189 protein-coding genes, 1 tRNA gene, 2 other RNA genes and 5 pseudogenes (1 of these 197 running past the window's edge) are annotated in these 223,254 nt (G+C 58.2%); 115 read left to right on the top strand and 82 right to left on the bottom strand.

Translation table 11 applies throughout. The annotated features are described in order from the left end of the window. The first annotated feature begins 337 nt into the window (after positions 1 to 337). Positions 338 to 1,036, top strand: a complete 699-nt coding sequence (locus QE435_RS23455; protein ID WP_349042827.1) for an MBL fold metallo-hydrolase — start codon at positions 338 to 340, stop codon at positions 1,034 to 1,036. A 92-nt stretch (positions 1,037 to 1,128) separates the two neighbouring features. On the opposite strand, the gene QE435_RS23450 is transcribed toward QE435_RS23455, so the two are convergent. Continuing rightward, a complete protein-coding gene (locus QE435_RS23450) occupies positions 1,129 to 1,344 on the bottom strand; it encodes a cold-shock protein (protein WP_003494703.1) in 216 nt (71 codons plus the stop codon). 86 nt (positions 1,345 to 1,430) lie between these two features. Here QE435_RS23450 and QE435_RS23445 point away from each other — a divergent pair, with 86 nt between their 5' ends. Beyond that, on the top strand, positions 1,431 to 1,745 hold the full coding sequence (locus QE435_RS23445; RefSeq protein WP_306933666.1) for a hypothetical protein: 315 nt from the start codon (positions 1,431 to 1,433) through the stop codon (positions 1,743 to 1,745). A 29-nt stretch (positions 1,746 to 1,774) separates the two neighbouring features. On the opposite strand, the gene QE435_RS23440 is transcribed toward QE435_RS23445, so the two are convergent. Both QE435_RS23440 and QE435_RS23435 read right to left on the bottom strand, forming a co-directional pair. After that, on the bottom strand, positions 1,775 to 2,677 hold the full coding sequence (locus QE435_RS23440; RefSeq protein WP_349042826.1) for a DMT family transporter: 903 nt from the start codon (positions 2,675 to 2,677) through the stop codon (positions 1,775 to 1,777). Positions 2,678 to 2,919: 242 nt separating this feature from the next. Next, positions 2,920 to 3,231, bottom strand: coding sequence for a hypothetical protein (locus tag QE435_RS23435; RefSeq protein ID WP_349042825.1), 312 nt, complete (start codon positions 3,229 to 3,231; stop codon positions 2,920 to 2,922). Between the two features lie 398 nt (positions 3,232 to 3,629). Between QE435_RS23435 and QE435_RS23430 the strand changes: the two genes are divergently transcribed. Then, on the top strand, positions 3,630 to 4,832 hold the full coding sequence (locus QE435_RS23430; protein ID WP_306933660.1) for a pyridoxal phosphate-dependent aminotransferase: 1,203 nt from the start codon (positions 3,630 to 3,632) through the stop codon (positions 4,830 to 4,832). Between the two features lie 48 nt (positions 4,833 to 4,880). On the opposite strand, the gene QE435_RS23425 is transcribed toward QE435_RS23430, so the two are convergent. Together QE435_RS23425 and QE435_RS23420 are read right to left on the bottom strand one after the other, a co-directional pair. Next, positions 4,881 to 5,408, bottom strand: a complete 528-nt coding sequence (locus QE435_RS23425) for a GNAT family N-acetyltransferase (RefSeq protein ID WP_349042824.1) — start codon at positions 5,406 to 5,408, stop codon at positions 4,881 to 4,883. A gap of 9 nt (positions 5,409 to 5,417) precedes the next feature. Beyond that, entirely contained in the window at positions 5,418 to 6,530 is a 1,113-nt protein-coding gene (locus QE435_RS23420) for a calcium:proton antiporter (RefSeq protein ID WP_349042823.1), read from the bottom strand. Positions 6,531 to 6,804: 274 nt separating this feature from the next. Between QE435_RS23420 and QE435_RS23415 the strand changes: the two genes are divergently transcribed. Then, positions 6,805 to 7,059: a DUF2188 domain-containing protein gene (locus tag QE435_RS23415; protein ID WP_349042822.1), complete on the top strand. Its 255-nt coding sequence runs from the start codon at positions 6,805 to 6,807 to the stop codon at positions 7,057 to 7,059. 246 nt (positions 7,060 to 7,305) lie between these two features. Beyond that, positions 7,306 to 8,103 (top strand): glycosyltransferase, encoded by a 798-nt coding sequence (locus tag QE435_RS23410; RefSeq protein ID WP_349042821.1) that lies wholly within the window; start codon positions 7,306 to 7,308, stop codon positions 8,101 to 8,103. Between the two features lie 88 nt (positions 8,104 to 8,191). On the opposite strand, the gene QE435_RS23405 is transcribed toward QE435_RS23410, so the two are convergent. After that, positions 8,192 to 9,136: a LysR family transcriptional regulator gene (locus tag QE435_RS23405; protein ID WP_349042820.1), complete on the bottom strand. Its 945-nt coding sequence runs from the start codon at positions 9,134 to 9,136 to the stop codon at positions 8,192 to 8,194. Positions 9,137 to 9,240: 104 nt separating this feature from the next. On the opposite strand from QE435_RS23405, the pseudogene QE435_RS23400 reads away from it, so the two are divergent. Next, positions 9,241 to 10,218 (top strand): annotated as a pseudogene (locus QE435_RS23400) (NAD(P)H-binding protein). Positions 10,219 to 10,938: 720 nt separating this feature from the next. Then, positions 10,939 to 11,729: pseudogene (locus tag QE435_RS23395) on the top strand (IS5 family transposase). A gap of 88 nt (positions 11,730 to 11,817) precedes the next feature. Here the strand turns inward: QE435_RS23395 and QE435_RS23390 are convergent. From QE435_RS23390 to trxB, 4 genes are all read right to left on the bottom strand, one after another. After that, positions 11,818 to 12,930, bottom strand: coding sequence for an alkene reductase (locus tag QE435_RS23390; RefSeq protein WP_349042819.1), 1,113 nt, complete (start codon positions 12,928 to 12,930; stop codon positions 11,818 to 11,820). 49 nt (positions 12,931 to 12,979) lie between these two features. Beyond that, on the bottom strand, positions 12,980 to 13,270 hold the full coding sequence (locus QE435_RS23385) for a metalloregulator ArsR/SmtB family transcription factor (protein WP_309771426.1): 291 nt from the start codon (positions 13,268 to 13,270) through the stop codon (positions 12,980 to 12,982). A gap of 567 nt (positions 13,271 to 13,837) precedes the next feature. Beyond that, positions 13,838 to 14,734 carry a LysR family transcriptional regulator VtlR gene (locus tag QE435_RS23380; protein ID WP_296014747.1) on the bottom strand — a complete coding sequence of 299 codons (897 nt, stop codon included), beginning with the start codon at positions 14,732 to 14,734 and terminating at the stop codon, positions 13,838 to 13,840. A gap of 24 nt (positions 14,735 to 14,758) precedes the next feature. Further along, positions 14,759 to 15,733, bottom strand: a complete 975-nt coding sequence (gene trxB, locus QE435_RS23375; RefSeq protein ID WP_349042818.1) for a thioredoxin-disulfide reductase — start codon at positions 15,731 to 15,733, stop codon at positions 14,759 to 14,761. A 236-nt stretch (positions 15,734 to 15,969) separates the two neighbouring features. Between trxB and QE435_RS23370 the strand changes: the two genes are divergently transcribed. Continuing rightward, the gene (locus tag QE435_RS23370; RefSeq protein ID WP_309771424.1) at positions 15,970 to 16,437 is read left to right on the top strand and encodes an Lrp/AsnC family transcriptional regulator; all 468 of its coding nucleotides are present in this window, start codon (positions 15,970 to 15,972) and stop codon (positions 16,435 to 16,437) included. A gap of 19 nt (positions 16,438 to 16,456) precedes the next feature. On the opposite strand, the gene QE435_RS23365 is transcribed toward QE435_RS23370, so the two are convergent. Further along, positions 16,457 to 17,197: a hypothetical protein gene (locus QE435_RS23365; protein WP_349042817.1), complete on the bottom strand. Its 741-nt coding sequence runs from the start codon at positions 17,195 to 17,197 to the stop codon at positions 16,457 to 16,459. Between the two features lie 208 nt (positions 17,198 to 17,405). On the opposite strand from QE435_RS23365, the gene QE435_RS23360 reads away from it, so the two are divergent. Both QE435_RS23360 and QE435_RS23355 read left to right on the top strand, forming a co-directional pair. Beyond that, positions 17,406 to 18,167, top strand: coding sequence for a glycosyltransferase family 25 protein (locus QE435_RS23360; protein WP_349042816.1), 762 nt, complete (start codon positions 17,406 to 17,408; stop codon positions 18,165 to 18,167). A gap of 46 nt (positions 18,168 to 18,213) precedes the next feature. After that, a complete protein-coding gene (locus tag QE435_RS23355; protein WP_349042815.1) occupies positions 18,214 to 19,077 on the top strand; it encodes an alpha-1,2-fucosyltransferase in 864 nt (287 codons plus the stop codon). Positions 19,078 to 19,128: 51 nt separating this feature from the next. On the opposite strand, the gene QE435_RS23350 is transcribed toward QE435_RS23355, so the two are convergent. From QE435_RS23350 to gmd, 6 genes are all read right to left on the bottom strand, one after another. After that, positions 19,129 to 19,794, bottom strand: coding sequence for a glycosyltransferase family 10 (locus QE435_RS23350; protein WP_349042814.1), 666 nt, complete (start codon positions 19,792 to 19,794; stop codon positions 19,129 to 19,131). Then, positions 19,769 to 20,200, bottom strand: a complete 432-nt coding sequence (locus QE435_RS23345; protein WP_349042813.1) for a hypothetical protein — start codon at positions 20,198 to 20,200, stop codon at positions 19,769 to 19,771. Before QE435_RS23345 ends, QE435_RS23350 begins: the two co-directional genes overlap by 26 nt. Positions 20,201 to 20,218: 18 nt before the next feature. Next, positions 20,219 to 21,160 (bottom strand): hypothetical protein, encoded by a 942-nt coding sequence (locus QE435_RS23340; RefSeq protein ID WP_349042812.1) that lies wholly within the window; start codon positions 21,158 to 21,160, stop codon positions 20,219 to 20,221. An 86-nt stretch (positions 21,161 to 21,246) separates the two neighbouring features. Then, positions 21,247 to 22,425: a DegT/DnrJ/EryC1/StrS family aminotransferase gene (locus QE435_RS23335; protein ID WP_349042811.1), complete on the bottom strand. Its 1,179-nt coding sequence runs from the start codon at positions 22,423 to 22,425 to the stop codon at positions 21,247 to 21,249. Beyond that, positions 22,406 to 23,347 carry a GDP-L-fucose synthase gene (locus QE435_RS23330; RefSeq protein ID WP_349042810.1) on the bottom strand — a complete coding sequence of 314 codons (942 nt, stop codon included), beginning with the start codon at positions 23,345 to 23,347 and terminating at the stop codon, positions 22,406 to 22,408. The genes QE435_RS23335 and QE435_RS23330 overlap by 20 nt, the downstream gene beginning before the upstream one ends. Positions 23,348 to 23,378: 31 nt before the next feature. Then, entirely contained in the window at positions 23,379 to 24,434 is a 1,056-nt protein-coding gene (gene gmd / locus QE435_RS23325) for a GDP-mannose 4,6-dehydratase (RefSeq protein WP_349042809.1), read from the bottom strand. A 237-nt stretch (positions 24,435 to 24,671) separates the two neighbouring features. Between gmd and QE435_RS23320 the strand changes: the two genes are divergently transcribed. The 4 genes from QE435_RS23320 (at position 24,672) to QE435_RS23305 (ending at position 28,567) form a co-directional block, all read left to right on the top strand. Further along, a complete protein-coding gene (locus tag QE435_RS23320; RefSeq protein WP_349042808.1) occupies positions 24,672 to 25,484 on the top strand; it encodes a glycosyltransferase family 25 protein in 813 nt (270 codons plus the stop codon). Between the two features lie 150 nt (positions 25,485 to 25,634). Next, on the top strand, positions 25,635 to 26,669 hold the full coding sequence (locus tag QE435_RS23315) for a glycosyltransferase (protein WP_349042807.1): 1,035 nt from the start codon (positions 25,635 to 25,637) through the stop codon (positions 26,667 to 26,669). 22 nt (positions 26,670 to 26,691) lie between these two features. Then, positions 26,692 to 27,471: a glycosyltransferase family 25 protein gene (locus tag QE435_RS23310; protein ID WP_349042806.1), complete on the top strand. Its 780-nt coding sequence runs from the start codon at positions 26,692 to 26,694 to the stop codon at positions 27,469 to 27,471. 52 nt (positions 27,472 to 27,523) lie between these two features. Next, positions 27,524 to 28,567, top strand: coding sequence for a glycosyltransferase (locus tag QE435_RS23305; protein ID WP_349042805.1), 1,044 nt, complete (start codon positions 27,524 to 27,526; stop codon positions 28,565 to 28,567). A 74-nt stretch (positions 28,568 to 28,641) separates the two neighbouring features. Here the strand turns inward: QE435_RS23305 and QE435_RS23300 are convergent, their stop codons facing one another. Both QE435_RS23300 and greA read right to left on the bottom strand, forming a co-directional pair. Next, positions 28,642 to 29,691 carry a glycosyltransferase family 4 protein gene (locus tag QE435_RS23300; RefSeq protein WP_349042804.1) on the bottom strand — a complete coding sequence of 350 codons (1,050 nt, stop codon included), beginning with the start codon at positions 29,689 to 29,691 and terminating at the stop codon, positions 28,642 to 28,644. Positions 29,692 to 29,800: 109 nt separating this feature from the next. Then, positions 29,801 to 30,277, bottom strand: a complete 477-nt coding sequence (greA, locus tag QE435_RS23295) for a transcription elongation factor GreA (protein ID WP_062426441.1) — start codon at positions 30,275 to 30,277, stop codon at positions 29,801 to 29,803. A gap of 221 nt (positions 30,278 to 30,498) precedes the next feature. Between greA and QE435_RS23290 the strand changes: the two genes are divergently transcribed. The 3 genes and pseudogenes from QE435_RS23290 to QE435_RS23280 all read left to right on the top strand — a co-directional run bounded on the left by QE435_RS23290 (position 30,499) and on the right by QE435_RS23280 (position 34,168). Beyond that, a complete protein-coding gene (locus QE435_RS23290; RefSeq protein WP_349042803.1) occupies positions 30,499 to 31,731 on the top strand; it encodes a putative DNA modification/repair radical SAM protein in 1,233 nt (410 codons plus the stop codon). Continuing rightward, positions 31,731 to 33,183: pseudogene (locus tag QE435_RS23285) on the top strand (UdgX family uracil-DNA binding protein). The gene QE435_RS23290 and the pseudogene QE435_RS23285 overlap by 1 nt, the downstream one beginning before the upstream one ends. A 199-nt stretch (positions 33,184 to 33,382) precedes the next feature. Next, positions 33,383 to 34,168, top strand: a complete 786-nt coding sequence (locus QE435_RS23280) for a YfdX family protein (RefSeq protein ID WP_349042802.1) — start codon at positions 33,383 to 33,385, stop codon at positions 34,166 to 34,168. A 91-nt stretch (positions 34,169 to 34,259) separates the two neighbouring features. Here QE435_RS23280 and carB read toward each other — a convergent pair whose 3' ends face one another. Further along, positions 34,260 to 37,745, bottom strand: coding sequence for a carbamoyl-phosphate synthase large subunit (carB, locus tag QE435_RS23275; protein ID WP_349042801.1), 3,486 nt, complete (start codon positions 37,743 to 37,745; stop codon positions 34,260 to 34,262). 259 nt (positions 37,746 to 38,004) lie between these two features. Here carB and QE435_RS23270 point away from each other — a divergent pair, with 259 nt between their 5' ends. Continuing rightward, positions 38,005 to 38,673: a glutathione S-transferase gene (locus tag QE435_RS23270; RefSeq protein WP_349042800.1), complete on the top strand. Its 669-nt coding sequence runs from the start codon at positions 38,005 to 38,007 to the stop codon at positions 38,671 to 38,673. A 74-nt stretch (positions 38,674 to 38,747) separates the two neighbouring features. Beyond that, entirely contained in the window at positions 38,748 to 39,650 is a 903-nt protein-coding gene (locus QE435_RS23265) for a neutral zinc metallopeptidase (protein WP_309771406.1), read from the top strand. A gap of 71 nt (positions 39,651 to 39,721) precedes the next feature. Here the strand turns inward: QE435_RS23265 and QE435_RS23260 are convergent, their stop codons facing one another. Beyond that, positions 39,722 to 42,136, bottom strand: a complete 2,415-nt coding sequence (locus QE435_RS23260) for a DUF2309 domain-containing protein (protein WP_349042799.1) — start codon at positions 42,134 to 42,136, stop codon at positions 39,722 to 39,724. Positions 42,137 to 42,141: 5 nt separating this feature from the next. After that, positions 42,142 to 43,725, bottom strand: coding sequence for a proton-conducting transporter membrane subunit (locus QE435_RS23255; protein WP_349042798.1), 1,584 nt, complete (start codon positions 43,723 to 43,725; stop codon positions 42,142 to 42,144). 124 nt (positions 43,726 to 43,849) lie between these two features. Between QE435_RS23255 and QE435_RS23250 the strand changes: the two genes are divergently transcribed. Continuing rightward, a complete protein-coding gene (locus QE435_RS23250) occupies positions 43,850 to 44,725 on the top strand; it encodes a LysR family transcriptional regulator (RefSeq protein WP_349042797.1) in 876 nt (291 codons plus the stop codon). Here the strand turns inward: QE435_RS23250 and QE435_RS23245 are convergent. Next, positions 44,722 to 45,201: a DUF2938 domain-containing protein gene (locus QE435_RS23245; protein ID WP_349042796.1), complete on the bottom strand. Its 480-nt coding sequence runs from the start codon at positions 45,199 to 45,201 to the stop codon at positions 44,722 to 44,724. The two genes, QE435_RS23250 and QE435_RS23245, sit on opposite strands and share 4 nt — an antisense overlap. Before the next feature lie 152 nt (positions 45,202 to 45,353). Beyond that, the gene (locus QE435_RS23240) at positions 45,354 to 47,441 is read right to left on the bottom strand and encodes a methyl-accepting chemotaxis protein (protein ID WP_349042795.1); all 2,088 of its coding nucleotides are present in this window, start codon (positions 47,439 to 47,441) and stop codon (positions 45,354 to 45,356) included. A gap of 318 nt (positions 47,442 to 47,759) precedes the next feature. On the opposite strand from QE435_RS23240, the gene QE435_RS23235 reads away from it, so the two are divergent. After that, complete coding sequence (locus QE435_RS23235; protein WP_309771400.1) at positions 47,760 to 49,163, top strand: MATE family efflux transporter; 1,404 nt, start codon at positions 47,760 to 47,762, stop codon at positions 49,161 to 49,163. A 59-nt stretch (positions 49,164 to 49,222) separates the two neighbouring features. Here QE435_RS23235 and carA read toward each other — a convergent pair whose 3' ends face one another. Beyond that, entirely contained in the window at positions 49,223 to 50,428 is a 1,206-nt protein-coding gene (gene carA / locus QE435_RS23230; protein ID WP_306933598.1) for a glutamine-hydrolyzing carbamoyl-phosphate synthase small subunit, read from the bottom strand. Between the two features lie 326 nt (positions 50,429 to 50,754). Between carA and QE435_RS23225 the strand changes: the two genes are divergently transcribed. The 4 genes from QE435_RS23225 to QE435_RS23210 all read left to right on the top strand — a co-directional run bounded on the left by QE435_RS23225 (position 50,755) and on the right by QE435_RS23210 (position 57,233). Continuing rightward, a complete protein-coding gene (locus tag QE435_RS23225; RefSeq protein WP_349042794.1) occupies positions 50,755 to 51,207 on the top strand; it encodes a GatB/YqeY domain-containing protein in 453 nt (150 codons plus the stop codon). A gap of 411 nt (positions 51,208 to 51,618) precedes the next feature. Continuing rightward, positions 51,619 to 53,604, top strand: coding sequence for a DNA primase (gene dnaG / locus QE435_RS23220; protein ID WP_349042793.1), 1,986 nt, complete (start codon positions 51,619 to 51,621; stop codon positions 53,602 to 53,604). 494 nt (positions 53,605 to 54,098) lie between these two features. After that, positions 54,099 to 56,153: an RNA polymerase sigma factor RpoD gene (gene rpoD, locus QE435_RS23215; RefSeq protein ID WP_306933592.1), complete on the top strand. Its 2,055-nt coding sequence runs from the start codon at positions 54,099 to 54,101 to the stop codon at positions 56,151 to 56,153. A gap of 36 nt (positions 56,154 to 56,189) precedes the next feature. Then, the gene (locus tag QE435_RS23210; RefSeq protein ID WP_349042792.1) at positions 56,190 to 57,233 is read left to right on the top strand and encodes a DUF930 domain-containing protein; all 1,044 of its coding nucleotides are present in this window, start codon (positions 56,190 to 56,192) and stop codon (positions 57,231 to 57,233) included. Positions 57,234 to 57,335: 102 nt separating this feature from the next. Here the strand turns inward: QE435_RS23210 and QE435_RS23205 are convergent, their stop codons facing one another. Further along, positions 57,336 to 59,888 carry an HWE histidine kinase domain-containing protein gene (locus QE435_RS23205; RefSeq protein ID WP_349042791.1) on the bottom strand — a complete coding sequence of 851 codons (2,553 nt, stop codon included), beginning with the start codon at positions 59,886 to 59,888 and terminating at the stop codon, positions 57,336 to 57,338. Positions 59,889 to 60,186: 298 nt separating this feature from the next. Here QE435_RS23205 and QE435_RS23200 point away from each other — a divergent pair, with 298 nt between their 5' ends. Next, positions 60,187 to 60,609, top strand: coding sequence for a secondary thiamine-phosphate synthase enzyme YjbQ (locus QE435_RS23200; protein WP_349042790.1), 423 nt, complete (start codon positions 60,187 to 60,189; stop codon positions 60,607 to 60,609). Positions 60,610 to 60,736: 127 nt separating this feature from the next. Further along, a complete protein-coding gene (locus QE435_RS23195) occupies positions 60,737 to 61,081 on the top strand; it encodes a hypothetical protein (RefSeq protein WP_062426460.1) in 345 nt (114 codons plus the stop codon). 117 nt (positions 61,082 to 61,198) lie between these two features. On the opposite strand, the gene QE435_RS23190 is transcribed toward QE435_RS23195, so the two are convergent. Next, the gene (locus QE435_RS23190; protein WP_349042789.1) at positions 61,199 to 61,933 is read right to left on the bottom strand and encodes an SIMPL domain-containing protein; all 735 of its coding nucleotides are present in this window, start codon (positions 61,931 to 61,933) and stop codon (positions 61,199 to 61,201) included. Between the two features lie 181 nt (positions 61,934 to 62,114). Here QE435_RS23190 and QE435_RS23185 point away from each other — a divergent pair. The 3 genes from QE435_RS23185 (at position 62,115) to QE435_RS23175 (ending at position 64,335) form a co-directional block, all read left to right on the top strand. Beyond that, positions 62,115 to 62,190, top strand: a tRNA-Ile gene (locus tag QE435_RS23185). Between the two features lie 128 nt (positions 62,191 to 62,318). After that, positions 62,319 to 63,605: an RDD family protein gene (locus tag QE435_RS23180; protein ID WP_349042788.1), complete on the top strand. Its 1,287-nt coding sequence runs from the start codon at positions 62,319 to 62,321 to the stop codon at positions 63,603 to 63,605. A gap of 277 nt (positions 63,606 to 63,882) precedes the next feature. After that, positions 63,883 to 64,335, top strand: a complete 453-nt coding sequence (locus QE435_RS23175; protein ID WP_349042787.1) for a hypothetical protein — start codon at positions 63,883 to 63,885, stop codon at positions 64,333 to 64,335. A gap of 63 nt (positions 64,336 to 64,398) precedes the next feature. Here the strand turns inward: QE435_RS23175 and QE435_RS23170 are convergent, their stop codons facing one another. Continuing rightward, the gene (locus QE435_RS23170; protein WP_349042786.1) at positions 64,399 to 65,646 is read right to left on the bottom strand and encodes an AGE family epimerase/isomerase; all 1,248 of its coding nucleotides are present in this window, start codon (positions 65,644 to 65,646) and stop codon (positions 64,399 to 64,401) included. 188 nt (positions 65,647 to 65,834) lie between these two features. Between QE435_RS23170 and metH the strand changes: the two genes are divergently transcribed. Beyond that, positions 65,835 to 69,608, top strand: a complete 3,774-nt coding sequence (metH, locus tag QE435_RS23165; RefSeq protein WP_349042785.1) for a methionine synthase — start codon at positions 65,835 to 65,837, stop codon at positions 69,606 to 69,608. 301 nt (positions 69,609 to 69,909) lie between these two features. Here metH and QE435_RS23160 read toward each other — a convergent pair whose 3' ends face one another. Both QE435_RS23160 and QE435_RS23155 read right to left on the bottom strand, forming a co-directional pair. After that, positions 69,910 to 71,037 carry an S-(hydroxymethyl)glutathione dehydrogenase/class III alcohol dehydrogenase gene (locus QE435_RS23160; RefSeq protein WP_306933571.1) on the bottom strand — a complete coding sequence of 376 codons (1,128 nt, stop codon included), beginning with the start codon at positions 71,035 to 71,037 and terminating at the stop codon, positions 69,910 to 69,912. An 87-nt stretch (positions 71,038 to 71,124) separates the two neighbouring features. Further along, complete coding sequence (locus QE435_RS23155; RefSeq protein WP_349042784.1) at positions 71,125 to 72,063, bottom strand: DMT family transporter; 939 nt, start codon at positions 72,061 to 72,063, stop codon at positions 71,125 to 71,127. Positions 72,064 to 72,368: 305 nt separating this feature from the next. Between QE435_RS23155 and glmU the strand changes: the two genes are divergently transcribed. The 4 genes from glmU to QE435_RS23135 all read left to right on the top strand — a co-directional run bounded on the left by glmU (position 72,369) and on the right by QE435_RS23135 (position 77,089). Then, positions 72,369 to 73,730, top strand: a complete 1,362-nt coding sequence (glmU, locus tag QE435_RS23150; RefSeq protein ID WP_349042783.1) for a bifunctional UDP-N-acetylglucosamine diphosphorylase/glucosamine-1-phosphate N-acetyltransferase GlmU — start codon at positions 72,369 to 72,371, stop codon at positions 73,728 to 73,730. Positions 73,731 to 73,892: 162 nt separating this feature from the next. Continuing rightward, positions 73,893 to 75,719, top strand: coding sequence for a glutamine--fructose-6-phosphate transaminase (isomerizing) (gene glmS / locus QE435_RS23145; RefSeq protein ID WP_349042782.1), 1,827 nt, complete (start codon positions 73,893 to 73,895; stop codon positions 75,717 to 75,719). Between the two features lie 317 nt (positions 75,720 to 76,036). Next, entirely contained in the window at positions 76,037 to 76,705 is a 669-nt protein-coding gene (locus QE435_RS23140) for a DUF502 domain-containing protein (RefSeq protein ID WP_349042781.1), read from the top strand. Positions 76,706 to 76,777: 72 nt separating this feature from the next. Next, positions 76,778 to 77,089: a hypothetical protein gene (locus QE435_RS23135; RefSeq protein ID WP_349042780.1), complete on the top strand. Its 312-nt coding sequence runs from the start codon at positions 76,778 to 76,780 to the stop codon at positions 77,087 to 77,089. Positions 77,090 to 77,136: 47 nt separating this feature from the next. Here the strand turns inward: QE435_RS23135 and QE435_RS23130 are convergent, their stop codons facing one another. From QE435_RS23130 to QE435_RS23095, 8 genes are all read right to left on the bottom strand, one after another. After that, the gene (locus tag QE435_RS23130) at positions 77,137 to 78,471 is read right to left on the bottom strand and encodes an MFS transporter (protein WP_349042779.1); all 1,335 of its coding nucleotides are present in this window, start codon (positions 78,469 to 78,471) and stop codon (positions 77,137 to 77,139) included. 196 nt (positions 78,472 to 78,667) lie between these two features. Continuing rightward, complete coding sequence (locus QE435_RS23125; RefSeq protein WP_349042778.1) at positions 78,668 to 79,528, bottom strand: hypothetical protein; 861 nt, start codon at positions 79,526 to 79,528, stop codon at positions 78,668 to 78,670. A 5-nt stretch (positions 79,529 to 79,533) separates the two neighbouring features. Next, positions 79,534 to 80,577, bottom strand: coding sequence for a zinc-dependent alcohol dehydrogenase family protein (locus QE435_RS23120; RefSeq protein ID WP_349042777.1), 1,044 nt, complete (start codon positions 80,575 to 80,577; stop codon positions 79,534 to 79,536). A 57-nt stretch (positions 80,578 to 80,634) separates the two neighbouring features. Continuing rightward, entirely contained in the window at positions 80,635 to 81,693 is a 1,059-nt protein-coding gene (locus tag QE435_RS23115; protein WP_306933554.1) for an ABC transporter ATP-binding protein, read from the bottom strand. Between the two features lie 9 nt (positions 81,694 to 81,702). Next, positions 81,703 to 82,485, bottom strand: a complete 783-nt coding sequence (locus QE435_RS23110; protein ID WP_296019149.1) for an ABC transporter permease — start codon at positions 82,483 to 82,485, stop codon at positions 81,703 to 81,705. Further along, a complete protein-coding gene (locus tag QE435_RS23105) occupies positions 82,482 to 83,372 on the bottom strand; it encodes an ABC transporter permease subunit (protein ID WP_349042776.1) in 891 nt (296 codons plus the stop codon). The genes QE435_RS23110 and QE435_RS23105 overlap by 4 nt, the downstream gene beginning before the upstream one ends. 94 nt (positions 83,373 to 83,466) lie before the next feature. Beyond that, positions 83,467 to 84,573, bottom strand: coding sequence for an ABC transporter substrate-binding protein (locus QE435_RS23100; RefSeq protein WP_306933549.1), 1,107 nt, complete (start codon positions 84,571 to 84,573; stop codon positions 83,467 to 83,469). A 227-nt stretch (positions 84,574 to 84,800) separates the two neighbouring features. Continuing rightward, the gene (locus QE435_RS23095; protein WP_306933547.1) at positions 84,801 to 85,682 is read right to left on the bottom strand and encodes a MurR/RpiR family transcriptional regulator; all 882 of its coding nucleotides are present in this window, start codon (positions 85,680 to 85,682) and stop codon (positions 84,801 to 84,803) included. Positions 85,683 to 85,859: 177 nt separating this feature from the next. Here QE435_RS23095 and QE435_RS23090 point away from each other — a divergent pair, with 177 nt between their 5' ends. The 7 genes and pseudogenes from QE435_RS23090 to QE435_RS23060 all read left to right on the top strand — a co-directional run bounded on the left by QE435_RS23090 (position 85,860) and on the right by QE435_RS23060 (position 93,815). Beyond that, positions 85,860 to 86,633: an N-formylglutamate amidohydrolase gene (locus QE435_RS23090; RefSeq protein WP_349042775.1), complete on the top strand. Its 774-nt coding sequence runs from the start codon at positions 85,860 to 85,862 to the stop codon at positions 86,631 to 86,633. Between the two features lie 194 nt (positions 86,634 to 86,827). Beyond that, positions 86,828 to 88,343, top strand: a pseudogene (locus QE435_RS23085) (amino acid permease). A 73-nt stretch (positions 88,344 to 88,416) separates the two neighbouring features. Beyond that, a complete protein-coding gene (locus QE435_RS23080) occupies positions 88,417 to 89,784 on the top strand; it encodes a glutamine synthetase family protein (protein ID WP_349042774.1) in 1,368 nt (455 codons plus the stop codon). Positions 89,785 to 89,801: 17 nt separating this feature from the next. Then, positions 89,802 to 91,190, top strand: coding sequence for an aldehyde dehydrogenase family protein (locus tag QE435_RS23075; RefSeq protein ID WP_349042773.1), 1,389 nt, complete (start codon positions 89,802 to 89,804; stop codon positions 91,188 to 91,190). After that, positions 91,187 to 92,332 (top strand): iron-containing alcohol dehydrogenase, encoded by a 1,146-nt coding sequence (locus QE435_RS23070; RefSeq protein WP_349042772.1) that lies wholly within the window; start codon positions 91,187 to 91,189, stop codon positions 92,330 to 92,332. The genes QE435_RS23075 and QE435_RS23070 overlap by 4 nt, the downstream gene beginning before the upstream one ends. Positions 92,333 to 92,461: 129 nt before the next feature. Then, positions 92,462 to 92,938, top strand: coding sequence for a VOC family protein (locus QE435_RS23065; protein WP_349042771.1), 477 nt, complete (start codon positions 92,462 to 92,464; stop codon positions 92,936 to 92,938). A 166-nt stretch (positions 92,939 to 93,104) separates the two neighbouring features. Next, entirely contained in the window at positions 93,105 to 93,815 is a 711-nt protein-coding gene (locus tag QE435_RS23060; RefSeq protein WP_349042770.1) for a ParA family protein, read from the top strand. Positions 93,816 to 93,902: 87 nt separating this feature from the next. Here the strand turns inward: QE435_RS23060 and QE435_RS23055 are convergent, their stop codons facing one another. Then, positions 93,903 to 94,298: an XRE family transcriptional regulator gene (locus QE435_RS23055; RefSeq protein WP_309771320.1), complete on the bottom strand. Its 396-nt coding sequence runs from the start codon at positions 94,296 to 94,298 to the stop codon at positions 93,903 to 93,905. Beyond that, on the bottom strand, positions 94,298 to 94,594 hold the full coding sequence (locus tag QE435_RS23050) for a type II toxin-antitoxin system HigB family toxin (RefSeq protein ID WP_349042769.1): 297 nt from the start codon (positions 94,592 to 94,594) through the stop codon (positions 94,298 to 94,300). Before QE435_RS23050 ends, QE435_RS23055 begins: the two co-directional genes overlap by 1 nt. A 167-nt stretch (positions 94,595 to 94,761) precedes the next feature. On the opposite strand from QE435_RS23050, the gene QE435_RS23045 reads away from it, so the two are divergent. Next, positions 94,762 to 95,382: a TetR/AcrR family transcriptional regulator gene (locus QE435_RS23045; protein ID WP_309771318.1), complete on the top strand. Its 621-nt coding sequence runs from the start codon at positions 94,762 to 94,764 to the stop codon at positions 95,380 to 95,382. 48 nt (positions 95,383 to 95,430) lie between these two features. Next, positions 95,431 to 96,660 (top strand): MFS transporter, encoded by a 1,230-nt coding sequence (locus tag QE435_RS23040; RefSeq protein WP_349042768.1) that lies wholly within the window; start codon positions 95,431 to 95,433, stop codon positions 96,658 to 96,660. 113 nt (positions 96,661 to 96,773) lie between these two features. Here the strand turns inward: QE435_RS23040 and QE435_RS23035 are convergent, their stop codons facing one another. Next, positions 96,774 to 98,228 carry a L,D-transpeptidase gene (locus QE435_RS23035; protein WP_349042767.1) on the bottom strand — a complete coding sequence of 485 codons (1,455 nt, stop codon included), beginning with the start codon at positions 98,226 to 98,228 and terminating at the stop codon, positions 96,774 to 96,776. A gap of 212 nt (positions 98,229 to 98,440) precedes the next feature. Between QE435_RS23035 and QE435_RS23030 the strand changes: the two genes are divergently transcribed. The 3 genes from QE435_RS23030 (at position 98,441) to QE435_RS23020 (ending at position 100,125) form a co-directional block, all read left to right on the top strand. Continuing rightward, the gene (locus QE435_RS23030; RefSeq protein WP_349042766.1) at positions 98,441 to 99,277 is read left to right on the top strand and encodes an aldose 1-epimerase family protein; all 837 of its coding nucleotides are present in this window, start codon (positions 98,441 to 98,443) and stop codon (positions 99,275 to 99,277) included. 124 nt (positions 99,278 to 99,401) lie between these two features. Beyond that, entirely contained in the window at positions 99,402 to 99,740 is a 339-nt protein-coding gene (locus QE435_RS23025; RefSeq protein WP_296015249.1) for a TIGR01244 family sulfur transferase, read from the top strand. Between the two features lie 43 nt (positions 99,741 to 99,783). After that, entirely contained in the window at positions 99,784 to 100,125 is a 342-nt protein-coding gene (locus QE435_RS23020) for a RidA family protein (protein WP_062440491.1), read from the top strand. Positions 100,126 to 100,221: 96 nt separating this feature from the next. On the opposite strand, the gene QE435_RS23015 is transcribed toward QE435_RS23020, so the two are convergent. The 4 genes from QE435_RS23015 to QE435_RS23000 all read right to left on the bottom strand — a co-directional run bounded on the left by QE435_RS23015 (position 100,222) and on the right by QE435_RS23000 (position 105,395). Next, positions 100,222 to 100,995: a pyridoxamine 5'-phosphate oxidase family protein gene (locus tag QE435_RS23015; protein WP_349042765.1), complete on the bottom strand. Its 774-nt coding sequence runs from the start codon at positions 100,993 to 100,995 to the stop codon at positions 100,222 to 100,224. A 495-nt stretch (positions 100,996 to 101,490) separates the two neighbouring features. After that, a complete protein-coding gene (locus QE435_RS23010; RefSeq protein ID WP_349042764.1) occupies positions 101,491 to 103,155 on the bottom strand; it encodes a thiamine pyrophosphate-binding protein in 1,665 nt (554 codons plus the stop codon). Then, a complete protein-coding gene (locus QE435_RS23005) occupies positions 103,152 to 104,357 on the bottom strand; it encodes a CaiB/BaiF CoA-transferase family protein (RefSeq protein WP_349042763.1) in 1,206 nt (401 codons plus the stop codon). Before QE435_RS23005 ends, QE435_RS23010 begins: the two co-directional genes overlap by 4 nt. A 72-nt stretch (positions 104,358 to 104,429) precedes the next feature. Beyond that, positions 104,430 to 105,395, bottom strand: a complete 966-nt coding sequence (locus QE435_RS23000) for an alpha/beta hydrolase (RefSeq protein WP_309771311.1) — start codon at positions 105,393 to 105,395, stop codon at positions 104,430 to 104,432. A gap of 116 nt (positions 105,396 to 105,511) precedes the next feature. Here QE435_RS23000 and ettA point away from each other — a divergent pair, with 116 nt between their 5' ends. Both ettA and QE435_RS22990 read left to right on the top strand, forming a co-directional pair. Next, positions 105,512 to 107,161, top strand: a complete 1,650-nt coding sequence (ettA, locus tag QE435_RS22995) for an energy-dependent translational throttle protein EttA (protein ID WP_309771310.1) — start codon at positions 105,512 to 105,514, stop codon at positions 107,159 to 107,161. 213 nt (positions 107,162 to 107,374) lie between these two features. Next, a complete protein-coding gene (locus QE435_RS22990; RefSeq protein WP_349042762.1) occupies positions 107,375 to 109,717 on the top strand; it encodes a methyl-accepting chemotaxis protein in 2,343 nt (780 codons plus the stop codon). Positions 109,718 to 109,792: 75 nt separating this feature from the next. Here the strand turns inward: QE435_RS22990 and QE435_RS22985 are convergent, their stop codons facing one another. Next, positions 109,793 to 110,263: a VOC family protein gene (locus QE435_RS22985; protein ID WP_306933505.1), complete on the bottom strand. Its 471-nt coding sequence runs from the start codon at positions 110,261 to 110,263 to the stop codon at positions 109,793 to 109,795. A 300-nt stretch (positions 110,264 to 110,563) separates the two neighbouring features. Here QE435_RS22985 and QE435_RS22980 point away from each other — a divergent pair, with 300 nt between their 5' ends. Beyond that, the gene (locus QE435_RS22980; protein ID WP_306933503.1) at positions 110,564 to 111,577 is read left to right on the top strand and encodes a metalloregulator ArsR/SmtB family transcription factor; all 1,014 of its coding nucleotides are present in this window, start codon (positions 110,564 to 110,566) and stop codon (positions 111,575 to 111,577) included. 1 nt (position 111,578) lies between these two features. Next, positions 111,579 to 112,475: a methylenetetrahydrofolate reductase [NAD(P)H] gene (metF, locus tag QE435_RS22975; protein WP_349042761.1), complete on the top strand. Its 897-nt coding sequence runs from the start codon at positions 111,579 to 111,581 to the stop codon at positions 112,473 to 112,475. A 422-nt stretch (positions 112,476 to 112,897) separates the two neighbouring features. Here the strand turns inward: metF and QE435_RS22970 are convergent, their stop codons facing one another. The 7 genes from QE435_RS22970 to QE435_RS22940 form a co-directional block, all read right to left on the bottom strand. Then, entirely contained in the window at positions 112,898 to 114,124 is a 1,227-nt protein-coding gene (locus QE435_RS22970; protein ID WP_306933500.1) for a lytic murein transglycosylase, read from the bottom strand. A 237-nt stretch (positions 114,125 to 114,361) separates the two neighbouring features. Then, positions 114,362 to 115,153, bottom strand: a complete 792-nt coding sequence (locus QE435_RS22965) for a GH25 family lysozyme (protein ID WP_349042760.1) — start codon at positions 115,151 to 115,153, stop codon at positions 114,362 to 114,364. A 155-nt stretch (positions 115,154 to 115,308) separates the two neighbouring features. Beyond that, positions 115,309 to 115,986, bottom strand: coding sequence for a class I SAM-dependent methyltransferase (locus QE435_RS22960; RefSeq protein WP_349042759.1), 678 nt, complete (start codon positions 115,984 to 115,986; stop codon positions 115,309 to 115,311). Then, entirely contained in the window at positions 115,983 to 117,233 is a 1,251-nt protein-coding gene (locus tag QE435_RS22955; RefSeq protein ID WP_349042758.1) for a DUF3419 family protein, read from the bottom strand. The genes QE435_RS22960 and QE435_RS22955 overlap by 4 nt, the downstream gene beginning before the upstream one ends. Positions 117,234 to 117,439: 206 nt before the next feature. Further along, the gene (locus tag QE435_RS22950; RefSeq protein WP_349042757.1) at positions 117,440 to 118,546 is read right to left on the bottom strand and encodes a lytic transglycosylase domain-containing protein; all 1,107 of its coding nucleotides are present in this window, start codon (positions 118,544 to 118,546) and stop codon (positions 117,440 to 117,442) included. Positions 118,547 to 118,667: 121 nt separating this feature from the next. Then, entirely contained in the window at positions 118,668 to 119,303 is a 636-nt protein-coding gene (locus tag QE435_RS22945; RefSeq protein ID WP_349042756.1) for a LysE family transporter, read from the bottom strand. A 239-nt stretch (positions 119,304 to 119,542) separates the two neighbouring features. Beyond that, entirely contained in the window at positions 119,543 to 120,754 is a 1,212-nt protein-coding gene (locus QE435_RS22940; protein ID WP_349042755.1) for a pyrophosphate--fructose-6-phosphate 1-phosphotransferase, read from the bottom strand. A gap of 307 nt (positions 120,755 to 121,061) precedes the next feature. Between QE435_RS22940 and QE435_RS22935 the strand changes: the two genes are divergently transcribed. The 18 genes from QE435_RS22935 to murB all read left to right on the top strand — a co-directional run bounded on the left by QE435_RS22935 (position 121,062) and on the right by murB (position 140,924). Next, positions 121,062 to 121,802, top strand: coding sequence for a DnaJ family molecular chaperone (locus tag QE435_RS22935; RefSeq protein ID WP_306934852.1), 741 nt, complete (start codon positions 121,062 to 121,064; stop codon positions 121,800 to 121,802). After that, the gene (locus tag QE435_RS22930; RefSeq protein WP_349042754.1) at positions 121,799 to 122,566 is read left to right on the top strand and encodes an N-acetylmuramoyl-L-alanine amidase; all 768 of its coding nucleotides are present in this window, start codon (positions 121,799 to 121,801) and stop codon (positions 122,564 to 122,566) included. The genes QE435_RS22935 and QE435_RS22930 overlap by 4 nt, the downstream gene beginning before the upstream one ends. A gap of 247 nt (positions 122,567 to 122,813) precedes the next feature. Then, positions 122,814 to 123,350: a transglycosylase SLT domain-containing protein gene (locus tag QE435_RS22925; RefSeq protein WP_349042753.1), complete on the top strand. Its 537-nt coding sequence runs from the start codon at positions 122,814 to 122,816 to the stop codon at positions 123,348 to 123,350. Between the two features lie 180 nt (positions 123,351 to 123,530). Then, positions 123,531 to 124,718, top strand: coding sequence for an FAD-dependent oxidoreductase (locus QE435_RS22920; protein WP_349042942.1), 1,188 nt, complete (start codon positions 123,531 to 123,533; stop codon positions 124,716 to 124,718). Positions 124,719 to 124,814: 96 nt separating this feature from the next. After that, positions 124,815 to 126,008: an FAD-dependent oxidoreductase gene (locus tag QE435_RS22915; RefSeq protein WP_349042752.1), complete on the top strand. Its 1,194-nt coding sequence runs from the start codon at positions 124,815 to 124,817 to the stop codon at positions 126,006 to 126,008. Positions 126,009 to 126,092: 84 nt separating this feature from the next. Then, an RNA gene (rnpB, locus tag QE435_RS22910) (RNase P RNA component class A) lies at positions 126,093 to 126,496 on the top strand. A gap of 387 nt (positions 126,497 to 126,883) precedes the next feature. Then, complete coding sequence (mraZ, locus tag QE435_RS22905; RefSeq protein WP_306933478.1) at positions 126,884 to 127,324, top strand: division/cell wall cluster transcriptional repressor MraZ; 441 nt, start codon at positions 126,884 to 126,886, stop codon at positions 127,322 to 127,324. Positions 127,325 to 127,338: 14 nt separating this feature from the next. After that, positions 127,339 to 128,364 carry a 16S rRNA (cytosine(1402)-N(4))-methyltransferase RsmH gene (rsmH, locus tag QE435_RS22900; protein ID WP_349042751.1) on the top strand — a complete coding sequence of 342 codons (1,026 nt, stop codon included), beginning with the start codon at positions 127,339 to 127,341 and terminating at the stop codon, positions 128,362 to 128,364. A 1-nt stretch (position 128,365) separates the two neighbouring features. Next, a complete protein-coding gene (locus QE435_RS22895) occupies positions 128,366 to 128,929 on the top strand; it encodes a hypothetical protein (RefSeq protein ID WP_306933474.1) in 564 nt (187 codons plus the stop codon). Continuing rightward, positions 128,929 to 130,668: a penicillin-binding protein 2 gene (locus tag QE435_RS22890; RefSeq protein ID WP_306933473.1), complete on the top strand. Its 1,740-nt coding sequence runs from the start codon at positions 128,929 to 128,931 to the stop codon at positions 130,666 to 130,668. Before QE435_RS22895 ends, QE435_RS22890 begins: the two co-directional genes overlap by 1 nt. Before the next feature lie 58 nt (positions 130,669 to 130,726). Then, a complete protein-coding gene (locus tag QE435_RS22885; RefSeq protein WP_349042750.1) occupies positions 130,727 to 132,187 on the top strand; it encodes a UDP-N-acetylmuramoyl-L-alanyl-D-glutamate--2,6-diaminopimelate ligase in 1,461 nt (486 codons plus the stop codon). Then, a complete protein-coding gene (locus QE435_RS22880; RefSeq protein WP_349042749.1) occupies positions 132,184 to 133,617 on the top strand; it encodes a UDP-N-acetylmuramoylalanyl-D-glutamyl-2,6-diaminopimelate--D-alanyl-D-alanine ligase in 1,434 nt (477 codons plus the stop codon). The genes QE435_RS22885 and QE435_RS22880 overlap by 4 nt, the downstream gene beginning before the upstream one ends. 117 nt (positions 133,618 to 133,734) lie before the next feature. Next, positions 133,735 to 134,835: a phospho-N-acetylmuramoyl-pentapeptide-transferase gene (gene mraY, locus QE435_RS22875; protein WP_306933466.1), complete on the top strand. Its 1,101-nt coding sequence runs from the start codon at positions 133,735 to 133,737 to the stop codon at positions 134,833 to 134,835. A 3-nt stretch (positions 134,836 to 134,838) separates the two neighbouring features. Next, on the top strand, positions 134,839 to 136,248 hold the full coding sequence (gene murD, locus QE435_RS22870) for a UDP-N-acetylmuramoyl-L-alanine--D-glutamate ligase (RefSeq protein ID WP_349042748.1): 1,410 nt from the start codon (positions 134,839 to 134,841) through the stop codon (positions 136,246 to 136,248). Positions 136,249 to 136,252: 4 nt separating this feature from the next. After that, positions 136,253 to 137,407 carry a putative lipid II flippase FtsW gene (ftsW, locus tag QE435_RS22865; protein ID WP_306933463.1) on the top strand — a complete coding sequence of 385 codons (1,155 nt, stop codon included), beginning with the start codon at positions 136,253 to 136,255 and terminating at the stop codon, positions 137,405 to 137,407. Positions 137,408 to 137,413: 6 nt separating this feature from the next. Beyond that, the gene (gene murG, locus QE435_RS22860; protein WP_309771295.1) at positions 137,414 to 138,550 is read left to right on the top strand and encodes an undecaprenyldiphospho-muramoylpentapeptide beta-N-acetylglucosaminyltransferase; all 1,137 of its coding nucleotides are present in this window, start codon (positions 137,414 to 137,416) and stop codon (positions 138,548 to 138,550) included. Continuing rightward, entirely contained in the window at positions 138,547 to 139,962 is a 1,416-nt protein-coding gene (murC, locus tag QE435_RS22855; RefSeq protein WP_349042747.1) for a UDP-N-acetylmuramate--L-alanine ligase, read from the top strand. Before murG ends, murC begins: the two co-directional genes overlap by 4 nt. Beyond that, positions 139,959 to 140,924 carry a UDP-N-acetylmuramate dehydrogenase gene (gene murB / locus QE435_RS22850; RefSeq protein ID WP_306933457.1) on the top strand — a complete coding sequence of 322 codons (966 nt, stop codon included), beginning with the start codon at positions 139,959 to 139,961 and terminating at the stop codon, positions 140,922 to 140,924. Before murC ends, murB begins: the two co-directional genes overlap by 4 nt. Before the next feature lie 461 nt (positions 140,925 to 141,385). Here the strand turns inward: murB and QE435_RS22845 are convergent, their stop codons facing one another. Then, the gene (locus tag QE435_RS22845; protein WP_306933455.1) at positions 141,386 to 142,690 is read right to left on the bottom strand and encodes an MFS transporter; all 1,305 of its coding nucleotides are present in this window, start codon (positions 142,688 to 142,690) and stop codon (positions 141,386 to 141,388) included. Between the two features lie 537 nt (positions 142,691 to 143,227). Between QE435_RS22845 and QE435_RS22840 the strand changes: the two genes are divergently transcribed. From QE435_RS22840 to recN, 7 genes are all read left to right on the top strand, one after another. Further along, complete coding sequence (locus QE435_RS22840) at positions 143,228 to 144,154, top strand: D-alanine--D-alanine ligase (RefSeq protein WP_349042941.1); 927 nt, start codon at positions 143,228 to 143,230, stop codon at positions 144,152 to 144,154. Between the two features lie 32 nt (positions 144,155 to 144,186). Beyond that, entirely contained in the window at positions 144,187 to 145,071 is an 885-nt protein-coding gene (locus QE435_RS22835) for a cell division protein FtsQ/DivIB (protein ID WP_349042940.1), read from the top strand. Continuing rightward, entirely contained in the window at positions 145,068 to 146,402 is a 1,335-nt protein-coding gene (gene ftsA, locus QE435_RS22830; protein WP_306933453.1) for a cell division protein FtsA, read from the top strand. The genes QE435_RS22835 and ftsA overlap by 4 nt, the downstream gene beginning before the upstream one ends. 91 nt (positions 146,403 to 146,493) lie before the next feature. Continuing rightward, entirely contained in the window at positions 146,494 to 148,254 is a 1,761-nt protein-coding gene (ftsZ, locus tag QE435_RS22825; protein WP_349042746.1) for a cell division protein FtsZ, read from the top strand. A gap of 297 nt (positions 148,255 to 148,551) precedes the next feature. Further along, complete coding sequence (gene lpxC, locus QE435_RS22820; RefSeq protein ID WP_309771292.1) at positions 148,552 to 149,511, top strand: UDP-3-O-acyl-N-acetylglucosamine deacetylase; 960 nt, start codon at positions 148,552 to 148,554, stop codon at positions 149,509 to 149,511. Between the two features lie 309 nt (positions 149,512 to 149,820). After that, complete coding sequence (locus QE435_RS22815; protein ID WP_349042745.1) at positions 149,821 to 150,687, top strand: outer membrane protein assembly factor BamD; 867 nt, start codon at positions 149,821 to 149,823, stop codon at positions 150,685 to 150,687. Between the two features lie 16 nt (positions 150,688 to 150,703). Next, the gene (gene recN / locus QE435_RS22810) at positions 150,704 to 152,377 is read left to right on the top strand and encodes a DNA repair protein RecN (protein WP_349042744.1); all 1,674 of its coding nucleotides are present in this window, start codon (positions 150,704 to 150,706) and stop codon (positions 152,375 to 152,377) included. A gap of 129 nt (positions 152,378 to 152,506) precedes the next feature. On the opposite strand, the gene QE435_RS22805 is transcribed toward recN, so the two are convergent. From QE435_RS22805 to QE435_RS22795, 3 genes are all read right to left on the bottom strand, one after another. Further along, a complete protein-coding gene (locus QE435_RS22805) occupies positions 152,507 to 153,274 on the bottom strand; it encodes an EAL domain-containing protein (protein WP_349042743.1) in 768 nt (255 codons plus the stop codon). Positions 153,275 to 153,417: 143 nt separating this feature from the next. Further along, positions 153,418 to 153,789: a VOC family protein gene (locus QE435_RS22800; RefSeq protein ID WP_349042742.1), complete on the bottom strand. Its 372-nt coding sequence runs from the start codon at positions 153,787 to 153,789 to the stop codon at positions 153,418 to 153,420. A 15-nt stretch (positions 153,790 to 153,804) separates the two neighbouring features. Continuing rightward, a complete protein-coding gene (locus QE435_RS22795) occupies positions 153,805 to 154,419 on the bottom strand; it encodes a LysE family translocator (RefSeq protein ID WP_349042741.1) in 615 nt (204 codons plus the stop codon). Between the two features lie 129 nt (positions 154,420 to 154,548). Between QE435_RS22795 and ligA the strand changes: the two genes are divergently transcribed. Together ligA and QE435_RS22785 are read left to right on the top strand one after the other, a co-directional pair. Next, the gene (gene ligA / locus QE435_RS22790; protein WP_349042740.1) at positions 154,549 to 156,723 is read left to right on the top strand and encodes an NAD-dependent DNA ligase LigA; all 2,175 of its coding nucleotides are present in this window, start codon (positions 154,549 to 154,551) and stop codon (positions 156,721 to 156,723) included. A gap of 50 nt (positions 156,724 to 156,773) precedes the next feature. Beyond that, positions 156,774 to 157,676, top strand: coding sequence for an aminoglycoside phosphotransferase family protein (locus tag QE435_RS22785; protein ID WP_349042739.1), 903 nt, complete (start codon positions 156,774 to 156,776; stop codon positions 157,674 to 157,676). Here the strand turns inward: QE435_RS22785 and QE435_RS22780 are convergent. Next, positions 157,673 to 158,203, bottom strand: a complete 531-nt coding sequence (locus tag QE435_RS22780; RefSeq protein ID WP_306933433.1) for a GNAT family N-acetyltransferase — start codon at positions 158,201 to 158,203, stop codon at positions 157,673 to 157,675. The genes QE435_RS22785 and QE435_RS22780 overlap by 4 nt on opposite strands. A gap of 206 nt (positions 158,204 to 158,409) precedes the next feature. Next, the gene (locus tag QE435_RS22775; RefSeq protein WP_349042738.1) at positions 158,410 to 159,327 is read right to left on the bottom strand and encodes a DMT family transporter; all 918 of its coding nucleotides are present in this window, start codon (positions 159,325 to 159,327) and stop codon (positions 158,410 to 158,412) included. Between the two features lie 179 nt (positions 159,328 to 159,506). On the opposite strand from QE435_RS22775, the gene gcvA reads away from it, so the two are divergent. From gcvA to QE435_RS22760, 3 genes are all read left to right on the top strand, one after another. Continuing rightward, entirely contained in the window at positions 159,507 to 160,409 is a 903-nt protein-coding gene (gene gcvA / locus QE435_RS22770; protein ID WP_349042737.1) for a transcriptional regulator GcvA, read from the top strand. A 49-nt stretch (positions 160,410 to 160,458) separates the two neighbouring features. Next, a complete protein-coding gene (locus QE435_RS22765; RefSeq protein ID WP_309771281.1) occupies positions 160,459 to 161,049 on the top strand; it encodes a 3'-5' exonuclease in 591 nt (196 codons plus the stop codon). A 63-nt stretch (positions 161,050 to 161,112) separates the two neighbouring features. Continuing rightward, positions 161,113 to 161,601: a CreA family protein gene (locus QE435_RS22760; RefSeq protein ID WP_349042736.1), complete on the top strand. Its 489-nt coding sequence runs from the start codon at positions 161,113 to 161,115 to the stop codon at positions 161,599 to 161,601. 83 nt (positions 161,602 to 161,684) lie between these two features. On the opposite strand, the gene QE435_RS22755 is transcribed toward QE435_RS22760, so the two are convergent. Continuing rightward, complete coding sequence (locus QE435_RS22755; protein WP_306933422.1) at positions 161,685 to 162,152, bottom strand: chemotaxis protein CheW; 468 nt, start codon at positions 162,150 to 162,152, stop codon at positions 161,685 to 161,687. Between the two features lie 219 nt (positions 162,153 to 162,371). Here QE435_RS22755 and QE435_RS22750 point away from each other — a divergent pair, with 219 nt between their 5' ends. From QE435_RS22750 to QE435_RS22740, 3 genes are all read left to right on the top strand, one after another. Continuing rightward, on the top strand, positions 162,372 to 162,530 hold the full coding sequence (locus tag QE435_RS22750; RefSeq protein WP_309771279.1) for a hypothetical protein: 159 nt from the start codon (positions 162,372 to 162,374) through the stop codon (positions 162,528 to 162,530). A gap of 148 nt (positions 162,531 to 162,678) precedes the next feature. After that, positions 162,679 to 163,278, top strand: a complete 600-nt coding sequence (locus QE435_RS22745) for an SCO family protein (protein ID WP_306933417.1) — start codon at positions 162,679 to 162,681, stop codon at positions 163,276 to 163,278. 188 nt (positions 163,279 to 163,466) lie between these two features. After that, positions 163,467 to 164,351: a 50S ribosomal protein L11 methyltransferase gene (locus QE435_RS22740; RefSeq protein ID WP_306933415.1), complete on the top strand. Its 885-nt coding sequence runs from the start codon at positions 163,467 to 163,469 to the stop codon at positions 164,349 to 164,351. Positions 164,352 to 164,488: 137 nt separating this feature from the next. Here QE435_RS22740 and QE435_RS22735 read toward each other — a convergent pair whose 3' ends face one another. Continuing rightward, positions 164,489 to 164,662 carry a hypothetical protein gene (locus tag QE435_RS22735; RefSeq protein WP_309771277.1) on the bottom strand — a complete coding sequence of 58 codons (174 nt, stop codon included), beginning with the start codon at positions 164,660 to 164,662 and terminating at the stop codon, positions 164,489 to 164,491. A 320-nt stretch (positions 164,663 to 164,982) separates the two neighbouring features. On the opposite strand from QE435_RS22735, the gene QE435_RS22730 reads away from it, so the two are divergent. After that, complete coding sequence (locus QE435_RS22730) at positions 164,983 to 166,812, top strand: aminopeptidase P family protein (RefSeq protein ID WP_349042735.1); 1,830 nt, start codon at positions 164,983 to 164,985, stop codon at positions 166,810 to 166,812. A gap of 26 nt (positions 166,813 to 166,838) precedes the next feature. Here QE435_RS22730 and QE435_RS22725 read toward each other — a convergent pair whose 3' ends face one another. Then, positions 166,839 to 167,153, bottom strand: a complete 315-nt coding sequence (locus QE435_RS22725; RefSeq protein WP_349042734.1) for an AzlD family protein — start codon at positions 167,151 to 167,153, stop codon at positions 166,839 to 166,841. After that, complete coding sequence (locus QE435_RS22720) at positions 167,150 to 167,866, bottom strand: AzlC family ABC transporter permease (protein ID WP_349042733.1); 717 nt, start codon at positions 167,864 to 167,866, stop codon at positions 167,150 to 167,152. The genes QE435_RS22725 and QE435_RS22720 overlap by 4 nt, the downstream gene beginning before the upstream one ends. 156 nt (positions 167,867 to 168,022) lie before the next feature. On the opposite strand from QE435_RS22720, the gene QE435_RS22715 reads away from it, so the two are divergent. Beyond that, positions 168,023 to 168,271 carry a DUF2164 domain-containing protein gene (locus tag QE435_RS22715; protein WP_349042732.1) on the top strand — a complete coding sequence of 83 codons (249 nt, stop codon included), beginning with the start codon at positions 168,023 to 168,025 and terminating at the stop codon, positions 168,269 to 168,271. A gap of 5 nt (positions 168,272 to 168,276) precedes the next feature. Here QE435_RS22715 and pncA read toward each other — a convergent pair whose 3' ends face one another. Beyond that, the gene (gene pncA / locus QE435_RS22710) at positions 168,277 to 168,903 is read right to left on the bottom strand and encodes a bifunctional nicotinamidase/pyrazinamidase (RefSeq protein WP_349042731.1); all 627 of its coding nucleotides are present in this window, start codon (positions 168,901 to 168,903) and stop codon (positions 168,277 to 168,279) included. Between the two features lie 423 nt (positions 168,904 to 169,326). Here pncA and QE435_RS22705 point away from each other — a divergent pair, with 423 nt between their 5' ends. Continuing rightward, positions 169,327 to 170,598: a tlde1 domain-containing protein gene (locus QE435_RS22705; protein ID WP_349042730.1), complete on the top strand. Its 1,272-nt coding sequence runs from the start codon at positions 169,327 to 169,329 to the stop codon at positions 170,596 to 170,598. Positions 170,599 to 170,603: 5 nt separating this feature from the next. Here the strand turns inward: QE435_RS22705 and QE435_RS22700 are convergent, their stop codons facing one another. The 4 genes from QE435_RS22700 to QE435_RS22685 all read right to left on the bottom strand — a co-directional run bounded on the left by QE435_RS22700 (position 170,604) and on the right by QE435_RS22685 (position 175,426). Beyond that, positions 170,604 to 171,038: a DMT family transporter gene (locus QE435_RS22700; RefSeq protein ID WP_349042729.1), complete on the bottom strand. Its 435-nt coding sequence runs from the start codon at positions 171,036 to 171,038 to the stop codon at positions 170,604 to 170,606. Continuing rightward, the gene (locus tag QE435_RS22695; protein ID WP_306933400.1) at positions 171,035 to 171,508 is read right to left on the bottom strand and encodes a DMT family transporter; all 474 of its coding nucleotides are present in this window, start codon (positions 171,506 to 171,508) and stop codon (positions 171,035 to 171,037) included. The genes QE435_RS22700 and QE435_RS22695 overlap by 4 nt, the downstream gene beginning before the upstream one ends. 325 nt (positions 171,509 to 171,833) lie before the next feature. Then, complete coding sequence (locus tag QE435_RS22690; protein WP_349042728.1) at positions 171,834 to 172,745, bottom strand: glycosyltransferase family 25 protein; 912 nt, start codon at positions 172,743 to 172,745, stop codon at positions 171,834 to 171,836. A gap of 206 nt (positions 172,746 to 172,951) precedes the next feature. Continuing rightward, the gene (locus QE435_RS22685) at positions 172,952 to 175,426 is read right to left on the bottom strand and encodes a UvrD-helicase domain-containing protein (protein WP_349042727.1); all 2,475 of its coding nucleotides are present in this window, start codon (positions 175,424 to 175,426) and stop codon (positions 172,952 to 172,954) included. Between the two features lie 427 nt (positions 175,427 to 175,853). On the opposite strand from QE435_RS22685, the gene QE435_RS22680 reads away from it, so the two are divergent. From QE435_RS22680 to QE435_RS22665, 4 genes are all read left to right on the top strand, one after another. Next, positions 175,854 to 177,005: an efflux RND transporter periplasmic adaptor subunit gene (locus QE435_RS22680; protein ID WP_349042726.1), complete on the top strand. Its 1,152-nt coding sequence runs from the start codon at positions 175,854 to 175,856 to the stop codon at positions 177,003 to 177,005. After that, positions 177,002 to 180,166, top strand: a complete 3,165-nt coding sequence (locus QE435_RS22675; RefSeq protein ID WP_349042725.1) for an efflux RND transporter permease subunit — start codon at positions 177,002 to 177,004, stop codon at positions 180,164 to 180,166. The genes QE435_RS22680 and QE435_RS22675 overlap by 4 nt, the downstream gene beginning before the upstream one ends. 122 nt (positions 180,167 to 180,288) lie before the next feature. After that, positions 180,289 to 181,698 (top strand): FAD-linked oxidase C-terminal domain-containing protein, encoded by a 1,410-nt coding sequence (locus QE435_RS22670; protein ID WP_306933391.1) that lies wholly within the window; start codon positions 180,289 to 180,291, stop codon positions 181,696 to 181,698. Positions 181,699 to 181,792: 94 nt separating this feature from the next. Beyond that, complete coding sequence (locus QE435_RS22665) at positions 181,793 to 185,482, top strand: AsmA-like C-terminal region-containing protein (protein WP_349042724.1); 3,690 nt, start codon at positions 181,793 to 181,795, stop codon at positions 185,480 to 185,482. A gap of 294 nt (positions 185,483 to 185,776) precedes the next feature. On the opposite strand, the gene QE435_RS22660 is transcribed toward QE435_RS22665, so the two are convergent. The 4 genes from QE435_RS22660 to ssrA form a co-directional block, all read right to left on the bottom strand. Continuing rightward, a complete protein-coding gene (locus QE435_RS22660; RefSeq protein WP_306934847.1) occupies positions 185,777 to 185,989 on the bottom strand; it encodes a ribbon-helix-helix domain-containing protein in 213 nt (70 codons plus the stop codon). A gap of 855 nt (positions 185,990 to 186,844) precedes the next feature. After that, positions 186,845 to 187,042, bottom strand: coding sequence for a DUF4169 family protein (locus QE435_RS22655; protein ID WP_349042723.1), 198 nt, complete (start codon positions 187,040 to 187,042; stop codon positions 186,845 to 186,847). Between the two features lie 159 nt (positions 187,043 to 187,201). Continuing rightward, entirely contained in the window at positions 187,202 to 187,708 is a 507-nt protein-coding gene (locus tag QE435_RS22650; protein ID WP_349042722.1) for an SspB family protein, read from the bottom strand. 190 nt (positions 187,709 to 187,898) lie between these two features. Continuing rightward, positions 187,899 to 188,271, bottom strand: a transfer-messenger RNA (tmRNA) gene (gene ssrA / locus QE435_RS22645). Positions 188,272 to 188,405: 134 nt separating this feature from the next. On the opposite strand from ssrA, the gene QE435_RS22640 reads away from it, so the two are divergent. From QE435_RS22640 to QE435_RS22595, 10 genes are all read left to right on the top strand, one after another. After that, positions 188,406 to 188,714, top strand: coding sequence for a DUF2853 family protein (locus QE435_RS22640; protein WP_349042721.1), 309 nt, complete (start codon positions 188,406 to 188,408; stop codon positions 188,712 to 188,714). A 94-nt stretch (positions 188,715 to 188,808) separates the two neighbouring features. Continuing rightward, entirely contained in the window at positions 188,809 to 189,603 is a 795-nt protein-coding gene (locus QE435_RS22635; protein ID WP_349042939.1) for a thymidylate synthase, read from the top strand. Beyond that, positions 189,600 to 190,127: a dihydrofolate reductase gene (locus QE435_RS22630; protein WP_349042720.1), complete on the top strand. Its 528-nt coding sequence runs from the start codon at positions 189,600 to 189,602 to the stop codon at positions 190,125 to 190,127. The genes QE435_RS22635 and QE435_RS22630 overlap by 4 nt, the downstream gene beginning before the upstream one ends. Positions 190,128 to 190,273: 146 nt before the next feature. Beyond that, positions 190,274 to 191,410 carry an FtsH protease activity modulator HflK gene (hflK, locus tag QE435_RS22625; RefSeq protein WP_309771259.1) on the top strand — a complete coding sequence of 379 codons (1,137 nt, stop codon included), beginning with the start codon at positions 190,274 to 190,276 and terminating at the stop codon, positions 191,408 to 191,410. A gap of 1 nt (position 191,411) precedes the next feature. Then, positions 191,412 to 192,350 (top strand): protease modulator HflC, encoded by a 939-nt coding sequence (locus tag QE435_RS22620; protein WP_349042719.1) that lies wholly within the window; start codon positions 191,412 to 191,414, stop codon positions 192,348 to 192,350. A gap of 570 nt (positions 192,351 to 192,920) precedes the next feature. Beyond that, complete coding sequence (locus tag QE435_RS22615) at positions 192,921 to 194,468, top strand: Do family serine endopeptidase (protein ID WP_349042718.1); 1,548 nt, start codon at positions 192,921 to 192,923, stop codon at positions 194,466 to 194,468. A gap of 371 nt (positions 194,469 to 194,839) precedes the next feature. Beyond that, positions 194,840 to 196,192 carry an LLM class flavin-dependent oxidoreductase gene (locus QE435_RS22610; RefSeq protein WP_349042717.1) on the top strand — a complete coding sequence of 451 codons (1,353 nt, stop codon included), beginning with the start codon at positions 194,840 to 194,842 and terminating at the stop codon, positions 196,190 to 196,192. A 9-nt stretch (positions 196,193 to 196,201) separates the two neighbouring features. Continuing rightward, positions 196,202 to 197,050, top strand: a complete 849-nt coding sequence (locus QE435_RS22605) for an ABC transporter permease (protein WP_349042716.1) — start codon at positions 196,202 to 196,204, stop codon at positions 197,048 to 197,050. A 42-nt stretch (positions 197,051 to 197,092) separates the two neighbouring features. Next, a complete protein-coding gene (locus QE435_RS22600) occupies positions 197,093 to 198,073 on the top strand; it encodes an ABC transporter substrate-binding protein (RefSeq protein ID WP_349042715.1) in 981 nt (326 codons plus the stop codon). Positions 198,074 to 198,082: 9 nt separating this feature from the next. Next, a complete protein-coding gene (locus tag QE435_RS22595) occupies positions 198,083 to 198,850 on the top strand; it encodes an ABC transporter ATP-binding protein (protein WP_349042714.1) in 768 nt (255 codons plus the stop codon). 18 nt (positions 198,851 to 198,868) lie between these two features. On the opposite strand, the gene QE435_RS22590 is transcribed toward QE435_RS22595, so the two are convergent. Next, a complete protein-coding gene (locus QE435_RS22590) occupies positions 198,869 to 199,429 on the bottom strand; it encodes a GNAT family N-acetyltransferase (RefSeq protein ID WP_349042713.1) in 561 nt (186 codons plus the stop codon). Beyond that, the gene (gene serB, locus QE435_RS22585; RefSeq protein WP_349042712.1) at positions 199,426 to 200,316 is read right to left on the bottom strand and encodes a phosphoserine phosphatase SerB; all 891 of its coding nucleotides are present in this window, start codon (positions 200,314 to 200,316) and stop codon (positions 199,426 to 199,428) included. The genes QE435_RS22590 and serB overlap by 4 nt, the downstream gene beginning before the upstream one ends. On the opposite strand from serB, the gene miaA reads away from it, so the two are divergent. After that, complete coding sequence (miaA, locus tag QE435_RS22580) at positions 200,315 to 201,211, top strand: tRNA (adenosine(37)-N6)-dimethylallyltransferase MiaA (protein WP_349042711.1); 897 nt, start codon at positions 200,315 to 200,317, stop codon at positions 201,209 to 201,211. The genes serB and miaA overlap by 2 nt on opposite strands. A 6-nt stretch (positions 201,212 to 201,217) precedes the next feature. Here miaA and QE435_RS22575 read toward each other — a convergent pair whose 3' ends face one another. Then, on the bottom strand, positions 201,218 to 203,179 hold the full coding sequence (locus QE435_RS22575) for a DUF87 domain-containing protein (RefSeq protein WP_349042710.1): 1,962 nt from the start codon (positions 203,177 to 203,179) through the stop codon (positions 201,218 to 201,220). Between the two features lie 417 nt (positions 203,180 to 203,596). Between QE435_RS22575 and QE435_RS22570 the strand changes: the two genes are divergently transcribed. From QE435_RS22570 to QE435_RS22560, 3 genes are all read left to right on the top strand, one after another. Further along, positions 203,597 to 205,354: an acetolactate synthase 3 large subunit gene (locus tag QE435_RS22570; protein WP_349042938.1), complete on the top strand. Its 1,758-nt coding sequence runs from the start codon at positions 203,597 to 203,599 to the stop codon at positions 205,352 to 205,354. A gap of 21 nt (positions 205,355 to 205,375) precedes the next feature. Then, positions 205,376 to 205,948 (top strand): acetolactate synthase small subunit, encoded by a 573-nt coding sequence (gene ilvN / locus QE435_RS22565; RefSeq protein ID WP_306933360.1) that lies wholly within the window; start codon positions 205,376 to 205,378, stop codon positions 205,946 to 205,948. Positions 205,949 to 206,234: 286 nt separating this feature from the next. Continuing rightward, positions 206,235 to 208,157 (top strand): methyl-accepting chemotaxis protein, encoded by a 1,923-nt coding sequence (locus QE435_RS22560; RefSeq protein WP_349042709.1) that lies wholly within the window; start codon positions 206,235 to 206,237, stop codon positions 208,155 to 208,157. A gap of 126 nt (positions 208,158 to 208,283) precedes the next feature. On the opposite strand, the gene QE435_RS22555 is transcribed toward QE435_RS22560, so the two are convergent. Next, positions 208,284 to 209,129: an aldo/keto reductase gene (locus QE435_RS22555; protein WP_349042708.1), complete on the bottom strand. Its 846-nt coding sequence runs from the start codon at positions 209,127 to 209,129 to the stop codon at positions 208,284 to 208,286. A gap of 141 nt (positions 209,130 to 209,270) precedes the next feature. Between QE435_RS22555 and QE435_RS22550 the strand changes: the two genes are divergently transcribed. Beyond that, on the top strand, positions 209,271 to 209,864 hold the full coding sequence (locus QE435_RS22550; protein ID WP_349042707.1) for a LysE family translocator: 594 nt from the start codon (positions 209,271 to 209,273) through the stop codon (positions 209,862 to 209,864). Between the two features lie 29 nt (positions 209,865 to 209,893). Here QE435_RS22550 and QE435_RS22545 read toward each other — a convergent pair whose 3' ends face one another. Continuing rightward, positions 209,894 to 210,376, bottom strand: coding sequence for a DUF2269 domain-containing protein (locus QE435_RS22545; RefSeq protein ID WP_349042706.1), 483 nt, complete (start codon positions 210,374 to 210,376; stop codon positions 209,894 to 209,896). Between the two features lie 8 nt (positions 210,377 to 210,384). After that, positions 210,385 to 211,666: pseudogene (locus QE435_RS22540) on the bottom strand (SDR family oxidoreductase). Between the two features lie 139 nt (positions 211,667 to 211,805). On the opposite strand from QE435_RS22540, the gene QE435_RS22535 reads away from it, so the two are divergent. Further along, on the top strand, positions 211,806 to 212,933 hold the full coding sequence (locus QE435_RS22535) for an ATP-dependent RecD-like DNA helicase (protein WP_309771243.1): 1,128 nt from the start codon (positions 211,806 to 211,808) through the stop codon (positions 212,931 to 212,933). An 18-nt stretch (positions 212,934 to 212,951) separates the two neighbouring features. On the opposite strand, the gene QE435_RS22530 is transcribed toward QE435_RS22535, so the two are convergent. Continuing rightward, positions 212,952 to 213,623, bottom strand: coding sequence for a MerR family transcriptional regulator (locus QE435_RS22530; protein WP_349042705.1), 672 nt, complete (start codon positions 213,621 to 213,623; stop codon positions 212,952 to 212,954). Positions 213,624 to 213,954: 331 nt separating this feature from the next. Between QE435_RS22530 and QE435_RS22525 the strand changes: the two genes are divergently transcribed. Continuing rightward, positions 213,955 to 214,710 carry a pyridoxine 5'-phosphate synthase gene (locus QE435_RS22525; RefSeq protein WP_349042704.1) on the top strand — a complete coding sequence of 252 codons (756 nt, stop codon included), beginning with the start codon at positions 213,955 to 213,957 and terminating at the stop codon, positions 214,708 to 214,710. Between the two features lie 82 nt (positions 214,711 to 214,792). Then, on the top strand, positions 214,793 to 216,079 hold the full coding sequence (locus QE435_RS22520; protein ID WP_306933343.1) for an NAD(P)/FAD-dependent oxidoreductase: 1,287 nt from the start codon (positions 214,793 to 214,795) through the stop codon (positions 216,077 to 216,079). Between the two features lie 61 nt (positions 216,080 to 216,140). Here the strand turns inward: QE435_RS22520 and QE435_RS22515 are convergent, their stop codons facing one another. After that, positions 216,141 to 217,187, bottom strand: a complete 1,047-nt coding sequence (locus tag QE435_RS22515; RefSeq protein ID WP_306933341.1) for an NAD(P)-dependent alcohol dehydrogenase — start codon at positions 217,185 to 217,187, stop codon at positions 216,141 to 216,143. A gap of 178 nt (positions 217,188 to 217,365) precedes the next feature. On the opposite strand from QE435_RS22515, the gene QE435_RS22510 reads away from it, so the two are divergent. After that, on the top strand, positions 217,366 to 218,280 hold the full coding sequence (locus tag QE435_RS22510) for an AraC family transcriptional regulator (RefSeq protein ID WP_349042703.1): 915 nt from the start codon (positions 217,366 to 217,368) through the stop codon (positions 218,278 to 218,280). Between the two features lie 77 nt (positions 218,281 to 218,357). Here QE435_RS22510 and QE435_RS22505 read toward each other — a convergent pair whose 3' ends face one another. Further along, positions 218,358 to 219,245, bottom strand: a complete 888-nt coding sequence (locus QE435_RS22505) for an SDR family oxidoreductase (RefSeq protein WP_349042702.1) — start codon at positions 219,243 to 219,245, stop codon at positions 218,358 to 218,360. Between the two features lie 110 nt (positions 219,246 to 219,355). On the opposite strand from QE435_RS22505, the gene QE435_RS22500 reads away from it, so the two are divergent. The 4 genes from QE435_RS22500 (at position 219,356) to QE435_RS22485 (ending at position 222,292) form a co-directional block, all read left to right on the top strand. Next, positions 219,356 to 219,784: a helix-turn-helix domain-containing protein gene (locus QE435_RS22500; protein WP_349042701.1), complete on the top strand. Its 429-nt coding sequence runs from the start codon at positions 219,356 to 219,358 to the stop codon at positions 219,782 to 219,784. A 154-nt stretch (positions 219,785 to 219,938) separates the two neighbouring features. Continuing rightward, positions 219,939 to 220,592: a TetR/AcrR family transcriptional regulator gene (locus QE435_RS22495; protein ID WP_306934843.1), complete on the top strand. Its 654-nt coding sequence runs from the start codon at positions 219,939 to 219,941 to the stop codon at positions 220,590 to 220,592. Positions 220,593 to 220,636: 44 nt separating this feature from the next. Further along, positions 220,637 to 221,656 carry a ketol-acid reductoisomerase gene (gene ilvC / locus QE435_RS22490; RefSeq protein ID WP_306933334.1) on the top strand — a complete coding sequence of 340 codons (1,020 nt, stop codon included), beginning with the start codon at positions 220,637 to 220,639 and terminating at the stop codon, positions 221,654 to 221,656. Between the two features lie 132 nt (positions 221,657 to 221,788). Beyond that, complete coding sequence (locus tag QE435_RS22485; RefSeq protein ID WP_349042700.1) at positions 221,789 to 222,292, top strand: DUF4440 domain-containing protein; 504 nt, start codon at positions 221,789 to 221,791, stop codon at positions 222,290 to 222,292. 46 nt (positions 222,293 to 222,338) lie between these two features. On the opposite strand, the gene QE435_RS22480 is transcribed toward QE435_RS22485, so the two are convergent. After that, a complete protein-coding gene (locus QE435_RS22480; RefSeq protein ID WP_306933330.1) occupies positions 222,339 to 222,791 on the bottom strand; it encodes an RbsD/FucU family protein in 453 nt (150 codons plus the stop codon). 241 nt (positions 222,792 to 223,032) lie between these two features. Here QE435_RS22480 and QE435_RS22475 point away from each other — a divergent pair, with 241 nt between their 5' ends. Then, positions 223,033 to 223,254, top strand: the 5' end (the start) of a protein-coding gene (locus tag QE435_RS22475; protein ID WP_349042699.1) for a PLP-dependent aminotransferase family protein. Its footprint extends 1,023 nt past the window's final position; the window shows 222 of its 1,245 coding nt (coding positions 1–222); its start codon is at positions 223,033 to 223,035; its stop codon lies off the right edge, out of view.

The raw sequence follows: 223,254 nt of genomic DNA, 5'->3' as shown, positions 1-223,254 counted from the left end.
TACCGAAATGTCAGATGCCGTGGTCGCAACCATGGCCGCATTGGCATATCCGGCGACCAAAGCGAAAGCGCCGCCAGCAATCATCAGTTTCAGCTTCTTATTCATATGTCTCACTCCTTTGAAGACTGGGGCAAGAACGCAGCTTTTGCTTTTCCGTTCCCGGAATCGTGAACACTATGTTTGAAAAGATGCTAGGTAAACTTCGGCAAGATACTGATTTTTCGTGTTCTTTAATATTATCGACAATGCTTTCGAAGCTTTGCTTTTTTCGCATTTCATTGTGCTGTCGCGCATGCGAGTCTATAGGGAGGACAGGTTTTGAAAGCAGGAGGTCATCATGGGAAAGTTGCAGGCAGGGATCATTCCGGTCACGCCATTCGAACAGAACTGCACCATTCTTTTCGATGAAGACACGAAGGAAGGCGTGGTTGTCGATCCGGGTGGGGATGTCGATGTCATCGTTCAGACCGTTACCGAGAATGGCATCACGCTGAAGGAGATCTGGCTGACCCACGGCCATCTGGATCACGCGGGTGGGGCGAAGGAATTGAAGGAGCGTTTGTCCCTCGCGATCATTGGCCCGCATGAGGACGATCGTCCGCTGCTCGAGCGCATTGAAACCCAGGCGCAGAAATACGGCATCACCGGTATGCACAACGTGCTGCCGGATCGCTGGCTCACAGATGGGGATGTGGTGTCCTTCGGCGATCACAGTTTCGAGGTCTATCATTGCCCAGGTCATGCGCCGGGTCATGTCATTTATTACAATCGCGCGCAGGGTTTTGCGCATGTCGGCGACGTGCTGTTCAACGGTTCCGTCGGTCGCACGGATCTGCCTGGCGGAAACCACGAGCAGTTGCTCGCTTCCATCCGTGATAAGGTGCTGCCGCTTGGGGACGATGTGGGCTTCATCTGCGGACACGGCCCTGGCGGGCGGTTCGGTGAAGAGCGGCGCTCTAACCCTTATCTGCAAAATCTCGGCCCAATTGGTGCAGCACCGAATGCTGTCAGCGGGACCGAGAAGAGCGCCAACTGAAGAGATTAGGGCGGCTTCGTTTCCCGCAATCAAAGCCATAAAAAAACCCGGCATTCCTGCCGGGCTTCAACTAGAAGAGAAGTCGTTATGGCTCAGCCAGCAATCTGAAGATTGACTGCCTTGGGGCCCTTGCCGCGACGATCCGGTTCCGTGTCGAAGCTCACTTTCTGGTTTTCCGAAAGACCGGACAGGCCGGAAGCCTGTACGGCAGAGATGTGAACAAAGATATCAGCGCCACCATTGTCTGGCTTGATGAAGCCGAAGCCTTTGTCGGTATTGAAGAATTTAACGGTGCCAGTCTCGGCCATGCATCAGGTCCTTTTCGCTCTGCCTGTGTTCAGCTCCAGGCAGCATTACAGTTTTGCCCGCTAGGGCGTACGGCAGGCAGTTCTTGATGTTTGAGAGATTGAACCTTCGCTGTGGAAGACTTGACGTTCTGATCAACGTTTTGTTGTTCCCACCGCTCGAAGTATTGTCTCCGATGCATCTATTCCTAGGTCTTCCCACGCTCGCAAATTGCCCGAACGGCGATAGAGTGATGTGTTTATTTAAAATTGGCAAGCAAAAGTTTTTAGGCGCCAACCGCGATCAATCGGTGGCGTTTAGCGCGTATAACGCGTGGAGCGGAATTTTTTCCCGTACGGGCATCGCTGATAAAACAAAACCATCGTTGGCGATGGGTATTTTCGGCAATTTTCGCGCAGAGTGATGAAGACTTCATCAATAGACGGCGCGGATTTAGCCTGCTTCGCTAAGTTTTTGGTGGCGTCTTTTCGTAAGCTCCGGCACCAATTCGACCAGCAGAATGGCGGAAAAAATGATGGCGCAGCCAATGTAACCGGCCGCCGGAATGATCTCTCCAAGAAAGAGTGACGCAAAAAGTGCGCCAAACAGGGCTTCAGAAGAGAGAAAGATGGCTGCCTGGGGCGCCGTGGTGTAGCGCTGGCCGATGACCTGAAGAACGAAAGCGAGACCGGACGAGACGATGCCCACATACAGGATCTCGCGGATCGAGGCTGCAATCGCCTGGGCATTGATCGGCTCGAAGGCCGCGCCGATGACCATGCTGAGAATGGCGCAGACGGAAAATTGCACGCATGAAAGGGCAAGCGGCCGCCTGCTTGCCATGACGGCACGGCCCGCAAGCGTGATCTGTACCGCCCAGAAGAAGGCACAGGTGATGCTGAGGAAATCGCCAGTCGTCAGGCTGCTGAAGGCGCCGCCAGACAGCAGGAAGATGCCGATCAGCATCATCGTGGCGCCCGGCCACACAACCCAATGCGGGTAACGCCGATAGATAAGCACAGCGATGATCGGTACGAAGATGACGTAAAGAGCCGTCAAAAAACTGGAATTGGTAACGGAGGTGGTGAGCAATCCCACCTGCTGGGTGGTGGCGCCCATAAAGAGGGTCACGCCGACAAGACCGAAGGTGCGGTACTCCGCCTTGCTCGGCTTCGAACCCATTCGGCGGGTTTCCATGAGCGCGAATGGCAGGACCGCAAGGGCTGCAATGGCAAAGCGCAAGCCTACGAACCAGAACGGACCGATGGATGCCATGGCCGTGGACTGCGCGACAAAACCACCACCCCAGATCGCGGCAGCAAGAAGCAGTACGAGGTTTGCCTGAATGCGCGTCATTCTTCACCACTAAGGAAGCAACATACGTGTTGCTTCATTGTCTTGTCGAAAAGGCGATCGGTTCCGCTTGGAAGCCGACGCCCCGAGGCTGCCGGGGAGACGAAGCGGCGTTGCGTGAAGCAGCAGATCTTGACCCTGAAGATGGCGGAGGTAACCCTCGTCTGGGAGCAAGCGCCCCAGACAGCCATTTCACCGGTGCTCTATCAGCAAGGGGATGGTTCGGCAAGGCACGGGCAGGGCAGTCATTCACGGTTGCGGCGCAGACGGTTTTCGCGAATGCTGCTGAGCGTCAGGAGTACGCCTCCGACGCCCAACGTGCCGAAGCCGAGTGCCACAAGACCGGTGACGAAGATGCGATCCGATGCTTTCGAAATCGGCGCGCTGGCAATGGCTGAGGTTGTCATGGGGTCGACCGCGTCTGAAGCGTGAGAGGAGGTCGCAAGGCCCGCTGCCATGGTGAGAATAACCATGATGGCCGCAAGCGCCATCCACAGAGAAAACAGCATTCTCTGTACCTTCAGCCGATCCGCCGAATTCCGGTGATTGATAAGCATCGTGATAGTCCTCGTCTCTTTTGCCCGCGTGCTAAAAAGAGGCTTGGAAGTGGACCCCTTGGAGACCGAAATTCGTCAGTCCGGAGCATTTATTGTGGCGATAAAAAGGCACGAATTAACGAGAGGTTAAGGCCGGCAAATCTGCCGATTTTTTCGGCGTACGCTCCGTTGTGGCGTGATCGGCGGTCTCGCCCGGACATGATGTCTTCCAAGCATGCAAGCCGTTTCATGTTGGCGGGGTTGATCGTCCGTTCTGCGAGAAAGTAAATGCGACCCATCTCATCTTTTCATGGGTTTTGACCTTGAAAGACTTTCGGTCTTTCGACATACCACTTGCCGCAGAGGGCGACATTCCGCCGCAACTTCTGTCGATGTCAACTTCAATAGGACCGATAAAAATGGCCTTCCTTGCCGACATTCTCTCCCGCGTAAAGCCATCCGCCACCATCGCCGTTTCGCAGAAAGCTCGCGAACTTCAGGCACAGGGTCGCGATGTGATTGGCCTTGGCGCCGGCGAGCCGGATTTCGATACGCCCGACAATATCAAGGAAGCAGCCATTGCCGCTATTAAAGCGGGCAAGACGAAATACACGCCTGTCTCCGGTATTCCGGAACTGCGCAAGGCGATTGCCGAGAAGTTCAAGCGCGAAAACGGTCTGGACTACAAGCCGGAGCAGACGATTGTCGGTACCGGTGGAAAGCAGATTCTTTTCAACGCCTTCATGGCAACCCTGAACCCGGGTGATGAAGTCGTTATTCCAGCACCTTACTGGGTGAGCTACCCGGAAATGGTGGCGATCTGCGGCGGCACGCCGGTTTTCGTCAACACCACGCTGGAAGACAATTTCAAACTGAAGCCGGAAGCGCTTGAAAAGGCGATCACGCCGAAGACCAAGTGGTTCATCTTCAACTCGCCATCCAACCCGTCGGGCGCGGCTTACAGCCACGACGAGTTGAAGGCGCTGACCGACGTTCTCGTCAAGCATCCGCATGTCTGGATCCTGACCGACGACATGTATGAGCACCTGACCTATGGCGACTTCAAGTTCGTGACGCCGGTGGAAGTGGAGCCTTCGCTCTATGACCGCACGCTGACGATGAACGGCGTTTCCAAGGCCTATGCGATGACCGGCTGGCGTATTGGCTATGCCGCTGGTCCGCTCACGCTCATCAAGGCGATGGACATGATCCAGGGCCAGCAGACCTCGGGTGCCACGTCGATTGCCCAGTGGGCAGCTGTCGAGGCGCTGAACGGCACGCAGGATTTCATTCCGGCCAACAAGAAAATCTTCGAAGGCCGCCGTGACCTGGTGGTTTCCATGCTGAACCAGGCCAAGGGCATCACTTGCCCGGTTCCGGAAGGCGCGTTCTACGTCTACCCGTCCTGCGCCGGTCTGATCGGCAAGACGGCGCCGTCCGGCAAGGTGATCGAGACCGACGAAGATTTCGTCACCGAGCTTCTGGAAACAGAAGGTGTTGCAGTCGTTCACGGCTCCGCTTTCGGTCTCGGTCCAAACTTCCGCATTTCCTACGCGACGTCGGAAAAGCTGCTGGAAGAGGCCTGCAACCGCATTCAGCGTTTCTGCGCCAATTGCCGCTAAAGCTTGGTGGCATCGACCAAAAGAAGCCCGGCAGTGATGCCGGGTTTTTTATTGTGTGATGAGTTGGTCGAGATCGTCCCAGGCGTAGACGATGTTGTCGGACCGCCAGATTGGCCCCGGATCGCGAAACTCACCGATCTTGCATGCATGGAGCGCTTCATAAAATCTGCAAGCGGGCTCGTTGCCCTTGACGACGCTGAGGCCTGCGGAGCGGTAGCCCATGGCTTTGGCATGGGTTGCCAGGCCTCCAAGAAGTCGTTTGCCGATCCCTTGCCTTTGGACGCTGGCTAGGACGTAGAGGTTCTTGATCTCTGCACGGGAGCCAAAAATCGGATCTGACGGTTGGCCGACCGCGCCGATTCCGACGATCTCTTGCCCGATCTCCGCCACCAGAACCAGTTGGTGCGGCTCAGTCTCGGACAATTTCTTTGTCCAGTAGCGAAGGCGATGTTCCTCATCCAGGGCTGCAAAAACGGACGGGGAGGCCAGTTCCCGCATCGTCTCACGCCAGACGTGAACATGAACATGTGCGATGGCCTCGGCATCGCACAGCTTCGCCGGTCTGAGTTCAACCAATGCACACCCTCACAGCCCAAGAAACAGCAACATGATGAAGGTGGCGAACAGAATCAAGTGCGTCATGCCTTCGATGGCATTGGTCTCGCCGTCATTGAGGTTGATGGCTGCGACAATGAGCGTGATGAAGACCATCACCGTCTGTACCGGCGTCATCGCCATGATGAAGGGTTGGCCGGAATAGAGCGCGATTGCTTCCATGACCGGAACCGTGAGGATGACGGTCGAGAGCGAGGCGCCCATGGCAATATTGACGACGGGCTGCATGCGGTTGCGCAAGGCGGCACGCATGGCCGTGAGGATTTCCGGTGCTGCCGAAATGGTGGCAACGACGACAGCCATCAGGCCTTCCGGTGCGCCGCTTCCTTCCAGCCCATGGGTGAGGAAGGCGGCCATGAATTCCGCCAGAACGCCGATCAGCACAACGCCGACGAGAATGGCGCCGATCGAATAGGCAGCCGAACCGTCCTCCTCCTCATGGCCGTGCGCATCACCTTCCGGAGCAGCCTTTTTGCGGTCTGCGCGCGGATAGCTGTAGCTGAAGAAATAGCTGTGCGGACCGACCTGCATTTTCAGGAAGAGGCCGTAGAGCGCGATCATCGCAACGATGGTGAAGGCAGAGTAGAGATGCCATTTTGCTTCCGGCACGAATTCCGGCACGATCATGGAAATGCCCATGGCGGTGAGGATCATCACGCCATAGGTGCGCCCGGAATCGTCATTGTATGGTTGCTCGCCGTGGCGTAGACCTCCGAGTAGGGCTGCCAGACCAAGGATGCCGTTGATGTCGATCATCACCGCCGAGTAGATCGTATCGCGCACCAGGGTAGGGGAGCTCGACTCGCTCATGATGATGGCGAGGATCAGCACTTCGACCGCGACAGCAGATAGCGTCAGGATCATCGTGCCGTAGGGGTCTCCCACCTTGGCAGCGAGGATCTCAGCGTGGTGGGCAACCCGCATGGAGACCGCAACGATCACGGCAATCAGCGCCGCCGCGACAACGAAGGATAGCGCCTTGCTCGCTTCCAGCACGCTATGTTCTGCCAGATAGGCGACAACCGCGACTGGAACGGCCAGCAACAGCATGCGCTCCTGCTTCAAAGTGGTGGCGACGGACATCTTCCCTCCAGGTCTCAGAGCCGCTCCGTTGAATACAGGCTCCGTTGCTGCAACTTCCGGCTTCCCATATTTTCACGCCTAACTATGACCGGGCGAAAATGCGTTGGGCCGATGATCTTTTCAGTGACAGGTCGAGAGGCGGGTTTGCACTCTTGGCCATTTGGTAGGATAGTGAGCGCGAGGACATGATAACGAAACCGCGATCTCAGTCCTGAAATGCCTGTTTGCGGTATTGGTTGTCAATCTTCTCCAAGCATAACAGGAGGACATGCGCATGACCAAGGTGTGTTATGAAATCGTCGAGCACGACGGCGGCTGGGCGTACCGAATGAACGGCGCCTATTCCGAAGCCTTCCCCACCCACTCAGATGCCGTGCAGGCCGCGAAGATCGCTGCGGCTGAACAGCAGGTCGGTGGCGAGGATGAGGAAATCAGCTATCAGGACGAACGCGGACGCTGGCACGAAGAGTTTAGCCAGGGTGGCGACAGGCCGGAGGCTGAGGTGGTGGATCGTTATTCGGGCGGGTAATCGTAGTTCACCCAAATATACTTTGGCTGTAAATCTCCATTATCTGTTGTGAGTTCATACTTGCTCACCATTTCCTCGCAAGCATTATGCACCCGTTCATGCGCGAGTTTTCATATTATTATTAACTTATTTAAAAAATACTAATAAACAAATTAATAATGTACTGTAATTAAAAATAATACTATAGAAAGATGCGCCTGACCGCGCTATAGTGAGGAGACTTACGATTTTGTGGGATTCTGCGCGTTGTCTACCGATATTGAGAGTGTTGTATTTCCAGCAGTTACCGTGGTGTTAACTTCATGCAATCGCTTTGACTTGCTTGAAAGGACACTTGCGTCTTTTTCAAAACACAATAGCTACCCTATACACCGATTTATACTGATAGAAGATTCCGGTAATGATGCCGTAAGAGACGTTACAACTAAATTCCCCGAACTTAATATTGAAGTTGTTATCAACTCGCCGAGTTTGGGCCAATTTTGCTCTATTGATAAAGCTTACTCAATGGTGGATACCGAATTTATTTTTCATTGCGAGGACGATTGGTTGTTTACACGTCCGAATGTCGTTGGCGACTCGGTTCTGTTGATGGAAGCTGATTCTTCTGTCACTTTGGTATGGCCACGAAATGATCTCGGTGCGCCGAGGTGGATGAAAAAGGAAAAACAGCAAGTAGTACGGGGCGTGTCCATGCGACCGATCGATCCGAAAGCGCACCACGTATGGGGTAACTTTACTTTCAACCCCGGCCTCAGGAGGCTTTCCCATTACAAGAAGATGCCTGGTGGATACACCGTAATGGGAGAGGCTCGAACGAGCATCTACCTGAAGAGACAAGGGTACCGTGCTCTTATCTTGGCCGATGGTGGTGTTCATCATATTGGTGGCGACGGCAGGTCCACTAGTTTTGAGGGTGCGACCAATATGCTCGCTAAGCTATCGAGATTTTCTACTAGGCTTAAGAGGGTGCCCATCTCACTCACACGTCGCTTGTCGCATTTGAAGTGGAAATTTTCTCTGCTCTTCCCTGGTGTGGCCTGACCATACGGCCATTCAGTCTAAACGTCGTTACTATCAGAAATGGCAGCCGAGGCCGGTATTTGTCGCTGTTAGTACGATTGCGAATAGCTCAGCGCTTCGATGATGGTGCTTCCGGGTCGGTCGCTTTCAGGTGTGCTTTGAGCCCATCCACCAAAGCAGTGAAGACCGCACGGCAGCGTGGCGAGGTTCGAAGATTCTCGTGCATGGCAACCCAAGTGTGAAGTGCCACTTCGAATTCCAGCAGGATGTGTTCTAGCGTCTCATCGCGTTTTGCCAGTCCGATCTGGCACATGCCGATCCCTGTACCGGCGCGTACCAGCGCAAGTTGCGCCAGATTGCTATCGGCGCGCGTGGCGAAAGGAATTTGATCGGCGTCGGGAATTGCCGGATTTTCTTTCTTCATATTCTGGAGGATTGCTCTGATAAAGGGCGTCTTGCGATCGAAGCCGATGAGGCGATGCCCCTCCAGATCTTCTTTCTTCATTGGCGTTCCCATTTTCTGCAGGTAACCGCTCGTCGCGTGAAAGCCGATGCGAAAATTGCCCACATAGCGCATGACGATCGCATCCTGCACAGGCTCGGTCATGCGAATGGCGATATCCGCTTCCCGCCGCAGCAGATCCTCGATGGTATCGGAGAGCGAAAGCTCGATTTCGAGCTTGGGATAGGTATCCTGTAGCGCCGCGATGATGGGTGGTAGGACCTCCACACCGATGACATCCGAGGCGCTGATCCTGACTGCGCCTTCAATCTTGCCGACTTCACCGGAGGCGGCACGTACGAGCGCCGCTGCGGTGGCGGACAGATTTTCCGCATAGGGCTTAAGGGCAATCGCTGCATCGGTTGGAACAAGGCCGTGAGGCGAGCGGATGAAGAGCTGGTAGCCGATTGCTTCTTCGAGGGCTCCAATATGGCGGCCGACGGTTGGCTGCGTGATGCCAAGCTCTCTTGCCGCGGCAGACAGCGAACCGTCGCGCAGCACGCTGAGGAAGGTGCGGTAGTAATCCCAACTGATTTCGCGATCAATGATCATAATTTTTGTATGGCCGGTAAACGTGTTTAGCTAATTCTGTATAGCAATCTTTTCGTCCATGCTCCAGTCCAGATAAAAATTGCTCAAAAGGATTGGAGTTGATCATGGCCGAGGTAAAACAGCGCGAGCAGCAAACAGCATTGGTTCTTGGCGCCCGCGGTGGCATTGGCGGGCACATTACCGAAGCTCTGCTTGGACGAGGCTGGAAGGTGCGGGCGCTTGTCAGGGATAAGGCGCCAACCTCTCACCACCCGATGATTGGATGGTGCGTCGGTGACGTGATGATAGCGGAAGATGTAGTGCGGGCCGCGCAAGGCGTCTCGCTCATCGTTCATGCGGTCAACCCACCCGGTTATCGAAACTGGGAGACGCTTGTTCTGCCCATGCTCGATAGTGCCATCAATGCGGCGGAGACAGTTGGTGCGCGCATTTTGCTGCCCGGCACCGTTTATAATTTCGGCCCCGATGCGTTTCCCTTGTTGAGGGAGGACAGCCCGCAGAGGCCGACGACGCGCAAGGGAAAGATCCGTGTGGAGATGGAAGAGCGGCTGTGCGCGGCATCAAGGCGAGGCGTGCCGGTGCTGATTGTTCGCGCCGGAGATTTCTTTGGACCGAAGGCGCGCAACAACTGGTTTAGCCAGGGTCTCATTCAGCCCGGAAAGCCTGTGCGCGCCATCTCCAATCCGGGAAGACCCGGGATCGGCCACCAATGGGCCTATCTTCCGGATGTGGCGGAGACGATGATGCGTCTGCTCGCGCGTGCCGATGAGCTACCACCCTTCGCTGTCTTTCACATGGAAGGCTTCTGGGATGCGAATGGGCGCCACTTGCCTGCCGCTATCGAGCGCATCGTCGGGCACCACGTTAAGATGAAGCGCGTTCCATGGTGGTTGTTTCGCCTCTGCGCACCCCTCGTACCGCTGTTCAAGTAAATCCTGGAGATGCGCTATCTCTGGCAAAAGGAAGTGCGGATGAGCAACGAGAAGCTTGTGACGTTTCTCGGCGACGAGCCGCGCACGCCGGTCGATGCGGCCGTCTTTGCCACGCTCAAGGATTTGAATTGCCTTGGGCCGCACCCTTGATTTCCTTCGGCTTCCGACATATCTCGGCGAAGGTCGCAGCACGTCCGTAAAGTTCACTGAGATAGCTTTCCTTCACGCCTTCGCCTAGGGGGATTCCACACATTCTGCTCTCTCCTAATTGCTTAAAATAAAATCTACGCCAACGAATTTCGAAAATAACTCGGACATAGTCGGCGGCGAACCAGCCATCAACTCAAAATCAACAGCTTCAATGTGAAGAAAATTATGAGAATTAATATTACAGTTGTATGATTTTACTTTTTTATCGTGTCGCATTATTCGCGTTTTTTCTTCAAAAATTACGCCTTCTTGAAGATTCAGATATTTATTTGGTATCGTAGAATTGAACTCGAAGCTAACGACACCAAAAAAGACGACGAAAACTGATTCGACCTTATCATCAGCTTCATATTTACACTCCAGACATGCGTTTGTGCCGTCGAATACGGAGTGAAATCTAAGTATTTCAGCATGTGATTCTAGAATTTCGTGCCGCTGCATACGCGTCCCCATGTTTGATGTTGAAGCTAGCCGATTATATAGGCTCTGCCGACTGAAACAGCGCCAGCGCATTTCAGGAGTCAGTCGGTACATCTTAGATTAAAACCTGTGGTCACATGAATGAAACTGTGGCTCGGATTAGAGGCTGCTTCAGAAAGAAGTGGGTGATTTCAACAGGTTATGCTTCCTTCGGATTTGCGAGATTCGATGGAGTTCATAATGGCCTGGACCAAAATCACCCGTCGGCAATATGCCCGGCGAACGGCACGCTACGCAAGCGATATGACGGATCGGGAATGGGAGTTGGTTCAACCGTTCCTACCAATGCCGCGCCGCTTGGGGCGTCCTCGTACGACCGACTTGCGAGAGGTGGTGAATGCGCCGCTTTACATCGCCAAGACCGGTTGCCAATGGCGAATGCTGCCGAAGGATTTTCCGCCGTGCTCGACTGTCCAGCGCAATTTCTAAGAGTGGCGGGCATTGGGGCTGTGGTCCCGCATCAACCATCATCTGGTGATGGAAGCCCGCGAACTGGAGGGTAGAGAGGCTTCTCCGACAGTTGGCGTCATCGACAGCCAGAGCGTCAAAACCACGGAAAGCGGCGGTATCCGGGGCTATGACGCGGGCAAGAGAATCAAAGGCCGCAAGCGTCCTATCATCGTCGATACGCTTGGTCTGATGGTTGGCCTCATGGTGCACAGCGCTGATGTCCAGGATCGCGATGGTGCTCCCGATCTCCTGAAATAAATTCGCTACAGGTGGCCATGGTTGCTGCGCATCTTCGGCGATGGTGGTTACGCGGGCGACAGGTTGAAGCGGCGGCCGACAAGGCGAAAGGCTTCGAAGTCCTGCCGCGCCGCTGGGTCGTCGAACGAACCTTCGCCTGGCTCGGCAGATGCCGCAGACTGGCAAAGGACGTCGAAAAGTCCATCGCCTCATCAGAGGCCTGGATCATGATCGCCAACATGCGCCTCATCACAAGGCGGCTTGCAAGGTATCGATATCGTTGAACGCTTTTCGAGTCCGACTCTTAGGGATGGACCTAGCCCAGGGCGAGCGCCGCGCACCTATCTGATGTGCGCTGCGTCCAATTCCCAATTAAGCTAGTGCCGGATAGTCGGTATAGCCTTCAGCCCCGCCGCCGTAGAAGGTCTGCTGGTTCGGTTCGTTCAGCGGCGCGTTGTCCTGCAGGCGCTGGACGAGATCCGGATTTGCGATGAAGGCCTTGCCGAAGGCGATGGCGTCGGCCTTGCCGCTCTCTACCGCTTCGATGGCGGATGCACGGTCATAGCCATTATTGGCAATCCAGAGTCCCTTGCCGCCGGCTTGCGTGTAGGCAGCTTTCAGGGTGGCGTAGTCGAAAGGCTTGTCGCCCTGCTTGAAATCACGCGGGCCGCCCGTTGCGCCTTCGATGACGTGGATGAAGGCAAGGCCACGGCTCCCAAGCTCTTTCACCACGTAGTTGAAAAGCGGCTGGGGGTCGGTCTCGACAATGTCATTGGCCGGTGTGACGGGAGACAGGCGGATACCGGTACGACCGGCACCGATTTCTCTCGCAACGATGTCCACCACTTCCAGCAGGAAGCGTGCGCGGTTCTCGATCGAGCCACCATAATTATCGGTGCGGTGATTGGTACCGGATTTCAGGAACTGGTCGATCAGATAACCATTGGCGGCGTGGATTTCGACGCCATCGAAGCCTGCCTCGATGGCGGCACGTGCGCCCTTGCGGAAGTCTTCCAGAATGACGGGAATTTCAGCGGTGCCAAGTTCACGGGGTTCGGACGTTTCGGCAAATGCACCGGTGCCGTCATCATTGATGATATAGGTCTTCGACTTCGCCTTAATGGCAGACGGCGCAACGGGCTGGCCGCCATGCGGCTGCAGCGATGTATGCGAGATGCGTCCGACATGCCAGATCTGCGCGACGATCTTGCCACCGGCCTTGTGAACGCCATCGGTGACCTTCTGCCACCCTTCAATGGCTTCCTGCTTGTAAAGACCGGGCACATCCGCATAGCCCTGACCTTGCTGCGAGACAGGCGTGCCTTCGGTTACGATCAGGCCCGCGGTTGCGCGCTGCTCGTAATAGGTGGCGTTGAGATTGTTCGGGATCGCACCCGGAGACCGATTGCGGGTAAGCGGCGCCATAACGATGCGGTTTGCGAGGGCTATATCGCCAGCCTGTGCGGGTTCGAACAGTTTGGTCATGGTGCTTTCTCTTCCTGTTGATAGGGAGCGCAGCGTTTGCGCCAATGCGTCAAAGGGTTTCGTTCAGATAGGCTAGAAATTTGGCGATGTTTTCTTCGTCGCGTTCATAGAAATTCCACTGGCCGACCTTGCGCGAGCGCACGAGACCGGCGGCTTGCAGGGCTGCAAGATGCGAAGAGACGGTGGACTGCGAGAGACCGCTGATCTCGAATTGATGTGCGCATACGCCCATGCTGAAAGGGTGCGCCTGGTTGAAGTGGTTCTCCGGCGCTTTTAGCCAGTTGAGAAACTTCAACCGCACCGGATGGGCGATCGCTTTCAATGCGTCTTCGGGGTTCATCTCGTTCCTGCATATCTAAACATCATGATATTTATATCGAGAATTTTCGATATCAAGAAAGCGAGGAAAATTTATCTCAAAAAAAAGGCCGCTGGATTTCTCCGCGGCCGACAGTTTTGAAGGTAAAAACCTCCAGAGGGGAACAGCACCAAACAACTGGAAAGCGTCGGGTGCTGAATATGATATGGGGCTGAAAGACGCCGGAAACAAGGGCAATTTCCCTCAATAACGCATCCAGTTCAGAAAATTATTGCGGGTAAAAAAAGAGGGCCGCCGGATTGCTCCAGGGCCCTTGTAATTGTGAAGGTCAAAAAACCTCCAGAGGGGAACAGCTGATGCGGCGGAACTGGGAGGAAAAGCCGCCGTGTGCATCAGCTGTGTGCGATATGATGTTTTTATGGGCAGGCTTCAACTCTTTTTTGTGCAGGACAGGCATGCGCCCTGTGCATCACTCGCGCGCGCTGTCACATTTCCTTCGCAAGGCTGGCATTGAATTCAAGTGATGTTCGGCACGGCGATGCCGCCTATCTCTTTGTATTGGTTCGTTTTTGAGCGTTTATCGAAGTATCAGAAATTCCAGTTTCGAGCCTTGGCCACGATGAAATCGCGGAAGGCTTTCAGCTTGGCGGCGTTCTTCATCTCATCCGGATAGCAAAAATAGGTATCGAATGATGGGATGTCGGCCGGAAGCGACAGCTGGATAAGGCCTGGATCTCGTCCCACGATATAGTCGGGAAGGCAGGCAATGCCGATTCCGAGAAGGCAGGCGCGTTTGATCGAAGTCTGGCTGTTGATCTGCAGGTGGGCAAGCCGCGTGTTGTCAGATGAGCGCCCTGCATTTTCCAGCCAGTTGACGTCCAGCAGATAATTAGGCGCGGGCTCGCCAAAGGAGATGATCTTGTGGTTGTCGAGATCCTCGATCGACTGCGGCTCTCCATACCGGTTGATATAGGAGGGGGCGGCATAGACGTGCATATGCACGGTGAAGAGCTTGCGCTGAATGAGGTCGGACTGCTGCGGCTGGCGCAGGCGAATGGCGCAATCCGCGTGGCGCATGTTCACGTCGAGCTCCTCATTGTCGAGGATGAGCTGGATCGACATTTCCGGATAGAGCTGGAGAAACTCCTGCACCTTATCCGTCAGCCAGCCCTGGCCAAGGCCGACCGTGGTGGTGACGCGCAGTTTGCCGCTTGGCTTTTCGGTCGTCTCCGTCAGCTGCATCTTGACGGTTTCGAGCTTCAGCAGCACGTCATGCGCGGTTCTATAGAGCAACTCGCCCTGTTCGGTGAGGATCAGGCCGCGCGCGTGGCGGTGGAACAGCTTGACCCCGACATCCTGCTCCAGCGCGCTGACCTGGCGGCTGATGGCGGACTGGGACAGATGCAGCTTATCCGCCGCATGGGTGAAGGATCCAGCTTCGGCAGCCGCATGAAATATGCGCAGTTTGTCCCAGTCCAATGGCATAGGCATGCGGTTTGGTGCCCTTCTTTATTCGGCTGCAACAGCCAGCGGCGCTTGTGCCGCGAGATAACGTTCGGCTTCAAGAGCCGCCATGCAGCCCATTCCGGCCGCGGTGATAGCCTGACGATAGGTATCGTCGGTGACGTCGCCAGCGGCGAAAATGCCTTCGACATCCGTTGCCGTCGAATCCGGTGCGGTCCACATGTAGCCGTTCGGCTTTAGCTTCAGCTTGTCCTTGAAGAGTTCGACCGCTGGCGCGTGGCCAATCGCCACGAAGACGCCGTGGATCGGCATTTCGGTGATCTCACCGCTTTTGGTGTTGCGCAGGCGTGCGCCCGTGACCGATGGCGGCATGGGTGGCTTGGCGGGCGTGCCGATGATTTCGGCAACTTCCGTGTTCCAAAGGATATTCACATTCTCCTTGGCGAAGAGACGCTCCTGCAAAATCTTCTCCGAGCGGAAGCTGTCACGCCGATGCACGACGGTGACCGACTTGGCGATGTTGGCAAGGTAGAGCGCTTCTTCCACGGCGGAATTACCTCCGCCAACCACGATCACGTCTCTGTTGCGATAGAAGAAACCATCGCAGGTGGCGCAGGCGGAAACGCCAAAGCCCTGGAAATGCTGTTCGCTTTCGATGCCAAGCCACTTCGCCTTGGCGCCGGTGGCAATGATCAGCGTGTCGGCCGTCCAGACAGCGCCGGAATCGGTCTTCACCGTGAAGGGGCGGACAGTCGTCTCGACCTCGGTCACCAGATCGTTGACGATTTCCGCACCGACGTGCTGCGCCTGCTTCAGCATCTGATCCATCAGGAACGGGCCCTGGATCGGGTCGGCATAGCCCGGATAGTTTTCCACATCCGTGGTGATCATCAACTGGCCGCCCTGTTCCATGCCCGCGATCAACACCGGCTCCAGCATGGCGCGAGCAGCATAAATGGCGGCCGTGTAACCGGCTGGGCCGGAGCCGATGATCAAAACCTTTGCGTGACGGGCGGACATGGGACGTTCCTTTCAACAGGGTGCAGGCAGCCAGACTCAGTGTGGCGCGCGGATGGATACCCTTCTTGCGCAGCATTTAAGGGTGTCCAGTGCCGATATTCAAGGGCAGCCGTGCATTACCAACAGGGCAGTTGCAAGCGAACACGTAATTTTGTGTCGCGAGCACGACGGATTATTGCGAATCCCGCCGCGTGGAGTAGAAGGAAGCACCTAACCGCTGACGAAGGAATGCATGCGTGGCCAGCGTCGAACTCGATGCCATCGATCTCAAAATCTTGCGTGAACTGCAGCGCGACGGCCGTATGACCAATGTCGAGCTCGCCGACCGCGTCGGCATTTCCGCCCCGCCCTGCCTGCGCCGCGTGCGCAAGCTGGAAGAGGCCGGCATCATCGAAGGCTACCACGCCATGCTGAACGCCCCCAAGCTCGGCTTCGATCTCGTGGCCTTCTGCATGGTGGGCCTGAAGCGCCAATCCGAAGCCAACCTCAAAGCCTTCGCCGCCGCCACCGACCGCTGGCCGCTGGTGCGCCAGGCTTGGATGGTTTCCGGCGACAGTGATTTCCTGCTTCACTGCGTGGCCGCAAACCTCACCCAATTTCAGGATTTCGTCATCGAAGTGCTGACGGCGGACGAGCATGTGGAGACTGTGCGCACGATGTTGACCATCCGGCAGGTCAAGAGGTTGGGACTGGTTGAGGTTTGAGAGGGCAAATCCCTTAAGGTCAGCTCTCGGTTGTTTCCCAGACCGATGTGCTGTTGAGGAGCGTCTTCTTTATCTTGCGTTCGTCACGCCAGTCGCGTCCGGTATCGGTAATGACATAGGGCTTACCCTCGCCATAAATGAAGTTCTTATACGGTCTAACGAACTTCACAAGTGGACGATTAACGAGGCTATGAAACTGCTTTTCGGGATCATAGCGGTCATCCATCAGCGCCGCAGCCTTCCGTGCAAAATCTCCTTTTAAAAAAGAGGGTGATGTGGTGAAGCACGGAAACGGAAAACCCAACTTGAACTTAATCCCAAACACTTTCCAGCGCGGCCACTGACGATGATAATGGCCATGCTTATAATTCCAGTTTTTATAGAAGTGGTTTAGCGAAACTTGTCCGACATTCTTATCGCTAAAGATTTCAAGTATCTCCGCTGAGGAAATTTCCTGGTTTACGACCCAATCGTCCTCAAAATGAAACACAAACGGAGATCGTGTTGAAAGCCAGTTCTGCTTTACCGCAGTACAGAAGTTAGGGCTCTCGGGTGCTCTGATATGAGCGTCAGGAAAAAATGAGCGGATCACGTCCTGAGTTCGCTTCTCGTCGTCGGTGTCGCCGAAGATCGGGTCGATATTTGCGTAGAAGTTCGCGACCTCAAAATTTTGGAACACGGACGCGTTGAAGCTTTGTAGCGTGGTTTTAAGTAGGTCAGGTCGGCGGCCGGCAACGAGGCAAATATCTATTGTTGACATAGCGAAATGTGTTCCTCAATTGGAGCTGCTGGCTTTGATACCGTTTTAAGTCGACTTTTGCTGTCCACGCAACCCAATAGTCGGCCTCGTGGATAGGCTTTGTCGGCGTTGGTACAGGCAAGGGGATTAATTCACGGGTTCTAGGAATATCAATTTTGTTGCTGCGGTCTTTATGGTAGTGGGCGGAATCTTCGTTTCGGATCCCCGCATGGAAAAGCTTGATATTGTCGTTGTGAATTTGGCTCGTTCCTACCAGCGTCGTGCCGCGATGAGGGCACTGCTGGATCCATTGGGATTGCCCTACCGTTTTTTCGACGCTGTCGATGGACGGGCTGAGCCCCACCCGCTCTTCAGCCGTTTTGACCCCGTCGAGTCTGAAATGCGTCATGGACATATTCTCACACCTGGCGAGTTGGGATGTTACGCAAGTCATTACCTGCTTTGGGAGCAATGCGTTTCTGAAGATAAATCACTCCTCATTTTCGAAGATGACGTGACTTTGAATGAAAACTTCCTGAGAGCCTATGATGCCGCATCCGACAGGATCGGCAAGTACGGCGTCATTCGCTTTTCTCGTCATAAAAGACGCCGCTGGGTCAAAGTAGAAAACCTGTCATCAGGGCTGGATATTATAAGACTCAAGATTGGCCCTCATGGGACATCGTGCTACGCGATAGCTCCAATCGCTGCAAAAAAACTGATTGAAACAGCCAAGGTCTGGTTCGAACCAGTTGACTGTCATCTCGATCGGTTTTGGCGTCATGGAGTATATTGCTACACAATCGCGCCACCTCCCGTGATACATGCCGCTGAAACAGTGGAACAGTCCGAGATCTGGGCTGGAACTGCCCGAGACGCGCCGTCGAAAAGATTTCGATACCGTCGCGAGATTTATCGAGTTTACGACAAGATACTCCGCTTCATGTGCAATATTCGCTACTTTGGCCGCTGGCGAAGAATGCCGAAATAGTTCTTCACCAAAGCTTGGTTATGTCATCAGAAAGATTGAGAAAAGCGTGATCATTACCCGTATCGTTGGCGGTCTTGGCAACCAGATGTTTCAATATGCTGTTGGGCGAGCACTTTCTATCGAATCTCGTCAGCCCCTTAAGCTGGATTTGACCGAAATGGAGCGGTACAAGGTACACGCTTGTCAGCTAGATCAACTCAACATCATCTACGATGTCGCGGATCGCAGAGAGATTCCTCATTCGCCGCGAAAGAGTGTGTTCGGAAAATTGGTCAACTCACTAAAAAACAAAGGCCGAATTCCCCAATTGTTTGAAAAAACGCAGTCGTTTGATCCAAACATTATGAATTGGCGGAGACCCGCTCACCTTTCCGGTTACTGGCAGAGTGAAAAGTATTTTGCGCGGCATGGGGATATCATTCGCCAAGATTTTTCCTTGAAGCAACCCTGTAGTCACCTAAGGCAGGGCTTTCTTTCTAAGATCCGCAGTGTTGAAACGCCGATATCTGTTCATGTTAGGAGAGGGGATTATGTCACCAACCATAGGGCGAACACCATCCACGGCACTTGTGAGCCGAGTTGGTATCAGAAAGCCATGGCGATGATGGCTACCAAGGCTGCTAGTCCAACATTTTTCATTTTTTCTGACGACCCAAAATGGGCCAAAGCGAACCTTCCGCAATATGAGGGAGCTGTCTTTGTGGAGCCTCAGGCAGACGGCAAGGACGCAGAAGACATGCATCTTATGGCTGCGTGCCATTCCCATATTATCGCCAACAGCACCTTCAGTTGGTGGGGTGCATGGCTAAATCCGCGTGATGATAAACGTGTAATTGCGCCAGCACAATGGTTTCGTTCAGCGGAGCAGGATAGCACTGACATTGTACCGTCAACGTGGGAAAGATTATAAACAAATTTCTCGCGCTCGACAAACCTACTCAACATTCCATATGCGCGCGTATCACGGTATTTTCAGTCCAGTCTTCAGTAGCGAAAACATCCCATTTGCCGTGTATTTTTGGTATTCATCGCTTATTAGAAATTGCCTCGCAGCCTCTATGAGTGTTTTCCACTGCGTTTCATCGACGCTTCTCAAAAATTCCAACAGCTCTACGTCCGAAGAGAATTTTCGGCGATCAATGAACGTATTAAGTGGAATCATGTCCTCTATGTCTGGGGCGCCGAGATAGATCGGCATGCAGCCAGCGTGGAAGGCATCAAATATTTTCTCCGTCAGATAGCCGCGGAGATTTTTTGCATTCTCGTAGCAAAGATTGAAACGGTAGTTCGACATCGTCGCGAGCTTGTTATCCACTTTGCCGCGCCAAGATTTATACTCGTTGGTCCATCTCGCGCCGTAGTGATCAAAATCCTCTGGGCAATGCTGCTCTAATAACTTGATGGTCTTGATTCTGGCGGTATATAGCTCGTCGGGATGGCTAGATGTTTTATTGGCGGAGAAATTACAAATGAGCTTTCTATCATGAAACTGAAGACTTGGCTGCACCGGCAAAGTGTCGGATTGAGGAAAAATAAGCTCCTTATATCGGCCACTTAACTCTAAGAGATCCTTGCTCCATGTGAATATAACTTTGAATGTGCTATGATTTTTTTTTGTCGTATGCAAATTCTTCTACGATCGGCGGCTCATAAAGAGCAACCGCAATCCTATCTGCCATGCCCGCTTTTACGCAGCGTTGATAGAACGTTCCTTTGCCAAGAGCTTGCTGAACAACTTGTTTTATCCGCTTGATAAGGCTCATGGGTTTGAAGTCTCTGGGCATGTTTTGAAAGATAACCCACGCAGCATCCTTCAATGCGCCGTCATAATTCTCAGGGGTATATAGCTCGTAGCCGTGTTCTCTGAACCGTGCTTGAACTACGTGCCATACATCTTGCTCATCGCCTTCAGTGCCAGGCTGACAAAATATATTCGCCATGTTTTCCTGTTGTGGAGCATAAATAATTGGCCGCAACGTCGTGTCCTTGCTTTTATGCCACGGCAAGCAGACGAGGTCGTCTCGCTTAGTCATGGCACCATTCTTGAAAAACTAACGTCTCACGGCACCATGCCAGTTGAGTGGCGAGCAGGCAGCTCGGTAGATCTTATCCGCTGTCGATGTGAACACTGCTCGGGCATATAACTTTATCCTAGAATTCCGAGATTTTGCTCTCGTGAGGCGAGCAGCATAAAATTTCAGTTCCGCCAGCTCGTTTCGACTGAAGAGGCCATGCGTCCGACTTTGCCACAGGGTCTCAATGTCACTCGGCGTCGCGTTCCACTTAAACTGATCGAAACGATAGAATTTGTATCGTGGATCGTCCAGCGGCAGCAAATCGATGTCCGGACGTTGGGCAGGATTAAGCATGCCTGCTACCGGCAGATGGATGGTGGTTGCGTGAGATAGCCACGCGGCCAGCCATGCAAATGAACTGATGGATACGGCAATTTCGCTTGACCGTCTCAAGGTCTCGAAGTCCTCAACCGCTGTCTGAGGTTTAGAGTAGATGGCGTTTGGGTAGCGCTCGCGGAGTTTCTCTGCATAGTAGCTGTCCCCCAACTGCCCAACGAAAACGGGCGATGCGTCGGTGTTTTTCAAAACAGCGTCGATGTAGGAGAACGGAATAGGATAGTAATCTTGGTGCGCCGGCGTGAGAATGTCTCCACCACGAATGTGGAATACGACGTGTTCGGAACCATATCCTGTAACGCTTTCGCAACTCGAACCGATGATAGGTCGATAAAACTCTGGCGGGGCATAGTTTGAAATTCTGAAGGAGTGCCCCTTTAGAACTACATTAGAGGCGAGCCCTTTGCGAATGATATCGACGACGTCGTCGTGATAGATGTAGTTGCCGGTTAGGCTAAGCTCGATTGCCTTGTCAAGGTCGTTATCGGGCGGTGCAATCACTCCCCACTCAGGGATGTGACAGCCGGTGACCCGTACGTCACCGGCGACACGCTCGATGTTTTTAGCGAGCATGAACTGCAACAATTGATTCGCAGTCCCACCTCTTGGCTGGATTCTCAGGCGACACGCCATATCGTTGGTCCAATCGTCGAAGACAGTGTAAGAACTTAGTTTTCTTGCAGTGAAGACCCAAGCGCGTGTTCCAGCGTTGCGAATTCACTATTCAGTGGATAATGGTGGTTGCCAATGAAGAAGCCTGCGTCGTCGATGCGCTCGGCATTCGTGAGGTCGCCCGCGATCGAATAGTCGAACCATTTCAGCACTTCGTTTTTGGCGAAGTTGCCGGCGACGATGGGTCGGGTGTCAACGTTTGCTGCCGTCAGAGCCGAGATCAGGTGCTCTCGGCTGATATTGGCTTCTGGTTCTACAACCATGCTGAAGCCGAACCAGCTGCTTTCGCCGATTTCCTTCTGGGTTCTGAGATAAGGAAACTGCTTAATGATATCGAGGAAACGTTCGGCGTTATTTCGTCTTTCGCGAACGATCATCGGTAGCTTGCGCAGTTGGGCAAGGCCAAGTGCGCCGCTCATCTCAAGAGGGCGCAGATTGTAGCCAGGAAGAACGAAGCGGAAGGCTTCGGTGAACGGATCGTCACTCCTATCGGTAGTAATCCGATTCCGCTTCGGCAGGTTGCGTGTCCAGCCATGGGCGCGAAGCGCCAGCAGAATATGATAGATTTCCTCATCGTCGGTAACAACCATTCCGCCTTCCATAGTGGAAATATGGTGGCTGAAGAAGGAGCTGTAGGTTCCCATGAGGCCGAAGGTGCCCGTCTGCTTTCCTTCGAATGTTGCGCCCATGGACTCGCAGTTGTCTTCCAATAGAACGATGTCGCGATCACCGATTATGGTCTTGAGCTTATTGAAGTCGTTGGGATTGCCGAGAAGGTTGACGGCCAAGATCGCCCGCGTGTTCGGCGTGATCGCCTGTTCGAGCTTTTCCAGGTCGAAGTTCAAGGTGTCCTTGTCGATATCAACAAAGCGCAACTTCAGCCCATATTGATAGAGCGGATAGTAGGTCGTGCTCCACGATACGGCCGGAACGATCACCTCGGCTCCCGGCAAAAGCGGCGATTCCGATTTGTATCGTAGCGCGCCGATCATCACGAGATTTGCGGAGGACCCGGAATTGACCATGACGCAGTACCGGCTGCCGACATAGTCCGCAAAGGCCTTTTCAAATTCGGCAACCTTCTGTCCCATCGTGAACATCCCGGACTGGATGACCGATTGGATTGCCTCATATTCCTCATGGTCCCAGGCAGAATTAGCGAGCGGATAGGACATTCTGTACTTCCTTGGAAAGATAATAGTCGTAAGTCTTGCGAATGCCGTCATGCAACTTGGTGCGAGGCACCCATCCGAGCTCTGTCTGGCGGGTCACGTCCAGAAGCTTTCTCGCCATGCCGACGGGCTTGGAAAGATCATGGACGAAGCTGCCCTTGAAGCCGATGACCTCTGCGGCTGCGGCGTAGTATTCATTGATCGTATAATCGTATCCAAGGCCAATATTGGTCAGCGCGGGCAGCGCCTCGAAATGGTCGAGGGCGAAGAAGATCGCCTCTGCCAAGTCCTCGGCAAACATGAACTCTCGTCGCGCGTTACCATCTCCCCAGATATCGACTGCTTCTGCACCGCATTCTTTGGCTGAGTGAAGCTTGTGAATAACGGCGGGGATCATATGTGAGACGGCTGGGTCGAACTTGTCGAACCGACCGTAAAGGTTGCAGGGTATGACCGTTTTATACTGATACTCGCCGTCCTCACGCGTGACATATTCACAAAGTCGAGCGATAGCGCATTTGGCTATGGCGTAACCCTCGTTTGTGGGCTCCAGGGGGCCGGCCAGTACCATATCTTCTTTCAGCGGGTCCATGTGGCCACGCGGATACATGCATGAGCTACCGAGATTGATCAATCGCTTCACGCCAGCGGCCCTCGCAGCACGGACGATGTTCTCGCCCATGCTCCAGTTTTCGGTCAGAAAACGAACGGGCTCACGAATATTGGCCTGGATTCCGCCCACACGGCCAGCCGCATGGATGACAATGTTTGGCTTGAGAGCGTCTATGAACTCGATAGTCTTGGTTGCGTTTGTGAGATCAAGTTCATCGCTCGTTGGCGCGTGGATTACTGCGCCTCTTTTTTCCGCTTGCTCCAGAATGTTGCGGCCAACCATCCCACGTCCGCCGCTCAGCAAGATCTTCATGTGCCTTCCTTAACAGCCCGGAGTTCTTGCTTCACGGTGCGGCCTCCATTACCACAAGGTCGCTCTCGACCATTTCACGCACAAGCTCCCGCACGCTCGTCTTGTGCTTCCAACCTAGCTTCTCGTGCGCCTTTGTCGGGTCGCCGATTAGGAGATCGACTTCCGTTGGTCGGAAGTAGCGGGGGTCTACTTCCACCAGCACCTTGCCGGTCGCCGTGTCGATGCCCTTTTCGTTGACGCCTTCACCTTCCCACCTTAGGGTGAAGCCGGCGTCTGCGAAGGCCCATTCGACGAAGGCGCGGACAGGGGTGGTCTCGCCGGTGGCGAGAACGTAGTCGTCCGGCTCCTCCTGCTGCATCATCAGCCACATGCCGCGCACATATTCCTTCGCATGACCCCAGTCGCGCTTGGCGTCGAGGTTGCCCAGGTAGAGCTTGTCCTGACGGCCGAGCTTGATGGCGGCGGCGGCGCGGGTGATTTTACGGGTGACGAAGGTTTCACCGCGCAGCGGGCTTTCATGGTTGAACAGGATGCCGTTTGAGGCATGCAGGCCATAGGCCTCGCGATAGTTCACCACAATCCAGTAGGCGTAGAGCTTGGCTGCAGCATAGGGGCTACGTGGATAGAAGGGCGTGGTTTCTCTTTGTGGTACTTCCTGCACCAGTCCGTAGAGTTCTGAGGTGGAGGCCTGGTAGAAACGGGTCTTCTTTTCGAGACCGAGAATTCGGATCGCCTCCAGCAGGCGAAGCGTGCCGATGCCGTCTGCATTGGCTGTGTATTCCGGTGTCTCGAAGGAAACCTGCACGTGGCTTTGGGCGGCGAGGTTGTAGATCTCGTCCGGCTGGGTTTCCTGCACGATGCGAATGAGGTTGGTCGCGTCCGTCATGTCGCCATAATGCAGGATGAAGCGCGGGTTTTCATCGTGCGGGTCCTGATAGATGTCTTCAATGCGGCCAGTGTTGAAGGACGAGGAGCGGCGCTTGATGCCATGGACGATGTAGCCCTTGTCGAGCAGCAGTTGAGCCAGATAGGCGCCATCCTGGCCCGTGACGCCGGTGATGAGGGCTACTTTTGCTTTTTCGGACATGGGCTTTGCTTTCATCTCTGCTTGGCGCAGACGTCTCGAGTTGAAGGAGGCGCGCGTTCACGCTGCGATACCGCAAGTCGTCGGCAAAATAAACCGGGAAGTTGATGCCGATGTCGGTGCGAGTATTGCTGGTCCGGGCTCGCCAGCGATGCACCTTGTGCTGTGATTGTCGAAAAGCCTATAGAGTCGCCGAGCTACGAAGGCGTTGTTGGGCCTTGAGAGTTGGAAGAGTGCGACATGAACCAGGCCATTCCCGTTTTCGTTATCAACCTTGCACGTCGCGAGGACAGGCTGGAGCGCGTGTCGCATCATCTGGAAGAGCGTGGAGTGGCGTTTACCCGCGTCGATGCGTGCGATGCGACCAAGGTGGATGAGGCTGTGCTGGATGGCGTCATCACGCCTGCGGGCCCGCTCGGCGCGCTGGGCTTGGGCGATCGTTCTTGCACGGTCAGCCATACCTATGCCTGGGAAGTTTTTTTGCAGACCGGCGCGCGGTTCGGCTTGATTCTTGAAGACGATGTGTTTCTCTCAGGCGATGTGGAGAATGCCTTGAGGTCGGATGACTGGATTCCTCCCCATGTGGACGTGATCAAGCTGGAGAAGTTCGGCTCGGGTATCTCCAAGGTTCTTTTGGGAGATGCGGAGATCAAGGTTCCGGGCACGGAGCGCGCTCTGCACCGCATGTACTCGCGGCATGTCGGGGGCGGGGCGTATATTCTGTCGCGCCGGGCCGCGCAGATAGCACTCTCTTATCGCGGACGGATGAGGGTGCCGGTCGATCACTTTCTCTTCAACGATACGGTGTCGCCCGTCTTCCGACAGTTTAAGCCTTTCATCGTTCAGCCAGCAATGGCGACGCAGCGGCAGTATGAGTATAATTCCGATATCGCCAAGTTCGGCAAGGCCGCTCGTCCCACAGGCTGGCGGCTGAAACTGAGGAAGCTCCGTCGAGGATGGAATGAGATCAGCCAGATCCACCGGCAACTTGTGGTATTTCTCAGCAGGCGCGGTGCTATCAGAGAGATTTTCTGGAAAGATTCAGCACCGTAAGTATCACTCGATCTGCTCAAGCCGTACTGCGTGATTACCTTTATTGTGCGCAAGGTACCCAAGCATGCTTTTGAGCTTTAAGTCGCGTGGACTATTATTGCATGCGTCTATATAGCGCTTCAGCATTGACTGGGCGCGGAGCGATAGTGGATGAGTGCCGAAAGAGTTCTTCATATGCATTTCGGCAAAGAGGGCGGTGCCGAGCGCTTCTTCGTCAATCTGGCGGCGGCTTTCGGCGATCATGGCATCGAGCAGCGCTTTATCATTCGTCCGGGCCGCATTTGGCGTGACGAGATTGCAGCCCTTGGCCCCACCATCGAAAGCGAATATCGGCGCATCTCGCCGAAGGCGTTGTGGCTTCGCTGGCAGGTGAACAAAATCGTGCGCGAATGGAAGCCGAATGTGGTGATGGCGTGGATGTCGCGCTCCTCACGCCTTGTCCCGGCGCATGGCAACAGCGTGCGGCTGACGCGGCTTGGCGATTATCCCCGTCACCTGAAGAACTTCCGCAATAACGATCTTATCGTTGCCAATGCGCCCGGCATTGCGGAAGCTTGTGTACAACTGGGCTGGACGAAGCCCGTCAAGGTGATCTCCAATTTCGTTCGCGAAACGACGATCAAACCGGTATCCCGTGCCAGCCTCGGCACACCTGAGGGTGCCTTCCTGGTCGTGGGTACAGGCCGGTTCATCCGGCGCAAAGGGTTCGATGTTCTGATCAAGGCGGTGGCGCAGATCCCCGATGCGTGGTTGTGGCTTGTCGGCGAGGGCGATAAGCGCGCCGAGATGGAGCAGATGGTTCAGGAACTTGGCATGGCAGACCGCACCCGCTTCACCGGCTGGGTCGAGGAGCCGATGGATTATGTCGCGGCGGGCTCGATCTTCGTCATGCCGTCGCGCCATGAGCCGCTCGGCAATGTGATACTGGAAGCCTGGCAGGCGGATGTGCCTGTGGTTTCCACCCGCTCCGAAGGGCCATCCTGGTTTATCCGCGATGGCGAAGATGCGCTGATGTGTGATATCGACGATGTGGATGGCACACTTGCGGCGATCAATCGTATCCGGACGGATGAGAAGCTCGCCGCAAAGCTGCGCCAGCAGGGCAGGGCGAGGCTGGACGCCGATTTCCGCAAGGACGCGGTGGTGGATGCCTATCTCGATCTGTTCAAGCAGATGAAACGGTAAGTCATTCTTGATGGTCTCTAATTTGAATAACATCTCTCCGAACGCTGATTTCTGCTGCTACGTCATCAATCTGGATGGCAGCACGCAGCGCTTCTCCCAGGTGTCGGCCTCCCTTGAGAAGGCGGGTGTCACATTCGAGCGGCTATCCGCCTTTGACGGGCGCAAGCTCGCCCTCGATACGGTTGCGGATTACGATGCCGCCGCTGCCAGACGCTATATGGGGCGTGAGCTTGTCGGTGGAGAAATCGGTTGCTATTACAGCCACTTGAATGCGGCGAAGGCATTTCTTCAAACGGATAAACGTTTTTGTCTGGTCATCGAAGATGACGCCGCACCGCATGAAGCCCTGCAGGCGATCGTTACGGAAACGATCGCTTGTCTTAATGCGCATGATCCCGATTGGCGGATCGTGAATATGGGTAATGAAAAGCTGAAAATCTTCCGTCCACTGAAGACGATGCGCTTCGGAAAAAATATATTTACTCTTTGCACCGCTCACTATTTTCCGATGACGACAGGCGCCATTCTCTGGTCGAGAAAAGGCGCACAGGAGTTCGTCGATGGACACCGCGTGATCTTCGCGCCGGTCGATAACTTCTTTCGTTACTGGATCACCCGCGTTGGTGGCGGCTATTCCTTCTTTCCAAGGCCGGTCTCCACCACGGATGCGGTCAGCGATATTGCCCATCCTGGAAACCTATCGAGAAGCCGTAATGCACGCAGCTTCCTCTATGGCCTGCGCAAACAGCGGCGGCTTATGGTGGATAAGCTGATTGCAACCAAGCGAAAGTATTTTTCGTGATCTCGCGCCATTACATCGACTTTGAGGTCCAAGCTAAGGAACATATGCCCCGATGAGTGTGAGGCGGATCTTTCACCTGCAATTCGGCACGGATGGCGGCACTGAGCAGTTCTTCCTGCGTCTTACGCGCGCTTTTCATGAGCGTGGCATTGAGCAGCAGTTCGCGATCCGGCCGGGCGTGACATGGCGTTATGAACTTGAGGGCCGGGGGCAAGTGCATGAAGGCTATTATCTTCGCCGCTGGCCCAACTGGTGGCTGCGCACCCAATTGCTGAAACGCTCCATGAAGCAATGGCCCGCCGATGTGGTGATGGGGTGGCGCGCGCCGACGTCGCGGCTGATGCCGGACACAGGCAATGCGGTGCGCGTGGTACGTCTGGGTGACTATCCGCACCACGTCCGCTATTTCGGCAATACCGACGCCATTGTCGGCAATGCGCCGAATGTCATCGAACACTGCCGCACACTTGGCTGGCAGGGCAAGACGACCATCATCTCCAACTTTCCGGGCGAGGTCGGCACCTCCATCGTCAAGCGGTCTGATTTCTCGACACCGGACGATGTTCCTCTGGTCTGCGGGCTTGGCCGCTTCGTGCCAACCAAGGGGTTCGATACCTTGCTGCGCGCGATTGCGACGACGCCTCACCTGTGGCTGTGGCTGGTGGGGGATGGTCCCGACAGAGCCGATCTGGAGCGTCTGGCACAGGAACTTGGGATAACCGATCGTGTCCGCTTCACCGGCTGGGTTTCCGATCCGGCGGCCTACATCAAGGCGGCGGATATGTTTTGCGTGCCAAGCCGGCAGGAGCCGCTTGGCAACGTGCTGCTTGAAGGCTGGAAGGCCGAAGTTGCGGTGGTCTCTACCAAGACAGAGGGACCGTCCTGGGCGGCGGCGCATAATGAAAGCGCTCTCTTCACCGAGATCGACGATGTTGAGGGTATGGCGCAGGCGCTCTTGCGTCTGCAAGAGTTGCCTGAGCTTCGGGCGAAGCTGGTTCAGGGTGGGCGAGAACAGTTGGCGGCGCGCTTTTCCGCGGAGCGGATTGTCGATCAGTATCTGGAATTTTTCGAGGAATTGCGCAACAGCCGACGGTGAACGCCTTCGTGGAGTTTTGCCTATGCCACAAAACTACGGCCAAGTACTGTGGTCGGGAAGCTATACTTAAAAGTCTAAACGCGAGCGTAGATCTCGCCCAAAGACCGAGCTTCACCTTCGAGAGCAAAATTCTCCACCGTCGTCAGGCGTGCAGCCGCACTTCTGTGCTGGATGATCTCTGGATCGCTTAAGAAACCGTTGGTCGCTTCGACCATGGCATCGAGATTGTCACGGCCGATGATCGTGCCGGTTTCGCCTTCGCGCACCAGTTCGGGAAAGGCGCCGACATCTGTTGCGATGACAGGTACGCCCGTCGACATGGCTTCCAGAGGCGTGAGGCCAAACCCTTCCCAGCGTTGCGGAGCGATGAAGAGGTCAAGCGCGCGATACCATTCGTTGATATTGGTATGCTCTCCGACAAAGAGGATTCGGTCGGCAAGACCTGCGGCGCGCACCTTGTCCTTCAGACCGGTCTCGAAGTCTACATGCGGACCTGTCGCGCGTCCCGCGACAATCGCCGACCACTCCGGGTGGTCAGGCAGAACGCGGATCATCGTGTCGATGAAGAGATCGGTGCCCTTCTGGTGCCGTATCCGGCCGAAGCAACCGGCATATTTTCGCTGAGGATCGAGGCCGCGCGCGACCTTGGCCTCTGCCTTGTCAGCGGGCGGGGAGAAGCGATCGGTGTCGATCCCGTGCATGATCACGGTACTCGTCACCTCTAGATAGGTTGCCGTCTGGCTATTGGTGGCGATCACGCCATCCATTTTGGAAATCAGAAATTTGGTCCAGCCGGTGTGCTTGCGTTGCGAAGCGGAGGTGAAGACGATCTTCAGCTTCATGCGCAGGATGTCGCGCATGATGATGGCCGGTAGCATTTCTATATTTCGTCTCGCATGCCAGACGCGCGGTCTGTCACCCGGGCCGTTCTGCCACAGCCGCCAGAGATCGCGAAAGCGAACATAGGGCAGGCTGTCCGGCAGGCCGGGCCCGATCACGGCGATCTTCTGCCCTAGCCGGTTCTGCACCGGCACGAGCTGAATGATCGTCGATGTCACGCCCGAGAGCCTGCGCTTGAAGTTTGGCGCAAGGACGCGGACATCTCTCAGATCGACATGGGGCAAGTCTTGACGTCTCGGTCTATGGAGAAAGAGATTACAGTCTGTTCAAGGATTGCCGGTGGTCTGGCGATTGCAATTTGCACGCGACCAACGACGGTTCTTGGATAGGCTGTCAGTTCCAGTTGACGGACAGGATCTCATAGCCGCGCGAGCCGCCAGGTGCATTGACTTCAATGCTGTCACCCACTTCCTTGCCGATCAAGGCGCGGGCAATAGGGGAGGAAATCGAAATGCGGCCTTCCTTCACATCGGCTTCCTGGTCGCCAACGATCTGGTAGGTCTTTTCTTCATCGGTGTCTTCATCGATGAGCTTGACGGTGGCACCAAACTTGATCTTGGAACCGGACATCTTGGAGAGATCGATGATCTCGGCGCGGGCGGTCAAATCTTCGAGCTCGGAGATGCGACCTTCATTGTGGCTCTGCGCTTCCTTGGCGGCGTGATACTCGGCATTTTCCGACAGGTCGCCATGGGCGCGCGCTTCGGCGATCGCCTCGATGATACGCGGGCGCTCTTCCTGCTGACGCCAGCGAAGTTCTTCCTGCAACTTGACGTAACCGCCCTGAGTCATCGGTACTTTTTCTACCATCTTTTTATTCCTTCACATTCGCACCGCGGTAGTCGCAGACACAAAAAGAAACAGGTTCCGGAGCAAAACTTCGGAACCATGTCAAAATCACAATTTCCCCGACTATATCAGAAGACCGTCGTGAAATGCCAGCAAATTAAAAAGCCCGTTAAAAACGAGTATTTTCAACGCTCTGTCCTCGTGATTTGACTTTTGTTAACGGAACATATAGAGAACGTTTTATGAAGAAGTCAATCAAAGAGCGGCTTGCGGTTCTCTCCGACGCAGCGAAGTATGATGCCTCCTGTGCCTCTAGCGGGACGTCGAAACGCAACTCGGCGCAAAGCGGCGGGCTGGGTTCGACTGAGGGTTCCGGCATTTGCCATGCTTACGCGCCGGACGGTCGCTGTATCTCGCTGTTGAAAATCCTTCTCACCAATTTCTGCATCTATGATTGTGCCTATTGCATCAATCGGTCTTCCAGTAATGTCGAGCGCGCGCGTTTCACTGTGGAAGAGGTGGTGTGGCTGACGCTGGAATTTTACCGGCGGAACTACATCGAGGGTCTGTTCCTCTCTTCCGGCATCATCCGCTCCTCGGATCATACGATGGAAGAGCTGGTACGGGTGGCGAAGGAGTTGCGGGTCACCCATGGTTTCAGAGGCTACATTCATCTGAAATCCATCCCTGAAGCATCGCCGCATCTGATTGAAGAGGCGGGACTTTATGCCGATCGTCTTTCGATCAATATCGAGCTGCCCACCGATAGCGGGATTGGCAAATTCGCACCTGAAAAGCAGCCCGGCAATATTCGCCGTTCCATGGCCGATATCCGGTTGAAGATCGAAGAGGCGGGTGAGCCAACGCTGAAGACGAAGCGGGTCAAGACCTTTGCGCCGGCGGGGCAGAGCACGCAGATGATTGTCGGTGCCGATGGCGCGGATGACGGCACCATTCTCTCGACCAGCGCGCGGCTCTACGGCAGTTATGGGTTGCGGCGCGTCTATTACTCCGCCTTCAGCCCTATTCCAGATTCCTCCAAAAATCTGCCGCTGATCAAACCGCCCTTGATGCGGGAGCATAGGCTCTATCAGGCCGACTGGCTCTATCGCTTTTACGGCTTCGACATCGGCGAGATCACGTCGACACAGCAGAATGGAATGCTTGATCTCGATATCGATCCCAAGCTCGCCTGGGCGCTTGGTAACCGCCAGAAGTTTCCCGTTGATGTGAATACGGGCGACAAGGAGATGCTGCTGCGCGTGCCGGGCTTTGGTGTGAAGACGGTGAACGCCATCCTGTCCTCGCGCCGCTTCCGGCGGCTGCGTTTGGAAGATCTCGCCCGCTTCGGTGTGTCGCTCAAGAAGGTGAAGGCGTTCGTCGTGGCGGATGGCTGGACGCCGGGTAAGTTGACCGAGCGGCCCGACCTTCGTGCTATGTTCACGCCGCCGCCGGAACAGCTGTCGTTGCTGTGATGTATGCGGTGGAACTGGAGGGCAGGGGTGATTTTGGTGAGTGGCGCGATGCTGCCCGCTCGCTTCTTGGAGCGGGCGTGGCGCCGAGCAATGTGGATTGGCGGCTGAAAAGCGATCGCGGCTCGCTTCTCGATTTCGAGCATCAGGCGTCTTTACCAGTGGCGACGTCCCCCGCGCAGGTCACCGTTCCGTCTGCTTTCCTGCCATTGGCGGAAGCCATCATCTGTCACAGCGATCCCGCGCGTTTCTCGTTACTGTACCGGCTTTTGTGGCGTCTGCAGCATGATCGCGCGCTGTTGCAGATCAAGGCCGATCCGGATGTTCAAGCGGCCCGGCAGATGGAAAAGTCCGTCCGTCGCGACAGTCACAAGATGACCGCCTTCGTTCGCTTCAAGGAGGTGCCGGGCGACGGCCCGCAGGCGCGGCGCTGTTTTATTGCCTGGTTCGAGCCCGATCATTTCATCGTCGAGCGCAAGGCGCCGTTCTTCCAGCGACGCTTCAATGACATGGACTGGTTGATTGCAACACCGAAGGGCTCTGCGCGGTGGAATGGTCAGATGCTTCAGACATCACGCGAAGCGGCGGAGCGGCCGGATATTTCCGACGAGACGGATGAGTTGTGGCGCACCTATTATGCCAATATTTTCAATCCGGCGCGGCTTAAGATAAAAGCCATGACGGCGGAAATGCCGAAGAAATATTGGAAGAACCTGCCCGAGGCCGACCTCATTCCGGAGCTCGTCATTGGTGCGGAAGCGCGCGTGCTTGGCATGGCGGCGAAGGCCGCGACCGAACCGCAGATGTTCCACCATCGTATCCAGGCGGCGGCTGCGGCTAGGCCACAGGAAATCCTGCCGGATGCGAATACGCTTGCCGGTGTGAAGCGCGGAAGCGCAAGCGTGCCAGATGTGCCCGCTGCATTGCGCCGCGACGCAGACGGTGTTCGGCGACGGGCCGGAGAGGGCCAAGGTGATGGTCGTCGGCGAGCAGCCGGGCGATCATGAAGATCTGGCAGGGCGACCCTTCATCGGCCCAGCAGGGCGGGTATTCGATCAGGCTCTGGCGGAAACGGGAATCGAGCGGAAATCGCTCTATGTGACGAATGCGGTCAAGCATTTCAAATATGAGGCGCGGGGCAAGAAGCGCATCCATCAAAGGCCGAACGCAGGCGAGGTCGAGCGCTGCCGCTGGTGGCTGACACGGGAGATCGATCTCGTTCAACCCAAGCTCATCGTCGCCATGGGTGCGACAGCGGTTTACGCTTTGACAGGGATGAAACAGACGCTTTCCAGCCTTCGCAGCCGCCCTATCGCAATGGACAATTCGCGCATCTTGTTTGCTACGGTTCACCCCTCCTATCTGCTTAGAATCCCCGACGTCGCACGACAGGCGCAGGAGCGGGCGCTTTTCGTCGAAGATTTGCGTGCCATCCGGCGGCTGTCCGAAGTGTGACGTGAGGCTCAGCTGCGTGCGGTCTTCTCCTTGGCAGTACAGCAGCTTGCCGTCTTCGAAAATTCGCTGCCTCTAAACATTAAAAGCCGTTCATGAAGTATTTGTAATGAGACTATTTGCAGAATGGCGCGTTTAATAAGCATCAACATCCAACGGTGGTTGGGATGTTGTATGTGGAAGTAAAAAAAGGATTTGTATCATGTTTATTCGTCGTAATCTTGCTGTTATTCTTGTTGCCGGTACTATGCTCGGCGGAATTGCTTACACTGCCGAAGCTGCATCGACAACTGCAGCGCAGACGGAAACCAAGGGTGCCGTTGTTCCGAATAAGGCCATCGATAAGGATGTTGGACGTCTCTCTCAGGATGGCGCACAGGCTTTGGCCGACATTCAGGCAACACGCCTAGCAATCTTCAATGCCAAGCCGGATGAGGCGAAGACCTTCATCAATAAGGCCAAGGACGAGTTGCAGAAGGCCTCCAAGGATGAAGCCGTCTTCATGAAGGCGGAGGCGGATCTGACGAAACCAACCAAGGCACCGGCGGCTGGTGAAGCGACTGCGGATGCAAAGACTGCATCGGCGACGCCCATCCAATGGCTGCCAGTCGACTCGCAGTTGACGCTTGGTGAAGACTTCAAGGCAACGCCTGAAAAAGTTGCGGCCATCACCGAAGCGAACAAGAGCCTGAAGACCTCCGATCGTCAGGGCGCCCTTGAAAAGCTCGCTGTCGCGGATGTCGATGTCGAGTTCATCACCGCCGCTCTCCCGCTCAACCAGACGGTCACCGATGTTGGCAAGGCTGCCGACCTGATCAACCAGGGCAAGTTCTATGAAGCCAATGCGGTGCTGAAGGATGTGACGGATAACGCGATGCTCAACATCGTGGATATCTACGGTCAGCCTTACAAAGCAAAGGCAGAAAAGGTTGCCAATGCAGCAGTAGTCAAGCCGTCGGCAGACAAGACCGCTGCTCCAAAGGGCTAATCGCCCTTCCACATACCGCAACGAAAATGGCCTCCCCATTTGGGGAGGCCTTTGTTTTGGAACGCTCTTTCGTTCAATTCTTCGCCGTTTCTCAGAAGTAGCTCTGCAGCGGCTTCACTTCGAGGTTGCCGGCCTTCAGTGCCTTGATGGCAAGGGCTGCGGCTTCCGCACCGGCCATGGTGGTGTAGTAGGGCACCTTCTGCATCAGCGTTGCGCGGCGCAACGACTTGGAGTCGGAGATCGCCTTGTTGCTGTCGGTGGTGTTGATCACCAGCTGAACCTGACGGTTGCGGATACCATCCTCAATGTGCGGACGACCTTCCTGCACCTTGTTGATCTTCTCGGCGGCAATACCCTGTTCGGCGAGGAAACGCTGCGTGCCGCCGGTTGCCAGAACCTTGAAGCCTGCTTCCACCAGAATGCGGATCGCCGGCAGAACGCCTTCCTTGTCCTGATCGCGGACCGAGACGAACACCGTGCCGGAGCGCGGCAGGTCGACGCCAGCACCCAACTGCGACTTGGCGAATGCCAGCGCGAAATCGGTGTCGAGGCCGATGACTTCGCCGGTGGAGCGCATTTCCGGCCCGAGCAGAATATCGACGCCGGGGAAGCGGGCGAATGGGAAGACGGCCTCCTTGACGGCGATGTGCTTCAGGTTGCGCGGATCGGGCTTTTCGCCATAGGCGGCAATTGCCTGGTCGAGCTTCTCACCTGCCATGACGCGGGCTGCGATCTTGGCGATCGGCGCACCGATGGTCTTGGCAACGAAGGGCACGGTACGCGACGCGCGCGGGTTGACTTCCAGCACATAGATGGTGCCGTCCTTGATGGCATATTGCACGTTCATCAGACCGCCGACCTTCAGCGCCTTGGCAAGGGCTGCCGTCTGGCGTTCCAGTTCATCCAGCGTTTCCTTGGAAAGCGAGCGGGCTGGCAGCGAGCAGGCCGAGTCGCCGGAGTGGATGCCGGCTTCTTCGATGTGCTCCATGATACCGGATACGAAGACGCTTTCGCCGTCGCACAGCGCATCCACATCCACTTCGACAGCATTGGTCAGGTAGCTATCAAAAAGCAGCGGGTTCTTGCCAAGCAGCGTGTTGATTTGGCCGGTCTTGTCGTTCGGGTAGCGCTGCTTGATGTCTTCCGGCACGAGGCCCGGAACGGTGTCAAGCAGGTAGGTCTGCAACTGGCCTTCCGAATGGATGATCTGCATGGCGCGGCCACCGAGAACGTAGGACGGGCGAACGACCAGCGGGAAGCCGATTTCGGAGGCGACGAGACGTGCCTGTTCGACCGAGTAGGCGATACCGTTGTTCGGCTGCGCCAGATCGAGCTTCATCAGCAGCTTCTGGAAGCGGTCACGGTCTTCGGCAAGGTCGATCATGTCCGGTGCAGTGCCGAGGATCGGAATGCCGTTCTTTTCCAGCGCTTCGGCAAGCTTCAGCGGTGTCTGACCACCGAACTGCACGATGACGCCGACAAGTTCGCCCTTTTCCTGCTCCGCGCGCATGATCTCGATCACGTCTTCGGCGGTGAGAGGCTCGAAATAGAGGCGGTCGGAGGTGTCGTAGTCGGTGGAAACCGTCTCCGGGTTGCAGTTGATCATGATCGCTTCGAAGCCCGCATCCTTCAGCGCGAAGGCGGCGTGGCAGCAGCAGTAGTCGAACTCGATGCCCTGGCCGATACGGTTCGGACCGCCGCCGAGGATCACGACCTTCTTGCGGTCGGAGACTTGTGCTTCGGAGCGCAGTGCGCCGACGAAAGGCATCTCATAGGTGGAGTACATATAGGCGGTCGGAGAGGCGAACTCGGCAGCGCAGGTATCGATGCGCTTGAAGACCGGGCGCACATTCAGGCTGTTACGCAGCTCGGCCACTTCCTTCGGGCGCTTGCCGGTCAGAGAGGCGAGGCGGGCATCGGAGAAGCCCATGGCCTTCAGCATGCGCAGGTTTTCGGCGTCGGTCGGCAGACCGTGTTCGCGGATACGCGCTTCCATATCGACGATCGCCTTGAACTGGGCGATGAACCATGGATCGATCTTGGAGTTCTCGTGCACTTCGGCTTCGGACATGCCCGTGCGCAGTGCTTGGGCAACCATGCGCAGGCGATCCGGCGTCGGCGTGCCTATGGCAGCGCGGATGGCGTTCTTGGAGCCTTCGCCTTCTTCGTAACCGGGGATTTCGATCTCATCGAGACCGGTGAGGCCGGTTTCCATGCCGCGCAGCGCCTTCTGCAGCGATTCGGCGAAGGTGCGGCCAATTGCCATGACTTCACCGACCGACTTCATGGCGGTGGTGAGGATCGGCGAAGCGCCGGGGAATTTTTCGAAGGCAAAGCGCGGGATCTTCGTCACGACATAGTCGATGGACGGTTCGAAGGAGGCAGGCGTTGCGCCTCCCGTGATGTCATTGTCGAGTTCGTCCAGCGTGTAGCCGATGGCAAGCTTGGCCGCGACCTTGGCGATCGGGAAGCCGGTTGCCTTGGAGGCGAGCGCCGACGAGCGCGACACGCGCGGGTTCATTTCGATGACGACGAGGCGGCCGTCCTTCGGATTGACGGCGAACTGGACGTTCGAGCCGCCGGTTTCGACGCCGATCTCACGCAGAACCGCAATCGAGGCATTGCGCATGATCTGGTATTCTTTGTCCGTCAGCGTCAGCGCCGGAGCAACGGTGATGGAGTCGCCGGTGTGGACGCCCATCGGGTCGATGTTTTCGATGGAGCAGATGATGATGCAGTTGTCCGCCTTGTCGCGGACGACTTCCATTTCATATTCCTTCCAGCCGAGAACCGACTCTTCGACCAGAACTTCCGTCGTCGGCGAGGCATCGAGACCACCAGAGACGATATCGAAGAACTCCGAGCGGTTATAGGCAATGCCGCCGCCGGTGCCGCCAAGCGTAAAGGAAGGGCGAATGATGGCTGGCAGGCCGACATGGTCGATCGCCTGGGCAGCGATTGCCATGGCATGCGCCATGTAGCGCTGCTTGCGGTCGGTTTCGCCGAGGTTCCACTGGTTTTCCAGCTCGTCGAGGGCCTTGTCCAACTCTGCGCCGGACAGCTTGCTCTTCAGTTCTGCGCGGGCCGCTTCATGCTTCTTGCGGTCGGCATCCTTGATCTCGGTGGCATTGGCCAGCATCGAGCGCGGGGTTTCCAGACCAATCTTCGCCATGGCTTCGCGGAAGAGGGCGCGATCTTCGGCCTTATCGATGGCTTCGGGCTTCGCGCCGATCATCTCGACATTGTAGCGGTCGAGCACGCCCATGCGCTTCAAGGAGAGGGCCGTGTTCAGCGCGGTCTGGCCGCCCATGGTGGGCAGCAGCGCATCGGGACGTTCCTTGGCAATGATCTTGGCAACCACTTCCGGCGTGATCGGTTCGACGTAAGTCGCGTCCGCAAGGCCGGGGTCGGTCATGATGGTGGCAGGGTTGGAGTTGACCAGGATCACCCGGTAACCTTCTTCCTTCAGCGCCTTACAGGCCTGTGTGCCGGAATAGTCGAATTCGCATGCCTGACCGATGACGATCGGTCCCGCGCCAATGATGAGGATGGACTTGATATCTTGGCGCTTTGGCATGGCTCTCGTTCCGCTTTCGTGTTGCGCAAAAAACGGCCATGGTGAAACTTCACCGGCCGGGGCGCGCAATTCCAAATGTTTTCAGGCTAGAAGCGGCTTATAGGCAAATGTTTTGGCGAACGGAACCCCGAATCTTCGCTTTCCGACAGGAAAGTTCGCTTGTCGCAAAAGGATCATGCCGGGTGATCCTGAGCGCACTGTCAAACGTAAGCATCTTCAAGCGCTTAAATCGTCGCCTCCAACCGGATGCAGGATAATCATGATCATCGTTCATTACCTGGAAAACTCCCGCGCGCATCGCATTCTGTGGCTTCTGGAAGAGCTTGGGCTGCCTTACGAAGTCAAGACCTACAAGCGTGGGGCGGATATGCGCGCGCCGAAAAGTCTGAAGCAGGTGCATCCTCTCGGAAAATCTCCGGTGATCGAGGATCAGGGTACGGTCTATGCAGAAAGCGGCGCGATCATCGAATATCTTCTCGACACCTATGGCGGGGGCAAGTTCCGCCCGGAGAAGGGTATGGATACCTATCGGCGCTACCTCTATTGGCTGCATTATGCCGAAGGCTCGGCCATGCCGCTTCTCTTGCTCAAGCTTCTGTTCTCACGCCTTCCGAGCCAGATGCCGTTTTTCATGCGGCCCGTTGCGGGTCTGATCTCGAAGGGGGTCTCGGAAAAACTCATCGATCCGCAACTGATCGACCACGTGGCATATTGGGAGGCTGAACTTTCCAGGCAAGGCTATTTCGCCGGCGACACGTTGACCGGTGCGGACATCGCCATGAGCTTTCCGGTCGAGGCGGCCATGAGCCGTGCGGACGGTGTTGGGGAAACGCAAGCGATCAGACGTTTCCTCGACGCCATCCGCGCAAGGCCCGCCTATCAGCGCGCGCTAGAGAAAGGCGGAGCCTATATCTACGCTCGCAGCTGATGCTGGTACTCCTCTTGCGGGAACGCTTTGCGGCAATTAGCGTTTAGCGCAAGCATATTGAAGGGGAGATTGTCATGCAGTGGAGAGGGCGCCGCCAGTCGGACAACATCGAAGATAGACGCGGCATGTCGACCGGCGGCATGGGCGGCGGCGGCGGTTTTCGCCTACCGACCGGCGGTCGCGGGGGTGGTATCGGTATCGGCGGTCTCGTCGTTATTCTGCTGATCAGTTGGGCGCTCGGCATCAATCCGCTCACACTGCTTTCCGGCGGTGATATGTATTCGGATAGCGGCAGTCAGCAACAACAGCAGACGGGCACGCGTCCGCAAGGCCAATCCAGCGATGAGACGACCGCGTTCGTCCGCACCATTCTGGCTGAGACAGAAGATACCTGGGGCAAGATCTTCCAGGCGTCCGGCGAGACTTACCAGAAGCCGACGCTGGTCCTGTTCTCCGGCCAGGTTCGCTCGGCCTGCGGTAACGCAACCTCCGCTTCAGGTCCGTTCTATTGCCCGGTGGATCGCAAGGTCTACCTGGACACTGACTTCTTCCGCGAGCTTTCGCAGCGCTTCGGCGCCTCCGGGGACTTTGCCCAGGCCTATGTGATTGCGCATGAGGTGGGCCATCACGTGCAGAACCTCACGGGCGTGCTTCCGGAATTCAACCAGCGTCGCCAGTCCATGAGCGAGAGCCAGGCCAATGCGCTTTCGGTGAAAGTGGAGTTGCAGGCCGATTGCTATGCCGGCATCTGGGGCAAGTCCACCCAACAGAAAGGCATTCTCGAAGCTGGCGATCTGGAAGAGGCGCTGAACGCCGCCCATCAGATCGGTGACGATACGCTGCAGAAGAAGACGCAGGGTTATGTCGTGCCTGACAGCTTCAATCACGGCACGTCTGCTCAGCGCGTGGAATGGTTCCGCCGTGGGTTTGAGAGCGGCCGGGTTGAGGACTGCGATACGTTCTCGGCAGATATCTGATCGATATCAAGTCTCGCCGTCATCCTCGCCTTAAGGGCGAGGATGACGGTTGGAGGTGATGAGATAGACCCTCAGCTGGCCAGCTTTCGGGAGAAAGGTTCCCGCTCTCCACCGTCCAACTTTTCCCAAGTCCCACCATTCCCATAGCGCCAGGCAAGCTGGCCTTGATCGTCGATGGTGATCAGTGCGAGCCAGCCCTTGTCGAAGAGCGCGCGTACCTGCGGATGCCGATGCAGGATGTCGGTGATCGCCTCCTTCGGGGCCTCGACGGCGACGGTGAGCCGCAGCGGCTCGTGGACGAGGTTTTCACCATCATGCACCGACTGCCAGGGCAGGCCAGCCCGCAGGTTTCCGCCATTCCCTTCAACGACGCCGATGCCGCCGACGACATTGTGCAGCAGCTTGTTGCCAGCGCCGAAGAGGGAGGGTGCCATGGCCGAGCCGAAATATTGCAGGCTGATCCAGCTTGCGACGACCACAGGTGCCGTCAGGATCAGTTCGAGGATATTGAAACCCTCATCCTTCTGCCAGACGTAGTCATGGAGAAAGGCCTGACCTTCGAGCGACCGTCCGGCTGTGCGCGAGCGTGGGGCCGCGATGAAAGCACGGCATCCGGCAAGGCCGAGTTCAGGCCGGGTTTCGGACCAGTCGCGAGCGCGGGCAAGCAAGGTCTTGCCCGTCGCCTGTGGCAAACGCTGCGCCCGCTCGGCTCTGGTCAGTCGACCGGCGTCGGCCAGCCACCGGCGGATTTGTGCCAGATCCTTGTGAGCGACATCACGGTCCAGATCGTCATCGAAGAGTGTTACGCGGTCCGTGGTGGTATCGTGCAGACCGGCGATGAAGAGGGTGTCAGCCGGAATTTGGATGCCTTTCTCCGAAAGCGCTTCGCGCACGGCCCGGTCGTTGATCAGATCCGCAAGCAGCCGCGCATTGACATCGCCCGCATGGCCGCCACAGGCGCCGCAGTGAAGGGCGCTGGCATAGGGGTTGTTGACGACATTGGCGCCGTGGCCGCAGATCAGCACGAAGCGGGCGAACCCCTCCGTGAGCGACATGGCTCTCAGCACTTTTTCGGCGATGGCAGTTCTCGTTTCCAGATCGAGGCCTGGGGCGAAACGCGGCTTCATCTTGTCTGGCGCGTTGCTCTTGGTCAAGCGCAAGCCGTCCCGCAGCAGCTTGCCAGCATAGACCGGCCCCATCGCCTCGACGAAGGCAAATGAGGAGACAGCGGCGAGCTTGAACCGGCCCCAGGCGCGGATGGCGCGTGCTCCAAACCGAGCCTTCTGGTCAGCCTTCTTGTTGTCATCGACGGCGCTGCAACTGAAGACCGACGGCTTCAGCAGGACAGGCAGCCGGTGTTCGGCCACATCGGAGGCAAAGCCGTGATGGCTTGTGCCAAGGCCGAAGAAGCCGGCAAAGCCCAGAGTGCGAACGGACGAGTCCATGCTTTCAAGTGCCCGCCGGAAGACTTCGGACCGGACATCGATGCAGAAGGCTGCCTGTAGCATGGGCCGCTGGTCTGTCTCCGTGACGGGCGTATGGGCGGCGAGCGCGGATGCGAGCTTCCTCTGTGCCGCGTGTTCGGCGGCAAATCGCAGGATGCTGTCGATCTGGATGTCGCGATTGGCGATAACGGGCTCGACATGGGCGTTGCGGACCTTGCGCCATTCCGCCTCGATATCTGCCTTGTGCCGCAGGTAAAGCGCTTCCTCGAAGATCAGCCGGATTGCGAGAAGCTCAAGCGCTGTTGTGTCTTCCCCGCCCTCTACTTCAGCCTTGAACTGGATGTGGCGGGCATATTGCGCCCAGCCGCCCAGCGTCAGCAGGAGCTGGTGGAAATAGGTTCCCGGCTCTGCGCCAAGCCCAAGCGAAACGCAAGCCCGCTCAATCGCGGCTTGCGGTGTTTCGGGAGTGTCAGACACATGGATGCCAAAGCCCCTGAGACCAAGGATTTCCGGGGTGAGGTCGTGGGTGGCGAAGGCACGCCAGGCGGTATAGAGGCCGTTGCGTCTCGATGCAGCCCACAGTGCCTGGCCCTGATCGAAGAAGCCGGCCGCAAAGGTGCCGATCCGATCTGAGATGAGGCCCGGCCAATCCTTGCCTGTCGCCTGCGACGCGATATCCGCGACCGTTGGCAAAGCCCTGACCTCTGATGCTTCGTCCGACAGGGATTCCTTGAGCGCGACGAGATCGATGCTGGCATCCAAACCGTTCGATTGGAGGGCTGCGAGGATGTCCTCGTCGGTGATTTCGCCCTCGGCGATCTTTTCGGCAAAGTGCTTGCGGGGTAGAGCAAGCCGCACTCCGCCGATGCGGGCGAGGAGAGCCGCGGTCTTGTCGAAGGTCTCATGCACCTGGCCGAGAAATGGGTTGACGGCGACGGTTGCCGTCAAGGGCCAGGCTGGCGGTATAGCCCGCACCGCTTGATCTGCGGCTTTCGCCAAAGCCTCACCGTGAAGCGTATCGACTGGGGTCGTGTTGGTCATGAGGCTTACTCCTTCACGGAAGCAGAGGTTGCGGTGGCAGAGGCGGGAAGTTTCCAGCCGCCGAGCTGGCGATCGAAGAGGGCGTTGACGTAAAGTCCGTTGACGAGGTGGACGCGAAGACCCGCCGCTGCCGGATGATAGGCCCAGAGGGGGAAGAGCGATTGGGCGATTGCCACAAGACCGAAGGTGACGACGGCGAGCAGCATCAGCGTCCATTCCAGCGGGCCGGGCTGTGGTGGAGGCGGAAGCGTGCCGTGCATCAGCGCGTCAGCAATTTTCTGCAGGGCGAAATAGGCTGTTGCGGCCAGGACGGCGTAGAGCGAGGTGCGCCAGGTGAGCGCCCACGGAGCGGCATCTGCCAGACCCTGGGCGATCAGATAGGCGACGCCGAAGATCAGGATTGCACCGAGTGCCAGCGCCTGCGGTGATTTGTCGGCAAAGCCGAAGAGGAGACCAATCACCGCGTAGATGGCGAGAGCCAACAGGAAGGCGCGCGTGACCGCCTTTGCATTGGGAATGGTGATCGGGCCGGGACGCCGGATCGAGGCGACGGTTTCGATTGCCGAGCCGGACGACAGAAACGCATGGGCCTTGTAGAGGGAGTGCGCGACGATGTGCAGCAGTGCGATTGGGAAGAGCGCCAGGCCGCATTGCAGGATCATGAAGCCCATCTGCGCTACCGTCGACCAGGCGAGCGACGTCTTTACCGAGGATTGGGTCAGCATCACCACGCTGCCGAAGATCGCGGTAAAGCCACCGACCGTGACCAGAACCGCAAGCACGATGGGTGCCTGGAGCATGACATCGGCGAAGCGGATGAGGAGGAAGCCGCCAGCGTTCACGACGCCCGCGTGGAGGAGCGCGGAAACGGGCGTGGGCGTCTCCATGACCTCCGTCAGCCAACCATGAGTGGGAAACTGTGCGGACTTCAGCAGGGCAGCGACTGCAAGGAGTGCAGCGGCAGCAACTGTCAGCGGCAGGCCTTGTCCCTGCTGTGCGGCAAGAAGGATGGTGGCGATGTCACCCGTCTTGAAGGCGATGGCAAGCAGGATAACGGCGCCGATCAGTGCCATATCGCCAAGCCGCGAGACAAAGAACTTCTTGCGGGCCGCGCGCCTGGCAGCAACCCGCTCAGGATAGAAGACCAGCAATTTGTGAAGCAGAAGACTTGCCGCGCACCAGCCGATGACGAGTTGCAGCAATGTGCCGGATTGAACGAGCAGCAGAACCGCTGCAAGCGTCGCCGTCATCCAGCCGGTGAAGGGTCCTTGCCGCGCTTCGCCGTCGAGAAAGGTCCCGGCATAACGCAGCACGACCCAGCCGATGAAGGAGACGAGCAGAAGCATCACCAAGCTGACGAGGTCGAGCCTCGAGGCGAGCGCAATATAGCCGTAGCCGAACGCCGGGCTGGTGCCAGGTCCGTGGAGAGCGAGGACAAGGCCTGAGAGGAGCGCGATGAGAATGGACGCAAGGGCGGCGAGTTCGGCGACGCGGATCGCCGCACGGGGCCGAAGACCCGGTGCCTTAAAGGCGTTGTATGAAGCATAGGCGAGAAGGAGGGGCGCGAGGAGCGGTAGAGCATAGATCACGGGAGTTCTCCGGTCTGTGGCTGCTGCGGGAGAATGAGCAGCGGCGTGTGACAGACGAAGTAGCAGGAACTGGAGCCGCATAAAAATTCATTGTTTCGCGCAAAACGTTCTATAAAATAGAACGATGTCCGATCTCAATTATCATCATCTTCGCTATTTTCGCGCGGTCGCTCACGACGGCAATCTGACGCGTGCGGCCGAACGGCTGAACCTGTCGCAGTCGGCATTGTCCATTCAGATCAAGCAGTTGGAGGAGCGACTCGGTCATGCGCTCTTCGAGCGGCGAGGGCGGCAGCTTTACCTGACGGAGGCGGGGCGCATTGCGCTTGACCGCGCCGATACAATCTTTGCTGCCGGTGAAGAACTGATCGAGACGCTGAAGGAAACGGGGCGAAGCCGCCGCGCCATCCGTATCGGCGCAATGGCGACGCTGTCACGCAACTTCCAGATCGAGTTTCTGCGGCCGATCCTGGGGCGTTCGGATGTCGATATGATTCTCCGTTCGGGCAGCACAAGCGAGCTGTTGGGCGCGCTGGAAACGCTGAACCTCGATATCGTTCTTCTCAACCAGCCGCCGATGGCGGATTCCGTGACACCCTTCATCGCCCAACATATTTATCAGCAACGGGTCAGCCTCGTCGGCAGGCCATCCTTCGGCAAGCCGGGTGCGACGCTCGCCGATCTTTTGTCCGAACATCCGGTGATCCTGCCGACACTCGAAAGCGGCGTGCGTGCTCAGTTCGAGGCCTTGACAGCGCGGCTTGGCCTCAGCCCCCAGATTGCGGCGGAAGTCGATGACATGGCGATGATGCGTCTTCTGGCACGCGAGGGAGCAGGGCTTGCGGTCCTGCCACCGATCGTCGTCAAAGGAGAACTGGAGGCAGGAACGCTGGTGGAGTTCGACGCGCTGCCGGGCATGGTCGAATCCTTCTACGCCGTGACGATCAAGCGCCGTTTCCCCAACCCGCTGTTGAAGCCGCTTCTGCAGGGTGAAGCTTAAGCGATCAGCAAAGCGGTGACGAACATGCCAAGAGCGAAGATCGTGTGGGCAACGAGGTTGAGCGCGCGCACCTTGTTGGGGTTCGGTGTCTTGGAGGCAGCCCAGCCGATGCCGATGCCGGGTTGCAGCAGGAACCAGCCTGCGCCGACCGTGACGATGCCGACGATGAAGGGCAAGAGGAATGTGGGGGCTGCGAACCAGCCGGTGGGCACGATGAGCGCAAGGAGAATGCCGTAGAGGATACCCACGGCATAATGGGCGATCCAGCCGATCGCGACTTCGTTGGCGTGCGGCTCAGCCGTCGCAATGCTGTCGTGGAAGACCTTGCCTTTGGGCAGATGCCAGAACCAGCGGCCCACGGGCCCCCAATTGGCGGCCGGTTGGCTGAAGGCGCGGTGCAGGATAATCGCCCAGACATCCATGAAAATTGTGCCGCCGATCCCCATCGCCGTGCCGCGCCAGAGAATTTCCCACATCCGTGTTGCCTCCCGAATCGTGATTTAGAAATCATGTCTCGCGCCTGAGGGGGTGGCAAGGGCAGGGAGGCTCTCCCGTGTCCGACGCGACAGAAAAGGCCCGAAAACCGCTCTCGGTTTTCGGGCCTTATCGTTGCGGTTCATTCTGTTGATTACGCGGCTTGGCCGTAGCTTCTGGATCGGCTTTCGTTCTGCGATAGCTTGAACTGGGCGAGCAGCGTCTTCAGTGCCGCGGCTTCCGTGGCGAGGCCATGGCTGGCGGCTGTCTGCTCTTCCACCATTGCAGCGTTCTGTTGCGTGCCTTGGTCGATCGTGTTGATCGCGGTGTTGATCTCCTGCAGACCGGTGGACTGTTCGCGGGTGGCGCGCACGATGGCGTCGATGTGCTTGTTGATCTCCTGCACTTCCGCAACGATGGTGTCCAGCGCCTTGCCGGCATTGCCGACCAGCGTCACGCCGGAGGCAACCTGCGTGGTGGAGGTGCTGATCAGGGTCTTGATTTCCTTCGCGGCATTGGCAGAGCGCTGAGCGAGTTCGCGCACTTCCTGGGCAACGACCGCGAAGCCCTTGCCCGCTTCGCCCGCGCGGGCCGCTTCCACGCCTGCATTGAGCGCAAGCAGGTTGGTCTGGAAGGCAATCTCGTCGATGACGCCGATGATCTTGGAGATTTCGGTGGACGAGTGCTCGATGCCCTCCATGGCCTTCACCGCATCGCCAACGACGACACCGGATTGTTCTGCGTTCTGACGTGCGCGCTCCACCAGACGACCGACCTCTTCGGCGCGCTTGGCCGAATCCTTGACGGTGGTGGTGATCTCTTCCAGCGCTGCTGCGGTCTCTTCGACGGACGCCGCCTGCTGCTCGGTGCGCTTGGAGAGATCATCCGCCGAATGACGGATTTCGCTTGCGCCCGCGTCGATGGCGTTCGCGTTGTGGCCGACATTGACGAGAGCTGCATTGAGCTTGGCGATGGAGTCGTTGAAGTCGGAGCGCAGGCGATCGACGCGCGCAACGAAAGGCGTGTTGATACGGTAATTGAGATTGCCATTGGAAAGATGGGTCAGGCCTTCGGCCAGCGCATCGACGGCAAACTGGATATCGGCACTGTCCTTCGAGGATTGCCGCTCGCGTTCGGCGCGCTCCTGTTCCGTCATGGTGCGGTTGCGTTCGGCATCGCCCTCCAGACGCTGGCGCTCCAGCGCGTTGGTGCGGAAGACGGCAACGGCGCTGGCCATAGAGCCGATCTGGTCGGTGCGCTCCTGGCCGGGAATGGCGATATTGAGATTGCCGGCGGCAAGCTGCTCCATAGCGGAAGTCATGCGCGTTACCGGTGCGATGACCACGCGGCTAAGAAGCAGAATCAGGCAGCCGATCATGCAGGCAACGGCAAGGACCGTCGCGATGATCGCCGCCACGCGAAAGTCGGAGACAGACGCGAAGGCGGCTTTGCTGTCGACCACAAAGCCGAGGTGCCAATTGACGGACGGCAAGCCCTCCACCGGAATGAAGCTGATGATCTTATCGGCGCCGTTCAACTGCGTCTGGCTAAGCGCGGTGCTGATCTTCGGCGTGTCCACGGGGAAGAGATCTGCGAGCTTCTTGGAGATCACGCCCGCATCCGGGTGGATGAGGATTGTTCCGTCATTATTGACGAGGAAGGCGTAGCCATCCGGGCCGGCGTCGATCTTCTTGATGATGTCGACAAGGCTTGTCAGCGTGAAATCGCTTGCGGCAACACCTGCCAGCTTGCCGCTGCGCTTCACCGGGATGGCGGCACTGACCACAAGTTCGCTGGTGGAGGAATCGATATAGGGTTCGGTCAGGATCGGCGCGTTGACCGCAACGGCCGCCTGGTACCATGGGCGTTTGCGCGGGTCATAGCCCTCCGGCATTTTTTCGCTGGGCCACATGGTGAAGACACCGGCCTCATCGCCGAAATAGGTGGACTTGAATTCGCGAGCCAGAACGTCGTTCTCGAGTGCCTTCTGGAGCGTTACCTGATCGGCGCCCTTGCTCAGCGCAGAGGCAACCATCTCGGTCATGATGACGCGCCCGTTCAGCCAGTTGGCAATGCTGGTTGCTGCTTCTTCACCAGTGGAATTGACCTTTTCGGAAACAAAGCTGTTGGCAGCACTGCGCTGGAGGCTGTCGATGTAAATGGAGAAACCGGCGAAGGCAGCGACGACAAGACAGGAAGCGGAAATAACGATCCGCGTCATCAAGTTCGATTTCGTGGACAAAATAATGGTCCTCGGATGGTCCGGCCTGAGACCGGATTGACTGGAAACATGCCATTGGCAATTGCGGCGCGCATCATGCACCCGAGAATTGATTTTCATCAGCTAAGAAACGTTTGAGTGAGAACTGTAAATATAAGCTTAAGCTGATGTTTTCCATAGCACTTCGCGGATCGATCGACTTGATCTTCCGTTACGGCAGTGGACAGCTTGATTTTCAGGCATTGCGCCTTTTTGTTGCGCAGTTCTGCCAAGTCTTTTATGCAAGAGATCTACCGCTTCCAGCATCCTCTGGAAGCGGTTTCAGTTTGAGGTGGGATCATGTCTTCGTCGGAAGCTGTCGGGAACGTGTCGCAGGGCGGCAGTTCATGGGCCGCGCATTTGCGCGCTACGCTTGCATTGGGTATTCCGCTCATCGGAGCGCAACTGGCGCAGCTTGGCATTCATACCACCGACATGATCATCGTCGGCCAGCTCGGCGCAGAAAAGCTTGCCGCCATGGTGCTGGCCGGTCAGTTCTTTTTCGTCGTCTTCATCTTCGGCTCCGGCTTTTCTGTCGCCGTCGTTCCCATGGTTGCCAATGCCTACGGGCAGGGGGATGCGACATCTGCGCGGCGCGCGCTCCGCATGGGCATGTGGGTGGCGATAGCTTACTGGCTGCTGGCACTCGGTATTTTCCACAATGCGGAGCGTATCCTGGTGGCGCTTGGGCAAAATCCAAACGTGGCGAAGCTGACCGGCGATTACCTCGCCATTTCGAAGTTTGGCATGCTTCCGGGCCTGCTGTTCTATGTGATGCGCGGTCTGGTCAGTGCTATCGGGCGTGCGAGCATTGTTCTCTATGCCACGATCGCCATGCTGCTGCTCAACGGCGTCCTAGCCTATGGCCTTGTTCTTGGCCATTTCGGCCTGCCCGCTATGGGCATGAATGGTGCTGCCGTGGTGGCCGTCATCGTCAATCTTTTCAGTCTCGTGTTCATTGTCCTCTATATTCAGACGCAGGAAGAGACACGCCAATACGAGCTCTTCGTGCGCTTCTGGAAGCCGGATTGGAAGGCGCTTGGCGAGGTGTTGCGTCTTGGTCTCCCCATCAGCATTACCATTTTGGCGGAAGTCACGCTGTTTTCGGCCGCTTCCATTCTGATCGGCCAGATCGGCACGATCGAACTTGCGGCCCACGGCATTGCGCTGCAATTGGCCTCGCTTGCCTTCATGATCCCGCTTGGACTGTCGCAAGCCGCCACAGTCCGCATTGGCGTTGCTCATGGCAGAGGCGATTATCCCAATCTGATCCGGGCTGCGATCACCGTCTATGCAGTCGCCTGCGTGATTGCGATTTGCGGCGGGATACTCTTCGCGCTGGTGCCTGAAAGGCTCGGCAGCCTGTTCCTCGATGGGCGCCTTCCCGAGGCGCCGCAGGTGCTGGCTTATGCGTCGACGCTTATCGTCATGGCCGGTCTGTTCCAGCTGGTGGACGGTATCCAGGCCGTGGCGGCAGGCTTGCTGCGCGGGTTGAAGGATGCACGTGTGCCAGCTCTTCTCGCTCTGATTTCCTATTGGCCCATCGGCCTTGGACTCGCCTGGACCATGGCCTTTCCGCTCGGCTTCGGGGGCGTCGGCGTCTGGTCTGGATTTGTCGTGGGGCTGAGTGCTGCGGCGATCATGCTGACGACACGCTTCTATCTGTTGGTGAAGCGCGAGATGAAGACGGCAGGTAAAGCGTGAAACGAAAACGGCCCGCTTTGAGGTGGGCCGAGTATCATCTGGAATAAAGACGAGTCTTATCAGCGCTCTGCGAGGGCCGGTTCGCCCTTCTTCTCACGCAGCAGGTTGACGAAGCGGCGGAAGAGGTAGTGGCTGTCCTGCGGGCCCGGCGATGCTTCCGGGTGGTGCTGTACCGAGAAGACCGGCTTGCCGGTGATGCGCAGGCCGCAATTGGTGCCGTCGAAGAGCGACGTGTGAGTCTCTTCAACGCCTTCCGGCAGAGACTTCGCATCCACCGCAAAGCCGTGGTTCATAGAGACGATTTCCACTTTGCCGGTGGTGAAATCCTTGACCGGGTGGTTTGCGCCATGGTGGCCCTGGTGCATCTTCTCGGTCTTGGCGCCAACGGCAAGGCCGAGCATCTGGTGGCCGAGGCAGATGCCGAAGATCGGCAGCTCGGTCTGGATGAGGTTCTGGATGACGGGGACCGCATAGACGCCGGTCGCCGCAGGGTCTCCCGGACCGTTGGAGAGGAAGACGCCATCCGGCTTCAGCGCCATGATATCTTCGGCAGAGGTCTGTGCCGGAACGACCGTAACCTTGCAATCCAGACCGGCGAAAAGACGCAGGATGTTGCGCTTCACGCCGAAGTCGACGCAAACGACATGGTACTTGGCGTCTTTTTCTCCGAGCGTGCCGTAGCCCTGGCCCCACTCCCATGGCGTTTCGTTCCAGACGGAGGACTGACCGGAGGTGGCTTCGATGGCGAGATCGAGGCCGACGAGACCGCTCCAGGCCTTGGCTTCTGCCTTCAGCGCTTCGATATCGAAAACGCCATTCGGGTCGTGGGCGATGACTGCGTTCGGCGCGCCGTTTTCGCGGATCCAGGCGGTCAGCGCGCGGGTGTCGATGCCGCAGAGACCGATGATGCCGCGGCTCTTCAGCCAGGCGTCGAGATGCTTGGCAGCGCGGTAGTTGGACGGATCGGTGATATCGGCCTTGAAGATGACGCCGACCGCGCCGTGGCGTGCTGCCGGCGTCAGGTCTTCGATGTCTTCGTCATTGGTGCCGATATTGCCGATATGCGGGAAAGTGAAGGTGACGATCTGGCCGAGATAGGACGGGTCGGTCAGGATTTCCTCGTAGCCCGTCAGCGCGGTGTTGAAGCAGACTTCCGCCTGAACCTTGCCTGTTGCGCCGATGCCGGTTCCCTCGATCACGGTGCCATCTGCAAGAACGAGCATGGCGGTCGGTTTGCGTGTTGTCCAGGGAGCTGTCTCGGTCATCTCGTTTTCCGTTTCTGCCGGTCCGGCCCGCCTCTTGAAAGGCAGGACGAAAGCGGTCATGTTTTCTCGCGGAGTAAGGACGCGCGAAAGCCTTCGCGTCGTAACCTTCGTTAAATTCTCGTGCAGGTGCCGGAAAATAACGGAAGCGGTCCGTGCGGTCAACCGCGGGGCCGGTGAATCCGCAGGAATTAAAAGCAAGCCTCTTCAAGAACTTGAGCAAAGGGTTTGCCGATTGGCGCCTGCTCGTTTATGTCACCCGCACAATTGTTAAGGAAAGTCTTGCGCTGGAAATATCTTCACGCCCGGCTTTCCAAGGAGAAACAGAGATGATCCGCGATACATTCGCAAGCGCCCTGAAAGAAGCCATGAAGGCCAAGGATGCCCTTCGCCTGTCGACGATCCGTCTGGTGCAGACGGCGATCAAGGATCGCGATATTGCCAATCGCGGTGTCGGCAAGGAGCCTGTTTCGGACGAGGAAATCCTGCAGATTCTCGCCAAGATGATCAAGCAGCGCGAAGAGTCTTCCGCCATCTACGAGAAGGCCGGGCGCGATGAACTCGCCAAGCAGGAGCGGGACGAAATCGCCATCATCAAGTCTTTCATGCCGGAAGAGATTCCAGAGGAGGACGTTCGCGGCATTATCGAAGGCGTGATTGCCGAGACGGAGGCATCGGGCCTGCGTGACATGGGCAAGGTTATGGCTGTGCTGAAGGAGCGCTATCCGGGTCGTATCGATTTCGGCAAGGCGTCCGCTCAGATCAAGGATTTGCTGAAGTAAATCCGGCACGCTCCACTGCGACCGTTGACTGACGATAAACGTAAGAAAGGCAGGGCATATGTGGGTGCCCTGCCTTTCTTTTACCGGAAGGTACGCCTGCGGACTGGCGATCTCTTATCGGGCGAGCGGTGGGGGGATTTCGCCCGGGCCTTCCGGCGTTACTCATCACTCTCGACCTCATGTCGATGATGAGAGATTGCCACGCGTCTTGCCCTTCTTCAAATTACAAATAGGTAATTTGGAGCGCGGGGTTTCTGCCGCAATTTCGCCTGAAGTTTCGATAGGCGAGGTGATTTGCGTCTGTGCGGTAGACTGTGAATAACAGGCATGATGGCGCGGCAGGCTTGGTATTTTGCAGCCGACAGGCTTATATAGAAGATCGGCGGATGGCCGGCAGAGATTTCAGGTACAATGCGCTTTTCAAACTCCTTCCTCGACGAGATACGCGACCGGGTGAACATCTCCGATGTCATCGGCAAACGCGTGACCTGGGACAGGAAGAAGAGCAACGCCTCGAAGGGCGACTATTGGGCTTGCTGCCCATTCCATGGCGAAAAGAGTCCGAGCTTTCACTGCGAGGATCGCAAGGGTCGTTACCATTGCTTCGGCTGTGGTGTGTCCGGCGATCATTTCCGTTTCCTGACGGACCTCGACGGTATGGCCTTTCCAGAGGCTGTGCAGCAGATTGCCGATATGGCAGGCGTTGCCATGCCGCAGCCGGATGTGCAGGCCGAGCGGCGCGAACGCGAGCGGGCCTCGCTTCAGGACGTCATGGAAATGGCGACCCTGTTCTTCCAGGATCAGTTGCAGACGGCGGCAGGAGCGAGAGCGCGCGCCTATCTGCGCGATCGTGGCTTGACCGGACGCACCATCGAGACCTTCCGCCTTGGCTATGCGCCGGACAGCCGCAATGCGTTGAAAGAGCATCTTGCCGCCAAGGGCATCAGCAAGGAGCAGATGGAGGCTTGCGGCCTTGTGGTGCATGAGAATGTGCCGGTTTCCTATGACCGTTTTCGCGACCGCATCATGTTTCCCATCCTGTCCTCGCGCGAAAAGGTTATCGCCTTTGGCGGGCGCGCCATGGCGGCGGATGCGCTGGCGAAATATCTGAACTCGAACGAAACCGAGCTCTTTCACAAGGGCAACGTCCTTTACAATTTCGCCCGTGCACGCCGGGCCACACAATCTGCTGGAACGGTCATTGCCGTCGAAGGCTATATGGATGTGATCGCGCTCTATCAGGCGGGCGTCGAAAATGCCGTCGCGCCGCTCGGTACGGCGCTGACCGAGAACCAGCTTGAGCTTCTCTGGAAGATGTCGTCACAGCCCGTGCTCTGCTTCGATGGCGACGGCGCGGGTATTCGTGCAGCCAACCGTGCGGCGGATCTGGCGCTGCCGCATATCAAGCCGGGGCGCTCTGTCAGCTTCGCTTTGCTTCCCGACGGTAAGGACCCGGACGATCTGGTGCGCCACGAGGGCAGGGCGCCTTTCGACCGTGTACTCTCCGAGGCAAAGCCGCTGGCCGCGATGATCTGGAGCCGTGAGACCGCATCGACCGCTTTCGATACGCCGGAAAAGCGTGCAGAGCTGGAAAACCGTCTGCGCCAGATCGTTTCGGTCATTGGCGACGAAAGCGTGCGCCGCTTCTACCAGCAGGATATGCGCGACAGGCTGAATGCGTTCTTTCAGCCGCAATTTCAGCGCGGCGGCAGCAATATGCCGAACCGCAATTTCGGTCGTGGTGCCTCGGCCAATGGCAGGAATGGGCAGCGCGGGCAGGCTGGAGCGTCTTCCAGCGCTGGCGGTGGGATTTCCGATCGGCTCAGCCAGTCCGGTCTGGTGAAGGGGTATCTGACGACGCCAGCGCTTCGCGAAAGTGTGTTGGCGCTGACCATCGTCAACCATCCGCAGTTGCTGTTGGAGGAATATGACGAGATTGCCGCGATCGACTACGAAAACCGTGATCTTCAGCGTCTCTGGTCGCAGGTGCTGACCTATGCCGCGGAGAACGCGGCGGAGCTTTCGCGTGCCAGCCTGATGGAGCGGTTGGAAGCGCACGGCTTCGACGCGCTTGTGAAGGCGATGAACCAGCAGGTGCGCAATGCGCGGCTCTGGACTGCGACCGAGCAGGCAGCCCCTGAGGATGCGCGTGAGGGCTATGTGCAGGCGCTGTCGCTTCACAAGCGTACCAAGGCGTTGAGATGGCAGAAGATCGATCTGGAGCGGGAGATTGCCGAGGCGACGGAGGCAGGCGATGGCGAGCGTGTCGGTCTTCTGATGCGCGCCCTTTCCGAAGTGCAGCTTGAGATTGGACGTATGGAAAATCAGGAAGCGATCATTGATGGTTTCGGTGTGATGTCGGGCAGGGTGAAGGGGCCTGCTTACGGGCATGGATGAAGCCGGTCTTGATCGGTGACATAGGCTTGCCGCGCGTGAAGCTCTTGCTTTGCCGTTTCTCGTTGCAGCAAAATTGCGTGACGTTTTCGTGCGGCGCGCATGTGCTGTTTCGACGCGCTCAGGCTTGCCTTTTGTAATTATTGCCCTAAATAGGGGATAAGTTGGTGAAGGCCCGCAAAATGTTGCCGCTATGACGGCTTTTTCGGTTTTTAACCCTAGGTCTGGCCGGAAAGGCTTGACGTAACGGGAAATAGCGGGAATCACCATTTCAGGAAAAGTAAGGTGGAATGGACCTTGGCGGATCGAAACTGCATGAGCACGTATTTCCGGATGCACTGTCTTAAGGTTCCACCGGTAGGTGCCGCGTTTAATCGGCAATTAAAGATCATTCCGTTAGGTGTTTGACGTGATTCGGGGCCGTCGCCGGAAACCTTTGTAAGGTGGACGGCGTTGGCCCGAGGCGGATGTGAGCGTCAGGGAAAGCGACGAGATAGATGGCAACCAAAGTCAAAGAAAACGAAGAAGCTGAAAACGAACGCGATGGCGCGACGGATGGGCCGCTTCTCGATCTTTCGGATGACGCGGTCAAGAAAATGATCAAGGCCGCGAAGAAACGCGGCTACGTCACCATGGACGAACTCAACGAAGTTCTGCCGTCCGATCAGGTCGACCCCGATCGCATTGAAGACATAATGGCGATGCTCAGTGAAATGGGCATCAATGTCGTTGAGGACGAGGACGCTGAGGAAGCCTCCCCTGAGGCCGATAGCGACGATTCCGACGGTGAAGAGGCCGAGGGTGGCGAACTTGCGCCTTCCAGCGGCACAGCACTTGCGACCGCCAAAAAGAAAGAGCCGACAGACCGCACCGACGACCCGGTGCGCATGTATCTGCGCGAAATGGGCTCGGTAGAGCTTCTGTCGCGCGAAGGCGAAATTGCGATCGCCAAGCGCATCGAGGCTGGCCGCGAGACAATGATCTCCGGCCTGTGCGAAAGCCCGTTGACGTTCCAGGCGCTGATCATCTGGCGCGACGAACTCAATGAAGGCACGACGCTGCTGCGCGAGATCATCGATCTTGAAACGACCTATTCCGGTCCTGAGGCCAAGGCCGCGCCGCAGTTCCAGAGCCCGGAAAAGATCGAGGCTGACCGCAAGGCTGCCGAAGAAAAGGAAAAGACCCGCCGCGCCCGCAATCCGGGCGGCGATGACGACGTGACCAATGTCGGCGGCGAAGGCTTGCCGCCGGAAGAGGAAGAAGAGGACGACGACGAGTCGAACCTCTCTCTCGCGGCCATGGAAGCGGAACTGCGTCCGCAGGTCATGGAAACGCTGGACACGATTGCCGATACCTACAAGAAGCTGCGCAAGCTTCAGGATCAGCAGGTCGAGGCGCGTCTTGCCTGCACGGGCACGCTGTCCACTGGTCAGGAGCGTCGCTACAAGGAACTGAAGGATCAGTTGATCACGGCGGTGAAGTCGCTGTCGCTGAACCAGAACCGTATCGACAGCCTTGTCGAGCAGCTCTACGACATTTCCAAGCGTCTGATGCAGAACGAAGGTCGTTTGTTGCGTCTTGCCGAGTCCTACGGCGTGAAGCGCGATAGCTTCCTCGAGCAGTATCACGGTGCGGAACTCGATCCGAACTGGATGAAGTCGATCGCCAATCTTGCAGCCAAGGGCTGGAAGGAATTTGCGCGCGAAGAGAACAACACGATCCGCGATATCCGCCAGGAAATTCAGAACCTGGCGCAGGAAACCGGTATTTCGATCGCTGAATTCCGCCGCATCGTTTCTATGGTGCAGAAGGGTGAGCGCGAAGCACGTATCGCCAAGAAGGAAATGGTGGAAGCCAACCTTCGTCTGGTGATCTCGATTGCCAAGAAGTACACCAACCGCGGTCTGCAGTTCCTCGATCTCATTCAGGAAGGCAATATCGGCCTGATGAAGGCGGTCGACAAGTTCGAGTACCGTCGCGGCTACAAGTTCTCGACCTATGCGACGTGGTGGATTCGTCAGGCGATCACCCGCTCGATCGCAGACCAGGCGCGCACGATCCGTATTCCGGTGCACATGATTGAAACGATCAACAAGATCGTTCGCACATCGCGCCAGATGCTGCATGAAATCGGTCGCGAACCGACCCCTGAAGAGCTGGCTGAAAAGCTTGCGATGCCGCTTGAAAAGGTCCGCAAGGTTCTGAAGATTGCCAAGGAGCCGATCTCGCTCGAAACGCCGGTGGGTGACGAAGAAGATTCGCATCTCGGGGACTTCATCGAGGACAAGAACGCGCTTCTGCCGATCGACGCTGCCATCCAGGCAAACCTCCGCGAAACGACGACCCGCGTTCTGGCATCGCTGACGCCACGTGAAGAGCGCGTCCTGCGCATGCGCTTCGGCATCGGCATGAACACCGACCACACGCTGGAAGAAGTCGGCCAGCAGTTCTCCGTCACACGCGAACGTATCCGCCAGATCGAGGCGAAGGCGCTGCGCAAGCTGAAGCACCCGAGCCGTTCGCGCAAGCTGCGCTCGTTCCTCGACAGCTGATCGGCAGTCGCACAAGATTTAAAACCCGGTCAGACGATGGCCGGGTTTTTTGCTTTCAACGGGGCCGATCCTCATTCGGCTGAGATATCAACGCCTATGGAAAAGCCACCGACAAAGATTGTGCGGCAGGGAATCTCGACCATCCCGATATCCTTGCTGCTGCACGTCTTGGTTATCGGCAGTTTCTATTTTCAGTTGCCTGGACAATTGTCCAAGCCTCCCGAACCTGAAAGCGTGAGCGTGGAACTGGTCGACCCTCCGAAGGCAGAGCCGCTGCCGGAGAAGAAGGCAGAAGAAGCAAAGAAACCGGAACCACCTCCACCGCCGCCGCCAAAGAGCGAGCAAGCTTCGAGCCTTCCAAGTGTTGCCATTCGCCCGGACAAGACGCAGCTCGATGAGCCCGGGAAACAGACGGACGAGGGTGGGCAGGAGCAACCAAAGCCGGGTGAGGGAGCCGTTCCTGACGCTCAAAAAAGCGTAACGGTTGCCAAGCCGGAGGCACAGGCAGCTCCGCAAGCGCCTTCACCCCCGACGCCAGTGCCCTCCCAGTCATCGGCACCGCTCGCCAACGCCGCTACCGGCGAGATCGCTGCCTCCGAGACCCCGCCGCTCCAGGATCAGGTGGCCACTGTGGTGCCTGCACCGAAGCCGGACCCAAAAGAGGTCAAGCCTGCACAAGTGGATTCCCCAGCTTCTGGTGAGGGAAATCCGCAATTGAAGCCGGCAAAGAAATTACTCGCGAGCGGTAAACGCCCGAAACCCATGCTGCGACAGATCATGGGCAAGTTGTCGCCCGAACAGCGCGTGGCGCAACTATGCATTGCTGAGACAATGGCACAGATTAAAGAGAGCAGGGGCGCCTTTATTGGGTTGCAGCCCCACACGGCCAAGAACTATCCGATCTCTGGCAATCTCATGAACGCCAAAGGTGCGTTCAACATGGGCAATAACAAATGGTTCGCGGTCGATTACCGATGCGAAGTGGACATCGACAAGTACATCGTGACGGATTTCCGGTTTCACATCGGCGACCAGCTTGCACCGGAAGACGTCAAGCGCCTCAAGCTTCCGGAAGGTTGATAACCTCCATGGAAGCGGTTGGGAGACCGGAAGTGTCTTTCAGACTGCACGCTGCCCAGACGCGAACGCGATTTCGGTGCGCCCTGAAGAGCGCACGCTGCGTTACGCCTCGACCTTCTTGCCCACCAGCTTGCCGATAGACGACAGCAAAGAATCCTCGTCATATGGCTTGCGGATGATCGGCACATGCGAAAGTTCGCCCGGCACCATGATGCCGTCGGCATAACCGGTGGCAAACATGAAGGGGATTTCACGTCTCAGCAATTCGTAGGCCACGGGGATCGACGTGTCGGTTCCAAGATTGATATCGAGGATCGCGACGTCCGGCTTTGCCGTTTTCAGCTTCTCCAGCGCCATGGCGGATGATGTCGCCGTTTCGATGTCGGTAATGCCATGCTGTTCCAGCATGTACTCCACATCCATGGCGATCAGCATCTGATCTTCAACGAGAAATACGTTCAACTTGTCCTCCGGGGAATAGGATGCGAAATCGGCTTTTCCGCCGATCTGCGTGTCGTTGGCCGTCTCCACGACGCTGACCGAGGCGTGGCGCGCGGGGATGAGAATTTGTGCCTCCAGACCATGGGGCAGATAATCGATGCGGCTCTTGCCGCCGAGGTCATAGGGAACGCTGCGGCTGATGAGGGCCGTTCCGAAGCCGGTTTTCGCCGGCGGCGTTATTCTGGTGCGGGCTTTTTCCTGCCAGTCGAGTACGACGTCACGCCGCTCGTTGAGGCGCCAAGCGACCGAAAGCTCCCCGCCGGCATGGGCAAGTGCGCCATATTTGGCGGCATTGGTCGCAAGCTCATGGAGCACGAGCGCCATGACCGAGAAGGCGCGCGAATCCAGTACAACGGCTGTTCCATCGAGCGAAATCACGGTCTCGGGCGACCGATGGGGCGAGAGTTCTGCCTCAAGAAGATCTTTCAACATGCCGCCGCCTTCGCCGCGGACCACCTGGTCATGCGCGAAGGAAAGCGCCTGGATGCGCCCCTTCAGTGCCGTCACATATTCCTGCAGCGTGCGGCCTTCCTGGGTGGGGTTGCCCACCAGGGATTTGATGATCGCCAGCACATTCTTGACGCGGTGGTTCAGCTCTTCGTTCAGCATGCGCTGGCGCACTTCCGCCTGCGCTCTCTCATCCGCCATCAACTCGCTATGGCGGAAGGCCACTTCCACCAGGGCAACGCGGGCCGCTTCGGCAATCTGGCGGTCTTCCTCCGTCCAGGGCTGGGCTTGCTTGTGAACGGTTTCCTTCCAGATCGCGAAACTCTTGCGCGGCGTCAGACGGTCGCCCAGCGGTCCGGTCTGATAGGATTTCTCCGGATTTCCGCCCCAGTTGAGCGTCTGTATCAGTTCCTTGCGGAAGAACAGGAGATAGTCGTTCTTCACCTGCGAGAGCGATACCGCCATCAGCCCCGCCGTCTGGTCGCTATACTCTTCCGCTTCTGGAAGGTGGTTCAACAGGGCATGCGTCGCCCACACCTTGCCCTCAGCAACGGAGTGCAGCAGCCTGCCAATCTGGGGAATGGCCGCATCGGGTGGCGTGCTGCCGACACCATACCAGTTGTCGTTCATCCAGAGACCAACGCCATCGCAAGGCATCAGCGTTTTGAAGTCGTTCAGGTTGTCGGCCAGAAGCTCTTCTATATTCGTCTGGTGAGTAGCAAGGCGCAGGAACCGGTCGAGTGCGGCATGCGCGTCCTGCGTCGTCATCAGCTTTTTCTGCTGTTTGAGCGCCTGAAGGTGCAGGGAGAAGAACTCGCCAAACATTTCCGCCGCAATGCGCACCGGCATGGGCAGGATTCGTGGAGAATAATGATGGCAGGCAATCAGTCCCCACAGCTTGCCCTCGACAATGATGGAGATCGACATGGATGCCGACACACCCATATTGCGAAGATATTCCAGGTGAATGGGCGAGACGCTGCGCAGATGGGCGTAAGAGAGATCGAGATGTTCTCCGGATGCATCGATGCGCGGGATGACTGGGACAGTTTCACCTTCGGTACTGGAAATGATGCGGAGCGTATTCTTGAGATAAAGAGTGCGCGCCTGCTGGGGAATGTCGCTTGCCGGAAAATACTGGCCGAGAAAGCTCTCGAGCGCCGGCTGTTTCGCTTCCGATATGACCTTGCCAGCGCCATCCTGCTCGAAGCGGTAGATCATGACACGGTCGTAGCCGAGCATCGCCTTGATCAGGCGGGATGTGCGGGAAATCAGACTGTCGACATTGTCGGCTTCACGAATGCGGTCGATCATCAACTGAGCGGTGTGAAGAGGCTGTGCCTCATCGGTCGCCGCTTCCAGCTCTATAATGGTAATGGATTTATAGCGGTGGATCGCAACATCATAGGCTTTGCCGTTGCCCATGCGGACATTGGGCAGGAGGGCAGCGCGGTTGCTGTTTGCCGTGACAGTCAAGGCATTGCGCAGATCATGGACGGCGGTGTGGCCGAAAATCTCTTCGATCTGGCGCCCGGTCAGGTCGCCTGAGATGCCCAGAAAGGTTTCGCAATTCTCGGAATAGCGAAGGATGGTGCGCATGGCGTTATCGCACGCGATCAAACAGCCATGCGGCTGAATGCTGCCTGGAATGTGGATCGGTTCTCTATCGCAGTTTGTGAGATCGACCTTCTGGTCTAAAGGCATCATGGGTCAGTGTTCCAAGCGCAGTGTTATGCTGGACTGCAGGTGGGCCGCTCTTTGAAGGGAAGAGTTTAGCCGGTGGAAATCCCTTGTTATCTCTCTCCTTTCAGGAGAGGGTGCAAAGGTCCCAGAGCCGTTGTCTTGCATTTCAAGAAGAGTGCATATTCCAAGTTCTTCTGCGCTTGCAAGGCAATTCATAGATCGTCTCGTTCGTGGGGAGTGCGCCCAGTACGCACAGACTTTGCCCATAGCAATCAACAACGTTTCGCTTTTACTTCGGTTCCAGCAGTAGGAAAGAATAATTATGCCGCAGAAAATGATCGAACTGACCACAAAGGGACAAGGTCTTTATGAATTCACAGATCAAGCGGCTGCATTCGTGAAAAACGCCGGGGTGGAGGAGGGCCTGTTGACGGTCTTCGTGCGGCATACGTCTTGCTCGTTGATCATACAGGAGAATGCCGACCCGGATGTGCAGCGCGATCTGAAGACGTTCTTCTCCCGCCTTGTGCCGCCCTCCAGCGATCCGGCGATGCGCTGGGTCGTTCATACCATGGAAGGACCGGATGATATGCCCGCGCATATCAAGGCAGCGCTGACTCAGGTTTCGATCGGCATTCCCGTGTCCGACGGGCGTATGGTGCTTGGCACGTGGCAGGGCATCTATCTCTTCGAGCATCGGGATCGACCGCACCGGCGCGACGTGATGCTGCATCTTTCTACGTAAGACGTGCGTCTTGCCTGAACGACGGGTGAATGACCGGTTCTGATAATGTTCAGCAGCACTTGATTAGCGTCTGCTCAATCGGTCTGGCTGGAATGCCAGGCCATGGTTTAGAAACGGAGCAAGACCCATGATTGGCAACTTTGTAAAAGCAGGTTTGGCAGCCCTTATTGCACTCGGCGGCGTTTCCGCCACAGCCACCAGCGCCTCTGCCGATGGTTTCCGGTACGGCATGTATGTTCAGGATGGCTATCGCCATGGCGGCCACGGCGGTCCAGGCTGGGGTCGTCCGGATCGTGGCCGTGACCGCTGCTCGCCTTGGCTTGCGGAAGAAAAGGCAAGCCGCATGGGCATTCGTCGCGCCCGCGTCGTTGACGTTTCGCCGCGCCGCGTGGTTGTCGCCGGCTTCGACCGCTATGGCCGCGACCGTGTCGTGTTTGCCAATGTTCGCGGCTGCCCTGTCATCCGCCGCTAACGGCTGATCCATCAGGATAATGCCTCCGTCATGAGGATGGCGGGGGCATTTTTGTTTCTGCGAACAGATATGTTTTTCACAGGGGAGGGCGCGTTTATGAGACGCGCCCTTTCTGGGTTACTGTTCGATCGCGAATGTCACGTTGACGTTGACGACGTAGGTGTTTTCGCCTGCGGCAATCGGCACGCTATCTTCCTTTTGCATGGTGGCGCGCATCATCGGTGCGGGGACTGGCAAGGGGCGAGGGCTGTTCTCGCTGATTTCCAGAACGCGCCCGACCTTCACACCGGCTGCTTCAGCCAGCGTCTTTGCTTTCGCAACGGCGTCCTCAACAGCCTTCTTGCGCGCATCGGTGAAGACCGCTTCCGGATTGTCATTGGTAAAGGTGATATCGCCGCCCTGATTGATGCCGAGCTTCACGGAAGTATCGAGGATCCCGCCAAGCTTGGTCAGGTCGCGGACGCGCACCGTCAGCCCATTCGTCACCTGATATCCGGTAATTTCCGGCGGGATGTAAACGCCATCCTTCGGCTCGAACTGCTTGTAGACGGGCTGCACCGAAAAATTCGAGGTCTGCAGATCGCGATCGGCGATACCGGCCTTCTTCAACGCCGCCTGAACTTCGGTCATCGCCTTGTTGTTCTCGCTCAAGGCTTCAGCGGCCGTTTGCGCCTGCTTCAAGACACTGAAGGAAAGAACGGCCATATCGGGAGCGGTAGAGGCGTTGCCTTCGCCCGAAACCGTAATCGTCGCTTCGCGCGGCTTGGCGTCTTGCGCAAGGGCTGCGAATGGCGCGAGCGCGGCAAGCGTGACGGTGCCAATCGCAATCGAACGAGCCAGTCTGGATACCATGAAAAAAGTCCTCTGTTGATGTCCCTCTACATCCTATGGCTTTAGATTATGAGACTATTACGGCATAGATTGTGTCAGCCGATTTTCAACGGCTTGTCGCACCGGAAAAATTGCGTTAGAGCGAGACCCACGCACCGGCTGGACCATTGCAGCCCTGCGCATCGACGCGTTTTGCATCGAAGGGCCTGTAGCTCAATGGTTAGAGCCGGCGGCTCATAACCGCTTGGTTGGGGGTTCGAGTCCCTCCGGGCCCACCATTTTTCTTTTTCCAAGTGGATAGCAAAGCTCTTCGCGCGAGGGTTTAGGCGTCTTGCCTACCGATGCTGCCCTTTACGGGGTGAGAGTGCCTTGCTAAAGCTTGCGTGGGTGAGCGGGGTACAGCGCAATGGCGATTTGGTATTACACCATCGGGCCGAAGCGCGCGGGGCCTGTCGGCGAGGAGACAATTCGCCGTCTGATCGAAAATGGTCACATCTCCCGCGACGACTACCTCTTTCATGAGCAAATGACGGACTGGGAAAAGGCCGGTCTCAATCCCATTTTTGCCGATAGCTTTGCAACGCTGCCCCTCGGGTCTGAGGCAAAACCTCTCGGCCCGGAGCAGGTGTTTGTACCCGCACATCCTTGGCGCCGTCTGTGGGCAAGGCTTTTCGATCTATTGATGATGTCACCTTTGTTCACGGTGCTTGGACAAGAAATCTGGGCTGCTTACCTCCATTTCCATGGGAACCGGGCCGGTCTTATCATTGCGGCATTCGTCCTGTATCTGATGCTGATTACTCTCGTTGCTATGATACCCGCATTCTGCTTGGCATTGTTCGGTACGACGCCGGGCAAAGCCATATTCGGCGTATGGGTCCCTACGCCTTGTAAGAGTCTTCGTCTGCGCTTCAGATATTACTTCCGCCGTGAGTACAGGGTGTGGTTTTCGGGTTTTGCCTTGGGCATCCCTCCATTGTTCATCGCGACGTTCCTTTTCCAATATAGTCGGCTGAAGGCCGATTTAGCCGCGAGCTATGACATGGAGCGGCCGAGGGTAGTGGCCGTTCGGCCAAGCCGCATCGCGGCTTTTATCATGGTGCCGTTCATGCTGCTTCTTGTTAGCGGTTCTGTTGTCAATGTGAGCAACTATAGCTCCGACAAAAGGACCAGTGCGAGCCATAGCGCGCTTCCCGTGTCGTCTTATGAGAGTGTCCCGGTTGATCGCATGGCTGTTCCTAATTTGACACCAAGCGATTCGACCAAAACATGGGTCAATCCAAAGACGGGCAGAGGCGCCAAGATTAGCGAAATCTGGCAGATCCCTTCTAATAGTTCCCCTAAAGACAACTTCTTCTTTCTGGCGCCAACGTTGGGAACGACAGCACTGATCTCCTACGAGCGTATTCGGACTGACAATGTCGATCCGGCGGCCTATCTGAAGGATCTGGAAAAGCGCGTCGGCCATATCATGAAAGCGACCTCCGGTTGGGGGACGGCCAATGTCAACGGCGTGCAGGTCATGCGGTTGTCTGGAATCGCCATGACTGCAGCGGAAAGCCAGGCCGAACTGACCTTTTTCATGAGAGGTGGAAACGCTTGGCTGGCCTTGATAGTCATGCAAGGGAATTCCGAATTGCAGTCGATCGAGAAAAAGAATTTTTTGAGTGCGGTATTCGGAACGGTTAATTGACTGGACGCCCGTTCTCATTGGCCCATGGCCAGCTGGCAATGTACGACTAAGACAAGCCGCAAGTGTCGCGGATCAGGCACGTTGCGCCTAACCTTGCCGATCAAGAGCTTAATGGTCTCTCCGGTTCGCAGTGCTCTCGTCACGCCGACTTTATCGCGTCTCTCTGTGCGGCGTCGCGTTTCGCGCGCTATAAGGGGAACGAAGCATGTTTTTTGTCGAAGATCTCGGGAGAATGAACACTGACTGACATCTTGTCCTATATCGCGGAGCGTCGTTCATGATCGTCGGTATTGTTCTGACGGTCGCTTTGCTGTTGTTTCTGATCGCTTTTCCGCGGCACTTGAAACCCGTTGTGGCAGCGCTTGCCGTGGTGTGGGTCTCACTCGGAGGCTGGGTGTTTTTCGACTGGATCCGCTCCGGTGAACGGCTGGAAAAGATCATTGCCACGGCGGCCTATGATCCAACCTGTCGGGATGAGAATGCGCCGATCCGGGTGAGCTTTCAGAATACCAATGATGTGGCGGTCGAGCGGTTGACCTATACGCTGGAAGGTTTTGAGCCTGCCTTTCGCGCGCCGATTTCGTTGGAGGCTTACCAACCGAATGAACGGCGATTGGGGCCGCATGAGAGCTATGCTGCCTGCCGGCCGTTTCGGTTGCGCAGCAATGAGCAAGCCGATCCCGCGCGGCTGGAGTGGCGGGTGACGGTGAATTCAGCGGATTTCGAGTGAGCTTTTGTGATGGAGCGGCGATAGCATCTCTGGGTTTCGCCGCGCCATTGTCATGCGCCTCTATCAGAAGCGCGCGCCTTTTTCGGCGATCATCTTCGTCAGGCTGCCATCCGCGGGGAAAAGCGGGATGAGGCAGGCCTGAAGGGCGTGGTAGATATCGCCCTTGCCGGGGAAGAGGGTGTTGGCCGGAACGAGGTCTTCCGTCAGCTCCTCATGCCAGCCGCCGAATTGATGATCGAGGAAGTTATTGGCGATCGTGCTCCAGATGCGGCGATAGCTGTCTTCGTAGAACTCGTCGGCCGGCAGGTGCTCGTTGAGGAAGTGGGCCGCACCGGCTGCTTCGCACATCGGCCACCAGAGCTTTTCCGTCTTGGCGGGCGTGTTGTCCCAGTCGAGCGTGTAGAAGAAGCCGCCTTTTTCGCGGTCCCAGCCGAGCGCCATGGACTGGACAAAGAGTGACTTGGCGGCTGTCGGCATCCAGTCGTGCTTGCGGTCTCCGAGGATCCACAGCTGCAGGATGAGGCGCGACCATTCCAGCCAGTGGCCGGGCGTGGAGCCTGAGGGGCGGAACATCTCGTTGCCGCGATAATCCTTGTCCAGCACCCAGTTCTCGTCGAAATGTTCCGGCACGCGGAAATCCAGTGCACCTGCGGCGCGGCGGATGATGAGATCGGCGATGCGTTCGGCTTTCGAGAGATAGGCCTTGTCGCCCGTCACTTCGAAGGCGGCCATCAGGGCTTCGGTCAGGTGCATGTTGGAGTTCTGGCCGCGATAGTTCTCGATCGGCGACCAATCGCGGTGAAACTCTTCTTTGATGGCGCCATGCTTCTCTTCCCAGAAACGGGTTTCGAGAACCTCGGTGATATCGGCCAGCATCGCATCTGCCAGTGGATGGCCGACGACCTTGGCGGAAGAGGCGGCGAGAAGCACGAAGGCATGGCCATAACCCTGCTTAGTGGCGTCGGCAGGACCGTTATCATCCACCTGCCAGAAATAGCCGCCATGCTCCTGATCGCGGTGCCTGTTCCACAAATAGGTCATGCCATGATCGACGATATCGCCGCAGCCGGGGCGACCGAGCAGGTGGCCGATGGAAAAGCAATGCACCATGCGGGCGGAGGCATGAATGCCGCGCACCGGATTGTCGGAAGACAGAGGCGCGCCTTGCCGGTCGAGATCGAAGAAGCCGCCTTTAGGATTGACCGCGCGATACTGGAAGAAATCGAACAGGCCTTCCGCCTGCTTCACCAGCCATTGGCGGTGCCAGGGCAGCGTGCTCCAATAGGCTTTCGTGCTTTCCGTCTCGGTCATCCATTCCTCCTTTGATGCGCTGATGGAGGATACCTATATCTTTGAGGCGCGAGGGTGTCATCCATACCGGAAATTTCCTACCTTGTTTCTCGCACGAGAGCGACCGAATCTGCGTGATATGTTGACATAAAGATATCTTTATGTGACTTGATGTCTGCTGATTTGCAAAGAATGAGGAGTGAGTGCCGATGTTTGACGATCTGTTTGGCCCCTTGGGGGGCAAACGCGACGGCGCGGAAATCCTGAAAGCGCTGAAACAGGCGGCTGAAGAGCGCATCCTCATTCTCGATGGTGCCATGGGCACGCAGATTCAGGGACTTGGATTTGACGAGGACCACTTCCGGGGTGATCGTTTCATTGGGTGTGCCTGTCACCAGAAGGGCAATAACGACCTTCTGATCCTGACGCAGCCGGATGCGATCGAGGATATCCATTTCCGCTACGCCATGGCGGGAGCGGATATTCTGGAGACCAACACGTTTTCGTCCACGCGCATCGCGCAGGCCGATTACGAGATGGAAGGCGCGGTCTATGACCTCAACCGCGAGGGCGCCTTCATCGTGCGTCGCGCCGCTCAACGCGCCGAGCGCGAGGATGGCCGCCGCCGTTTCGTGGCAGGTGCCATCGGCCCGACCAACCGCACCGCGTCTATCTCGCCGGATGTGAACAATCCCGGCTACCGCGCTGTCAGCTTCGACGATTTGCGCCTTGCCTATGGCGAGCAGATCGACGGTCTGATCGATGGCGGCGCCGACATTATCCTGATCGAGACGATCTTCGATACGCTCAACGCCAAGGCGGCTATCTTCGCCTGCGAGGAGCGCTTTGCTGCCAAGGGCATTCATCTGCCGGTGATGATTTCCGGCACGATCACCGACCTTTCCGGCCGTACGCTCTCCGGCCAGACGCCTTCGGCTTTCTGGAACTCGGTGCGTCATGCCAACCCGTTTACCATCGGCCTCAACTGTGCGCTGGGCGCAAACGCCATGCGTCCGCATTTGCAGGAACTGTCGGATGTGGCCGATACTTTCATCTGCGCCTATCCGAATGCCGGCCTGCCGAACGAGTTCGGCCAGTATGACGAAACGCCGGAGATGATGGCGGCACAGGTCGCCGAGTTTGCCCGCGAAGGACTGGTCAATGTGGTGGGCGGTTGCTGCGGGTCGACGCCGGAGCATATTCGCGCCATTGCCGACGCCGTGAAGGGTTTCGAGCCGCGCAAGGTGCCGGAGCACAAGTCTTTCATGTCGCTATCGGGGCTCGAGCCCTTCGTGCTGACCAAGGACATTCCCTTCGTCAATGTCGGCGAGCGCACGAACGTGACGGGCTCTGCCAAATTCCGCAAGCTGATCACCGCTGGCGATTACACCGCGGCACTGGCCGTTGCCCGCGATCAGGTGGAGAACGGCGCGCAGATCATCGACATCAACATGGATGAGGGCCTGATCGACAGCCAGAAGGCCATGGTCGAGTTTCTCAATCTGATTGCCGCCGAGCCGGATATTGCCCGCGTGCCGGTGATGATCGACAGCTCCAAATGGGAGATCATCGAAGCCGGTCTGAAATGCGTCCAGGGCAAGTCGATCGTCAACTCCATTTCGCTGAAGGAAGGCGAGGAGAAGTTTCTCGATCAGGCGCGTCTGGTGCGCAATTATGGCGCTGCCGTCGTCGTCATGGCGTTTGACGAGGTGGGGCAGGCGGATACCTATGAGCGCAAGGTTGAGATCTGCACCCGTGCCTATAAGCTCCTGACGGAGAAGGCCGGAATTCTGCCAGAAGACATCATCTTCGACCCCAATGTCTTCGCCGTTGCAACGGGTATCGAAGAGCATAATAATTACGGTGTGGATTTCATTCAGGCCACCAAGACCATCCGCGAAACCATGCCGCTTGTGCATATTTCAGGCGGTGTGTCGAACCTGTCCTTCTCCTTCCGCGGTAATGAGCCGGTGCGTGAGGCGATGCATGCCGTCTTCCTTTATCATGCGATCCAGGTCGGCATGGATATGGGCATCGTCAATGCAGGCCAGCTTGCCGTTTATGAGAGCATCGATCCTGAGCTGCGCGAGGCCTGCGAAGACGTGGTGCTGAACCGCCGTGACGATGCGACCGAACGGCTCTTGGAAATCGCCGAACGCTTCCGTGGCGCTGGCGCCAAGGAAGGCAAGGTTCAGGATCTGTCGTGGCGCGAACTCCCCGTTGAGAAGCGGCTGGAGCATGCGCTCGTCAACGGCATTACCGAATATATCGACGCCGATACGGAAGAAGCGCGCCAGCAGGCCGCCCGTCCGCTGCATGTCATCGAAGGTCCGCTGATGGCGGGCATGAATGTGGTCGGCGATCTTTTCGGCTCGGGCAAGATGTTCCTGCCGCAGGTGGTGAAATCCGCTCGTGTGATGAAGCAGGCCGTTGCCGTCCTTCTTCCCTATATGGAAGAGGAAAAGCGCCTGAATGGCGGCGATCAGCGTAAGGCTGCCGGCAAGGTGCTGATGGCAACCGTCAAGGGCGACGTGCACGACATCGGCAAGAACATCGTCGGCGTCGTTCTCGCCTGCAACAATTACGAGATCATCGATCTCGGCGTCATGGTGCCGACCACCAAGATTCTCGAGACGGCTGTGGCGGAGAAGGTCGATGTCATCGGTCTTTCCGGTCTCATCACGCCGTCGCTGGATGAAATGGTGCATGTGGCCTCCGAGATGGAGCGCATGGGGCTGGACCTGCCGCTGTTGATCGGTGGGGCGACGACCAGCCGTGTCCATACGGCGGTGAAGATCCATCCGCGCTACGAGAAGGGGCAGGCGATCTACGTGACCGATGCCTCGCGTGCTGTCGGCGTGGTCTCCGCGCTGTTGTCTGAAGACCAGAAGCCAGCCTATATTGACGGCATTCGCGCCGAATATGCCAAGGTGGCTGATGCCCATGCCCGTAATGAACGCGAGAAGCAGCGGCTGCCGCTGTCTCGCGCTCGCGAGAACGCGCAGAAGGTGGATTGGACGAACTACCAGCCGGTCAAACCGCACTTCATCGGCACCAAGACCTTCGAGAGCTACGATCTCGAAGAGCTGTCGCGCTATATCGACTGGACGCCCTTCTTCCAGACCTGGGAGCTGAAGGGCCGTTTCCCTGCTATCCTGGAAGATGAGAAGCAGGGCGAGGCGGCGCGTCAACTTTACGCCGATGCGCAGGCCATGCTGAAGAAGATCATCGAGGAAAAGTGGTTCCGTCCCCGCGCCGTCATCGGTTTCTGGCCAGCCAATGCGGTGGGCGACGATATCCGTCTGTTCACCGATGAGAGCCGGACTTCTGAACTCGAAACCTTCTACACGCTGCGCCAGCAGCTTTCCAAGCGCGACGGGCGGCCCAATGTGGCATTGTCGGATTTCGTCGCGCCGAAAGACAGCGGTATCGCCGACTATGTCGGTGGCTTCGTGGTGACGGCGGGCATCGAGGAAGTGGCCATTGCCGAACGCTTCGAGCGCGCCAATGACGACTACTCCTCCATTCTGGTGAAGGCGCTGGCCGACCGGTTTGCAGAGGCCTTTGCCGAGCGCATGCATGAGCGTGTACGCAAGGAGTTCTGGGGCTATGCGCCGGGTGAGAGCTTCAGCAGTGAGGACCTTGTTGGAGAGGCATACGCCGGTATTCGTCCGGCCCCTGGCTATCCCGCACAGCCTGACCATACGGAGAAGGACACGCTGTTCCGTCTGTTGGACGCGACAAACCAGACGGGTGTGGAGCTGACGGAGAGCTACGCCATGTGGCCGGGTTCGTCTGTCTCAGGGCTCTATATCGGCCATCCCGAGAGCTATTACTTCGGCGTTGCCAAGGTGGAGCGGGACCAGGTTGAGGATTACGCTCGGCGCAAGGGCATGGCGGTGAAAGAGGTTGAGCGTTGGCTTGGGCCGGTGCTGAATTATGTGCCGGTGGATACGGCAAAGGATGTTGAGACGGTGGCTTGAGTCGGGCGCGGGCTGTCTGCGTGCTTCGCGTTTGCGGCGGCACCCCCTTCTGTCCTGCCGGACATCTCACCCTCAAGGGGGGAGATCGGGTGGGGCGACCGCTCGGCCATCTCTGAAGTTTCGGATAAGTGGCGGACGTTTCTCCTTGCTGATCTCCCTCCTTGAGGGGGAGATGTCCGACAGGGCAGAGGGGGTGTCGTTCCGCCATCTCGCACGTCAAAAAGAAAGAGGGGCCTCGCAGCCCCTCTAAAACCACCAGCGCGAAAACCTTCTCAGATCTCCGCGCCGATTATTCCTCACATCAATAGACCACCACGCCGCGGATGCTCTCGCCCTTGTGCATCAGGTCGAAGCCCTTGTTGATGTCGTCGAGCGGCATGGTGTGGGTGATCATCGGGTCGATCTGGATTTTGCCTTCCATGTACCAATCGACGATCTTCGGAACGTCCGTGCGGCCGCGCGCGCCCCCGAAAGCCGTTCCCATCCAGTTGCGGCCGGTGACCAGCTGGAACGGGCGGGTGGAGATTTCCTGGCCGGCGCCTGCAACGCCGATGATAACCGATTTGCCCCAGCCGCGGTGCGAGGCTTCCAATGCCTGACGCATGACCTTTGTGTTGCCGGTGCAGTCGAAGGTGTAATCTGCGCCGCCGATCAGGTCGCCATTGCGCTTCGTCATGTTGACGAGATAGGGCACGATGTCACCATCGACTTCCTTCGGGTTGACGAAGTGCGTCATGCCGAACTTTTCACCCCAGGCCTTGCGCTCAGGATTGATATCGACGCCGATGATCATATCCGCACCGGCAAGACGCAGGCCCTGAAGCACGTTGAGGCCAATGCCGCCGAGGCCGAAGACGATCGCCGTCGAGCCGATCTCGACCTTCGCCGTGTTGATGACCGCGCCGATGCCGGTCGTCACGCCACAGCCGATGTAGCAGACCTTGTCGAAAGGTGCGTCGGGGTTGATCTTGGCAACGGCAATTTCCGGCAGGACCGTGTAATTGGCGAAGGTGGAGCAGCCCATATAGTGGTGGATCTTGTCCTTGCCGATGGAAAAACGGCTGGTGCCGTCCGGCATCACGCCCTGGCCCTGCGTGGAGCGGATGGCCGTGCAGAGGTTGGTCTTGCGCGAGGTACAGGAATAGCATTCGCGGCATTCCGGCGTGTAGAGCGGAATCACATGGTCGCCCTTCTTGACCGAGGTGACGCCGGGGCCGACGTCGACAACGATGCCAGCGCCTTCATGGCCGAGGATCGCGGGGAAGAGACCTTCCGGATCGGCACCCGAGAGGGTGAAATCGTCCGTATGGCATATGCCGGTTGCCTTGACCTCGATCAGCACTTCACCGGCGCGCGGGCCTTCGAGCTGAACGGTCATAACTTCCAATGGCTTGCCGGCCTGAACGGCGACTGCGGCGCGAACGTCCATCGTCTCGTCTCCTTATGTATTTGTCATTCGTGAAAGCACGTTTTGCCCGACGTGGGCCTCATGAACAAGTGTAGTTGCGGCAAATCTTCAAACTTCCGCGACCTCTGTGATCTTGATGCGGCGAGCGCTCAGCCTCTCGCGCCAGATAATGAAGAGGCCAGATGTGACGATGATGACGATACCGAGCCATTTGGACGGCGTGGGGAAATCAGAGAACAGCAGGTAGCCCAGAATGGTGGCGGAGATGATCTCGAAATATTGGAAGGGCGCCAGAAGCGACACCGGCGCAAGACGAAAGGCCTTGACGACAAGCAGGTGCATGTAGCCGGAGATCGAGCCGAGAAGGATCAGGAGAACCAGGCCGTGATCCCAGCCGGGCAGGGCCATTTCAAAATTGGCGTCACCGAATGCGCTGCCGATCAACAGGGCACCGCCCATGAAAATCGTTCCGGCAATGCCCGCCATGGTCTGCATCACCAGCGGGCTGTCACCCTCACCAATCGCCCGGTTGAGGAAGAGATAAAGCGTGAAGAGGAATGCGCAGGCGACCGGCAGAAGCGAGGTGAGGCCGAAGAGTTCGAAGCTCGGCTGGATGACGATCATCGCGCCGATAAAGCCGACCGCAATGGCGCTCCAGCGCATCCATCCGACTCGCTCGCCGAGAAACAGCGCCGACATGATGGTCAGCAGAAAGGGCTCGACGAAGTAGATGGCGAAGACGTCGGCAAGCGGCATGTATTTGACGGCTGCGAAGAAAGTCAGGCTCGCGGCCGCATGCAGCACGCCACGCAAGAGATTGAGCCAGGGGCGCTTGGCATGGATCAGCGACTTTGGCGACATGAAGAGCAGCAGCGGCAGCGTGCAGACCAGCTGAAAGAAGAAGCGATAGAAAGTCACCTGGCCGGGGGACATGCCGGCATGTGCCATATATTTCGCAATCGCGTCCATGACCGGCAGCACGATCATGCAGGCTGCCATGATGAGCATGCCGCGGACCGGCTGGCTGACGCTGTGCGAAGGGGACATGTGGATTTCCGCATTTCGGGATGTGATGATCGCGGCAGACTAGAGGATTCGCTGGCGGTTGAAAGCGCGTTCTCGACTTTCACTGGCCTAAAGCGCCGTGCGTCCTATTGGACGCACAAAGGACGCTTTCCTTTTTGAATCGACGCATCGTGCTTTCCGAAAATCGAGTGCGAGTTTCGGGCCGATGCTGTAGCCGCGCCCGCCATCACGTCGCTTTTCAAGCCGTCACGCAATTTCCATGGTTTCTTTATCTTCGAGCGGTTATAGCGGGCAAAAGACATCCGATGCTTGGAATGGAGATATCAGTGGAACGCACCTGTCTTGCCGTCATTCTCGCCGCCGGTGAAAGCACGCGCATGAAATCATCCATGTCCAAGGTTTTGCACCCGGTGGCTGGCCGTCCGATGATCGCGCATGTGATGCAGGCAGTTTCCGGCGCTGGTGTCTCCGCTGCCGCTCTCGTCGTCGGTCGCGATGCGGACAAGGTGGCGGATGCCGCACGCGTCGCGGGCGTTTCAGTCGAACCCTATCTGCAAAAGGAGCGCCTCGGCACGGGTAACGCGGTGCTTGCGGCGCGCGAAGCCATCGAGAAGGGCTTCGACGACGTTCTGATCGCCTATGGCGACGTGCCGTTGCTGACGGCGGAGACGCTGAACCGGGCGCGCCAGGCACTGACCGACAATGTCGATGTCGTCGTTATCGGCTTTCACACCGACAAACCAACCGGTTACGGGCGTCTTCTGGTGCAGGATGGGGAGCTGGTCGCCATTCGCGAAGAGAAGGATGCGAGCGACGACGAGCGCAAGGTCACATGGTGCAATAGCGGCTTGATGGCGATCAATGGTCGCCGGGCGCTCGATCTGCTTGACCGGATTGGCAACAACAATGCCAAGGGCGAGTATTATCTGACCGATATCGTCGAGATCGCCCGCGCCAATGGCGGTAAGGCCGTGGCTGTCGATGCGCCTGAGGGAGAGATGACCGGCTGCAACAACCGCGCCGAACTCGCCATCATTGAGAAGCTCTGGCAGGAGCGGGCGCGCGATCAGTTCATGATCGACGGGGTTTCGATGATCGCGCCGGAGACCGTATTTCTTTCCTGGGATACCAAGATCGGCCAGGACGCGCTGATCGAGCCGAATGTCGTTATCGGCCCCGGCGTCACCATCGAATCGGGTGCCGTCATTCACGCCTTCTCGCATCTGGAAGGCGCGTATGTCAGCGCCGGTGCGACGGTCGGTCCCTATGCACGGCTGCGCCCGGGTGCCAATCTGGCGGCGAAATCCAAGGTCGGCAATTTCTGCGAAATCAAGAAGGCCGAGATCGGCGAGGGGGCCAAGGTCAATCACCTCACCTATATCGGCGATGCGTTCGTCGGCGCGGGCAGCAATATCGGTGCGGGCACGATTACCTGCAATTATGACGGCATCAACAAGCATGAAACGCGGATCGGAAAGAATGCCTTTATCGGCTCCAACTCCGCGCTTGTGGCACCCGTGAGCATTGGTGACGAGGCCTATGTGGCGTCCGGCAGCGTGATCACGGATGACGTTCCGGGCGATGCGCTGGCCTTCGGTCGGGCACGCCAGGAGGTGAAGGAAGGCCGCGCCAGTGTGCTTCGCGCACGCGCCCAGTCGATCAAGGACGCCAGGAAGAAACCGGCGTAAGCTTCTGACAAAGGTAACGAAAAGACATTGAAAGTGACCGCGGTTGCGATTGCGGTTTTTGCGGAAATCGCTACGACTTCCGCCATTGAAAAGGCATCAGGATGACGACGCGACTTGGTTTCCCGGCGCGTCGGATGCTCACCAAAATCTTTGGAGAATTGTATGTGCGGTATCGTCGGAATTGTTGGAACGCAGCCGGTTGCGGAGCGCCTTGTGGATGCGCTGAAGCGGCTGGAATATCGGGGCTATGACTCCGCCGGCGTTGCGACGATCCATGATGGCGCGATGGATCGACGCCGCGCCGAGGGTAAGCTGTTCAATCTGGAGAAGAAGCTCTCCGAGGAGCCGCTTCCCGGCGTGACGGGTATTGCTCATACGCGCTGGGCGACCCATGGCGTTCCGAATGAGACGAATGCTCATCCGCATTTTGTCGACGGCGTTGCCGTCGTTCACAACGGCATCATCGAGAATTTTTCCGAGCTGCGTGACGAGTTGAAGGCGCAGGGCGCGACCTTCACCACTCAGACGGACACGGAAGTGGTGGCGCAGTTGCTTGCCAAGTTCACCCGTGAAGGACTGTCGCATCGCGACGCGATGCTGAAGATGTTGAATCGCGTGACGGGCGCCTATGCACTGGTGGTGATGTTCCAGGATGAGCCGGGCACACTGCTCTCTGCCCGTTCTGGCCCACCGCTTGCGGTTGGCTATGGTCGCGGCGAGATGTTCCTCGGTTCGGACGCGATCGCGCTCTCACCCTTCACCAATGAGATCACCTATCTGGTGGATGGCGATTGCGCCATCATCACCGCAGCCGGTGCCGAGATCATCGATTTTGCCGGCAAGCCGGTGCAGCGCCAGCGGCAGATTTCCCAGGCGACGGCTTATGTGGTGGACAAGGGCAACCACCGCCACTTCATGGAAAAGGAAATCTACGAGCAGCCGGAAGTGATTTCCCATGCGCTTAGCCACTATGTGGATTTTGCCGACAAGCGCGTGAAGGATGTCGATTCGGCGATCGACTTCTCCAAGCTCACCGGTCTTGCGATTTCCGCCTGCGGTACGGCCTATCTTTCCGGCCTGATCGGCAAATACTGGTTCGAGCGCTATGCGCGCCTGCCGGTCGAAATCGACGTGGCATCCGAATTCCGCTACCGAGAAATGCCGTTGTTGCCGACACAGGCGGCGCTCTTCATCTCCCAGTCGGGCGAGACGGCGGACACGCTGGCCTCGCTGCGCTACTGCAATGAGAACGACCTGAAGATCGGCGCGGTCGTCAATGTGCGCGAATCGACCATTGCCCGCGAATCCGATGCAATCTTCCCCATTCTGGCCGGTCCCGAAATCGGCGTTGCCTCCACCAAAGCCTTCACCTGCCAGCTTGCCGTTCTGGCTTCGCTCGCGATCGCGGCCGGTAAGGCGCGTGGCACGCTGACGGCTGCACAGGAAACCGAGCTTGTCCGTCATCTGATCGAAATGCCGCGTGTGATGAGCGAAGTGCTGAACGCCATCCAGCCGCAGATCGAAACGCTGTCGCGCGATCTCTCCCGCTTCAAGGACGTGCTTTATCTTGGCCGCGGCACATCCTTCCCGCTGGCGCTGGAAGGCGCGCTGAAGCTCAAGGAAATTTCCTATATCCATGCGGAAGGCTATGCGGCAGGGGAATTGAAGCATGGGCCGATCGCGCTGATCGACGAGAACATGCCGGTGATCGTCATCGCGCCGCATGATCGTTTCTTCGAGAAGACCGTGTCGAACATGCAGGAAGTGGCAGCCCGCGGCGGTCGTATCATCTTCATTACGGATGCGAAGGGTGCTGCGGCCTCCTCGCTGGAAACCATGGCGACCATCGTTTTGCCAACGGTTGATGAACTGATCGCGCCGATGGTCTTCTCGCTGCCGATCCAGCTGCTCGCCTATCACACGGCGGTCTTCATGGGCACGGATGTGGACCAGCCGCGCAATCTGGCAAAGTCGGTCACGGTGGAATGATCGTCCGGCGGGTTGACGATCTGGATGCGCTTTGCGCTGCAACGCAAGACCCGCCTATGACCGTTGCTTCGGATCTCGTCACGATGACCGGCCGAAGGACGAAGGCATAGATGACGAATATTTCATGATCCTGCTCTTGCAGGGCGGAACGCCGTCCGGCATTGTCCGTTAGCTTCAGGCATTCTTCGGCGACATCGCCTAGAGCATTGCCGGTGATAACGGAACACCTTCAATGCCCCAGGTCTCTGTTTTACCGCATTGTCCGGCGCCAAAGCGATTATGCTTTGGCTGGAAATGCTCCAACATTCAGTGAGTTGATGACGGATCACCCACTCAGAATTTCTTTCGCGACACGCCTGCGTAACAGCTTTTTGACCGGCGTCCTCATTCTGGCGCCCGTCACGATCACGATGTGGCTGGTCTGGACGTTCCTGCAATGGGCCGATAGCTGGGTGAAGCCCTATATTCCGGCGCGCTACGACCCGGAAGAGTATTTCAACGTCGCCATCCCAGGTTTCGGCCTGCTGATCGCCGTGATCGGCATCACTGTCATCGGCTTCCTCGGCAACAATCTCATCGGCAAGTGGATCGTCGGTTTCGGCGAATCCATTCTCAACCGCATGCCTCTGGTGCGTCCGATCTATAAAAGCATCAAGCAGCTGTTTGAATCGGTGCTGAAGGAGCACTCCAATTCCTTCAAGCGCGTCGGCATGATCGAGTTTCCGGGACCCGGCACATGGGCAATGGTCTTCGTCGCATCCGAGGCCAAGGGTGAGCTTGCCTTTCGCTTCAATGAGCTTGGCCAGGAGATGGTGGCGGTGTTCCTGCCGCCAACGCCGGTTCCGACGGCGGGCTTTCTGCTGTTTGTGCCGAAGGACAAGATCATCATGCTCGATATGTCGCCGGAGGACGCCGCGAAGCTTTTGATTTCCGGCGGTCTGGTCGCCCCCGATTTCGAGCCGCCCAAGGCGCTTGCGCCCGTCTGAAACTGCTTGCACCCGTGGCTAGATCGAAGCACGAATTTCTTCAATGTTGCCTCGAACATTTGGGGGAAACATATGCGCTTTATTCGAAACGGGGTTATTCCGGTCTTCTCGACGATCGTCTTCGCCTTCTTCGGTCTCCTGCTGACCGGGTTGCCGGGATACAATATCGTGACGACGCTTGACGGACAGCCTATCGCCGGTGCCCCGACACCTGCGCAGGTCGATGCCATGATTTCGCAAGGAAAGAGGATGGGCAGCCACGTCGATTTCTATGGCGTCGTGCTGCCCGGCGAGCCCTTGTTCTGGCTGATCGGGATCATTTTGGTGGCGGCGTTTATTGGCTACAAGCTCGGGTCGGCCTTCAAGATGCCCGCCACTGCATGATTGATGGGGAACGGCGCGAGCGCGCCGCTTCCCTTTTTGTCATGTCGTTACCGGCCCTGAAGCATCGCCAGTTCTTCCACGCCCACATGGCTCTCCACGGCGCTGCCGCGCAGGTGGAGATAAAGCCCGATGAAGAAGGCGAGCACGGCGATGAAGACCAGATACCAGGCGTGCGCCATGGGGTTGATCGCAAGCGCTGTGCTGACGGCCACCGGCGTCAATCCGCCGAAGACAGCGTAAGAGACGTTGTAGGCGAAGGAGAGGCCCGAGAAGCGGACCGATGCTGGGAAGGCGCGGACCATGACATAGGGAACCGCGCCTGCCATGCCGACGGATAGGCCCATGACGGCGTAAAGCGCGAACATGGTGGTGAGCGATGTTCCGGCATAGCTATAGAAGGTGAAAGTGGCGATACCGAAGAAGATGCTGGCGCCCATGAAGAACACACCGCTGCCGATGCGGTCGATCAGCGCGCCAGCGATGATGACGCCGAAAATCAGGAACAGCGTACCGAAGCTCGTGCCTGCCAAGGCTTGCGTTGGCGTGTAGCCATAGAGCTTCTGCAGGAAGGTTGCCGTCATCAGTGTGGTGACGACGATGGCCGCGGACAGCACCCAGGTGAGCAGCGCCGAGACCACGACGCCGCGCATATGGTGCTTCAGAACCAGGCTGAGCGGCAGTTTGTCCGAGAGCGATTTGGAGTTCTTCATTTCCGTGAAGATCGGCGTTTCCTCCAGCCACCGGCGCAGATAGACGGCGATCAGGCCGAAAACACCGCCGATGAGGAAGGGAATGCGCCAGGCATAGCCGGACACGTCTTCCGGCGTGAAGATGGTGTTGATGGCAAAGGCAATCAGCGAGCCGAGCATGATGCCGAAGGAGAGGCCCGACGTCAGCAGGCCGCAGGCGAGGCCGACATAGCGGAAGGGAACGTGCTCAGACACGAAGGTCCAGGCACCGGGAACCTCGCCGCCGATGGCCGCACCCTGCAACATACGCAGCACGATGAGCAGGATCGGGGCCGCAACGCCGATCGTCGCATAGGTCGGCATCAGCGCCATTCCGAGCGTGGAAAGCGCCATCAGCAGGATCGAGAAGGCGAAGACGCGCTTGCGCCCGTAACGGTCGCCATAATGGGCGAGAATGATGCCGCCGATCGGACGGACGAGATAGCCAGCGGCAAAGATGCCAAAGGTCTGGATCATCACCAACCAGTCCGGCATGTCCGGTGGAAAGAAGAGATGCCCGATCACGGTCGCGAAGAAGACGAAGATGATGAAGTCGTAGAATTCCAATGCGCCGCCGAGGGCGGAAAGGCCAAGCGTTCTGTAATCCTGCGCATTCAGCGCGCGGGCTGGAACCGGGGTCGTGGTGGGAGACATAAGCGGTTTCTTCTTTCAGGGATCGTTCCCTGTGCCATGCGGTATAGCAGCCGCTAATTCAAGTCTTTTGTCAGCAGATGTCACAGGCTCTTTCAACGCGTGTAGCGATCTTTCTGGTTCGCTCCTGACGCTTCAGATCCGTCTTGTGCCGCACGTCGTTACAGCAAAACCGCAGCACACTTTTCCGAGACGTGCTTTAGTTGATCCTGCACAGGATGGCAGTCGTGTCGTCCGATTGTTTCAGCCTTGGGTACTGCAGGCCTTCAGGATCGATCTCTCGCTCCAACTGGCGAAGCTCCTTGATCACGCTCGGCAAGCCCGCGGTGACGGCGCGGCGTATCAGTGTTCCGGGCGTGTACTGGTTGTAAAGGCTGATGAGATCGGCCAGTCCATCGGAGCAGATGATGGCGGTGGCGCCGCCGGAGATGTCGATAGCGGCGGTAACAATGTGGTCGGCTGTCTGCGGAACGAGGCTTAGTGACCAGACAGTGCCGTCTGGCGTGTTCTGTTTTTCACGATTGCGCCGAAGTTCGGCAAGCGTTTCCGGATCGCTGGTTGCCATGCCCGCCGCACCGATGCCGCCGAGACGCGCGACATGAGCGCTCGCGGCGGCCTGTTCACGCTCGAAGGCGTCGGGCAGGGCCATCAGGTTTTCCTCGCGGCCGTCATCGTGAAGAATATAGACGACGCTATCGCCGAGCCCGGCGAACTGCAGCCCGGTTGGCGTAACGCGCAAGCCTGCGAGTGCTGCGACCGGCCAGGCGTAGCGCGGCTGATCGCCAGCCACGGCCTCGAAGTTGATCTTGGCATCTTGCGAGATGCGGCGAATGATATCTGCGAAATTTGCCTCAGGTGTGACTTCGCTCATCAGGCGCTTTGCGGCGAAGTCGGCAATCCATGCGGCGTCGGAGCCGAAGCCGGTCATGAACTGCCGGTCACCAAGGCCGGTCGCGCCATCGACAACGAATGCGGTGGAGGCATTCCAGGCCAGACGATCTTCATTCTCGCGCTCTGGCTTGCCGGGATCGCTGATGCTGTCGATGACGTCAATCTGCATGGGTATCACTCGAAGCGGTTGATGATGCTGATGCCGCTGTCCTTGAAGCTGTCCATCGCAGGCAGAGCGGTGACAGCATCGGTCAGTGAGATGTGTCTGCCAATCAGTTTTTCAGGCGAAAGCTTTCCGGTGCGGATCATGGCCAGCATATCGTCGTAGCGCCAGGCCTGCATGCCGTGGCTGCCGTAGATTTCCAGTTCATGGGCAATCACACGTGCCATGGGGATTTGCGGCATGGAATGATCGGCCAGCATCAGGCCCACCTGGACGTGGCGGCCACGGCGGCGCAAATTGCTGATGGAGTTGCAGCAGGTTTGCGGATGACCGAGCGCATCGACGGAGACATGTGCGCCGCCGCCGGTCGCATCGCGGACGGCTTCGCTGACATCGGCAACATTGCGGCTGTTGATGGTGACGGTGGCGCCGAGTTCCTTTGCGAGCGCCAGCTTGTCATCGGCAATATCGATTGCGACGATCTGCGCACCGAGACCGGCACCGATCATGATGGCGGAAAGGCCCACGCCGCCGCAGCCGTGAACGGCGAGCCATTCTCCGCCCTTCAGACGGCCCTGATCGACAACAGCGCGGAAGGAGGTTGCAAAGCGGCAGCCAAGGCTTGCCGCCGTATCGAAGCTCATCTCGTCCGGTATATGAACAAGGTTCTGGTCGGCATAGTCGATCGCGACATATTCGGCGAAGGAGCCCCAATGGGTGAAGCCCGGCTGGAACTGCGTTTCGCAGACCTGCTGGTTGCCCGATCGGCATTCCTGGCAGTGGCCGCAGCCGGAGACGAAGGGAACGGTGACGCGGTCACCGACCTTGAAGCGCATGACATTCTTGCCGACGGCGGAAATCACGCCTGCGAACTCGTGACCGGGCACATGCGGCAGGTGGATGTCGCTGTCATGGCCCATCCAGCCATGCCAGTCGCTGCGGCAAAGGCCGGTTGCCTTGACTGAAATCACCACGCCGCCGGGCGTGGGTTCCAGGTCAGGCAGGTTGGCGATTTTCGGCGCTTCGCCAAACCGTTCGTAGAATAATGCGCGCATAGGTGCCTCCTGATTTGGCGCCGGAGTTACCCGGTTTCCCAGCCCGGAAACAGTGCGCTATTCTGCTACAATCATCAAATCTTCTGATGCGAAGTGAAGGGTGACACGCTCGCCAATGGCAGGTGGAGCCGTGCCGGGATCGTTGAACATGTCGAAGGAGAGCACGCTGCCGCCGACATCGAGACGGGTGCGGATGACGGAGCCAAGGAAGTGGCTGGAGGTGACGGTACCGGAAATCGCGACATCGCCCTTGGCACTTTCTGCCAGCGAACCGGCCTCCGGGCGAAGCGCGACGGTAACCTTTTCGCCATTGGCTTTTGCGAGCGGCTTTTTCAGCGACACCTTCTGGTCGCCGATCAGAACCGTGCTGGTTGTCGCATCGACGACGGTCGCATCAATGAGGTTCAGCGTGCCGACGAAGGAGGCGACGAAGCGCGTGGCCGGGTTGTTGTAGATCTCGAAGGGCGAGCCGATCTGGTCAGCACGGCCGGCATTCATCACCACGATGCGGTCGGAAATCGACAGGGCTTCTTCCTGGTCATGGGTGACGAAGATGGTGGTGATGCCAAGCTTGCGCTGGATCTGGCGGATTTCTTCGCGCAGCGACACGCGGATCTTGGCGTCAAGTGCGGAAAGCGGTTCGTCGAGAAGCAGGACTTCCGGCTTCGGCGCCAGCGCACGGGCAAGCGCAACACGCTGCTGCTGCCCCCCGGACATCTGGTAGGGATAGCGGTCCGCCAGATGTTCCAGATGGATGAGCGCCAGCATTTCCTTCACGCGGGCATCGATTTCCGCCTTTGGCTTGCCCGCGACCTTGAGGCCGAAGGCGACATTCTCGCGGACATTCATATTGGGAAACAGTGCATAGGCCTGGAACACCATGCCGATATTGCGCTGGTTGGGGCGAAGGGTCGTCTGGTCCTTGCCATTGATGACGATTGCGCCATCGCTCGGCGTCTCGAAGCCTGCGATCATGCGCAGCACAGTGGTCTTGCCGCAACCGGATGGGCCGAGGAAGGAAACGAATTCTCCTTTTTCGATGGCCATGTTGAAGTCATGCACGACCTGAACCGGACCAAAGGACTTCTTGATATGCGTGAGTGTTAAAAAGCTCATTTAAAATCCTCAGGCCTTGGGAGGCGCGCCCTTCTGGTAGCGAGAGACGAGTTGGATGAGACCGAGGCAACCCCAGGTGATGCCGAAGGAGATCACAGCAAGGGCAGCGGGCTCGTAGGCCCGGTTCGCGCCGAGAAGCTGCATATAGGGGCCGAAGGCCGGTCGGTTCAAAAGGGCCGCCATGGTGAATTCACCGATGACGATGGCAAAGGTCAGGAAGGCGCCCGACAGCACGGCCACCAGCACGTTCGGCAGGATGATCCGGGCAAGGATGGTGGTCCAGCCAGCGCCGAGGCTTTGCGCCGCTTCCGTCAACGTGCCGATATCGATGGTGCGGAGACCCGTATCGACAGCGCGGTACATGTAAGGCAGCGCGAGCGTCGTGTAACCGAACATCAACAGCAGGTTGGTGCCGGTGGTCGTCCCCGTCAGCGGAAGCCAGCTGGAGGTATTGTAAAGCCGGATATAGCCGAAGACGATGACGATGGCCGGAATGACGAGCGGCAGCAGCGTGATGAACTCGATGACGGGACGCAGCGTTGGCAGTTTCAGCCGCACCCAATAGGCGGTTGGCACCACCAGCACGACACCGAAGACGATGGTCACGAGCGCCATGACGACGGAATAGGTGAAGGTTTCCTGAAAGCGCGGATCGCTCAAGACCACGGCATAGGCGTCGAAGGAGTAGACACCGCGGCGCATCTTTAGCGAGAAGTTGGTCATGCCGATCAGCGGCAGGGCAAAATAAAGAATGCCGAAGAGGAGGGCACCCCAGGCGAAAATCCGCTTCATTTCAGCCACCTCTCACTGCGCGTGCGCATCCAGATGTAAAGCGTATTGGCAATACAGGTCACGACTATCATGCCGAAGGCCAGCGCATAGCCAAGATTGGGGTTGCCGAGAACGTCACCGCGGATCTGGGCGAAGAGCAGGATCGGAACGATGCTGAGCGAGGAGCCGGTCAGCGCAATTGCGGTGGCAACGGCGCCGAAGGAGTTGGCGAAGAGCAGCGAGAAGGTGCCAAGAATCGACGGAAGTAGGATGGGAAAGGCGACCATGCGCCAATACTGCCATCCGCTTGCGCCAAGAATTTCGGCAGCCTCGCGCCATTCGCGCTTCAACCCGTCGAGTGCTGGCGTGATGATGAGGATCATCAGCGGTATCTGGAAGAACAGATAGGTGATCGTCAGGCCCCAGAAGGACAGGATGTTGAAGCCCATCACGCGCAGGTCGATGCCGAGTTGAGTCTTGAGGAACAGCGTGACGAGGCCGACGGGACCGAGGGTGGCAATGAAGGCGAAGGCCAGCGGGACGCCTGCAAATTGCGAGGCAACGCCCGAGAAGGTCAAAAGCGGGGCGCGGATTTTCTGCGGCAGGCCGCCAAGCACGACGGCAGAAGCCACGGCAAAACCAATCAGACAGCCAAGCGCTGCCGAGGCGACGCTGATCTTGATCGATATCCAGTAGGCCGCGAGAATGGAGGGTGTGAAGAGCCCGATGATGTTGTCAAAGGTGAAGCTGCCGTCCGGGCTTTGAAACGCGCCGATGACGATCTTCATCGTCGGCATGATCAAAAAAAGCAGGACGAATATGGCGAAAGGCAAAATGCCGAGCCATTGGAGCTTCGGCCGATAGCGCCGTTTCACCGGCAGTGCTGTGCCAGTATCTGCTGATGACATGCTGTCCCCATGCCGCGGTCATCGCGGTCTCGTTCTTTATGTGCAGCAGGCCGCCCGAGCTTTGTGGGCCGGGGCGGCCGTTGGTTTTTAGATCTTACTTGACGTTGGCGCCGACAACCTTGTCCCAGCCGCCGGTGACGGCTGCCTTGTTGGCATCCACATCTGCGAGCGTCGGGAATGTTGCCTTCTCATAGGCTGCCGGAGGCGGCAGAGCGTCGAGCAGGTCCTTCGGGATCTTGTTGGCCTTGGCGAGCGCGTTGAAGCGGATCGGGTGGCAGAAGCCCTTCAGCCAGCCAAGCTGACCATCGTCGGAATAAAGGTGCTCCATCCACAGCTTCGCAGCATTCGGATGCGGTGCGTAGGCGGAAATGCCCTGCACGTAGACGCCAGCCAGAACGCCCTTCTCAGGAACGACGACTTCCGTCGGCGGGTTGCCGTTCAGCGTCTTTGCCCAGCCAAGCGCGTTATAGTCCCAGGCGACTACGATTGGCGTTGCGCCCTGTGCCAGCGTGCCGGCCTTGCCGATGACGGGAACGAAGTTGCCAGCCTTGTTGAGGTCAGCGAAATACTTCAGGCCTGCTTCACCAGCTTCCTTGCCGTCCTTTGCGCCGGTGGAGAGACCGGCGGCGAGAACGCCGAGGATCGCCTGGTTGGAGGCGCGCGGGTCACCAGCGAGAGCAACCTGACCGGCATATTCCGGCTTCAGCAGATCGGCCCAATCCTTCGGAGTGTTGGTGACGAGGTCCTTGTTCACGAAGAAGGACATGACGCCGTAATAGTCGCCGTACCAGTAGCCTTCGGCGTCCTTGACGTTCTCCGGAATTTCGTCCCAGGTGGAGACCTTGTAAGGCTGAAGGAGACCGTCCTTCTTTGCCTGCGGGCCGAAGGCCAGACCGACGTCGATCACGTCAGGCGCCTGCGGGCCCTTGTTATCCTTGTTGGCCTTGATGGCTTCGATTTCGTCAGCGGAGCCTGCATCCGGGTTCAGCTCGTTGACCTGAATTTCCGGGTACTTGGCCTTGAAGGAGGCGATGACATCGCCGTATCCGCACCAGTCGTGCGGCAGGGCGATGGTCGTCAGCATGCCTTCCTTCTTGGCAGCTGCGATGAGTTCTTCACTTGGTGCTGCCGTGGCGATTGCCGTGGTGGCAAGCACGATTGCGGTGGTAAGCGAAAGCAGTCGGCGGCTGTGCGAGATCACTTTAGTTCTCCTCTTCGTGTCTCATGCGTCGGCGGACGCTGTACGTGGCTTGCGTGAATCTTATGTGACGTTTTGTAAGGGTGCTCATCGCGGTCACGCTAGCCCCGTTTGGGCCTCCTTGCCATCATTGCGTCACTTTTTTGTCATGTTGCAGTGTGTGCGACATTCGTCGTTCTGCTTGCGTCTTCTCCCTTTTTATCCCTTGGTGGTTTCGATCGCCCGGCTCGTCACCGTCGATCGGGTTTTCTGAACAGGCGTGTCTGCTCGAAAAGGCCTTCAAGCGCGTTCATGCGCTGACGGGTTTCGTCCCATCCATTGCTCTGCACCGCCTCGATCAAAGCCTCGACGACGAAGAGGGTGACGACCGAGCTGTCCCATGCCGACGGGGCCTCTATGCGTACCCTGAAGGTATGTTTGGCAAAGCGGGAGACAGGGGATGTCCACTGGTCGGTGAAGAGAAGAATGCTGACATCGTTGTCATAAGCCACCTGGGCGAGCGTCACCATATCCTGCTCATAGCGGCGGATATCGAAGATGACCAACACGTCGCCCGCGCTCATGTTCAGCATATATTGCGGCCATGAGCTGGAGTTGGATGACATCAACGCCGTCTTCGGGCGGATGACCTGCATATGGGTGAAGAAGTATTCCGCAATAGCGCCGGTGATGCGCCCGCCTACGAAATAGATGCCGCGCTTTCTGTCCGAGAGCAGGGCTGCGGCATTGTCAAAGTCCGCCGTATCCAGATCGCTCAGCGTGTCGCGCAGATTGTTGGTGATCGCGGCGGCGAAGCGGTTGAGGATATGCAGGCCCGGTGCATTGCTTGCCCATCTGTCATGTTTGGCAATCGGGTTGGAGATGGTGGCTTCCAGCTCCTGGTGCAGGCTCGCCTGGAATTCAGGGTAACCCTTGTAGCCAAGCTTTTGCACCATGCGGGCAACGGTCGGGGTGGAAACGCCAGCATTTTCCGCAACAGTGGTGATGCTGCCGAGGCCGGAAACCGGATAATTTGACAGCAGGCTTTCGGCGAGCTGCCTTTCGGCGCGCGTCAAATCCTCATAATGGGTCTGGATGACCTCCGACACCGTCGCAGACGACGTGTTGCTCAAATTCTTCCCCTTTTCCGGTTTTCTTACCGGGTTTTGGAGAGGATTAAGATACGGCGCCGCGTTTGAGTCAATCGGAAAAATGAAGAGAAAATTTCAAAAATCCATTTGACACTTTGGGATATGTGAAGAATTCTCTTCGCGTCGTTGGGGAACGGCAAAACCAGACGGGGTACGACCATGACGGTTCGTTCGCAATTTTTCCATGCCGACGAGGGTGACACAGTCGCGGTGGAAAACGAGACGGGGAAAAGCCCGGTGTTGCTCGTCTGCGAGCATGCCTCGAAAACGCTTCCTGCCCGTTATGGCGATCTCGGTCTTACCGAAGATGTCCTGTCGAGCCATATCGCCTGGGACCCCGGTGCGCTTGCGGTGGCACGTATGTTGTCTCAGAAGCTCGATGCGGCGCTCGTCTTTCAGCGCTTTTCACGACTGATCTATGACTGCAATCGTCCGCCGGAATCGGCCTCCGCCATGCCGGTGACGAGTGAGATTTACGACATTCCGGGCAACGCCGATCTGGATGAGGCCGAGCGGTTTCTCCGCACGGCCGCCCTCTATGTCCCGTTTCATGAAGCCGTTTCCAGCCTCGTGGAAAAGCGGAAAATCCTCGGCGTCGAGAGCGTCATCGTTACCATTCACAGTTTCACGCCGGTCTATCATGGCCGGGTGCGCGAGGTGGAAATCGGTATCCTGCATGACAGGGATTCGCGCTTGGCCGATGCGATGCTTGCAGATCGGGAGGTTCCTTCTTTCAAAGTGGAGCGCAACCAGCCCTATGGACCGGAAGATGGCGTGACCCACACGCTTCGTTTGCACGCGCTGCCGGATGGGCTGTTGAATGTGATGATCGAAGTTCGCAACGATCTCATTGCGGACGAGGCGGGACAGCGTGCCGCCGCCGACTATTTGGGTGGAAACCTCGAAAGAGCGCTTGCCAGCATCGGAGACTAGACTTGCATGTCGGCGGGTCACCCTGCCGAAGACTAATGTGCCGTGTGGTCCAGAACACCAAAAATGGTGCGAGCCAGACGGGATAGGGAACAGCAGATGCATGCGGCCGGTGGGATGTCCCGCCAGCCGAACTGGGGCAAAATCGGCCAATCCGGCTGACTGCCTGCTTTTTTCTTGATCAGGAGAGACAAGGCATGGACAGTTCATCATCCGGCGTCAGCTATAAAAAGGCAGACGCATCTTATTTCGAAAAGCGCGGACTATCGCGTTATGCGGGCGTCTGGTCGCTATGGGCGCTCGGCGTCGGCGCCGTCATTTCCGGGCATTTTTCCGGCTGGAACTTCGGTTTCGCCACAGGGGGCTGGGGCGGCATGCTGGTGGCGGGTATCATCATCGCCATCATGTATCTGGGCCTGACCTTTTCCATCGCAGAAATGAGCCCGGCGCTGCCGCACACCGGTGCGGCTTACTCTTTCGCTCGCACCGCGATGGGGCCATGGGGCGGCTTCATTACCGGGCTTTGCGAAAATGTGGAATATGTTCTGACTCCCGCGGTCATCGTCACCTTCATCACGGCCTATGTGAATTCCATTCTCGGGCTCGATCCGGCCTATTCGCCGGTTCTGTGGGTACTGTTCTATGTCATCTTCCTGGCGTTGAACGTCTTCGGGCTTGAACTTTCATTCAAGGTGACGTTGGTCATCACGTTGATTTCGCTCGGCGTTCTGGTGTTCTTCTGGATCAGCGCCATTCCCAATATCGATTTCTCCCGGTGGGCGCTGAATATCGGTGTCGGGCCGGATGGCAAGGCCATCGAACTGCCGGAGGGAAATGGGCCTTTCTTCCCATTCGGCATTTCAGGCGTACTCGCCACGCTTCCCTTCGCCGTCTGGCTGTTCCTGGCGATCGAACAATTGCCGCTGGCCGCCGAAGAGTCGGTCGATCCCAAGCGCGACATGCCGAAGGGCATCATTCTCGGCATCATCACGCTGATGATTTCTGCATTCATGATCGTGCTTCTCAACCCGTCGCTTCCCGGGGTTGGAACATTCCATCTGAGCTCGGCGCTCGAGCCTCTGCTGGATGGTTTCAAGGCTGTCTATGGCGACAGCGGTGTGGTGCTGCTTGGTCTTGTGGCGCTGACCGGTCTCATCGCCAGCTTCCACACCATCCTTTATGCGCAAGGGCGGCAGATCTATTCGCTGTCGCGCGCCGGCTATTTCCCGACAGCCCTGTCCATTACGCACGCCAAGTTCAAGACGCCGCACGTTGCCATGCTGACGGGTGCGATTGTCGGCTTGAGCGTGATGATGATCATCTGGTTCGCGCTTGGTGCGGAGCAGGGCGGTAGCATTATCGGCAGCGTGTTGCTGAACATGGCCGTCTTCGGCGCGATGTTCTCCTACATCATGCAGGCGATCTCCTTCATCCTGCTGCGCAAGAACCTGCCGGATATCGAACGGCCGTTCCGCTCGCCGCTTGGCGTTTCCGGGTGCGGTGCTCACCATCATCATTGCGGTCGTGACGCTGCTTTATCAGGTGCAGGATCCGAACTTCACCAAGGGCGTGTTGTGGGTGGCGATCTGGTTTGCGGTGGCGATCGCCTATTTCGCCATGATCGGTCGCCATCGCCTGATCCTCTCGCCGGAGGAGGAGTTCGCGCTGGAGCACAAGCAGGCCGCACTCAACGCTTCTGCCGCGAAAGCCTGACCATCAAAAAACGAGAAGGGCGGCGCTCTTTCAGCCGCCCTTTGCCAAACGAGAAAAAGGGAGCAAAGACATCATGACGACCTACACATTCGACGAGCTGAAGAAGGATGTCGCCGAGGGGCGCATCGACACGGTTCTGGCGTGCCTCGTGGATATGCAGGGTCGCCTGATGGGCAAGCGGTTTCAGGCGCAATTCTTTGTCGAGAGCGCGCATGACGAAACCCATAGCTGCAACTACCTGCTGGCCACCGATATGGAGATGGAGACGGTCCCCGGCTATAAATCCACCAGCTGGGAGAAGGGCTACGGCGATTACACGCTGAAGCCGGACATGGCGACGCTGCGTCGGGTCCCTTGGCTGGAAGGGACAGCGCTCGTTCTCTGCGATGCCTATGATCACCACACCCATGCCGAAGTGCCGCACTCGCCACGCGCCATGTTGAAAAGCCAGGTGGCCCGGCTCGAAGCGATGGGACTGAAGGCCTATATGGCAAGCGAACTGGAATTCTTTCTCTTCGATCAGAGTTTCGAGTCAGCACGCGCGAGCGGCTATCGCAACCTCAATCTCGCCAGCGCCTATAATGAGGACTACCACATCTTCCAGACCACCAAGGAAGAGGAGGTGATGCGCGCCATCCGCAACGGTTTGCAGGGTGCCGGAATTCCCGTGGAAAACACCAAGGGCGAAGCCTCCGCCGGTCAGGAGGAAATCAATGTCCGCTATGCCGATGCGCTGACCATGGCCGACCGCCATGCGATCATCAAGAATGCCACCAAGGAAATCGCCTGGTCCAAGGGCAAGGCCGTGACCTTCCTTGCCAAGTGGAACTATAGCGCAGCGGGCAGTTCCTCCCATATCCACCAGTCGCTCTGGAGCCTGGATGGCAAGACATCGAAGTTCTTTGACAAGGACTCTGAGCATGGCATGTCTGAGATGATGAAGCATTATGTGGCGGGGCTTCTCGCGCATGCCAGCGAGATCACCTATTTCCTCGCGCCCTATATCAACTCCTACAAGCGCTACATGGCTGGCACCTTTGCGCCGACCAAGGCTGTCTGGAGCATGGACAACCGCACGGCCGGATATCGTCTGTGCGGTGATGGCACCAAGGGCATCCGCATCGAGTGCCGTGTGGGTGGCTCCGATCTCAACCCCCATCTTGCCATGGCGGCGCTGCTTGCGGCGGGCATTGACGGCATCGAGAAGAAGATGGAACTTGAGCCGCAATTCGTCGGCGACGCCTATGGCGGCAAGGAAGTTCGGGAGATTCCGAAAACGCTTCGCGACGCTACGGATCACCTGAATGGCTCCGCCATGCTGCGCGCGGCTTTCGGGGATGACGTGATCGACCACTATGTGCGCGCCGCACAGTGGGAACAGGAAGAGTATGATCGCCGCGTGACCGACTGGGAAGTCGCGCGCGGTTTCGAAAGAGCATAACAGGCTAGGAACATATCATGGTCATGATCCAGAATATTTCGCCGATTGACGGCTCGGTCTATGCCGAACGGGAGGCGATGTCGCTGGATGCGGCGCGGAGCGCCGTGTTGAAGGCGCGCGCTGCGCAAAAAGCGTGGGCACGTCGCCCTTTGGAGGAACGCGTTCAACTGGTTATGAAAGGCGTGGCACGCCTCAACGAGATGGTGGATGAGGTGGTGCCGGAACTCGCCCATATGATGGGCCGCCCGGTTCGCTATGGGGGGGAGTTCAAGGGCTTCAACGAACGTTCCAACTATGTCGCCTCAATAGCCGCGGACGCGCTGGCGCCGCTTGTCGTCGAGGACAGCGGCAACTTTGAACGCCGTATCGAGCGCGAGGCGCATGGTGTGGTCTTCGTCATCGCACCTTGGAACTACCCCTATATGACGGCGATCAATACGGTCGCACCAGCACTGATGGCGGGCAACACTGTCGTCATCAAACATGCGGCGCAGACGCTTCTCGTCGGCGAGCGCATGGTGCGCGCTTTCGTGGAGGCCGGTATCCCCGACGACGTGTTCGTCAATGTCTTCCTCGATCACCAGACGACGTCTGCGCTGATTGCCGAAGGCATGTTCAACTTCGTCAATTTCACCGGATCGGTGGAAGGCGGACGCGCCATCGAGCGGGCAGCGGCTGGCACCTTTACCGGTCTTGGACTGGAGCTTGGCGGCAAGGACCCCGGCTATGTGATGGAAGATGCCGACCTTGATGCTGCCGTCGATACATTGATGGATGGGGCGACCTATAATTCCGGCCAGTGCTGCTGCGGCATAGAGCGCATCTATGTCAACGAGGCGCTCTACGATGCCTTTGTCGAAAAGTCCGTCGCCTGGGTGTCCAACTACAAGCTTGGCAACCCGCTGGAGCAGGAGACGACGCTTGGGCCGATGGCCAACAAGCGTTTCGCCAAGGTGGTGCGCCAACAGGTGGCGGATGCGGTCTCCAAGGGCGCCAAGGCGCTGGTCGATCCGAAGTTGTTTGCAGCCGATGATGGCGAGAGCGCCTATGTCGCACCGCAAGTTCTGATCGATGTCGACCACTCCATGGAGTTCATGACGGAAGAGACCTTTGGCCCGGCTGTCGGCATCATGAAGGTGAAGAATGACGAGGAAGCCATAAGGCTGATGAATGACAGCAAGTATGGCCTGACCGCATCGCTCTGGACCCAGGATGCCGAACGGGCAGGGCGCATCGGTCGCGAGATCGAGACGGGCACCGTCTTCATGAACCGGGCGGATTACCTCGACCCGGCGCTCTGCTGGACAGGCGTCAAGGAAACCGGACGCGGCGGCTCGCTTTCCGTCATCGGCTTCCAGAACCTGACCCGTCCGAAATCATACCATCTGAAGAAAGTCACGAAATGAATATCGTCGCAAACTGGAGCTATCCGACCCCCATCAAGCTCGGGCGTGGCCGCATCAAGGAACTGGCCGATGCGTGCAAGACGCTAGGCATCAAGAAGCCGCTTTTGGTGACGGATCGCGGTCTTGCGGGCATGGCGATTACCGGCCACGCGCTGGATATTCTCGATGAAGCCGGTCTGGGCCGTGCGATCTTCTCCGACGTTGATCCCAACCCGAACGAGATCAATCTCGATGAGGGTGTGAAAGCCTTCAAGGATGGCGGTCACGATGGCGTCGTTGCTTTTGGCGGCGGGTCGGGCCTCGATCTCGGCAAGGCGGTTGCCTTCATGGCGGGGCAGACGCGCCCGGTCTGGGACTTTGAAGATGTTGGCGACTGGTGGACACGTGCCAATTCCGACGGGATCGCACCGATCGTCGCGGTTCCGACGACGGCTGGAACGGGTTCGGAAGTGGGGCGCGCCAGCGTCATCACCAACTCCAAGACCCATGTAAAGAAGATCATTTTCCATCCGAAATTCCTGCCGGGCGTCGTCATCTGCGATCCGGAACTGACCGTGGGCATGCCGAAGGTCATCACGGCGGGCACCGGTATGGACGCTTTCGCCCATTGCCTTGAGGCCTATTCGTCACCCTTCTACCACCCGATGAGCCAGGGTATTGCGCTGGAAGGTATGCGGTTGATCAAGGAGTTCCTACCGCGGGCTTACAAGGATGGCACCGATATCGAGGCGCGCACCAATATGATGGCTGCGGCTGCGATGGGTGCGGTCTCCTTCCAGAAGGGCCTTGGCGCGATCCATTCGCTCTCGCACCCGATCGGCGCTGTTTACAACACCCATCACGGCATGACGAATGCTGTGGTGATGCCTGCCGTGCTGCGCTTCAACCGCCCGGCGATCGAAGATAAGATCGCACGTGCAGCTGCCTATCTTGGCATTGAAGGTGGGTTCGATGGCTTTTACGATTACGTGCTGGAGCTCCGTAAGGAGCTTGGCGTGCCGGAAAACCTGACAGCCATGGGCATCAAGCCGGATCGGATCGACGAGTTGACGGCAGAGGCGATCAAGGATCCGAGCTGCGGTGGTAATCCTGTCGAGATGACTTTGGAGAATACCAAGGCGTTGTTCGAGGCGTGTTTCTGATTGATCGCGGCGGGACTTCACGCGTCCCGCCTCGATCTCCCACCGGTACCGGCGCCCAGGTTTCGGTCTTCAATATCCTCATACTCTGGTGACCGTGCTATGATCCCTCTTTCCATGGGAGGAAGGATCATGAACAAGAATACGATCTGTATCTGGTACGACGGGCAAGCCGAGGCTGCGGCCCGGTTTTATGCCGAGACTTTCCCGGACAGTTCGGTTGGCGCGATGACGCGTGCACCTAGTGACTATCCGAGTGGCGGCGAGGGCGACGTTCTGGTGGTGGAGTTCACCGTCGCCGGCATTCCCTGCATCGGCCTGAATGGTGGCCCGACCTTCAAGCACAGTGAAGCTTTCTCCTTCCAGATTGCCACCGATGATCAGGAGGAAACAGACCGCTACTGGAACGCGATCGTCGGGAATGGCGGGCAGGAAAGCGAGTGCGGCTGGTGCAAGGACCGGTGGGGCATTTCGTGGCATATCACACCCCGCACGCTGCTCGAAGCGCTGGCAGCCGGTGGAGGGGATGCCAAGCGCGCTTTTGCGGCGATGATGACGATGAAAAAGATCGATGTGGCAACGATTGACGCCGCCAGGCGTGGCGACTGATCGCGAGTTCAGCCGCGCCGGTCCAATGTGGAAGCGGTGCCGCAGCAGGCGCTATTCCCTCGCGTTTCCAATTTGTTAACCATATTGGTTAACACTCTCCAAAGCACCATGCTTCGGTGCGTTCCAGAGCATCGCACTTCCTAGGCTCTGACATTTCGGGGTCCATATGACAGTCATTACATTCGCCAATACCAAGGGTGGGGCAGGCAAGACGACGGCGGTTCTTCTGCTCGCAACCGAACTGGCCCGCACCGGCCACCGCGTTACTGTTCTCGACGCAGACCCGCAGCTTTGGATTTCGCACTGGTTTGAGATCTCCGGTTCCATCAACAATCTCAGCGTCATTTCCAACGTGACCATGGCGTCTCTGGAAGGTCACATCCGCGAGAACCGCTCCAATACGGACTGTTTCATCATCGATCTTCCCGGCACCAAGAGCCCGCTCTTGACGATGGCGCTTGGTATTTCCGATCACGTTCTCATCCCGGTGCAGGGATCGGCCATGGACGCGCGTGGTGCTGCGGAAGTCATGGATCACCTCGCATTTCTCGACACGAAGATGGGCCGGAAGATCGATCATTCGGTCGTGCTGACCCGTGTGAATGCCATGGTCAGCACCCGCGCGCTGCTTCAGGTCAAGATGTTGCTTGAAAAACGCAATGTCCGCGTTCTCAATACGCCGATTGCCGAACGCGCCGCATTCCGCGACATCTTCGATCACGGCGGCACGATTGCAGCACTCGACTGTCAAAAGGTCAGCAATGTCGACAAGGCGCTGGACAATGTGCGGCTTTTCGCTACCGAAGTTCTCGGACTTCTTCCCGCCCGCGTCGTCCGCTCTGGACGCGACTTGAGACTGGCCCGCAAGGCGGCGTGATCGGCTCAGCGAGACTGTTGCCTGTCGCAGGGCAGGCTTCAGCCTGCCCTTTCATGAATGGTTCTCACGCCAACGGGGCGCTCTGACTTACGCGACTTCCCGTTGCTGAGGCGAGAGATGATATGGCTTCACCAGGCAATCTGCGGGAATGCCCCATTCCTTATGAAGCTTGTAGATCATGTCTACGGTCAGTGCGCGTTTCTTGTTCAGGACTTCTGAAGCGCGAGAGCGCGACCCGAACAGGGTGCCGAGGTCCGACTGTGTTCGGCCGGTCATCTCCATATGGGCCTTTATCAATTCCACCGGTTCCGGCGCGTCGATAGGGTAGTGCACATCTTCATAGGCTTCTATGAGAGACGACAGAACATCGAAGCGTTCCTCCTCAGGCGTTCCCGGTTCCGGCGGCTTATCGAAGTAGGGTGAAACTTCGGCAATGGCCCATGCGAGGTCATCATTGTTCCTGATGGCGCGAATGTTATCCATTACACTGTCTCCGGGTTGATCTTGTCGTATTCCTTGTGGGTGCCGATGAACTTTATCAGGACCCTTTTGTATGCATAGGCAACATGCACGATCAGTCGATATTTGTTCCCCGCGATGTCGAATATGATCCTGTTGTCTGAAACAAAATCGACCGTAGCACCAAACGTCGACTTCACTTCCGAGGGGCTAGTCCAGTCCGCTTTGCTGACCATTGCACGCCACGTCCTCAACGGAGTTTCAGCCTGAGAGTGTTGCTCCCAGAAGGCCTTCAACGTCGATTTAGCGATGATCTGCATGGATCCAAAGCTAACACAAAGGTCTCGCTACAACAAGGGAATTTCCCAATATGGGAACAATTACTGCTGTTCTGACGAGGGATAGCTCCGCCCGTAGTAGACCAGTTCATAAGACCCTTAGAAACTTTTGCTTGATTTGGAAATGATCATTTCCTATATCTCCGTCCATGACAGAGATTGCTTCCTCAGTATCACCCAATCGCCAGCGCGGCCGGCCGCGTGAATTCGATGTCGATGCCGCTATCGACAGGGCGATTGGTGTGTTTTCCAAGCGCGGCTTCCATGCCACCTCGGTGGGTGATCTGACCGAAGCGATGGCTTTGACGCAGGGTAGTCTCTACAAGGCGTTCAAAGACAAGAAGGATATCTATATCGCTGCCGTCGAGCGCTACAAGCTGGTGCAGACGAAGCGGTTCGAGGCCAAGGTGCAGGCGGGTGAAAACGGCCGCGAAAGGCTACGGGCGGCCATGGAGTTTTATGCCGGCAACTCGGCGGGCTCGTCCGGTGAACAGGGTTGCCTGATCGTCGGGGCGGTTGCCGATCTGGCATCATTGGATGCGGATGTGGCGCGCGTGGTGAGAAGCGCCATCGAGGCGCGAGAAAAGATACTGGCCCGCCTCGTGCGGGAAGGGCAGGCGGATGGCTCTGTGACGGGTCGAGGCGATGCGGACGTTCTCGCCAAGACTGCGCTTTGCCTGCTGTACGGAATGCGGGTCGTCGGCAAGACCGGCCCCTCACGAGAGGATATGTCGTCGGTCGTCGATGCCGCCATGCGCATTTTCGATTGATCTTTTGTTTAATTTGGAAATGAATGTTTCCTAATCTGGAGTGGAATAATGGCTTCGAAAGCTATTGATGCGGACGAACCGCAGGGGGACACCATGTCTTCTGCGATGATCTTTCTGCTGGCCAGCGCCTGCGGGCTGGTGGCGGCCAATCTCTATTATGCGCAACCGTTGGCAGGCGTCATCGGCGCGGAACTCGGGCTCTCACCAGCGGCAACGGGGCTGATCGTGACGTTGACACAGATCGGCTATGGCCTGGGTCTTCTCTTCGTCGTTCCGCTTGGCGATCTGGTGGAGAACCGCAAGCTGATCGTTGTCACTGTGGCCACTGCGGTTCTGGCCCTGATTGCAGCCGCGCTCGCGCCCCATGCCGCGCCGTTTCTCTTTGCCGTCTTTCTTGTCGGTATCAGTTCGGTCGCGGTGCAGATGATCGTGCCATTCGCTGCGCATCTGACACCGCATGCGATCCGCGGACGCGTCGTCGGAACGGTCATGAGCGGGTTGATGGTCGGTATCATGCTGGCGCGTCCGGTTTCCAGCATTCTGTCCGAATTCGTCTCGTGGCGGGGCGTTTTCTTAGTGTCTGCTGTCGTGATGGCCATTCTTGCACTGGTGCTGTACCGGCTGCTTCCGCGCCGCGTGCCGGATGCGAAGCTGCCTTACGGCGCGCTTTTGAGATCGATGGGGCAACTTGCGCGCACCACCCCGATCCTGCAGCGGCGCTCTGTCTATCAGTCCGCGATGTTCGGCGCCTTCAGCCTATTCTGGACAACGACGCCGCTTTATCTCAGCGGCCCGGCTTTCCGGCTGACACAGGGTGAAATCGCGCTGTTCGCTCTTGCAGGCGCTGCCGGTGCGGTTGCGGCTCCGATCGCCGGACGAATGGCCGATCGCGGCTGGACCTGGGGCGCAACATTGTTCGCGCTCACCGCTGCCGCGACGTCCTTCCTCGTCACGCATATCGCGCCGGAAGGATCGCACCTGTCTCTGGCCCTCCTCGTCATCGCTGCCATCATTCTGGACTTTGCCGTCACCACCAATCTGGTGTTGAGCCAGCGCGCCATTTTTTCACTCGGTGCAGAGGTCCGCAGCCGCCTCAACGGTGTCTTCATGGCGACCTTCTTCATGGGCGGTGCGGTTGGGTCGGCACTGGGTGGCTGGGCCTATGCGCATGGTCAGTGGACTGGCGCATCATGGCTTGGCTTCGCTTTGCCGGTGATGGCGCTTGGCTTCTTCCTGACGGAGCGCAGAGGCGAGAGGCGGGCGGTGAAATTGGGCTGAGGAGAACATGCCTCCATGGCCTCTCAAGACTGGCCTGTCGCACTTACAAGAGCAGTCTAAGAAACTGAAAATCCCCGGCTTGAGGCCGGGGATTTTTGTTAAGTGCCTGGAGATTATTCCGCGAACTCTACCACGACGCCGGGACGCACCATCTTCGCCAGTTCCGTTGCATCCCAGTTGGTGAGGCGGATGCAGCCATGGCTGTTGGTCTTGCCGATCTTGGATGGCTCGGGCGTTCCATGGATGCCGTATGTGGGCTTGGACAGCGCGATCCACACGGTCCCCACAGGGCCGTTGGGGCCTGGCGGAATCTGCAGGACCTGGGTGTTCTGACCCTGTTGAAAGTTGATCTTCGGATTGTAGGTGTAGCCGGGATTGAGCGCGATACGCTCTACCGTATGGGTGCCGCTCGGGGATGGGGTGTCCGACGAGCCGATGGTTGCCGGATAGGCGGCGATGAGCGTGCCGCTCTCATCGTAAGCGAAAACCTGCTTGATGCCCTTATGCGCCACGATGCGAGCCACTTGGCCCTTCTTCGGTTCGCCCGGATTGGCAACCTTGATGATCGTGCCGGGAACGGTGAAATCGACGCCGGGATTGAGTTCTTTCAGGTAGGTCTCATCCATGTGGAAGCGCTCGGCGAGCGCTTCCGTTGTGGAGGTGTAGGACATGGCGGGAAGCTGCGCCTTGGCGGCATAGTCGTCCGGAATCGAGGCGACATAGGGACCTGCCGCATCGGCTGCGGTGATCGTGTAATCGACGATCGCCATACCGCCGCTGTTGCGCAGGCGTTCGAGAATGTCGTCGGTGTTGTTCGGGTCCAGCCGCTCGCCGGTCATTTCCTGCCAGGCGGCAATGGCCTTGTTGACGTTGTCGCCCATCTTTCCGTCGATGACGCCTGGCGAAATGCCCTCGCGGTCGAGAAAGACTTGAAGTGCGACGATTTCCTGACGTGAGCGGTTGACCGGTGCGGTGACCGGCTGGTTGCGCTCGATCAGATGGTCTGGCTGCGGCACGGCGGCCGTTGTGCTTTCGCCCGGCATCGGCTGGCTCAGAGGGCCGCTTTCGACATCGCCGCGGCGTGGCTCGACAGAGCCGGTATAGACATCATCGCCGCTGCCATCATTGCGGAACTCGCGATAGTCGCGGTACTGACCTTGGCCCTGATAGCGCTGATTGTCCTGATATCCGTAGCTTCTGCGCGGTTGTTCCGGTTCGCGGAAACGGCCGGGCGGTGGCGGGTAATAGGTGTCGGGTTCGCTGTAGTAGGTATCGCGCTGTGCCTGATAAGGATCGCGCGGCGCCTGCCGTTGTTGTTGAGCGCCGCCCGGCATTTGCGTGCCAACGAGATTGCCGTAGCGGTCGTAATAGACGGTGCGCCCCATGCGGTCGCGGCTGATCACCACGTCGTTCGGGTTTGGCAGATAATCCAGAACGGTGCCGTCGGGCGCCACCAGAACGCCCTGTTCCTGAGTGACATAGCGCTGTTGTGCGGAAGCGTTCGACGGTGCAAGCACCGGCGACGCTGCGACTGCGAGACAGAACACGGCGTTAAGAAAAAGTTTCACGTTCTTGCGATCCCTTGGGTTAGTCCCAATAAACACACGGTAATCTTGACCCTATTGTGAAAAAGGTGAATTCGCGGTTAATGCAATCTTAATTTCTGGCCGTTGCGATAGCTTTTGCGTGAAGTTTGCGTCAACCGCATCACACAACATTCGCATTCGCGCAGGACAAACCTGTTTCGACTGCGCCGCAGATTCGCCTGGAGGAGCCGCTGATGAGAGAATTCAAAGCCGGAAGATCGCCGTCCATTTTCCTCGACGAGACCTCGGTGCTCGATATCGGTCCTTGCATTGTCGATGGCGTGAACATCGCGCCCGAGCGCGCTATCCCTGACGATGGGGACCCGCGCATCGATCATTCGCTTGAAGGGTTTCTGTTCACCTGCGGACCGGATCATATCCGTCATCCGCAGCCCATTCCAGGCGAGCCGAGCGGGCGGAAGTTCCCGTTGCATGGCTCTTTCTCCTCTCATCCGGCTAGGATCACACAGTGGTCGGTATCCGATGGTAATGCCGAGGCAGTGGCGCAGGTTCCTGTCTCACTGGCAGAGGGTGGGACGGCGCTTCTGGAGCGCGTCTGGCGAATCGACGGGGCGAGCGGCGAGGTGAGCCTGGAGGACCGGGTGACAAACACCAGCGATCACGCCCGTCCGACATTCCTCATGTATCACATGAACGTTGCCGCAAAGCTGTTTGACGATGCGGTGCTGCTTGAGAGCGCCTCCTTTGATGGCGGCGGGTTTGGCTGGCGTTTCGGTGAAGAGACGGGCAGCGTCTTTTGTGTGCCCGCACAGGGGGAGAATGGCTGGGCCTCGTTGACGCTTGGGCCTATCGCGTCCATCGGCGGTCGTCGGCTGAAAGTGTCGTTTCGAACCGACACATTGCCCTATCTACAGATGTGGCGAAACCAGAAGGCACCGGCCAATGTGCTTGGCATAGAGCCGGTCTCGCATCGTTGGGTCGACCGAGCCGAGTTGGAAAGGGCAGGCGAGTTCAACATGCTGCAACCGGGCGAAAGCCGCAGCTATGGTTTGCGCTTTTCTATTCTCTAAATGGCTATTTAATTGAAAAAGCCTGTCATTGACGCATCCGGCTCAACCCCTTACATCGGGTACGGATTTTGCGAAATGGCGGGCCGTTGAGGGCCGCAATGCCGTCACCCTCGGAGGATAGAAGATGGATATCAGACGCATCGATGACGATTACTCCGTAACCGGCCAGATCAGCGTGGCCGATCTCGATGAGGTGAAGGCGCTCGGTTTCAAATCCATCGTTTGCCATCGTCCCGATGACGAGGAGGAAGGTCAGCCGCGTTTTGCCGATATCGCCGAACGGGCCGAAGAGCTCGGCCTGACGATCATGCATGTGCCGGTCGGCCGCTTCGGCGTCGATCCGGATGCGGTTGCCGGCATGGTGGATGCGCTGGACGAATTGCAGCGCCCGATGCTCGGCTATTGCCGCTCCGGCGCACGTTCCACGGCCATTTACGAAAAGACCCACCATCTGCGCGGTTGATCCCGCGTCGTTTATCTAAAGCCTACCAAACAGGAGCATTTCCATGAGCATCAAGCGTATCGAACCCGGCAAGCGCATGAGCGGCGCCGTCGTTCACGGCAACACCGTCTATCTCGCAGGCCAGGTCGGCGAAGGCACATCCGTGACCGAACAGAGCAAGTCCGCGCTGGCTGAAGTCGATCGCCTGCTGGCTCTGGCCGGTTCCGACAAGTCGAAGATCCTGCAGACGATCATCTACCTCTCCGACATGTCCACCTTCGGCGAAATGAATGCTGTCTGGGAAGGCTGGATCGACCCGGCTAACCCACCAGCTCGCGCCACTAGCGAAGCAGCCCTCGCGACGCCGGACTACAAGGTCGAGTTCATCGTCACTGCCGCAATCTGATCGCCAGGCGACAGACGTTCTGAAAGCCGGTCCTCTGGGCCGGCTTTTTAGTTGGGCGAGAGCGTGGGAAACGAAAAGACGTTTCATCCGAATCTCTTAGCTGAATCCCTTCGCAGATTGAGTCAGTGCCTTGGCAAGTTGATTCAAGTTCGTGACCCGCTCGGCAAACCAGAGCCTCGCTAAGTCCTGCGACGAAGCCAGATTGACGCCGTCGGGATCGATTGAGGTTACCTTCCAGGCGCCGGGCTTCCTGCCGGCCATGACGGCGAGCCTTGAGGCTTCGCCCTTGATCGCGTTGAGGCGGGCAATCTCGTCATCCACCGCAGCGATCAAGCCGTCTGCGCCGGTGAGGTCTGTACGCAGGTCGTCGGCGGTGATGTTGCTGGCGTTGCGTGCAGGGCCGCCATTGATCTGCACGCCATCGATCTTCATGCGATAGAGTTGGGTGTCGGGCAAGGCGAGGTAGAGCTTGGCCTTGGGATAGCGGGCGACATAGCGCGCTTTGGCGAGTGGTGTTTCACTATCGCTCATCAACTCAGCCCGACCCACGAGTGTCAGCCGAGGCAGGGTGAGTGCATCGCCCTTGTTGAAGGGAGCGAGCACCAGCGAGATTCGAGGATCGGCCTCGATGTTGCGTGCATGAAGTGCCAGACGGGCGGCAAAGAAAAACGGCGTTCCATCCGGCTCGACGGCGATGTTGGTGGCGGTATTGTAGGGATAGCCACTTGCCGGATCGAGGGTTGCCAGGCCGCAGGTTCGTGATGTCAACAGCACATCACGCGCCACCCGGATCGCCTCGAATGGTGCGCCAGCCGAAGGTTCGATCTTGGCGTTGCGCGGTGTAATGACCGGGATTTTGCTGTTGTGCATGGCAGTCCGTGACGTCCTGTGCGTGTGTCCTAAGTCGGGCCAGTCTTAAAGTCTTATGCACTCTTTGCACAATCTGCATTCCCAGATCGTACGCAAGACGCGAAGCGGATGATAAGAGACATTACCCGCAAAATGCGCAATACGTTCAAGTGGTGAAGGACATGCCTATCTGGGTCCCAACTCTCTTAGCTCTAAATGCACTTGCGGCTTTAATGCCGTTTTTCTACGCGCGGAAGCTTGCCCGCGAAGAAGGTGCATCGGATGAGGCTATGCCGAGGTGGTTCGGAGGGTTCCGTGATTACCAGCGGGTGGCCAGCATGCTGCGGAAGCATTCCCAAGAGGGAGATCGCTGGGCGCTCACGGCCTACTGGATCTATTGCTGCAGCTTTGTCATTGGACCAGCTACGATCGCATTGCTTTTCATTCAGGACCAGTGGTCGCGCTGATCTTCGTGCAACGCGACCAATGTTCCGATCCCGACGAAAGCTATTGTCCTCAGCTCTTGTTCCTAATCTGTGTCAGGGTCCGCGCAGGGGTAATCGCTTCTGCGTCGAGCTTAATTTCGATGATGGCCGCTTTGCCGCTGGCGCGTGCGCGCTCGAAGGCAGGACCAAAGTCTTCGGTCTTCTCCACCAACTCCCCGTGGCCGCCGAAGGCTTTGGCATAGGCGACGAAGTCTGGATTGAGGAGATCGGTGGCGCTGACGCGGCCGGGATATTCCCGCTCCTGATGCATGCGGATCGTGCCATAGGTGCCGTTGTTGACGAGCACGGTGATGATCGGCAGGCCGTAGCGCACGGCTGTAATGAATTCCTGGCCGTGCATCATAAAGCAGCCGTCACCGGCAAAGCAGATGACTTCGCGCTCGGGGAAGAGATGCTTGGCCGCAACGGCTGCCGGAAGGCCGTAGCCCATGGAGCCGGAGGTCGGGGCGGCTTGTGTGTTGAAGCGGCGGAAACGGTGGAAGCGGTGGACCCATGTGGCGTAGTTGCCGGCACCATTGGTGAAGATTGCGTCTTCCGGCACATTGGCCTCGATCCAGTCCATGATCGGCCCCATCTGCACGTTGCCGGGACCTGTCTTGGGCGGAGTGGACCATTTCAGATAGGCCTCGTGCATGGCAGAGGTGCGTTCTGACCAAGCGGCGTTCGCCTCTATCTTGATGTTTACCAGAGCCTCAACGAAGTTTTCTGGCGCCGCGCAGATGGCGAGATCCGGGCGATAGATGCGGCCGAGTTCTTCCGCTTCCGGGAAGACGTGCACCAGCGTCTGCGACGGGTAGGGGATATCCAGCATGGTGTAGCCGGAGGAGGGCATTTCCGACATGCGGGCACCGAGAAGGACGATGAGATCGGCCTCCTTGATCTCCTTGGACAGCGCCGGATTGATGCCAATGCCGACATCGCCCGCATAAGACGAACTCGTGTGGTCGAAGAGCATCTGGCGGCGGAAGGAGCAGCCGACTGGCACGTTCAGGTTTTCGGCAAAATTCTTGAAGGAGGCAACGGCTTCTTCCGACCAGCGCGTGCCGCCGAGAATGAACATCGGGCGCTTGGCGTTGGCGAGCAGGTCTGCGAACTTCGCCATCTGCTTGGCGCCAGGATGGTTTTCGACCGGCATGTAAGCCTGGGCTTCTGGAGCCTCGACTTCTTCCACCAGCATGTCTTCCGGCAGCGTCAGAACCACCGGACCAGGGCGGCCGGATGTCGCGACCGCAAAGGCACGCGTGACGAACTCGGGAATGCGACGGGCATCGTCGATTTCGCCGACCCATTTGGCGAATTCGGTAAAGGCACGGCGATATTCGACTTCCTGAAAGGCCTCACGCTCGCGGGCATCACGCTGGACCTGGCCGATGAAGAGAATCATCGGGATCGAGTCCTGTCTTGCGACATGCAGGCCGGCGGACGCGTTGGTGGCGCCAGGACCGCGTGTAACCATGCAAATGCCGGGCTCGCCGGTCAGCCGGCCCCAGGCATCGGCCATCATTGCGGCGCCACCTTCCTGGCGGCAGACGACGGTTTCGATGCCGCTTTCATAAAGCGCATCCAGAACCGCCAGATAGCTTTCGCCGGGCACGCAGGAGACGCGCGATACACCATTGGCTTTCAGCGCCTCGACAATCAGCTGCCCGCCGGTTCTCTTTCCCAAAGTCGTCATTGCGCGATGTTCCTTTCGATATCGTCCAGTTCGGCCAGAACTTCGGCCTGATGTTCTCCAAGGCGCGGGCTTGGACGGTCGTAGCGCAGAGGCGTTTCCGACAGCACGATCGGGGTGCGGACGCCGGGAATGACCGTGCCATCGGCAGCTTCCAGATCGATGCGAAGACCCCGCGCCTGAATTTGAGGATCGGCAAACATTTCCTCGATGGAGTTGATCGGGCCTGCCGGAACCGCATTGCTTTCGCATGCGGTCAAAAGATCCCGCTTCATCCATTTCAGCGTTTCGGTGGAAACGATCTGCCGGACGTCCAGCTTGTGCGCCACGCGCGCCTTGTTGGTGGCATAGCGCTCGTCATCGGCAACCGCATCGATTCCAAGGATCTTGCAGAGGCGCTTGAACTGACCATCATTGCCGACGGCAAGGATCAGGAAGCCATCGGCTGTCGGCACCACCTCATAAGGGGAGATGTTTGGATGCGCATTGCCAAGCCGGACGGGAGGTCTGCCGGAGATCAGGTAGTTCATGTTCTGGTTGGCAAGCACGGCGGACTGCACATCCAGCAGTGCCATGTCGATATGCTGGCCCTGTCCCGTGCGGATTGCATGAATGAGTGCGGCTTGGATTGCGCTGACCGAGTAGATGCCGGTGAAGATATCGGCAACCGCAACGCCAGCCTTCATGGGCTGGCCATCCGGCTCGCCGGTGATCGACATGAAGCCGGACATGCCCTGGACGATGTAATCGTAACCGGCAAAATCCGCATAGGGCCCTGTCTGGCCGAAACCGGTGATGGAACAGTAGATCAGCTTGGGGTTCAGTGCGCGAAGGCTCTGGTAGTCCAGTCCGTATTTCTCCAGCCCGCCACGCTTGAAGTTCTCGATCACCACGTCGGCGGTCTTGACCAGACGCCGCACGATTTGGCGGCCTTCCTCTGTCTTCAGGTCGACGGTGATGGAGCGCTTGCCGCGATTGGTCGAATGGTAATAGGCGGCGGAGAGATTGTCGCCATCGTTGCTTTCGACAAAGGGCGGTCCCCAGGCGCGGGTATCGTCTCCGCCGTCCGGGCTTTCGACCTTGATGACATCGGCACCCATATCGGCGAGCATCTGGCCCGCCCACGGACCTGCCAGCACGCGAGCAAGTTCGATGACACGAATGCCCTTCAGGGGCGGCTCTTTCGACGATGACGGTTCGACCATGAGTTACCTTGCGCTTTCCCGAGCCTTATAAACGGGCGGGTGAAATGGCGCATGTGAATTTATCTCATGGCGTTATTCCGTTTGGGAAACGACGCTTTTCTTCCCGGCGGTCACTCGTGCAGCCCATGCTGCAAAATCCGCAGCAGGCTTTTCCCAGCCAATCTCGTTCAGCGTCTCGTGGCGCATTCCCTTGTAGATCGTGTCTTCCACATCCGAGAAGCCAGCGTTGCGAAATTTCTCCGCCAGCCAGCGGATTTCCCGACCGTTATTGGTGGCGGCATCCTCGTCACCACTGACGAGTAGGAGCGGAAGCTGCTTTGGCAAGCGCTCCATCAGCTTCGGACCGCGATAGGACATCTCGAAGACATCCTGCCACAGCGAGACACTTGCCTCGAACTGACAGAGCGGATCGCCCACATAGGCATCCACCGCCTGTTTGTCGTGGCTCAGCCAGTCGGCAGTGGTGCGCTTTTCCGGCATGCGCGCGTTCCATATGCGGAAGGTGGCTTTGGGCAGCACGGCGCTCGGCACATCCGAGCCCTTCAGCATTTTTTCGATGCGCAGGATGACCTGGGCTAAGCGGCCCATTACGCCGGTATTGAGGTTGGAGTTCCAGATGGACAGCGCGTCGAAACGATCCGGGTGGCTGACGGCGGTGTTGAGTGCAATCAGCCCGCCCATGGAATGGCCGAACAGGATCACGGGCAGACCAGGATGCCTTCGTTCGATGAGATCGCGCATGGCGATGACGTCCTCGACAACCTTGTAAAGTCCATCCTTGGGAGCGAAGCGGCCAATCGGGGCGTCCGCCGAGCGCGTGCGACCGTGGCCGCGATGGTCATGCGCATAGACCTCGAAACCATGATTGGCCATGACATCGGCAAAGTGACGATAGCGCCCGGCATGGTCGACAAGCCCGTGGCAGATCATCAAAACGCCGTGCGGCTCACCTCTGGCAGCCTCATGGCGATAGGCAAGCGTGGCGCCGGATGCGCTCTCCAGCCGCTCGATTTTGCCGAACATCAGATCGTCGCCCATGCGCTCTTCCACTTGCTTATTATTGGCCGAGAGGTTGCTCCTCAGCCCCGTTTACCTTACATAGCGGCAAATTTCCCAATCCGACTTTTCACATCCGACGCGGAGCATTCGCTACAATGGCACGCCAATTCATCTATCACATGTCCGGGCTGAACAAGTCCTATGGCGCGAAGAAGATTCTCGAGAACGTGAACCTCTCCTTCTACCCGGATGCCAAGATCGGTATTCTTGGGCCCAACGGTGCCGGTAAGTCCACGGTTCTGCGCATCATTGCGGGCCAGGACAAGGAATTCACAGGCGAGGCCTGGCTGGCCGAAGGCGCGACTGTTGGCTATCTGGAGCAGGAGCCGAAGCTCGATCCCAACAAGAACGCCTTCGAGAACGTCATGGAAGGCGTCGCCGACAAGCAGGCCGTGCTCGACCGCTATAACGAATTGATGATGAACTATTCCGACGAGACCGCCGACGAAGGCGCGAAACTTCAGGACATCATCGACAGCCAGAACCTCTGGGATCTGGAACAGCAGGTCGAAATGGCGATGGAAGCGTTGCGCTGCCCACCAAAGGATGCCGACGTAACCGTTCTTTCGGGTGGTGAGCGTCGTCGTATCGCGCTTTGCCGTCTGCTGCTGTCGCAGCCGGACCTGCTGCTGCTCGACGAACCGACCAACCACCTCGACGCGGAAACCATTGCCTGGCTCGAAAAGCACCTGCGCGATTACCCAGGCGCCGTGATGATGATCACCCACGACCGCTACTTCCTCGACAACGTCACGGGCTGGATCCTTGAGCTCGACCGTGGCCGCGGTATTCCTTACGAAGGCAACTACTCCGCCTATCTGACAGCCAAAGCCAAGCGCATGCAGCAGGAAGCACGTGAAGAAGCCGGTCGCCAGAAGTCGCTGTCGCGCGAACAGGAGTGGATCGCATCCAGCCCGAAGGCCCGTCAGGCAAAGTCCAAGGCGCGTATCAAGGCCTACGAACAGCTAGTGGATGCGGCCGAGAACATTCGTCCCGGCGATGCGCAGATCATCATTCCGGTTTCCGAGCGTCTCGGACAGGTTGTCATCGAACTCGAAGGCATCAAGAAGGGCTTCGAAGGCCGCACCCTGATCAACGATCTGTCGATCAAGCTGCCGCCAGGCGGCATTGTCGGCATCATCGGGCCAAACGGTGCCGGTAAGTCGACGCTCTTCAAGATGATCACCGGTCAGGAAAAGCCCGATGCCGGTTCGATCCGCATCGGTGAAACGGTGCATCTCGGCTATGTCGACCAGAGCCGCGATGCGCTTGATGCCGACAAGACCGTCTGGGAAGAAATTTCCGGCGGTGCGGAAATCATCAAGCTCGGAAAGTTCGACATGAACTCTCGCGCTTATTGCGGCGCCTTCAACTTCAAGGGCGGCGATCAGCAGCAGAAGGTCGGCAATCTCTCCGGCGGTCAGCGCAACCGTGTTCACCTTGCCAAGATGCTGAAGGCTGGCGGCAACGTTCTTCTGCTCGACGAACCGACCAACGACCTCGATACCGAAACGCTGGGTGCGCTGGAAAGCGCATTGGAGGCCTTCGCTGGCTGCGCCATTATCATCAGCCACGATCGCATGTTCCTCGACCGTCTGGCCACCCACATCCTCGCCTTCGAGGGCGATGGCCATGTGGAATGGTTCGAAGGCAACTTCGAGGACTATGAGCAGGACAAGATCCGTCGTCTCGGCCCCGACGCGCTGAACCCGGGCAGCCAGGCCTACAAGCGCTTGACACGCTAAGCGACTTATCTCTTTGCAATCAGAAATGGGCATCGGCGACGGCCGGTGCCTTTTTCTATTAGAGTTACAACCAGTTATTGCATTCGTTGCAAAATTCGACCCTGGTTTACGATTTTTTATTCTGCACTCGCTTAGGTTGGGGAAGGGAGCATCAACCTTTTCCGCGCGGTCAAGAGCCTCGAAATCGTGCGGCTTCGCTTTTTTGAGGGATCCATGTTTTCGATTAGGAATATTCTTGTCGGTGCCTTCTTGCTGGTGAGCGTCATGCTCTGCGGCGTCGTTGGCTCTTTAACCTATTCAGCATATTCGCAATATCAGGTCAGCCGGTCGGTCAATAGACTGGCGGATCTGGATCGCGCCCTGTTCAACGTTCTGTTGAACTTTCGCAGCGAGCGCGGCGATAGCGCGACTGCTTTGACCATGTCGCGCGCTGCGGGCGCGATATCTTACGAGGCCGTTCAAAAGGCACGAACCAAGGTCGATGCTGCCGTCTCGCAGGCATTCTCCAGTGTCGATGCAAACGCGACACCGGAAATCAGCAGTGCAATGGCAGCGACCCGCTCTGTGTATGATCGCCTCACTGCACATCGAAAGAAGATCGACCAGGCCATCACTCTGGAACTGGACCAGCGTGAAAAGGGCCTCGACAAGGTCACGCTCGATCTGGGTAACGAGTTCCTCAACTCGCTTGAAGCATCCTCGCTCGCAATCGAAGGGGAGATGCGCAATCTCGATCCAAGCTCGGTCGCGCTGATCCAGATCCGCGCTCAGGCATGGGCGGCCCGCGCGCTTGGCGGTACCGGAACAGTGGTGATGAATGGCGCGATCGCTGCCAATCGTGGTTTGAACGCAGCTGAGGTGATCAGCGTCACATCGGCCGATGCAGGTGTCGATTTCGCCTGGAAGTCCGTTCGTGTCCTCATCAATCATCCCGATGTTGCTCAGACCTTGAAGGACGAGTTGATCAAGGCCGACAACGGATATTTCAAGGGTGATTTCGCCGACTGGCGTTCGGCGATCGTCAGCAAACTGAAGGCCGGTGAGCCCGGTGGCGTCTCCATCGACGAGTGGCGCCCGAAAGTCACGGCTGCGCTTGGCACGATTGCCTCGGTTGCTTCGCTTGCCATGGATGAACTGAACCGCGTCGCCACCGCGCGCGAAGCAGCTTATCTCCAGTCCCTTATCCTCTACTCGGTCCTGCTCGTTGCCGCCGTGGCGATCGGGATTGCCGGAATGGTCATCGTCGTCAGCCGTGTGACGAAGCCAGTCTCGGCTCTGACCCGCTGTATGCGTCAACTCGCCGATGGCGATCTCGCCGTGGCAATCGATGGCGCGAACCGCAAAGACGAGATCGGCGGAATGGCAAGCTCCGTGGCGGTCTTCCGCGAAGCTGCGATCCGTAACAAGCAGCTGGAAGCAGATGCCGAGGCCAATCGCGTGCGTTCGGAGACCGAGCGCGTGGCGATGCAAAGGCAAGCGGAAGAAGAGGCCGAAGCGCGACTGGTGCAGGCCACCAGCACCTTTACCGCGGCCATGAAGCGCCTTGCAGCGGGAGACATGCTTTGTGAAGTCAATGAGCCCCTCGCAGCACAGTTCGAGGGACTGCGCCACGATTTCAACACCTCGGTTCGCCAGTTGCGCGAAGCCTTGGTGAGTGTCGGCGGCTCCGTCGATACAGTCACCGGCGGCTCCAAGGAAATCTCGGACGCATCCAACGATCTTTCCAAGCGTACGGAACAGCAGGCTGCTTCGCTGGAAGAGACTGCCGCTGCGCTCGAAGAGATCACGGCCAATGTGACAGCGACATCCAGACGCACGAACGAAGCCCGCGAGGTGGTGCTCGAGGCCCGCAAGAAGGCCGATCATTCCGGTGAAGTCGTCAGCAACGCCGTTGCTGCGATGGAGCGGATCGAAGGTTCTTCGAAGCAGATCGGTCAGATCATCAGCGTCATCGACGAGATCGCGTTCCAGACGAACCTTCTGGCGCTGAATGCCGGTGTCGAAGCGGCGCGTGCCGGTGATGCGGGCAAGGGTTTTGCGGTTGTCGCGCAGGAAGTGCGCGAGCTGGCGCAACGCTCCGCCGGCGCAGCGAAGGAGATCAAGCAATTGATCAGCAATTCCGCCGTTGCCGTCAGCGAAGGCGTGCGCCTCGTCAGCGATACCGGCTCCGGTCTGTCGCAGATCGCTGAACTGGTGCAATCGGTCAATGTGCACATGGACGCCATTGCCACCGCCGCGCAAGAACAGTCTGTGGGGCTTGCGGAAGTCAATCACGCCGTCAACCACATGGACCAGTCCACCCAGCAGAATGCCGCTATGGTGGAAGAGATGAGTGCGTCCGGCGCCGCACTCGCGCAGGAAAGCGTCAAGCTGAAAGAGCTTCTCTCGCAGTTCGAGCTTGGCCAAGCCGTGAGCCAGTTGCGATCGGTGGCCGAAACGATGCGCCATGCGCCGTCTTCGCGACCCGTGCCCCAATCACAGGCCGCTCGCACACGGCCTGCGCCAATGACGCATGGCAACGCAGCCGTTGCGGCAAATGAATGGACCGAATTCTGAAAACGGGCGATAGCCTGCATTATGAGAAAGGCGGAGGATCATTCCGCCTTTCTTTTTTGTGGCGCAATCTGCGCTTTAGGATTGACCAGCCGCAAGCTGTTTCCACTGAGAGAAGGTGAGCGTCCCAGCTATGTCTCTACGAGGCTGATCGGGCAGGAGTGCAATATACTCCAGTGAGTGGCCATCGGGGTCCTCAAAGTAAACGCTGGCCGCGGGCATCCAGGGGAAGATTATGGGCTCTTCGATTTCCGATCCTGCTCCGTCGCGTGGAGTGATTTCTCTGGAACGCAGATAGTCGGACGCCTTCAGCAATTGCTCAAGGCTCGTTTGGAAAGCGATGTGCAGCCGGTTTCGCAGGGGAGAACTGTGTATCGACCACAGGCCGAGCATCGCGGTCTCGCGACCGGCAACCCAGAAGAACGCAACGTTTCGCTCGGCTATCACATGTGCCAGCTCCAGTCCTACTATATCGCGGTAGAAATCAATGGATCGATCGAGGTTCGAAACCGTCAAATGGGTTTCGTAGAGACCTTTGAGGGGAATCATGAGCGTACTCCTGTTTATGTGCCTGCTTCTCGGCTGTCTTGTGAGACGCTCGTGTTGGTACGACCTCAACTATGGTTGAGGTCAAGGCACTATTCGCAGGAATTTCCGGTAGCGAAAAGCCGCAGGCCTGGAGGGAGGACCATCCTGTGTTGGCTGGCCTCAAGGCCTTTCGTCTCGGATACGAAGATGCGGTCTGTCCGTCATCCAATGGTTTTCGTTCTCGGATGCAAGTCCAGTCTTGCATCTCTTCGCTAATCGTATAAACATATCTTTATATGTTGATTGGATGAGGTGGCGGCTTTGGCGCTTGGACTGGATAATCTGGTGGATCTGTTGAAGGCAGCGGGGGAGCCGACGCGCTTTCGCTTGCTGGCACTGCTGTCTGCGGGAGATTTAACGGTCACCGACCTCACGGAAATTCTCGGGCAGTCGCAGCCGCGCATCTCTCGTCACCTTAAGCTTTTGGCGGAAGAAGATCTCATCGACCGCTATCAGGAAGGTGCCTGGGCTTACTTCCGCCTGAAACAGGATGGCAAGTCTGCCGAACTGGTCAAGCAGTTGCTATCGCTTGCTTCTTCAGCAGATGCCGTTTTGTCGCGTGATAATGAGCGACTTGCAGCCGTCAAGCGTGTGCGGGCGACGCGCGCGCAGGAATATTTCAGTCGCAACGCCTCTGCCTGGGACGAGCTTCGCCGCCTGCATGTCAGCGATGAGGCGGTCGACGCGGCACTTTTGAAGCTCATCGGCACCACACCGGTGGATTCGATGCTCGATCTGGGAACGGGAACGGGCCGGATCCTGCAATTGCTGAGTGGCATCTATCGTCGCGCCATCGGAATCGATGCCAGCCGCGACATGCTGGCTGTGGCGCGCTCCAATCTGGATAAGGCGGGTGTGGCGCATGCCTCCGTGCGCCACGGCGATATTCTCAATCTGCCGCTGGAAGGCCAGGATTTCGATCTGGTCGTCGTCCACCAGGTCCTGCACTTTCTCGATCATCCGGAAATGGCCATTGCCGAGGCGGCGCGCATGCTGCGCCCCAATGGCCGTTTGGTGATCATCGATCTGGCGCCGCATTCGCTGGAATATCTGCGTGAAGAGCATGCCCATGTCCGCCTGGGATTCTCGAACCAGACCATGGAAGAGTGGCTGAAGAAGGCCGGGCTCACACCGGAAAAGTCGATGGACTTGCATTCCGGCAAGGCGTCCGCCCAGTCGCTCGACGTCACCATCTGGGTTGCACGCGACCCGCGCCTGCTGATTGCCGGGGATCAATCGGCAGAGCCTCAATTCGTTTCCGCCGGGAGGGCATGACATGACCAAGACAGAGATCGACCGCAACCCCTCCAGCGCCTTCAAGCTCTCCTTCGAGTTCTTCCCGCCAAAGAGCCCCGATATGGATGTGCAGCTTTGGGAAACGGTGGAAGAACTGTCGCGCTGGAACCCGGATTTCGTATCCGTGACCTATGGGGCAGGGGGCACCACCAAGGCGCCGACGCTGGAAGCGGTTCGGCGGATGATCTCCGTTGCAGGCTTGTCGACGGCATCGCACCTGACCTGCGTGGATGCCAGCAAGCGCGAGACCCACGAGGTCGTGGAAGAGTTGCGCAATGTCGGCGTTACGCATTTCGTTGCACTTCGCGGTGACCCTGCCACGGGTATCGGTACGGCTTATAAGCCGCATCCGGAAGGTTACGAAAATGCCGCTGCCCTGGTGCGCGGGCTCAAGGAGCTGGGAGACTTCGAAATTTCGGTGTCCTCCTATCCCGAGAAGCATCCCGAGAGCGAAAGCAATGCTGTCGATATCGAGATGCTGAAGCTCAAGGCGGATAACGGCGCAACGCGGGCGCTGACACAATTCTTCTTCGACAATGACGTCTTCGAGCGTTACATGGAGCGCGTCACCAAGGCTGGTATCAAGATACCGGTCGTGCCGGGTATCATGCCAATCCAGAACCTCACGCAGTTGAAGCGTTTTGCCGGTCGCTGCGGCACCAGCATTCCAGCCTTTCTCGATGAGCGCTTTGCCGGTTATGACGACGATCCGGCCGGTCGTGCCAAGGTTGCCGCCGATGTGGCTGCCGAGCAGATTTTCGACCTGCAGCGTCGCGGCGTTAACGAATTCCATCTCTACACGATGAACCGCGCACCGCTTGTGAATGCCGTTCTTGAGAATGTCGGCTTCCGCCCGGCACGCAAATCCGCCGCCTGACCGAGCCGCGGCAACTTCGATATAAAAAAAGCGCAGGTAGAAAAACCTGCGCTTTTTTAATGGCTTATGAGGATCAACTTGCGACCGGGCGTCCTAAACCCCAACGCTTTGTCAGATGAAAAGCATCACTCCGACAAACGCAAACGCCACGCCGACTGCCAAGGCATTAAGAGAATTTGTAAGTCCCATGCTCTGCCTCCTGTTCGTTGACAGTAAGCATTATGACCCTTTTGTGTCTTTTGAAAAGCGGTTTTTATGATGCGCTGCACACCAAACATGCCGCTTCTGGGTGAAATTGCGGCAGCAATCCATTGAAAAACAACTTATATTACAGGGTGAAGATTTCGTTATTCCGGTCGTAAAAAAGTAAATGGCCGGGGTTTTCCCCAGCCATTCTCACCAGATCGGATCGTGTCAGATCATCAAAGCTTGTCGAGGAGCTCGCGGGTCGGCCAGCCATCGGCGGGGAGGCCCAGACGCTGCTGTTCGCGCTGAACGGCGATGCGCGTACCGGAGCCGAGAATGCCGTCGATCTTGCCGACATCATGCGTCTTGGCATCGAGCTTCGTTTGCAGTTCCTTCATCTCGGCATCATTGAGGCCGGGATCGGGGTTGCCCTTGTTATAGACCGGTGCGCCCATCAGTCGCGTCGCGAAATAGGCAGCGGAGGTCGTGTAGATGAAGGACTGGTTCCACTCGAGATAGATGTTGAAGTTCGGGTAGGTGAGGAAGGTCGGTCCCTTGCGGCCCTGCGGCATGATGAGCGCTGCCTGGAGATTGGCAAACTTCTTGTCGCCATCGCGCGGGGTGACACCGAGATTGAACCAGTCACCAGCGGTCATGGTGCCGCCAAGGCCGGATTTTTCCCATGGCAGGTTTTCAGGCACCGCAACTTCCTGGATCCAGGGCTCGCCCTTCTTGAAGCCGAGATGCTGGATGAACTTCGCAGCCGTCAGGATCGCGTCCGGTGCGCTACCCTTGACGTTGACGTGGCCATCGCCATCACCATCGACGCCAAAAGCGATGATGTCCTTCGGCAGCATCTGCACCTGGCCGATTTCGCCGGCCCATGCGCCGGTGTTTGTCGCAGGATCAAGGTCGCCATGCTGGACCATTTCGGTGAGTGCGATCAGCTGCGGACGGAAGAGCTCCGGACGGCGGCAATCATGCGACAGCGTGACCAGCGCATTGCGGGTGTTGAAATCGCCCTGTACGGCGCCGAAATCGGTTTCCATCGCCCAGAAGGCGGCGATGACGCCAGCGGGCACACCGAACTCGTCCTCGGCGCGCTTGAAGGTGGAGGAATATTCCTGAAGCTTCTTGCGGCCCATGTCCAGGCGGCCCTGGCTGACGGTGCGCTGCGAGAATTCGAGGAAGGTCTGGCGGAACACGCCTTGGGCGCGGTCGCGAGACAGAACCTTCTGGTCGATCTGGGCACCGGCGAGCGCCTTATCGACAGCCTCTGCCGATACGCCCTTGGCAACAGCTTCATCCTTTACGCCCTTGAGGAAGGTCGAAAGATCGCCACCGCAGGGAACCTGCTTCGGATCATCGGGAGAGACGGTTGGGGTAACGGCCAGTGCGGATCCGCAGGACAAGGCAAAGAGAGTGGCAGCAAGAACCAGGCTGCGTTGCGAGAAGCTGAACATCAGAATTCCTCAAATGTGCGATTGGCCCACTGGTTTCCTTCCCTTTGTGGCGGAAGCATGGGCAGGATCGTGAAAGATAATCGCCGAGGTTTTGTTTCCTCACCTTTGCGATTATTTCGTCGCACATCTGCCTGTCTTGGCTCAAAAAGCAAGTCCAAAGCAGGTCGCGCAGAAGTGGTATACGTTTTTGTGACAACTGCGCCTGCTACCTAAGACGATCTGGCGTTTTCGCTGTCGTCAACTGCGGGCGTTGGAGGCAGACGCGACCCATGTGCGCCAGTTCTTCTCGCTTCCAGAGAAGACATTGATATCGGTGGGTGTGCTGATGCCGGGGATGATGCCGGTGCCGGTATATTGCCAGAAGGCCCATTGGCGCTGCGGATAAATTTCCGATGGATGAGCCGCGACCGAGCGAACCCAGAAGTGATAGTTCTTGAACTGGCCGACCAGATTGTCCCGGTGGAAATCCACGCTGGTATAGATGATCGGGCGCATGCCATAATAGTTTTCGATGCGGGTGAGGAAGCGCTGGATTTCGGAGCGGACCACATCGGGCGATGGGCGCGTCTTGCAGGTCGGGGAGGCGGGGTTCCACTCCACATCGAGAACCGGCGGCAGCTTCATCGATTCCTTCGGAACATTACGGATGAACCAGTCGGCCTGCGCATCGGCTGGCGCGCAGAAGTAATAGAAATGGTAAGGTGCGTGCGGCACGCCGGCGGCGGCCGCGCCGCGCCAGTATTCATCGAAACGGGAATCGAGGCGATCGGTGCCTTCGGTGGCCTTGATGAAGGCGAAGGATACGCCGGACTTGCGCACGGTCGCCCATTCGATCTCGCCATTCCACTTGGAAATGTCGATACCGTGGACCTCGTGTCTGTGCGGCGAGTTGCGCCCGAAATCATGCGGATCGTTATCCTTGAACTTCGGCCGGGCGACGGACGCGGTTTCCAGGAAATCGTAACTGGTCGAGGTGCAGCCGCTAAGGATCAGCAAGGTGCCAAGAAGAGCCGGAATGAGCCGCCGCATGATGTTCCCAGTTGAATGAGTTGCCGCCGATTGCGCGCGCCTGCTCTTTGGCCGACGCGGCATATCGTTAATCCGCATTTACCATAACAGGGTAAACAAGCGGTTATGACAAGAGGAAGGAGGAGAATTCATTCCCAGGCGGCGGGATGGCTCTCTCAACTCTTCGGCATGGTCAGCACTGCGCGCCAGGCGTAACCGCGGGCGATCGGTTCAAATTCCAGCGACGCATTATGGCTTCCGGCGAGCGTCTCGAGCACGTAGCGCAGGTTTGCGCGTGGCGTGACGTGGAACTTCGTCAGCCACGCCTGCAGCAGGCTGCGGAACCAGACGGGCAGGTGTTCCTGCTGACCGAAATCGACGATGTGCAGCGACCCGCCGGGTGCCAGCGACAGGAGGGCGCGTTCCACTGCCTTTTCCCATTCGGGAATCATCGAGATCGCATAGGAGATCATGATGCGATCGAACCCCTCGCTGCGTCCAAACTCGCTGAGCCTGAAGGTGGTAGCATCGGAAACGCGCAGCGTCGGACGTGCCTTCTTGCCGGTGAAGTTCTCCGCTGCCGTGGTCAGCATCTCGGCGGAGATATCGAGACCGTAGAGCTTGGCGAGCGGAAAATGACGGGCTGCGAGCAGAAGATTGCGGCCCGTGCCGCAACCGACTTCCAGAAGGCTGCCACCATGGGGTACATCCAGACGTTCGATCGTGCGGTCACGCCCGAGCAGATAGTATTTGCGGGTGATGTCATAGATGTGCCGCTGATGACGGTACATTCTGTCCATCAGGGTGGCATGCTGGGCGTTTGCAAGGCCCACACTGTCTCCGATGCTCTTCATGCAGATGCCCTCTGGTAGATGTGGAAGCCGCCATAGATGGCGGAGCGATCCTTGGCGTTGAGTTGCAGCGAGCGGTTCTCGAGATAGGACCACTGGGCGCGAATATCGGGCGAGATCCGGCCCTCGATTACGCTCTTTTCTGCGGCCGTGCGGAAGATCACGCGGGCATCGGGTGCGGCAGTGCGGCTGATCTGCGCCCACAACTCATTGATCTGCACGTCGCTCATCCAGTCCTGCGCGTCGAGCAGCACATAGCGATCCACCGACGAGGCGGGCTTGGACGCCAAAAGTTCGGTGAAGGTGGCATGATGGACGGTGACGCGATCGGCATTCTTTCGGATGGCGTCGTAATATTCGGGCTTCAAGTAATCCGGTAGCGCGCCTTCGCCGGGCTCGGGATAACGGCGGGCGAAGGCCTGCCATGCAAAGTAGTTGTCTTTCAGGGAGAAGTCGCAGGCGAGCTTTTCCAGACGCCTGCGCAAAACGGGCGCGATGGTGTTGCCGTCCGAGAGGCTGGCGAGCTCGTCATATTGGCGCGGCGGGATGCCGAGGCCGAAGAGCGAACTCTTGCGCTTGGTCAGCCAGCGGATCATCGGCTTGTCGAAGAGAGGCGCCACCTTTTCATCGAAGAACTGGCGCTGCTCTTCCATCGAGCGGGTCTTTGCAATGTCCTGAAGCTTGACGCCGTGCAAGCGTGCGAGGAGGTGTCCAGCGCCGATGAAGCGGCCGAGAAGGCCGGTACGGTAGATGTTGCGATCGAAAACGGAGATGCGACGGCGTCCTGCAATCGTGCGCTTCGACCAGTAGGCGCGTGTCTGCGCATCGAGATTGGGGGCGATGAAGCGGTCGTAGCCTTCGCTGTTGGAGCCGATATTGGCCTTGCCGAATTGGCGCACGACATCGCCATGGCTCGGCAGGTGGCGGAAGGCTGCGAGCTTCAGCCGGTTCAGCGCGATGTGGTGAGGGTTGAGATCGACCACATCGATGCTTTTCGGGCTTTGCGACAGGTAGGCCAGCGCATTGCAGCCCCCTGAGCCGATAGTAACGATGCTGTGGCCTTCGCGAAGCTCCATGGCCTGCATGTCGACATCGGGGTCTTCCCAGATCTGTGGATAGACGAGGCCGGAAAACAGCATGCCGAACAGACGCTCCGACAGGCCGCTCGTCGAAAGCGCCTTGTGCTGGAGGAGCGCAGCTTTGAGCTTGGTGTTCTTGCTGAAGCCGGTTTTGGGGGCAGCACTCGTCATATGATTCCACCTATCGTTCGGGTGACAGGCGTGTAGCGTCAGGACGCAACAGTTTAATGACGGGAGGAGCGGGAGGCAGTCGCTCCGGTAGCACGCGTTGATACAAACGTTGCCCGGAGCAGTGCCGCAGACGCCAAAAGGCGTTCGACTGCCCTTTGTTCAAGGACAGGTCAGATCATAGAGAGTTAAGGGACTAGAACGCTCTGTTACTGACGCAGGACGTGGAGCATGCCCTTGCGCTTGGCATCGTAGTAGTAGCCGCGTGCATAAAGGCGAACCGCGCCATCGCGATCGTTTTCGGATACCTTCCAGGCGCCGCTCAGATATTTGACGGCGTAGCGCAGATTGGTTTCGGCGTCGAACAGGCCGGAGGCAGGGCCATTGAAGCCCATGGAACGGGCCGTGGCATGCTTGATCTGCATCAGACCAAAGTGGCCGCGATTATAGGCGCCGGGATTATAGCGGCTTTCGCGCATGACGACGCGGTGCACCAGATCTTCCGGGACGCTGTACATGGTCGCGTATTTGGAGATCAGGCCGCTGAGCTTCTCGCGCCCGACGGGCTGCGGCCCGGTGCTGAGACCTTCGCGGGTGCTGATCGCAGCCAATGCCGCATTTTGCGGAGCGGAGGCATAGGCGAGGACGGTGCTGTCAGGCTTGGGCAGCGGCACGATCGTCTGCACGCGCACCATGTCTTCCGTCAACTGCACTGGCGCTGCCGATGGCGTGCCGGGTGGTGGCGGGGCAGGAGGGAAGGAGCCCTTGACAGCCACGACCTGCGGCAGGGAAGCGGTGGCGGAGGTGTTTGCCGCGGCCTGTAGACCGGCTGCGTGATTGGTCGTCATCGCGGTTGCGGCGACAGGTGTGGCGCCAAGCGTTGCTGCCGTTGTGGCCGATGCCATTTGCGGAGCGCCTGTCGGGGATTGCATCTGTGCGGAAATCGCGGCGGCGGCTGCAATTTCTGCTGCCGGAGGAAGGGCGACACGACCGCCCTTGACGGCTGGTGTGGAGGGCATAGGGCTTGTCGCGGAATTGGATGCGACCTGAACCGGGGAGGCGACTGTCGTCGCATTCGTCTCTGCCGCTGCTACGGGGCCGGACTGCTGGCCCTCGTTTGTCGTCTGCGTGCCGGGGGCCACTGGGCCTGCCGCTGCCGCCTGTGCCGCAACCGGTGCGGCCGCAATCTTGGGGGAATGAACGTCGGAATTTGCTGAATATTCGACGCTGGTGCATCCTGCCAAAGCCAGCGTCAAGCCCATGGTGGACGACAAAAGTGACGCCGATTTACGGCGCAAATTGCCAGAAAATATCATGCTGCCGCCTCTAATTTGCCTGCCCGTTGATGCCCCCGTATCAAACGAAGCACGCAGTCTCATGAGCGGATCATTAACTGATTGTAAGGATTCCGGCAAGACGGGAGGCGGCAGATGTATTTCAGGCGGCGATGCGGCGGTAGCCGGCGGAGACTGCGCGGCCGGTAATGAAGCGTGTTCCGCGGGTGTTTCTGACCTTTTTCGTCGCCGATGCGCGGCGCACCATAGCGATGGTCGAGCGTGCAAACGTGGCCTGAAGCGTCAGGCATATTAGAGACATGACGAGGGTCGCAGCCTGCATCTGCGTCAACATGTCCACCACGTCACGCGAGCGGTTGATGAACTGCGACAGGAAAGCGATGAAGAAGGCGAAGTAGCGGAGGCGCAGTGCCGCCAGGACGAAGCAATCGATGAAAATGGCACCGAGTGTTCTGGCGCGCAGATTGTCGTTTTCCGCCTGGGATTCGCGGGCGGCGGGCGTTGCGATCGTCCAGAGACCGAAGAGCATCAGCCAGCCGATGCCGGCCCATTGAATAACGTCGAGAAAAGACGAAGGCACAAAGGGCGCGCCAGCCATCACGATAGCCGCCGCCGTAAATGTCGTCATGGCACCAAGCGTCGCGCCGCTCACCGAAGCGATCATGGTGCGCTTGCCGCGGACCGCTGCATAGTTTGCAACCTTGAAAGCAATGGGCGATGGCAGCGCAAAAAGAATGGCACAGGCTGCGCAGAACACCAGCCAGACTTGTGCGGACATGACGACCTCCTTGCCCTTCACATCTTTTTACCAAGCGATGAGGCGATAATAAAGCCTTCGTCACATGGAGTTTGGAACAATGCGGGCTTTCCCGCGCTGCGTTGTGCGAAAGCCACGCCTTCTTCCAGGTACGTTCAAAAGGAGAATAAAGCATTGGCCCGGGAACCAAACGGTTTTCCGGGCCAATGGATGCATCAGTTCGATCTTGTCTTCCTAATAATTTAGGAGGGCGTTGATCGTTACGCTGCTTTGAAGGGCTGGCCGATATGGTCCATCACCTCGGAGAACCAAGGCGCGGAGATATCGAAATGCTTGCCGCCCTTGATCCGCGGGAACTCGATGGTGCGCAGCTTGCCGCCCTGATCCTCATCATGACCAGTCACGCCGGAGACCTTGTTGAGGGCGCTTTCGACCGCCAGATCCACCATGCTGTGGATCAGGCGTAGATCCTCTCCGTTGGCCGGGGCCGAGCGGGCATAGTAACCGGACTTCTGTACCATGGTGCGCTCGGCGCCGATGAGGCTCGCGAACTGTTTCTGGAACCAGCCGCCGACATTGATCGTATCGATCTTCACATGGCCGAAGGCATCGCGCTTGACCGCTTCGCCGGCGGCCTCACGTTCCGCAACGATCGAATCGAGGCCTGCTCCCTCGGAGACGAAGAGGGTGACGAAGCCATTCTTCTCCATGATTTTCTTCAGGCGGTCCGCTTCCGCCTGGATGTCGAAGGCCATTTCAGGCAGGTAAAGACCGTCGATGCGCTTCAACTCTTCGCTCATCAGCAAGCCCTCGACATAGTCGTTGCTCTTGACCTTCTGGATATAGGCGCGCGCGGTGGCGGCCGTCAGCCAGCCGCAGTGGCGGCCCATGACTTCGTGAATGACGAAGGTCTTGGGTGCTGCACTCTGTTCGTTGCTGACATTGTCAAAGAAGTTTGCGCCGACTTCCGCCGCCGTCCAGGCGCCCAGCGACTGCTTGATCGGGACCACGTCATTGTCGACCGTCTTGGGAAGGCCGACGACGGTGAGGTCGTAACCATTGGCTCCGAGATAGGCGGCAAGGTCGGCAGCGGTGGTATTGGTGTCGTCGCCGCCAATGGTGTGAAGAATGGTGACGCCATCCTTGGCGAGACGATCTGCAGCCACTTGCAAGGGGTTTTCGCCTTCCTTCACCAATCCACGCTTGGCGCAATCGGCGGCATTGGTGAGCTTCACGCGGCTGTTGCCGATTGGGGAGCCGCCATAGCGATGCAGCAGGGGAGCCTTCTCGCGCATCTCTTTGGTGATGGCGACGCTGTCGCCGAGGAGCACGCCCTGATAGCCGGAGCGGTAGGCCACGATGTCGATTTCGGGAGCGATGTCGGTGTAACGTTCGATCAATCCGCCCACGGCAGACGAGAGGCAGGGCGCCAGTCCGCCTGCGGTCAACATTGCGACTTTTTGTTTGGCCATGGGGCTCTCCTTTGTCGGTTCTCAATGCGTGTCGGGGCAAATGGATGCGACAGGCCGTTTTGCATGTAAAGTGAATTTCTCAAGAAAAACGGGTATTTCGCGGTATTCTCGAAGATCGGTGAACTGCGTGGCGAATATAATCGTTTCAATGCCGGGAAGTGTCAGTGACCTCGGAACCGACCTGTGGAAAAGCTGTTACGTCTGCGTCAAACGATCAGCGTAGAGCGAAGCTAAGATGACGAAAACTTAATGATCAGCGACCTTATGCGTCTTGCATTCACACCATGGAGCCGTCATGCTTAGAGACATGATGTTCGATTTCGCCTGTTTGCAAATTTCATCCCTCTGGGAGCGGCTGCTCGGCGCGATCGGCGAAGCGGCAGGAAACGTCCTGGGTCGCGTGATCGAAGCGGTCCGCACCGTCTTCGAAGGCGATCCGGAGACTCGCCGCAAGGTGTCCTTCTCCGTCGCGATCATTGCTCTTTCCGCAAAGATGGCAAAGGCCGACGGTGTCGTGAACGATGCCGAGGTACGCGCCTTTCGCCAGATATTCGATTTTCCCGAAGAGGAAGCCAAGAACGTTGCACGGCTTTATAACCTCGCGCGGCAGGACGTCGCCGGTTACGAAGCCTATGCCGAGCGCCTTGCGGGACTCTGCGGAACCGGGCGCGAAAACTGCGAGATGCTGGAGAGCGTCGTGGACGGCCTGTTCCACATCGCCAAGGCCGATGGTCTTATCCATGAACGTGAGATGGCCTTCCTTGGCCGGATCGCGGAAATCTTCCGGATTACCGAGGATCATTTCGAAACGATCATGGCGCGCCATGTTCACATGGAAGGGCGCGATCCCTACCGCGTGCTCGGCGTTTCTCCGTCCGACGACTTCTCCGATATCCGCAAGCGCTACCGTCTGCTGGTGGCCGAGCATCATCCCGATAAGCTCATTGCCCGTGGCGTTCCGATGGAATTGCATGCGGCTGCGAATGAGCGTATGGCGGCACTCAATGCCGCCTATGCGGCCATCGAGAGAGAACGCCGCGTCGCATGAGTGACTTTCTGCCGGATTATGCCGGTGCCAGCGTCCAGCCCTCGCCAAATCATGGCGAGCGGGTTGGGATGAGCGCACCCGATTCCATCATTCTTCACTACACCGGCATGGAAAGCGCAGAGCGTGCGCTCTCTTGGCTCTGCGATCCGGCAAGCCAGGTTTCCAGCCATTATCTTGTTTTCGAAGATGGACGCGTTATTCAGATGGTGCCGGAAAGCCGCCGCGCCTGGCATGCGGGCAAGAGCTTCTGGGCAGGCGAGATCGATCTGAACTCACGCTCGATCGGCATCGAGATCGCCAATGGTGGCCATCCTGCCGGACTGCCGGCTTTCCCCGAAGTCCAGATCGAAGCGGTCGTTGAATTGTGTCGCGACTGCGGCGCGCGCTGGTCGATTGCGCCGGAAAGAGTGCTGGCGCACTCCGATATTGCGCCTATTCGCAAGGTCGATCCGGGCGAGAAGTTCCCATGGGACATCCTGTCGCAGAAGGGCGTTGGCCATTGGGTCCAGCCCGCTCCGATCGGCGGTGGACGTTTCTTCCATCGCGGCGATAGCGGTCAGCCGGTGGAGGCCCTGCAATCCATGCTGTCGCTCTATGGCTACGGCGTTGAAATTTCGGGCAGTTATTGTGAGAAGACGGAAGGTGCTGTCGCCGCCTTCCAGCGACATTTCCGGCCTGCGCTGGTTGACGGCATCGCCGATTTTTCCACCATCGATACGCTGCACCGGCTCATTTCGGCACTGCCGAAATTCAGAAGCGCGTAGGCACCATTTCCGATGAAACTGGCGTGATCGAAGCCGGTCCACCATCCCTTCTTTAGGTGCTGCCACAGTAAATCCTTATTGGCCGACTTTAAACGCCGCATCGAAATGCGGCTGGATGGGTTTTTCCATAGAAGCCGACAATATCAATGACGAAGACCTCCCAAAGGATTGTCCACATGACTTTCCCGATGTGTGCATTTGCGTGTCCATGACTGGATGTCTTCGTGCCTGGAGACTATTTCTACTGATGAGAAGAGTGATTGTTGCTGTCTCGGCCTGCATCTCGATGCTGGCCGCGCAGACCGGAATTGTCGTCGCCAAGGATGACGTGAAGACCAAGACCGTGACGCTACAGACCTATTTCCGCAAGCCCGGTTACCCCATCCCTGAGCGAACCCTTCCTGCCACGCTGAAGAATGATTACTCCGATCTCATCGTCAAATATGCCAAGCGTTACGGCGTGCCGACGAACCTGGCGCATGCGGTCGTTGCGGTCGAAAGCCGTTTCAATCCCAAGGCCCGTGGAAGTGCGGGCGAAGTCGGGCTCATGCAAATCAAGCCAGCCACCGCACGGATGATGGGCTATCGCGGCACGGTCAAGGCGCTCTACGATCCGGAAACCAACATTCGCTGGGGTATGCAATATCTCGCTACCGCGCATCAACTGGGTGGCGGCGAAGTGTGCAGCACCATTTTGCGCTACAATGCAGGCCATGCCGCAACACGCATGAACCCGGTGTCGAAGGCCTATTGCGGCAAGGTGCAGGCGCTGCTCCAAGGGTGATGGTATTGAGGCTACAGCATCGGCCCGAAAATCGGAATCGATTTTCGGAAAGCCCGATGCGTAGATCAAAGAAGATAGAGCGTCCTTTGTGCGTCCAATAGGACGCACGGCGCTCTATGCGGGCTTCTTTCCACTTCGCGTGTTTGCTAGTGAAGGCTCAGCATGCACAAAGAGGTAGCCATGGTGGACTTCAAATACATCGTGATCGGCGCTGGAATGATGGGAGCCGCGGCGGCGCGCCATCTTTCCTCGCGGACAGATGGCGTCGCGCTGATCGGTCCTGCCGAACCGACAGACCGCAAGAACCATTACGGTGTCTTCTCCAGCCACTATGACGAGGCGCGGATCACGCGCGGGTTTGACGGCCACCCAGTATGGGCAGAGCTCGCGAAGCGCTCGATCGCACGCTATGGCGAGATCGAGCAGAAGAGCGGCATCCGTTTTTATCACGAAGTGGGCTGCCTCTTCACCGGTAATGGTAAGGGGTTGGGCGGTGATTATGTCTTGGGCGCCATGAGTCGAAAGGACACTCTTGGTCTGACGGTCGAGACCTACGAGCCGGATGCGCTTTCCTCTCGCTTCCCGATGTTTTCCCTGCCGGGCGATCATCGTGGCTGGTTCGAGCCGCGTAATGCCGGTTATGTCAACCCGCGCGCCCTGGTGAAGGCGCAAGTGACGATTGCAGAGCAGCAGGGTTCCTCGGTTCTTCGTCAGACGGCAGTGAAGGTCTCCGATAGCAGTTCGGGCGTCGAAGTGGAGACCTTGGAGGGGCATCGATACACGGCGGAAAAGGTGATCGTCGCAGCGGGCGGCTTCACCAACATGGCTGATATTCTGCCTCTCAAAGTGGACATGGCGGCAACGGGTCGCACCATCGCCTTCTTCGAGTTGGACGAAGAAAAGCAGGAAGCCTTTGCCGGCATGCCTTCCGCCATCGTCCTTGCGGAGAGCGAAGACGACATCGTCTATATCCTGCCACCGGTTCGTTATCCCGATGGCAAAGTCTATTTGAAGATCGGCGGGGAGAGCGAGAAGGGGAGGCTGGAGACACTCGATCAGGCAGTCCAATGGTTCCATTCTGATGGGACCAAAAGTGAGGTGGATTTCCTTGTCCGTCGCGCAATCGAGTTGATGCCCGCCCTTGACGGGTGCCCCGTGACGTCCGGCTCCTGCGTCGCCTCCATCACCCGCACCGGCTATCCCTATATCGGTTACACGTCGTCTTCCAACATTGCGGTGCTGACCGGCGGTAATTTCGTTTCGGCGAAATCGTCCGATGAGATTGGCCGCATCGGGGCGGTGCTTTTGCTTGAGGGGCAGTTGAGTGAGGACGATTTTGCTGCGCAGATGGCGCCGGTGTTTGTTTGATGATCGCCTTCATCAAAACCTGAAATCCCTCTGGCCGTGATTCAGGAAGGCGCTACAAGTCTCTGAAGCAGAATCTGAAATTGTATGAGAGCGGTTATGGCAGCGCAGTTCAAATATATCGTCGTCGGTGCGGGCATGATGGGGGCCGCAGCGGCTCGGCATCTGTCTCTACAGTCGGACGGCGTTGCGCTGATCGGGCCGCTTGAGCCTTCGGATATCCGACATCATCAAGGCGTGTTTGCCAGCCACTACGATGCAGCGCGGATCACGCGGACCATTGACGATGATGCGGACTGGGCGCTCCTCGCCAATCGCTCGATTGCGCGCTACCAGGAGATCGAGCGTGAGAGTGGGATCAATTTCTACCATGAAGTCGGCTGCCTGATTGTCGGCAAGGCGCGGGGGACAGGTGTTCCCTATATCGAGAATGTCTGTGCTGCGGCCGAAACGCTTGGGGTGGAAACCGACGTTCTTGGCGATGCCGAGTTGATCCAGCGCTTCCCCTATTTTTCCTTCGAAAGCGGTTGCGAAGGCGTCTTCGAGCGGCGCAATGCCGGTCACATCAATCCACGCGAACTGGTTCGAGCGCAAATACTTTCAGCACAAAAGCGCGGTGTGACGCGCTATGAGGACGTTGTCGTTTCGGTGCGGGATGAGGCGGGCGTGGCGCTCGTCACCACTGCTTCCGGCAAAAGCTACACGGCGGAAAAGGTGCTCGTGGCTGCGGGTGGATTTTCAACGATGGAAGGGCTGTTGCCGCGACCACTTTCGATGGAGGTCTATGGCCGCACGGTTGCCTTCTTTGAGGTCGACGACGCCGATCTTCCAAACTTTTCCGAGATGCCGTCGCTGATCTATGAGCCGAGTGACCCGGCCAAGCATATCTATCTTCTGCCACCGGTCATCTATCCCGATAGCAAGGCCTATCTGAAGATTGGCGGTGAACCGGAAGATATTCTGCTTGGCACGGATGCGGAGATCCGTGCCTGGTTCCGGGCGGGCGGAAAACCTCAGGTGCGGGACAATCTCGCGGCCATCGTCGAGACGCTTGTTCCCAGCATCGATGTGGCAAGACTGTCGATGGCGGCCTGTGTCACATCCTACACGCCGAGCGGCTACCCGGCGATCGGCTATTGTGGGTCGGAGCGGATTGCGGTTCTGACCGGCGGCTGTGGTGCCGCGGCAAAGAGTTCGGACGAGATCGGGCGGTTGGGGGCAGCACTTCTGACGCAAGGCCATCTCAAGGACGAAGGTTACGAGACCGATTTCGCACCGGTCTTTGGCCGATAGGCTCAGCCACCTCCTTCAAATACTGTCCAGCCTCTGCCGATTTTCCGTTGGCTTTTCATCTTGAACCCGTCTAAGGAGCGCGTGCCAGTTGGCCGGGCAGCCGCGCTTTACCAATGTCGAAAGACGGTAGGGTGAGGAAAGTCCGGGCTCCACGGAAACACGGTGCCGGATAACGTCCGGCGGGGGCGACCCTAGGGAAAGTGCCGCAGAGAGTAGACCGCCACCTTTCAGGTGGTAAGGGTGAAAGGGTGGGGTAAGAGCCCACCGCGCCGCTGGTAACAGGGGTGGCATGGTAAACCCCACCGGGAGCAAGACCGAATAGGGATGACGTGGGGTGCCGCGAAAGCGGTGCCTACAGCCTGTTTCCGGGCGAGTCATCCGGGTGGGTTGCGCGAGGCGGCATGCAAATGCCGTCCCAGATGAATGGCTGCCACGTTCCGGGTCAAACCGGGGCCATACAGAACCCGGCTTACAGGCCAACTGGCGATTTCTCTCTTTCTCTTCCCATATGAAGCCGATTCCGATCTTCGGAATAGGGCATTGTTATCGTTCAAGAAATTTTCTTTCAAGCTTCCGTAACGGCAGGCAGGAAGGGTGCTCGAAAGCGCGGCCGGTAAACCATTCGTTAAACTTAACGGGATATGAATATTCGAATCCGAAGTCGGTTCGCGCCGCCTTCTCCCATTGACGCCCATAGTGTCCCATGATATCCCAAATGCACACCACAAGGGGTCGTGTTTTTGACCCGCAATCGCTGAAACGGATGAAAGGCCTTTCCAAGGCTGCAGAACGTTTGGTTCTGCCGGTCAGCGATTTGTCGTGCGTATCGGTGTCGCCTGAGCATGCGGCTTCAGGCGTTTCTGGCGAGTTGTCATATGGGGCGCTTTTTATCGAATGTGACGAACAGGATCGACGCCAAGGGGCGTGTCTCGGTTCCGTCGGCGTTTCGTTCGGTGTTGGCGCAACGCGATATCCAGGAGCTTTATTGCCTGCAGGATTTCGCCTTTCCGGCCATCAGCATTGGCGGGCCGGACCTGTTGGATCGCTACGAGCGGCAGATCGCGTCGATGGATGCGTTTTCGCCGGAAGCAAATGCAATGTCGCTGCTGGTTCACGGTGGCGGCGTGTTCATGAAGCTCGACGGGGAAGGGCGGTTGATGGTCACGGATTTCATCCGGGACTTCACCGGTATCACCACCGAAGTGACCTTTGTCGGTCGGGCGGATCATTTTCAGTTATGGCAGCCGGACGCGTTTCACGAGGCGCAGACGGCAGCAAGAGCGGGGCGCAGTTTTTCTGCTGTTCGTCCCGTATAAGGCGGGGACACGGAATGGCGGCGAATTCTGGCGGACGATCTTCTGATGCCGGTGGCGGACCTGTTCGCCACATTCCGGTTCTCCTTCGTGAAGTTTTGGGCGCGCTCGATCCCGCGGAAGGCAAGATCATTCTCGACGGCACGTTTGGTGCTGGCGGCTACACCCAGGCGATCCTCGACCGCGGCGCTCAAGTCATCGCTCTTGATCGTGATCCAACTGCCATCGCTGGCGGCCAGCCGATGGTTGCGGCCAATGGCGGGCGGCTCTCTCTTATTCACTCGCAGTTTTCCGACCTGGCAGCGCATGCGCCCGCCCAAGGCCTCGATGGCGTGGTGCTGGATATCGGTGTCTCGTCCATGCAGATCGATGAGGCCGAGCGCGGCTTCTCCTTCCAGAAGAACGGCCCGCTCGACATGCGCATGTCCGCGTCCGGCGTTTCCGCCGCCGATGTCGTCAACCGCTGCAAAGTCGGCGATCTGATCCGCATCTTCGGTTTTCTCGGTGAGGAAAAGCAGGCAGGACGTATTGCCCGTGCCATCGAGAAGAAGCGCGCTGAAGAGCCATTTCGCACGACGCGCGACCTTGCCGGGTTGATCGAGATCGTCACGCCGCGCAAGGCAAAGGACAAGATCCATCCGGCAACCCGCGTTTTCCAGGCGTTGCGTGTTTTCGTCAATGACGAGTTGGGCGAGCTGGCAAAGGCCCTCTTTGCAGCCGAACAGGTGCTGAAGCCGGGCGGCCGTCTCGTCGTCGTCACCTTCCACTCATTGGAAGACCGCATCGTGAAGAAATATTTTGCCGATCGTTCCGGCCGCGCGGCGGGTTCACGCCATATGCCGATGGTGGAAGACAAGCCCGCAATCTTTGATCCGCTCGGCAAGCCGATGGTTGCGGCGAGCGAGGAAGAGGCGGAGCTCAACCCGCGTGCCCGTTCCGCCAAGCTGCGCGCTGGGGTGCGAACAACCGCTCCGGCCCGTCCGGCGGACATCTCCATTTTCGACCTTCCCGATCTCGCCAGCCTTGAAAAGATGGGAGGCTGACATGCTGCGCACACTCGACCTCATTCTCGTCGGTGTGATGGTGTCGGCGGCCGTCGTCACCTATTCCATCAAGCATCAGGCCGATCTCAAGCTTGAATCGGTCAAGAAGCTCGAAGCCGAGATCAAGCTGGAGCGCGATACGATCGATCTTCTGCGGGCCGACTGGGCTTTGCTGACGCAGCCCAACCGGCTGCATCGGCTGGTCAATGCCTATCAGGCCGATCTTCAGCTGACGCCGACGCTGCCGACGCAGCTGGCACAGCCGCAGGAACTGCCAATGCTGCGTTCGCAGTTGCCAAAGCCGCCGGAGCCGGAAGGCATGAGTGTCGAAGACGTGATCGCCGCGGCGGTCAACGGTTCCAAGCCCGGCGCCACACTTGGGGGCGCCAAGCCCAAATCGGCGCCTGCCGGCCAGATCGTCGCCACCGGCGGCAAGCCTGTTCCGGCACCGGCGCCACGCTCGCATGTCACCCGTGCGCCCAAGCAGCCAATGCCTGCTCCAAGAGCGCCGGTGGGTGACGAGTCTGGTGAAATGGATGAAACGATAACAGGATCGGTGGACTGATGTCTTTTCTCTCCCGCGTCATGGTTTTGAAGAGCAAGGCCCATTTCTCCGCCAGCACGATTGGCGGAGCGGACCATGCTGCCTTTGAAGGCGCACGCAAGAAGCGCGCTTCGCAGGCAAAGAGCCGCGTTGGCCTGTTGATCTTCGGCTTCGTCTGCTTTTACGGCGTCATCGGCGGCCGTCTGGTGCAATATGGCTTGGCCCAGCAGGAAACCGTTTCCAGCATTGCGCCCGCCGACAGGCTGATGGCCTCGCGTCCCGATCTGCTGGACCGCAATGGCGAGGTACTGGCGACCGACATCCGCACTGTTTCGCTGTTCGCCGAACCGCATCGCATCGTCGATGTCGATGAGGCAATCGAGAAGCTGCGCACCGTTCTGCCCGATCTCGATACGCGCGGCACTTACCAGAAGCTGACATCCAGTTCGCGCTTCCAGTGGCTGCGCCGTCAGTTGACGCCGAAGCAGCAGAGCCAGATCCTGGCGCTCGGTATTCCCGGCATCGGTTTCAGGCCGGAGAAGCGCCGCTTCTATCCGGGCGGTCCCACGGCGGCGCATGTCGTCGGTCACGTGAACATCGACAACCGCGGCGTTGCCGGTATGGAACGCTATCTCGACAGCCAGGGCCTTGCGGATTTGACCGCGCTTGGCATGACCTCCGACCAGCCGCTTGAGCCGGTAAGGCTTTCCATCGATCTGCGTGTGCAGGCGATCGTGCGCGAAGTGGTGGTCAACGCCATTCAGAAGTTCCAGGCAATTGGCGCAGGTGCTGTCGTCATCAACGTCCATACGGGTGAAATCCTCGCCATGGCGTCGCTGCCGGACTATGATCCGAACAATCCGGCGGAAGGCGCCAAGGAAGGCTGGCTGAACCGCATGTCGAACGGTACGTTCGAAATGGGCTCGACGTTCAAGTCCTTCACCATCGCCATGGGTCTGGACGAGGGCGGTATCTCGCTCGGTTCCACCTTCGATGCACGGTTCCCGATCCGCATCGGTGGCTTCACCATCAAGGACTTCCACGGCAAGGGTCGCATCCTGTCCGTGCCGGAAATTTTCCAGTACTCGTCCAACATCGGTACGGCGAAAATCGCCGACACGGTCGGGACCGAAGGACATAAGGAATTCCTGACACGCCTTGGCCTGCTTTCCAGGATGCAGACGGAATTGCCGGAAGTGGCCATGCCCACACAGCCGCGCCAGTGGAAGAAGATCAACTCCATTACGATTTCCTTCGGCCACGGCGTCTCGACCACTCCATTGCAGACGGCGATTGCCGGTGCGGCGCTCGTCAATGGCGGCAAGCTGATCGAGCCGACGTTCCTCCCGCGTACGGTTGAACAGGCCGATGCGGTGGCGAAGCAGGTGATCAAGCCCACCACCAGCCGCGACATGCGCTTCCTGTTCGAATGGAACGGCGTCAATGGTTCCGGCCGCAACGCGCGTGTGGAAGGCTTCAATGTTGGCGGCAAGACCGGCACGGCCGATAAGGTGGTCAATGGCCGCTATGTGCACGACAAGAACTTCAACGCCTTCCTCTCGGCGTTCCCGATGGAGAAGCCGGAATATGTGGTGCTTTCCTTCATCGACGAACCGAAGACAGACAAGGGTAACGGCGCTGCACTTGCAGGTACGTCTGCGGCTCCAATGGTGCATGACATCATCACCCGCTCTGCCGCGATCCTGGGCGTGAAGCCGAAGTTCGGCAAGGATGGCTCGGCCTTGCTCGTGTCTTATTGATTGGTACAGCTTATGATGGACCGGCGATTCGCGTCGGGGGGACATGACGGACACATCAATGAATTTGCGAGATCTATCGGGACAGTCGTTTCCGGAACTGAATGAGTTGCTTCGGACTGATGCCGGAGCGCTGACCATCACCTCGATCACGGCAGATAGCCGCAAGGTCGCGCCGGGTGCGCTCTTCGTCGCTGTTGCCGGCAACAAGGCGGATGGCGCGAGTTTCGTGCAGGATGCGGTTGCCAAGGGTGCAGTCGCGATCGTTTCCGGCCAGCCCGTTTCCGCAGATGTGCCGGTTCTTGTCGTCTCCGATCCCAGATTGTATCTCGCGCTCGCCGCCGCCCGCTTTTACGGCAAGCAGCCCGAGACGATGGTCGCCGTCACTGGCACGGCCGGCAAGACTTCCGTTGCGTCCTTTACCCGTCAGATCTGGGCCTTTGCCGGTCATCCCGCCGCGCAGATCGGCACGACTGGCGTGATTGCGCCGGGCCGCGAAGATTACGGTTCGCTGACCACACCCGATCCTGTTTCTCTGCATGCGCTTCTGGCCGAGTTGGCGTCGGAAGGCGTGACCCACGCCGCGATGGAAGCCTCCAGCCACGGTCTCGATCAGCGTCGCCTGGACGGCGTCAAGCTCTCCGCTGCCGGTTTTACCAATCTCGGTCGCGATCATATGGATTACCATCCGACGGTCGAGGACTATATGGCGGCCAAGATGCGGCTGTTCGATACGCTTCTGCCAAAGGGTTCGCCGGTGGTGATATTTGCCGACGATCCGTGGTCCGCGCAAGCAATCGATGTGGCGACCAAGGCTGGTCATGATGTGCGCACTGTTGGCCGTAAGGGCGAGTATCTGGCGCTGAAGCGCGTTGAGCATTTCCGTCACAAGCAGATGATCGAAGTTCATCACGAAGGCGCAATCCACGAGGTGGATATTCCTCTCGCAGGTGATTTCCAGGTGGCGAACGCGCTGGTCGCGGCGGGTCTTGCCATGTCGACGGGCGTTTCCGCGTCGGTTGCGATGAAGGCGCTGGAAAAGCTGATCGGTGCCGCCGGTCGTCTGGAACTGGTCGGGCAGACGAAAAACGGCGCGCTGGCTTATGTGGATTATGCCCACAAGCCGGACGCGCTGGAGAATGTTCTGACATCCGTTCGCCCCTTCACCTCCGGGCGCATCATCACCGTTTTCGGCTGCGGCGGCGACCGCGACAAGGGCAAGCGTCCGATCATGGGTGAGGTGGCGACCCGGCTTTCTGACATTGTGATCGTCACCGACGACAATCCGCGCTCCGAGGAGCCTGCCACCATTCGATCCGAGATCATGGCGGCAGCACAGGGCGCACTGGAAATTGCCGACCGCGCAGAGGCCATCCGCCATGCCGTGTCGATGCTGGGGAATGGAGACACATTGATCGTTGCGGGCAAGGGGCACGAGGAAGGTCAGATCGTTGGCGGCGTCACGCTGCCATTTTCCGACCATGAACAGGTGCGTTCGGCGCTGGAAGGATTGAAGATTTGAACTGGTTATGGACAGTTGCGGACATGATTGCCGTTACGGCGGGACGTCCGGTCGGCAATCTGCCGCAAGGTATCACGGGAATTTCCATCGACAGCCGTACTGTGCAGCAGGGCGAAGCGTTCTTCGCTATCAAGGGAGACCGCGTCGACGGCCATGATTATGCGAGTTTTGCCGTTGCCAATGGCGCGAGCCTGATGGTCGTGGCCGAGGCCAAACTGCCTGCACTTGGACGCCTGACGGTGCCGATGATCGTCGTCGATGACGTTCTCTCCGCCCTCGTCAAGCTTGGTATTGCTGCGCGTGAAAGGACCTCGGCACGTATCATTGCGGTCACCGGTTCTGTCGGCAAGACCACGACCAAGGAGATGCTGCGGCAAGTGCTGGCTCCGTCCGGCAAGGTGCATGCCGCGGTCTCGTCCTTCAACAATCACTGGGGCGTGCCGCTGACGCTGGCGCGCATGCCCGCCGATACCGAATTCGGCGTGTTCGAAGTGGGCATGAACCACCCGAACGAAATCCGCCCGCTGGTGAAGCAGGTCAAGCCGCATGTGGCGATCATCACCACGATTGCGGCGGCGCATCTTGGCAACTTCAACAGTCTTGAAGAAATCGCCGATGCCAAGGCAGAAATATTCGAAGGCGTTCTGCCAGGTGGTGCGGTCATTCTCAATCGCGACAATGCGCAGTTTGAACGGTTGGAAGCAGCGGCGATCAATGTAGGCATCGAGCATATTCTGACCTTCGGCCAGCATGCCAAGGCCGATTTCCGGCTTGCTGACTTCGAAAGTACGCCGAACGGCTCGACCATATGGGCGATCATCAATGGCGAGACAAGCGAGTTGAATATCGGCACACCGGGTCGTCATGTTGCCGAGAATGCCATGGCTGCTCTCGGTGTGGTCGCGGTGACCGGTGCCAACCTCGATCGGGCTTTCCATGCGCTTGGTGCGCTTCGACCCGTCAAGGGCAGAGGGGAACGTCACCGCCTGTCGGTCGGCGATGGTTCGTTCCTTTTGATCGATGAGAGCTATAACGCCAACCCGGCTTCCATGCGTGCAGCAATTGCGCTTTTGGCGCAAGCGGAAGTGAGTGGCAACGGGCGGCGCATTGCAGTTCTCGGCGACATGCTGGAAATGGGCGAGTTTGCCGCGGAAGTGCATGAGGACCTCTCCGGTCCGATCCTGTCTGCCGGCATCGAACATGTCTGGCTTGCCGGAGAATCGATGGCGCATCTTCGCGATGCGCTTCCGGACAGCGTCAATGTGTCCTGGTTCCCGACGACCGCTGAACTGGCTGAATTCGTTCTGAAGTGGGTGCAGCCGGGCGATGTGGTGATGATAAAATCGTCACTTGGCATCGGTTTCGGCAAGATTGTCTCGGCTCTTCTTGACAAGTATCCGGCATTCCCCGAGACGGAGCGCCAGAATTAGAAAGCCTGAAAGTCCGAATTTTTCGGCTTTCTGCGCGCGATACGGAAACAAGGACCTTGAAGCGGCGCTGGTTTTACCTCCCGCCCGCCGCTTCGACCGCCTTTCGAAAGGGCAAACATGCTGATCTGGCTCGTTGAACTGTCGGACAAAATTCAAATCTTCAACCTGTTCCGGTACATCACGTTCCGGGCGGGGGCAGCGCTCTTCACCTCGGCGCTCATCGTCTTCCTGTTCGGACCGGCCATCATCAATTCGCTGCGCATTCGTCAGGGCAAGGGTCAGCCGATCCGTGCCGACGGCCCGCAGACGCACTTCAAGAAGGCGGGTACGCCGACCATGGGCGGCTTGATGATCCTTGCCGGTATCCTCGGTGGCTCGCTGCTTTGGGCCGATCTGTCGAATGTCTATGTCGTCGCGGTCCTTCTGGTGACGCTTGGCTTTGGTGCCATCGGCTTTTACGACGACTACCTGAAGGTAACGAAGCAGAGCGACAAGGGCTTTTCCGGCAAGGCGCGTCTTGGCATCGAATTCGTTATCGCTGCCATTGCCACGTTCTTCATGATGAAGATCGCGCTTGCCACGGCACCGCATGGCGGAACACTTGGAAGTTCGGTCGCCTTTCCTTTCTTCAAGGAATTCGTGATCAATCTCGGCTATTTCTTCGTTCTCTTCGGTGCTTTCGTCATCGTTGCAGCCGGTAATGCGGTGAACCTGACGGATGGTCTCGATGGTCTTGCCATCGTGCCGGTGATGATTGCAGCTGCGACCTTCGGCGTCATTTCCTATCTCGTTGGCAATGCGATTTTCGCCAACTACCTTCAGATCAACTTCGTGCCCGGAACGGGTGAGCTTGCCGTGATCGTCGGCGCGGTCATCGGCGGGGGTCTCGGCTTCCTCTGGTTCAATGCGCCGCCAGCCGCTATCTTCATGGGCGACACCGGCTCCCTGGCGCTTGGCGGCCTGATCGGTTCCATCGCCGTTGCGGTCAAGCATGAGATCGTGATGGTGATCGTCGGTGGTCTCTTCGTCATGGAGACGCTTTCCGTCATCATTCAGGTCTTCTGGTTCAAGCGCACCGGACGGCGCGTGTTTCTGATGGCGCCGATCCACCATCATTTCGAAAAGAAGGGCTGGACGGAAAGTCAGGTCGTGATCCGCTTCTGGATCATCTCCGTCGGTCTCGCCATGCTCGGCCTTGCCACGCTGAAGCTGAGGTAAGCGATGATCCCCGTCACCTCTTTCGCGGATAAAAAGGTTGCGCTCTTCGGTCTCGGCGGTTCTGGCCTCGCGACTGCAAGAGCGCTGGTCGCTGGCGGCGCCGATGTGATCGCTTTCGATGACAACCCCGATAGCGTTGCGAAGGCTCATGGGGAGGGGATACCGACTGCCGATCTGCGCACGCTCGATTGGTCTAAGCTTGCCGCTTTCGTGCTGGCACCCGGCGTGCCGCTGACCCATCCGAAGCCGCACTGGTCGGTCGATCTTGCCAAGGCGGCGGGCGTTGAGGTGATTGGCGATATCGAGCTTTTCGTGCGCGAACGCCGTGCGCATGCGCCGGATTGCCCGTTCATCGCCATTACCGGCACCAATGGCAAATCCACCACCACGGCTCTGATTGCGCATATTTTGAAATCGGCTGGCCGCGATACGCAGCTTGGCGGCAACATTGGCACGGCCGTTCTCAGCCTCGATCCGCCGAAAGCCGAACGTTTCTATGTCGTCGAGTGCTCGTCCTATCAGATCGATCTCGCGCCGACATTGAACCCGACGGCCGGTATCCTGCTCAATCTGACGCCCGACCACCTCGATCGCCACGGCACGATGCAGCATTATGCCGATGTGAAGGAGCGTCTCGTTGCAGGAAGCGATACCGCCATTGTGGGTGTCGATGATAGCTACTGCACGCTGATTGCCGATCGTATCGAACGCGCTGGCGTGAAAGTCAGCCGGATATCGAAGCGCAATGTGGTTGCAGACGGACTTTACGCCGAAGGCAGCCGGATCATGAAGGCCGAGGGCGGCACGTCGTCACTGCTTGTCGATCTTGACGGTATCCAGACGCTGCGCGGTAGCCACAATGCGCAGAATGCGGCGGCTGCGATTGCGGCTTGCCTTGCAGTCGGCATGTCCGAGGAAGAGGTGAAGGCGGGTCTGAAATCATTCCCCGGCCTGAAGCACCGGATGCAACCGGTTGGGCGGCGCGGTAACGTCACCTTCATCAATGACAGCAAAGCGACCAATGCGGATGCGTCTGCACCGGCGCTCTCGAGCTATGACCGTATCTATTGGATTGCGGGCGGCTTGCCGAAGGCCGGCGGCATTACCAGCCTTTCGCCATTGTTCTCGCGTATCGTCAAGGCCTATCTGATTGGCGAGGCGGCTGCGGAGTTCGCTGCGACGCTGGGTGAGGCTGTGCCCTATGAGATCTCTGGCACGCTGGACAAAGCGGTACAGCATGCTGCGGCTGATGCCCTTGCCGACGGGGCGAGCGGCAACGTCGTGATGCTATCTCCGGCCTGCGCAAGCTTCGATCAATATAAGAATTTCGAAATACGTGGTGATTCGTTCGTGTCCCACGTCGCCGCACTCGATGGTGTGACGATGTTGGTGGACGTGCAAAAGGAGCGCTGAAGACATGGTAAGCCGTACTGACCGCGGTCCAGTCGCGGAATGGTTCTGGACAATCGATCGCTTCTTTCTGGCGGCTTTCATTGCGCTCATCGGCATCGGTCTGATGTTGTCCTTTGCCGCGTCGCCTGCAGTTGCCGAGCGCATCGGTCTCAACAGCTTCTTCTTTGTCGAGCGTCAGGCGATGTTCATCGTTCCGTCGATGGCGATCATGATCGGCCTGTCCTTCCTCTCGCCAAGACAGGTGCGGCGCGTTGCTATCGTGCTGTTGATCGCATCGCTCCTGATGATGATCTTCGCGCTGTTCTTCGGCATTGAGGTGAAGGGTGCGCGCCGCTGGATTTCGATCGGCAGCTTCTCCATTCAGCCGTCCGAATTCATGAAGCCAGCCTTCGTCATTGTCTGCGCCTGGCTTTTTGCCGAGCGCGCTCGTCACCCGGAAATTCCAGGCAATCTTTTTGCCATCATCACCTTCGGTATTGTTGCTGCTCTTCTGATCGCCCAGCCGGACTTCGGCCAGACGATCCTGACATCCGTCGTCTGGGGTGGCATGTTCTTCATGGCTGGCGTGCCGTGGTTCTGGATCATCATGCTCGGCGGACTTGGGGTTGGCGGCATTGTCACCGCTTATCTTACCTTGCCGCACGTGGCCGGGCGTATCGACCGCTTCTGGACGGGCGAGGGCGATACATTCCAGGTGGATACCGCCCGTGAAGCGATCATCCGCGGCGACTGGTTCGGCCAGGGTCCGGGCGAGGGCATCGTCAAGCGCATCATTCCAGATAGCCATACAGACTTCATCTTCTCCGTTGCGGCTGAGGAATTCGGTATCCTTTTCTGCATGGCGCTGGTTGCGATCTTCGCCTTCATTGTGCTGCGGGGCTTAAGCCACGCCTTCAAGGAAAAGGACGATTTCGTCCGCTTTGCGGTGGCAGGTCTCGTGCTTCAGATCGGCATGCAGTCGATGATCAATATCGGCGTCAATCTCGAACTCATGCCTGCCAAGGGTATGACTCTGCCGCTGATTTCCTATGGCGGCTCCTCGATGATGGCGATCTGCGTCACCGCCGGTTTCCTGCTGGCGCTCACACGACATAGACCTGAGAAGCGCGCGCAGGAGCGCAGCTTCTTCCGCGTGGGCGCGGGTCTTCCTGCGGAGTAAAGAGTTATGACCAAGGGTATTGTTATGCTTGCCGCCGGGGGAACCGGCGGCCATGTTTTTCCAGCCGAGGCTCTGGCTTATGAGTTGAAGGCTCGAGGCTATTCCGTGCATCTGGTGACGGACAGCCGCGCCGAGCGCTATGCGGGCAAATTTCCTGCCGATGAAATTCATGTCGTGCCGTCTGCTACGATTGGCTCGAAAAATCCCATTCGTGTCATCAAGGCGCTGGCAACGTTGTGGACCGGTCTTCGCTCCGCGCGCAAGCTGATGACGCGGCTGAAGCCGGTCGCCGTGGTCGGCTTCGGTGGTTATCCGACAGTGCCGCCGCTTCTCGCCTCGACCGGCATGGGCGTCCCTTCGCTGCTGCATGAACAGAATGCCGTCATGGGCCGCGCCAACAAGGCGCTGGCAAAGCGGGTGAAGGCAATTGCCGGGGGCTTCCTGCCGGAGAACAAGGGCGAGTTCGGTGACAAGATCGTCATGACCGGTAACCCTGTTCGCCCGGCGGTGCTTTCTGCTGCCGAGGTGGCCTATACGCCGTCTCAGGCGGGTGAAGATTTCAACCTTGTGGTGTTTGGCGGAAGCCAGGGCGCACAGTTCTTCTCAGCAGCCGTTCCTGCGGCCATCTGCCTTCTTCCAAACGAATTGCGCAGCCGCATTACACTGACGCAGCAGGCGCGTGTCGAGGACAAGGACAGCGTCGTCGAATCCTACAAGAAGCTCGGCGTCAAGGCGGATATCTCCCCCTTCTTCGGCAATATGGCCGAGCGGATCGCACAGGCCGATCTGGTCATTAGCCGCTCCGGCGCCTCGACCGTTTCGGAGCTTTCGGTGATCGGCCGTCCTTCGGTGCTCGTTCCCTATCCGCATGCTCTCGATCACGACCAGGCGGCCAATGCCGCGGCCCTTTCCGCCGCAGGCGGTGCCAGCGTCATCAAGCAGCCCGAGCTTTCGCCAAAAGCGCTCTCGGCCCTGCTCGCAGATGCAATGAACGATCCGGTGCGACTGGAAAAGACGGCAGCTGCAGCCAAGGCCACCGGTAAACCTGATGCGGCCAAGCGTCTTGCCGATCTTGTGGAGGCAATCGCAGCGGGGAAAAGCGTTCAGCAATTCAAATCGGAAAATGAAGGAGTGCATCCATGAAGATGCCGAAAGCCATCGGTCTTGTCCATTTCATCGGAATTGGCGGCATCGGCATGAGCGGCATTGCCGAAGTGCTGCACAATCTTGGTCATCGCGTTCAAGGCTCCGATCAGGCAGACAGCGCCAATGTGCAGCGTCTGCGCGATAAGGGCATCGGGGTTTTTGTCGGGCACAAGGCCGAAAACCTTGGCGACGCGGAAGTGGTGGTCGTGTCGACTGCCATCAAGAAGAACAACCCTGAACTGGTTGCCGCGCGCGAAAAACATCTGCCGATCGTTCGCCGTGCGGAAATGCTGGCTGAACTGATGCGTTTTCGCAATGCGATCGCCATTGGCGGTACGCATGGCAAGACCACGACCACCTCCATGGTGGCGACGCTCCTGGAAGCCGGCAATCTCGATCCGACCGTTATCAATGGCGGCATCATCAATGCTTACGGCACCAATGCCCGCATGGGCGAGGGTGAGTGGATGGTGGTGGAGGCCGACGAATCCGACGGCACCTTCCTGAAGCTTCCCGCCGATGTTGCGGTCGTTACCAATATCGATCCGGAGCATCTCGACCATTACGGCAATTTCGATGCGGTGCGCGAAGCTTTCCGGCAGTTCGTCGAAAACGTTCCCTTCTATGGCTTCGGCGTCATGTGCCTGGACCATCCGGAAGTGCAGACGCTGGTCGGCAAGATCGAGGATCGCAAGGTCATCACCTATGGCGAGAACCCGCAGGCTGACGTGCGCTTCTCCAATGTCCGCATCGACGGCACGAAGTCCGTCTTCGATGTGGAAATTCGCCGTCGCCGTACGGGCAAGGTGTTCTCCTTCAAGGATCTCGTCCTGCCGATGCCCGGCCGTCACAATATCTCGAATGCCACGGCGGCGATCGCTGTTGCCAACCGGCTTGGCATTTCCGAGGCCGATATCAAGAAGGGGCTCGGCTCCTTCGGTGGCGTCAAGCGCCGCTTTACGCTGACGGGTGAATCGAACGGCGTTCAGGTCTTCGACGATTACGGGCACCATCCGGTGGAAATCAAGGCGGTGTTGAAGGCCGCGCGTGAAGCCTGCAAGGGTCGTATTATCGCCGTGCATCAGCCCCACCGTTTCACGCGTCTGTCGAGCCTGTTTGAGGATTTTGCTCATTGCTTCAACGATGCGGACACAATTCTTCTTGCTCCGGTTTATGCTGCGGGTGAAGATGCCATCGAGGGCGTGAACTCCGAGACACTGGTTTCCGCAACGAGAGCTGCGGGACATCGCGATGCTCGCTACCTCGCCTCGCGGGACGATCTGGCAAAGACGGTGGCAGCCATTGCGAATCCGGGTGATTTCGTGGTTCTCTTGGGGGCTGGTAATATTACGCAGTGGGCGGCGGCGCTGCCCTCGGAATTGGATAGCATTTCAGGAAAGTCTGCATGAGACAGGTGGATGGGGTAAAGTTGCTGGGAAGGCTCGGCGACGGAGTGAAGGAACTAAGAGGACGTGTGACGCCGGACTCGCCAATGGACCGCGTGACGTGGTTCAGGGCAGGTGGTCTTGCGGAACTGATGTTCCAGCCCCACGATACGGATGATCTCATCACCTTCCTCAAGCTTCTGCCGGAAGATGTTCCGCTGACAGTCGTTGGCGTCGGGTCCAACCTGCTTGTCCGCGATGGCGGCATTCCGGGCGTGGTGGTGCGTTTGTCCGCCAAGGGCTTTGGTCAGGTCGAGCTTGCTGGTGAGAACCGCATCAAGGCCGGTGCGATCTGCCCGGACAAGCATATCGCGGCCATGGCGATGGATAACGGCATCGGCGGCTTCCATTTCTATTATGGTATTCCGGGCTCCATCGGCGGCGCGCTGCGCATGAATGCCGGCGCCAATGGTGGCGAGACCCGCGACCGTGTGATCGAAGTCTATGCGGTGGATCGCAAGGGCAACAGCCATGTGCTGTCCAACGCCGATATGCAGTATAGCTACCGCCACTCAGGCGCCGATAAGGATTTGATCTTCACCGGTGCTCTCTTCGAAGGCTATCCGGAAGACCGCGCGAAGATCCGCGCCGACATGGACGCGGTGCGTCACCACCGCGAGACGGTTCAGCCGATCCGCGAACAGACGGGCGGTTCGACCTTCAAGAACCCTGAAGGTCACTCCGCCTGGGAGCTGATCGACGAGGCGGGCGGTCGCGGCATGGTGATCGGCGGCGCACAGATGTCGTCGCTGCATTGCAATTTCATGATCAATACCGGCCACGCCACGGGCTATGATCTCGAATATCTCGGTGAAGCCGTACGCAAGCGGGTCTTCGAAAATTCCGGCATTCGTCTCGAATGGGAAATCAAGCGCCTCGGGCTTTTCATGCCAGGCCGGGAGGTCGAGCCGTTTCTGGGAGCGTGATCATGAGCTTGGTGCATAATGAACGTACCAAGCTTTTGGCCAACTCTATTGACCGTCTTTCTACCGCTTGCATAGCAGCTGGCTTCATTGCGCCAGCTGTGTCCCTCGCAAATGGGGCAGGGCTCACGATCTCTTGGGGGATCGTTGTCTCTACCCTCACTTGGCTTTTGGCTGCTTTGCTATTACATTTGGGTGCAAGACACGTGCTCGGAAGGCTGCGGCCATGAACTCGGCGACATTCTTTTTTCTGTATGTTTTACCATTGCTGATCAGTGCGGGCGTTTGGGCTGCAATCTGGATCAGCGATGCCCGTCGCTCTAACCGGCATAAAATTCACCCAGGTGAGTGAGTGTAGAAACTAAAAAAGCCCGCGAAGTCAGAAACTTCGCGGGCTTTTTTGTGAGCTTGATTCAGGCTTCAAGCGGCGCATCCGTGATGGCGCGCCGCCTCATCCGATGACGTTATACTTCGTCCTTGCCGGAGGCGAGGATGCAGATCAGCGTGATGACAGCAGCCAGGCCCAGATAGTAGCCGACGGCTGGCATGCCGTAATTCGTCTGCAGCCAGGTCGCGATATAAGGTGCGAGCGAGGCGCCGACGATGCCTGCGAAGTTGAAGGTCAGCGACGCACCGGTGTAGCGCACGCTGGTGGGGAACGGCGCTGCCAGTGCTGCGCCGATCAGGGCGTAGGTCATGCCCATCAGAGCCATTGCCGACGCCGCGAAGACCGCAACGCCCGCTTCGCCGCCGCCCAGCAGAACCGGAAGCAGGAAGGAGAAGGCGGCAATCAGGACCGTGATGACGATCAGCGACAGGCGACGACCGACCTTGTCGCCGACAATGCCGGTCAGCGGAATGAAGATACCGAAGACCACGGCGCTGAGGATCTGGATTTCCAGCGCGTCAAGGAAGGGGATCTTCAGGACCTTGACGTTGTAGGACAGCAGCCAGGCGGTTGCGATGTAGAACAGCACGAAGGTAACGAGTGCTACAAAGGTGCCGAGGAACAGGCTGCGCTTGTACTTGGTGAAGATTTCCTTGGCGGGAACGGCAACGCGCTCATGCTTGTCGATGGCCTTCTGGAAGGCAGGCGTTTCCGAAATGGAGAAACGGACCCACAGACCGACGGCGATCAGCAGCGTCGAGGCGATGAAAGGAATACGCCAGCCCCAGGAGATCAGCGCTTCATTCGACATGACATGCAGAAGCAGCCAGAAGATGCCGGACGACAGGAAGAGGCCGACCGGTGCGCCGAGCTGCGGGAACATCGCATACCAGTTGCGTTTGCCGGGAGGGGCGTTTTCCGTTGCCAGAAGAACCGCACCGCCCCATTCGCCACCAAGGCCGAAGCCCTGACCGAAACGGCACAGCGCAAGCAGCAGAGGAGCGAGGACGCCGGCGGTTTCGTAGGATGGCAGAAGACCGATCACGACGGTCGAAACGCCCATCGTCAACAGCGCTGCAACGAGCGTCGTCTTGCGGCCGACGCGGTCACCGTAGTGGCCGAACACCAAAGCGCCGAGGGGACGGGCGAAGAAGGCGATCGAGAAGGTGGCGAAGGATGCAAGCAGCGCCGTCATCGGATCGCTGTTAGGGAAGAACAGCGTCGGAAACACGAGCACGGCGGCGGTCGCATAAACGTAGAAATCGAAGAACTCGATGGTCGTGCCGACCAGGCTGGCAGTAAGAACTCGTGCAGGCGAATTTGTCTTTACATCGTTCGGCTTGTCAGCTGTCGGCGATACAGGAGATATCGCGTCAGTCATTATGTTGGTTCCATTGTTAAGTAAGACTTATAAACCCTTGGGTAGGTTGCGGTTGCGTTAACGCAATTTTCGATCCTTTGAAACGCTTAAAGCGCAATAAGCAGCAAAAAATACGAGGATGGGCGGATTTTTTCCTCTGGCGGCGAGGGTCGCCGGACAATCAACTCGCTGTCGTCACCGTGTTGGGTGGTGCATCGGGTCGATAGGTCTGGGTGTTAAAACCCTGGGGAAAAACTACCGATCTTAACGAATCGATCTTGCTTTCGATGCCGATGCTCGAACTCCGCGCAACGGATTTATTTGATCCAGTTCAAATTCTGAATCTTGCGTCGACCGCAACACTCTGATTCCAAGGAAGGAATCCGTGCCTCATGTGATTCTTTAACAAAAATCGCACCGCAGGCCGTTTCGGTTAAGGAAAGTAAACGCTTCGTTAACCTTAATGACGTTTAAGTGTCTCGTACGGGTCGGGCGAGAGAATCGTGAACCATTCCGGTTCCGGTGCCTCGTCTGGAGTTTCAGGTGTTAGAGGTTGTTATGAGCGGCAAGCACGTGGCTGTTCTTATGGGTGGGTTTTCTGCGGAGCGGCCGGTCAGCCTCTCGTCGGGAGAAGCTTGCGCGTCCGCGCTGGAAGGCGAGGGCTATAAGGTCACGCGTGTGGATGTCGATCGCAATATCGCTGCCGTTCTTGCCGATCTTAGGCCTGATGTCGCCTTCAATGCGCTGCATGGCCCTTTCGGTGAAGACGGTACGATCCAGGGCATCCTCGAATATCTCGAAATTCCCTACACGCATTCCGGTGTTGCGGCTTCCTCGCTGGCGATGAACAAGTCGCAGTCGAAGAAGATCGCTGCTGCCGCTGGCATTCCTGTCGCGGCGGAAAAGCTGATGAACCGCTTCGATATCGGTTCGGAGCATCCGATGGTCACGCCTTATGTGGTGAAGCCGGTTCGCGAAGGTTCGAGCTTCGGTGTCGTCATCGTCAAGGAAGACCAGTCCCATCCTCCGCAGGTGCTTGGCTCTGCCGAATGGCGCTATGGCGATTCGGTCATGGTCGAACGCTATGTCCATGGCCGTGAATTGACCTGTGGCGTGATGAACGGCGAAGCTCTTGGCGTCACAGAAGTGGTGCCGCTCGGCCATAATTTTTACGATTATGATGCAAAATACGCCAAGGGTGGCTCAAAGCATGTCATCCCGGCGGAAATTTCACCGAATATTTACCAAAGAATCCAATCATTGGCAATCATGGCGCATCAGGTGATTGGCTGCCGTGGCGTAAGCCGTTCGGATTTTCGCTACGACGACCGTTTCTCAGAAGATGGCGAACTTATCTGGCTGGAAATCAACACCCAGCCAGGCATGACGCCAACCTCCCTCGTGCCCGAGATGGCGGCTTATCAGGGCCGTTCCTTTGGTGAGCTTGTCCGGTGGATGGTGGAGGACGCGTCGTGCTTGCGGTAAACGGCAAAAGATCGACAACCAAAAAGCGTGATATCCACGCATCGGCCGGTGCGGACGATCGCCTCGTCCTTCCGCGTCCGCTGCGTCGCGTGTTCCGCTTCTGTGTCAGCCTCGCGACTGGGCGCATTCATATTCCGGCCCATACCGGCACGGCCTCGACGCTGGTGTTCTTCTCTGCCATCGGTCTTTACGGCATGTCGCTTGGTGGTCACACGGAACTGGTCGCTCAGGCAACGACCTCCGCCGCCGGTTTCGCCGTCGAGGACGTGAAGGTCTCCGGTAATGTGCAGACGTCGGAAATCGAAGTCTTTCAGCTTCTTGGCCTCGATGGCGCAACCTCGCTGATCTCGCTTGATGTTAATGCTGCGCGTAAGAAATTGACCGAGCTTTCCTGGGTCGAAGATGTCGAAGTGCGCAAGGTTTATCCGAAGACGATCGAAGTTCGTCTGAAGGAGCGCCAGGCTTTCGGTATCTGGCAGCACGGTTCGGAACTGTCGCTGATCGAAAAGAGCGGCAGCGTCATCGCGCCGTTGCGTGATAACAAATATGCAGGCCTGCCACTCTTCGTTGGTCGTGACGCAGAAACGGGTGCCGCTGGCTTTGTCGACGAACTTGCCGACTGGCCGGAGATCCGCAACCGCGTTCGCGCCTATGTTCGCGTTGCCGGCCGTCGCTGGGACCTGCATCTCGACAACGGCATCGTCGTTAAGTTGCCGGAAGAAAATGTGCCGAAGGCGCTGCAGCTTCTTGCTCGTCTCGACATGGAGCAGAAAATCCTTTCGCGCGATGTCGCAGCCGTTGACCTGCGTCTTTCCGACCGCACGACGGTGCAGTTGACGGAAGGCGCGGCCGAGCGCCGCCAGGCCGCCGTCGAAGCGCGCAGCAAGGCCCTCAAGAAAGCGGAGAAGAACACATGAGCTTGTTCGGTTCTTCCCAATTCGGTCTGCCGCGTCTGAAGCCCTTGCCGTCCAAGCGCAGCCATGTGGTCTCCGTTCTCGATATCGGCTCGACCAAAGTCGTTTGCATGATCGGCCGCCTGACGCCGCGCCAGGAGAGCGAAGTTCTTCCCGGTCGCACGCATAAGGTGGATGTGATCGGCATCGGCCATCAGCGTTCGCGTGGCGTGAAATCCGGCGTCATTGCCGACCTCGACGCGCTGGAAGGCGTCATTCGGCTGGCCGTCGATGCCGCCGAGCGCATGGCGGGCCTGACTGTCGATAGCCTGATCGTCAATGTTTCGGCTGGCCGTCTGGCAAGCGATATCTACACCGCCTCTATCGATCTCGGTGGCCAGGAAGTGGAATCCGGCGATCTGCGCAAGGTTCTGATCGCCGCAAGCCAGCAGTCGCTGCGCCAGGACCGCGCGATCCTTCATTCCCTGCCGACCGGCTATTCGCTGGATGGCGAGCGCGGCATTCGCGATCCGCTTTCCATGTATGGCGACCTGCTGGGCGTGGACATGCATGTGGTGACGGCGGAACGCACGGCTCTGAAGAACCTCGAGCTCTGCATCAATCGCGCGCATCTGTCGGTCGAAGGCATTGTGGCGACCCCCTATGCCAGCGGTCTTGCGGCATTGGTGGATGACGAAGTCGAACTTGGATGTGCTGCCATCGACATGGGCGGCGGCACCACGACGATCTCGGTTTTCGCCGAAGGCCGTCTGGTGCACACGGATGCCATCGGTCTGGGTGGTCATCACGTCACCACCGATCTGGCGCGTGGTCTTTCCACGCGCATCGAAGATGCCGAGCGTCTGAAGGTGGTTCACGGTTCGTCGCTTGCCAACGGCGGCGTGGACGACCGCGAAATGATCGCCGTTCCGCCGATTGGCGAAGACGATCGCGACCAGCCATCGCAGGTGTCGAAGGCTCTCGTCAGCCGTATCATCCGCGCTCGTATCGAAGAGACGCTCGAACTGATCCGCGACCGTATCCAGAAGTCCGGTTTCAGCCCGATCGTGGGCAAGCGCGTGGTGCTGACGGGTGGCGCAAGCCAGCTCACCGGTCTGCCGGAAACGGCGCGTCGTATTCTGGCTCGTAACGTGCGCATCGGTCGTCCGATGGGCGTGGCGGGCCTGCCGGTTGCGGCCAAGGGCCCGGCCTTTTCTACCGCTTGCGGATTGATGATCTATCCGCAGATCGCGGACATTGAAATTCACGCGGCGCAGAGCGGAATGTTCTCGCCGTTTGGAATGGGCAGCGGGCGGATCGCTCGCGTGGGGCAGTGGCTGAAAGAAAGTTTCTGATCCTTTTCCTGCGTATCGGAAGAGGAATGAGTGAAGTTCAAAGAAATTGGCCAGCGGGGCGTTGCCGGCCATCAAAAGAAGGAATGGTAAAATGACGATACAGCTGCAAAAGCCGGATATCACCGAGCTGAAGCCACGCATCACCGTTTTCGGTGTTGGCGGCGGTGGCGGTAACGCTGTCAACAACATGATCACGGCAGGTCTGCAGGGCGTCGATTTCGTCGTCGCCAACACCGACGCGCAGGCCCTGACGATGACGAAGGCCGACCGGGTGATCCAGCTCGGCGTCAACGTCACCGAAGGTCTCGGCGCCGGTTCGCAGCCGGAAGTCGGCCGCGCTGCTGCCGAAGAGTGCATCGATGAAATCATCGACCACCTGAACGGTACCCACATGTGCTTCGTCACCGCCGGCATGGGCGGCGGCACGGGCACGGGTGCGGCTCCGGTCGTTGCACAGGCTGCCCGTAACAAGGGCATCCTGACGGTTGGCGTTGTTACCAAGCCCTTCCACTTCGAAGGCGGACGCCGCATGCGTCTGGCCGAGCAGGGCATCGAAGAGCTGCAGAAGTCTGTCGATACGCTGATCGTCATTCCGAACCAGAACCTCTTCCGCATTGCCAATGACAAGACGACCTTTGCCGATGCTTTCGCAATGGCCGACCAGGTTCTTTATTCCGGCGTTGCCTGCATTACCGACCTGATGGTGAAGGAAGGTCTCATCAACCTCGACTTCGCCGACGTTCGCTCGGTCATGCGTGAAATGGGCCGCGCAATGATGGGTACCGGTGAGGCTTCCGGCGAAGGCCGCGCAATGCAGGCTGCGGAAGCAGCGATTGCCAACCCGCTGCTCGACGAAACCTCGATGAAGGGCGCACAGGGCCTCCTGATCTCCATCACCGGTGGTCGCGACCTGACCCTCTTCGAAGTCGACGAAGCTGCAACGCGTATTCGCGAAGAAGTCGATCCGGATGCCAACATCATCCTCGGCGCGACTTTCGACGAAGCGCTCGAAGGCCTTATCCGCGTCTCCGTCGTTGCCACCGGCATCGACCGTGTACCGGGCCAGATGGAAAAGAACATCGCCGAGATGCGGGCAGCCGCCGCTGCGGCAGCAAAGCCCGTTATCCGTCCCTCCGCGGCCGTTGCATCCGCATCGGCCGCAGTTCAGCCTGCCCCAGTTATGCAGGCACCAAAGTCCGTAGATCCGATTGCTCAGACCATCCGCGCTGCGGAAGTCGATATGGAGCGCGAACTGGCTCTGGCCGCTGCTGAACAGCAGTTGCGCCAGGCGCAGGCAGAAGCCGAGTTCCGCCCACAGAGCAAGCTGTTCGCATCTGCTCCGGCCGAAGCGCCGGTCGTTGCTCGCCCCGCAGCACCGGTTCAGGCTGCTCCGGCACCTGTATACCACGCTCCGGAGCAGGTCGCAGCGCCGGCTCCGCGCATGGCACAGCCTCAGGCTCAGGTTTATCATGAACCAGCTCCTGTCGCACGCCAGCCGGAGCCGGTTCGCATGCCAAAGGTCGAGGACTTTCCCCCGGTCGTAAAGGCTGAAATGGATCACCGCGCACAGGTTGCTCACGCAGCACCTGAAGAGCGCGGCCCGATGGGTCTGCTGAAGCGAATCACCAATTCGCTCGGCCGTCGCGATGAAGAAGAAGCTGTTCCTTCCGACATGATGGATGCTCCGAGCCTTGCTCCGCAGCAGCGCCGTCCAATGTCCCCGGAAGCGAGCATGTACGCACCGCGTCGCGGCAATCTGGATGACCACGGTCGCCAGTCGCCGGCTTCCGCCAGCCATCACGAAGACGATCAGCTCGAAATTCCGGCCTTCCTGCGCCGTCAGTCGAACTGATCGGATAGCCGGTCGGTGAACCGATCAGGCGATTCTGCGTTAAGCGAATACCCGGGTCCGAAAGGCCCGGGTATTTGTGTTTCATCGTCGTGGGGCGAGGGCGCTTATCCCAATTCTTTCAAATGCTTGAGTGTGTAACAAAGCGACATCAACAGTGATTTGTGGTGACGCTGCAGTGTGCGTATGTAAGAGCATGGGATCGGGAAATAACGTCTGCGTGAAGACCGAATTTCCCCTCAATTGACTTCGGACTAAGCCGGCATCGTCGGCTCTGTCCCATGAAAAGGCTTGATACGCATGACCATCGGATTGCTCGGTTTCCAGACGACTATCGCTAACCCTGTTCAGCTCAAGGGCATCGGCGTTCATTCGGGCAATCCGGCTTCCATGACGTTCCAGCCGGCGGAAGCCGGAACTGGCATCGTTTTCAGCCGCACGCTGGACAATGGCACGGTGGTGGAAGTGAAGGCGGTTTCTGCCAATGTTGGCAATACCGACCTCTGCACCGTGATCGGTCGTTCGCCCGCACAGTCTGTTGCAACCGTCGAGCATGTCATGGCCGGCATCTACGCCATGGGCATCGACAATCTGATCGTTGAAGTCGACGGTCCGGAAGTGCCGATCATGGATGGCAGCGCCGCACCGTTCATCGAAGCCATCGAATCGGTTGGTATCGTCAATCTCGGTGTGAAGCGTCGCTACATCCGCGTCATCAAGCCGGTTCGCATCGACTCAGGCGCCTCCTGGGCGGAGTTCCGCCCTTATGACGGTACGCGCTTCGAGGTTGAAATCGACTTTGATACGCCGCTGATCGGCCGCCAGACCTGGAAGGGTGACCTGACGGCGGAGACGTTCAAGAACGAGCTGTCGCGCGCTCGTACCTTCGGCTTCATGCGTGATGTGGAGCGCCTGTGGGCTGCTGGCTACGCGCTCGGTTCTTCGCTGGAAAATTCGGTCGTGATCTCCGACGACCACACGGTCATCAACATGGAAGGCCTGCGCTACGAGAAGGACGAGTTCGTCCGTCACAAGACGCTCGATGCTGTCGGCGATCTGGCACTTGCCGGCGCGCAGTTCATCGGTTGCTACCGCTCCTATCGTGGTGGTCATAAGGTCAATGCAAACGCGCTGAAGGCGCTTCTGAGCGACCCGACCGCTTATGAGATCGTCGAGGCTCCTGCCGCGCGTCAGCCGGTCGTTCGTGCCCGTGAATTCGTCGCGATCAACCAGCCGGAATTTGCGCCCTGGTCCGCATAAGACCAGAGAGACATTCGACTTTTCATAAAGGCTGTCCTCCAGGCAGCCTTTTTCTTTTGCCTCTCGTCAGGCGTCATCGAGCGCCGTCTAAGGGCGGTGGCGTGATCGCTTAAAAAGCTGGCAAAGCAGATTACAACCGGCTAATAGGGGTTGTATGGGTGGAGGTCAGGATTATCGCGTTTTACGCGCGCGCCTGCCATAAAAATGCGTTAATGCGTCATCATTGCGTTGCCCTGCTGGTGCTTTTGCGGCTAGAACCGCCTGCGAAAGCCTAAGCTCTGTAGTGACGCGGGAAGTGGGAACTGTCGAATGAAGCGTGTAGGGTCTGGTGCAATGAATGGAACGGTGCGGGTTGGGCTCGTATCGCTGATGCTGCTTGGCGCCGGAACGCTGGTCACTGCCTGCCAGTCCGATCCCGATATCGACATTACCAAGCTTGGCGTTGAAACCGATCCGCCGGACGTGTTGTACCGCCAGGCGCTTGCCAACATGAACAAGGGCAACATGACGGAAGCCGGTCGCAAGTTCACCGCGATCGACAAGCAGTACCCCTTTACCGAGTGGGGCCAGAAGGCTCTGGTGATGAACACCTTCATCGCCACCCGTCAAAACAAGAACGAAGCCGCGATCACATCCGGTCAGCGCTTCCTCAAGCAATATCCGCGCGCGAAAGACGCAGCTTACGTCCAGTATATGATCGGTCTTGCTTACTCCAAGCAGATCGCGGACGTGACGCAGGATCAGCGCGCCGCCCAGCGCACCATCGAAGCGATGAGCAAGGTCGTCAACGACTATCCCGACTCGGAATATGTCGCCGATGCGCAGGCCAAGATCCGCTTTGCGCGTGACCAGCTTGCCGGTCGCGAAATGCAGGTCGGTCGCTATTACCTGGAGCGCAAGGAATATCTGGCGGCTGTGTCCCGCTTCCGCATCGTCGTGGAGCAGTACCAGAACACCAACCAGATCGAAGAGGCGCTGGCGCGTCTCACCGAAGCCTATTACGCCATGGGACTGGTGGACGAGGCCCAGACGGCAGCTGCCGTTCTCGGCAACAACTACCCGGACAGCCAGTGGTATGCCGATTCCTACAAGCTCTTGAAGGGTCAGGGACTGGAGCCGCGTGAAAACCGCGAATCCTGGATTTCCCGCGCCGGCAAGAAGCTGATCGGAGCGTAAGGCAAGGGCGTCATCCATGCTGGTCCAGCTTTCGATCCGCGACATCGTTCTGATCGAACGGCTCGACCTTGGGTTCGAGGCCGGTCTCTCCGTGCTGACCGGCGAAACCGGCGCCGGCAAATCCATTCTTCTCGATAGTCTGTCCTTGGCCCTTGGTGGCCGCGGCGATGGCGGTCTCGTGCGCCACGGCGAGGATAAGGGGCAGGTGACGGCGACTTTCGAAGTCGGCATGGATCATCCTGCACGTTTGCTGCTTCGTGAAAATGGTCTGGATGACGACGGCGATCTGATCTTTCGCCGCGTGCAATCCGCCGATGGCCGCACCAAGGCCTATGTGAACGATCAGGCCGTCTCGGTGCAGATGATGCGCCAGCTTGGCCAGCATCTGGTGGAAATTCACGGTCAGCATGACGATCGCGCATTGGTGGACACCAATGCGCATCGCGCGCTTCTCGATGCTTTTGCCGGTCTCAGCGACGAGGTTCTCTCGGTTCAAGGTCTCTACCGCACCTGGAAGGATGCCGAGCGTGGCTTGAAGGTGCACCGCGCCAATGTCGAAGCGGCTGCCCGCGAGGCGGATTATCTGCGCTCTTCCGTGGAAGAACTGGAAGCGCTTTCTCCACGCGATGGGGAAGAGGACGAGTTGGCCGAACGTCGCGCCGTGATGCAGAAATCAGAACGCATTGCGGGCGATATTGCTGAAGCCAGCGAATTTCTGAACGGCAATGCCTCGCCTGTGCCGATCATCGCCTCGATGATGCGCCGGCTGGAACGCAAGAGCCACGAAGCGCCGGGTCTGCTCGAAGACACAGTGCAACTGCTGGACGCCGCACTCGACAATCTTTCCAACGCACAGATGGAAGTGGAAGCTGCGCTTCGCCGCACGGAATTCGATCCGCGCGAGTTGGAGCGCGTCGAAGAGCGTCTTTTCGCGCTTCGCGCGGCCGGTCGCAAATATTCCGTCCCCGTTGCCGATCTCCCTGCACTGGCGGAGCGCATGGTGACCGACCTTGCCGATCTCGATGCTGGGGAAGAAAAGCTGGCGAAGCTGGAAGCCCAGCTCGGTGTCGTCAAAGCCGATTTCGACCGTGCTGCACTGTCGCTCTCCGACAAGCGGCGCAATGCGGCGGAGGCGCTTTCCGAAGCCGTGATGGCCGAACTTCCGGCCTTGAAGCTGGAGCGCGCGCGTTTCACCGTGGAAGTGACGAGCGATCCGTCTTCGGCGACGGCAGATGGTATCGATGTGGTGGAATTCCACGTTCAGACCAACCCTGGAACCCGACCTGGCCCGATCATGAAGGTGGCATCCGGTGGCGAGCTTTCACGCTTCCTGCTGGCGCTGAAGGTGGCGCTTGCCGATCGCGGCTCGGCACCGACGCTGGTCTTCGATGAGATCGACACGGGCGTGGGTGGTGCCGTGGCGGATGCCATCGGCCAGCGACTGAAGCGGCTTTCGAAGACTGTTCAGGTCTTGTCCGTGACCCATGCGCCCCAGGTCGCGGCACGTGCGTCCACCCATCTGCTGATTGCCAAGGGACCTGCGGGCGACGGCACGGAGCGTATCGCCACCCGCGTTGCGACGATGCAGCCGGAGCACCGCACAGAAGAGATTGCGCGCATGCTCGCCGGTGCTTCAGTCACGGATGAGGCGAGAGCGGCGGCTGCGCGCCTGCTGGCCGCGCAGGATTAAGGTTTCGGTCTAGGGTTTCGCTAACGCGTTTCGCGATCTTTCAGATTCGCTCACACGCTTTAGGTCCTTGTTATCGCATGTCGTTATCGCAAAACCGCTGCACACTTTTGCGCTGACCATGCTTTAGAATTAAGCGGCAGGCGAGAGCAATTCGCTGATCGTGCTCGGAACGGCGAGAGACTCGAAGGCTGGTTTTGCCAGGAGATATCCCTGAACCAGTGTCACGCCGAGATCGCGAAGTGCTGCGAGTTCACCGGCTGTTTCCACGCCTTCACAGAGCGGTGTGACGTTGAGATCGGCCAGCATGTTCAACGTGTTGCGAACGATCACGCGTCGGACGGGATCGCTGTCGATGCCACGGATCATATCCATATCCAGTTTGACGATATCGGGCTGGAAATGGGTGAGAAGGCCGAGACCGGAATAGCCTGCACCAAAGTCATCGATTGCCGTCAGGAAACCGATATCCCGATAGGTGCGCAGGATGTTGAGGACATGGACAGAATCCATTTTCTCCGTTTCGGTGAACTCGAAAATGATGCGGTTGAGAGGAAAGCCGGTTTTCATGGCGGTCGCCAGCGTCAGGCGGATACAGGCGCGCGGCTCATAAACGGCGTTAGGCATGAAGTTGATGGAGAGCTTTGTGTTGGCGGTGGGGTCGAAGAGCCTTGCAGCCAGCTCGATCGCCTTGACGCGACACTGCTGATCGAAGGCATAGCGGGTACTGTCATCCACCTCCGAAAGCACCGTGCCCGCACCTTCACCATTGGGACCGCGAACCAGGGCTTCATTGGCAAAAACCAAACCGGTTTCGATGTCGACAATCGGTTGGAAGGCCATCGAAAACGGCAGGTCTAGGCTTTTGCCGTCCTTGCACCCTTCGCATTTTGTCGACATGTCCGCTCTTTCTCCATGAGATTGCAGGTAGTTTAGCAGGACAGGAATTAAGCATTCGTATTGTGTCGAAGTATTCTTCTGTGACGTGTTCCGCCTTCGGGGCAGTACGTCGGCAGATCGAGGGCGCCGTTTGTCCCGCACTCTCAGCTCGCCGCCGTCTCACTCTCGTGGCAGAGGATATTGATGAGCCGCCCGAAAGGATCGCGCACGTAAAAACGCCTGACGCCCCACGGTTCTTCCGCTTGCCCATATTCTATCTTCAGTCCCGCTGTGGTGACACGGCGCAGCACATCGTCCAGATCATCGACTTCGATGGAGAGGTCCGGCACGGGTGTTCCCGAACCTCCTTCACTGGCGATGCTGACCTGCGGCTGGGTCTTGATCGAAGGCGCTGCAAAGGTGACGATCCAGCCATGGTCCATGACGAGGTCGAGGCCGAGGATATCGCCGTAAAAGCCCTGGGCTGCTTTGACATCCGGGGCGGCGATATTGGCGATGATCCTTTTGACGACCATGATCGCTATGCCCGCTCAGCGACTGGCCGCAACAGCGACGCCGGAGCCGATCATCACTCCGCCCGCCACGCGGTTGACGCGGCGCACGACGCGTTCGGAGCGCAGCAGCTTTCGTGCTCTCACTGCCAGCAGCACGTGCCCGCCGATCACCACGACCTCGACGCAGAGGATGATTGCGGCGAGTGCTGCCAGATGATCCACGGTGAGCGATGCGCCGACGATGTTGGGCAGGAGCGCGACATAGAAGAGCGGCATTTTCGGATTGCCGAGATTGAGGACGAAGCCGGTGAGGAAAATGGAGAGGAGGCCGCGTCTTTCACCCGTTGGCTGAAGCTCCGGCACCACCGCTGGTGCCGTCCACATCTTCACGCCCATCCAGATCAAATAGGCCGCACCGCCATAGCGCAGAACCGTCATGGCGACGCCCATCTCCTCAGCGATCAGCGACAGGCCGAAGGCGGCGAGTGTGAGAAAGATCAGAATACCGGCAACGGTACCAAGCCCGTAGGCGATACCGGAGGGCGCGCCATGGGTGATGGTTCGCGCGACAATGGTCATATTGTCTGGGCCAGGACTGGCTGCGAAGACGAAGAAGGCAGCGGCAAAGGCAAGCAGGGTCGTCATGTCCATGGGGCAGCTCCGGAACAGAGGTATTATCCGGACGTTCAGACTAATCGATTCCGGCGGGATGAAAAGGGGCCGTTTCGCCTGCTCCAATTATTGGCTAAAAGCACTGGCAGATTCCCGAATGAGGCCGCCATGTCGAACGACCAGACACCAGTCGAAAACCTGACCGAGCTTGAAGCGTCTTCCGAGCTTGCATTTCTGGCAGCAGAAATCGCGCGTCACGACGCGCTCTATCATGGCAAGGATCAGCCTGAGATTTCGGATGCGGACTACGACGCGCTGAAGCGACGCAACGATGCGATCGAGGCAGCCTTTCCGGCGCTGGTGCGCGCCGACAGCCCGTCGAAAAAGGTTGGCTTTGCGCCGCTCCCGACCTTTGCGCCCATCGTTCATGCGCGCCCGATGCTCTCACTCGACAACACCTTTTCGGAGGAGGATGTTGCCGACTTCGTCGCATCGGTCTACCGCTTCCTTGGGCGTCTGCCGGATGAGTCCATTGCGTTTACCGCAGAGCCGAAAATCGACGGGCTTTCCATGTCGATCCGTTACGAGCGGGGTCGCCTGACGACGGCTGCGACCCGTGGCGATGGAACGACCGGTGAAAACGTCACCGCCAATATCCGGACCATCAAGGAAATCCCGAACGACCTGCCCGAAGGCGTGCCAGATGTCGTGGAAGTGCGCGGTGAGGTCTATATGGCCAAGAGCGACTTTCTGGCGCTGAATGCGCAGATGGAGGCCGAAGGCAAGCAGACCTATGTCAATCCACGCAACACGGCGTCCGGTTCTCTGCGCCAGCTCGACCCGAACGTAACAGCGCGGCGCAAGCTGAGGTTTTTCGCCTATGCGCTGGGCGAGGTCTCCAATGGTGGGCAGCCGACGCGCATTGCCGACACGCAGTATGGCATCGTGGAAAAATTCCGCGAGTGGGGTTTTCCCGTCAACCCGTTGATGAAGAGATTCACGTCCGCCTCGCAACTGCTTGAGCACTATCATGAAATCGGCATTGCACGCCCTGATCTCGATTACGATATCGATGGAGTCGTCTACAAGGTCGATGAGCTCGATCTGCAGGAGCGTCTTGGTTTCCGCTCCCGCAGCCCGCGCTGGGCGACAGCCCACAAGTTTCCCGCCGAGCAGGCTTTCACCACCGTAGAGGCGATCGACATTCAGGTGGGACGCACAGGCGCGCTAACGCCGGTGGCGCGACTGACACCCATTACCGTCGGTGGCGTGGTGGTGACGAATGCGACGCTGCATAATGCCGATTATATCGAGGGCATCGGCAACAATGGTGAGCGTATCCGACCTGAGGAGCACGATATCCGCATTGGCGACACAGTGATTGTCCAGCGCGCAGGCGATGTCATTCCGCAGGTTTTGGATGTCGTGCTGGAGCGGCGTCCCGATACTCTGAAGCCTTATGAATTTCCAAAGAAGTGCCCGGTCTGTGGCAGCCATGCGGTGCGCGAGCGCAATGAAAAGACCGGCAAGCTCGATTCGGTGACGCGCTGCACGGGCGGCTTTGTCTGCCGGGCGCAGGCGGTGGAGCATCTCAAACATTTCGTCTCGCGCAACGCCTTTGACATTGAAGGTCTCGGCACCAAGCAGATCGAGTTTTTCTTCGAGAGCGACGACCCCGCACTGTCGATCAAGACCGCACCGGACATTTTCACGCTGAAGGAGCGCCAGGAAAAGAGCCATCTGACCAAGCTGGAGAATATCGATGGCTTCGGCAAGGTCAGCGTCAAGAAGCTGTTCGATGCGATCGATGCTCGGCGCGAGATCGATCTGCACCGGCTTATCTTCGCGCTCGGCATTCGCCATGTGGGCGAGACGAACGCGAAGCTGCTAGCTCGAAGCTATGGCACCTATGCGCATTTCGAGGAGTCGATGAAGGCTGCCGCTGATTTTTCCGGCGACGCCTGGAACGAACTCAACAACATCGATGGCATCGGCGAGGTCGTGGCGCGCGCCATTGTGGAATTCTACAAGGAGCCGCGCAATCTCGATGTGATAGACAGGCTGATGAAGGAGCTTCGCCCGAAAGAGGCGGACAAGCCCTCCACGGAAGGGAGCCCTGTGGCTGGCAAAACGGTGGTCTTTACCGGCTCGCTGGAAAAGTTCACCCGCGATGAGGCAAAGGCGCGGGCCGAAAGCCTTGGCGCCAAGGTCGCTGGCTCGGTGTCGAAGAAGACCGATATTGTGGTGGCAGGTCCGGGGGCCGGATCGAAGCTGGACAAGGCGCGAGAGCTTGGTGTGCAGACCATGGATGAGGATGAGTGGCTGGCCTTGATCGGCGGGTGACGATGTTAACGTTGTCTTGTCGGTGTGGCTAAAGTCATAGAGAGGGCCTCATGAGCGATCGGCTGGATGTTTCGATAGAAACGGTAGCACGGTTGATTGCCGAGCAGTTTTCGCAGTGGGCGGACTTGCAGATCACGCCCGTGAGCCACAGCGGCTGGGACAATCGCAGCTTCCGTCTGGGAGAGAGGATGCTGGTCCGGCTGCCGAGTGCGGAGGGCTATGTTCCGCAGGTGGAGAAGGAGCATCGCTGGCTGTCATATCTGGCTAAGCGCCTGCCGCTGCCGATACCGGAGCCCCTGGCAAAGGGTATGCCATCTGAGGACTATCTCTTTCCATGGTCCATCTATGGCTGGCTGGACGGCGAGCCATTGGCGCTTACGTTGCCTGAGACGGATTTGAAGATGCTGGCACAGGATGTCGCGGCTTTTCTGCGGGCGCTCCACGCCATCGATGCCAGCGACGGGCCGCTTGCAGGCGCTCATAATTTCCACCGTGGGGGTTCGTTGGGCGTCTATGATGCGCAAGCGCGGGACGCGATCGAGGCTGTGAGCGACGAGGTGGACGCGGACCTTGCGCGAGCGATATGGGAGGTGGCGCTGAAAAGCCGGTGGCAGGGAAGGCCGGTCTGGGTGCATGGCGATATTGCCGAGGGCAATCTCTTGATGCAGGGCGGGCGGCTTTCGGCCGTTATCGATTTCGGCAGTTCGGGCGTTGGTGATCCTGCCTCCGATCTCATTCTGGCGTGGAACGTCCTGGATGCCGATAGCCGCGCCGTTTTCAGACAAGCGCTTCCTCTCGATGCTGAGACATGGCAACGCGGCCAAGGCTGGGCGCTGTGGAAGGCGATGATCGTACTTGCAGCAGAGCGGGTACGGGATGAGAAGCTCAGCGAATGGTCGCGCAGGACCATTCGCGAGGTGATGGCAGATCATCTGAAGGGCTGGAAGTCTTAACGAAGCCTCGCCATCAGATAGCAGTCGGCGTAGATGCCATTTCGAAGAGCATATTGGCGCATCGTGCCTTCCTTCTCGAAGCCGAACTTCTCATAGAGCCGGATGGCCGGCGCGTTATCGGTGAAGACGTTCAACTCGATCCGTCTGAGATCGTGCCAGTTATCAGCCGCATCCAGCAAGGTTCTGATAAAGAGCGTTCCGAGGCCCTTGCCGGTAAAGTCGTCATGGATGCCGAGCCCGAGGGACGCGGCGTGGCGCCTGCGGCCCCGCTCGGCGTGGAGGCCAGCATTGCCGAGCAATCGACCGCGCCATTCAGCGACGATCATGATATCGGCCGGTGTAAGGGATTCCATGTATCGGCGGGTATGGGCCACGCTCTGGAAAGGCTGGCGCAACGTGCCGTGGCGCACGCCTGGCATGTTTAGCACTTCTGTCAGGGCTTCTGCATCCTCCGGACGGAAACCACGGATGGTGACATCATCGAGTGAAAAATCGGCGGGTGAGGGCGGTTCCTGGGATTGCGACATGCTGTTTCCTTTCAGTTGGAAGAGCAGGTGCATCCTCTTGCCCTGCTGCTTCGGCAGGGCTTCGGTGGAAAGATCGCGAGACCTATCGCGAAAAGGCTCCACACAAGGCTCCACCGTCCACCGGCGTGCCGGTGGTAACCACGGTAAGCATCATTGTGTTGGTCTTTGCGATCATGAGGGCAGGATGCTGTGGCAAGCCGGTGCTGTCAAGTCTTCAGAGACTTGCGCTGCAACAACCGCCCGTCGATGGCGATGAGACCTGCGGCGATCATTGCCATACCGATGATGTGCTTCAGTGCAAGCTGTTCTCCGAGCACCAGGGATCCGAGTAGGATGGCGCTGACGGGAATGAGGAAGGTGACCAGCGCCAGGTTCGTCGCGCCTGCGGAGGAAAGAATGCGAAAGAAGATGAGATAGGCCAGCGCGGTGGACAGAAGCGCAATGCCGAAGAGGGCCGCCCATGTCTCGCCGCTCGGCATGGGGAGTGTCCATGGCTTGTCGATGATCAGGGCAAGCGGGATGAGGATCAGACTTGAGGCGGAAATCTGGCCGGTGGCCGTGACCAGTGGAGCCACGCCCATGGCCTTGAATCGACGTCCGAAAATGCCTGCGAAAGAATAGGAAATGGCAGCGCCGAGAATGGCAAGTTGACCCCAGAGGCTGGACCTTTCGCCACTGAGCGCCGCAGGGCCGATCATGGTGGCGACGCCCACAAAGCCGATGATGACGCCTGCGAGCTTGTTGGCACTGAGCTTTTCATCTGCGGTCATCAAATGGGCGACAAGCACGGTAAACAGCGGCGTCGTGGCATTGAGGATGGAGGCGACACCGCTTGCAATATGCGTTTGACCCCAGACGATCAGCGAAAAGGGGATGATGTTGTTGAGAAGCCCCATGACGACGAAAGCGCGGAGCACTTCCGGCTTGCGCGGGATGCTGTAGCCCAGGAGGCGGCAAACCGTCAGTAGCGCCAGAGCAGCGATGAAGACCCGAAGCGTGACGATGGTGATGGGCGGCAACTCCTTCACGGCGATGCCGATGAAGAAGAAGGACCCGCCCCATAGAATGGAAAGCGCAATAAGCATGGCCCATTCCTGCGGTCCCATCTGCTTTTGTATCGACATGGAAATCTCCTGGTAAAAATCAGATCCTTGCAGGCATGACGCGTGCAAGCCACCCGAAAAATTTTTGAGCTTTTCTGAACTTAGCTTTTATTTCGGAATTGACTTTCCCCTGTTTATCTCGTGATTTCATGGCGCTTCAAACGATTGTTTCTCGAGCGATAGTTGAGTTTAGTTAAATCATGGCGGCAGGACTTCCATCCTTGAAAGGGCTTCAGGCCTTCGAAGCAGCAGCCCGCTACCGGAGCGTGACGCTTGCGGCAAACGAGCTTCATGTAACGCCCGGTGCCGTCAGTCTACTGATCCGCGATCTTGAAGCTCATCTCGACGTGCAGCTGTTCATTCGCAGACCGCGCCATATTCAGCTCACCCCGCAAGGGGAGCGCTATTACAATGCTCTCAAAACGGCCTTCGTTATGTTGCGCGAGGCGACGGCGGAGTTGACGGCGCGATCAGGTGTCAACGTGCTGACGCTCAGCTGCACCCCAACCTTTGCCGCGCAGTGGTTGATGCCCCGCTTGGCGGCATTCCAGGATGCCAATCCACGCATCGATGTTCGTCTCAGTGTCACCAACCGGCTGGTGGATTTTTCGCAGGACACCGTGGATATAGCGGTGCGGCACGGATCGGGCCGTTACAATGGGCTTGAGAGTGTCAGGCTTATCGATGACAGCACCTTGCCCGTCTGCTCTCCGGCTCTACTGGAGCGGTTGGGCTCGGTGCGCGCGCCAGACGATCTCAGGAACTTTCCGCTGCTGCATGACGAAAACCGGAATGAATGGCGTCGGTGGCTTGAACTGGCGGGCGCAGCGGATATCGATGCTTCAGGCGGCACGGTTTTTCTGGACAGTAACGGCGCTCTCGATGCTGCCAAGGCCGGATATGGCGTGGCACTGACACGACGCTCTTTGGTGGCGAATGAGCTTTCCGTGGGAACGCTCATCGCGCCCCTCGATACCGAAATGGTGAGCACGCTTGCCTACTACCTCGTCTATCCGCCAAGAGTGCTCAACAATCCCGATGTTCTGAAACTGCGTGATTGGATGCTTTCTGAGGCCAATTCCCGCGCTACAGGTTCCCTTTAGCCATTAGTGGGTTTATTCGAGTGTTATTCCTTCATCAGAGAATCGCGTCTTGAAAACAATCGCCATCGATTTTGAAACCGCCAATGAAGAGCGCGGCAGTGCCTGCTCGGTCGGTCTGGCATGGATCGAGGACGGCGTGATTACCCGGGTGGAAGAGCGATTGATCCGGCCGAAGGACATGCGCTTTTCGCCCTTCAACATTGCTGTGCACGGCATTCGCCCAGCCGATGTGGAGGATGCGGCTGAATTTCCCGAGGTGATGGAAGAGTTCGTCGACGATCTGCGTGAGGCGACGATGATCGCGCACAATGCGGCCTTCGATTTCAGCGTGATGCGTGCAAGCTTCGACAAGTACCGCCAGAGCTATCCATCTCTGTCCTACTTCTGCAGCGTGAAGATGGCGCAGCGCGTCTGGCCGTCGCTGCCGTCGCATAAGCTCAACATCATCGCGCATCACCTGCAGCTTCGCTTCGTCCACCACAATGCGGCGGAGGATGCGGTGGTTTGCGCCTCTGCAGCCATTGCCGCTGCGAAATCGCTGGCCTTGCAGCATGTGCGCGATATTCCGGCGAAGATCGGCATGGTTGCAGGACGTCTGCATGCCATGGGGTATGAGCCCTGCACCATGAGAAAACGGTAACCTGTCAGCTTGTTACCGCCTCGCGCCTTCCTATCTGTTGTTTCAGACATGGAGGTAAAGGCGATGACATCACAGAAACTTCGAGTGGCACTGGTTGCGGGACTGGCGCTTTTTCCGCTGGGCGCCTTGGCGCAGGTGGTGGGCAAGGTCGGTGTCGACTGGACCGGCAATGACATCGTCGTGGAAGCCATCGCCGATCCCAAGGTGAAGGGTGTCACCTGCCACATCACCTATTTCGAGCGCGGCGTGATCGATCGCCTGAAGAATGGCAATTGGTTCGAAGACCCATCCAACAACGCCATTTCCTGCAGCCAGACCGGACCGGTGGAAGTCGGCGATATCGATCTTTCCAAGGGTGGCGAGGAAGTGTTCCGCCAGGGGATGTCTCTTGTCTGGAAGAAGATGGTCGTCAACCGCATTTACGATAAGACCAACGACACTCTGGTCTATCTGGTCCACACCCGCGAGCTCACTGACGGTTCGGCGAAGATGGCGATTTCGACCGTGCCGCTCTATGGCCAGACAGTAACGTGGCAGAACGGCAAGCCATAAGCGCTGAAGCGTGACAAGGCGAGCGCCCAATGAAAGACGGCGGACCAAAGGCCCGCCGTTCTCTGAAATCCAATTGCCTGATCCTACGCCGCTTCGCGCGACAATTCGTCGGCAATGACCGTGTCGAGGTTGAGGAAGCAGACCATGCTCTTTTCCAGCGCCACGATGCCGCGGCAGAAATTGCGCTGCTCTTCCGGAATGATTTCCGGGGCGGGCTGGAGATCTTCGGAGCGGATGGTCATCATGTCGGAGACCTGTTCGACCAGAAGGCCAACCAGCTTGCCGCCGATATCGGTGACGATAATGGCGGAGCGCTCAGACGGCTCGGTCATCTTCATGCCGAGGCGGCAGGCCATGTCGATAACCGGGATCACCGCACCGCGCAGGTTGATGAGACCGAGAACATAAGGCGGGGTATGGGGCATCGGCGTCACCGGCGCCCAGCCGCGGATTTCGCGGATCGCCATGATGTCGATGCAGAATTCCTGATCGCCGAGATGGAAGGAAACGATTTCGAGGTATGCGCCGGCTTGCTTGATGGCGTTCGACATGGTCGTTGCTTGTCCTGGAGGCTCTCTGGCGGGCCGTGTGCTTGGAAGGATGAATGCGGCGTCCAGGTAAAATCCGGTGACATCATGTCGTGCGCTTGCGCGGACCGCTGGCGACCATGATGGCAAGAATCGTTTAAACTTTCACTAACAGATGTGACGGCTTACAATCCAGGACGTTCCACGCTTCTCCTTCAGCCTGCCATGCGGTATAACAGGAAGATGAGCGCATTATCGTCACACTCGGTCAAGCTTCTGCTTGCAGCTCTTGCCACAGGCGCTGTTCTTTTCGGCGTGCTTGCCACCTTTGATGGTTGGCTACGGCACGGCACCGATATCTTTATCGCCTCTGTGCAGAATGGCATCGCCTGGTGCTTCTGACGGGCAGTTCTCTCGGCTGTGGCATACGGTGTTGAGACAAAAGAGCGCGGTTGCGGTTTCCAGCCCTTCTTGATTTGCGCAACGTCAAAGGCTTGGCTATCACATGGGTAGGGCGCCAGGCGCCAATTATCGCATGGTGAGGAACAGCATGAAATCGATCCGTCTTGCGCTGTGGGGTGCCGTCGTCGTTCTCTTGGGCGTCATGGGCTGGTTGACTGTCGAACTGACCAAGAGCCGGGAGCAGATGGTGGAGGAGGCCTATGGCGTTCCCTTCCAGCTCGTTGCGCAGAACGGTCAGCCGATCACTGAGAAGGCGTTTCAAGGCAAGCCCACCGCGCTGTTTTTCGGATTTACTCATTGCCCTGAGGTTTGCCCGACAACGCTGTTCGAGCTGAACGGCTGGATGGAGAAGGTCGATCCGGCAGGGGACAAGCTGCAAGCCTACTTCGTGTCCGTCGATCCTGAGCGGGATACGCCGGAGGTGATGAACCAATACATCTCCAACGTTTCCAAGCGCATTACCGGCATTACCGGCGCACCGGACAAGATTGCCGAAACGCTGAAGGGCTACCGCATCTATGCCAAGAAGGTGCCTGTGGATGAAAAGGACCCGAATGGCGATTACACCATGGACCATACGGCCTCGGTGATCCTGCTTCGACCGGACGGTTCTTTCGGCGGCACCATTGCTTACGGTGAAAATCCTGATGTCGCCGTTCAGAAGCTGCAAAATCTCGTCAAGTCCTGACACGTCGCTGCAAGAAACACCTTCCGCTCCATTGGATTGCCGCGTGTTTTGTGGCAAAGGCTGACGCTTCAACCAGCTGAAGCGTGTGGCCATTGATCCTCACGATTGAAGCCCTCGTTTCGTCGCATGTCATGTCGCAAAGCCGCTGACCGGGATTGCGCAAACAAGCATTAGGGAAAGCGTCTGTCGTGAGTGAAATCCGTCTCTATGTCACCACAACCGAAGTTCAGGCAGGCGACGTGCTTGACGTGATGTCGGAGGTCTTCGGCGAGGAGGATATTGCGATCGCGACCACCGAGGTCGATGAGAAGCGCGATATCTGGGAAGCATCGATCTATATGCTTTTTGAGCAGGAAGACGAGATTACCGAGCGCTTTCAGACGCTGTTGCAGGCTTCCTTCCCACATCTTGCGATCGAGCGCGAAGTCATTCCCGATGTCGACTGGATCGCCAAGTCGCTGGAAGGCTTGAAGCCGGTGCGGGCAGGGCGCTTCCTGGTGCATGGCTCACACGACCGGGACAAGGTTCGTCCGAACGATCTCGCCATCGAAATCGAGGCAGGCCAAGCCTTCGGTACCGGCCATCACGGCACCACGGCGGGTTGCCTGGAAATGATCGAAGAGGTGCTGCGTTCGCGTACCATTCGCAATGCACTGGATCTCGGCACCGGCAGTGGTGTCTTGGCAATCGCGACGGCAAAGATGCGCAAGGTGCCGGTCCTGGCCACGGATATCGATCCGATCGCGACGCGTGTCGCCAAGGAAAACGCGAAGCTGAACGGCATCGTCTCGGGCATTGCATTCGAGACAGCGCCCGGCTTCCACTCGGATTCCTTCCGTCGCCATGGGCCATTCGATCTCATCATCGCCAATATTCTGGCCCGTCCGCTGATCAAGATGGCGCCGCAGCTCGTGGCGCATCTGGCGCCCGGTGGCACGGTCATCCTGTCCGGTATTCTAGCTTCGCAGCGTTGGAAGGTTCTGTCGGCCTATAACGGCATGAAGCTGAGCCACATTCGCACCATCTGGCGCAATGGTTGGGTCACCATCCATCTTCGTCGCGATATGCTTTGAGAATATGAAAAAGGCGACGCTTGCGCGCCGCCTTTTCAATCGGTCCTGCCGACCGAATCCGCGAGCCTTGGGAGGAGAGGCTCAAGCGGATAAACGTATTCCTTGTTCAGCGAGCCGGGAGGAGGCTCGCCTCACGATCAGAATACGTAAGTGGATTTCGCCTTGCGACGCAGCTCTTCACGCGTGATACCGAAAGCAGCGATTGTAGTATCGTCCAGGTTCAGCATTGCGCTGCTGACATAACGATCCGACTGCCGCTGACGGGCTTCGACGACGCGTTCGAATGCGGTGCGAAAGATCGACTTCGACATGTTGGACATCCTTGTTCCGCGGGCTTTTTGTTGCCCTTTCGATGGTTTGAAATTAAGATATAAGAGCCGCCTAGGCCATAGCCGCTTTGACATCCTTGCTATGCATTAAACGCAATCCTAAGCTCTTTCACTCACAAAAATCTGCTCCGACTGCCTACAGATTGTGCGCATTCGTTGTCGTCAAAGGCGTTCGCTTTGATCTGGACCTGTGAGAGGCTGCCGCGCTATGGTCGGCCAAAGATGCACAGATTCCAAAGATAGAGCGTCCATTGTGCGTCCAATAGGACGCGCGGCGCTCTAGACAATCCAGAAAGCATGCCATGTTCCAGTCCTTTGACAACAAGTCCACTCCGCAGTTCGGCAAGGCCCGCGTGGAGGCGTTGCGCGCGACATTCGATGCGCTCGGCATCGACGGTTTTCTTATTCCTCGTGCCGACGAATATCAGGGCGAATATGTGCCGGAATGTGCCGAGCGGATGGCCTGGCTGACCGGCTTTACCGGTTCTGCCGGTGTGGTGCTGGTGACGCGGTCGCAAGCCATCGTCTTTGTCGATGGGCGCTACACGACGCAGCTTGCTTCACAGGTCGATCCTGCGGTGTTTACAGGCGGCGATCTTGTCGGCACTCCGCCAGCGAAGTGGCTCGGCGAACATGCCCCGACCGGTTTTCGTCTCGGTATCGACTCGTGGCTGCATACAAGCGCGGAACTGCTGCGGCTTGAAAAGGCGTTGGTGGAAAAGGGTGGCTCCGTTGTACTGCTCGCTGCCAACCCGCTCGATCCCCTGTGGGAAGGACGCCCTGCGGAGCCTCTGGAGCCGGTCACGATCCAGCCGGAAGCCTTTAGTGGAACGCCAGCGCAGCAGAAGATCGACAAAATTGCCGAGGATGTGAAGAACCGCAAGGCGGAGGCGGTTCTGGTGACCGATCCGTCGTCGATTGCTTGGATCTTCAACATCCGTGGCAATGACGTGCCGCACACGCCCCATCCGCTGGCTCGTGCGATCATTCATGCCGATGGCAAAGCCGATCTGTTTCTGGATGAGCGCAAATTGAACGGCGAGGTCAAAGACTATCTCAATGGCCTTGTGACGCTTCACGCGCCCACAGAGATCGAGCCGACCCTTCGCGTGCTTGCTGAAAACGGTGCATCCATCCTGGTAGACGCGGACGTAGTGCCGGTGGCGCTGACGCGTCTCATCAAGGACAATGGTGGCACGGTTGTCGAGGCGACCGATCCCGTCAAGCTCCCGCGTGCCTGCAAGAACGAAGCGGAGTTGGCCGGTTCCGCTGCCGCCCATATTCAGGACGGAGCCGCAATGGTGGAGTATCTGGCATGGCTGGACAGCCAGCAGCCCGGGACTGTCACGGAGATCCAGGCGGTAACCAAGTTGGAGCAGGCACGGGCGCGTCTTGGCGAAGCGATGCAAAACCCGCTGAAGGACGTTTCCTTCGATACGATTTCCGGTTCCGGCCCGAATGCCGCGATCATCCATTACCGCGTCACGACGGATAGCGACCGCCATTTGCAGGAAGGCGAGATGTTCCTGGTGGATTCCGGCGCGCAATATGTGAATGGCACCACGGATATCACGCGCACCGTCGCCATCGGCAATGTGCCGGAAGAACAGAAGCGCTTTTTTACGCTCGTGCTGAAGGGCGCGATCGCTATCAGCGACGCGAAGTTTCCAAAGGGAACGCGCGGTTGCGATCTCGATCCACTGGCGCGCATCGCGCTGTGGAAGGCGGGGGCCGATTACGGCCACGGAACCGGACATGGCGTCGGCTCCTATCTCTCGGTGCATGAAGGACCGCAGCGTATTTCCCGCGTGTCGCAACAGGAACTATTGCCGGGCATGATCCTGTCCAACGAGCCCGGCTACTACCGTCCCGGCGCCTTCGGCATCCGCATCGAGAACCTCATCTATGTGCGCGAGGCGGAGGCGATCGAAGGTGGCGATCAGCCAATGCTGTCCTTCGAGACGCTGACCTGGTGCCCGATCGACCGCAGACTTATCGTGGTTTCGCTGCTGACGGAAGACGAGCGTACCTGGCTGAACGACTATCACGCCGAGACGCGCGAGAAACTGATGCCGCTCATCAGCGACGAGAGCGTCAAACAGTGGTTGGTGGCTGCAACGGACGCCCTTTGACTTGCGGCTTCGGCGGCGTTTTCATCTCATGTGAGCTGAAAATGCCGCAGCGCCACGACCAGCGCCCAACCGGCAAAGAGCATGATCAGGCCGGGGAATCGCAGCCCGACGATCAGCGCCACGATCATGCCGAGCTTCACATCATATCCGCCTTCGAAAAAGGCGGGTGCGACGAGCGTCGTCAGAACGGCGACGGGAACGGCATTCAATCCGGCTTCCACGCGCGGCGGGATGGATTTCAGTCTGGTCATCAGCACATAGCCACCCACGCGAGTGAGGTAGGTCGCAACAGCACCGGCAACGATGATGATGAGTGTCTGGAGGTGGAAGAACTCGCTCATGGGATCTGCACCTCGGGTTCCTCGATGGGTTCACTTTTCGCAGGCGGCAGGATGACGGCGATGATGATGCCGGTCAGGGCGCCGATGCTGACATGCCAGGGTGAGCCGACGAAGTGGAAGGAGGCAATCGCGCCAACGGCGCTTGCCAGCATGACGGGATAGAAGCTCTTGCGTTGACGGAAACCGAGCACCATGCCCATGAAATAGATAGGCAGCAGCACGTCGAAGCCGAGTGCCCTTGGATCGCCGACGAGATTGCCAAGCGAAGCGCCGACGACCGTGGAGATCACCCACGGCACGTAGACCACTAAGGCATAGCCCATATAGAGCGAATAGCGCACTTCACCATGGATTTCCTTTTGCCGGACGGACTCGGCAAATTGCGGGTCGACCAGGAAGAAAAAGCCGATGGCTTTGCGGGCAAAGGACCATTCCGGGACAATCCGAACCATGGCGGCGGAATAGAGCACATGCCGGAAGTTGACGGCAAAGATCGATAACACCACGAGCCAGGCTGGCAGGTTCTGATTGAAGAGCTCGATACCGACGAGTTGGCTCGCACCGGCATAGATGATGCCGCTCATCAGCGTCGCTTCGTAAATGGTCATGCCATTGTCGATTGCGACGGCGCCAAACAGCGCACCGAAGGGCAGAACGGCAAGAGCGATGGGAAGGCCGAGGCGGATGCCTGACCTAAAGGGTGACTGGGTCATGGGGTAAGCCGGTCCTGTACCGGAGAACATAGGATGCCTGCTCTCCTACAGCCTCTGCCGTATGCGTACAAACAAAAATAAGGAATGGCTTGATTGATTTATTTGAAGCTTGGCAAAGTCGCTTCATACTGACGATGCGTTGAGGAGGGCTGCGTTATGGAACTGAAGGTCGACAAACAGCAGAAAGCAGCATTGGCCAAGGCAGTTCAAGACTATCTGGTGAAAGAGCTGGACGTGGATGTCAGCGGGCTGCAATGCGAAATGCTGCTGGACCATGTGGCGGACGTCATCGGCCCGGCATTTTACAACCAAGGACTCCGAGACGCGCAAGCGGTGATCTCGCGTCGAATGGACGACGCCGCTGCCGATCTCGATGTGCTGGAGCAGCCATTGAACGGTCGCTGACGGGATTAGGCTTTCAGAAGGTCGCTGCTATTGACCACGGCAATGCCCCTTGCGCGCATGGCGGCAATGGCGGCCTTGATGCCTTCCGGGTCGATCCCGCGGCTGGCATCTTCGATAAAGCGCACTTTGACATCCGGGAGCATGTCGCGCGCATCGAGCGCTGAAAAGCTGACGCAGTAATCCGTCGCGAGCCCGCAAATATCGAGAACGGTCACGCCCTGGCGGCTGAGATAATCTGCAAGACCGGTGGTTGCCGACTGGTCGTTATCGCGGAATGCGGAGTAGCTATCGACGGCCGGGTTTTCGCCCTTCTGCTGGATGTAATCGAAGGCTTGGTTATTCAGATCGGGATGAAACTCCGCATCCGGCGTTCCCTGAACGCAATGATCCGGCCACATGACCTGCGGCTTGCCCGAAAGCTCGCCCATCTCGAAGGGTTGTTTTCCCGGATGCTGGGAGGCAAAACTGCCATGATTGGCCGGGTGCCAATCCTGTGAGGCGACGATGAGGTCGTAGCCGCCATTTTCGATCAGCGCATTGACAATCGGCACGATCTTGTCGCCATCGGCGACGGCAAGATTTCCGCCGGGACAAAAACCGTTCTGGATGTCGATCAGCAGCAGCGCCTTCATGTGTCGTTCCCTTAAGTCAATCGCGGATGATCGAGCTTAAAAGGATTCCGTGAAAATGAAAACGACGGGATGACCGAGGTCGCCTTCATCGCCGCATTTTAGGCAAAGTCGAAAGATACAGGCTTTGGCCAGAAGAGGGGACCTTGATTCAGCCATGTAAGTGCTGCGCCGACAGTCTTGCTCTTCGGTTTCGACGCCCGAAAACAATGGGGCGCGAACATCGGATCTTACCTGCATGAACATGGCTTGCGCTTTTAGGGACAGCGTTTTCAGGGGACTCGTAAAGACTTTGGTTACCATAATTCGGCATGCTTCGAACCTGTTCGCTTCGAGGATGGTGCGATTCGCACCTGACGATCGAGGCCAACGCCAAGTCGCCGGCGACAAGCCGGTTTTGCGTAAACGGTTCGAGTAACGAGTATCATGGCGTCATCAGTCGTGACCTATCAGGGCGTGCCCATGCGTGGCGCAGCCCGTGACAAAAAACGTGCTGGCCTCTCGTCAGGCGGCCTCTCCGCTCTTTTGGGCGGCGGAATCCTTGCCAGTGTTTGTGCTGTGGCGGCTTTTGCTTCGCTGCACGGTATGGCGCAGGCCTCGTATGGCACGCAACGTTTTGACAAGATGCTGCTGGCGCGTGTGGACCGCCCGGCGGGCGAGTCGCTCGACGACGTTCAGCCCACCATTCACGTCCATAAGTTCTCGCGCCTTTCGGCCAACCCCGAAAGCCACCAGAAAATGACGCGTCTGGCGGTGGAACATCCGCTCAGCGCCAAGCTTTTTGCCGCACGCTTCGGTGCGGCGGCGGCAATCGACGCACAGGGACAGGCGACGGTCAAGGAATTGGCAGCGCTTCGCCCCTCGGCGATCGTTGATTCGGCACTTGGTCGCGGGCCAGAAACCGCGATGCTGGAAACACAGGAAGCGACAGAGCACCCTGCGTTCGCAGCCGCCCTCGGACGTCCGCAGGCCAAGGCGGATGAAGAGATCGACCTCCTGCCGGAAACCGTGCCTCTGCCGAACTTCCGCCCCGAGATCGCCAAGGCTTTCGAGGTGGAGCCGACTCCGCGTCCAGCCAATCCATCGGTTGTCGAAAAGGAGATCGCTGCGCAAGCTCCTGTCCCAACACCCGCCAAACCACCGGTACAGCAGCCAGCGACATCGACGATGGTCGCCTTCGCGCGGCCCGACAACCCGATGCGCGAAACGAAGATGGACGCCGTTCCATGGCCGGACCGCGGCAATGGCACTGCCATTTACGATATTTCCGCAGGCGTGGTGCATCTTCCAAGCGGCGAGAAGCTCGAGGCCCATTCGGGTATCGGCAAGATGCGCGACAATCCAGATTTCGTGCACGTCAAGATGCGCGGCGCGACGCCACCGTCAAGCTACCGCCTGACCATGCGCGAATCGCTTTTCCACGGTGTGGAAGCCATTCGTCTGACACCAGAAAGCGGCGTCAATCCGCATGGACGTAACGGGCTCCTGGCGCATACCTATATGCTGGCGAAGCGCGGTGAATCGAATGGCTGCGTCGTTTTCAAGGAATATCCAAAGTTCCTGGCCGCCTTCAAGCGTGGTGAGGTCAAGCGCCTCATTGTGGTGCCGAAGTTGAACGGGCGTCCTTCCGCTGTCGCAGCCAACGGTGGAAAGACCGGCGGCAAGACATTGTTCGGCAGCCTGTTCGGCAAGAGCTGAGGCCTTCAGCGACGTTTTAAACGGCGGCGTTGGGTCAGCACCATGCCGCCGAGAATGAAGACCACGCCGAGCGCAGTCGCCCACATCTTTGGCGGTTGATCGCTGAAAAAATCCAGCACGACACCTGAAACCATCTGGCCGCTGATCACGAGAAGCGCTGTGTTGACCGCGCCGATACGGGCAATCAGCCAGCTACCTGATGCTATGAACACGACACCGATTGGGCCGCCGATGAAGGCGTACCAGGGCGCGTTGCTGGCGCCGGGTGGCAGAAGACCACCGATGACGAGACCCACAAGCGTCAGCACGACCAATCCAACGAAGTGGTTCCAGAAGGATGCGGTGAGCGGTGAGGTGGAGAGGCTGAGGCGGCCATTGACCTGACGGCTCAGCGACACGAAGACACCGCCGATAAAGGCCATTGCGATCCAGACGATCATGTCGCTCTCCCAACCAGAATGATGAGTGCGCTGCCGCCGAGGATCAAGGCAATCGCGAGAATGTCCTGTCCCTGTGGCCGACGCCTGGGAAAGCCGAACAAGCCCCAGAAATCCGCTGCAAGGCTAAAGATCACCTGCCCAGCCAGGCCGAGGGCGATGGTGCCGGAAAGAGCCAGAGGTGAATTCACCGCTGTGGAGGTCAGCATGACAAGCACTGCGCCGATCATGCCGCCCATGTATGCCCAGAGTGGAGCCTTGGGTTTGGCCGGCTGTCCGGGTGCCGGTTTGCGGTAGAGCAGCCCCATGACGATAATGGCGGCAATCGTGCCGGTGGCATGCGCAGTCCAGGAGGAAAAGAGCGCGTTGCCATAATGGGCGAGCATCCCGTTGAAATGCACCATCAAGGTCAAGAGGCCGCCGCTTGCGAAAGCGGCCGCCAGGTGAAGCGGATTGGAACGTGTCGGCGTCATGGGAGGTTTTGTCTTTCCGAGATAGTCCTGAGGAGATCATCAGGCTTTAGAACCTTACGATGCAAAAACAAAACGAAATGCGTTGATGGGTCCGGCCATTTCAAATGATGGTTCAGGTGATCGCTAAAGCGCCACGCGTCCGTTTCTACGGATGAAGGGCGGCTTATCTCTCTTCAGGTCTACCGACCGCTCTTCCGGTTTTGGCGGGAACAAAATCAGCGCAAGACTGTTGTCTGCGCATGAAGAAAACGACACGCAAACCATTGAACCGGATGACGATCTTCGTCATCTCGATCTTTATCATAGCCGCTATCGTTGCCGCAGTTTACCTGATTGGGTTTACGCCAGGCGAAACGACCGCGTGAACCGGTGCCTTAGCCTCGTGAGGGACGGAGTGGTGCGGCGTTGAGGTGCTGAAAGAATCACTCCTCGACGTTCCCGTTGGCAATGTACGTGGCACGACCAAGTTTCCCGCATAGCCCAACAGGAGCCAAGCTCCTCTGAACAAGAAGCGTGTGACCTCAAGATATGTGCGGAAGGGCAGGACGGTGACGTACCGCCAGCGGGGCAGCTTGTACGCGCGGGCGGTGTCCTGAATCGAACTGGTATTGTCCGCATCTTGCGAGGCGCACAGGGGGTAGATGAAGGCCGATTTGAGTCCTGCCAGATATTCGAGATCATAGGCGATGTCGTAGGCAAGCCGCATCGGGACCAGCTTTTCCGCGATCCACTTCGCAGCCTTACGATTGACGATGTAGGCGCCTGACCCCTTTTCGCGCGTCAGTGCGATGCTCAAGGACCGGTCGGCGGTTAGTTTGCGAAACGGATATTTTCTGCCGTTGCTCACCGTCGATAGTCGGAGGATATCCCAATCGTTTCGATGATCGATTGCGGCCTCAACTGACGCCATGAAGTCCTGTTTGAAGACCACATCATCTTCCAGGATAAGAGCAAACTCGGCATCGCTCTGCAACAGCCGGCGCGCACATTCCACGTGGCTCAGATAGCAGCCGATTTCTGGAGGGCAAGTCCGACGGCCATGCATCAACTTGTAGGAAAGCGCGCTGAATTCCGGGATTGGAAATGTCAGCGCCCTGCCATCGATTGCCTCGACACGCTCCGCCGTCAGACCGATGTCTGAAAGCTTGTCGAACATGGCCTGTTTGCGTTCCTTTGCATTGGCCATGTTGATGAGGTAGATCGCAAGTTTTGATTTATTATTTTCTAATATATGCAATTTAACCTCAGGAAGAACGGCCTGGCAACACAGATGGTTATTGCCGAGAATCATCCTGATGGAAATAGCGGACGCTTTCAGTCAGTTAAAAAATACTCGGTGAAAGCTTAGAGAGACGTTTGTCCTTTTGGAAGATAAAGCTCAATCTTGATGAGCGAACGCATCTACCCGAAATTCGTTCTGATTTTCAGGCAGGTGCTGTCCCTTCAGGCCTTTTCGACAAAGCCATCGAGCACGCGTTTCTGGCCGGCTCGATCGAAATCGATCGTCAACTTGTTGCCCTCGACCGTGGCGACATTGCCGTTGCCGAACTTGATGTGGAAGACCCGGTCTCCGACGGCGAACTTCGAAGGCGCATCGGCGACCGATTTCGCCACAAGTTCTCCATCGATCGTCCGCGCACGTGGCCCACTCTCGCCATAGCCTATCCGCTCCACTGCATGTCCAGACCGACTGCCCCAATTGTCACGCGTGGCATCGGAGCGGTTGGCCTGCGCCCGCTTCCAGCCGGGGGTCGAGTAATTATTGGCGAAGGGCTCGGCCTTGTCGAAGCGGGATTGGCCATAGCCGCCGCGGCCGCCATAGCCTCCATAATTGTTTTCCGAAGCGGTGACCTCGACATGGGATGGCGGCAGCTCATCGAGAAAGCGTGAGGGCAGGGTGGATTGCCAGAGGCCGTGAATACGGCGGTTGGACACGAACCAGATGTGGCAGCGCCGCTTGGCGCGGGTGATGCCCACATAGGCAAGGCGCCGCTCTTCCTCGAGGCCTGAGCGTCCGCCTTCATCGAGAGACCGCTGATGCGGGAACAGGCCTTCCTCCCAACCGGGCAGGAAGACGGTTTCGAATTCCAGACCTTTCGCAGAATGCAGTGTCATGATCGACACGGCATCGAGCTCTTCATTCTGCTCGGCATCCATGACGAGCGCCACATGCTCGAGGAAGCCGCGCATGCTCTCGAAGGATTCCATCGAGCGGATAAGTTCCTTCAGGTTTTCCAGGCGTCCTGGCGCTTCCGCCGTCTTGTCCGCCTGCCACATGGCGGTGTAGCCGCTTTCATCGAGTATCTGCTCGGCGAGCACCGTGTGTTCGGTGTTTTCCAGCAGGCCCTGCCAGCGGCGGAAGTCCTGAACCACATCGAAAAGCGCCTTGCGCGCCTTGGGTTTCAGTTCATCCGTCTCGATAATATCGGCGGCGGCTGCGAGCATGGGAATATTACGGGCGCGGGCATAGTCATGCAGCGTGCGAATGGTCGTATCGCCCAGGCCCCGCTTCGGTGTGTTGACGATGCGCTCGAAAGCCAGGTCGTCGGCAGGTTGGCAGACAAGGCGGAAATAGGCCATGGCATCGCGGATTTCCATGCGCTCATAGAAGCGCGGGCCGCCGATGACCCGGTAATTCAGACCAAGCGTGACGAAGCGATCTTCGAACTCGCGCATCTGGAACGAAGCGCGCACGAGGATCGCCATGTCGTTGAGATTGTGCTTGGTGTTGCGCTGAAGCGCCTCGATTTCCTCACCGACGGCGCGCGCTTCCTCTTCCGAATCCCATGCGGCATGGACCACGACTTTTTCATCGTTCGGATCGACACGGTCAGTAAATAGCGTCTTGCCCAGACGTCCTTCATTATGGGCGATCAGATGGCCGGCAGCGCCGAGAATATGCTCGGTGGAGCGATAGTTGCGCTCGAGTTTGATGACCTTTGCGCCGGGAAAATCCTTGTCGAAGCGCAGAATATTGTCCACTTCCGCGCCGCGCCAGCCATAGATGGACTGGTCATCGTCGCCGACGCAACAGACGTTTTGAGGCTGACCCTTGGCGCGCTGCGCCAGAAGCCGCAGCCACATATATTGTGCCGTGTTGGTGTCCTGATACTCATCCACCAGAATGTAGCGGAACCGCTGGTGGTATTCTTTGAGAATATCGGCATGACGGCGGAAGATGGTGATCGGGTGCAGCAACAGATCGCCGAAATCGCAGGCGTTCAAGTTCTTCAGCCTATCCTGATAGGCGCTGTAAAGGTCGCGGCCTTTTCCATTGGCAAAAGCCCGGCTGTCACCTTCCGGAATATCGGGCGGGGTCAGCCCCTTGTTCTTCCAATTGTCGATCATGCCGGCGAACTGCTTGGCCGGCCAGCGCTTGTCGTCCAGACCTTCGGCCTGGATCAACTGCTTGATGAGACGCACGACATCATCGGTGTCGAGAATGGTGAAGTTGGATTTTAACCCAACAAGCTCTGAATGCTTGCGCAGCAGTTTCACACCGATGGAATGAAAGGTGCCGAGCCACGGCATGCCTTCGACCGCGCCGCCGACGAGAACTCCGATGCGTTCCTTCATCTCACGGGCAGCTTTATTGGTGAAGGTCACGGCCAGGATCTGGCTCGGATAGGCTTTGTTGGTCGCGAGAATGTGGGCAATGCGTGTCGTCAGCACCCGGGTCTTGCCGGTGCCTGCACCCGCCAGAACCAGCACTGCCCCATCTACCGTTTCGACGGCCTCCCGTTGCTCAGGATTGAGACCGGAGAGATAATCGGGCGTACCGCGTGCCTGGTCGCGCGCTGCCATAGCGCGGGCGGCAATCCCCAGGCCACCCTCGGCTGGAGCGGCGGTTGGGACTGGACGGCGCGGTTCGTTTGGTTCTTCGTCGAAGAACGGCATATCGTCGAAACTATTGCTCATGTGGCTCAATGTAGTGATTCGGGATGTAAACGCTAGAGCGTCCTATGGGTCTAAGTATCGCACTTCGCGAAAATCGGTCCCGGTTTTGGGGCCGATGCTGTGGAACAGCGTTCTGCTTTTATTCCCGTATGCGCCGCGATCGCGTCCAATCAAAGGCGAAATGGCTTTTTTGCGCCTCTGTGCCACCTCGCAGATCGGCGTTTCCACCGCGGTGCCTGGGATAGCTTTGACAGCGAATTACAACTGCTGATAAAGTATATCGGCTATTTTCCGCTGTCTTGCCGTAAAATTTTCGCAAATTACAATTCTGTAAGAAACGGAATCTTGCGTTGCGTTGTTAAGCAACAGCAAAGATACTGCGCCAAATCATTCGCCTGTCCGCCCTGCGGCACGGTTGCGTTTGCGGATGGATCACACGGAGAATTGCATGCGGGTTTGGAAGCAGGTTGGTGTCAGTCTGGCGGTTGTCGGCGCTGGTTTCTTTTTGTGGGCGTTCAATTCGTCCACAGGACAGAGCCTGCTGGCGAAAGCAGGCATCGTCACGACCGGAGAACCTGCCGCAAAGAACGCCGCCAATGGTTCGTCCAGATCTGCAGGTCAAGGCGGCGGAGGCGGGCGTAACAATGCAACGCTTGTGATTACCGCTCCTGTGAAAACCGGCACGGTGAATGATCGTCTTAATGCAATAGGCAACGGTGAGGCGATCCAGACCGTCGTCGTCACACCTCAGGCGTCCGGCCTGATTTCCGAGATTCTCGTCTCGTCGGGTCAGAAGGTGAAGAAGGGTGATGTGCTTGCAAGGCTCGATGATGACGAGCAACTGATCGAGCGCGACAAGGCGCAGGTCGCTCTCAAAAGTGCGGTCGAGAAATCCACGTCTTATCGAAACCTCCGATCGGTGGCCCGTCTCGACGTTCTCGATGCGCAGATTGCCGAGGAGTCTGCCAAGCTTGCGGTCAGCACCGCCGAGCTCAATCTGAAACGGCGCAATATCGTCGCGCCGATCGACGGCATTGCCGGTATCGTCGCCATCAATGTCGGCGATAATGCAACGACGCAGACCAGTATCGTGAGCCTCGACGATCGCTCGAAAATTCTCGTCAACTTCTGGGCACCGGAACGATTTGCCACTGCGATCACGGTTGGCATGCCGGTGGAAGCGACCTCGATCGCGCGCGCAGGTGAGACTTTCAAGGGTCAGGTAGAAGCAGTCGACAATCGCGTGGATGAGGCAAGCCGCACCGTTCGCGTCCGCGCCGTTTTCGATAACGCCAAGGATGAATTGCGTGCCGGCATGTCTTTCAGCGTCACGATGAAATTCGAGGGAGAAACCTACCCATCCGTCGATCCGCTGGCCGTGCAGTGGGATGCCGATGGCTCCTATGTCTGGCGTGTGAAAGACAACACGTCGAACAAGGTCCGCGTTCAGGTGGTGCAGCGCAATCCCGATGCGGTTCTGGTGAAGGCCGAGCTTTCACCCAACGACCTCCTCGTGACAGAGGGTCTCCAGCGCGTCCGTGAAGGCGGCGCTGTGCGTGTCGGCAACGAACCGAAAGCAGCGGAGGTCGCGAGCCAATGAGCGGGTCATCAACCGGACAGACGCCGCCCGCGGGGCAGGATTCAAAGCTTGCCTTTACCGCGCTCTTCGTCAGACGGCCGATCCTTGCCGCGGTGATCAACACGCTGCTGGTTGTCGCGGGTCTCGCGGCGCTTGTCGGCGTCGAAGTCCGTGAATTGCCGGATGTCGATCGTCCGGTCATCTCAGTGCGCACGACCTATGATGGTGCCTCACCACAGACGATTGACCAGGAGGTGACGCAGACGATTGAGGGCGCGGTTGCCCGCGTCAGCGGGGTGAAATCCATCTCGTCTGCTTCGCAGTTCGGCACCAGCCGCGTGACACTGGAATTCGGCGACAATATCGATCTCGCTGTTGCTGCGAACGACGTGCGCGATGCGATCGGCCGCGTGACCAACCAGATGCCGGAAGATGCCGATGAACCGCAGATCATCAAGGCCGATTCCGACAGCCAGCCAATCATGCGTCTTGCCGTTACGTCCTCCACGCTCAGCATGGAAGATCTGACCAAGCTGGTAGAGGATGAGGTCGTCGATCGTCTGGCCGCTGTGGATGGCGTTGCCGATGTGGAGCTTTACGGCGACCAGGAGAAGGTTTTCCGGATCGATCTCGATCAGGCAGCCCTTGCCAGCCGCGGTCTCACGGTGACCGATGTCTCCAACGCGCTCGCAACCGCTGCGCTCGATGTCCCCGCGGGTTCGCTGAAGAGTTCAACGCAGGACATTGTTGTGCGAGCAACCGCCAGCCTAACGACGCCTGCCGAATTCGAAAATCTGCTGATCAAGGACAGGGTGCGTCTTCGCGATGTGGCGAGCGTGCAGCTTGGCGCCGATGATGAAAGCACGTCGCTGCGCTCCAACGGTGTGCAGGGCGTCGGTCTTGGTGTCATTCGCCAGGCGCAGTCCAATACGTTGAATATCTCAACCGGGGTCAAGGCAGCTGTCGATGCGATGACGCCGAACCTGCCGGAAGGCACACGGATCGTCGTGACCAGCGACGATGCGGTCTTCATCGAAGGGGCGCTTCATGAGGTGGAGCTGGCGCTTGGTCTCTCCGCACTGATCGTGGTGGTGGTTCTCTATCTCTTCCTGCGCGACTGGCGCGCCACGCTTATTCCAGCCATCACCATGCCGGTCGCGCTGATCGGCACGTTGGTCGCCATCTACATGGTCGGCTTTTCCATCAACATCCTGACGCTGCTCGCCATCGTGCTGGCGACGGGTCTTGTGGTGGACGATGCGATCGTGGTGCTGGAAAACATCGTTCGTCGCAGGGCCGAAGGTATGGGGCCGCGGGCCGCAGCCGTTCTCGGTACGCAGGAGGTGTTCTTTGCGGTTCTTGCAACGACGGCGACACTGGCGGCCGTCTTCATTCCGCTGTCCTTCCTGCCCGGCCAGTTGGGTGGCCTGTTCCGCGAGTTCGGCTTTGTGCTGGCTTTCGCCGTCGGCCTGTCCTCCATCGTGGCACTCACACTGTGTCCGATGCTGGCATCGCGTATGCTGAAAAAGACCGTCGAGCATCAGACGGGCCCGCTTGCCTGGTTCGGCAATCTCTTTGCCAGCACTTACAGAAACACGCTATCGAGCTGTCTCAACAATCCGCTGATCGTCATCGTCGTGTCGATTGCCTTTGCAGGCGTCTCCTGGGTGGCCTTCGGCATGGTGCAGAACGAATTGACGCCGCGCGAGGATCGCTCGTCGATCTTCCTGCGGGTGACTGCGCCACAGGGCGTCAGCCTTGAATATACCCGCGACCAGTTGCAGCGCATCGAAGAGAACCTAATGCCGCTGCGCGAAAGCGGTGAAATCCGCAACGTCTATTCGATCACCGGTATGAACGGCTCGTCCAATACGGGCTTCATGGTGCTGACGCTGGCGCCATGGGCGGATCGCGACCGCACGCAAAACCAGATCGCGCAGGATATCAATGCCGCCGCGCAAAAGGTGCCTGCGCTTCGTGGCACGGCGCAGCAGCCGAACAGCCTGCGCATTCGCGGCGCGGGTAATGGCCTTACCATGGCGATGGTCGGCTCCAACTATCCAGCGCTGACGGAAGCGACACAGAAACTGCTGCTTGCCATGGAAGAAACCGGCATGTTCGACACGCCGCGCTTCGATAACGAGCCGAACCAGGCGCAGCTTTCCGTCTCGATCGATCGCGAACGGGCATCCGATCTCGGCATCGACATTACCGGCCTCTCGCGCGCCATGCAGTCGCTTCTCGAAGGTCGCTCCATCGTCGACGTCTTTGTAAATGGCGACGCCGTTCCGGTTCGTCTTCTCGCCTCCACCCGCCCGATCAACGATCCGACGGACCTCGAGAACGTCTTCCTCAAGACCGATGACGGCAAGATCGTGCCGATGTCGGTCATCGCGTCACTCAAGGAGACTGCCGTTGCACCGCAGCTGAACCGCGAGCAGCAGCTTCCATCGGTTGGCTTTTCCGCCAACCTGCGCGAGGGCGTTTCACTGGGTGAAGCGGTTGACAAGGTCAATGAGCTGGCAGGCCAGATCATGCCATCCGGTACGCGGCTGATCCCGCTCGGTGAAGCCGCCACGCTTCAGGAAAATTCCAGCGGCATGTTGCTGACTTTCGGCTTTGCCATTGCGATCATCTTCCTGGTGCTGGCAGCACAGTTCGAAAGCGTTTTGAGTTCGTTGATCATCATGACGACGGTGCCGCTCGGTCTCGCCTGCGCGGTGATTGCGCTGCTCGTCACCGGGTCGAGCCTCAATGTCTACAGCCAGATCGGCCTTGTACTTCTGGTTGGCGTCATGGCGAAGAACGGCATTCTGATCGTGGAATTCGCCAATCATCTGCGTGACCAGGGTGCGAGTGTTCGCGAAGCCATCGAGAAGGCTTGCAGCATTCGCCTTCGCCCGGTGATGATGACGATGATCGCCACCATTCTCGGCGGTGTGCCGCTGGTGCTGGCGCAGGGTGCAGGTGCTGAAGCGCGTATCGCGCTTGGCTGGGTGATCGTCGGCGGCCTCGGCTTTGCAACGCTGGTGACGCTGTACATCACGCCGGTTTCGTACCTGCTATTGGCGCGCTTTGCCAAGCCGCAGGCGGATGAGGAAATTCGCCTGCATCGGGAACTGGAAACGGCGATCCGCCGTCGCGCTCTTGAAGAGGACAAGCCGCTTCTCGCAGCGGAATGATTTGACGTCAAACAGCGGACAAGAGCAAAGCCTGTGCTGGACAAAGTCAGAACCTTGTCACATACCACGCCATGACCCGCGCGGGACGCGGGGCAAAGATATGCAGCATGGTGGAGTATGTCATGGCTTTGAAAGATGTCGTATCGGGAACACGAAACGAGGCTGGCATTGCCGCGGTTCTGACCGTGCTGAAGCGCGATCTTGGTGAAAAATTCCAGACGGGCCAGTCTTTCCGGGAGCAGCATTCGCACACCACGACTTACCTGACGACGCAGCTCCCCGATGGCGTTGCCTTCGTCGAAAGCGCCGATGATGTGAAAACCGTCGTAAAAGCCTGCGCGGAGCACAAGGTGCCGGTCATTCCCTTCGGTACGGGTTCCTCGCTGGAGGGGCAAGTGAACGCGCCATCCGGTGGTATCTCTATCGATTTCAGCCGGATGAACCGTATTATCGAGGTAAACGCCGAGGATCTGGACGTGACCGTGGAGCCCGGCGTCAATCGCGAGCAGTTGAACACCTATCTGCGCGACACCGGCCTGTTCTTCCCGATCGATCCGGGCGCCAATGCCTCGATCGGCGGCATGGCATCGACCCGCGCCTCCGGCACCAATGCGGTGCGCTATGGCACGATGAAGGACAATGTTCTGGCCGTGACGGCCGTCACCGCCAATGGTGAGGAAATCCGCACCGGCAGGCGTGCCCGCAAATCGTCCGCCGGTTACGACCTAACGCGGCTTTTCGTCGGTGCGGAGGGCACACTTGGTGTGCTCACATCCGTTACGCTTCGTCTTCAGGGCATTCCGGAGAAGATCGCCGGTGGCGTGTGTACTTTCGAAACGATCAAGGCCGCCTGCGATGCGGTGATCATGACGATTCAGATCGGCATTCCGGTGGCGCGTATCGAGCTTCTGGATGAAGTCCAAATCCGAGCCTGCAACGCCTATTCCGGTCTCGGTTACGAAGAAAAGCCAACGCTTTTCGTCGAGTTTCACGGAACGGAAGAAACCACTGCGCTGCAATCGCAGCAATTTGCCGAAATCGTTGCCGAGTTCGGCAGCACGGATTTCAAATGGACCGGCGACGCGCAGGAGCGCAACAAGCTGTGGAAAGCCCGCCATGACGCCTATTGGGCATCGCGGGCTTTGGCGCCACATCTCGACGGCCTTTCGACCGATGTCTGCGTTCCGATCTCCCGCCTTGCCGACTGCGTGGTGGAGACCCAACGCGACATTCGGGAAAATGACATGCTGGCGCCGATCGTCGGCCATGCGGGCGATGGCAACTTCCACGTTCTCGTGCTTTTCGACGGCAAGGACGCCGAAAGCGTGGCGAAAACCGAAGCCTTCGTGGCGCGTCTCAATCGCCGTGCGCTGTCCATGGATGGCACCTGTACCGGTGAGCACGGCGTGGGGCAGGGGAAGATGAGCTTTCTGGAAGAGGAGGCCGGTCCTGCACTCGATACGATGCGTGCCATCAAGCGGTCGCTTGATCCGGATAATATTTTCAATCCAGGCAAGCTCTTTCGTCTTTGACCCGGTTAGAGAGCAAGGGCTTTCAACCAAATGATGCTTGCCCTAGGGCGAAAAAACGCTAGTTTTCAGCGGTGATTATGGGAGACGACGGGTCGTGCTCGGACGCATACTGGTTTTTCTGGGCGGACTGCTGGTCGTAGCGCTTTTTGCAGCGCTTTTGATTCCGTATTTCATCGACTGGACCGACTTTCGTCGTGACTTCGAGGATCAGGCAAGCCGCATCCTGGGCAAGAAGGTCGTGGTGCACGGGCCGGTCGAGGCCCGGCTTTTGCCATTCCCATCCGTTACTCTTCATGATGTGCGAGCAGGCACCGATGCGGATGGCTCGCCGCTCATTCAGGTCGCGCGCTTTTCCATGGATGCCGAACTCGCGCCCTTTCTTTCCGGGGAAGCGCGTATCTTCGACATGCGCATCGAAGAGCCCAAAGCCAAGATCCGCCTGCTGAAGGATGGTACGCTCGACTGGATGCGTGGTGGTCGGGTTGAAATTCCAGCGCGCACCGTGGTGCTTGAAAGCGTCAATATCGAAGACGGGCAGATCGAGTTCATCGACGAGCAATCGGGCCGCAACCGCACCATCACAGGGTTGAATGCCGCCATGTCGGCCAAGTCGCTCGCCGGACCATGGCGGGCGGAGGGTCGCGCCGCGATTGACGGTCATGCCGGTTCCTTCTCTCTGTCCAGCAGCGAGCCCGATCCCACAGTCGGTCGCATGGGTCTGCGTCTGCGCATGCAGCCGGATGAATATCCCGTCGAGATTGATCTCGATGGCGGCATTGGCGCGACGGCGGGCCGTCCTGTCTATAGCGGCTCCTTCGCCTTCAATTTCCGGCGCGACGATAAGCAGCAAAAGCAGGATCAATCGATCTTTTCCGCGCCGCGCACACGCGGCAGCTTTGAACTGACAAATGGGCGCCTGCGCATTCCCAGCTACCGCATGGAACTAGGCGCCACCGATAATCCCTATATTGTTACCGGCGAAGCCACGCTGGATACGGGTGCCGCGCCCGAATTCCTGCTGACCGCCGACGGGCAGCAGATCGATTTCAACCGCTTCACACCGGTTCCGGTCCCTTCGAGCGGCAAGACATCCCGTGTCCCGACTGTCTCACTGCGCCAGCGGATCGAGGCCTTTGCCGATCTGATTGCACGCATTCCGGTGCCGCAGGTGCCGGGCAAGGCCATCATCAGTCTGCCAGCGCTGGTTTCCGACGACACCACCATTCGTGATATCCGTCTTGATGTGCGTCCGGATGGGGCAGGCTGGCAGGTGGTCAACGCCGTTGCCATGCTGCCGGGCCGCACCCAGTTCGAGGCCAAGGGTTCGTTGACGCTGACCGATGGCCCGGCCTTCAACGGGGATCTTCTGGTCGCCTCCAACCAGCCATCCGGTCTTGCCAACTGGCTGACCGGTAGCGTCGATCCGGCAATCCGCCAGATGAATGCCGCCGGATTTTCCTCCAAGGTTTCGCTAACCACCAAGGCGCAGCGCTTTGATGATCTCGAACTCGCCATCGGCCAGGCGTCACTGCGGGGAAGTCTGCTGCGCCAGGCGACGGACAAGGGCTCCAGCATCGATATCGATCTTGCTGGCGACGAGATCGATGTCGATGCCCTTAAGGCGCTTGGAAGCCTGGTGCTTGGCGATCAGAACGGCTCCTCTGTCTTCGATCATCGCATCAGCGCCAAGTTCAAGGCGGATCGTTTCAATATGGCGGGCGTGACAGCCAACAAAGTGGAAACCGCCTTTACGGTGTCGGATGGCGTGCTGTCTCTCGATACGATGACCGCGGGCGATATTGCTGGCGCCGAGGTTCACGCCAAGGGCCAATTGCAGGGTACATTGCTGAAATATGGCGGCAAGGGCACCATCAACCTGCGCGCACCAGACATGCAGCCGGTCCTTGAACTGATCCGCCAGAAACTGCCGCACCACCCGCTCTTGGATCGCGTTGTGAAAAGTGCGGCCTGGTACGCCAATTCCGACGTCACCGTCGATCTCTCAATCGATAGCAATAGCGGTGGTGCCAATGCTGCCGTCTCCGGCACCATCAATGGTAGCCGGCTTTCGGCTGTCGCCAAGTTACCCGACTTCTTCTCGATCACGGATGACACGGCACTGACACTCGAAGCTGTCCTGAAGAACCAGTCCACCGCCATTCTCTTCGGCCAGGCAAGCCTCGATCCGCTGCCTTTCGATGCGGATGGCGAAGGCCTGCTTTCGGTCAAGCTGAATGGCAGCCTCGGTTCGGCAATGCAGACGGACTTCCGTTTCTCCACCGAGCGCACGCACTTCACCGCCGCTGGCAGTTTTTCGCTTGCGCCTGAAACCTTTGGCGAGGGCAGCGCGGACCTCGCGCTGGAAAGCGCTGATATTGAACCCTATCTCATCATGAACGCCGTTGGCCTGCCGCAGCTTGGCGGTGGCATGTCGACGAAGGCGAGCGCCAAGCTTTCGGTCGACAAAGAGAAAGCTACCTTTGGCAACCTGACCGGGCAGGCCGGCGGCAATGCCTTTTCAGGCACTGTGGCGGTCTCGCGTGCCGCTCCCTACAAGCTGACAGGAGATGTCTCAGTTGCCAATGTCGATCTGGCGTGGCTGGGGGATGCGATGTACGGACCTGTCATCGATCCGGAGAATGGCGGGTTGAACGCCAAACCTGTAGCACTTCCGTCCTTCCCAAAGATCGAAGCGGCACTCTCCGTCAAGGCGGGGAAGTTCGAGGTCGGTCCATTTGGTACCGTCACCGGATCGTCTTTTTCACTGACCCATGGAAATGGCACGCTCTCGCTCGACAATATGGCGGGTGACTGGATGGGCGGCAAGCTGTCCGGCAGAATGGCGATGGCAACGGGTGAGGGGGCAGGAATCTTCCGCACCAAGCTCGCCATTTCCGGTGCCAATCCGGAAGGCATCATCTGGAAGAGCGGGAACAGCCCTGTGGCGACCGGCCGCTTTGCTGCAGACCTGACGGCGGAAGCGACCGGCAAGAGTGTTCGCGAGTTGCTGACGTCCGCGAGCGGTTCTGGTGAAATCCGTACGAATGATCTCGTTTTGCGGGGCATCAACCCGAATGCCTTTCAGCCTTGGCTTCAAGCGGCGGCGGGTCTTCAGGGCAATATCGATGCGGCAAAAGTTCGTCCGCTGGTGGATCAGCAACTCTGGCACGGCGATGTTTCGCTTGGTCAGATCTCGATGCCCTTCACCATTAGCGATGGCGGCCTGCACATGCAGAACGTGACGGCATCCACAGACCAACTGTCCCTCAAAGGTGATCTGTCGCTCAACATCGCCGATGAGACTTTGACGGGCGGTGTCGAACTCGACTACAAGCCGGGTACCGAAGAGCTTGCAGGTGCCACGCCCTCCATTCGACTGAATTATGTCGGCCCTCTGGCTCAGCCGGCTTTGACGACGGATGTCTCGGGCCTTACCAGCTACCTCTCGCTTCGCGCCTTCGAGAAGGAACGTCGCCGTGTGGAAGCGCTGCAGGCGAGCGTGCTGGAAAAGCAGCGACTGAGACGCGAGGTTGCCCTCTATCGCTTCCAGGCGGCAGAGCGGCAGGCCGCAAAGGACCGCGCGGAAGCGGAAGCGCGAGCAAGGCAGGCGGAAGAGGAACGTCTGCGCGCGCTCGCGCAGGAGCGTCTGCAGGCGGAGAAGGAGCAGCAGGAGCGTTTGCAGCGGGAGCAAAAACAGCCTGAGGCGACACCCACGCTGAAAATTCCCCCGACGCAGGATGTGATCAGACAGTTCTCCAACCCATCGAACGATTCCCCACCCTAAAGCGCTTCCCTGTTGGATGGGACCGTTCTGCCGGAGCAGGGTGTCGTCAGGGTAAAGGCGATTGGCGACGGGCATACCCAAAGTCACGGCCGAGCCGATCGCGTTTGATCCTGGCGGAAAGATGCCAGACCGTGCTTCGCAGTGGGACGCGGTGAGCGTGCCGGGCTATCGAAACTCTTGCAGATGTGCCGGCCAATCCGTGGAAGCGTGCCACCCGCTCGCCCGGACGGCTTGGCCCGATGCGGTCGCTCCGGCACGCGCCCCCGCCGATGATGTGCGACATGGATGAATGACCTACTTCTGGCTTTTCAACCAGGTCAGCACATAGACCCTCAGCGCAGAGGACAGATTGCTGCTTTCTGATCTGTTGTCGTCTATCTCCGCCAACAGGGATGCGAAGCTCATCTTTCGCCTTTCCGCTATGGCGCGGAGCTCGTCCCAGAACGCATCCTCTAGAGAGATGCTTGTGCGGTGACCATGAAGAGTCGTGGAGTGCTTGCGTATCAAGGTCGCTGCTTTCCAAGCCGGTTCAAGAGGGTGCCAATCTGATTCATTTTCTGCCTGCAAGTCCATGAAATGTATAGGAGCTTGCGTTCGATAACGCTGTTACATGGCCTGGGTTCCACCACTTCTTTCAAGGACTGGTGATATCGAAATAGAGCCTAAAAATTCGGACATCTTAGCTGATGATTAGAGGCCAAGAGTGGGAAGGTGGCGGATTGTGAGTGGGGCCGCCTAAATCATTTTCTTGTTAAATGGAAACAGTTCTGTTGATTCAAACGGGATCGACTGATTGTCCGGAGGATGCGTGCCGTAGCCAAAGCATACAGCCAAGCCATCCGGGCACGTAGGTGGCCCGTTTCAAACAACCCTCCCGCAGATTTGCTGGCAAATCTACAGGAGTTTCATTCGCCTGCGCGCGGATCGCTTCGCACGGCGAAGCGGCGCGACGGAGGGCCGGGCATCTTTTCGCCAGGCTCAAAGTCGATCGGCTCGACCGTAGCCTTGGGTATGCCCGTCGCCAATCGCCCTTGCCCTGACGAAAACCTGCTCCGGCAGAACGGTTCCATTCAACAAGGAAACGTTCCAGTCCTAGCCTGCGTCTCGAGCGCGGGACGATGAGCCCTTTGACAGCCTAAAGGGTTTCGCGATCTTTCAGATTCGCTCATACGCTTTAGGTCTTTGTTATCGCATGTCGTTATCGCAAAACTGGTGCACACTTTTGCGCGACATACTTTATCAGGCGGCGCGCGGCTTTGGTAGATGGAACGCGGAACGGCTGAGCTCAAGATTGGGAATATGGGAGACCGGTTTGGAGAGCGCTTCAAGATGCGGCAAGGGAGAAGCCCCTGGCGGCCAGCCCTATTCGGGCTCGCCGTCCCGACGATCAAGCTTGCTCTGATCGAGTTGACGCTCAGCCTTCTCGTTCAAGGCTGTCGTCAGAGACTTTTCGGATTTTGTTCTGCCGAATGACAGGCGGTTTTGCTCCGCCTGCTTTTCTTTCTCGGAGCGCGCCTTCTGCTTGCGAAACTGGCGCAGGTTGACGACATCACCCGTCATGCGGCTCTCCTAGAGTATGTCGCGCAAAGCGGTGGAGAGCTTTGCGATGACAACATGCCAGAAACTAGAATCTAAAACGTGAGGAGCGGTCCTGAAAAAACGCGACACGTTTTCGTGGTCGACGGCTGGTGCGCGGCGCTCACCAGAACGCCAGACGCCTTACTTGTTCTTGCGGAAGGCATCCAGGGATACAACCGAGCCTGCCTTCTTTTCCTCGTCAGCCTTCTTCTCTTCCGGCTGAACCTTGCCTTCAGCGGGCACAGGGTAGGCGGTGATTTCCGCTTCCTGAACTTCTTCCTCGTCGGCGAGGGGAACGTCGAATTCGAGTTCGAAATTGACCGACGGGTCGTAGAAGCCACGGATGGCGTTGAAGGGGATGACGAGCTTTTCAGGCGTGTCGGAGAAGGACAGACCGATCTCGAAAAGTGTTTCGGTGACCTTCAAGTCCCAGAACTGGTGCTGAATGACGATCGTCATCTGCTCGGCATATTTTGCCTTGAGGTGCTGAGAGATCCGCACACCCGGCGCGCCGGTCAGGAACGTAATGAAGAAGTGGTGATCGCCCGGCAGCCGACCAGTGGCCGCAACCTCGCTCAGAACCTTGCGGATAACGCCGCGAAGGGCATCCTGTGCGAGAATGTCGTAACGGATATGATCCTGCCCCATACGGTCCTGTCTTTCCTTATTCGAACGTCTTTTACTTGAGTATACGCAATGTCTTAGTGCGCAGCAACGAAAAAGCCTTCACCGCTTGCAGCATGTCCTATCGTTCAACCACGGCAAATATATGCGCGATCTTCAGCGTACCAGAAGCGAGTCAGACGCACCATATAACGAATTTCGAGAGCGGGGAGAAGGTGGAGGTTTCTGTTGCCAGGTACCTCCGAACCCCGCCTTACGGGGCTAACCGTAAGGACTTAGAGCGGAATTCCCGCACCGCCATTAGGCAGCGAGAGCGTATTCCTTAGCGTTGTTGTCATTTGCAACTACACTTGTGACCCGATAACGGCGGTATCATGCCGAGCAAAAGTTCGATCTTTACGCCCTTGTCGATCCTATTTCGCCCCCATCAAAAGCCGGCCTTTTCATAAGAAGCCGCCGGTTTTTGGTGGAGGCGCCGGGTACCGCCCCCGGGTCCAATAGGTTTATTCCATCGACCGTTTATCGCCATAGCCGGATTTGCATCCGGCAGAGGTCATATAGGCATTTCCGCGCGCTTAGAAAAGAGGTCTTGTGACATTTCCGTAAAGGACGGACACGTTGACTGTGGCATGAGATTCTTGACGCGGTTGCAGGCTTAGAACATCTTCTTCTAGAAGTGGCTGTGAAAACGATCTGGCCGCTCAACATGGAGGATAAGGAAATGACGGACTATCTTGCAGATGTGAAGAAGTACGATGCCGATGCCGATGAAGCCGTGGTGAACAAGATCGTCAAGTATTTGGGCATTGCGCTTCGCAATCGCGACTCGGCCTTGGTATCGTCATCCGACCCGGAGGAACTGGCGCGGGTGAAGAGCGGATGGTGCGCCAAGAAGCTCGGCGTCGACGGTGCAGATGCGGATGCCGCAATCGATGCCACGGCGAAGGCGATGGCGAGCGACCGCAGCAAGTCCCGCGTTACCTTCTACTACCTCGTTGCCAAACATCTCGGAAAGCTCGAGACGGTCTAAGCGCAAAAGTTCTGGAGAACGACGTCAATCGATTGGTTCCGCTGCCGGGAAGGGGTATAAGATGTCCCCCAAAGAGACTCGGTGGCGGGACGACATGAAGCAATATCTCGATCTTCTTCGGCATGTGATGGAAACGGGCAGCGATCGCGGCGACCGCACGGGCACGGGCACGCGCTCTGTGTTCGGCTACCAGATGCGTTTCGATCTTTCCGAAGGCTTCCCGGTACTGACAACAAAGAAGCTGCACTTGCGCTCCATCATTCATGAGCTCTTGTGGTTCCTGAAGGGCGATACCAACATCGCCTACCTTAAGGAAAACGGCGTGACCATCTGGGATGAGTGGGCGGATGAGAAGGGTGATCTCGGACCCGTCTACGGTGCGCAGTGGCGCTCCTGGCCGGCACCTGACGGTCGCCATATCGACCAGATCCAGCTTCTCATAGAGGGCCTGAAGACCAATCCCAATTCCCGCCGCCACATTGTTTCGGCCTGGAACCCGGCGCTGGTGGACGAAATGGCGCTTCCGCCCTGTCACTGCCTGTTCCAGTTCTATGTTTCGGATGGCAAACTCTCCTGCCAGCTCTACCAGCGCTCGGCCGATATCTTTCTTGGTGTGCCCTTCAACATCGCGTCTTACGCCTTGCTCACCCTCATGGTCGCGCAGGTGACGGGCTTGAAGCCTGGCGATTTCGTTCACACGCTGGGTGACGCGCATATCTATGCCAACCATTTCGAGCAGGCCGAGTTGCAGATGACGCGCACGCCGAAGCCTTTGCCGACGATGCGGCTCAATCCCGCCGTGCGCGATCTGTTTTCCTTTAAGTTCGAAGACTTTGCGCTGGAGAATTACGAAGCCGATTCAAGCATCAAGGCGCCGATTGCGGTATGAGTGAACCCCGCATCGTTTTGATTGCCGCGGTTTCCCGAAACAATGTCATTGGGCGTGAACTGGACATGCCGTGGAAGCTGTCTTCCGATCTCAAGCGCTTCAAGGCTGAAACCATGGGCAAGCCAATGATCATGGGCCGGAAGACGTTCCTCTCCGTTGGTGAGAGACCATTGCCTGGACGCCCTCACATTATCATCAGCCGCAATCTCGATTATAAGCCCGACGGTGTTGAGGTCGTTTCTTCGCTTGAGAAGGGTTTGTCGCTGGCGAAAGCACAGGCGCGAGTGCTTGGTGTGGATGCGGTTTACGTAGCGGGCGGGGGTGAGATTTACCGTCAGGCTATGCCGTTTGCCGATCAACTTTCCGTCACCCATGTGGAAGTTGAACTGGATGGCGACACGTTTTTTCCGGAAATCGATCCGGCCATTTTTGAGAAAACCGACGAAACCGCCCTGCCAGCCGGGGAAAAAGACGATTACCCGGTGCGCTTTTCAACCTATCGGCGCCGCGCTGCGGCAAAGTGAACTATTTGGGCTGGGCGGGTATTAAAGTACCGCCCCTGCGTTGAAACAGACGCTTCGCCTTCTTATAACGAGGACGATATTCCCGCCGGCTGTGCAAAAGCGCGTTGGAGAGGGAGCGGGAAAGTTTTTATAACAAAGAGGTATGAATGCCCTGGAGCAATCAGAATGGCGGCGGCGGCCCTTGGGGCGGCGGCGGTAATAGTGGCGGCGGCGGAGGAAACAACCAGGGTGGACCTTGGGGACAAGGGCCAAACCGCCCACGCGGCGGCGGAGGCGGCGGTAACGGCAATGGCGGCCCGCCCGATCTGGAAGAGATCATCCGTCGCAGTCAGGATCGTTTCAAAAACATGCTTCCGGGTGGCTTCAATGGTGGCGTCGTCGCCATCATCGTCCTCGTGATCCTCGCCTTTATCGGTATTCAGTCCATCTACACGGTTCAGCCGGATGAACGCGGCGTCGAGCTTCGCTTCGGCAAGCCGAAGAACGAAGTGTCGATGCCGGGTCTGCACTATCACTTCTGGCCAATCGAGACTGTCGAGATCGTCAAGGTCACCGAGCAGCAGCAGAACATCGGCGCGCGCGCGACGTCTTCGTCCGCTGCCACCGGCGTGATGCTGACCGGCGACCAGAACATCGTCAACGTCCAGTTCTCGGTTCTCTATACGGTCTCCGATCCGAAATCCTATCTCTTCAACGTCGACACGCCTGCTGAAACCCTTCAGCAGGTTTCCGAAAGCGCCATGCGCGAAGTCGTTGGCCGTCGTCCGGCGCAGGACATCTTCCGTGACAATCGTCAGGCGATTGCGGCGGATGTTCGCAGCATCATCCAGGCGACGATGGACAGCTATGGCGCCGGCATTTCCATCAATGCTGTTGCGATCGAAGATGCGGCACCGCCGCGCGAAGTTGCCGATGCCTTCGATGAAGTGCAGCGTGCCGAGCAGGATGAAGACCGCTTCGTTCAGGAAGCCAACCAGTATGCCAACCAGAAGCTTGGTGCGGCACGCGGTCAGGCAGCCCAGATCGTCGAAGAGGCGAATGCGTACAAGAGCCGTGTCGTCAACGAATCGCAGGGTGAGGCACAGCGCTTCATCTCGATTTACGACCAGTATCGGACGGCACCGGAAGTGACCCGTGAGCGCATGTTCATTGAAACGATGGAGCAGGTGCTGAAGGGTTCGAACAAGATCATCATCGATGAAAAGCAGGGCGTGGTGCCATATCTGCCTCTGAATGAAATGATGCGCGGTAACTCCGGCGCAGCACAGCAGGGAGGCAACTGATATGAGCAATCGTCTTACGGCAATTCTCGTTGGCCTCGCGATCCTGTTCTTCCTCGTCTACTCCTCGGTCTTCGTGGTCAATGAGCGGCAGCAGGCGATCGTCGTTCGCTTCGGTCAGATCCAGGATGTGAAGACGCAGCCAGGCCTGTACTTCAAGCTGCCATTCGCCTTCATGGATGCCGATCGCGTTCAGTATATCGAAAACCGCGCGCTGCGCTTCGATCACGACAACATCCGTGTTCAGGTCTCCGGCGGCAAGTTCTATGAAGTCGACGCCTTCGTGGTCTATCGCATCACCGATGCACGTCGCTTCCGTGAAACCGTTTCGGGCGATCAGCTCTCGGCGGAATCGCGTCTGCGTACCCGTCTCGATGCATCCCTTCGCCGGGTCTATGGCCTGCGTGGCTTTGAATCGGCTCTGTCGGATGCCCGCGCGTCCATGATGCAGGAAGTGCGTGACGATCTGCGTCCTGACGCCGAGTCGCTCGGTATCAGCATCGTCGACGTTCGTATTCGTCGTACGGATCTCACGCAGGAAGTCTCGCAGCAGACTTTCGATCGCATGAAGTCCGAACGTCTGGCGGAAGCCGAACTGATCCGTGCCCGCGGTAACGAAGAAGGCCAGCGCCGTCGTGCTATCGCTGATCGTCAGGTTGTCGAACTCGAATCCGACGCCCAGCGCCAGTCTGAAGTGCTGCGCGGTGAAGGCGACGCGGAACGCAACCGCATCTTCGGCGAAGCCTTCCAGCGTGACCCGGCTTTCTTCGAGTTCTACCGCTCGATGACGGCTTACGCCAACTCGCTGACGGGTAACGGGACGACCCTGGTTCTTTCGCCGGATTCGACCTTCTTCCGCTATTTCAACAACATCAACGGCACGCAGCCGCAGGGTGCAGCACCCGCCGCTCCGGCAGCGCCCGCACAAGCGCCAGCGAATTAATTGTTGGATATATGAGATTGAAAAGGCCGCCGCGAGCGGCCTTTTCTTATGGGGCTATAAGACGTCATCTTTAACGCTCAATTGGCGAGAAACAATGAGGGAGAAACGCTGTGTAGTTCTCATCAGCCCTTGAGTTGAAAGAGATCAAGATGGAATTGTCAGAGATTGCCGTTTTCCTGTGGCGCAGGATGATCAGCCGATGGAGTGAGAGATCTCTCGTAGAGAACATCTTCTTTTTCATCATTTTTTTGTATTTCGCGTCACTTTTCGTATTCTTTGCATTTCTGTTCTTCTGGGGAGTTCTCGCCCGCCTCGCGAGATTATAAGCTCATGACATGACGTTTCTTGAGCAAGGAGCGATCCTCAATTGGGGCTTTCATGGTGGTGTCGCAGAAGGTATTTCTTCTAAAGCGTGCTATGACCTCAGGTTTAAGCTACGAAAGAATTTGCAGTGGAAGGACCGCGGAGATTCGCGTGCTCTTCACGAAAAGGTTTTTCACACTTCATCATTCCGCCTTATGCTTGGCTACTAAAGCTTGAGGCTACTATTTGCAGATGCGAGGACGCTTGATGCCCGTGACCCGATTTTCGCCCTTTCGCAGCAGCGTTGCCGGTTTGGCAGCTTTCGCCGTTTTGTCCGGTGGTATCGCCTTGCCGGCGGGTGCGATGGCGCAGACCAATGGGCCGGCTTCCGTTGCCGATCTCGCTGCACCGCTTCTCGATGCGGTAGTGAATATTTCCACCTCGCAAAGTGTGAAGGCCGAGGGCAAGGGTCCGACGCCGCCGCGCATTCCGGACGGTTCGCCATTCCAGGAGTTCTTCAAGGATTATTTCGACAATCAGAAGCCCGAAAGCGGGGAGAAGGTAAGCTCTCTCGGTTCGGGCTTCGTCATCGATCCGGCAGGTTACGTTGTCACCAACAATCACGTCATCGAAGGCGCTGACGATATCGAGGTGATCTTCCCGAACGGCAACAAGCTCAAGGCAAAGCTGGTCGGCACCGACACCAAGACGGACCTTTCGGTTCTGAAGGTGGAGCCGAAAGCGCCCCTCAAAGCTGTCAAATTCGGCGACTCTCGCACCATGCGTATCGGCGATTGGGTGATGGCCATCGGCAATCCTTTCGGCCTCGGCGGCTCGCTGACTGTCGGTGTTGTTTCGGCCCGAGGCCGCAACATCAACGCCGGTCCCTATGACAACTTCATCCAGACGGATGCTGCCATCAACAAGGGCAACTCCGGTGGTCCGCTCTTCAACATGAAGGGTGAGGTCATCGGCATCAACACGGCGATCATTTCGCCGAGCGGTGGCTCGATCGGTATCGGCTTTGCCGTTCCGACAGAGCTTGCGCAGAACATCGTGCAGCAGTTGATCGAGTTCGGCGAAACCCGTCGCGGCTGGCTTGGCGTTCGCGTTCAACCTGTCACGGACGATGTTGCCTCCAGCCTTGGCATGGACAGTGCCAAGGGCGCGCTGATTTCCGGTGTCGTCAAGGGCGGACCTGTCGAGAACGGCCCGATCAAGCCGGGTGACGTCGTCCTGAACTTCGATGGCAAGCCGATTCACGAGATGCGTGATCTGCCGCGGATCGTGGCAGAAAGCCCTGTCGGCAAGGAAGTCGATGTCGTTGTGCTGCGCGACGGCAAGGAGGAGACGGTGAAGGTCAAGCTCGGCCAGTTGCAGGACAGTGCCGAAGATCAGCAGCCCGGTGCGGGTAGCGATGACGCCATGCCGGACGATGGCGATGGCGGCGAAATGATGGCACCGGAGGATAAGAAAGGCGAGACCGAGCAGCAGGCGCCCGATACACGCGAGGCAGCGCAGACGGTGCTCGGCATGAACCTCGTGGCGCTGACCGACGAGTTGAAGACCGAGAAGGGCGTCGCCGAAAGCGTCGAGGGCGTCTATGTGGCAAGCGTTGCGCCAGGCTCTATTGCAGAGCAGAAGGGCGTCAAAGCGGGTGATGTGATCGTCGAGGTCGGACAGGACTTCATGGAAGTGCCGGGCGACGTGATGGTGCGCGTCAATGGTTTGAAGTCTGCTGGACGTAAGAACGCCCATATGATGATTGCCGATGCGCAGGGCAATCTGCGTTTTGTGGCGATACCGCTGGAATAGTCTGTTCCGGTCTGAGCTTTGTGATTCTGGAGCGCGAATGAGGACAGCCGTCCGTTTTCCACGGGCGGCTTTTTGTTGGTCATTTCCCTGTGCCAGCTGTGCGCGCTTTGTCGCTTCGCCTGTGCCTGCTCTCCGAACGTGACCACGCACGAGTGCCCGGTGTCGAACATTTTTTCGTTTGTTTTTCTTTAGCTGATAACAACAGAAATATTTTTGCTCACCATCCGCAATCGAGCAATCCCTTTTCTATATAAAATTAGTAGACAATGTAGGTTTCTTTCCAGGCGGCACGTGATGAACGGGTGCTGTGGCTGAACAGTCCGCATATCTGCCTGAAGGCAGACGCGGCAGAGTTTCAAAGCGAGGAACCAATGGCACGCAAGATAAGACTGGGTGCATTCCTGCCCGGCGGTGGGCAGCATATCGCATCATGGCGTCATCCCGATCAGCCGGTGGATGGTGCGGTCAGCTTCGAATTTCACAAGCAGCTGGCTCAGACTGCCGAACGCGGATTATTCGATGCGTATTTTCTAGCGGACAATCTTGCCATCGGCTTCGGAGGGGCGCGGGAAGGTGGCAATGCCAGAGTGGCCGGTTTCGAACCGACAACTTTGTTCTCGGCGCTCGCCCCTTTCACCACGAACCTCGGCTTTATCGCCACCTCGTCAACCACCTATGAGGAGCCCTATCTGACGGCCCGCAAGTTTGCGTCGCTGGATCTGATTTCCGGCGGCAGGGCAGGGTGGAACGTGGTGACGACCACCGGCGATTCCGCTGCGCAGAATTTCAATCTTGATACCCAACTGCCCCATGCCAGCCGGTATAAACGGGCGGCCGAACATGTGGATGTCGTCAAGACGCTATGGGACAGTTTCGAGGACGATGCCTTTGTGCGCGACGTGGAGAGCGGTGTCTTTTACGACAAGGCCAAGCTGCATGAGACCAACCACAGAGGTGACCATTTTCAGGTACGTGGCCCGCTCAACGTACCGCGCTCACCGCAGGGCCATCCCGTCATTGTGCAGGCCGGACAGTCGGAAGATGGTCGCGATCTGGCTGCGGCAACCGCCGAGGTGATCTTCACCGCGCATCAGCACCTCGATACGGCGCAGGAATTTTATCGCGACATCAAGACACGCGCTCGCCGTCTCGGCCGCGATCCAAACCATATTCTCGTCATGCCGGGCGTGTCGCCCTTCGTGGGAAGAACCCTGGCGGAAGCGCAGGAGAAATATGAAAGGCTGACCTCGCTCATCCTCGAAGAGGACGGCGTCGGTCTTCTGAACGGTCTGACGGGCGGTACGCTGGACCTCAAAGGCTACGATCTCGATGGACCGCTCCCTGTCGCGCCGCCGACGGAAGGGATGAAGAGCCGGCAGGCGCTGCTGCGTCAGATTGCCGACGAGAACAACTTCACCATTCGTCAGCTCTATCAGTGGGTCGCTTCTGCCCGTGGCCACTACACGATCGTCGGCACGCCGGAAACCATCGTCGACACGCTGCAGGAGTGGTTCGAGAACGAAGCCGCCGACGGCTTCAATATCCTGCCGCCTTGGCTTCCGACGGCGCTCGATGATTTCGTCGATCTTGTCATTCCAGAATTGCAGCGTCGTGGCCTCTTCAGAACGAAATATGAAGGGACAACTCTTCGCGAGAATCTCGGCCTGCCATATCCCGTCAATCGCTGGTCTGTAGAGCAGCCAGTTGCCCAGGCAGCGGAGTGAGGTGCGATCATGTCCTATGACGAGGTAAAGTCCACCCATTCAGGGGTTCTGGATTATCGGGGCGAGAAGCGAACGCCCGTCGCCCTACAGGTGGCGAACCGCTATGTCGCGCCGTTCCTCTCCCGCTACGGTCTAGTGCTCGCCTTTCTGGCAGCCTGGCAAATTTCGAGCACGCAGGGGTGGATCAACCCGGCGGTCTTTCCACGGCTCGACATCATCGTCGCCGCTCTGTGGAAAGGCATTGTCGGCGGAGCGTTGATCGGTGACATCGCGATCAGTCTCCAGAGATCCGGCATTGCCTTTGCTGCGGCCGTCGCCATCGGTATTCCGCTCGGCCTCTTCATGGGGCAGGTGGCGGCGGTGGAGCGGGCTCTCGACCCGCTTCTGCAATTCTTCCGCCAGACGTCAGCGCTGGCGCTCTACCCTGTCTTCATTCTGATGCTGGGGCTCGGTGAAGCCTCAAAGGTCTTCGTTATCTTCTGGGCGACGCTCTTCCCGATCCTGCTATCGACCATCGGCGGCGTCAAAGAAGTCGATCGCAAGCTGATCGAGATGGCGCGCACTTATGGGGCAGGGCCGATTGCGATCTTTCGCCGTGTGGTGTTGCCTGCGTCCGTTCCTGCCATCTTCGTCGGCTTGCGCCTTTCCGCCACCACCGCGCTTCTGCTGCTCATTGCTGCCGAGATGATCGGTGCCAACAAGGGCGTCGGCTTTCAGGTGATGAACGCCCAGTACAATTTCCAGATTCCGCTGATGTATGCGTCGATTCTTCTTCTGGCGCTTCTCGGGCTCGCGGCCAATGCCGGGCTCGTGCTGCTCCAGCGCAAGCTCTGCCGCTGGTCCGCGCCCTCTCATTGATGCCGCATCGATCTCTTTTTCTCCAATTCAGAGGATAACACCATGACCTTCCATTCCCGCAAGCTGCTGCTGTCCGCAGCCATCCTTTTCGGCCTGACCAACATCGCCTCGGCAGAAGAGGTGAAGCTCCGCTACCTCGCAAGCCAGGGTGGTCTCGCCGCACATGAACTCGCCGAAAAGCTCGGCTACTTTAAAGGTACCGGTGTGAGTTTTGAAAATGTCGGCTACGCCCAGGGCGGTCCGGCCTCGCTCTTTGCGCTTGCTTCCGGCGATGTCGAAATCGGCAGTGCCGCGACCTCTGCGGTGCTGAACTCAATTGCAGGCGGAAACGATTTCATCGCCGCCTATCCCTCGAACGGCATCAACGATCAGGTCCAGTCGGTTTTCTATGTTCTCGATGACAGTCCGATCAAGACGATCAAGGACATTGCCGGCAAGACGATTGCGGTGAATACGCTCGGCGCCCATCTTGATTATACGATCCGCGAGGCGCTTCATTCGCAGGGATTGCCGATCGATGCGGCAAAGCCGGTGGTCGTGCCGGGACCGCAGTTGGAGCAAGTGCTTCGCTCCAACCAAGTGGATATTGCTGCCTTCGGCTACTGGCAGACGACCTTCGAAGGGCTAGCGAAGACACATGGCGGTATCCGGCCGGTTTTCGATGACACGGATGTTCTCGGCGATATTGCCGGCGGCTTCGTGGTCTTGCGCCGCGATTTCATCAAGGCGCATCCAGAAGCTGCCAAGACCTTCGTCGAACAATCTCAACGCGCGCTTGATTACGCTCGCGAGCATCCGGAGGAAACCAAGGCAATATTCGCCAAGGCCTTGGAAGAGCGCGGCGAAAACCCTGAATTGGCGAAATATTTCCTAGGTTATGGCGTCCGCCCCGGTGGCAAGGCTGTCGACCGCGACCTGCAGTTCTGGATCGACGTGCTGACCCGCGAAGGCAAAGTCCAGCAGGGCCAGCTCGTGGCAGATAAAATCCTCTATTCGCCCGAAACCGCAACCGCCAGCAATTGAGGTGATGCGATGAGCGCAGTTCCTTCGGAACGGGGCGAGGTGGCGATCCGCCACCTCTCAAAATCCTACCATTTGAATGGCAAGCCGTTTCAGGTGCTGAAAGACCTGAACCTGACGATCCGATCCGGTGAGAGCCTGGCGATCGTCGGTACCAGCGGCTCGGGCAAGACGACGCTGCTACGCGTGCTGGCAGGGCTTGAAGAGGCCGATCGTGGCGATGTGCTGATCGATGGAAACGCGGTGCGTGGTGTCGGCCGTGACAGAGCGGTGATCTTCCAAGAGCCTCGGCTTCTCCCTTGGTTGACCGTGCTTGACAACGTGGCCTTCGGACTGGAGACGCAAGGCTTGAGCCGCGATGAGGCCCGCAACCGCGCCCGTCGCTACATCAACCTCGTCGGCTTGCAGCAGTTCGAGAATGCCTATCCGCGGCAGCTCTCCGGCGGCATGGCGCAGCGCGTGGGTATTGCCCGCGCTCTCGCCGTCCAGCCGGAAATCTTACTGCTCGACGAGCCGCTCGGTGCCCTGGATGCGATGACGAAGATCGCCATGCAACAGGAGTTGGCGAGGATCTGGCGAGAGGAAGACGTGACCACGGTTCTCGTGACCCATGATCTCGAAGAGGCGATCTTCCTGGCCGACCGTATTCTCATCCTGCCGCGGGAAAAGGGTGCCGTGCCAAGATTGATCGATGTCGATCTTCCGCGCCCGCGTGATCGCAGTTCAGCCGCCTTCGTTCGCCAGCGCGAGGAACTGCTCAACCTCTTCGGTCTGCACTAAAGCGTTGGAGGCGTGACGTTATCTCGCGCGCCACTCCTCTAGCGTCAGCGAATAGGTGACGTGGGGCCTGAGATGCCGATGCGTTTCTTCCGGCACGCGCGGATGATCAAAGTCGCGTGACGGGTCGCGCTTGAGCCCTATGCGCTTCATCACCGCGGTGGAACGATGGTTATTGTGGACGGCGAAAGAGACGATCTCCGCAAGACGCTTGTCGTCGAAAGCCATGGCCAGCAGCGCTTTCGCCGCCTCGGTCACGTAGCCCTTTCCCCAGTACCGGGTGGCAAGCCGCCAGCCGATTTCCATGGTGCCGGGCGCAAAGACGTCGTCGACCGTGACGGGGGCGACGCCGCAAAAGCCCATGGGTTCGCCGGTCTCGCGATTTTCCATGGCATAAAAACCGAAGCCGGTGGCATGGATCATCGCATTGATCCGCTCCATCATGGCGTCGGCTTCCTCGTCGCTGCGGCGCATGGCAAAGAATTCCATGACGACGGGATCGGCATTGATCTCGCGGAAGAGCGTGCGGTCGCTGTCCTTCCAGTCGCGCAGGATAAGGCGCGGTGTGCCGTGGATGATCATGTGGTGACGAAATCCGACTTGCGATAGCCTTGGAGATAGAGAAGAGCGGTGAGGTCGCCATGATCGATGCGGATCTTCGCTTCGGCTGCCACGGCAGGCTTGGCATGGAGTGCCACGCCGCTGCCGGCAAGGTGCAGCATGCCAAGATCATTTGCGCCATCGCCAACGGCCAGTGCATCGTCCGGTGAGATACCAAGCGTCTCGGCAATGTCGATCAGCGCATCGACCTTGGCCTGCTTGCCAAGGATGGGTTCGGCCACGGTGCCGTCCAGTTGTCCGTCCTTCTCACCCAGAATATTAGCACGATTTTCCTGGAAGCCGATCATGTCCGCGACACGCGCAGTAAAAACGGTAAAGCCGCCAGAGACGAGCGCCGTGTAGTAGCCCTTGGCCTTCATCGTCGCCACGAGTTCCTTGCCGCCTGGGGTCAGCGTGATGCGCTTTTCAATCACCTCATCGACGACTGAGACCGGAAGGCCTTTCAACAGCGCAACGCGCTCGCGCAGTGCGGGCTCGAAGGCGATCTCGCCATTCATTGCACGCGCGGTGATGGCCGAAACCTTGTCCTTCAATCCGACTTCGGCTGCCAGTTCATCAATGCATTCCTGACCGATCATGGTGGAATCCATATCGGCAATCAGGATTTTCTTTCGGCGCGTATCCTGATCCTGAATGACGATATCGATCGGCAGGCCAGCTATCGTGCCGGACAGGGTCTTGTACGCTGCCTCGGCATCGGCGCCTTCCGGCAGCACGATATCGCAGGCAACACCGTCTGCCAGCCAGTAGAGCCCCGATGCGCCAACGGCCTGTGCCGCCGTTTCTCCGAGGGCTGCGGCGAGAACAGGATTTGACGGATTGGCGATAAGCGTGGCAACGAAAGCCATGATGAAAAACCTTGATGAACCATTCGATGCGATCCTGATAACCGGCCCGACGGCAAGCGGCAAGTCTGCGCTTGCGCTTCGTTTTGCGCGGGAACACGGCGGCGTCGTCATCAATGCCGACAGCATGCAGGTTTACGACACGCTGCAGGTGCTGACGGCTCGTCCCTCGGCGGAGGAGATGGAGGGGGTGCCACATTATCTTTACGGCCACGTACCCGCCAACGCTCTCTATTCGACGGGGGAATGGCTGCGGGACGGCACCTCGCTTCTTGGTGAGGTGAAGGCAAAGGGGCTGCTCCCTGTCATCGTCGGCGGCACGGGGCTGTACTTCAAGGCGCTAACGGGGGGCCTGTCTGACATGCCCTCAATCCCTGTCGATATCAGGGAAAGATATCGTCAACGGCTGTTGGAGAATGGAAGCTTCGCCCTCTATGGCGAATTGGAGGCGCGGGATCCTGACGTGGCCGCGACCTTGATGTCGACGGATGGCCAACGGATCGTTCGCGCGCTGGAGGTTCTGGAGGCGACCGGGCGATCTATCAGGTCGTTTCAGACCGCAAGGGGTCCGATGATTGTCAATCCCGATCGAGCGCGCAAGATCGTGGTTCTACCCGAGCGTAGCGTTTTGCATGATCGCATCAACCGCCGTTTTGCCGGCATGATGCAGAGCGGCGCAGTTGAGGAGGTGAAGGCGCTTCTTGCTCTTGAGCTTCCCGCGGACTCGACTGCCATGAAGGCGATCGGCGTATCGCATATTGCCGAGATGCTGGAAGGTCGCATGAGTGAAGCCGACGTGATCGAGAAAGCCGCAGCTGCGACCCGTCAATATGCCAAGCGGCAAATGACCTGGTTTCGCAACCAGATGGGGGAGGACTGGCAGCGCGTCGCTCCGTGAGCGTCCTCAGTCCTTCTTGTAGAGGCTTCCCAAAGGTTTCTTCAACAAGGTCTCCCGGATGGAGGAGCGCGTCTCGTTGGTGAAGAATGGGCGAGTGGTGTCGGGCGCTGAAGGTGTCGGTTCCTGTGGTTCAGGCCTCTGTACGGCAGTCAGGTTGCTCCGCGGAAGCATGTCGGGGCGGTAGGGTTCTGAGTCTCCGCCAATGGCTTCGGACGAATCATAGGTCGTCCAGCCTCCCATTTCCATCTCGCCGACATCCTTGGCAACCGTCGCCTCATAGCTTTGTCGGAAGCCGGAAATATCTGGGCCTGAGACTGCGCGCATCCTTTTCACGATGGAGCGCAGGTCCACATTATCCGGGACATCTTCATGGTGGTGGCTAATAATGCCATTTGCCTTTGGCAGCATGTGTGGCGGCAGGCGGTTGAAACGCATGCGCATCGGCACGTTGATCGCCTCGCCGAAGGCAATCGCTTCGCCATTGCCAAGCGAGGACAGGAAGCTGGTCGTCGAAGTGGAGGAGTTGGAAATCGCCGAGCGAATGATGTCCTGGTCGTTGTCATTGGAAAGGCGCATGGCAAAGACGGTCGAGCACTGCGACAGGATCGTCTGGTCGAGTTCACCGGGGCGCTGTGTGACGATGCCGAGCGACACGCCGTATTTGCGGCCTTCCTTGGCAATGCGGGCAATCGCCTGTCGTGTAGGAAAGAAGCCGAGTTCCGGATCGGCCGGCACATAGCGATGTGCCTCTTCGCAGACCACCAACGTATGGATCGCTCCCTGGCCCCAAAGCGCCAGTTCGAAGGCCATGCGGCACAGAACTGAGGCAACGGAATTGACCACTTCCGACGGAATGCCCGCCAGTTGGAAAACCGAAACAGGCTTTCCATCTCCCGGTACGCGGAAGATATGCGCGACCGTCTCCATGATCGTGTCACTGATGGTGCTGTTGGAGAACATGAAGTAGTAGCGCGGATCGTTGATCGCAGCCATGATGCGCAGCTTGAGGGAGCGCAAGACCGGCTTCTCGCCGCGGCCCTCCAGCCGTCCGATACGCTCGTCGATGAGCGCAAGAAGATCGGCAATACGGTAGGGGACCGGCGTGTCGGCTGTCAGCGACGTTTTTTCCGAGGCGCGGCGCATGGTCGAAGCTTCCGATCCGCGGAAAGCGCGTTTGGCCTCTGGAATGAGATCGCGCAGGATATCCAACTCATCGAGGGGTGGCTTTTGCCCGCGAAAGAGCACTTCGGTGAATTCTTCGAGCTTCATCAGCCAGAAGGGCAGGTCCAGCGTATCGGTGTCGATAACGACGGACGTGTTGGGAAAGGCTGCGGCAAATTCATTATGTGGATCGAGGATCAGTACCCGGAGCTTTGGGTCCTTCTCGATCGCCTTGTTGACAAGCAAGGTCACCGCCGTCGTTTTGCCCACACCTGTGGATCCGACGACGACAAAGTGCTTGGATAGCATTTCTGGAATGTTGATGATTGCATCGACGCTCTGGTCCTGACTCAGATGCCCGACGATGCAACTGCCTCTCGCACTGTTTTCATAAATCCGCACGAGGTCGCTGGCGCGGATGCGGTGTGCGATGGCGCCAAGATAGGGGTAGCGGGTGATGCCGCTCGAAAATTGTTCGATGCCTTCTGGGGTCGCGTAAATCTCGCCGAGCAATTCCACATCCACGAGTATCGTGTTCGCTTCGCGCTCGGACCAGATCGGGCCGTCGACGTTCATGGCGTAGGTGAGAGCCACGACACGGGTTTCGCCGAGATCGATGGAGATAAGGCGGCCAACCGACCACAATTGCGCAAAGCCCGGATTGGCGCTGTCGGCGGTGACGGAAATTCTGGCTGTCGAGCCGCTGCAGAAAACCACGCGTCCCAGCATGCGGTTGCCCGCCGTCTGTTCGTCGCGGCGATCATGATCGCCCGCTTTTGCCGATGTGTGCAGATCTTGGTTAAGCACGGTTATTCCTGCCAGGTCGATGCCGATGTCTTTACAGGCCTCTTCTTTTGCAGTCGGTTATAGGCATGTGACTTTAATAAGTTGTGTAACAGCCGCGCATCTTTGTTTCGTTGCAGGCCGCTTCAGGGCAACAAAGTTAAGAGGTGGTGGATTTTTTCGCCGTTTTGCGTTGACGCCAATCTGGTTTCTGTCTAACACTCCGCTCCATGAAAAATCTTAACGTACTTATCGTGGTGGGACGGCGCATGGGCAGGATGGTGTAACCATCCGGCGAAAGCACCCATGCGCTGAACGAGGCTCCTCTAGGGGCCTTTTTTTATGTCTCCACTTGGGCGGTCACGCCCAGCGATATCCAAAAGCCAAATCGGGATGGAACAGGCAATGACGGATAAGGACACTACGGAAAACAGCAATCGCATGACCGGCGCGGAAATCGTTCTGCGCGCGCTCAAGGACAATGGCGTCGAACACATTTTCGGCTATCCGGGCGGTGCGGTTCTCCCGATCTATGACGAGATTTTCCAGCAGGAGGAAATCCAGCATATTCTGGTTCGTCACGAACAGGGTGCAGGCCATGCTGCGGAAGGTTACGCACGCTCCACCGGTAAGGTCGGCGTCATGCTTGTTACGTCCGGTCCGGGTGCGACGAATGCGGTTACGCCGTTGCAGGACGCGCTGATGGATAGCATTCCACTGGTCTGCATTTCCGGCCAGGTCCCCACCACGCTGATCGGCTCGGACGCTTTCCAGGAATGCGATACGGTCGGTATCACGCGCCCCTGCACGAAGCACAACTGGCTGGTCAAGGACGTCAACGAGTTGGCGGGCATCATCCATGAGGCATTCCGGATTGCCCAGACAGGCCGCCCGGGCCCGGTCGTCGTCGACGTTCCCAAAGACATCCAGTTTGCGACCGGTACCTATACGCCGCCATCTGCTGCCATTCAGCAGAAGAGCTACAAGCCGAAGGTTCAGGGCGATTTGAATGCCATCCATGCGGCGATCGAGCTGATGTCGAAGGCGCGGCGACCTGTTTTTTACACCGGCGGCGGTGTCGTCAATTCGGGGCCGGAAGCCACTCGCCTGCTGCGCGAACTGGTCGAGTTGACCGGCTTCCCGATCACCTCCACATTGATGGGCTTGGGTGCTTATCCGGCTTCCGGCGACAAGTGGCTGGGCATGCTCGGTATGCACGGTTCTTATGAAGCCAACATGGCGATGCATGATTGTGACGTCATGGTCTGTATCGGCGCGCGTTTCGACGATCGCATCACCGGTCGCCTGAATGCCTTCTCGCCGAACTCCAAGAAGATTCACATCGATATCGATCCGTCCTCGATCAACAAGAACGTTCGCGTCGATGTTCCGATCATCGGCGATGTCGGCCATGTTCTGGAAGATATGGTTCGTCTGTGGCGGGCGCTGCCTGCCAAGCCCGAAAAGGCGCAGACGCAGGAGTGGCACAGCCAGATCGCTCGCTGGAGGGCACGCAACTCGTTTGCCTACAAGAATTCCACCGATGTCATCATGCCGCAATATGCGCTGGAGCGTCTGTCGGAAGCCACCAAGACCCACGATACCTACATCACCACCGAAGTCGGCCAGCACCAGATGTGGGCGGCACAGTTCCTCGGCTTCGAACAGCCGAAGCGCTGGATGACATCCGGTGGTCTTGGCACCATGGGTTATGGTTTCCCGGCTGCTATCGGTGTTCAGGTTGCTCACCCGGATGCACTGGTCATCGACGTTGCCGGTGACGCCTCGATCCAGATGTGCATTCAGGAAATGTCCTGCGCCATCCAGTACAATTTGCCGGTCAAGATCTTCATCTTGAACAACCAGTATATGGGCATGGTGCGCCAGTGGCAGCAGCTGCTGCACGGCAACCGCCTGTCCAACTCCTATACCGAAGCCATGCCGGACTTCGTTAAACTGGCGGAAGCTTATGGTGCCGTTGGTATGTATTGCGACGATCCGAAGGAGCTGGATGACAAGATCGCCGAGATGATTGCGGTGAAGAAGCCGGTCATCTTCGATTGCCGCGTTGCCAATCTCGCCAATTGCTTCCCGATGATTCCGTCTGGTAAGGCACATAACGAGATGCTGCTGCCGGATGAAGCAACGGATGAAGCAGTCGCCAATGCCATCGATGCCAAGGGCCGCCAGCTCGTCTAAGCGTGGGAAGAGGATAAAGACATGAATGCACACCTACAGCCCACCGGCTCAGCCTACTTCATCCAGACGGAAACGGCGATGGTGGAAAACCACACGCTTTCTGTTCTCGTCAACAACGAGCCGGGCGTCCTTGCCCGTGTTATCGGCCTGTTTTCCGGCCGCGGTTATAATATCGAAAGCCTGACGGTTTCCGAGACGGAGCATGAGGCGCATCTTTCGCGCATCACCATCGTGACACGCGGTACGCCTGGCGTGCTGGAACAGATCAAGGCGCAGCTGGAGCGGATCGTTCCTGTTCACCGCGTGGTGGATCTGACGGTGCGGGCCCGTCAGGCCGGGCAGGATCGTCCGATCGAGCGTGAAGTTGCGCTGATCAAGGTGGCAGGACGTGGCGAAGACCGTGCCGAGACCTTGCGTCTTGCCGACGCATTCCATGCCAAGGTGGTGGATGCGACGCTCGACCACTTCATCTTCGAGATCACCGGCAAGTCCTCCAAGATCGACCAGTTCGTTTCGATCATCAAGCCTCTTGGTTTGATCGAAATTTGCCGCACCGGCATTGCGGCAATGAACCGCGGCCCAGAGGGTATGTAAGCCTCAAAGTGCCTCGGCTAAGATGACAGCAGGCTCTACATTGTGGAGCCTGTTTTTTGACCTCACGTAGCGTAAGTCCGTCATATCTCACGCTTTTTTGAGATTTGGTTTCGTCAAGCGGTTATCCGATTAAGCATTTTTACATTCGTTTTTCCTTATAACGGCCCCAGTCTGCGTGCCATGACGGCCCGTCCCATCGAGATTGACGAAGCAATGGTCCGCCCTTGAACGGGTTAACGGGGTGCGGTCGCTATTGTCATCTGGCAGCTTGCCCAAGCGAGGACAAATGTCGTTTCTTGAAAATGCAAAAATCCGTACGAAAATTCTTTCATTGATCGTGCCCGTAGCCATGGTGGGCCTGACCGGTCTCGGCCTCGTGTCGTTCAACTACAAAAACGCCGATACGGTCTACTCCGATCTTCTTGCTCGAAACGGTGTGGGTGCAACCGAGTTGTTTCGCGCTAACACGTCTCTTGTGGCTGCCGGCTACGACACAACGCTGGCTCTCGTTCTGAAGGAACAGTCAATCGATATTGGAATGGTTGAGGCGACCTACAAGAAGGACGTCGTCACACTCGTGCAGCGTCTGGAAAACGCCGCGAAGCTTATGCCGGAGCTGGCGTCCAAAATTACCCCGGTCAAGGATCGGGCCATCACCATTACCAAGTCGATGGATCAGGTTTGGGATGCGATGCGAAGCGGAGATTATCCCAAGGCACGCGAAAGACTGGCCGGCATCAGTGGTGATACTGAAGCTTGGCGCACGGATATTCGGGCGATCAGTGAAGGCAATCTGACGTCTGTTCTGCAACAATCCGATGATCTCAGTGCGCAAACCAATTCGACCATTCTCACTTCGCTAAGCGTTCTGGGTGGACTTTTCGCGGCCGCGATTGCGATGTCCCTCTGGGTTTCTGCGCGTGGAATTACCGGCCCTATCGCCCGCCTTTCCGCCCGTATGGTGTCGCTTGCCGGTGGAGAAACGCGTGAAGAGATCGACGGCGTCGATCGCAAGGACGAGGTTGGGCAGATGGCGCAGGCTGTCTCCGTCTTCCGCGAGAATGCGCTGGAGCGCATCCGTCTGGAACAGGAGGCTGACGCCAATCGCAGCCTGTCGGAAAAGGAGCGGATTGCTCGTGACGAACAGAAGGCGAAGGAAGCCGCGGACACGCAGTTTGCGGTCGACCATTTGGCAGACGGCCTGTCGCGTCTGTCGGATGGCGATGTGTGCTATCGTATCAGCCAGCCTTTCGTGGCCCATCTCGATGTCGTGCGTGAGAACTTCAACGCCTCTGCCGAGAAGCTCCAGTCGGCCCTGACCCGCGTGGCGGAGAACGCCCGTGGTATCGATGCCGGTGCGAATGAAATCCGTTCGGCCGCCGACGATCTTGCCAAGCGGACCGAACAGCAGGCAGCCTCCGTCGAGGAAACCGCTGCCGCGCTGGAAGAGATCACCACCACGGTAAAGGACTCCACCCGTCGTGCCCAGGAAGCCGGTCATCTGGTTGCCAAGGCGCGCACCGGTGCCGAACAGTCGGGTGAAGTCGTTCGCAAGGCCGTTGTCGCCATGGAGCGGATCGAGAAGTCGTCGGGCGAGATTTCCAACATCATCAGCGTGATTGATGAGATCGCCTTCCAGACCAACCTTCTGGCGCTGAACGCCGGTGTCGAAGCGGCACGTGCTGGTGAGGCGGGCAAGGGCTTTGCCGTCGTTGCGCAGGAAGTGCGTGAACTGGCGCAGCGCTCCGCCAGTGCTGCCAAGGACATTAAGGACCTGATCTCCACCTCCAACACCCAGGTTCAGGAAGGCGTGGAGCTTGTCGGTGAAACCGGCCGTGCGCTGGAAACCATCGTTGCGGAAGTGCAGGAGATCAACCGTCACGTCATGGCGATCGTCGAGGCAGCACAGGAGCAGTCTTCCGGTCTGCAGCAGATCAACACGGCTGTGAACCAGATGGACCAGGACACGCAGAAGAATGCGGCGATGGTGGAAGAGACGACGGCAGCCAGCCATGGTCTTGCCCGCGAAGCCTCTTCGCTGAACCAGCTTCTCGGCCAGTTCAAGCTGTCTGTCACCTTCGAGGCCCCGATCCGTGCGGCAACTCCTGCGGAGCGTCCGGCAGCGTCACCAGCCCGTGCGCTTGGCCGCAAGCTCGCAACCGCCTTCAACGGCAACGCAGCGGTTAAGCAGGACTGGCAAGAGTTCTGAGAAAACGGATGGTCAAATCCAAATGATGAGGCCGGGCGTCGAAAGCGCCCGGCTTTTTTGTCCGAGGTGTAAGCTTTATGGTTGCTAAATTGAATCCACAAACGGCGATAACCGTCTGAAATGGAATCATAACATCGCTAGCGACATCTTCTTTCTCGGCGGCGGGAAGGCCGCATCCAGAGCAGCCCAATCCTCGTCACTGATATCGAGATCGGTCGCGCCACGATTTTCCTCCACCCTTTCAGGCCTGGCGCTTTTGGGGATCGCAATGACTCCGTCGCGTTCCAGCAGGAAGGCGAGCGCGACCTGCGCTGGCGTTGCCTGATAGGCCTTGGCGATCCGGATCAGTTCATGATTGTTGAGGATGCGCTCCTGTTCTATCGGTGAGTAGGCCATAAGTGGCACTCCCTTGCCTTGGCACCAAGGCAGCAGATCATATTCCACGCCGCGCCGGGACAAATTGTAGAGGACCTGATTGACGGCGCAGTTGCGACCGTTCTCGACCTCGAACAACTCCTCCATGTCGTCCGTATCGAAGTTCGAGACGCCCCAATCCCTGATCTTGCCCGCTTGCTTCAGCTTTTCAAATGCCGCCACCGTCTCTTCTAGCGGGTGGGAGCCGCGCCAATGGAGAAGATAGAGATCCAGATGGTCGACACCGAGACGTTTCAGACTGCGTTCGCAGGCCTCGATCGTTCCCGTCGCGCTGGCATTGAAGGGGTAGACCTTGCTGACGAGAAATACGTCGTCACGCAGACCCGCAATCGCTTTTCCAACGACGGCTTCCGATTGCCCGTCGGCATACATTTCTGCCGTATCCACAACCGTCATGCCAAGTTCGACAGCTTTGCGGATGCTTGCTACCTCCTGTGCCTCTTCGGCTTTGCTCTCGCCCATGTTCCAGGTGCCGATGCCGAGTGCAGGAAGCTCTTTTCCTGAAGGGAGTGTCAGCATTGGGATATCGTCATACATGAAAGCCTCCTCGGGTTTTTCTCGACAGTAAACCAGAAGCATACCCTGCCGATCCATCAAAACTTGTGCGGCATACCATTTGTGCCAATCGCTGGTTTTCCACGGGGCGGGCGAATAGGATTGCGCTCCAAGGGGATATTCATGACGATCGAGACTTTTATCGCACTTCTGGTGTTTGCATTCACCACATCCATAACACCCGGACCTAACAATATGATGCTGTTTGCGTCTGGCGTAAATTTCGGCTTTCGCCGGACGATTCCTCATATGCTGGGGATCGGAGCGGGTTTCCTGTCGCTGCTGATCGGCGTCGGGCTTGGGCTAGGCGCGCTGCTGCATTCGATCCCGGTGCTATACACCGCGCTTAAGTTTGCCGGTGGCGCCTATCTCGTCTGGATCGCTTGGAAAATCGGTGCCTCACGGAGTCTCAGCGACGGGAAGACCGGTGCAGAGCCGATGACATTTCTGGGCGCCGCCGCCTTTCAGTGGGTCAACCCGAAGGCGTGGGTTATGGCAGTTGCTGCCATGGCGACGTACACGGATGAGAGCCAGTATACGTTTACGGTGCTGCTTGTCGGTCTTGCCTTTGCGGCGGTGAACCTCCCGAGCGTTTCGACATGGGCGGGTTTCGGCTCTGTGCTGCGCGAATGGCTCTCCGTTCCGGCTCGGCTCAAATGGTTCAACATTACCATGGCGGTGCTGCTCGTGCTCAGCCTCTGGCCGATGCTGAAGTGAGAACATTATGGCTGGTCTAGCTCGTCGGTTTAAATAATCCCGAAGGAAATATCCGGTTTTGTGAGCATCAGCCAAATGATGGCGATGACAGCGAAGAAGGCCGGGAAGCCGCAGGCGAACCAGATACGGTAAAGGCTGAACCATTGAGGAGGAAGTGCTGATCCGTTGGCTGCCGAGACCCTGGCGATATCGCGCAGCCTGATCTGGATCCAGACAACCGGCAGCCAGAAGAGGCCGACGAAGACGTAGAGCAGGAGGGAGAGCCAGACCCAACCTTCGGTTACGGGCCAGCCAATGATGCGTGCGAGACAATAGCCTGTGATCGGTTGAACGATGGCGGCCGTTGCCGTGAAGATCGTATCGGCAATCACCACCGTTCCTGCGACATGAGCAATCAGCGTTGGGCTTTCCGTCCGGCGCGCCATGACCATGAAGAAGGCAATGCCGGCGCCAGTTCCCAGCAGTACTGTTGCGCCTATGACATGGGCGAGGCGGAGCAGCTCTTCCAGCATTGACCAGCTTACCTTTCTTCCAGCGTCGCCAGAGCAACGAGCGTGAGCACGATCGATGGCAAGACTTTCACAAGTGGCCCGAGCGGATCGAGCCAGAGCGAAGGTGCAAGAAGCGTTGCACCGAGAAGATAGGATGCGGTCACCACCAGCATTCCCTGCATGGCTCTTCTGGACAAGCGCCTGATGACGACGGCAAGGCCGAGCGCGATATCGAGTGCACAAGTCGCAACTGTGAGCGCGGGTCGCCATAGCCGGTGGCAGGAAGGGCAGGAAATGGCCTGCCGCACCATCGATGTTTGCCAACGGAACGAGGCCAGACAGCAACCAGAAGAAAGACAGGCAGAGTATGATGATGGGTTTCAGCAGGTAGAGGCGCGAGAACCAGAGATCCTGCACGGCGGATGGATGACGGGTGAGCGTCTCGGCTGCCGTTGCAACCGAGAGCGTGTTTGTCTGCGCTTGCGTCGAGACACCTTCCGACATCACCGCCATGGCTGTGGATCGAAGCGGCGAGCGCCAACCAAGATAACCTGCAAGATCCGCTATTACGCTGACAGGTCTGGCAATGGCGGGCGAGAGGGAGACAAACCTTGCGGGAGGAAGGCCAAGCCATTGGCGATGTAGCGAAACGAGCTCTTTCAGCGTCACAGTCTCATCGGCTGCCAGATGGAGGTCGCTTCCAGGTGCGATGTGGCCGCTGACGGCGCGCGATACGGCCGAGGCGACATCGTTCACCGAGACCACGCGAACGGGGCTCTCCGCATGGGCCAGAGGCACGACGCGGGGCAGACTGGCGAGCGCCCGGACGAGCGCGGTGCCCCCATGGGCGTTGCGACCGATCACGAGGGCAGGGCGGAAGAGAACGCGAGGCAATCCACTTGCGACAAGTGCTTCGTCGGCACCCCGTTTGGTCGCCAGGAATGGTAAGTTGGCCGCGATGCCGGAGGTTTGCGCCGAAATTTGAATGATGAGCCTGCCGCGTGCAAGAATGCAGGCTTCATAGAGCGCCAGCATCGCATCGAGCTGTGTCGCGGAGAGATTGTCTGCCAGACCATCCTGAAGTGCGCCTGCGCAATTGACGATGACCTCATGGTCCGCCACCAGCTCTGTCCAACTGTCGGCATCCTTCATCCGCGCGAGATCACAATCAATCCAGTTGGCGAGGGGGAATTTGCGTCCGGCGGAAACAGTGTTGCGCGCTAGACCCGTCACGGCATGGCCATCATTGTGCAGCCTGCGAAGAATGTCCGAGCCGATGAAGCCGCTTGCACCGAGAATCAATATCTTCATATCTCTATCTAATCACATGTGACGTGGTATGCCATTGCCTGCCTCCGCCAGTTGCGTTCTCCAGTTGCTTCTGAGCCGAACATTCTTCTTTCGTTCTTTTTCTGTTGCGCTTGCGGCTCGAATCCTGCGAAGAGGAGACATGCAATTTTCTCCACAACAGGATGAAGCCCTCAAGGCTGTTTCGCGCTGGTTGAAGGAAGGCCGCTCGCCGGTGTTCCGTCTCTTCGGCTATGCGGGTACGGGCAAGACCACACTTGCCAAGCATTTTGCCGAGCATGTGGATGGCGAGGTGCTGTTTGCGGCCTTCACCGGCAAGGCGGCGCAGGTTCTGCGCTCGCGGGGCGCTTCCAATGCCCGCACCATTCACTCGCTGATCTACCGGCCCCGTGGCGAAGAAGCCGTCGAAGACGAGGAAACCGGCAAGACCTCGATTGCGCCGATGTTCACCATCAATCGCCAGAGCCCGCTTGCCAAGGCGGCGCTCATCATCATCGACGAATGCTCGATGGTGGATGAGCAGCTTGGCCGAGATCTGATGAGCTTTGGAACGCCTGTTCTGGTGCTCGGCGATCCGGGGCAGTTGCCGCCGGTGTCAGGCGGCGGTTTCTTTACCGAGCAGGAGCCGGATTATTTGCTGTCGGAAATCCATCGTCAGGCCAAGGACAATCCGATTATCCAGCTTGCCATGGATGTGCGTGAGGGGCGTGAGATCATGCGCGGCGACTACGGGACCGCGCAGGTGATTTCCAAATCAGAGGTCACCCAGTCACTGGTGCTGGAGGCGGATCAGGTTCTCGTCGGTACCAATCGGACGCGCAAGCGCTACAATCAGCGGCTTCGCGAGTTGAAAGGCTTTTCGGCGGAATATCCGCAATCCGGCGACAAGCTGGTGTGCCTGCGCAACGATCCTGCGAAAGGTCTGCTGAACGGCTCCTTGTGGCAAGTGATGAGCTCGTCGCGAGAGACAGTTAAACCGGGCATCAATTTAATGATCCGGCCGGAAGACGATGATATGGATCGCGGTGCCGCGAAGATCAAATTGCTGAAGGCGGCCTTCGAAGAGACTGATACGGAAATTCCGTGGTCGACGCGCAAGCGTTACGACGAGTTCGATTACGGCTATGCGTTGACGGTTCACAAGGCGCAGGGCTCGCAGTGGAACAATGTCGTGCTTTTCGATGAAAGCTACGCATTCCGCGATACACGTGAGCGCTGGCTTTACACTGCGGTAACACGTGCGGCGGAGACGCTGACTATCGTCCGGTAAGTCTTTTGCCCGGGCTTCTCAGTTCTGGATGACGCCCATCGTCAGGGCCTTCGCGACGACCTGAAACCGGTTGTTGACGCCAAATTTTCCCAGAAGGCCTTCTTCCAGACCGCTCAGTTCCTCTGCCGACATTCCCAATGTCCGGCTTAGGCGGGTCGACGAGTAGCCCTCGGCCATCAATTCGAGACAGCTTTTTTCCTGGTCTGTCAGGTCGAAAGCGGCGTCATACTGAGGCTCTGAATAGGTTTCGTCGGACACATCCATCAAATTGCTGATCTGATCGATCTGGCGATGAACGGTGGAAATCTCCAGAGTAAGTTCGCGTTTGCGGATTTCAAGCGCGGTCTGGAAAATGTCGTCAGCCTCTTCCTGGGATGAGGCATGATCGAGCTTGCCCATGATCTCCTGAATGACCGCAACCGCAACGCCGATATCCCGCAACAGGTTGACGACTGCCATGCGGTGAACATCCTGGTGTGAATAGATGCGCATCAGCCCCATGCGGCGCGAGGAGAGGATCTTCTTCTCCTCATAGAAATGCAGCGTTCTATGGGTGACGCCAAAGAGATTTGCCATGTCCGCAATAACGACGGGCTCTGGTGGAAGCGACGACGGCACCTTCACGTCCGGGAGAAAGCCCTTCGGGCTCTTCGATCCTTGCGTTGCGGCTGGCTCACTTGCCTTTCTCATGGACTTGCTGCTCCATGACCCGGGCTTGACGGGGAGCGCCTCGCGTCCCTTCTGGCCTCGCGCGTTGATATGGGGTACAGCCAGCTCCGGCATAGCTGCCGCACCCGTTTCGCTTACAAAATGTGTATCCAAATCAAAGTCAGCATCTTCTAATGAAAGCGATTGTGTCATGTCGGCCCCCGATCGTCAGGACCTAATGCGCTTGTTTGAAGTTGGTTCCATAGGAATCGTAATTTTTTTGGAAGCTTGCACAATGATACGATAATGGAGGAGATGTCAGTCAATCGGGACCGCAACGCGATGCCCTTCACCATCAACGCCGGGGAATGAAATGCCGACCAAACTGTCCGTCAATCTCAACGCAATTGCCATGCTGCGCAACCGGCGCGACCTGCCTTGGCCTGATGTCGCTGCCTTTGGTCGCATAGCTTTGCAGGCGGGTGCAAGCGGGCTGACGGTTCATCCACGACCTGATCAGCGCCATATCCGATTTTCCGACCTGCCGGTGCTGCGTGCGCTGATCGATGACGAGTTTCCACAGGCCGAGTTCAACATGGAGGGCTATCCGACCGAGGATTTTCTTCTGCTCTGCGAAGAAAACGAGCCGGAGCAGGTGACGCTGGTGCCGGACGATCCGTCGCAGGCGACCTCGGATCACGGTTGGGATTTTCGCAAGCATGGCGATTTTCTCAAGCACGTGACGTCACGTCTGAAGGCACGCGGTATGCGGGTTTCGCTCTTCGCCGATGGCGACGCCGATCGTACAACGATGGAGCTCGCGGCGGCAACCGGTGCTGCGCGCATTGAGCTTTACACCGGCCCATATGGCGGGTGTCACGATGATCCCGAAGCGGCTGCAGGTTGGATTGAAAAACTCGGCCAGACGGCTGATTTTGCTAATGAATTCGGACTTTACGTTAACGCAGGTCACGATCTCACCGTCGACAATCTTCCGGCTCTCGTGAAGCGCATTCCTCATCTTTCAGAGGTGTCGATCGGCCACGGCCTGACGGCGGATGCTCTCGAATACGGCATGGCCGAAACGGTTCGGCGTTTTTGCCGGGCCTGCGGTCAGGCTATTTCATAACTCACATCAATTTTTGCCCCTACAATGAAACCGCGTACAACCTGCGCGGTTTGATTTTCTGATTGTAATAAGGGCAAGTCACATGCAGGAACATCATGTCGTCGTCGTTGGGGGAGGCTTCGGCGGACTACAAACTGTCCACGGTCTGAAGGGCGCGCCGACTCGCATCACCCTGATCGATCGCCGCAACCATCATCTTTTTCAGCCACTTCTTTATCAGGTCGCAACAACCGCGCTCGCGACATCGGAGATCGCCTGGCCTATCCGCCATCTGTTTCGGGATAGACCGGAGGTTTTGACCATGCTCGCCGAGGTCTCCGGCGTCGACCGGACGAATCGAACCGTTCATCTGAACCATGGCGAAACGGTCTCCTTCGATACGCTGGTGCTCGCGACCGGTGCGCGCCACGCCTATTTCGGCAATGATGCGTGGGAAAAACATGCGCCCGGTCTCAAAACTCTGGAAGATGCCACGACTATCCGCAGGCGGCTTCTCCTTGCCTTCGAGCGCGCTGAGTTGGAGAAGACGGAGGCGGTAAAGCAAGCCTATCTTACCTTTGTCGTGATCGGTGCTGGCCCCACGGGCGTCGAAATGGCAGGGATGATTGCCGATCTTGCCAAGAAGGTGCTGCCACCGGAGTTTCGCAACATCGATACGCGCAAGACGCGGATCATCCTCGTCGAGGCGGGAAAGCGCGTGCTGCCTGCCTTCACCGAAGAACTATCGGATTATAGCAAGCGGGCGCTGGAAGAACTCGGCGTGGAGGTCATGCTCGGCACGCCCGTTTCGGATTGCACCGAGGAGGGCGTCAAGGTCGGCGATCATTTCATTCCGGCGCGGACCATCATCTGGGGAGCGGGCGTGCAAGCTTCTCCCGCCGCGCAATGGCTTGGCGTCACGGCAGATCGCGCCGGTCGTACCGAGGTCGGTCCGCATCTTCACATTGCCGACGATCCAAACATCTTTGTCATTGGCGATACGGCGCTGGTTCAGCAGGAGAGTGGCAAGCCTGTTCCGGGCATCGCGCCTGCTGCCAAGCAGCAGGGGAGCCATGTCGCCAACGTTATCAGGGCTCGGCTGGCGGGACAGCCACAGCCAGCGCCATTCAAATATGTGCATCAGGGCAATCTTGCCACCATAGGCAAGCGGGCGGCGGTCATCGATTTTGGCAAGATCAAGCTGAAAGGCGTCATCGCCTGGTGGATATGGGGGATTGCCCACATCTATTTCCTTATCGGTACCCGCTCCAGGCTTGCCGTCGCATGGAGCTGGGTGTGGATCTATCTCAGCGGCCAGCACAGTGCGCGCCTGATTACCCAGCGTGACACGCTAAAGGATGAGACGCAGCCTGTAGGAAAGGCTCCTTAACGAAAAGAGGCGGGCCCAATCGGTGCCCGCCTCCATCCTATCTGCAGACTATCACTTCGCGTTAAGCGTCGAGCGTTGCCATGTCGATGACGAAGCGGTAGCGCACGTCGCTCTTCAGCACGCGCTCGTAAGCTTCGTTGACGTCCTTGATGTCGATCTTCTCGATTTCGGAGACGATGTTGTGTTGCCCACAGAAATCCAGCATTTCCTGAGTTTCCTTGATCGAACCGATCATCGAGCCGGACAGGCTCTTGCGGCCTGGAACCAGCGAGAAGGCATGGACCGGAATCGCATTTTCAGGCACGCCGACCACGACCATGGAGCCGTTGACCTTGAGCAGGCCGAGATAAGCGTTCCAGTCGATTTCTGCCGATACGGTGCAGATGATCAGATCGAATGTGCCGGCAAGTTTCTCGAAAGTGGAGGCGTCGCTGGTCGCGTAGTAATCCTTCGCGCCGAGCTTCAACCCGTCTTCTTTCTTGGAAAGCGACTGCGACAGGACGGTGACATCGGCGCCCATGGCTGCACCGAGCTTCACGCCCATATGGCCGAGGCCGCCCATGCCGACGATAGCGACCTTCTTGCCGGGACCAGCTTTCCAATATCTGAGCGGCGAGAAGAGGGTGATACCGGCACAAAGAAGCGGTGCGGAAGCGTCCAGCGGCAAGTGGTCCGGTATGGACAGAACATAGCCTTCCTTGACGACGATGTGGTCGGAATAGCCGCCCTGGGTGGCCGTCTTTCCGTCGCGCTCGACCGAGTTGTAGGTCTGGACGAGACCCGGCATGTAATGCTCGTTGTCGACGTCGCGGGTGGCGCAGCCAACGCAGCTATCGACGAAGCAGCCGACACCGACATGATCGCCGACCTTGAACCGGGTGACCTTGGAGCCGACCGCCGTTACGACACCGGCAATCTCGTGGCCGGGGACGATCGGATAGACCGCATTCTTCCATTCGTTGCGAACGGTATGAATGTCCGAATGGCAGATGCCCGCAAATTTAATGTCAATGACGACATCATCTTCGTTTGGCTCGCGGCGCTCGAAGGTGAACGGCGTAAGCGGCTTGGACGCGTCTGTTGCAGCGTAACCTCTTGCAGTAGCCATCTGAAGTTCCTTTCAGTTGTGGAATGAGATGGTTGATCATGCGCCCAGAACACGAAAGAGCGTTAGAGCGATCCTCCGAGCTTCTTGCATAATTCTACAAAAGTGAGGCGTGCCCTCTTTGCGAAGAGGGGAAGGCATTTTAGATATATCTCAACGTTGCTCCCAAGGTTTTCACCCCATGACGCTGCCTTTCAGCCCTTATCAGGAAATCGTCTCGATTGCCGCCCGCTATGCCAAGGCGGAGGGTGAAGTGATGACCGATATCGACGCGCTGCGGCTGAGCAAACGTTCGAGCCCCAGCGCGCCTTGCCATGGCAGCTATCATCCCTGTTTTGCCATGGTCATTCAGGGCGCCAAAAGTCTTCAGCTCGGCACCGATACGATCAATTACGGGGCAGGGGATTACCTGCTGACCTCATTCGATCTGCCGGTGGCGTGGCGAGTTGTCGAGGCAAGCCGTGAGGTGCCGCATTTTTGCATTTCAATTGCGATCAACAGTGAAAAGCTTCTGGATGTGATGAGCCGGGTGCATATTGCGCGCTCGCCAACTGCTGTTCCCAGCCAGCGAGGCATTGTGGTGAACGCAGCGACGCCCGAGCTTCTGGACGCGACCACGCGGCTACTGCGCTTGCTTGATCGTCCAGGGGATATTCCTGCCATGGCACCGCTGATCGAGCAGGAAATCCTCTACCGCATTCTCACCGGGCCTGCGGGCGGGCAATTGATAAACATTCTGGCGGCAGACAGCCATGGCAACCGGATTGCTCGTGCCATCGCATGGCTTCGCGAGAATTACACCCGTCCGATCCGCATCGAGGATGTGGCAGAGCGGGTTGGCATGAGCGTCTCGTCCTTTCACCAGCATTTCAAGGCGGTGACGGCAATGACCCCGGTGCAGTACCAGAAACAGCTCCGCCTCCATGAAGCGCGCCGCCTGATGCTGTTGGAGCGGCTCGACGCGGGCACCGCGAGCCTCCGCGTGGGCTATCAGAGCCCGTCGCAGTTCAGCCGCGAATATGCCCGTATTTACGGCATGTCACCGGCGCGGGACGTGGAGGCGTCGCGGGAAAGCATGGGCGCGGCTGCGGAGTAGCGCGCGCCCTTTACGAAAGTCTAAGGTTGTGTCTGCCGCCGTGCCGATGGAGAACAGCACGGCGGATGGTGTTGGTCTTATCCGACCAATGCTGCCTTGTTGGCCTTGAAGAACTCTGCGGCACTCTCAGGCTTCTTGCCGGTGAGAGTTTCATAATCATCCGTCAGAATTTCGAAATTGCCGGCGGCAATATTGGCGTCGGCGGAAGCGAGCATGGCGGCGACGAAGCCGGGCAGGCCAGCGCCTTCGATGCCTTTCTGCAGATCCTCAGGCGACACCTTGACGGCCTTGAGCGGCTTGCCGGTCGCTTCGGATACCAGGGCTGCGATCTGGTCGGCATCGAGCAGTTCCGGTCCCGTCAGCGTGTAGGTCTTGTTTTCCGCCTTGCCCTTGGCAAGAGCCGCTGCGGCTGCACGAGCGCAGTCATCCCGCGAGATATTGGAGACTTTGCCGTTGCCGGTTGCTGTGAACCACTGGCCGCTTGCCAGATTGTGCGGCATGCCATGCAGGTAGTTATCGAGGTACCAGGCATTGCGGATGATGGTGTAGGGCAGGCCGCTTGCCTTGACGGCTTCTTCGGTACCCAGATGATCCGGGGCAAAGGTCACGAGGGACTTATCAGGGTTCGGCATGGAGGTATAGGCGAGGTGCTTGACGCTCGCCTTTGCGGCAGCGGCAACCGCAGCCTTATGCTGCTTGAGACGCTGGCCCGGAACGGCGAGCGCATCGGTGGAAATGATAAGGAGCGTGTCGATTCCCTGAAACGCGCTATCTAGCGAGGATGCGTCGTCGAAATCGGCAGCGCGTGTCTCCACACCCTTTGCTGTGAGGCCAGCAAGCTTGGCCGTATCGCGGCTGGCGGCAACAATGTTGGCAGCCGGAACGTCATAGGTTTCCAAGAGGTGACGGATAATCGCCTGGCCGAGATGACCGGAGGCGCCGGTCACGAGAATCTTGCTCATCATGTCTGTCCTTTGTTAGTCTCAAAAAGAGAGTAGCTCTAAAATAAGAATTGACCGGGTGCTGTAAAGAAGGCATTTCTTGCGCCCTACGTTACCAGAAGGGAACCACCGCCATGAGCGCGACAGTCTCACGGTTGAAATCGACAGCAACGCATGCGCCAGCGCAGGCCTCGGCGCGCCTTCCTGATTTCGCCAATCTCGATTTCGACAATTGCCCGGTGCGCGATCTGCTCAACCACATCGGTGGTAAATGGTCGACGCTGCTGTTGCAGGCGCTTGCCGATCGCCCCTATCGCTTCGGCGAGTTGCGGCGCATGGTGCCCGATATCTCGCAACGCATGCTGACCCAGACGCTGCGGGATTTGCAGCGTGATGGCTATATTCACCGCGAGGTTTTTCCGACCAAGCCGCCAAGCGTCGAATACAGCATGACGCCGCTCGGGCGGTCTCTTTACGCGCCTCTTTCGCAGGTCATCAACTGGGCGCTCGATCATCATGATGCGGTGAAGCAGGCTCGCAAGACCTTCGACGCTACTGTCTGACCTCTGTTCCCGCCAGCAATTTCAACGCGCCTTATATTGCGGCGCGTCAATTCGCACTCTTCGTTCAAAAATCCTCTTGACCCTGAGAAGCGCTCCGCTTAAATGTCGCTCGAACCGTACCGTACGGTACATAATTGAGAGTGGAGTGGACAAGGTGGGGACCGATCCGATCACAGCGCAGGAGTTTTCGCCGCGACAGAACGCCGTTCTGGAGCAGGCATTGCGTCTTCTGGTCGAGGGTGGAGAAAAGGCGCTGACGACCTCTGGTCTGGCACGCGCGGCCAACTGTTCCAAGGAAAGCCTCTACAAATGGTTTGGCGACCGCGATGGTTTGCTTGCGGCGATGATCAGCTTTCAGCAGAGCAAGGTCCGCACCTTTGAGAAGGCGGGCGATCGCGTGACCGCACCGCAGCTCGTCGATCATCTCGAAGTCTTTGCCCATGATCTGCTCGAGGTTCTGGCAGGAGATGTTTCGCTTGCCTTGAACCGTCTCGCCATCGGTCAGGCGAGCCGTGAAGGCTCCAAGCTCGGTAATCTGCTTCTGGAGCGTGGACGTCGTCAGATCGACAAGCGTGCTCGGGGTCTGATCGAAGCCGGTCGCCGTTGCGGCTACTTGCGCTTTGACGATCTGGAAGATGCCTATCGCAGCTTTTACGGCCTGATCGTTTCCGATCTGCATGTTCGCATGCTGCTCGGCGAAGCGCAGGCCAAGGATTTTTCCGCCCGGGCGCGGAAGGCCGTTGCCGCCTTCCTGACGCTGTACGGTACGGAAAAGGTACATTCGGAAAAGGGCGGAAAACTCGCCTGAGCTCCGGTTTAATCATCTGGTTTTGAATAGGGAAGGACCTAGAAATGCGCGTTTATTACGATCGTGATGCCGATCTCAATCTTATCAAGGCGAAGAATGTCGCCATCGTCGGTTACGGTTCGCAGGGCCGCGCGCATGCGCTGAACCTGAAGGACAGCGGCTCCAACAACGTCGTCATCGCTTTGAAGGCTGGTTCGCCGACCATCAAGAAGGCAGAGGCCGATGGCTTCAAGGTCATGACGGTTGCCGAAGCTGCCAAGTGGGCCGACCTGTTGATGATGGCAACGCCTGACGAACTTCAAGCCGACATCTACAAGGCCGAGATTGCCGGCAACATCCGTGACGGTGCTGCGATCGCGTTTGCCCACGGCCTCAACGTTCACTTCGGCCTCATCGAGCCGAAGGCTTCGGTCGACGTCGTCATGATCGCGCCAAAGGGCCCAGGCCACACGGTTCGCGGTGAGTACCAGAAGGGCGGCGGCGTTCCTTGCCTCGTTGCCGTTCACCAGAACGCGTCCGGTAACGCTCTTGAACTCGCGCTTTCCTACGCCTGTGGCGTTGGCGGCGGTCGCTCCGGCATCATCGAAACCAACTTCAAGGAAGAGTGCGAAACCGACCTCTTCGGCGAACAGGTCGTTCTGTGCGGCGGTCTCGTCGAACTGATCCGCGCTGGTTTCGAAACGCTGGTGGAAGGCGGCTACGCGCCCGAAATGGCTTACTTCGAGTGCCTGCACGAAGTGAAGCTGATCGTCGACCTGATCTATGAAGGCGGCATCGCCAACATGAACTACTCGATCTCCAACACGGCAGAGTGGGGCGAATACGTTACCGGCCCGCGCATCATTACCGCAGAAACCAAGGCTGAAATGAAGCGCGTTCTGCACGACATCCAGACCGGCAAGTTCACTTCCGACTGGATGCAGGAATACCGTTCGGGTGCAGCCCGCTTCAAGGGTATCCGCCGCATGAACGACGTTCACCAGATCGAAGAAGTCGGCGCCAAGCTGCGCGGCATGATGCCTTGGATCGGCAAGAACAAGCTGGTCGACAAGGCTGTCAACTAAGACCAATTTTACCCTGCGCTGTAGGGCGAAAACACGGAACATGCGAGGGCGCGGAGGGAAACTTCCGCGCCCTTTTTCTTGCAGCCAAAGGAGAAAGCTGGTTTCGTTCTTGGGATTGCGAAGGACGTCACTATGCATGAACACGACACACCGCTATCGGCCTCTGATGTGGATGACATCAGACGACTCGAAGAAAGCCTGTGGATCGCGCAGACGCGCTTCAACGTTGCGCTGATGGACGATCTCTTTGCTCAGGATTTTTTCGAGTTTGGCCGATCGGGAAGAACTTATGATCGCGCGGAGATGCTGATCGAGGCTCAGCCTGGGCAGGACATAAATGCGACCATCCCGCTTCTGAATTTTCATGCGCGCCATCTCTCGCCGGACGTCGTGCAGGTCACCTATGTGAGCGAGGTGTCTCAAGGTGATAAGATGGAGAGGGCCAACCGCTCTTCCATCTGGAGCCGCCACGGTGATGGCTGGATATTACGTTTTCATCAAGGGACGCCCATTAGCGTCAATCGGGATGACACATCCCACCTGTTGTCCAGCGCCGCAAATAGGAAAAGACTGCGCGAATCCATCGCGCAGCTTGAGAACGACGATGCGACTGAGCGCGAAGCGCCACAGGCTTGAAACGCGGTGGAGCCGCATTTTCAGTTCAAGCTGCGCCTACGCACAATCACGCTGCGGGATAAATTACGCCCTTGGTCAGGATGAAACAGCCGTAGAAACGCAGCTCACCGGTGGTGATGATGCAGTAGGCTTCTTTAGCCTTCTCGTAGAAGGCGAAGCGCTCGATACCGTACATCGGTGCGGACTTGCCCTCGGCAGCGTCGATCTCGGCCTGGACCTCCTGTTGGACCGGCTCGATCTGGTCCGGTGCGCCCATGACTTCCATGCGTCCGACGGAGGGCTGCAGTGGCGTGTCGAGAGGGAAGACCGAGAGGATCGCCTTGATCGCCTGGGCGGAGGTGAGGTTTTCCATACGCAGCACCTGCCCGACCGCGGTGTGCTGGGCAATGCTGTCCGAAGGGAAGTTGGTGTCGGTCACGACGAGTGTATCGGCGTGGCCCATGGCGCGCAAAGCGTGCAGGACGTCGGCGTTCAGCGCGGGGTGGATATTCTTGAGCATTTTGTCTCCTCCGGACAGCAAATCAGTTGGGCCGCAATCCACCCGGAAAATCTCGCCTCGTCAATCCATCGCCAAGCAGATTGTGAAGTGTTTGAAGAGATTGTATTGGATGTCGATACATCGGGAGCGGACGCAAAAAATCTTCAAAAACCGTACCGGAAACCGATAAGTCAGTATTGCTGACCTATCGATGTTTCTGTACTCATTTGCGTCATAAAACGAAATATGAGGAAACAGACCCATGCTTGATTGGGAACAAATCTTCGCCACGCGTTCATCGCGGATGAAAGCGTCTGAAATCCGTGAGCTTCTGAAGCTTCTGGATCAGCCGGATATCATTTCCTTTGCGGGTGGCATTCCCGATCCGGCGCTGTTTCCCGATACTGACTTCAAGCAAGCCTACTCGGATATATTCTCCGGTTCCCAGGTGAATTCAGCGCTGCAGTATTCGGTCAGCGAAGGT

It is taken from the genome of Agrobacterium sp. SORGH_AS 787 (genome assembly GCF_030819035.1).
GTDB classification, from domain to species: Bacteria; Pseudomonadota; Alphaproteobacteria; order Rhizobiales; family Rhizobiaceae; genus Agrobacterium; species Agrobacterium larrymoorei_B.
The sequence above is the reverse complement of the archived record's forward strand: the minus strand, read 5'-3'. Positions and strand labels throughout refer to the sequence as shown.

What these genes read in the sequence shown, in the direction of transcription:
- QE435_RS23455 (WP_349042827.1), top strand. Translation starts at nt 338, where the DNA reads ATGGGAAAGTTGCAGGCAGGGATCATTCCGGTCACGCCATTCGAACAG.
- QE435_RS23450 (WP_003494703.1), bottom strand. Translation starts at nt 1,344, where the DNA reads ATGGCCGAGACTGGCACCGTTAAATTCTTCAATACCGACAAAGGCTTC.
- QE435_RS23445 (WP_306933666.1), top strand. Translation starts at nt 1,431, where the DNA reads ATGTTTGAGAGATTGAACCTTCGCTGTGGAAGACTTGACGTTCTGATC.
- QE435_RS23440 (WP_349042826.1), bottom strand. Translation starts at nt 2,677, where the DNA reads ATGACGCGCATTCAGGCAAACCTCGTACTGCTTCTTGCTGCCGCGATC.
- QE435_RS23435 (WP_349042825.1), bottom strand. Translation starts at nt 3,231, where the DNA reads ATGCTTATCAATCACCGGAATTCGGCGGATCGGCTGAAGGTACAGAGA.
- QE435_RS23430 (WP_306933660.1), top strand. Translation starts at nt 3,630, where the DNA reads ATGGCCTTCCTTGCCGACATTCTCTCCCGCGTAAAGCCATCCGCCACC.
- QE435_RS23420 (WP_349042823.1), bottom strand. Translation starts at nt 6,530, where the DNA reads ATGTCCGTCGCCACCACTTTGAAGCAGGAGCGCATGCTGTTGCTGGCC.
- QE435_RS23415 (WP_349042822.1), top strand. Translation starts at nt 6,805, where the DNA reads ATGACCAAGGTGTGTTATGAAATCGTCGAGCACGACGGCGGCTGGGCG.
- QE435_RS23405 (WP_349042820.1), bottom strand. Translation starts at nt 9,136, where the DNA reads ATGATCATTGATCGCGAAATCAGTTGGGATTACTACCGCACCTTCCTC.
- QE435_RS23390 (WP_349042819.1), bottom strand. Translation starts at nt 12,930, where the DNA reads ATGACCAAACTGTTCGAACCCGCACAGGCTGGCGATATAGCCCTCGCA.
- QE435_RS23385 (WP_309771426.1), bottom strand. Translation starts at nt 13,270, where the DNA reads ATGAACCCCGAAGACGCATTGAAAGCGATCGCCCATCCGGTGCGGTTG.
- QE435_RS23380 (WP_296014747.1), bottom strand. Translation starts at nt 14,734, where the DNA reads ATGCCATTGGACTGGGACAAACTGCGCATATTTCATGCGGCTGCCGAA.
- trxB (WP_349042818.1), bottom strand. Translation starts at nt 15,733, where the DNA reads ATGTCCGCCCGTCACGCAAAGGTTTTGATCATCGGCTCCGGCCCAGCC.
- QE435_RS23365 (WP_349042817.1), bottom strand. Translation starts at nt 17,197, where the DNA reads ATGTCAACAATAGATATTTGCCTCGTTGCCGGCCGCCGACCTGACCTA.
- QE435_RS23360 (WP_349042816.1), top strand. Translation starts at nt 17,406, where the DNA reads ATGGAAAAGCTTGATATTGTCGTTGTGAATTTGGCTCGTTCCTACCAG.
- QE435_RS23345 (WP_349042813.1), bottom strand. Translation starts at nt 20,200, where the DNA reads ATGACTAAGCGAGACGACCTCGTCTGCTTGCCGTGGCATAAAAGCAAG.
- QE435_RS23335 (WP_349042811.1), bottom strand. Translation starts at nt 22,425, where the DNA reads ATGTCCTATCCGCTCGCTAATTCTGCCTGGGACCATGAGGAATATGAG.
- QE435_RS23330 (WP_349042810.1), bottom strand. Translation starts at nt 23,347, where the DNA reads ATGAAGATCTTGCTGAGCGGCGGACGTGGGATGGTTGGCCGCAACATT.
- gmd (WP_349042809.1), bottom strand. Translation starts at nt 24,434, where the DNA reads ATGTCCGAAAAAGCAAAAGTAGCCCTCATCACCGGCGTCACGGGCCAG.
- QE435_RS23320 (WP_349042808.1), top strand. Translation starts at nt 24,672, where the DNA reads ATGAACCAGGCCATTCCCGTTTTCGTTATCAACCTTGCACGTCGCGAG.
- QE435_RS23315 (WP_349042807.1), top strand. Translation starts at nt 25,635, where the DNA reads ATGAGTGCCGAAAGAGTTCTTCATATGCATTTCGGCAAAGAGGGCGGT.
- QE435_RS23305 (WP_349042805.1), top strand. Translation starts at nt 27,524, where the DNA reads ATGAGTGTGAGGCGGATCTTTCACCTGCAATTCGGCACGGATGGCGGC.
- greA (WP_062426441.1), bottom strand. Translation starts at nt 30,277, where the DNA reads ATGGTAGAAAAAGTACCGATGACTCAGGGCGGTTACGTCAAGTTGCAG.
- QE435_RS23290 (WP_349042803.1), top strand. Translation starts at nt 30,499, where the DNA reads ATGAAGAAGTCAATCAAAGAGCGGCTTGCGGTTCTCTCCGACGCAGCG.
- QE435_RS23280 (WP_349042802.1), top strand. Translation starts at nt 33,383, where the DNA reads ATGTTTATTCGTCGTAATCTTGCTGTTATTCTTGTTGCCGGTACTATG.
- carB (WP_349042801.1), bottom strand. Translation starts at nt 37,745, where the DNA reads ATGCCAAAGCGCCAAGATATCAAGTCCATCCTCATCATTGGCGCGGGA.
- QE435_RS23270 (WP_349042800.1), top strand. Translation starts at nt 38,005, where the DNA reads ATGATCATCGTTCATTACCTGGAAAACTCCCGCGCGCATCGCATTCTG.
- QE435_RS23265 (WP_309771406.1), top strand. Translation starts at nt 38,748, where the DNA reads ATGCAGTGGAGAGGGCGCCGCCAGTCGGACAACATCGAAGATAGACGC.
- QE435_RS23260 (WP_349042799.1), bottom strand. Translation starts at nt 42,136, where the DNA reads ATGACCAACACGACCCCAGTCGATACGCTTCACGGTGAGGCTTTGGCG.
- QE435_RS23250 (WP_349042797.1), top strand. Translation starts at nt 43,850, where the DNA reads ATGTCCGATCTCAATTATCATCATCTTCGCTATTTTCGCGCGGTCGCT.
- QE435_RS23245 (WP_349042796.1), bottom strand. Translation starts at nt 45,201, where the DNA reads ATGTGGGAAATTCTCTGGCGCGGCACGGCGATGGGGATCGGCGGCACA.
- QE435_RS23235 (WP_309771400.1), top strand. Translation starts at nt 47,760, where the DNA reads ATGTCTTCGTCGGAAGCTGTCGGGAACGTGTCGCAGGGCGGCAGTTCA.
- carA (WP_306933598.1), bottom strand. Translation starts at nt 50,428, where the DNA reads ATGACCGAGACAGCTCCCTGGACAACACGCAAACCGACCGCCATGCTC.
- QE435_RS23225 (WP_349042794.1), top strand. Translation starts at nt 50,755, where the DNA reads ATGATCCGCGATACATTCGCAAGCGCCCTGAAAGAAGCCATGAAGGCC.
- dnaG (WP_349042793.1), top strand. Translation starts at nt 51,619, where the DNA reads ATGCGCTTTTCAAACTCCTTCCTCGACGAGATACGCGACCGGGTGAAC.
- rpoD (WP_306933592.1), top strand. Translation starts at nt 54,099, where the DNA reads ATGGCAACCAAAGTCAAAGAAAACGAAGAAGCTGAAAACGAACGCGAT.
- QE435_RS23210 (WP_349042792.1), top strand. Translation starts at nt 56,190, where the DNA reads ATGGCCGGGTTTTTTGCTTTCAACGGGGCCGATCCTCATTCGGCTGAG.
- QE435_RS23205 (WP_349042791.1), bottom strand. Translation starts at nt 59,888, where the DNA reads ATGATGCCTTTAGACCAGAAGGTCGATCTCACAAACTGCGATAGAGAA.
- QE435_RS23200 (WP_349042790.1), top strand. Translation starts at nt 60,187, where the DNA reads ATGCCGCAGAAAATGATCGAACTGACCACAAAGGGACAAGGTCTTTAT.
- QE435_RS23195 (WP_062426460.1), top strand. Translation starts at nt 60,737, where the DNA reads ATGATTGGCAACTTTGTAAAAGCAGGTTTGGCAGCCCTTATTGCACTC.
- QE435_RS23190 (WP_349042789.1), bottom strand. Translation starts at nt 61,933, where the DNA reads ATGGTATCCAGACTGGCTCGTTCGATTGCGATTGGCACCGTCACGCTT.
- QE435_RS23180 (WP_349042788.1), top strand. Translation starts at nt 62,319, where the DNA reads ATGGCGATTTGGTATTACACCATCGGGCCGAAGCGCGCGGGGCCTGTC.
- QE435_RS23175 (WP_349042787.1), top strand. Translation starts at nt 63,883, where the DNA reads ATGATCGTCGGTATTGTTCTGACGGTCGCTTTGCTGTTGTTTCTGATC.
- QE435_RS23170 (WP_349042786.1), bottom strand. Translation starts at nt 65,646, where the DNA reads ATGACCGAGACGGAAAGCACGAAAGCCTATTGGAGCACGCTGCCCTGG.
- metH (WP_349042785.1), top strand. Translation starts at nt 65,835, where the DNA reads ATGTTTGACGATCTGTTTGGCCCCTTGGGGGGCAAACGCGACGGCGCG.
- QE435_RS23160 (WP_306933571.1), bottom strand. Translation starts at nt 71,037, where the DNA reads ATGGACGTTCGCGCCGCAGTCGCCGTTCAGGCCGGCAAGCCATTGGAA.
- QE435_RS23155 (WP_349042784.1), bottom strand. Translation starts at nt 72,063, where the DNA reads ATGTCCCCTTCGCACAGCGTCAGCCAGCCGGTCCGCGGCATGCTCATC.
- glmS (WP_349042782.1), top strand. Translation starts at nt 73,893, where the DNA reads ATGTGCGGTATCGTCGGAATTGTTGGAACGCAGCCGGTTGCGGAGCGC.
- QE435_RS23140 (WP_349042781.1), top strand. Translation starts at nt 76,037, where the DNA reads ATGACGGATCACCCACTCAGAATTTCTTTCGCGACACGCCTGCGTAAC.
- QE435_RS23135 (WP_349042780.1), top strand. Translation starts at nt 76,778, where the DNA reads ATGCGCTTTATTCGAAACGGGGTTATTCCGGTCTTCTCGACGATCGTC.
- QE435_RS23130 (WP_349042779.1), bottom strand. Translation starts at nt 78,471, where the DNA reads ATGTCTCCCACCACGACCCCGGTTCCAGCCCGCGCGCTGAATGCGCAG.
- QE435_RS23125 (WP_349042778.1), bottom strand. Translation starts at nt 79,528, where the DNA reads ATGCAGATTGACGTCATCGACAGCATCAGCGATCCCGGCAAGCCAGAG.
- QE435_RS23120 (WP_349042777.1), bottom strand. Translation starts at nt 80,577, where the DNA reads ATGCGCGCATTATTCTACGAACGGTTTGGCGAAGCGCCGAAAATCGCC.
- QE435_RS23115 (WP_306933554.1), bottom strand. Translation starts at nt 81,693, where the DNA reads ATGAGCTTTTTAACACTCACGCATATCAAGAAGTCCTTTGGTCCGGTT.
- QE435_RS23110 (WP_296019149.1), bottom strand. Translation starts at nt 82,485, where the DNA reads ATGAAGCGGATTTTCGCCTGGGGTGCCCTCCTCTTCGGCATTCTTTAT.
- QE435_RS23105 (WP_349042776.1), bottom strand. Translation starts at nt 83,372, where the DNA reads ATGTCATCAGCAGATACTGGCACAGCACTGCCGGTGAAACGGCGCTAT.
- QE435_RS23090 (WP_349042775.1), top strand. Translation starts at nt 85,860, where the DNA reads ATGACGGTTCGTTCGCAATTTTTCCATGCCGACGAGGGTGACACAGTC.
- QE435_RS23080 (WP_349042774.1), top strand. Translation starts at nt 88,417, where the DNA reads ATGACGACCTACACATTCGACGAGCTGAAGAAGGATGTCGCCGAGGGG.
- QE435_RS23075 (WP_349042773.1), top strand. Translation starts at nt 89,802, where the DNA reads ATGGTCATGATCCAGAATATTTCGCCGATTGACGGCTCGGTCTATGCC.
- QE435_RS23070 (WP_349042772.1), top strand. Translation starts at nt 91,187, where the DNA reads ATGAATATCGTCGCAAACTGGAGCTATCCGACCCCCATCAAGCTCGGG.
- QE435_RS23065 (WP_349042771.1), top strand. Translation starts at nt 92,462, where the DNA reads ATGAACAAGAATACGATCTGTATCTGGTACGACGGGCAAGCCGAGGCT.
- QE435_RS23060 (WP_349042770.1), top strand. Translation starts at nt 93,105, where the DNA reads ATGACAGTCATTACATTCGCCAATACCAAGGGTGGGGCAGGCAAGACG.
- QE435_RS23055 (WP_309771320.1), bottom strand. Translation starts at nt 94,298, where the DNA reads ATGGATAACATTCGCGCCATCAGGAACAATGATGACCTCGCATGGGCC.
- QE435_RS23050 (WP_349042769.1), bottom strand. Translation starts at nt 94,594, where the DNA reads ATGCAGATCATCGCTAAATCGACGTTGAAGGCCTTCTGGGAGCAACAC.
- QE435_RS23045 (WP_309771318.1), top strand. Translation starts at nt 94,762, where the DNA reads ATGACAGAGATTGCTTCCTCAGTATCACCCAATCGCCAGCGCGGCCGG.
- QE435_RS23040 (WP_349042768.1), top strand. Translation starts at nt 95,431, where the DNA reads ATGGCTTCGAAAGCTATTGATGCGGACGAACCGCAGGGGGACACCATG.
- QE435_RS23030 (WP_349042766.1), top strand. Translation starts at nt 98,441, where the DNA reads ATGAGAGAATTCAAAGCCGGAAGATCGCCGTCCATTTTCCTCGACGAG.
- QE435_RS23025 (WP_296015249.1), top strand. Translation starts at nt 99,402, where the DNA reads ATGGATATCAGACGCATCGATGACGATTACTCCGTAACCGGCCAGATC.
- QE435_RS23020 (WP_062440491.1), top strand. Translation starts at nt 99,784, where the DNA reads ATGAGCATCAAGCGTATCGAACCCGGCAAGCGCATGAGCGGCGCCGTC.
- QE435_RS23015 (WP_349042765.1), bottom strand. Translation starts at nt 100,995, where the DNA reads ATGCACAACAGCAAAATCCCGGTCATTACACCGCGCAACGCCAAGATC.
- QE435_RS23010 (WP_349042764.1), bottom strand. Translation starts at nt 103,155, where the DNA reads ATGACGACTTTGGGAAAGAGAACCGGCGGGCAGCTGATTGTCGAGGCG.
- QE435_RS23005 (WP_349042763.1), bottom strand. Translation starts at nt 104,357, where the DNA reads ATGGTCGAACCGTCATCGTCGAAAGAGCCGCCCCTGAAGGGCATTCGT.
- QE435_RS23000 (WP_309771311.1), bottom strand. Translation starts at nt 105,395, where the DNA reads ATGGGCGACGATCTGATGTTCGGCAAAATCGAGCGGCTGGAGAGCGCA.
- ettA (WP_309771310.1), top strand. Translation starts at nt 105,512, where the DNA reads ATGGCACGCCAATTCATCTATCACATGTCCGGGCTGAACAAGTCCTAT.
- QE435_RS22990 (WP_349042762.1), top strand. Translation starts at nt 107,375, where the DNA reads ATGTTTTCGATTAGGAATATTCTTGTCGGTGCCTTCTTGCTGGTGAGC.
- QE435_RS22985 (WP_306933505.1), bottom strand. Translation starts at nt 110,263, where the DNA reads ATGATTCCCCTCAAAGGTCTCTACGAAACCCATTTGACGGTTTCGAAC.
- metF (WP_349042761.1), top strand. Translation starts at nt 111,579, where the DNA reads ATGACCAAGACAGAGATCGACCGCAACCCCTCCAGCGCCTTCAAGCTC.
- QE435_RS22970 (WP_306933500.1), bottom strand. Translation starts at nt 114,124, where the DNA reads ATGTTCAGCTTCTCGCAACGCAGCCTGGTTCTTGCTGCCACTCTCTTT.
- QE435_RS22965 (WP_349042760.1), bottom strand. Translation starts at nt 115,153, where the DNA reads ATGCGGCGGCTCATTCCGGCTCTTCTTGGCACCTTGCTGATCCTTAGC.
- QE435_RS22960 (WP_349042759.1), bottom strand. Translation starts at nt 115,986, where the DNA reads ATGAAGAGCATCGGAGACAGTGTGGGCCTTGCAAACGCCCAGCATGCC.
- QE435_RS22955 (WP_349042758.1), bottom strand. Translation starts at nt 117,233, where the DNA reads ATGACGAGTGCTGCCCCCAAAACCGGCTTCAGCAAGAACACCAAGCTC.
- QE435_RS22950 (WP_349042757.1), bottom strand. Translation starts at nt 118,546, where the DNA reads ATGATATTTTCTGGCAATTTGCGCCGTAAATCGGCGTCACTTTTGTCG.
- QE435_RS22945 (WP_349042756.1), bottom strand. Translation starts at nt 119,303, where the DNA reads ATGTCCGCACAAGTCTGGCTGGTGTTCTGCGCAGCCTGTGCCATTCTT.
- QE435_RS22940 (WP_349042755.1), bottom strand. Translation starts at nt 120,754, where the DNA reads ATGGCCAAACAAAAAGTCGCAATGTTGACCGCAGGCGGACTGGCGCCC.
- QE435_RS22935 (WP_306934852.1), top strand. Translation starts at nt 121,062, where the DNA reads ATGATGTTCGATTTCGCCTGTTTGCAAATTTCATCCCTCTGGGAGCGG.
- QE435_RS22930 (WP_349042754.1), top strand. Translation starts at nt 121,799, where the DNA reads ATGAGTGACTTTCTGCCGGATTATGCCGGTGCCAGCGTCCAGCCCTCG.
- QE435_RS22925 (WP_349042753.1), top strand. Translation starts at nt 122,814, where the DNA reads ATGAGAAGAGTGATTGTTGCTGTCTCGGCCTGCATCTCGATGCTGGCC.
- QE435_RS22920 (WP_349042942.1), top strand. Translation starts at nt 123,531, where the DNA reads ATGGTGGACTTCAAATACATCGTGATCGGCGCTGGAATGATGGGAGCC.
- QE435_RS22915 (WP_349042752.1), top strand. Translation starts at nt 124,815, where the DNA reads ATGGCAGCGCAGTTCAAATATATCGTCGTCGGTGCGGGCATGATGGGG.
- mraZ (WP_306933478.1), top strand. Translation starts at nt 126,884, where the DNA reads ATGGGGCGCTTTTTATCGAATGTGACGAACAGGATCGACGCCAAGGGG.
- rsmH (WP_349042751.1), top strand. Translation starts at nt 127,339, where the DNA reads ATGGCGGCGAATTCTGGCGGACGATCTTCTGATGCCGGTGGCGGACCT.
- QE435_RS22895 (WP_306933474.1), top strand. Translation starts at nt 128,366, where the DNA reads ATGCTGCGCACACTCGACCTCATTCTCGTCGGTGTGATGGTGTCGGCG.
- QE435_RS22890 (WP_306933473.1), top strand. Translation starts at nt 128,929, where the DNA reads ATGTCTTTTCTCTCCCGCGTCATGGTTTTGAAGAGCAAGGCCCATTTC.
- QE435_RS22885 (WP_349042750.1), top strand. Translation starts at nt 130,727, where the DNA reads ATGAATTTGCGAGATCTATCGGGACAGTCGTTTCCGGAACTGAATGAG.
- mraY (WP_306933466.1), top strand. Translation starts at nt 133,735, where the DNA reads ATGCTGATCTGGCTCGTTGAACTGTCGGACAAAATTCAAATCTTCAAC.
- murD (WP_349042748.1), top strand. Translation starts at nt 134,839, where the DNA reads ATGATCCCCGTCACCTCTTTCGCGGATAAAAAGGTTGCGCTCTTCGGT.
- ftsW (WP_306933463.1), top strand. Translation starts at nt 136,253, where the DNA reads ATGGTAAGCCGTACTGACCGCGGTCCAGTCGCGGAATGGTTCTGGACA.
- murG (WP_309771295.1), top strand. Translation starts at nt 137,414, where the DNA reads ATGACCAAGGGTATTGTTATGCTTGCCGCCGGGGGAACCGGCGGCCAT.
- murC (WP_349042747.1), top strand. Translation starts at nt 138,547, where the DNA reads ATGAAGATGCCGAAAGCCATCGGTCTTGTCCATTTCATCGGAATTGGC.
- murB (WP_306933457.1), top strand. Translation starts at nt 139,959, where the DNA reads ATGAGACAGGTGGATGGGGTAAAGTTGCTGGGAAGGCTCGGCGACGGA.
- QE435_RS22845 (WP_306933455.1), bottom strand. Translation starts at nt 142,690, where the DNA reads ATGACTGACGCGATATCTCCTGTATCGCCGACAGCTGACAAGCCGAAC.
- QE435_RS22840 (WP_349042941.1), top strand. Translation starts at nt 143,228, where the DNA reads ATGAGCGGCAAGCACGTGGCTGTTCTTATGGGTGGGTTTTCTGCGGAG.
- ftsA (WP_306933453.1), top strand. Translation starts at nt 145,068, where the DNA reads ATGAGCTTGTTCGGTTCTTCCCAATTCGGTCTGCCGCGTCTGAAGCCC.
- ftsZ (WP_349042746.1), top strand. Translation starts at nt 146,494, where the DNA reads ATGACGATACAGCTGCAAAAGCCGGATATCACCGAGCTGAAGCCACGC.
- lpxC (WP_309771292.1), top strand. Translation starts at nt 148,552, where the DNA reads ATGACCATCGGATTGCTCGGTTTCCAGACGACTATCGCTAACCCTGTT.
- QE435_RS22815 (WP_349042745.1), top strand. Translation starts at nt 149,821, where the DNA reads ATGAAGCGTGTAGGGTCTGGTGCAATGAATGGAACGGTGCGGGTTGGG.
- recN (WP_349042744.1), top strand. Translation starts at nt 150,704, where the DNA reads ATGCTGGTCCAGCTTTCGATCCGCGACATCGTTCTGATCGAACGGCTC.
- QE435_RS22805 (WP_349042743.1), bottom strand. Translation starts at nt 153,274, where the DNA reads ATGTCGACAAAATGCGAAGGGTGCAAGGACGGCAAAAGCCTAGACCTG.
- QE435_RS22800 (WP_349042742.1), bottom strand. Translation starts at nt 153,789, where the DNA reads ATGGTCGTCAAAAGGATCATCGCCAATATCGCCGCCCCGGATGTCAAA.
- QE435_RS22795 (WP_349042741.1), bottom strand. Translation starts at nt 154,419, where the DNA reads ATGGACATGACGACCCTGCTTGCCTTTGCCGCTGCCTTCTTCGTCTTC.
- ligA (WP_349042740.1), top strand. Translation starts at nt 154,549, where the DNA reads ATGTCGAACGACCAGACACCAGTCGAAAACCTGACCGAGCTTGAAGCG.
- QE435_RS22785 (WP_349042739.1), top strand. Translation starts at nt 156,774, where the DNA reads ATGAGCGATCGGCTGGATGTTTCGATAGAAACGGTAGCACGGTTGATT.
- QE435_RS22780 (WP_306933433.1), bottom strand. Translation starts at nt 158,203, where the DNA reads ATGTCGCAATCCCAGGAACCGCCCTCACCCGCCGATTTTTCACTCGAT.
- QE435_RS22775 (WP_349042738.1), bottom strand. Translation starts at nt 159,327, where the DNA reads ATGTCGATACAAAAGCAGATGGGACCGCAGGAATGGGCCATGCTTATT.
- gcvA (WP_349042737.1), top strand. Translation starts at nt 159,507, where the DNA reads ATGGCGGCAGGACTTCCATCCTTGAAAGGGCTTCAGGCCTTCGAAGCA.
- QE435_RS22760 (WP_349042736.1), top strand. Translation starts at nt 161,113, where the DNA reads ATGACATCACAGAAACTTCGAGTGGCACTGGTTGCGGGACTGGCGCTT.
- QE435_RS22755 (WP_306933422.1), bottom strand. Translation starts at nt 162,152, where the DNA reads ATGTCGAACGCCATCAAGCAAGCCGGCGCATACCTCGAAATCGTTTCC.
- QE435_RS22750 (WP_309771279.1), top strand. Translation starts at nt 162,372, where the DNA reads ATGAGCGCATTATCGTCACACTCGGTCAAGCTTCTGCTTGCAGCTCTT.
- QE435_RS22745 (WP_306933417.1), top strand. Translation starts at nt 162,679, where the DNA reads ATGAAATCGATCCGTCTTGCGCTGTGGGGTGCCGTCGTCGTTCTCTTG.
- QE435_RS22735 (WP_309771277.1), bottom strand. Translation starts at nt 164,662, where the DNA reads ATGTCGAAGTCGATCTTTCGCACCGCATTCGAACGCGTCGTCGAAGCC.
- QE435_RS22730 (WP_349042735.1), top strand. Translation starts at nt 164,983, where the DNA reads ATGTTCCAGTCCTTTGACAACAAGTCCACTCCGCAGTTCGGCAAGGCC.
- QE435_RS22725 (WP_349042734.1), bottom strand. Translation starts at nt 167,153, where the DNA reads ATGAGCGAGTTCTTCCACCTCCAGACACTCATCATCATCGTTGCCGGT.
- QE435_RS22720 (WP_349042733.1), bottom strand. Translation starts at nt 167,866, where the DNA reads ATGACCCAGTCACCCTTTAGGTCAGGCATCCGCCTCGGCCTTCCCATC.
- QE435_RS22715 (WP_349042732.1), top strand. Translation starts at nt 168,023, where the DNA reads ATGGAACTGAAGGTCGACAAACAGCAGAAAGCAGCATTGGCCAAGGCA.
- pncA (WP_349042731.1), bottom strand. Translation starts at nt 168,903, where the DNA reads ATGAAGGCGCTGCTGCTGATCGACATCCAGAACGGTTTTTGTCCCGGC.
- QE435_RS22705 (WP_349042730.1), top strand. Translation starts at nt 169,327, where the DNA reads ATGGCGTCATCAGTCGTGACCTATCAGGGCGTGCCCATGCGTGGCGCA.
- QE435_RS22700 (WP_349042729.1), bottom strand. Translation starts at nt 171,038, where the DNA reads ATGATCGTCTGGATCGCAATGGCCTTTATCGGCGGTGTCTTCGTGTCG.
- QE435_RS22695 (WP_306933400.1), bottom strand. Translation starts at nt 171,508, where the DNA reads ATGACGCCGACACGTTCCAATCCGCTTCACCTGGCGGCCGCTTTCGCA.
- QE435_RS22685 (WP_349042727.1), bottom strand. Translation starts at nt 175,426, where the DNA reads ATGAGCAATAGTTTCGACGATATGCCGTTCTTCGACGAAGAACCAAAC.
- QE435_RS22680 (WP_349042726.1), top strand. Translation starts at nt 175,854, where the DNA reads ATGCGGGTTTGGAAGCAGGTTGGTGTCAGTCTGGCGGTTGTCGGCGCT.
- QE435_RS22675 (WP_349042725.1), top strand. Translation starts at nt 177,002, where the DNA reads ATGAGCGGGTCATCAACCGGACAGACGCCGCCCGCGGGGCAGGATTCA.
- QE435_RS22670 (WP_306933391.1), top strand. Translation starts at nt 180,289, where the DNA reads ATGGCTTTGAAAGATGTCGTATCGGGAACACGAAACGAGGCTGGCATT.
- QE435_RS22655 (WP_349042723.1), bottom strand. Translation starts at nt 187,042, where the DNA reads ATGACGGGTGATGTCGTCAACCTGCGCCAGTTTCGCAAGCAGAAGGCG.
- QE435_RS22650 (WP_349042722.1), bottom strand. Translation starts at nt 187,708, where the DNA reads ATGGGGCAGGATCATATCCGTTACGACATTCTCGCACAGGATGCCCTT.
- QE435_RS22640 (WP_349042721.1), top strand. Translation starts at nt 188,406, where the DNA reads ATGACGGACTATCTTGCAGATGTGAAGAAGTACGATGCCGATGCCGAT.
- QE435_RS22635 (WP_349042939.1), top strand. Translation starts at nt 188,809, where the DNA reads ATGAAGCAATATCTCGATCTTCTTCGGCATGTGATGGAAACGGGCAGC.
- QE435_RS22630 (WP_349042720.1), top strand. Translation starts at nt 189,600, where the DNA reads ATGAGTGAACCCCGCATCGTTTTGATTGCCGCGGTTTCCCGAAACAAT.
- hflK (WP_309771259.1), top strand. Translation starts at nt 190,274, where the DNA reads ATGCCCTGGAGCAATCAGAATGGCGGCGGCGGCCCTTGGGGCGGCGGC.
- QE435_RS22620 (WP_349042719.1), top strand. Translation starts at nt 191,412, where the DNA reads ATGAGCAATCGTCTTACGGCAATTCTCGTTGGCCTCGCGATCCTGTTC.
- QE435_RS22615 (WP_349042718.1), top strand. Translation starts at nt 192,921, where the DNA reads ATGCCCGTGACCCGATTTTCGCCCTTTCGCAGCAGCGTTGCCGGTTTG.
- QE435_RS22610 (WP_349042717.1), top strand. Translation starts at nt 194,840, where the DNA reads ATGGCACGCAAGATAAGACTGGGTGCATTCCTGCCCGGCGGTGGGCAG.
- QE435_RS22605 (WP_349042716.1), top strand. Translation starts at nt 196,202, where the DNA reads ATGTCCTATGACGAGGTAAAGTCCACCCATTCAGGGGTTCTGGATTAT.
- QE435_RS22600 (WP_349042715.1), top strand. Translation starts at nt 197,093, where the DNA reads ATGACCTTCCATTCCCGCAAGCTGCTGCTGTCCGCAGCCATCCTTTTC.
- QE435_RS22595 (WP_349042714.1), top strand. Translation starts at nt 198,083, where the DNA reads ATGAGCGCAGTTCCTTCGGAACGGGGCGAGGTGGCGATCCGCCACCTC.
- QE435_RS22590 (WP_349042713.1), bottom strand. Translation starts at nt 199,429, where the DNA reads ATGATCATCCACGGCACACCGCGCCTTATCCTGCGCGACTGGAAGGAC.
- miaA (WP_349042711.1), top strand. Translation starts at nt 200,315, where the DNA reads ATGATGAAAAACCTTGATGAACCATTCGATGCGATCCTGATAACCGGC.
- serB (WP_349042712.1), bottom strand. Translation starts at nt 200,316, where the DNA reads ATGGCTTTCGTTGCCACGCTTATCGCCAATCCGTCAAATCCTGTTCTC.
- QE435_RS22570 (WP_349042938.1), top strand. Translation starts at nt 203,597, where the DNA reads ATGACCGGCGCGGAAATCGTTCTGCGCGCGCTCAAGGACAATGGCGTC.
- ilvN (WP_306933360.1), top strand. Translation starts at nt 205,376, where the DNA reads ATGAATGCACACCTACAGCCCACCGGCTCAGCCTACTTCATCCAGACG.
- QE435_RS22560 (WP_349042709.1), top strand. Translation starts at nt 206,235, where the DNA reads ATGTCGTTTCTTGAAAATGCAAAAATCCGTACGAAAATTCTTTCATTG.
- QE435_RS22555 (WP_349042708.1), bottom strand. Translation starts at nt 209,129, where the DNA reads ATGTATGACGATATCCCAATGCTGACACTCCCTTCAGGAAAAGAGCTT.
- QE435_RS22550 (WP_349042707.1), top strand. Translation starts at nt 209,271, where the DNA reads ATGACGATCGAGACTTTTATCGCACTTCTGGTGTTTGCATTCACCACA.
- QE435_RS22545 (WP_349042706.1), bottom strand. Translation starts at nt 210,376, where the DNA reads ATGCTGGAAGAGCTGCTCCGCCTCGCCCATGTCATAGGCGCAACAGTA.
- QE435_RS22535 (WP_309771243.1), top strand. Translation starts at nt 211,806, where the DNA reads ATGCAATTTTCTCCACAACAGGATGAAGCCCTCAAGGCTGTTTCGCGC.
- QE435_RS22530 (WP_349042705.1), bottom strand. Translation starts at nt 213,623, where the DNA reads ATGAGAAAGGCAAGTGAGCCAGCCGCAACGCAAGGATCGAAGAGCCCG.
- QE435_RS22525 (WP_349042704.1), top strand. Translation starts at nt 213,955, where the DNA reads ATGCCGACCAAACTGTCCGTCAATCTCAACGCAATTGCCATGCTGCGC.
- QE435_RS22520 (WP_306933343.1), top strand. Translation starts at nt 214,793, where the DNA reads ATGCAGGAACATCATGTCGTCGTCGTTGGGGGAGGCTTCGGCGGACTA.
- QE435_RS22515 (WP_306933341.1), bottom strand. Translation starts at nt 217,187, where the DNA reads ATGGCTACTGCAAGAGGTTACGCTGCAACAGACGCGTCCAAGCCGCTT.
- QE435_RS22510 (WP_349042703.1), top strand. Translation starts at nt 217,366, where the DNA reads ATGACGCTGCCTTTCAGCCCTTATCAGGAAATCGTCTCGATTGCCGCC.
- QE435_RS22505 (WP_349042702.1), bottom strand. Translation starts at nt 219,245, where the DNA reads ATGATGAGCAAGATTCTCGTGACCGGCGCCTCCGGTCATCTCGGCCAG.
- QE435_RS22500 (WP_349042701.1), top strand. Translation starts at nt 219,356, where the DNA reads ATGAGCGCGACAGTCTCACGGTTGAAATCGACAGCAACGCATGCGCCA.
- ilvC (WP_306933334.1), top strand. Translation starts at nt 220,637, where the DNA reads ATGCGCGTTTATTACGATCGTGATGCCGATCTCAATCTTATCAAGGCG.
- QE435_RS22485 (WP_349042700.1), top strand. Translation starts at nt 221,789, where the DNA reads ATGCATGAACACGACACACCGCTATCGGCCTCTGATGTGGATGACATC.
- QE435_RS22480 (WP_306933330.1), bottom strand. Translation starts at nt 222,791, where the DNA reads ATGCTCAAGAATATCCACCCCGCGCTGAACGCCGACGTCCTGCACGCT.